At 64.1% G+C, this 230,686-nt stretch carries 199 protein-coding genes and 3 tRNA genes (2 of these 202 cut by a window edge); 84 read left to right on the forward strand and 118 right to left on the reverse strand.

Annotated features, from left to right (window positions below; translation table 11 throughout):
* The 8 genes from E5X34_RS03535 to E5X34_RS03570 all read left to right on the forward strand — a co-directional run.
* Positions 1-79, forward strand: partial view of an iron-containing alcohol dehydrogenase gene (locus tag E5X34_RS03535; RefSeq protein ID WP_292561099.1) — the end only. The gene continues 1,094 nt to the left of window position 1, outside the view; only the last 79 of its 1,173 coding nucleotides appear in the window; the start codon falls outside the window, past its left edge; it ends in the stop codon at positions 77-79.
* 245 nt (positions 80-324) lie between these two features.
* Entirely contained in the window at positions 325-1,431 is a 1,107-nt protein-coding gene (locus tag E5X34_RS03540; protein ID WP_292561102.1) for an ABC transporter substrate-binding protein, read from the forward strand.
* A gap of 62 nt (positions 1,432-1,493) precedes the next feature.
* Positions 1,494-2,408: an ABC transporter permease subunit gene (locus E5X34_RS03545; protein WP_042639359.1), complete on the forward strand. Its 915-nt coding sequence runs from the start codon at positions 1,494-1,496 to the stop codon at positions 2,406-2,408.
* Complete coding sequence (locus tag E5X34_RS03550) at positions 2,405-3,196, forward strand: ABC transporter permease (protein WP_292561105.1); 792 nt, start codon at positions 2,405-2,407, stop codon at positions 3,194-3,196. Before E5X34_RS03545 ends, E5X34_RS03550 begins: the two co-directional genes overlap by 4 nt.
* 25 nt (positions 3,197-3,221) lie before the next feature.
* Positions 3,222-4,286 carry an ABC transporter ATP-binding protein gene (locus E5X34_RS03555; protein WP_292561108.1) on the forward strand — a complete coding sequence of 355 codons (1,065 nt, stop codon included), beginning with the start codon at positions 3,222-3,224 and terminating at the stop codon, positions 4,284-4,286.
* 125 nt (positions 4,287-4,411) lie between these two features.
* Positions 4,412-5,962 (forward strand): sodium:proton antiporter, encoded by a 1,551-nt coding sequence (locus E5X34_RS03560; protein WP_292561111.1) that lies wholly within the window; start codon positions 4,412-4,414, stop codon positions 5,960-5,962.
* A gap of 225 nt (positions 5,963-6,187) precedes the next feature.
* Complete coding sequence (locus E5X34_RS03565) at positions 6,188-7,105, forward strand: endonuclease/exonuclease/phosphatase family protein (RefSeq protein WP_292561114.1); 918 nt, start codon at positions 6,188-6,190, stop codon at positions 7,103-7,105.
* A 7-nt stretch (positions 7,106-7,112) separates the two neighbouring features.
* On the forward strand, positions 7,113-7,958 hold the full coding sequence (locus E5X34_RS03570; RefSeq protein ID WP_292561117.1) for an EamA family transporter: 846 nt from the start codon (positions 7,113-7,115) through the stop codon (positions 7,956-7,958).
* A 6-nt stretch (positions 7,959-7,964) separates the two neighbouring features.
* Here E5X34_RS03570 and E5X34_RS03575 read toward each other — a convergent pair whose 3' ends face one another.
* From E5X34_RS03575 to E5X34_RS03640, 14 genes are all read right to left on the reverse strand, one after another.
* A complete protein-coding gene (locus E5X34_RS03575) occupies positions 7,965-9,182 on the reverse strand; it encodes an MFS transporter (RefSeq protein ID WP_292561120.1) in 1,218 nt (405 codons plus the stop codon).
* A gap of 93 nt (positions 9,183-9,275) precedes the next feature.
* Entirely contained in the window at positions 9,276-9,593 is a 318-nt protein-coding gene (locus tag E5X34_RS03580; protein WP_292561123.1) for a Dabb family protein, read from the reverse strand.
* Between the two features lie 10 nt (positions 9,594-9,603).
* A complete protein-coding gene (locus E5X34_RS03585) occupies positions 9,604-11,232 on the reverse strand; it encodes a choline dehydrogenase (RefSeq protein ID WP_292561126.1) in 1,629 nt (542 codons plus the stop codon).
* A 6-nt stretch (positions 11,233-11,238) separates the two neighbouring features.
* On the reverse strand, positions 11,239-12,000 hold the full coding sequence (locus E5X34_RS03590) for a 3-ketoacyl-ACP reductase (protein ID WP_292561128.1): 762 nt from the start codon (positions 11,998-12,000) through the stop codon (positions 11,239-11,241).
* Positions 11,997-13,499, reverse strand: coding sequence for a GMC family oxidoreductase (locus tag E5X34_RS03595; protein WP_292561131.1), 1,503 nt, complete (start codon positions 13,497-13,499; stop codon positions 11,997-11,999). Before E5X34_RS03595 ends, E5X34_RS03590 begins: the two co-directional genes overlap by 4 nt.
* 5 nt (positions 13,500-13,504) lie before the next feature.
* Positions 13,505-14,620 carry an ABC transporter ATP-binding protein gene (locus tag E5X34_RS03600; RefSeq protein ID WP_126081444.1) on the reverse strand — a complete coding sequence of 372 codons (1,116 nt, stop codon included), beginning with the start codon at positions 14,618-14,620 and terminating at the stop codon, positions 13,505-13,507.
* Positions 14,621-14,643: 23 nt separating this feature from the next.
* Complete coding sequence (locus tag E5X34_RS03605; protein ID WP_292561134.1) at positions 14,644-15,588, reverse strand: carbohydrate ABC transporter permease; 945 nt, start codon at positions 15,586-15,588, stop codon at positions 14,644-14,646.
* Positions 15,585-16,544 (reverse strand): sugar ABC transporter permease, encoded by a 960-nt coding sequence (locus E5X34_RS03610; RefSeq protein WP_292561137.1) that lies wholly within the window; start codon positions 16,542-16,544, stop codon positions 15,585-15,587. Before E5X34_RS03610 ends, E5X34_RS03605 begins: the two co-directional genes overlap by 4 nt.
* Positions 16,545-16,670: 126 nt before the next feature.
* Positions 16,671-17,924 carry an ABC transporter substrate-binding protein gene (locus tag E5X34_RS03615; RefSeq protein WP_292561141.1) on the reverse strand — a complete coding sequence of 418 codons (1,254 nt, stop codon included), beginning with the start codon at positions 17,922-17,924 and terminating at the stop codon, positions 16,671-16,673.
* 58 nt (positions 17,925-17,982) lie between these two features.
* A complete protein-coding gene (locus E5X34_RS03620) occupies positions 17,983-19,494 on the reverse strand; it encodes an aldehyde dehydrogenase family protein (protein WP_292561628.1) in 1,512 nt (503 codons plus the stop codon).
* Between the two features lie 10 nt (positions 19,495-19,504).
* Positions 19,505-20,278 (reverse strand): enoyl-CoA hydratase/isomerase family protein, encoded by a 774-nt coding sequence (locus E5X34_RS03625; RefSeq protein ID WP_292561143.1) that lies wholly within the window; start codon positions 20,276-20,278, stop codon positions 19,505-19,507.
* Positions 20,271-21,872, reverse strand: a complete 1,602-nt coding sequence (locus E5X34_RS03630; protein ID WP_292561146.1) for an acyl CoA:acetate/3-ketoacid CoA transferase — start codon at positions 21,870-21,872, stop codon at positions 20,271-20,273. The genes E5X34_RS03625 and E5X34_RS03630 overlap by 8 nt, the downstream gene beginning before the upstream one ends.
* The gene (locus tag E5X34_RS03635) at positions 21,869-22,885 is read right to left on the reverse strand and encodes a Gfo/Idh/MocA family oxidoreductase (RefSeq protein ID WP_292561149.1); all 1,017 of its coding nucleotides are present in this window, start codon (positions 22,883-22,885) and stop codon (positions 21,869-21,871) included. Before E5X34_RS03635 ends, E5X34_RS03630 begins: the two co-directional genes overlap by 4 nt.
* Positions 22,882-23,925, reverse strand: coding sequence for a LacI family DNA-binding transcriptional regulator (locus E5X34_RS03640; RefSeq protein WP_292561152.1), 1,044 nt, complete (start codon positions 23,923-23,925; stop codon positions 22,882-22,884). Before E5X34_RS03640 ends, E5X34_RS03635 begins: the two co-directional genes overlap by 4 nt.
* 242 nt (positions 23,926-24,167) lie before the next feature.
* Here E5X34_RS03640 and E5X34_RS03645 point away from each other — a divergent pair, with 242 nt between their 5' ends.
* From E5X34_RS03645 to E5X34_RS03655, 3 genes are all read left to right on the forward strand, one after another.
* Positions 24,168-25,322 (forward strand): dihydrodipicolinate synthase family protein, encoded by a 1,155-nt coding sequence (locus E5X34_RS03645; protein ID WP_292561155.1) that lies wholly within the window; start codon positions 24,168-24,170, stop codon positions 25,320-25,322.
* A gap of 107 nt (positions 25,323-25,429) precedes the next feature.
* Positions 25,430-26,194 carry an SDR family NAD(P)-dependent oxidoreductase gene (locus tag E5X34_RS03650; RefSeq protein WP_292561158.1) on the forward strand — a complete coding sequence of 255 codons (765 nt, stop codon included), beginning with the start codon at positions 25,430-25,432 and terminating at the stop codon, positions 26,192-26,194.
* A gap of 29 nt (positions 26,195-26,223) precedes the next feature.
* Positions 26,224-26,517, forward strand: a complete 294-nt coding sequence (locus tag E5X34_RS03655; protein WP_292561161.1) for a DUF1330 domain-containing protein — start codon at positions 26,224-26,226, stop codon at positions 26,515-26,517.
* A 618-nt stretch (positions 26,518-27,135) separates the two neighbouring features.
* On the opposite strand, the gene E5X34_RS03660 is transcribed toward E5X34_RS03655, so the two are convergent.
* Positions 27,136-27,351, reverse strand: coding sequence for a hypothetical protein (locus E5X34_RS03660; RefSeq protein WP_292561164.1), 216 nt, complete (start codon positions 27,349-27,351; stop codon positions 27,136-27,138).
* Between the two features lie 450 nt (positions 27,352-27,801).
* Between E5X34_RS03660 and E5X34_RS03665 the strand changes: the two genes are divergently transcribed.
* A complete protein-coding gene (locus tag E5X34_RS03665; RefSeq protein WP_292561166.1) occupies positions 27,802-27,978 on the forward strand; it encodes a Flp family type IVb pilin in 177 nt (58 codons plus the stop codon).
* A gap of 181 nt (positions 27,979-28,159) precedes the next feature.
* Here E5X34_RS03665 and E5X34_RS03670 read toward each other — a convergent pair.
* Positions 28,160-28,234: transfer RNA gene (locus E5X34_RS03670), tRNA-Val, on the reverse strand.
* Positions 28,235-28,352: 118 nt separating this feature from the next.
* Positions 28,353-28,715 (reverse strand): cell cycle two-component system response regulator CpdR, encoded by a 363-nt coding sequence (cpdR, locus tag E5X34_RS03675; protein WP_006199474.1) that lies wholly within the window; start codon positions 28,713-28,715, stop codon positions 28,353-28,355.
* A 213-nt stretch (positions 28,716-28,928) separates the two neighbouring features.
* On the opposite strand from cpdR, the gene E5X34_RS03680 reads away from it, so the two are divergent.
* Together E5X34_RS03680 and hisN are read left to right on the forward strand one after the other, a co-directional pair.
* Positions 28,929-29,822: an N-formylglutamate amidohydrolase gene (locus E5X34_RS03680; RefSeq protein ID WP_189341577.1), complete on the forward strand. Its 894-nt coding sequence runs from the start codon at positions 28,929-28,931 to the stop codon at positions 29,820-29,822.
* Positions 29,823-30,170: 348 nt separating this feature from the next.
* Positions 30,171-30,944: a histidinol-phosphatase gene (hisN, locus tag E5X34_RS03685; protein WP_292561169.1), complete on the forward strand. Its 774-nt coding sequence runs from the start codon at positions 30,171-30,173 to the stop codon at positions 30,942-30,944.
* A 33-nt stretch (positions 30,945-30,977) separates the two neighbouring features.
* Here hisN and E5X34_RS03690 read toward each other — a convergent pair whose 3' ends face one another.
* Entirely contained in the window at positions 30,978-31,934 is a 957-nt protein-coding gene (locus E5X34_RS03690) for an alpha/beta hydrolase (protein WP_292561172.1), read from the reverse strand.
* Between the two features lie 462 nt (positions 31,935-32,396).
* Here E5X34_RS03690 and E5X34_RS03695 point away from each other — a divergent pair, with 462 nt between their 5' ends.
* Positions 32,397-32,864: an Hsp20 family protein gene (locus E5X34_RS03695; protein WP_042639398.1), complete on the forward strand. Its 468-nt coding sequence runs from the start codon at positions 32,397-32,399 to the stop codon at positions 32,862-32,864.
* A gap of 96 nt (positions 32,865-32,960) precedes the next feature.
* Here E5X34_RS03695 and E5X34_RS03700 read toward each other — a convergent pair whose 3' ends face one another.
* Both E5X34_RS03700 and E5X34_RS03705 read right to left on the reverse strand, forming a co-directional pair.
* Positions 32,961-33,851: an MBL fold metallo-hydrolase gene (locus tag E5X34_RS03700; RefSeq protein ID WP_292561175.1), complete on the reverse strand. Its 891-nt coding sequence runs from the start codon at positions 33,849-33,851 to the stop codon at positions 32,961-32,963.
* 25 nt (positions 33,852-33,876) lie between these two features.
* Positions 33,877-34,926, reverse strand: a complete 1,050-nt coding sequence (locus E5X34_RS03705; RefSeq protein WP_292561177.1) for a low specificity L-threonine aldolase — start codon at positions 34,924-34,926, stop codon at positions 33,877-33,879.
* Positions 34,927-35,416: 490 nt separating this feature from the next.
* Here E5X34_RS03705 and gltB point away from each other — a divergent pair, with 490 nt between their 5' ends.
* Both gltB and E5X34_RS03715 read left to right on the forward strand, forming a co-directional pair.
* Positions 35,417-40,153, forward strand: coding sequence for a glutamate synthase large subunit (gltB, locus tag E5X34_RS03710; RefSeq protein WP_292561180.1), 4,737 nt, complete (start codon positions 35,417-35,419; stop codon positions 40,151-40,153).
* 190 nt (positions 40,154-40,343) lie between these two features.
* Positions 40,344-41,798 carry a glutamate synthase subunit beta gene (locus E5X34_RS03715; protein ID WP_292561183.1) on the forward strand — a complete coding sequence of 485 codons (1,455 nt, stop codon included), beginning with the start codon at positions 40,344-40,346 and terminating at the stop codon, positions 41,796-41,798.
* A 259-nt stretch (positions 41,799-42,057) separates the two neighbouring features.
* Here E5X34_RS03715 and E5X34_RS03720 read toward each other — a convergent pair whose 3' ends face one another.
* The 3 genes from E5X34_RS03720 to E5X34_RS03730 form a co-directional block, all read right to left on the reverse strand.
* The gene (locus tag E5X34_RS03720; protein WP_292561187.1) at positions 42,058-42,465 is read right to left on the reverse strand and encodes an MAPEG family protein; all 408 of its coding nucleotides are present in this window, start codon (positions 42,463-42,465) and stop codon (positions 42,058-42,060) included.
* A gap of 83 nt (positions 42,466-42,548) precedes the next feature.
* On the reverse strand, positions 42,549-43,763 hold the full coding sequence (locus tag E5X34_RS03725; RefSeq protein ID WP_292561190.1) for a DUF459 domain-containing protein: 1,215 nt from the start codon (positions 43,761-43,763) through the stop codon (positions 42,549-42,551).
* A gap of 222 nt (positions 43,764-43,985) precedes the next feature.
* Entirely contained in the window at positions 43,986-45,206 is a 1,221-nt protein-coding gene (locus tag E5X34_RS03730) for a lytic murein transglycosylase (RefSeq protein WP_292561192.1), read from the reverse strand.
* Positions 45,207-45,445: 239 nt separating this feature from the next.
* Here E5X34_RS03730 and galU point away from each other — a divergent pair, with 239 nt between their 5' ends.
* Positions 45,446-46,351: a UTP--glucose-1-phosphate uridylyltransferase GalU gene (galU, locus tag E5X34_RS03735; RefSeq protein WP_292561195.1), complete on the forward strand. Its 906-nt coding sequence runs from the start codon at positions 45,446-45,448 to the stop codon at positions 46,349-46,351.
* 265 nt (positions 46,352-46,616) lie between these two features.
* Here galU and E5X34_RS03740 read toward each other — a convergent pair whose 3' ends face one another.
* From E5X34_RS03740 to E5X34_RS03750, 3 genes are all read right to left on the reverse strand, one after another.
* Positions 46,617-47,435 carry an alpha/beta hydrolase gene (locus tag E5X34_RS03740; RefSeq protein ID WP_292561198.1) on the reverse strand — a complete coding sequence of 273 codons (819 nt, stop codon included), beginning with the start codon at positions 47,433-47,435 and terminating at the stop codon, positions 46,617-46,619.
* A 113-nt stretch (positions 47,436-47,548) separates the two neighbouring features.
* Positions 47,549-48,079, reverse strand: coding sequence for a TetR/AcrR family transcriptional regulator (locus E5X34_RS03745; RefSeq protein ID WP_245519474.1), 531 nt, complete (start codon positions 48,077-48,079; stop codon positions 47,549-47,551).
* A 218-nt stretch (positions 48,080-48,297) separates the two neighbouring features.
* Complete coding sequence (locus E5X34_RS03750) at positions 48,298-50,094, reverse strand: outer membrane beta-barrel protein (RefSeq protein ID WP_292561208.1); 1,797 nt, start codon at positions 50,092-50,094, stop codon at positions 48,298-48,300.
* Between the two features lie 159 nt (positions 50,095-50,253).
* Between E5X34_RS03750 and E5X34_RS03755 the strand changes: the two genes are divergently transcribed.
* Entirely contained in the window at positions 50,254-51,255 is a 1,002-nt protein-coding gene (locus E5X34_RS03755; RefSeq protein ID WP_292561211.1) for a KpsF/GutQ family sugar-phosphate isomerase, read from the forward strand.
* A gap of 49 nt (positions 51,256-51,304) precedes the next feature.
* Here E5X34_RS03755 and E5X34_RS03760 read toward each other — a convergent pair whose 3' ends face one another.
* The 12 genes from E5X34_RS03760 to E5X34_RS03815 all read right to left on the reverse strand — a co-directional run bounded on the left by E5X34_RS03760 (position 51,305) and on the right by E5X34_RS03815 (position 64,863).
* Positions 51,305-51,769 (reverse strand): NfeD family protein, encoded by a 465-nt coding sequence (locus tag E5X34_RS03760; protein ID WP_292561214.1) that lies wholly within the window; start codon positions 51,767-51,769, stop codon positions 51,305-51,307.
* A gap of 26 nt (positions 51,770-51,795) precedes the next feature.
* Complete coding sequence (locus E5X34_RS03765) at positions 51,796-52,746, reverse strand: SPFH domain-containing protein (RefSeq protein ID WP_292561217.1); 951 nt, start codon at positions 52,744-52,746, stop codon at positions 51,796-51,798.
* Positions 52,747-52,988: 242 nt separating this feature from the next.
* Positions 52,989-54,053: a ferrochelatase gene (gene hemH / locus E5X34_RS03770; RefSeq protein ID WP_292561221.1), complete on the reverse strand. Its 1,065-nt coding sequence runs from the start codon at positions 54,051-54,053 to the stop codon at positions 52,989-52,991.
* Between the two features lie 250 nt (positions 54,054-54,303).
* Positions 54,304-56,364 carry a bifunctional UDP-sugar hydrolase/5'-nucleotidase gene (locus tag E5X34_RS03775; RefSeq protein WP_292561224.1) on the reverse strand — a complete coding sequence of 687 codons (2,061 nt, stop codon included), beginning with the start codon at positions 56,362-56,364 and terminating at the stop codon, positions 54,304-54,306.
* A gap of 190 nt (positions 56,365-56,554) precedes the next feature.
* Positions 56,555-56,929 carry a hypothetical protein gene (locus E5X34_RS03780; protein ID WP_292561227.1) on the reverse strand — a complete coding sequence of 125 codons (375 nt, stop codon included), beginning with the start codon at positions 56,927-56,929 and terminating at the stop codon, positions 56,555-56,557.
* Between the two features lie 86 nt (positions 56,930-57,015).
* Entirely contained in the window at positions 57,016-58,461 is a 1,446-nt protein-coding gene (locus tag E5X34_RS03785; protein ID WP_292561230.1) for a homospermidine synthase, read from the reverse strand.
* A 132-nt stretch (positions 58,462-58,593) separates the two neighbouring features.
* Complete coding sequence (locus E5X34_RS03790; protein WP_292561233.1) at positions 58,594-59,532, reverse strand: DUF3445 domain-containing protein; 939 nt, start codon at positions 59,530-59,532, stop codon at positions 58,594-58,596.
* Positions 59,529-59,816: a YciI family protein gene (locus tag E5X34_RS03795; RefSeq protein WP_292561236.1), complete on the reverse strand. Its 288-nt coding sequence runs from the start codon at positions 59,814-59,816 to the stop codon at positions 59,529-59,531. The genes E5X34_RS03790 and E5X34_RS03795 overlap by 4 nt, the downstream gene beginning before the upstream one ends.
* A gap of 13 nt (positions 59,817-59,829) precedes the next feature.
* Positions 59,830-60,492 (reverse strand): aminotransferase class IV family protein, encoded by a 663-nt coding sequence (locus tag E5X34_RS03800; RefSeq protein WP_292561239.1) that lies wholly within the window; start codon positions 60,490-60,492, stop codon positions 59,830-59,832.
* Positions 60,441-61,586 (reverse strand): aminodeoxychorismate synthase component I, encoded by a 1,146-nt coding sequence (locus E5X34_RS03805; protein ID WP_292561242.1) that lies wholly within the window; start codon positions 61,584-61,586, stop codon positions 60,441-60,443. Before E5X34_RS03805 ends, E5X34_RS03800 begins: the two co-directional genes overlap by 52 nt.
* A gap of 390 nt (positions 61,587-61,976) precedes the next feature.
* The gene (locus E5X34_RS03810; RefSeq protein WP_292561245.1) at positions 61,977-62,672 is read right to left on the reverse strand and encodes a proton-conducting membrane transporter; all 696 of its coding nucleotides are present in this window, start codon (positions 62,670-62,672) and stop codon (positions 61,977-61,979) included.
* Positions 62,673-63,024: 352 nt separating this feature from the next.
* Positions 63,025-64,863 carry a M3 family oligoendopeptidase gene (locus tag E5X34_RS03815; protein WP_292561247.1) on the reverse strand — a complete coding sequence of 613 codons (1,839 nt, stop codon included), beginning with the start codon at positions 64,861-64,863 and terminating at the stop codon, positions 63,025-63,027.
* Between the two features lie 156 nt (positions 64,864-65,019).
* Between E5X34_RS03815 and E5X34_RS03820 the strand changes: the two genes are divergently transcribed.
* The 3 genes from E5X34_RS03820 to E5X34_RS03830 all read left to right on the forward strand — a co-directional run bounded on the left by E5X34_RS03820 (position 65,020) and on the right by E5X34_RS03830 (position 68,967).
* Positions 65,020-66,567, forward strand: a complete 1,548-nt coding sequence (locus E5X34_RS03820) for a sigma-54 dependent transcriptional regulator (protein ID WP_292561250.1) — start codon at positions 65,020-65,022, stop codon at positions 66,565-66,567.
* Positions 66,568-66,945: 378 nt separating this feature from the next.
* Positions 66,946-68,811 carry a DUF882 domain-containing protein gene (locus E5X34_RS03825; RefSeq protein WP_292561253.1) on the forward strand — a complete coding sequence of 622 codons (1,866 nt, stop codon included), beginning with the start codon at positions 66,946-66,948 and terminating at the stop codon, positions 68,809-68,811.
* Positions 68,812-68,893: 82 nt separating this feature from the next.
* Positions 68,894-68,967: transfer RNA gene (locus E5X34_RS03830), tRNA-Gln, on the forward strand.
* A 92-nt stretch (positions 68,968-69,059) separates the two neighbouring features.
* Here the strand turns inward: E5X34_RS03830 and E5X34_RS03835 are convergent.
* The gene (locus E5X34_RS03835) at positions 69,060-69,944 is read right to left on the reverse strand and encodes an AraC family transcriptional regulator (protein ID WP_292561256.1); all 885 of its coding nucleotides are present in this window, start codon (positions 69,942-69,944) and stop codon (positions 69,060-69,062) included.
* A gap of 172 nt (positions 69,945-70,116) precedes the next feature.
* On the opposite strand from E5X34_RS03835, the gene E5X34_RS03840 reads away from it, so the two are divergent.
* Positions 70,117-70,866 carry an SDR family NAD(P)-dependent oxidoreductase gene (locus E5X34_RS03840; RefSeq protein WP_292561259.1) on the forward strand — a complete coding sequence of 250 codons (750 nt, stop codon included), beginning with the start codon at positions 70,117-70,119 and terminating at the stop codon, positions 70,864-70,866.
* A 5-nt stretch (positions 70,867-70,871) separates the two neighbouring features.
* Here E5X34_RS03840 and E5X34_RS03845 read toward each other — a convergent pair whose 3' ends face one another.
* Entirely contained in the window at positions 70,872-71,510 is a 639-nt protein-coding gene (locus E5X34_RS03845) for a 2-dehydro-3-deoxy-phosphogluconate aldolase (RefSeq protein ID WP_292561262.1), read from the reverse strand.
* 155 nt (positions 71,511-71,665) lie between these two features.
* Between E5X34_RS03845 and E5X34_RS03850 the strand changes: the two genes are divergently transcribed.
* From E5X34_RS03850 to E5X34_RS03860, 3 genes are all read left to right on the forward strand, one after another.
* Positions 71,666-72,595, forward strand: coding sequence for a rhodanese-related sulfurtransferase (locus tag E5X34_RS03850; protein WP_292561265.1), 930 nt, complete (start codon positions 71,666-71,668; stop codon positions 72,593-72,595).
* A gap of 116 nt (positions 72,596-72,711) precedes the next feature.
* Positions 72,712-73,443 (forward strand): tellurite resistance TerB family protein, encoded by a 732-nt coding sequence (locus E5X34_RS03855; RefSeq protein WP_127882712.1) that lies wholly within the window; start codon positions 72,712-72,714, stop codon positions 73,441-73,443.
* Positions 73,444-73,683: 240 nt separating this feature from the next.
* Positions 73,684-74,445 (forward strand): SDR family oxidoreductase, encoded by a 762-nt coding sequence (locus tag E5X34_RS03860; protein WP_292561268.1) that lies wholly within the window; start codon positions 73,684-73,686, stop codon positions 74,443-74,445.
* Positions 74,446-74,457: 12 nt separating this feature from the next.
* Here the strand turns inward: E5X34_RS03860 and E5X34_RS03865 are convergent, their stop codons facing one another.
* A complete protein-coding gene (locus tag E5X34_RS03865; protein WP_292561271.1) occupies positions 74,458-75,642 on the reverse strand; it encodes a pyridoxal phosphate-dependent aminotransferase in 1,185 nt (394 codons plus the stop codon).
* 82 nt (positions 75,643-75,724) lie between these two features.
* Here E5X34_RS03865 and E5X34_RS03870 point away from each other — a divergent pair, with 82 nt between their 5' ends.
* The 4 genes from E5X34_RS03870 to denD are packed head-to-tail and all read left to right on the forward strand — an operon-like array spanning position 75,725 to position 78,641.
* On the forward strand, positions 75,725-76,411 hold the full coding sequence (locus E5X34_RS03870) for a GNAT family protein (RefSeq protein WP_126059581.1): 687 nt from the start codon (positions 75,725-75,727) through the stop codon (positions 76,409-76,411).
* A gap of 13 nt (positions 76,412-76,424) precedes the next feature.
* A complete protein-coding gene (locus E5X34_RS03875) occupies positions 76,425-77,414 on the forward strand; it encodes a cation diffusion facilitator family transporter (protein WP_292561273.1) in 990 nt (329 codons plus the stop codon).
* A 43-nt stretch (positions 77,415-77,457) separates the two neighbouring features.
* The gene (locus E5X34_RS03880) at positions 77,458-77,664 is read left to right on the forward strand and encodes a hypothetical protein (protein ID WP_042640563.1); all 207 of its coding nucleotides are present in this window, start codon (positions 77,458-77,460) and stop codon (positions 77,662-77,664) included.
* Between the two features lie 2 nt (positions 77,665-77,666).
* Entirely contained in the window at positions 77,667-78,641 is a 975-nt protein-coding gene (denD, locus tag E5X34_RS03885; RefSeq protein WP_292561275.1) for a D-erythronate dehydrogenase, read from the forward strand.
* A 35-nt stretch (positions 78,642-78,676) separates the two neighbouring features.
* On the opposite strand, the gene E5X34_RS03890 is transcribed toward denD, so the two are convergent.
* The 4 genes from E5X34_RS03890 to E5X34_RS03905 all read right to left on the reverse strand — a co-directional run bounded on the left by E5X34_RS03890 (position 78,677) and on the right by E5X34_RS03905 (position 82,792).
* Complete coding sequence (locus E5X34_RS03890; protein WP_292561631.1) at positions 78,677-79,825, reverse strand: nickel/cobalt transporter; 1,149 nt, start codon at positions 79,823-79,825, stop codon at positions 78,677-78,679.
* 121 nt (positions 79,826-79,946) lie between these two features.
* On the reverse strand, positions 79,947-80,615 hold the full coding sequence (locus E5X34_RS03895; protein ID WP_127864303.1) for a DUF1007 family protein: 669 nt from the start codon (positions 80,613-80,615) through the stop codon (positions 79,947-79,949).
* A gap of 75 nt (positions 80,616-80,690) precedes the next feature.
* Positions 80,691-81,593, reverse strand: coding sequence for a LysR family transcriptional regulator (locus E5X34_RS03900; protein WP_042640557.1), 903 nt, complete (start codon positions 81,591-81,593; stop codon positions 80,691-80,693).
* A gap of 2 nt (positions 81,594-81,595) precedes the next feature.
* Positions 81,596-82,792 (reverse strand): amidase, encoded by a 1,197-nt coding sequence (locus tag E5X34_RS03905; RefSeq protein ID WP_292561277.1) that lies wholly within the window; start codon positions 82,790-82,792, stop codon positions 81,596-81,598.
* Between the two features lie 542 nt (positions 82,793-83,334).
* Between E5X34_RS03905 and odc2 the strand changes: the two genes are divergently transcribed.
* Positions 83,335-84,468: an ornithine/lysine decarboxylase gene (odc2, locus tag E5X34_RS03910; RefSeq protein WP_292561279.1), complete on the forward strand. Its 1,134-nt coding sequence runs from the start codon at positions 83,335-83,337 to the stop codon at positions 84,466-84,468.
* 98 nt (positions 84,469-84,566) lie between these two features.
* Positions 84,567-85,280 (forward strand): N-acetyltransferase, encoded by a 714-nt coding sequence (locus E5X34_RS03915; protein ID WP_366664869.1) that lies wholly within the window; start codon positions 84,567-84,569, stop codon positions 85,278-85,280.
* A gap of 115 nt (positions 85,281-85,395) precedes the next feature.
* Here the strand turns inward: E5X34_RS03915 and E5X34_RS03920 are convergent, their stop codons facing one another.
* The 4 genes from E5X34_RS03920 to E5X34_RS03935 form a co-directional block, all read right to left on the reverse strand.
* Positions 85,396-85,680 carry an SCP2 sterol-binding domain-containing protein gene (locus tag E5X34_RS03920; protein WP_040997164.1) on the reverse strand — a complete coding sequence of 95 codons (285 nt, stop codon included), beginning with the start codon at positions 85,678-85,680 and terminating at the stop codon, positions 85,396-85,398.
* Positions 85,681-85,867: 187 nt separating this feature from the next.
* Positions 85,868-86,398, reverse strand: coding sequence for a hypothetical protein (locus E5X34_RS03925; RefSeq protein ID WP_292561281.1), 531 nt, complete (start codon positions 86,396-86,398; stop codon positions 85,868-85,870).
* 31 nt (positions 86,399-86,429) lie between these two features.
* Positions 86,430-86,849: a hypothetical protein gene (locus tag E5X34_RS03930; protein ID WP_292561283.1), complete on the reverse strand. Its 420-nt coding sequence runs from the start codon at positions 86,847-86,849 to the stop codon at positions 86,430-86,432.
* A gap of 8 nt (positions 86,850-86,857) precedes the next feature.
* On the reverse strand, positions 86,858-87,427 hold the full coding sequence (locus E5X34_RS03935) for a rod-binding protein (protein WP_292561286.1): 570 nt from the start codon (positions 87,425-87,427) through the stop codon (positions 86,858-86,860).
* Between the two features lie 358 nt (positions 87,428-87,785).
* Between E5X34_RS03935 and E5X34_RS03940 the strand changes: the two genes are divergently transcribed.
* Complete coding sequence (locus E5X34_RS03940) at positions 87,786-93,170, forward strand: autotransporter domain-containing protein (RefSeq protein ID WP_292561289.1); 5,385 nt, start codon at positions 87,786-87,788, stop codon at positions 93,168-93,170.
* Between the two features lie 20 nt (positions 93,171-93,190).
* Here E5X34_RS03940 and E5X34_RS03945 read toward each other — a convergent pair whose 3' ends face one another.
* Genes E5X34_RS03945 through flhA form a run of 3 tightly spaced genes read right to left on the reverse strand, consistent with a single transcriptional unit; the run spans position 93,191 to position 96,422 of the window.
* A complete protein-coding gene (locus tag E5X34_RS03945; protein ID WP_292561291.1) occupies positions 93,191-93,580 on the reverse strand; it encodes a hypothetical protein in 390 nt (129 codons plus the stop codon).
* A gap of 5 nt (positions 93,581-93,585) precedes the next feature.
* Positions 93,586-94,338: a flagellar biosynthetic protein FliR gene (fliR, locus tag E5X34_RS03950; RefSeq protein WP_292561294.1), complete on the reverse strand. Its 753-nt coding sequence runs from the start codon at positions 94,336-94,338 to the stop codon at positions 93,586-93,588.
* Complete coding sequence (gene flhA, locus E5X34_RS03955; protein ID WP_292561296.1) at positions 94,335-96,422, reverse strand: flagellar biosynthesis protein FlhA; 2,088 nt, start codon at positions 96,420-96,422, stop codon at positions 94,335-94,337. The genes fliR and flhA overlap by 4 nt, the downstream gene beginning before the upstream one ends.
* A 122-nt stretch (positions 96,423-96,544) precedes the next feature.
* On the opposite strand from flhA, the gene E5X34_RS03960 reads away from it, so the two are divergent.
* The 3 genes from E5X34_RS03960 (at position 96,545) to E5X34_RS03970 (ending at position 100,449) form a co-directional block, all read left to right on the forward strand.
* Positions 96,545-96,844, forward strand: a complete 300-nt coding sequence (locus tag E5X34_RS03960) for a putative quinol monooxygenase (RefSeq protein WP_292561298.1) — start codon at positions 96,545-96,547, stop codon at positions 96,842-96,844.
* Between the two features lie 243 nt (positions 96,845-97,087).
* Positions 97,088-98,869, forward strand: a complete 1,782-nt coding sequence (locus tag E5X34_RS03965; RefSeq protein ID WP_292561302.1) for a chloride channel protein — start codon at positions 97,088-97,090, stop codon at positions 98,867-98,869.
* A gap of 194 nt (positions 98,870-99,063) precedes the next feature.
* Positions 99,064-100,449 (forward strand): FAD-binding oxidoreductase, encoded by a 1,386-nt coding sequence (locus tag E5X34_RS03970; RefSeq protein ID WP_292561306.1) that lies wholly within the window; start codon positions 99,064-99,066, stop codon positions 100,447-100,449.
* 12 nt (positions 100,450-100,461) lie between these two features.
* On the opposite strand, the gene E5X34_RS03975 is transcribed toward E5X34_RS03970, so the two are convergent.
* The 32 genes from E5X34_RS03975 to E5X34_RS04130 form a co-directional block, all read right to left on the reverse strand.
* Positions 100,462-102,105: an MFS transporter gene (locus tag E5X34_RS03975; protein ID WP_292561309.1), complete on the reverse strand. Its 1,644-nt coding sequence runs from the start codon at positions 102,103-102,105 to the stop codon at positions 100,462-100,464.
* Positions 102,106-102,254: 149 nt separating this feature from the next.
* Positions 102,255-104,120: an asparagine synthase (glutamine-hydrolyzing) gene (asnB, locus tag E5X34_RS03980; protein ID WP_292561312.1), complete on the reverse strand. Its 1,866-nt coding sequence runs from the start codon at positions 104,118-104,120 to the stop codon at positions 102,255-102,257.
* 163 nt (positions 104,121-104,283) lie between these two features.
* The gene (fliQ, locus tag E5X34_RS03985) at positions 104,284-104,550 is read right to left on the reverse strand and encodes a flagellar biosynthesis protein FliQ (protein ID WP_040989996.1); all 267 of its coding nucleotides are present in this window, start codon (positions 104,548-104,550) and stop codon (positions 104,284-104,286) included.
* Positions 104,551-104,678: 128 nt separating this feature from the next.
* Entirely contained in the window at positions 104,679-105,086 is a 408-nt protein-coding gene (gene flgD, locus E5X34_RS03990; RefSeq protein WP_126059607.1) for a flagellar hook assembly protein FlgD, read from the reverse strand.
* Position 105,087: 1 nt separating this feature from the next.
* The gene (gene flbT, locus E5X34_RS03995; RefSeq protein WP_292561317.1) at positions 105,088-105,525 is read right to left on the reverse strand and encodes a flagellar biosynthesis repressor FlbT; all 438 of its coding nucleotides are present in this window, start codon (positions 105,523-105,525) and stop codon (positions 105,088-105,090) included.
* Positions 105,522-105,869, reverse strand: coding sequence for a flagellar biosynthesis regulator FlaF (gene flaF, locus E5X34_RS04000; RefSeq protein ID WP_042640513.1), 348 nt, complete (start codon positions 105,867-105,869; stop codon positions 105,522-105,524). Before flaF ends, flbT begins: the two co-directional genes overlap by 4 nt.
* 31 nt (positions 105,870-105,900) lie before the next feature.
* Positions 105,901-106,950: a flagellar hook-associated family protein gene (locus E5X34_RS04005; RefSeq protein ID WP_292561320.1), complete on the reverse strand. Its 1,050-nt coding sequence runs from the start codon at positions 106,948-106,950 to the stop codon at positions 105,901-105,903.
* Positions 106,951-106,953: 3 nt separating this feature from the next.
* Positions 106,954-108,408, reverse strand: coding sequence for a flagellar hook-associated protein FlgK (gene flgK, locus E5X34_RS04010; RefSeq protein WP_292561323.1), 1,455 nt, complete (start codon positions 108,406-108,408; stop codon positions 106,954-106,956).
* Positions 108,409-108,437: 29 nt separating this feature from the next.
* Positions 108,438-109,694 carry a flagellar hook protein FlgE gene (locus E5X34_RS04015; RefSeq protein ID WP_292561326.1) on the reverse strand — a complete coding sequence of 419 codons (1,257 nt, stop codon included), beginning with the start codon at positions 109,692-109,694 and terminating at the stop codon, positions 108,438-108,440.
* 91 nt (positions 109,695-109,785) lie between these two features.
* On the reverse strand, positions 109,786-110,454 hold the full coding sequence (locus E5X34_RS04020) for a response regulator transcription factor (protein WP_042640505.1): 669 nt from the start codon (positions 110,452-110,454) through the stop codon (positions 109,786-109,788).
* Positions 110,455-110,675: 221 nt separating this feature from the next.
* Positions 110,676-111,266, reverse strand: a complete 591-nt coding sequence (locus tag E5X34_RS04025; protein WP_292561329.1) for a transglycosylase SLT domain-containing protein — start codon at positions 111,264-111,266, stop codon at positions 110,676-110,678.
* The gene (locus E5X34_RS04030) at positions 111,196-112,554 is read right to left on the reverse strand and encodes a flagellar hook-length control protein FliK (RefSeq protein WP_292561332.1); all 1,359 of its coding nucleotides are present in this window, start codon (positions 112,552-112,554) and stop codon (positions 111,196-111,198) included. The genes E5X34_RS04025 and E5X34_RS04030 overlap by 71 nt, the downstream gene beginning before the upstream one ends.
* Positions 112,551-113,999, reverse strand: a complete 1,449-nt coding sequence (locus tag E5X34_RS04035; RefSeq protein WP_292561335.1) for a chemotaxis protein MotC — start codon at positions 113,997-113,999, stop codon at positions 112,551-112,553. The genes E5X34_RS04030 and E5X34_RS04035 overlap by 4 nt, the downstream gene beginning before the upstream one ends.
* Positions 113,996-115,414, reverse strand: a complete 1,419-nt coding sequence (locus E5X34_RS04040) for a MotB family protein (RefSeq protein WP_292561338.1) — start codon at positions 115,412-115,414, stop codon at positions 113,996-113,998. The genes E5X34_RS04035 and E5X34_RS04040 overlap by 4 nt, the downstream gene beginning before the upstream one ends.
* Positions 115,411-116,046, reverse strand: a complete 636-nt coding sequence (locus E5X34_RS04045) for a hypothetical protein (RefSeq protein WP_292561341.1) — start codon at positions 116,044-116,046, stop codon at positions 115,411-115,413. Before E5X34_RS04045 ends, E5X34_RS04040 begins: the two co-directional genes overlap by 4 nt.
* A gap of 3 nt (positions 116,047-116,049) precedes the next feature.
* A complete protein-coding gene (gene fliF / locus E5X34_RS04050; protein WP_292561344.1) occupies positions 116,050-117,702 on the reverse strand; it encodes a flagellar basal-body MS-ring/collar protein FliF in 1,653 nt (550 codons plus the stop codon).
* 176 nt (positions 117,703-117,878) lie between these two features.
* Positions 117,879-118,949: a flagellin gene (locus tag E5X34_RS04055; protein WP_292561347.1), complete on the reverse strand. Its 1,071-nt coding sequence runs from the start codon at positions 118,947-118,949 to the stop codon at positions 117,879-117,881.
* A gap of 254 nt (positions 118,950-119,203) precedes the next feature.
* A complete protein-coding gene (locus tag E5X34_RS04060) occupies positions 119,204-120,202 on the reverse strand; it encodes a flagellin (RefSeq protein ID WP_292561350.1) in 999 nt (332 codons plus the stop codon).
* Positions 120,203-120,426: 224 nt separating this feature from the next.
* The gene (gene fliP / locus E5X34_RS04065; protein ID WP_127306753.1) at positions 120,427-121,158 is read right to left on the reverse strand and encodes a flagellar type III secretion system pore protein FliP; all 732 of its coding nucleotides are present in this window, start codon (positions 121,156-121,158) and stop codon (positions 120,427-120,429) included.
* On the reverse strand, positions 121,155-121,649 hold the full coding sequence (locus E5X34_RS04070; protein WP_292561352.1) for a flagellar basal body-associated FliL family protein: 495 nt from the start codon (positions 121,647-121,649) through the stop codon (positions 121,155-121,157). Before E5X34_RS04070 ends, fliP begins: the two co-directional genes overlap by 4 nt.
* 18 nt (positions 121,650-121,667) lie before the next feature.
* Positions 121,668-122,366 carry a flagellar basal body L-ring protein FlgH gene (flgH, locus tag E5X34_RS04075; RefSeq protein WP_292561355.1) on the reverse strand — a complete coding sequence of 233 codons (699 nt, stop codon included), beginning with the start codon at positions 122,364-122,366 and terminating at the stop codon, positions 121,668-121,670.
* A complete protein-coding gene (locus E5X34_RS04080; protein WP_292561357.1) occupies positions 122,363-122,932 on the reverse strand; it encodes a MotE family protein in 570 nt (189 codons plus the stop codon). The genes flgH and E5X34_RS04080 overlap by 4 nt, the downstream gene beginning before the upstream one ends.
* Positions 122,933-122,991: 59 nt before the next feature.
* Positions 122,992-124,080 (reverse strand): flagellar basal body P-ring protein FlgI, encoded by a 1,089-nt coding sequence (locus E5X34_RS04085; protein ID WP_245456739.1) that lies wholly within the window; start codon positions 124,078-124,080, stop codon positions 122,992-122,994.
* Positions 124,081-124,229: 149 nt separating this feature from the next.
* On the reverse strand, positions 124,230-124,751 hold the full coding sequence (gene flgA, locus E5X34_RS04090; protein ID WP_292561359.1) for a flagellar basal body P-ring formation chaperone FlgA: 522 nt from the start codon (positions 124,749-124,751) through the stop codon (positions 124,230-124,232).
* Between the two features lie 6 nt (positions 124,752-124,757).
* A complete protein-coding gene (gene flgG / locus E5X34_RS04095; protein WP_292229320.1) occupies positions 124,758-125,546 on the reverse strand; it encodes a flagellar basal-body rod protein FlgG in 789 nt (262 codons plus the stop codon).
* A gap of 10 nt (positions 125,547-125,556) precedes the next feature.
* The gene (locus tag E5X34_RS04100) at positions 125,557-125,886 is read right to left on the reverse strand and encodes a flagellar hook-basal body complex protein FliE (RefSeq protein ID WP_292561363.1); all 330 of its coding nucleotides are present in this window, start codon (positions 125,884-125,886) and stop codon (positions 125,557-125,559) included.
* Positions 125,886-126,302: a flagellar basal body rod protein FlgC gene (gene flgC / locus E5X34_RS04105; RefSeq protein WP_042640471.1), complete on the reverse strand. Its 417-nt coding sequence runs from the start codon at positions 126,300-126,302 to the stop codon at positions 125,886-125,888. Before flgC ends, E5X34_RS04100 begins: the two co-directional genes overlap by 1 nt.
* A gap of 2 nt (positions 126,303-126,304) precedes the next feature.
* The gene (gene flgB / locus E5X34_RS04110) at positions 126,305-126,685 is read right to left on the reverse strand and encodes a flagellar basal body rod protein FlgB (RefSeq protein ID WP_292561366.1); all 381 of its coding nucleotides are present in this window, start codon (positions 126,683-126,685) and stop codon (positions 126,305-126,307) included.
* 88 nt (positions 126,686-126,773) lie between these two features.
* On the reverse strand, positions 126,774-127,562 hold the full coding sequence (locus E5X34_RS04115) for a hypothetical protein (RefSeq protein ID WP_292561369.1): 789 nt from the start codon (positions 127,560-127,562) through the stop codon (positions 126,774-126,776).
* Positions 127,543-128,949, reverse strand: a complete 1,407-nt coding sequence (gene fliI / locus E5X34_RS04120; protein WP_292561372.1) for a flagellar protein export ATPase FliI — start codon at positions 128,947-128,949, stop codon at positions 127,543-127,545. Before fliI ends, E5X34_RS04115 begins: the two co-directional genes overlap by 20 nt.
* A gap of 4 nt (positions 128,950-128,953) precedes the next feature.
* A complete protein-coding gene (flgF, locus tag E5X34_RS04125) occupies positions 128,954-129,676 on the reverse strand; it encodes a flagellar basal-body rod protein FlgF (protein WP_292561375.1) in 723 nt (240 codons plus the stop codon).
* 4 nt (positions 129,677-129,680) lie between these two features.
* A complete protein-coding gene (locus E5X34_RS04130; RefSeq protein WP_292561378.1) occupies positions 129,681-130,802 on the reverse strand; it encodes a DUF1217 domain-containing protein in 1,122 nt (373 codons plus the stop codon).
* Between the two features lie 147 nt (positions 130,803-130,949).
* Here E5X34_RS04130 and motA point away from each other — a divergent pair, with 147 nt between their 5' ends.
* The 6 genes from motA to E5X34_RS04160 are packed head-to-tail and all read left to right on the forward strand — an operon-like array spanning position 130,950 to position 135,849.
* The gene (gene motA, locus E5X34_RS04135; protein WP_042640459.1) at positions 130,950-131,825 is read left to right on the forward strand and encodes a flagellar motor stator protein MotA; all 876 of its coding nucleotides are present in this window, start codon (positions 130,950-130,952) and stop codon (positions 131,823-131,825) included.
* Positions 131,826-131,859: 34 nt separating this feature from the next.
* Positions 131,860-132,795, forward strand: coding sequence for a FliM/FliN family flagellar motor switch protein (locus E5X34_RS04140; RefSeq protein WP_366664870.1), 936 nt, complete (start codon positions 131,860-131,862; stop codon positions 132,793-132,795).
* A 30-nt stretch (positions 132,796-132,825) separates the two neighbouring features.
* A complete protein-coding gene (gene fliN, locus E5X34_RS04145) occupies positions 132,826-133,218 on the forward strand; it encodes a flagellar motor switch protein FliN (RefSeq protein ID WP_292561384.1) in 393 nt (130 codons plus the stop codon).
* Positions 133,219-133,261: 43 nt separating this feature from the next.
* Complete coding sequence (locus tag E5X34_RS04150) at positions 133,262-134,287, forward strand: flagellar motor switch protein FliG (protein WP_292561388.1); 1,026 nt, start codon at positions 133,262-133,264, stop codon at positions 134,285-134,287.
* Positions 134,288-134,311: 24 nt separating this feature from the next.
* A complete protein-coding gene (flhB, locus tag E5X34_RS04155; protein ID WP_292561391.1) occupies positions 134,312-135,394 on the forward strand; it encodes a flagellar biosynthesis protein FlhB in 1,083 nt (360 codons plus the stop codon).
* A gap of 17 nt (positions 135,395-135,411) precedes the next feature.
* Positions 135,412-135,849, forward strand: coding sequence for a hypothetical protein (locus E5X34_RS04160; protein ID WP_042640450.1), 438 nt, complete (start codon positions 135,412-135,414; stop codon positions 135,847-135,849).
* Positions 135,850-136,032: 183 nt separating this feature from the next.
* Here the strand turns inward: E5X34_RS04160 and E5X34_RS04165 are convergent, their stop codons facing one another.
* From E5X34_RS04165 to E5X34_RS04180, 4 genes are all read right to left on the reverse strand, one after another.
* Positions 136,033-136,803 (reverse strand): helix-turn-helix transcriptional regulator, encoded by a 771-nt coding sequence (locus E5X34_RS04165; RefSeq protein ID WP_292561394.1) that lies wholly within the window; start codon positions 136,801-136,803, stop codon positions 136,033-136,035.
* On the reverse strand, positions 136,800-137,510 hold the full coding sequence (locus E5X34_RS04170; protein WP_292561396.1) for a helix-turn-helix transcriptional regulator: 711 nt from the start codon (positions 137,508-137,510) through the stop codon (positions 136,800-136,802). The genes E5X34_RS04165 and E5X34_RS04170 overlap by 4 nt, the downstream gene beginning before the upstream one ends.
* A gap of 436 nt (positions 137,511-137,946) precedes the next feature.
* Positions 137,947-138,978 carry a histone deacetylase family protein gene (locus E5X34_RS04175; protein WP_292561399.1) on the reverse strand — a complete coding sequence of 344 codons (1,032 nt, stop codon included), beginning with the start codon at positions 138,976-138,978 and terminating at the stop codon, positions 137,947-137,949.
* 41 nt (positions 138,979-139,019) lie between these two features.
* Positions 139,020-139,673: a TetR/AcrR family transcriptional regulator gene (locus E5X34_RS04180; RefSeq protein ID WP_042640442.1), complete on the reverse strand. Its 654-nt coding sequence runs from the start codon at positions 139,671-139,673 to the stop codon at positions 139,020-139,022.
* A 256-nt stretch (positions 139,674-139,929) separates the two neighbouring features.
* Here E5X34_RS04180 and E5X34_RS04185 point away from each other — a divergent pair, with 256 nt between their 5' ends.
* The 8 genes from E5X34_RS04185 (at position 139,930) to E5X34_RS04220 (ending at position 150,605) form a co-directional block, all read left to right on the forward strand.
* On the forward strand, positions 139,930-141,591 hold the full coding sequence (locus tag E5X34_RS04185; RefSeq protein WP_292561402.1) for an amidohydrolase: 1,662 nt from the start codon (positions 139,930-139,932) through the stop codon (positions 141,589-141,591).
* Between the two features lie 128 nt (positions 141,592-141,719).
* Entirely contained in the window at positions 141,720-142,823 is a 1,104-nt protein-coding gene (locus E5X34_RS04190; protein ID WP_292561405.1) for an ABC transporter ATP-binding protein, read from the forward strand.
* The gene (locus E5X34_RS04195) at positions 142,823-143,770 is read left to right on the forward strand and encodes an ABC transporter permease (protein ID WP_292561408.1); all 948 of its coding nucleotides are present in this window, start codon (positions 142,823-142,825) and stop codon (positions 143,768-143,770) included. The genes E5X34_RS04190 and E5X34_RS04195 overlap by 1 nt, the downstream gene beginning before the upstream one ends.
* Complete coding sequence (locus E5X34_RS04200; protein ID WP_292561412.1) at positions 143,763-144,575, forward strand: ABC transporter permease; 813 nt, start codon at positions 143,763-143,765, stop codon at positions 144,573-144,575. The genes E5X34_RS04195 and E5X34_RS04200 overlap by 8 nt, the downstream gene beginning before the upstream one ends.
* Positions 144,576-144,615: 40 nt before the next feature.
* Complete coding sequence (locus E5X34_RS04205; protein WP_292561415.1) at positions 144,616-145,644, forward strand: extracellular solute-binding protein; 1,029 nt, start codon at positions 144,616-144,618, stop codon at positions 145,642-145,644.
* 117 nt (positions 145,645-145,761) lie between these two features.
* On the forward strand, positions 145,762-146,958 hold the full coding sequence (locus tag E5X34_RS04210; RefSeq protein WP_292561418.1) for a serine hydrolase: 1,197 nt from the start codon (positions 145,762-145,764) through the stop codon (positions 146,956-146,958).
* A gap of 30 nt (positions 146,959-146,988) precedes the next feature.
* On the forward strand, positions 146,989-148,167 hold the full coding sequence (locus E5X34_RS04215) for a serine hydrolase (RefSeq protein ID WP_292561420.1): 1,179 nt from the start codon (positions 146,989-146,991) through the stop codon (positions 148,165-148,167).
* A gap of 122 nt (positions 148,168-148,289) precedes the next feature.
* The gene (locus E5X34_RS04220) at positions 148,290-150,605 is read left to right on the forward strand and encodes a Tex family protein (RefSeq protein ID WP_292561424.1); all 2,316 of its coding nucleotides are present in this window, start codon (positions 148,290-148,292) and stop codon (positions 150,603-150,605) included.
* Here the strand turns inward: E5X34_RS04220 and E5X34_RS04225 are convergent, their stop codons facing one another.
* Positions 150,606-151,517: a LysR family transcriptional regulator gene (locus tag E5X34_RS04225; protein ID WP_292561427.1), complete on the reverse strand. Its 912-nt coding sequence runs from the start codon at positions 151,515-151,517 to the stop codon at positions 150,606-150,608.
* Positions 151,518-151,621: 104 nt separating this feature from the next.
* Here E5X34_RS04225 and E5X34_RS04230 point away from each other — a divergent pair, with 104 nt between their 5' ends.
* The 9 genes from E5X34_RS04230 (at position 151,622) to E5X34_RS04270 (ending at position 165,378) form a co-directional block, all read left to right on the forward strand.
* Positions 151,622-152,812: an acyl-CoA dehydrogenase gene (locus E5X34_RS04230; RefSeq protein ID WP_292561430.1), complete on the forward strand. Its 1,191-nt coding sequence runs from the start codon at positions 151,622-151,624 to the stop codon at positions 152,810-152,812.
* Between the two features lie 105 nt (positions 152,813-152,917).
* Positions 152,918-156,277, forward strand: coding sequence for a DUF2126 domain-containing protein (locus E5X34_RS04235; RefSeq protein WP_292561432.1), 3,360 nt, complete (start codon positions 152,918-152,920; stop codon positions 156,275-156,277).
* 6 nt (positions 156,278-156,283) lie between these two features.
* Positions 156,284-158,695: a circularly permuted type 2 ATP-grasp protein gene (locus E5X34_RS04240; protein WP_292561435.1), complete on the forward strand. Its 2,412-nt coding sequence runs from the start codon at positions 156,284-156,286 to the stop codon at positions 158,693-158,695.
* Between the two features lies 1 nt (position 158,696).
* Positions 158,697-159,581 carry a transglutaminase family protein gene (locus E5X34_RS04245; protein ID WP_292561437.1) on the forward strand — a complete coding sequence of 295 codons (885 nt, stop codon included), beginning with the start codon at positions 158,697-158,699 and terminating at the stop codon, positions 159,579-159,581.
* Between the two features lie 112 nt (positions 159,582-159,693).
* Positions 159,694-160,629 carry a glycosyltransferase family 2 protein gene (locus tag E5X34_RS04250; RefSeq protein WP_292561439.1) on the forward strand — a complete coding sequence of 312 codons (936 nt, stop codon included), beginning with the start codon at positions 159,694-159,696 and terminating at the stop codon, positions 160,627-160,629.
* 202 nt (positions 160,630-160,831) lie between these two features.
* On the forward strand, positions 160,832-161,923 hold the full coding sequence (locus E5X34_RS04255; RefSeq protein ID WP_292561441.1) for a DNA topoisomerase IB: 1,092 nt from the start codon (positions 160,832-160,834) through the stop codon (positions 161,921-161,923).
* Positions 161,924-162,034: 111 nt separating this feature from the next.
* The gene (locus tag E5X34_RS04260; RefSeq protein WP_042640414.1) at positions 162,035-162,409 is read left to right on the forward strand and encodes a YciI family protein; all 375 of its coding nucleotides are present in this window, start codon (positions 162,035-162,037) and stop codon (positions 162,407-162,409) included.
* Entirely contained in the window at positions 162,406-163,680 is a 1,275-nt protein-coding gene (locus E5X34_RS04265) for an RNA polymerase sigma factor (protein WP_292561443.1), read from the forward strand. The genes E5X34_RS04260 and E5X34_RS04265 overlap by 4 nt, the downstream gene beginning before the upstream one ends.
* A gap of 183 nt (positions 163,681-163,863) precedes the next feature.
* Complete coding sequence (locus tag E5X34_RS04270; protein WP_292561446.1) at positions 163,864-165,378, forward strand: aldehyde dehydrogenase family protein; 1,515 nt, start codon at positions 163,864-163,866, stop codon at positions 165,376-165,378.
* Positions 165,379-165,428: 50 nt separating this feature from the next.
* Here E5X34_RS04270 and ugpC read toward each other — a convergent pair whose 3' ends face one another.
* From ugpC to E5X34_RS04300, 6 genes are all read right to left on the reverse strand, one after another.
* Positions 165,429-166,505 (reverse strand): sn-glycerol-3-phosphate ABC transporter ATP-binding protein UgpC, encoded by a 1,077-nt coding sequence (gene ugpC, locus E5X34_RS04275; RefSeq protein ID WP_292561449.1) that lies wholly within the window; start codon positions 166,503-166,505, stop codon positions 165,429-165,431.
* A complete protein-coding gene (locus tag E5X34_RS04280; protein WP_292561451.1) occupies positions 166,492-167,430 on the reverse strand; it encodes a PfkB family carbohydrate kinase in 939 nt (312 codons plus the stop codon). Before E5X34_RS04280 ends, ugpC begins: the two co-directional genes overlap by 14 nt.
* Entirely contained in the window at positions 167,430-168,446 is a 1,017-nt protein-coding gene (locus tag E5X34_RS04285) for an SIS domain-containing protein (protein ID WP_292561638.1), read from the reverse strand. The genes E5X34_RS04280 and E5X34_RS04285 overlap by 1 nt, the downstream gene beginning before the upstream one ends.
* 2 nt (positions 168,447-168,448) lie before the next feature.
* A complete protein-coding gene (locus tag E5X34_RS04290) occupies positions 168,449-169,294 on the reverse strand; it encodes a carbohydrate ABC transporter permease (RefSeq protein WP_292561454.1) in 846 nt (281 codons plus the stop codon).
* Positions 169,294-170,178: a carbohydrate ABC transporter permease gene (locus tag E5X34_RS04295; protein WP_126059657.1), complete on the reverse strand. Its 885-nt coding sequence runs from the start codon at positions 170,176-170,178 to the stop codon at positions 169,294-169,296. Before E5X34_RS04295 ends, E5X34_RS04290 begins: the two co-directional genes overlap by 1 nt.
* A gap of 186 nt (positions 170,179-170,364) precedes the next feature.
* On the reverse strand, positions 170,365-171,603 hold the full coding sequence (locus tag E5X34_RS04300) for an extracellular solute-binding protein (RefSeq protein ID WP_292561456.1): 1,239 nt from the start codon (positions 171,601-171,603) through the stop codon (positions 170,365-170,367).
* Positions 171,604-171,824: 221 nt separating this feature from the next.
* Here E5X34_RS04300 and E5X34_RS04305 point away from each other — a divergent pair, with 221 nt between their 5' ends.
* Complete coding sequence (locus E5X34_RS04305; protein WP_292561459.1) at positions 171,825-173,027, forward strand: ROK family transcriptional regulator; 1,203 nt, start codon at positions 171,825-171,827, stop codon at positions 173,025-173,027.
* A gap of 15 nt (positions 173,028-173,042) precedes the next feature.
* Here the strand turns inward: E5X34_RS04305 and E5X34_RS04310 are convergent, their stop codons facing one another.
* Positions 173,043-173,900 carry a hypothetical protein gene (locus tag E5X34_RS04310; protein ID WP_292561461.1) on the reverse strand — a complete coding sequence of 286 codons (858 nt, stop codon included), beginning with the start codon at positions 173,898-173,900 and terminating at the stop codon, positions 173,043-173,045.
* A 118-nt stretch (positions 173,901-174,018) separates the two neighbouring features.
* Entirely contained in the window at positions 174,019-174,885 is an 867-nt protein-coding gene (locus E5X34_RS04315) for a hypothetical protein (RefSeq protein ID WP_292561464.1), read from the reverse strand.
* A gap of 393 nt (positions 174,886-175,278) precedes the next feature.
* Between E5X34_RS04315 and E5X34_RS04320 the strand changes: the two genes are divergently transcribed.
* The 11 genes from E5X34_RS04320 to E5X34_RS04370 all read left to right on the forward strand — a co-directional run bounded on the left by E5X34_RS04320 (position 175,279) and on the right by E5X34_RS04370 (position 190,028).
* On the forward strand, positions 175,279-176,112 hold the full coding sequence (locus E5X34_RS04320) for a GNAT family N-acetyltransferase (RefSeq protein ID WP_292561642.1): 834 nt from the start codon (positions 175,279-175,281) through the stop codon (positions 176,110-176,112).
* A 126-nt stretch (positions 176,113-176,238) separates the two neighbouring features.
* Positions 176,239-177,009: an SDR family oxidoreductase gene (locus E5X34_RS04325; protein WP_292561467.1), complete on the forward strand. Its 771-nt coding sequence runs from the start codon at positions 176,239-176,241 to the stop codon at positions 177,007-177,009.
* Positions 177,010-177,083: 74 nt separating this feature from the next.
* Positions 177,084-177,845: an SDR family NAD(P)-dependent oxidoreductase gene (locus E5X34_RS04330; RefSeq protein ID WP_292561470.1), complete on the forward strand. Its 762-nt coding sequence runs from the start codon at positions 177,084-177,086 to the stop codon at positions 177,843-177,845.
* Between the two features lie 244 nt (positions 177,846-178,089).
* Positions 178,090-179,343 carry a sarcosine oxidase subunit beta family protein gene (locus tag E5X34_RS04335; protein WP_292561473.1) on the forward strand — a complete coding sequence of 418 codons (1,254 nt, stop codon included), beginning with the start codon at positions 178,090-178,092 and terminating at the stop codon, positions 179,341-179,343.
* Between the two features lie 13 nt (positions 179,344-179,356).
* A complete protein-coding gene (locus tag E5X34_RS04340) occupies positions 179,357-179,626 on the forward strand; it encodes a sarcosine oxidase subunit delta (RefSeq protein ID WP_292561476.1) in 270 nt (89 codons plus the stop codon).
* A complete protein-coding gene (locus E5X34_RS04345) occupies positions 179,623-182,502 on the forward strand; it encodes a sarcosine oxidase subunit alpha family protein (protein WP_292561479.1) in 2,880 nt (959 codons plus the stop codon). Before E5X34_RS04340 ends, E5X34_RS04345 begins: the two co-directional genes overlap by 4 nt.
* Positions 182,495-183,019 carry a hypothetical protein gene (locus E5X34_RS04350; protein WP_292561482.1) on the forward strand — a complete coding sequence of 175 codons (525 nt, stop codon included), beginning with the start codon at positions 182,495-182,497 and terminating at the stop codon, positions 183,017-183,019. The genes E5X34_RS04345 and E5X34_RS04350 overlap by 8 nt, the downstream gene beginning before the upstream one ends.
* A gap of 82 nt (positions 183,020-183,101) precedes the next feature.
* Entirely contained in the window at positions 183,102-183,734 is a 633-nt protein-coding gene (locus tag E5X34_RS04355; RefSeq protein WP_366664871.1) for a TetR/AcrR family transcriptional regulator, read from the forward strand.
* Between the two features lie 117 nt (positions 183,735-183,851).
* Positions 183,852-185,156: an RsmB/NOP family class I SAM-dependent RNA methyltransferase gene (locus tag E5X34_RS04360; protein ID WP_292561487.1), complete on the forward strand. Its 1,305-nt coding sequence runs from the start codon at positions 183,852-183,854 to the stop codon at positions 185,154-185,156.
* A gap of 565 nt (positions 185,157-185,721) precedes the next feature.
* A complete protein-coding gene (locus tag E5X34_RS04365; protein ID WP_292561647.1) occupies positions 185,722-186,828 on the forward strand; it encodes an efflux RND transporter periplasmic adaptor subunit in 1,107 nt (368 codons plus the stop codon).
* On the forward strand, positions 186,825-190,028 hold the full coding sequence (locus E5X34_RS04370; RefSeq protein ID WP_292561490.1) for a multidrug efflux RND transporter permease subunit: 3,204 nt from the start codon (positions 186,825-186,827) through the stop codon (positions 190,026-190,028). Before E5X34_RS04365 ends, E5X34_RS04370 begins: the two co-directional genes overlap by 4 nt.
* Before the next feature lie 267 nt (positions 190,029-190,295).
* Here the strand turns inward: E5X34_RS04370 and E5X34_RS04375 are convergent, their stop codons facing one another.
* The 3 genes from E5X34_RS04375 to E5X34_RS04385 form a co-directional block, all read right to left on the reverse strand.
* On the reverse strand, positions 190,296-192,329 hold the full coding sequence (locus E5X34_RS04375; RefSeq protein ID WP_292561492.1) for a YgiQ family radical SAM protein: 2,034 nt from the start codon (positions 192,327-192,329) through the stop codon (positions 190,296-190,298).
* Positions 192,330-192,418: 89 nt separating this feature from the next.
* Positions 192,419-193,927, reverse strand: coding sequence for an alkaline phosphatase D family protein (locus E5X34_RS04380; RefSeq protein ID WP_292561494.1), 1,509 nt, complete (start codon positions 193,925-193,927; stop codon positions 192,419-192,421).
* A gap of 158 nt (positions 193,928-194,085) precedes the next feature.
* Entirely contained in the window at positions 194,086-198,204 is a 4,119-nt protein-coding gene (locus E5X34_RS04385) for a GMC family oxidoreductase N-terminal domain-containing protein (protein ID WP_292561497.1), read from the reverse strand.
* Positions 198,205-198,461: 257 nt separating this feature from the next.
* Here E5X34_RS04385 and E5X34_RS04390 point away from each other — a divergent pair, with 257 nt between their 5' ends.
* From E5X34_RS04390 to E5X34_RS04405, 4 genes are all read left to right on the forward strand, one after another.
* The gene (locus E5X34_RS04390; RefSeq protein WP_292561500.1) at positions 198,462-202,361 is read left to right on the forward strand and encodes an adenylate/guanylate cyclase domain-containing protein; all 3,900 of its coding nucleotides are present in this window, start codon (positions 198,462-198,464) and stop codon (positions 202,359-202,361) included.
* A gap of 613 nt (positions 202,362-202,974) precedes the next feature.
* Positions 202,975-204,249: a hypothetical protein gene (locus tag E5X34_RS04395; protein ID WP_292561503.1), complete on the forward strand. Its 1,275-nt coding sequence runs from the start codon at positions 202,975-202,977 to the stop codon at positions 204,247-204,249.
* Between the two features lie 44 nt (positions 204,250-204,293).
* Entirely contained in the window at positions 204,294-204,728 is a 435-nt protein-coding gene (locus E5X34_RS04400) for a hypothetical protein (RefSeq protein ID WP_292561506.1), read from the forward strand.
* A 126-nt stretch (positions 204,729-204,854) separates the two neighbouring features.
* A complete protein-coding gene (locus tag E5X34_RS04405) occupies positions 204,855-206,102 on the forward strand; it encodes an ATP-binding protein (RefSeq protein ID WP_292561509.1) in 1,248 nt (415 codons plus the stop codon).
* Here E5X34_RS04405 and E5X34_RS04410 read toward each other — a convergent pair.
* Complete coding sequence (locus tag E5X34_RS04410; RefSeq protein ID WP_292561512.1) at positions 206,097-206,252, reverse strand: hypothetical protein; 156 nt, start codon at positions 206,250-206,252, stop codon at positions 206,097-206,099. The genes E5X34_RS04405 and E5X34_RS04410 overlap by 6 nt on opposite strands.
* Positions 206,253-206,414: 162 nt before the next feature.
* Positions 206,415-206,491: transfer RNA gene (locus tag E5X34_RS04415), tRNA-Met, on the reverse strand.
* 251 nt (positions 206,492-206,742) lie between these two features.
* Here E5X34_RS04415 and E5X34_RS04420 point away from each other — a divergent pair.
* Positions 206,743-207,708, forward strand: a complete 966-nt coding sequence (locus E5X34_RS04420) for a Gfo/Idh/MocA family oxidoreductase (protein ID WP_292561515.1) — start codon at positions 206,743-206,745, stop codon at positions 207,706-207,708.
* A 29-nt stretch (positions 207,709-207,737) separates the two neighbouring features.
* On the opposite strand, the gene mnmA is transcribed toward E5X34_RS04420, so the two are convergent.
* On the reverse strand, positions 207,738-208,928 hold the full coding sequence (mnmA, locus tag E5X34_RS04425; protein ID WP_095817207.1) for a tRNA 2-thiouridine(34) synthase MnmA: 1,191 nt from the start codon (positions 208,926-208,928) through the stop codon (positions 207,738-207,740).
* Between the two features lie 255 nt (positions 208,929-209,183).
* On the opposite strand from mnmA, the gene E5X34_RS04430 reads away from it, so the two are divergent.
* Complete coding sequence (locus tag E5X34_RS04430) at positions 209,184-209,459, forward strand: DUF1153 domain-containing protein (RefSeq protein WP_006203587.1); 276 nt, start codon at positions 209,184-209,186, stop codon at positions 209,457-209,459.
* Between the two features lie 61 nt (positions 209,460-209,520).
* Here the strand turns inward: E5X34_RS04430 and E5X34_RS04435 are convergent, their stop codons facing one another.
* Complete coding sequence (locus E5X34_RS04435; protein ID WP_292561518.1) at positions 209,521-210,447, reverse strand: NADP-dependent oxidoreductase; 927 nt, start codon at positions 210,445-210,447, stop codon at positions 209,521-209,523.
* 91 nt (positions 210,448-210,538) lie between these two features.
* Between E5X34_RS04435 and E5X34_RS04440 the strand changes: the two genes are divergently transcribed.
* Complete coding sequence (locus E5X34_RS04440) at positions 210,539-210,937, forward strand: helix-turn-helix domain-containing protein (protein WP_292561520.1); 399 nt, start codon at positions 210,539-210,541, stop codon at positions 210,935-210,937.
* 103 nt (positions 210,938-211,040) lie between these two features.
* Here the strand turns inward: E5X34_RS04440 and E5X34_RS04445 are convergent, their stop codons facing one another.
* Positions 211,041-211,418 carry a flagellar export protein FliJ gene (locus tag E5X34_RS04445; RefSeq protein WP_126064596.1) on the reverse strand — a complete coding sequence of 126 codons (378 nt, stop codon included), beginning with the start codon at positions 211,416-211,418 and terminating at the stop codon, positions 211,041-211,043.
* 449 nt (positions 211,419-211,867) lie between these two features.
* On the opposite strand from E5X34_RS04445, the gene ctrA reads away from it, so the two are divergent.
* Positions 211,868-212,563, forward strand: a complete 696-nt coding sequence (gene ctrA / locus E5X34_RS04450; protein ID WP_006203583.1) for a response regulator transcription factor CtrA — start codon at positions 211,868-211,870, stop codon at positions 212,561-212,563.
* A 68-nt stretch (positions 212,564-212,631) separates the two neighbouring features.
* On the opposite strand, the gene E5X34_RS04455 is transcribed toward ctrA, so the two are convergent.
* Positions 212,632-213,000, reverse strand: a complete 369-nt coding sequence (locus tag E5X34_RS04455; protein ID WP_292561651.1) for a response regulator — start codon at positions 212,998-213,000, stop codon at positions 212,632-212,634.
* 429 nt (positions 213,001-213,429) lie between these two features.
* Complete coding sequence (gene chpT / locus E5X34_RS04460) at positions 213,430-214,059, reverse strand: histidine phosphotransferase ChpT (RefSeq protein ID WP_042640350.1); 630 nt, start codon at positions 214,057-214,059, stop codon at positions 213,430-213,432.
* 384 nt (positions 214,060-214,443) lie between these two features.
* Between chpT and E5X34_RS04465 the strand changes: the two genes are divergently transcribed.
* The gene (locus E5X34_RS04465) at positions 214,444-214,980 is read left to right on the forward strand and encodes an EipA family protein (RefSeq protein WP_245463440.1); all 537 of its coding nucleotides are present in this window, start codon (positions 214,444-214,446) and stop codon (positions 214,978-214,980) included.
* Between the two features lie 134 nt (positions 214,981-215,114).
* Positions 215,115-216,257, forward strand: coding sequence for a hypothetical protein (locus tag E5X34_RS04470; protein ID WP_292561522.1), 1,143 nt, complete (start codon positions 215,115-215,117; stop codon positions 216,255-216,257).
* Between the two features lie 41 nt (positions 216,258-216,298).
* On the opposite strand, the gene E5X34_RS04475 is transcribed toward E5X34_RS04470, so the two are convergent.
* From E5X34_RS04475 to E5X34_RS04500, 6 genes are all read right to left on the reverse strand, one after another.
* A complete protein-coding gene (locus E5X34_RS04475; protein WP_292561524.1) occupies positions 216,299-217,096 on the reverse strand; it encodes an RNA methyltransferase in 798 nt (265 codons plus the stop codon).
* A gap of 52 nt (positions 217,097-217,148) precedes the next feature.
* Positions 217,149-217,487, reverse strand: coding sequence for a metalloregulator ArsR/SmtB family transcription factor (locus tag E5X34_RS04480; protein ID WP_292561527.1), 339 nt, complete (start codon positions 217,485-217,487; stop codon positions 217,149-217,151).
* A gap of 155 nt (positions 217,488-217,642) precedes the next feature.
* Positions 217,643-218,413 (reverse strand): HugZ family protein, encoded by a 771-nt coding sequence (locus tag E5X34_RS04485; protein WP_127303252.1) that lies wholly within the window; start codon positions 218,411-218,413, stop codon positions 217,643-217,645.
* A 36-nt stretch (positions 218,414-218,449) separates the two neighbouring features.
* The gene (locus tag E5X34_RS04490; protein WP_292561530.1) at positions 218,450-219,625 is read right to left on the reverse strand and encodes a CaiB/BaiF CoA-transferase family protein; all 1,176 of its coding nucleotides are present in this window, start codon (positions 219,623-219,625) and stop codon (positions 218,450-218,452) included.
* A 4-nt stretch (positions 219,626-219,629) separates the two neighbouring features.
* Positions 219,630-220,391 (reverse strand): 3-hydroxyacyl-CoA dehydrogenase, encoded by a 762-nt coding sequence (locus tag E5X34_RS04495; protein ID WP_292561532.1) that lies wholly within the window; start codon positions 220,389-220,391, stop codon positions 219,630-219,632.
* A gap of 27 nt (positions 220,392-220,418) precedes the next feature.
* Positions 220,419-221,024 carry an N-acetyltransferase gene (locus E5X34_RS04500; RefSeq protein ID WP_292561534.1) on the reverse strand — a complete coding sequence of 202 codons (606 nt, stop codon included), beginning with the start codon at positions 221,022-221,024 and terminating at the stop codon, positions 220,419-220,421.
* A 290-nt stretch (positions 221,025-221,314) separates the two neighbouring features.
* Between E5X34_RS04500 and E5X34_RS04505 the strand changes: the two genes are divergently transcribed.
* Entirely contained in the window at positions 221,315-222,301 is a 987-nt protein-coding gene (locus E5X34_RS04505; protein ID WP_292561536.1) for a glutathione S-transferase family protein, read from the forward strand.
* Here the strand turns inward: E5X34_RS04505 and E5X34_RS04510 are convergent, their stop codons facing one another.
* A complete protein-coding gene (locus E5X34_RS04510) occupies positions 222,302-222,805 on the reverse strand; it encodes an NUDIX domain-containing protein (protein ID WP_292561538.1) in 504 nt (167 codons plus the stop codon). It lies immediately after the preceding gene.
* Between the two features lie 172 nt (positions 222,806-222,977).
* Between E5X34_RS04510 and E5X34_RS04515 the strand changes: the two genes are divergently transcribed.
* Positions 222,978-223,910 (forward strand): metallophosphoesterase, encoded by a 933-nt coding sequence (locus E5X34_RS04515; protein WP_292561540.1) that lies wholly within the window; start codon positions 222,978-222,980, stop codon positions 223,908-223,910.
* Here the strand turns inward: E5X34_RS04515 and E5X34_RS04520 are convergent.
* From E5X34_RS04520 to leuA, 4 genes are all read right to left on the reverse strand, one after another.
* Complete coding sequence (locus tag E5X34_RS04520) at positions 223,900-224,511, reverse strand: hypothetical protein (protein ID WP_292561543.1); 612 nt, start codon at positions 224,509-224,511, stop codon at positions 223,900-223,902. The genes E5X34_RS04515 and E5X34_RS04520 overlap by 11 nt on opposite strands.
* Before the next feature lie 73 nt (positions 224,512-224,584).
* Positions 224,585-225,388, reverse strand: coding sequence for an alpha/beta fold hydrolase (locus tag E5X34_RS04525; protein ID WP_292561546.1), 804 nt, complete (start codon positions 225,386-225,388; stop codon positions 224,585-224,587).
* Between the two features lie 397 nt (positions 225,389-225,785).
* Positions 225,786-227,570 carry a hypothetical protein gene (locus E5X34_RS04530; protein ID WP_292561549.1) on the reverse strand — a complete coding sequence of 595 codons (1,785 nt, stop codon included), beginning with the start codon at positions 227,568-227,570 and terminating at the stop codon, positions 225,786-225,788.
* A gap of 195 nt (positions 227,571-227,765) precedes the next feature.
* Complete coding sequence (gene leuA / locus E5X34_RS04535; RefSeq protein ID WP_292561551.1) at positions 227,766-229,505, reverse strand: 2-isopropylmalate synthase; 1,740 nt, start codon at positions 229,503-229,505, stop codon at positions 227,766-227,768.
* 429 nt (positions 229,506-229,934) lie between these two features.
* On the opposite strand from leuA, the gene E5X34_RS04540 reads away from it, so the two are divergent.
* Positions 229,935-230,686 carry the 5' portion of an ATP-grasp domain-containing protein gene (locus E5X34_RS04540; protein ID WP_292561554.1) on the forward strand. The gene runs 415 nt beyond the window's last position, so 752 of the gene's 1,167 nt are visible here — the first part of the coding sequence; the start codon lies at positions 229,935-229,937; its stop codon lies off the right edge, out of view.

Below are 230,686 nucleotides of genomic sequence, written 5' to 3' on the forward strand. Positions count from 1 at the left end.
GGCCGGCGGCAACCCGGTGAAGCTCACAAAGAAGGCGGCGCTGACGCTGCTGGAAAACGCGATCTCCGGCTCCGTCTGAGAGCCGGCTTGCCATGTCGGAAGTTGAACAAGGGGATGTCCATGGGAGAAGGAGAGCGGGCAAAAAACAAGGCGACTAACCATTAGCCGGAAAATTAAGTGCGGGCTAATTGCTACAGTCCGTTAAAAAGAGTTAACTTTTTTCGCCGCGGGGGTCCGGTTTCAAAAAGCCTTCATCTGGCTGTCACACGAAAACGATACCCGCATCGCAGGCGCTTAAACGCGCCAGTTCAACGGAGAGAACACATGTTCAAGTTCACGGGGAAAGTGCTTTCCCTCTCGGCCGCGGCGCTCTTCGCGTCGACGGTGATTTCGTCCGCGGATTCGCTGGACGATCTCGTCAAGGCCGCGAAGGCGGAAGGCCAGCTCACTACCATCGCGCTTCCGCATGACTGGTGTGGCTACGGGGCAGTGATCGACGGTTTCAAGGCTAAGTATCCGGGAATCACCATCAACGAGCTCAATCCGGACGCCGGCTCGGGCGACGAGGTCGAGGCGATCAAGGCCAACAAGGACAACAAGGGCCCGCAGGCGCCCGACGTCATCGACGTCGGCCTGTCCTTCGGTCCGACCGCCAAGGCCGACGGCCTGCTGATGCCCTACAAGGTGTCGACGTGGGACTCGATCCCGGACAGCGCCAAGGATGCCGACGGCGCTTGGTACGGCGACTATTACGGCGTGCTCTCCTTCCAGGTGAACAAGGATCTGGTCAAGGAATCGCCGACCGACTGGGCTGATCTCCTCAAGCCGGAATTCGCCAACTCGGTCGCGCTCGCCGGTGACCCGCGCGCTTCGAACCAGGCTATCCAGGCGGTCTACGCTGCCGGCCTTTCCGGCGGCGCCGCCGCTGGCGAAGCCGCAGGCACCGCCGGCCTCGACTACTTCAAGAAGCTCAACGCAGCCGGCAATTTCGTGCCGGTCATCGGCAAGACCGCGACGCTCGCCCAAGGCCAGACACCGATCCTCGTAACCTGGGACTATAACGCGCTTTCGGGCCGCGACACGCTGAAGGGCAACCCGCCCGTCGACGTCATCGTGCCGAAGACGGGCGTCGTCGCCGGCGTTTACGTGCAGGCAATCAGCGCCTTCGCGCCGCATCCGAACGCCGCCAAGCTGTGGATGGAGTACCTCTATTCCGATGAAGGCCAGATCGGCTGGCTGAAGGGCTATTGCCACCCAATCCGCTTCAACGATCTCGCCAAGAACGGCAAGATCCCGGCGGACGTGCTGGCCAAGCTGCCGCCGGCGGAATCCTATGCTGCCGCCGTGTTCCCGACGCTCGATGAGCAGGGCAAGGCCAAGGAAACCATCACCAAGAACTGGGACGCCGTCGTCGGCGCCAATGTGAAGTAACAGCGTGATACCGGCCGGGCGGCTCTGGTCGCCCGGCCTCGTTCCAGCACGGTAACCGGCGCATGACCGATCTCTCGCTATCCAACAAGGCAATTGCGGGAAACACCGCGCCGCCAGCCGAGGCGCGAAGCCTGCGGCTGCCGACGCAGTGGCTTGGCGTCACGCCTTTCTTCGTCTTCGCCGTGATGTTCCTGATCCTGCCCACGCTCTACCTCATGCTGGGTGCTTTCCAGAACGAGGCAGGCGAATTCACCTTCGCGAACATCGTCGCGCTCTTTTCGGCCAACATCGTCGCCGCTTACTGGATCTCGATAAAGGTTAGCCTGGCGTCATCGCTGATCGGCGCCTTCGCGGGCCTTGCAATCGCCATCGCCATCGTGCGCGGCGGGCTGCCCAACTGGATACGTTCGGCGACGCTCACCTTCTCCGGCGTGGCATCCAATTTCGCGGGCGTGCCGCTCGCCTTCGCTTTTATCGCGACGCTTGGGCGGCTCGGTCTCGTGACAGTCCTGCTCAACACGCTGGTTGGCCTGAACCTCTATGCGCATGGCTTCAACCTGCTCTCATTCTGGGGATTGACGATCACATATGTCTATTTCCAGATCCCGTTGATGGTGGTCATCATCGTGCCGGCCATCGACGGCTTGAAACGCGAATGGGGCGAGGCCGCCGCGACGCTCGGCGCCACCCAGGCGCAATATTGGCGCATGGTGGTCATTCCAGTGCTTTGGCCGAGCTTCCTCGGCACTGTCATCCTGCTCTTCGCCAACGCCTTCGGAGCGATCGCGACCGCCTACGCTCTGACGGGTTCGTCGCTCAACATCGTTCCGATCTTGCTTTATGCGCAGATCCGCGGCGACGTGCTGCATAATGCCCATCTCGGCTATGCGATTGCTTTCGGCATGATCTTCATCACCGGGCTTGCCAACATCTTCTACATCTGGTTCCGGACGCGCTCGGAGAGGTGGCTGAAATGAAATCCGGCAGGTTCTGGGCCTGGTTCGTCTTCCTCATGGGCGCGGCCTATTTCTTCATCCCTTTGATCGCGACGATCGAGTTCTCGCTGCGCATGCGGCGCGGCGTCTACTCCTTTGACGCCTACAAGGTCGTGCTGGGCGACAGCCAGTTCCAAGCGACCTTCATGTTCTCGGTGATCGTTGCCGTCTTCACCATCCTGCTCGGTGTGCTGATCGTGGTGCCCACGGCCTATTGGATCCGCCTGCGCCTGCCGCAGCTCAGGCCGATCGTGGAATTCATCACGCTGCTGCCGCTGGTGATCCCGGCCATCGTCATCGTCTTCGGCTATATCCGGATGTACGGCTCGAATTCACCGCTGCCGTTCCTGGGGTCCAATCTGGGAGCGAACGCGTTGCTGGTCATCGGCTATGCGGCGCTTGCGCTGCCTTACATGTACCGGGCCGTCGACACCGGCCTTCGCACCATCGACGTGCGCACGCTGACTGAGGCAGCGCAGATCCTGGGCGCCGGCTGGGGCACGATCATCGCCCGGGTCATTCTGCCCAATGTGCTGATCGCCGTACTGTCAGGCGCTTTCCTCACCTTTGCCATCGTCATCGGCGAGTTTACGATGGCCAGCCTGCTCAACCGTCCGGCTTTCGGCCCCTATCTGCAGAATCTGGTCGCCAACCGCGCCTATGAGCCGGCAGCGCTGTCGATTATCGCCTTCGTAATAACCTGGGGCTGCATGTCACTGATTCAGATACTGTCGCGCTTCGCGCCGAAATCGGCGAACCGCCCCAATTGAGCGAAAAGCAGTGAAAGAAAAAGCCATGGCCGAGCCGTTCCTGTCCATCCAGCATGTGCGAAAATCCTTCGGCGCCACCACTGTGGTCGAGGATTTCAACCTCGACGTCGCGCCCGGCGAGTTCGTCTCCTTCCTAGGCCCGTCAGGCTGCGGCAAGACGACGGTGTTGCGCATGGTCGCCGGCTTCGAGGAGCCCTCGGCCGGCAAGATCGTCGTCGGCGGCAAGGACATCACAAGGCTGAAGCCCAACCAGCGCAATGTCGGCATGGTGTTCCAGGCCTATGCTTTGTTCCCGAACCTGACGGTGGCGCAGAACATCGCCTTTGGCCTGAAGGTGGGCGGCATGCCGAAGCCTGACGCGGACAGGCGCGTCGCCGAGATGCTCGATATGATCAAGCTGCCGCAAATGGCTGACCGCTATCCCTACCAGCTTTCCGGCGGCCAGCAGCAGCGCATCGCGCTCGCGCGCGCCATCGCGCCGAAACCGAAGCTGCTCTTGCTCGACGAGCCGCTTTCGGCGCTTGACGCCAAGGTGCGCATTTCGCTGCGCGAGGAAATCCGCTCGATCCAGAAGAAGCTTGGCATCACCACCATCTTCGTCACGCATGACCAGGAAGAGGCGCTGTCGATCTCCGACCGCATTGCGGTGATGTATGGCGGCAGGGCCGAGCAGGTCGGCACGCCGTTCGAGATCTACAACCGGCCGGCAACCAAGTTCGTCGCCAATTTCGTCGGCACGCTCAACGTGCTGGAGGGCAAGGTCACCGACGCCGCCTCGGGCAAGGTGCAGGTCAACAGCCAGGAAGTCTCGCTCAAGGGCAAGCTCAACGGCTCCAAGTCCGGCGATACGCTGTCGCTGGCGCTGCGGCCGGAAGCGATCTCGCTGGGGCGGCAACCCGGCCATGACGCCAGCCTGTCGGGCGAGATCGCCGAAGTGCATTTCCTCGGCTCGGTCATCCGCGTGCGCGTCGGCATCGGCGGCAACACGGTGTCGCTCGACACCTTCAACAATTCCACGACGCCGCCGCCGGTCGTCGGCGACAAGGCGGATATTTCCTTCTCGTCGGGCGATATGCTGGTCCTGCACTAGGCTATGTCGATATTCAGGTGAGGCCGCCTACAAATGGGCGGTCTCCTGCGCTTCTGGCCTGACAAATCAACAGTATCCTAGCTCGAGGTACTGCCAAGCCTCGTGTTTCATCGTTACGATGAGCCATGGCCCTCTTCGAGCTCACCCTCATCCTGCTTCTGATCGCCGTCGCGCTGACGGCGCTGTCGCGCCGTCTTGAGATACCCTATCCGTCGCTGCTGGCGCTTGCAGGCGTTGCGCTGGCCTTCGTGCCGGGCGCACCAACGATCGAGATCGATCCGGAACTGGCGCTGGCGCTGTTCATCGCGCCGGTGCTGCTCGACGCCGCCTATGACACCTCGCTGCGCGACCTGAAACGCTACCGGCTGTCGCTGGTGCTTCTGGCGCTCGGCGCCGTCGTGTTCACCACCGTGGTGGTTGCCTTCGTCGGCTGGAAGATGGCCGGCCTTCCGATCGCGGCGGCGATCGCGCTAGGCGCCATCGTGGCTCCGCCCGACGCGGTCGCGGCGAGCGCCGTGCTCGGCCAATTCAAGGTACCGCACCGCATCACAGCCATCCTGCAGGGCGAGAGCCTGCTCAACGATGCCACAGCACTGTTGATCTATAGGATATCTGTTTCGGCGGCCATCGGCTCGGTCATGCTCAAGGACGCAGTGCCCGTCATCCTGCTTGCGACGGTCGGCAGCGTCGTCGCCGGCTATGTGTTCGGCCGAGTGTCGCTGCTCGCGCTGACGCGCATCGAGGATGCGGCAAGCAGCACCGTGGTGCAGTTCGCCGGAACCTTCGCCGTCTGGATCATTGCCGACAAGCTCGGTCTCTCCGCCATCATCACCATCGTCGTCTATGCGATCACCATCGCGCGGACCGCGCCACGCCGGATGTCGGCGAGGCGACGCGTCAGCACCTATTCGGTCTGGGAGTCGGCCGTCTTCGTGCTCAACGTGCTGGCCTTCGTGCTGATGGGCCTGCAGGCTCGATCGATCGTTGGCCGGCTCTCCGGCGACGGGCAAGGCGAGGCCTTTCTGTTCGCCGCGACGGTGCTGGCCGTCGTCATCGCGGCGCGTCTCGTATGGGTGATGAGCTACGTTGCGGTGATACGGCAGTTCAGGCGTTTCGACAGCGAAGGGCAGAAGCGGGATGCGCCGACATTTCGCGGCGCGGTGCTTGTCGGCTGGTGCGGCATGCGCGGGCTGGTGACGCTGGTGGTGGCGATCGCGTTGCCCGCCGACTTTCCCGGCCGCGACCCGATCGTGCTGGCGGCCTTTGCCGTCGTGCTCGGAACGCTTGTGCTGCAGGGCATGAGCCTGAAGCCCCTGCTGCGCCGGCTCAACTTCGAGCGGGATATGACGATCGATCGCGAAGTGGCCGAGGCGCGCGTCGCCATCATGCAGGCCGCGCTCGACGTGCTGAACCGCAAGACATCGGCCGCTGCCGCCGTCGTGCGGGAACAATACGAGGCGCAACGCCGGATCGCCGAGAATCCCGACGACGCGCAAGCCGCGACGGAATACGATCGGTTGCGTCTTTACGCCATCAAACGGCAGCGCGACAGGCTGGAGGAACTGCGCAGCAACGGCACGATCGGCGACGAGGCCTATCACCGGCTGGAAGAAGAGATCGATTGGTCGGAACTGGCGGCGTCGCCCGCGGGAAGCTATCAGCCGCTCACCACCTGACAGGGTTCAGCGAAAGCATGGGCAGTTGGGGTCGGCGACTTCACCGCGTCCGCCCAGGATCGCGCCAAAACAGGAGATAGAGCGGTTCGCTGTCCATGAAACAGTGGAACGGTTTGGCGAGGGTGGTTCGCGGCATCCGTTGGACTACTCCGCTCGTCCTCGCGGTCCATTGAAACGCTGACGGCGAGGGGCTACTGCGATCGCTGGAAGTGAGCCGGTTAATCAATGAAGCTGATCAGCTACAACATCCAGTATGGCTACGGCAGCGACGGGCGCTACGATCTTTCCCGTGCCGCCAGGCTGGTTGACGGCGCCGACATCATCGCGCTGCAGGAGGTCGAGCGGCATTGGCGGCGAACCAATGATGACGACCAGCCCGAGATCCTTTCCAGGCTGTTGCCCGACTATTACTGGGCCTATGGCCCCGCCTTCGACATGGACGCCAGCGAGAAGCGCGACGGTCGCGTCGTCAACCGCCGGCGGCAGTTCGGCACGATGGTGCTGTCGAAGCTGCCGATCGTCTGGTCGCGGCTGCACGCGCTGCCGATGCGCCGCACGCTGAGACCGCTCAACACCCGCAACGCGGCGCTGGAATGCATGGTCCGCACGCCGGCCGGACCGGTGCGGGTGCTTTCTCTGCATCTGGCGCATATCGCGGCCGAGGAGCGGCTGGAGCAGATCGACTATCTGCTGGCCGAGCATCGTCGCGCGCCATCCGACGGCGGCCCGTGGAGCGGCGCCGACGACGAGCCGCAGCGCAACTGGTCGAACGGCCAGGCGGAGCCCGAAAACCCCCGGGCGGCGATCTGGCTTGGCGATTTCAACATGGAGCCGGGCAGCGCCGAATACCGGCGCATAGTCGGCAATACGCCCTACCATCCCGGCGCTGCTTATATCGACGGGTTCGTCGATGCTGCTGCCGTCGTCAGGGAGCCCGGACCGGATTTCCACACGCATGAAAAGATCATCGACGGCAGGCTCGCAAAACGCCGGCTCGACCATTGCTTCGTCGGCGGCATGCTGGCCAGGCGCGTCCGTTCGGTGACAGCGGATGTCGGCGCGGAGGCATCCGACCATTTTCCGCTAAGGGTCGATATCGACTTGGAAACGCCGGGCATCGCCTCGGGTCCGACGGGCAGATGAGGCGGGTATGACGCTGTTCGTCTTCCTGGCTGTGCTGTCGGCGGCTGCCATGCACGCGATCTGGAACGCGCTGGTCAAGGTGCATCTCGACCGCTTCCTATCGATCACGCTGATGACGCTCGGCATGGGCGCCGCGGCGCTCGTGGTGCTGCCCTTTGTCGAGATGCCGAAGGCCGAGGTCTGGCCATTCATCCTCGCCTCGGTTTTCTTCCACATGGGCTACCGGACATTCCTGATCGGTGCTTACAAGGCCGGCGATTTCGCCCAGACCTATCCGCTGGCGCGCGGCACCGCGCCGCTGCTCTCGGCGCTGGGCGGCATCGTGCTGGTCGGGGAGGTGCCTGCGCCGCTTGCCATCGTCGGCATCGTGCTGTTGTCGATCGGCACGCTGGTCATGTCGTTTCGCGGCGGCGCGCATCTGGAAAGGCTCAATCTGCGCGCCGTCGGCTTCGCGCTTGGCACATCGATCTTCATCGCCAGCTACACGCTTTCCGACGGCAGCGGCGCGCGGCTGGCGGCGACCGCGACGAGCTACGCCGCTTGGCTGTTCGTCTGCGATGCGACGTGGGCGCTGGTGCTGTGCGTCGCCTTTCGCGGGCCACAGTCGCTGCCCGTGCTGGCTCGCGACTGGAAGGCTGGGCTGTTCACCGGCGTGCTCAGCGGCGCGGCCTACTGGATCGTCATGTGGGCGATGACCAAGGCTCCCATCGCCTCGGTCGCGTCGCTGCGCGAAACCTCGATCCTGTTCGCAATGCTGATCTCGGTGCTGGCGCTGGGCGAGAAGATGACGGCCTGGCGCGCCACGGCCGCGCTCGGCATCGTCGCCGGCGTCGTCGCGCTGAGAATGGGTTGATGCCATTCAACCGAGCACGGTCATCACCTGGCCGCGCTTCTCGGGGCTGAAGCGGATGACGACGATGATGCAGACTGCAACCACGCCGGCAAACAGCGCCAGCGCATAACCGTAGCTGCCTCCCGGCGCTTCGGCGATGCCGGCCTGGTAGGGGCCGCCATAGGAAGCGGCCAGATTACCGGCCTGATAGATGAAGCCGGGCAGCGTCGCCCGCACCGAGCCCGGCGACAATTCGTTGAGATGCACCGGGATGACGCCCCAGGCGCCTTGCACCGCCACCTGCATGATGAAGGCGCCGATCGCCAGCATGAAAGGCGTGGTCGTATAGGCCCAGAGCGGGATCGCCGGCAGGGCGATCACGCAAGCGAGCGTGATGGCGTTGATGCGGCCGATCTTCTCCGACAGCGCGCCGAAGGCCAAGCCGCCGACAATGGCGCCGATGTTGGCGACGATGGTGATCCAGCTCACCGTGTGCGGATCGAAGCCGTGCTGCTTCTTCAGGAAGGTCGGGTAGAGGTCCTGAGTGCCATGGCTGAAGAAGTTGAAGAACATCATCAGCACGACGGCATAGAGGGCGATGCCCCAGTGCTTCCGCAGCGTTTCGAGAAGACCGGGCCGCGCCTGCGAACGGCCTTCGACGAAAGCAGGCGATTCCGGCACATGCGAACGGATGAACAGGACGATCAGCGCCGGCACGAAGCTCAAGAGGAACATGGCGCGCCAGCCGATGGTGAAGTCGCCGATCTTCTGCCCGTAGAGCAATCCGTAGGCGACGGCGGCAAGCAAATAGCCGGCCGGATAGCCGCATTGCAGTATGCCCGAGACCATGCCGCGCGCGCCGGGTGGGATAGACTCCATCGCAAGCGAGCTGCCCAGGCCCCATTCGCCGCCCATGGCGATGCCGAACAGGGCGCGCAGCGCCAGGAATATGCCGAGATTGGGCGAGAAGGCGGCCAAGGCGCCGATCACCGAATAGCTGACGATATTCAGCATCAGGATTGGCTTGCGGCCGTATTTGTCGGCAAGCATGCCGAAGAAGAACGCACCGATGAAGCGTGTGGCCAAGGTCAAGAACAGCGCCTTGGAGACGGCGGGGACATCAGTCTGGAATTCAGCGGCAATATCGGTGAGCAGGAAAGTCAGAAGGAAGAAATCAAACGCGTCGAGCGTCCAGCCCAGAAAGGACGCGACTACGGTTTTCTTCTGCTCGCTGGTGAGGTTCAAGGCGGTGCTCCTTTTGTGTCCCCAAAAGGAGCGATATGTTCCACGGCGGGCAAAAGAGAACGGGACAGCTGCCGGTTTTAAGCCGGCGAGCGGTCACATTTGCGTCACCTCGAGATCGATGACCATCAGCCCGTCGGTGCCCTCTTCAAGCGCGGCGACAAGGCGCCCGCCGGCGCGCTGATGCGCCTCGTGCACGAGATAGGCGTCACGGGCGACGGCATCGCGAAAGTCGATGGTGAAGCCATGCGTGAAGCCGCGCGCGAACGGCTCCGGGCTGACATTGGCGCTGAAATGCACCTTGCCCATGCCGTCGATGACGGCGCGCAGCGCTTCGAGATCGGCATGGATCGCCTCGCGCTCGGCTGTGGGAATATCCTCGCGGAAGCGGACAAAGACGCAGTGGCGGATCATCGTTTTCTCCTCAAGCCGCCTGATTGCCCTTGAACACGGCCGGCGGCAGCGGCTCGCGGCCAAGGATGAGGTCGGCACCCTTTTCGCCGACCATGATGGTCGGCGCATTGGTGTTGGAAGAGGGGACTCGCGGCATCACCGAGGCGTCGCAGACGCGCAAACCCTCGATGCCGCGCAGCCTGAGATCGGGCGTCACGACCGCCATCGCGTCATGGCCCATGCGGCAGGTGCCGACAGGATGATGATCGGTCTTGGAGCTGCGGCAGGCATAATCGAAGAGATCGGCGTCGCTCTGCAGGTTCGGACCCGGAAGCACCTCGCGCAACACGAAGGGCTGAAGCGCCTTCTGCCGCATGATCTCGCGCGCCAGCCTGAGGCCCTTGATCGACATGTCGCGGTCATACGGATCGGACCAGTAGTTCGGATCGATCAGAGGATGGTCGGCCGGATCGGCGCTCTTCAGCCGCACCGTGCCGCGCGAGCGCGGGCGCAGGAAGGCGGAGTTCAGCGTCACGCCCGGGTTCTTCAGCTTCTCGACGCCGGCCTCGATGCCGGAGCCGAGGCCGAGATGGAACTGGATGTCGGGCGAGGCGGCCGTCGGGTCGGCGTACCAGAAGCCGCCGGTCTCGAACAGGCTCGAGGCGACCGGCCCCTTCTTGAGCAGAAGATACTGCAGCCCGGCCCATAGGGTGCGGTGCAGCTTGGCGTAGTTGTCGTAGGTGTGGTCGCCGGTGCATTCGGCGATCAAGAACAGGTCGAGATGATCCTGCATGTTGGAGCCGACGCCTGGAAGGTCGTGCACCGGCGTGACGCCGACCGATTTCAGGTGGTCGGCCGGGCCGATGCCCGACTGCATGAGGAGCTTGGGCGAGCCGATCGCGCCCGACGAGACGACCACCTCGCGTTCGGCGCGCAGGATGGTCTTTTCGCCACCTGGCCTGTCGACGACTTCGACTCCGATAGCGCGGCCTTTCTCGATGACGACGCGGGTGACGAGAACGTCCGTCCGCACCGTCAGGTTCTTGCGGGCGCGGATCGGCTTCAGATAGGCAACAGAGGCGGACGAGCGCCGCGCATTCTTTTGCGTCAGCTGATAGTAGCCGACGCCCTCCTGGCTGGCGCCATTGAAGTCCGGGTTGAAGGGTATGCCCATTTCCTGTCCGGCGCGGAAATAGGCCTCGCAGATCGGCAGCGGCGAGATCGGGTTCGACACACCGAGCGGTCCTTGGTCGCCATGGAAATCATTGGCAAAACGCTGGTTGTTCTCGGCGCGCTTGAAATAGGGCAGCACGTCGCGATAGCCCCAGCCGGCGAGCCCCTCTTCCTTCTCCCAGGCGTCGTAGTCGCGGGCGTTGCCGCGCGTGTAGATCTGGGCGTTGATCGACGAGCCGCCGCCGACCACCTTGGCCTGCGTGTACCAGAAGATGCGGTCCTTCATGTTCTTCTGCGGCACAGTCGACCAGCCCCAGGAGGCGATGCCCTTGGTCATCTTGGCGAAGCCCGCCGGCATGTGGATCAGCGGATGCCAGTCCTTGCCGCCGGCTTCGAGCAGCAGCACGGAATTCGAAGGATCCTCGCTCAGCCGGTTGGCGAGAACACAGCCGGCCGGACCGGCGCCAACAATGATGTAGTCAGCCATTGTTCCTCACAAGCGTGGCACGGAGAGCGCGCCGTCGACATCGATGACCGATCCGGTCGAAAAGCCGAATTTGCCGGAGGCGAGCGCCGCAACCACGGCGCCGATGTCGGCGGTTTCGCCCCAGCGTCTTGCCGGCACCAGGCCGTCCTCGATCAGCGCGTCATATTTGGCGGAGACGCCAGCGGTCATATCGGTGCGGATGATGCCCGGCCGCACCTCGAACACGCCGATGTTCTCGGCTGCGAGCCGCAGCGCCAGGTTCTTTACCCACATCGAAAGCCCGGCCTTGGAAATGCAGTAGTCGGCGCGTTCCGGCGAAGCCATTTCGGCGCTGACCGAAGTGATGGTGATGATCGATCTGGCAACGGTTGCGGGTGTCGCCAGCATAGCCTTGGCGACGGCCTGGCTGAGGAACACCGTGCCGCGCAGGTTGATGCCGACCGCGCGGTCGAAATTCTCCGGCTTCAGCTCCAGCAAATCGCCGCGCACAACAGCGCCGATGCCGGCATTGTTGACCAGGCAATCGATGCGGCCGAAGGCGCGCATGGTAGCTTCAACGACCAGCGCGTGCCCGGCGAGATCGGCGATGTCGCAACGATGATAGGCAAACTTCGCGCCGCGCGCGGTAATAATCTCGGCAAGTTCGTCGGGGGGCCTGTCGGCGAGGTCGGCGACAAGGATGTCGAAGCCGGCATCGGCCAGTGCCTCGGCGCAGGCCAGCCCGATGCCGCGCGCGCCTCCGGTGACGATGGCTGCAGGGCGGGTCATGCGGCAAGCTCCGTCTTGCGGAGATAGTCCGCCACGCGCAGCGCCTGGGCGGCGATCGACAGCGCCGGATTGACGGCCGCCGAGGTCGGCAGGAAGCCGCCATCGACGACGAACAGGTTCCGGTGATCATAAGCGCGGCAGAAGGGATCGAGCGGCGCGGTGGCCGGGTCGTTGCCCATCCTCACCGTGCCGCATTGATGCGACGGCGTGCGCTTGTCGAAGGGGCGCGACAGCACGATCGGATAGCCGCAGGCGCGAAGGTTCTCGCGCATCACCTTGGTCAGGCCTTCCAGCGACTGCATGTTGGAGCGCCGCCACTGCATGACGATCTCCTTTCCGTCGACCATGATGCGGCTTTCGGGATCGGGAAGGTCCTCGCACATCAGGTACCAGTCGACGGCGTGGCCGGCCATGAAGTCGAGCACGAATTTCGGCATCGTCTTTACATTGGCCTTGAGCATGTTGCCGTCGATCTTGCCGAGCAGTTGCACATTGCCAAGCGGCTTGCCGCCCTTGCCGTCCGACAGATAGTAATCGTTGAGCATCAGCGTCTTCTGGTAGACGCTATCGTTGCGGCGACGCGGATCGATCGCCAGCATGGCGCTCGAATTGTGGTTCATGAAATTGCGCCCGACCTGGTCGGAGCTGTTGGCTAGACCTCTGCCTTTCGCGGAGGGCGAGCGCAGCAGGATGGCGGCCGAGTTGATCGCGCCCGCCGAGAGGATGACCAGCTTCGGCGACAGCGTCTTCTGCGCGCCATCTTGGGTGTAGTGGATGGTAGCGATTGACTTGCCGTCCGGCGCGGTTTCGAGCCAGTCGACATGGGCACCGGTTTCGAGGCGGATGTTCGGATCCATCAGCGCCTCGGCCAGCGGGCCGGTCTGCGCGTCGATCTTGCCCTGGCCGGTGTTGGGGAAGGCGTCCCAGCCGGTCTTGCCTTCCTTCAGCCAGCTCTCGATGTCGACGCCGAGCGGCAGCGATGCCGGATGCAGACCGAGACCTTTCAACTCGGCGCGGGCGCGGGCGATCGGCGGCTCGTCCGGCACCGGCTTGAAGGCATAGGGGATCGAATGGAATGGTTCGGTCGGGTCTTCGCCCAGCGTGCCGCGCACGCGAAAGAGCTGCTCGGCCTTCGAATACCAGGGCTCGAACTCGTCATAGGAAAACGGCCAGGCCGGCGAGACGCCGCCGAAATGCTCGAGCTCGGAGAAATCCTCCTTGCGGTACCGGATCAGGACGGCGCCGAAGAATTTCGAATTGCCGCCGACATAGTAGTAATTGCCGGGGTTGAAGGGCGCGCCTCCGGCCTCGCGCCACATCTCCTTCGGCCGGTAGTGCTCGTCGAGGAAAATCGAACGCGTCGAGCGCGCATGCGGTGTCGCGGGCAGCGGCTCGCCGCGCTCCAGGATCAGGATCGAGGCGCCGCTGCCGGCCAAGCCGGAGGCGATCGTGGCGCCGCCGATGCCGGAGCCGATGATGACGATATCCGGGTTTGCCATAGCTTTTAAAGTATGCGCTTCTCGGTCGCCGGGTCGAAGAACACCGCCTTGCTGAGGTTGAAGGCCAAGGGCGTGCTGGTGCCGGGCTGGATCCTGGCGTCTGCTCTCAGCCGCGCTACCACGCCCTTGCCGCCGAGATTGGTGACGGCGAAGGTGTCGGAGCCGGCCGGCTCCACCACCTCGATATGGCAGTCGGCGGTGGCGATGGCGGAGCCGTTGCGTTCCGCGCCTTCCGGATCGGTCAACGCTTCGGGGCGGACACCGAAGATGACCTGCTTGTCCTTGAAGGCGGACAGGCCGGCGGGGGCGCCTGGCATCGGCAGCACGATCGGCTGGCGCGACTCGCGGTCCAGCACCACCGAAAGGCCGGCGCCGTTGCCGTCGATCTTGGCCGGGATCAGGTTCATTGCCGGCGAGCCCATGAAGTCGGCGACGAAGATGTTGGTCGGGTTGTTGTAGATCTCGGCCGGCGTGCCGAATTGCTGCACTTCGCCGTCACGCATCACCGCGATCTTGGTCGCCAAGGTCATCGCCTCGATCTGGTCGTGCGTGACATAGACGATGGTCGTGCCGGTGGTGGCATGCAGGCGCTTGATTTCGATGCGCATGTCGACACGCAGCTTGGCGTCGAGGTTGGAGAGCGGCTCGTCGAACAGGAAGAGTTTCGGGTCGCGCACCAGCGCCCGGCCCATGGCGACGCGCTGGCGCTGGCCGCCGGAAAGCTGGCTGGGCTTGCGGTTGAGCAGGTGGCCGATCTGCAGGATCTTGGCGACCTTGTCGATCGCCGCCTGGCGCTCGGCGGCCGGCACGCCGCGCATTTCCATGCCGAAGGCGATGTTTCCGGCAACGGTCATGTTCGGATAGAGCGCGTAGCTCTGAAACACCATGGCGATGTCGCGCTTCGAAGGGTGCAGATCGTTGATGGCGCGGCCGTCGACGCGGATCTCGCCCTCGGTGATCTGCTCCAGGCCGGCGATGGTGTTGAGCAGCGTGGACTTGCCGCAGCCGGACGGGCCGACCAGCACCAGGAAGCCGCCCTTTTCGAGCTCGACATTGATGCCCTTCAGGATCTCGACGCTCCCGAAGCGCTTCTTCAGCCCATCAATTTCCAGAAAAGCCATGGTCGTTCCTTCAGAAAACAGGGTCAGCCCTTGACCGCGCCGGCCATCAGCCCGCGCACGAAATAGCGGCCGGCGACGACATAGACGATCAGGGTGGGGAGCGCGGCGATCATCGCCGCCGCCATGTTGACGTTGTACTCGACGACGCCGGTGGACGTGTTGACGACATTGTTCAGCGCGACCGTCATCGGCATCACGTCGCCGGTGCCGGCATAGGCCGAGGCGAACAGGAAGTCGTTCCAAATGTTGGTGAACTGGTAGATGACGGTGACGACGAAGATCGGCATCGAGTTCGGCAGCATGATGCGGCGGAAGATCTGGAAGAAGGACGCGCCGTCGACCTGCGCCGCCTTGACCAGTTCGGTCGGGAACGCCTCGTAGTAGTTGCGAAAGAACAAGGTGGTGAAGCCCAGTCCATAGACCACGTGGACGAAGACCAGGTTCACCGTCGAATTGCCGAGGCCAAAGTTGAAGCCGGTCAGGTTCTGCAGCGTGACGCCGAAGCGGCCGATGCTGCCGAGGATCGTCGCCATCGGCAACAGCACCGACTGGAACGGGATGAAGCAGGCGAACAGCATCATGGCGAAAACCAGCGTGTGGCCGCGGAAGCGCCATTTGGTCAGCACGTAGCCGTTCAAGGCGCCGAGCAGCGTCGAGATCAGCACCGCCGGCACCACCATCTTGATGGAGTTCCAGAAATAGCCCTTGATGCCGGCGCAGGTGAGGCCAACGCAGGTCTCGCCCCAGGCCTTGAACCAGGGCGCGATGGTCGGCGACTGCGGCAGCGCCAGCATGTTGCCGTTCTGGATCTCGTCCATGGTCTTGAACGAGGTGACCAGCATGACGAAGAGCGGCATCAGGTAGAAGATCGCGAACAGCGCCAGCAGGCCGTAGATGACGATGCGGTTGATCGTCCTGGCGCTGACGCCGCTCGAAGCCGGACGGGCAGGCGAGGCAACAGTGCTCATCGCGGCTTCTCCCTGAGCTCGGAATAGAGATAAGGCACGATGATCGCGGTCAGCGTCATCAGCATGATCACGGCGCTCGCCGAGCCGACCGCCATTTCGTTGCGCTTGAAGGTGAACTCATACATGAAGTTGGAGGGCAGCCAGGCCGAGCCGCCGGGGCCGCCGCTGGTCAGCGCGACCACCAGGTCATAGGACTTGATGGCCAGATGCGCGAGCACGATGAAGGCCGACAGAAACACGGGCCGCAGCAGCGGAATGACGATGCGGCGGTAGAGCTGGAAAGTGGAAGCGCCGTCGATCTGCGCCGCCTTCATGATCTCGCCGTCTATGCCGCGCAGGCCGGCCAGGAACATCGCCATGATGAAGCCGGAAGCCTGCCAGACGCCGGCGATCACCACAGTGTAGATGACGAAATCCTTGTTCTTGATCCAGTCGAAATGGAAGCTCGTCCAGCCCCATTGATGCAGCGTCTGCTCCAACCCGAGGCCGGGATCTAGGAACCATTTCCAGGCGACGCCGGTGACGATGAAGGAGAGCGCCATCGGGTAGAGGTAGATCGGGCGGAGCACGCCTTCTCCGCGGATCTTCTGGTCGAGCAGGATGGCCAGGAATAGGCCGAGCGCCAGGCAGATCAGGATATAGAGGAAGCCGAAAATGCCCATATTGGTGATCGAGGTGTACCAGCTCGACGGCGGGTCGCTCTCGAAGGTCCATCGCCACAGCCGCTGATAGGCGCGGGGGCCAGTGATGGCATAGGACGGGAAGGTCTTGGAGTTGGTGAAGGACAGATAGATCGTCCAAAGGATGAAGCCGTAAACGAAGACGATCGTCGCCGCGAAGCTCGGCGCCAGAACGATCTTCGGCAACAGATCCTGCAGCCGCGAACGGACCGACGCGCCGGGACGGGCGTCGTGCTCCGGTGTCAGCTTGATCTGGGTTTCGGCAACTGTGCTCATCGGCTTGTCCAGTTCCGGTTGGTCGGAAACCGCCCGGTGCGAAAACGCACCAGGGTTGTCCCACACCTTTCATCGACAGGAGGACCTCCCCCGCCGAAGCGGGGGAGACCTGAGTTCAAGCGAAGCTTACTTGGCGTCGTCGATCGCCTTGACCAACTCGGTCACGGCTTCGTCCGAGGTCTTGATCTGGCCATGGACGAATTTCGACACGACGTCCTTGTAGGCGTTGGCGACGGCGGGCGGCGCGCCGTAGCCCTGCGCCAGCGAGCCGAACAGCGTGCCGCCTTCGTTGGCCTTCTTCAGGTCGGCGATGCCCTTCTTGCCGCAAGCGTCGAAGTCGGTGTCCGGCACGTCGGTGCGGGCCGGGACGGAACCCTTCACCACGTTGAAGGCCGACTGGAAGCTTTTCGACAAGGTGGCGGTGGCCAGCGCGACCTGGGCGGCCTTGCGGTCGTCCGGAACGTTGAACATGCCGAACATGTCGGAGTTGTAGACCACCGAGCCGTCGGTGCCCGGGAAGCGATAGCAGAGGAAGTCGGTGCCCGGGGTCTTGTTGGCGGCGTGGAACTCGCCCTTGGCCCAGTCGCCCATCACCTGAACCAGCGCGTCGCCCTTGATGACCATGGCGGTGGCGAGGTTCCAGTCGCGGCCCGAGAAGTTCGGGTCGACATATTTGACGAGCTTGGCGAGGTTGTCGAACGACTTCTTCATCGTGTCGGACTTGAGCGACTCCTCATCGAGGTCGTTCATCGCCTTCTTGTAGAACTCCGGCCCGCCGGTCGACAGCACGACCGAGTCGAACATGGTGGCTTCCTGCCAGTTCTGGCCGCCGAGAGCGAGCGGGATGACGCCGGCAGCCTTGGCCTTGTCGAGCAACGCCACGAAGTCGTCGAAGGTCTTCGGCTCGGTGCCGCCGATCTTGTCCATCACCGCCTTGTTGATCCACAGCCAGTTGACGGAGTGGACGTTGACCGGTGCGGCAACCCACTTGCCGTCATAGACGGAGAACTTCTGCAGGGCGGCCGGAACCGACTTGTCCCAGCCTTCCTTCTTGGCGGTCTCGGTCAGGTCGCCCATGACGCCGGCGGCGGCATAGTCGAGCACGGTGTAGCCCAGCATCTGCGAGGCGGTCGGGTAGTTGCCGGCCGCGACCATCGCCTTCAGCGCGGTCATGGCGGCGTCGCCGCCGCCGCCGGCCACCGGCACGTCCTTCCAGGCATAGCCTTCCTTCGCCAGATCCTGCTTCAGCACGTTCAGGGCAGCCGCTTCGCCGCCCGACGTCCACCAATGCAGCATCTGCACTTCCTTGACGTCCGCGGCATGCGCCGAGAACGCAAAGCTCGTCGCAAGAGCCGTTCCGATAAGCAGTTTGCGCAACATGTACTACCTCCCTTGTTGCATTCACATAACCGGCGGGTGTCCGCCGGGGTCTCCCAACTCAGCCGACCCACCAACCGGTGCGCCGGCCGCGATGAAACTGGATGGTCTTTTCCTCGGTATAATCCTCGACAGCGCGTTTGCCGAGTTCGCGTCCCAGACCGGACTGCTTGTAACCCCCGAAAGGCAGCTCTGGGTAACCTTCCATGAACGTGTTCACCCAGACCGTCCCCGAACGCACACCGCGCGCCACCGACATGCATGTGTCGATGCTGGCGCTCCACACCCCTGCAGACAAACCATAGGGCGTGTTGTTGGCAATGTGCAATGCCTTTTCAATCGTTTCAAAAGTGAGCACGGAGAGCACCGGTCCGAACACTTCCTCGCGAGCGATTGCCATGTCTTCCGTGACGTTACGGACGATGGTCGGATCGAGATATTGGCCGGCGTTGGATTGAAGCCGGGTGCCGCCGGCGAAAACGTTGCCGCCATCGGTTTTCGCCGCCGTTACATAGCCGGCTACCTTTTCCATGTGGTCGGCCGAGATCATGGCGCCGACCTTGGTGCGGTCGTCGAGCGGATCGCCGACTTTCACCTTCTCGGCCAGCGCCTTGACTGCGCCGAGGAAGTCGTCCGCGATCGCCGCATGCACGATCAGGCGGCTGCCGGCATTGCAGCATTCGCCGGCGTTGAAGAAGCCGCCGAACACCGCGGCATCGGCCGCCGCTTCGAGGTCGGCATCGGGGAAGACGATCTGGCCGTTCTTGCCGCCCAACTCCATCGAGACCTTCTTCAATGAGTTCGAGGCAGCGGCCATGGTCATCTTGCCGACCCGGGTCGAGCCGGTGAAGGAGACCATCTCGACCAGCGGATGGCTGACCATCGGCGCGCCGACATCGGCGCCGAAACCTGCGAGGATGTTGACGACGCCGGCCGGCAGGCCGGCTTCGAGCAAGATGTCGCCGAGAACGAAAGTCGAGGCCGAGGTCATCTCGCTCGGCTTGACCACCGCCGTGCAGCCGGCGGCGAGCGCGAAAGGCAGCTTTTGGCTGACGATCAGGAAGGGGAAGTTCCACGGCGCGATGATCGAGACGACGCCGATTGGTTCGCGCAGCACGACGCCCAACATATCGTCGCCGAGATTGGCGTAGCTCTCGCCATGCAGCGTACGGGCGAGCGAAGCGGCATAGCGCCAGATGTCGATCGCGCCGCCGATCTCACCACGCGCCTGGGCGATCGGCTTGCCGGACTCCAGTGCGTCGAGGCGGGCGATCTCTTCCAGCCGGGTCTCGATCAGGTCGGCGGCCTTAAGCAGAACCGCGGCGCGTTCCGAGGCCTTCATGCGCGGCCAGGGGCCGGTCTCGAACGCCTTGTGGGCGGCCTGCACGGCAGCTTCCACTTCAGCCGCGCCTGCCTGCGCATAGCGCGAGACGAGAAAGCCATGGCCGGGGCTGGCGCGCTCGATGCTGCGGCCGTCACGGGCGTCGACATGCTTGCCGTCGATCAGGAGCTTGTAAGCCTTCGGCGCTTGGGACGCCTCTTTCGGCATGGCGATGTTGAGCGCTGCGTTCATCATGTCTTCTCTAGGATCTCGAAAAGGCCGGCTTCTGCTTGGCCTTGAAGGCGCCGACGCCGGCTTTGAGGTCGCCGGTCAGCGCAATGAAGCCGCTGGCCAGCACCTCGGTCGCGGCTGCGTCTTCCTCGCCCTCGGCAACGCCGATCATCAGCTTGGCGGCCTCGGTCGCCAGCGGGCCGCGCTCGGCGATCTTTTCGGCCCAGGTCCTGGCTTCGTCGAACGCCTTGCCGGTTTCGACCAGCCGGTCGACGATGCCGTGCTTAAGTGCGTCGGACGCGAGGAAAACCTCGCCGCCAATCGCCATCCGGCGCACGATCTGTGCGCCGAAGCGGCGCACGGCGCGCTGCGTGCCTGACCATCCGGGTACGACGCCGATCGAGGTTTCGGGGAAGCCGAGTTTAATCTGCGTTTCAGCGACGCGGAAATCGCAGGCGGCCGCCAATTCCAGCCCGCCACCCAGCGCATGGCCGGACAGAACCGCAACGGTCGGCTGACGCAGGCGTGCCAGCCGGTCGAAGACGCGGTGGCCGTAGCGAACCCATTGCACCTGGAAATCGGCGGCGCTCATCGCGCCCCAGGCCTCGACATCGCCGCCGGCGCAAAAGCCCTTGCCTTCGCCACGGATGAGCACGACGCGGACGCCCTCGGCCAGTTCCGCGTCGTCAAGCGCCGCTTCCAGCGCGCGCAGCATCGGGATATCGAGCGCGTTGAATTTGTCCGGCCGGCGCAAGGTGACGATGCCGATCGCGCCATCCTGCTCGAAAGTTACGAGTTCAGCCATGCGCGCCTCCGAGCGAAGCGCCGCCGTTCAGCGACAGGCCGATCGGCCGGTCTTGGTAAAGCGCCGCAGGCGCGACCTTGAGGTCGTTGGCGACGCCAAGCGGGATCTCGGCCTGCGCCAGCACATCGCGTTCGAGGTCGACGCCGGGCGCGAGTTCGGTCACCATCAAGCCGTCGGGCGTCAGCTTCATGACGCAGCGCTCGGTGACATAGGTGATGTCCTGCCCTTGAGCGACCGCGCGTTTTCCCGAAAAGGAGATGTGCTCGACCTGTTCGACCACCTTCTTGACCTTGCCTTCCTGGTCGATGCGGATCGCGCCATCGACGAGCGACAGCTTGGCGCCCGCATTGAAGAAGCCGGAGAAGACGATCTTCTTCGCCCGCGACGTGATGTCGACGAAGCCGCCGGCGCCGGCCGTAACATGCGGCCGCGCCGAAAGCTTCGAGACATTGACCGAACCGTGGCGGTCGATCTGCAGGAAGGAGAGTAGCGAGGCGTCGAAGCCGCCGGCCTGGAAATAGATGAACTGGTGCGGTGAGGGCATGATTGCCTCGGCGTTGGACGCGCAGCCGAACTTGAAGTCGAGCAGCGGCACGCCGCCGACCGCGCCCTGCTCGATCACCCAGGTGACCTTGCCGTGCTGGCCTTCCTCCAAGAGGATGCGCGGCACGTTGGCGGAGATGCCGAAGCCGATGTTGACGGCCATGCCGTCGCGCAATTCCATGGCGACGCGCCGCGCTATGACTTTCTGGATGTTCATCTCGGGCGTGCGGAAACTCGACAGCGGCCGGAAGATCTCGCCCGAGATCGCCGGATCGTAAGGGGTCTGCGTCGTCTGCAACTGGTCGGGCGCCACCACGATATGGTCGACCAGCACGCCGGGCACGCGCACGTCATGCGGCTTCAGCGTGCCGTTCTCGACGACGCGCTTCACCTGGGCGATGACGATGCCGCCATTGTTGCGGGCTGCCAGCGCCTGCTCCAAGCCGCCGAGATAGGCGCCCTCATGCTCGTAGGTGAGGTTGCCGCGCTCGTCGGCCGTGGTGGCGCGGATGATCGAGATGTTGGGCACGATCGCGCGGAAATAGAGCCATTCCTCGCCGTCGAACTGCTCAACCGAAACGATCGGCTCGCTGGCGGCGGCGTTCATGGCGCAGCCCTGGTGGCGCGGATCGGCGAAGGTGTCGAGGCCAACCTTGGTCAGCACGCCGGGGCGCTTGGCCGCGGCCTCGCGATGCATGTCGAACAGGATGCCGGACGGCACATTGTAGGCGGCGACCGAATTGTCGCCGATCATCTTCCAGATCTGCGGCGGCTCGGCGGAGGACGGGCCGGATGGATAGGAGCCGCACAGCGTGCGCTTCAACAGGCCGGGCTTGGCGAGATGGTCGATGCCCTTGATGCCGTACATGTCGCCGGCGGCGATCGGGTGCAACGTGGTGATCGCCTGCGGATGGCCTTCCGCGTCGAAGCGTTCGCCAATCGCGGCAAGCACGGCGTCGGGGCAGCCGAGGCCGCTCGACGACGACACCGAGACGACCATGCCGTCCTTGATCAGGCTGGCGGCGTAGGCCGCCGAGACGAGCTTGCTCAATCGAGGCTCCCAAGTTGCGGGTCGATGGCGACGGCCTTGCCGGTCTTCGACGATTGCAGCGCGGCTTCGGCCGAAGCCAGCGACCAGATGCCGTCCTCGCCGGTGGCGGCAGGCCGGCCTTCGCCGTGGATCGCGGCATGGAACCGGCGGACCGAGCGGGTGTAGAGGTCCTCGCGGTCGAAGCTCAATTCTTCTTCGCCCTTGGCCGTGCGCAGCAGCACCGAGCCGATCGGCTTCTGCGTCATCACATTGGTGGCGATGAGTGAGCCGTCCGAGCCATGCATCTCGAAGCCGGTGCCGGCATACTTTGTGGTGAAACCCTCATGCGATTGGGCGATGACGCCGGACTTGAAGCGCCAGATGCACATGGCGCCGTCCTCCAGCCCGCTTCCAGCCATGCCGGCTGATTGTGTGAAGGCCGAAACCTCGACCGGATCGTCGCCCAGCACGAAGCGCAGCGTGTCGGCGTCATGCACGGTGATGTCGAGCACCACGCCACCGCCGGCCTCAGGCTTCGAGATGCGCCAGCCCTGCAGGTTCTCCGGCAAGAAGACCGAGTGGAAGACGCGCGCCGCGATCGGCTTGCCGATGCGGCCGGCGGCGATCGCCTCGCGCATGGCGCGATGCGCGCCGGCATTGCGCAGATGGTGATTGGTGCCGAACACGATGCCGGCCTTTTTGGCGGCTGCGACCATGCTGCGCGCATCGGCGCTGGTCAGCGCCAGCGGCTTTTCGCACAGCACATGCTTGCCGGCCTTGATCGCGGCCATGCCCTGTTCGAGATGCAACTCGTTGGTGGTCGAGATGTAAACGGCGTCGATGTCCGAGTTGAGCAGCGCGTCGAGAGTCGAGACGGCGACAGGAATGCCATTCTCGCGGGCATAGGCCTCCGCGCGCTCCGGGTTCGAGCTCATCACGGCCGCGATCTCGCCATCGGCCTGCGCGCGGATGGCGTTGATCATGAACTGCTTGGCGATCGTGCTGGCGCCGATCAATCCCCATCGCACGCTCATGCCGCGTCTCCCACCTGGCTGTTGCGGTCCGGACCGCTGCTTTCCCGAACCACGAGGCTGACCGCGCCGATATGGTCCTCGGCGCGCGTGGTGCGCGACTGGATCATCTTCAGCATCACATGGGCGGCGCGCTCGCCAAGGCCCGCGGTGTCGACTGCAACGCTGGTCAGCGCCGGGCTGTAATGCTCGGCCTCAGCGACATCGTCGAAGCCGACTACGGCGAAGTCCGCTCCCGCCTCGAGGCCGCGTTTGCGCAGCGCCAGAATGACACCGAAGGCAACCGCGTCGTTGAAGCAAAGGGCCGCCGTCGGCGGTTCGGGCATGGCCAGCGCCGTCTCCAGGCAGGCCATGCCGCCCTTGCGGCTGGTCTCGCCCTCGACGATCATTCGGTCGGCAACCGGAATGGCGAACGCCTCGCAGGCTCCGAGGAAACCGCCCAGACGCTCCTGATAGACGACGAGGTCGGACGAGCCGCCGAAGAAGGCGAGGCGGCTATGGCCCTTGCGGATCAGATGCTCGGTGGCAAGGCAGGCGCCGCGACGATTGTCGGGCGCGATCGCCGGTATGCGGCTTTCGGGCAGCCTGCGCATGGCGAACACCACGGGCACGCCCGCCGCTTCGATGCGCCGGAAAGCCCCAGGCGTCGTGCCGCGCGCCGGCGAGACGATCAGGCCGGCGACGCCCTGCTCCATCATCGATTTCAGCACCTCTTCCTGGCGCACCGGATTCTCCGCCGTGTTGGCGATGAAGGGGACGACGCCGGCCGCCTGGAAGACGCGCTCCATGCCGACCGCAAGCTCGGCGAAGAAGGGATTGGTGAGATCGTTGATCACCATGCCGATGACGTTGGAATGGGCCTTGCGCAGATTGGCGGCGCCGCGGTTGTAGACATAGCCGACATCCTCGATCGCCTTGCGCACCTTGACCGCGGTTTCAGGCCGGATCAGCCCACTGCCCTGCAGTACGAGCGAAACCGTCGATTTGGACACGCCGGCCTCGCGGGCAATGTCCAGGATCGTCGCCTTGGCCCGGCTGGCCATCCTCGTTCCGTCCTCCACGGTTTTGAGCAAAATTAATTGGAACGTTCTAATCATCGTTCCAAATCAGAGTCAATCGTGATTCCCGCGAGATTTGAAAAATTGATCGATGCGGTTCAAAACGCCCATCAATGCAAGCATTTCTCTACTGCGGAACCATGCCCTGCCGGCTCGAATCGCAAGAATCATAAAGCTTCTTGATTTATTGGAACGTTCCATTTATAGAGCCGCAACGGGAGAGTTCCATGGACATCATCTTGCCTGCGGCAAACGGCGACAGGACCGGCTACCGGCTTGTCGGCAAGCCGGTCGAGCCGAGCAGGAACGCGCATTTTTCGCGCATCGCCTATGCCGCCGCCCATGTCGTCGCCGACCCCATCGCCATGACCAATCCGTGGTCGCAGCCAGCGGTCGACTGGGACAGGACCATGGCGTTCCGTCATCATCTGTGGCGGCTCGGCTTCCGCATCGCCGAGGCCATGGACACCTCTCAGCGCGGCATGGGTTTCGACTGGGCGAGCGCCAAGGAGTTGATCCGCCGCTCGGTCGCCGAGGCCAGAACAGTGCCGGGCGCCGACCTTGCTTCGGGGGCGGGGACCGATCACCTTGCGCCGGCGGCGGCCAAGACGCTCGACGACGTCATCCGCGCCTATGAGGAGCAGTTCGCCTTCATCGAAGGCGAGGGCGGCAAGGCGATCATGATGGCGAGCCGGGCGCTGGCGGCGGTGGCAAAAGGGCCGGACGACTACGCCCGGGTCTACGACCGCATCCTGTCGCAGGCCTCCGGCAAGGTGATCCTGCACTGGCTGGGCGACATGTTCGACCCGGCGCTCAGGGGCTATTGGGGCAGCAACGATTTCGACGCGGCACTGGATACGGTCGTGGCCATCATCGAGCGCCATGCGAGCAAGGTCGAGGGGATCAAGATATCGCTGCTCGATGCCGGCAAGGAAGTGCAGTTGCGCGACCGGCTGCCCGAAGGCGTCGTGATGTTCACCGGCGACGATTTCAACTATCCCGAGCTGATCGCCGGCGATGGCAGGCGGCATTCGCATGCGCTGCTCGGCATCTTCGACGCCATCGCGCCCGTGGCCAATGCCGCGCTGGCGAAGCTGGCTGAAGGCGACAAGGCCGGCTATGATGCGCTGATGGCGCCGACCGTGCCGCTGTCGCGCAAGATCTTCGAGGCGCCGACCGAATACTATAAGGCCGGCATCGTCTTCATGGCCTGGCTGAACGGGCATCAGGACCATTTCACCATGGTCGGCGGCATGCAGTCGGCGCGCGGCATATGCCATTATGCGGACGTGTTCCGCCTCTCCGATCAGGCTGGCCTGCTGGCCGACCCCGACCTTGCCATCGCCAGGATGAAGACCCTGCTGGCGACGGCCGGCATCTAGTCTAGACCTATGGCGACTTGTCTCCTGGCATAGCCCCTGTCTGGTTTCTCAATCTACAAGGTTGGGACGGGACGCGCTCCGCGCCCTGGTGATCCACAGGTGAGCACATGGAAGTTCCCGGCTTGAGGGGGCGGGTAGCGGTCATTACCGCGGCCGGCCAAAACATCGGCAAGGCCGTCGCCCTGGCGTTCGCCCGAGCGGGGGCGCACATCGTGATTACTGGCGGCAGCGACGCGGCCAAGATCGAGGCCGTCGCCGACCAGGCGCGGTCTTTCGGCGTCGAAGCGGTGGCATCCATCTGCGACGGCGCCGATGAGGCCGCCATGAACGCCTTGATCGAAAGGGCGGTCGCAGAACTCGGCGGCGTCGACATCGCGGTATCCTGCGTCGGGATAAGACCGCACCAGCCGATCGCGGAGATCACCCTTCAGGACTGGCAGAAGGTGATCAACACCAATCTCGGATCGGCTTTCATCCTGACCCAGGCGGTGCTTCCGCACATGCGCAGGAGGAAGTATGGCCGCCTGATTTACATGGCGGGCACGGATGCCCTTTTCCCGCTGGCAAACAGGGCGCATGTGGTTGCCGCGAAGCACGGCATGCATGGCTTGGCGAAGGCCGTGGCGCTGGAATGCGGGCCGGACGGGGTCACCGCCAACAGCATCGCGCCTGGGTGGCTGGATACGGACCGGAACGCGGCGTGGTATCCCGATCTCGCGGCAACCTACGAGCATGTGAGAGCCACGGTGCCGCTCAGGACATTGGGGACCGCCGGGGACGTCGCCAATGCCTGCCTCTATCTGGCATCGGACATGGGTAAGTTCGTCACCGGACATTTGTTGCACGTCAACGGCGGCGAGTTCATGGTTTAGGACCGCAATCGGCAAGGGAGCGCATCAGCGTGAAGGGATACTGGCTCATCGTCGGAACCGAGATTTCGGACCAGGGGGCGCAGGCCGAATATGGCCGCCTCTGGAAGCCCATCGGCGAAAAATATCAGGCACGAACCAACACGACGAAACAGCCGCCGCTGCTCGTCGAGGCGCGCGATGCCAAGCGCATGGTGCTTGTGGAGTTTCCGTCGCTGGAGATCGCCAAGACCTGCTATGCCGACCCGGCCTATGAAGAAGCCATGCGCTTCGCGCTCAAGGCGTCGAATCGGACGCTGGTGATGTTCGAGGGGGATCTGGGGTAGCGGTACCGCTAGGCGCCAAACGCATGGATACGTGCCGGCAACGTCCTGAGTTTGCGAGAAGGATAGTGGGCGTGACAAGGATTGAACTTGTGACCCCGGCTATGTCAATGCAGTGCGTTCTCGGATTTCATTGCAGAATCCGCCGCAAAAGAACGTGAACCGAGCAAAAACATTCGAACATATCTGTGCCGCGACACGGTGGTGGCAAACTCCTAGCGCAATTCGAGGGGAAATAACCTGAGTCAATCAAGCGCAACCTTCTTACGCGAAGCACGTTAGAACCCGGCTGATCGTCGGGGAGAGCGCGCAATGGACAGAATCGGTAACCGCGGCAATGGTTTTGAGGCGTTTATGGTCTTCATGATCGGCCTCGCCGTGATAGGCGCTAGCATATCGATCTACTTCACCGGCCTCTAACAAGGCTCGCCAGACCGGTGGACTTCAGAAAACTGACATGCCCGGTCTGCCAGGGCGGCGGAGGGTGTTTGCATGCAGCCGGTGGAAGACGACGGGCGGAACCTGCTGCCCGGCCGGCACTCACCAGCAAGGTTGCCCGGGGCGCACAGTTAGGTGCACCCCTTGCGAGGGAACCGGCATCAGAAGATCGGTGCTGGAAGATTAGCCGCTGGCGCCACGGAACAGAATGCCGATTTCGGCTTCGGCCAGTGTGATCTGATAGCGCTGTTTGGATCTGTTCGAGTAGATGTCGTCAGCGATAATCGAGACGGTCACATCGCCGTTGTCGCTAATCTGCACATCGTCGAGCTGCAGCGGCGCCGAGTATATGCATTTCGCTGATCCTTGCCTTCGCGCGGGCTGAGTAGATAGCCGCATTTACGACATCCTCTGCTGTTGCAGGATACCGGATGCAAGACGGATGCCACCACTTCGGTCCCAAAATGGAGCAAGGCAACAGCCCGCAGACTGCAGAAACTCGCAAGCCTACTCCCATCTTCCTCCTTATTGATACGTGCCATGCAGTTCAGCACGGCCGTATATCTTCGTTAGCCGGTGAGTTGTTTTGAGTCCGAGCCCTCGCTGGTCAGGCCCGGTGTGATTGCTGGCCTACCCCGTCAGCCTGCCGGGCCGCTCCCGGCCTCCGTCGCCGACTGCGGATGTACCAGCGGCGACGGAGCTGGCCCTTGGGCGCTAGAGGAAACTGGCACCCATTAAGCTGGCGCCTCGGCCAGTTTCTCGATAGATAAAAATTAGGAGCATCCGTTCACGGTATCTAAATTAGATAGCCCTCATATTTGCGTGATCAGAAGTCAGGGCTTGTGAAAGATGCAACGGATAGCGAGTTTTCTACGTGACGATTCCGGAGCAACGGCCATCGAGTATGGTTTGATTGCAGCGCTTATCGCCTTGGGAATCATGGTTGGGGCAACCTCACTGGGCGGCGCGCTAAATGCCGAGTTTGTGTCGATCGCCACCACGCTTAACGGCGCCGGCTCACCGTGAGGGTGCCCTAGGCTTTGCAACGGTTCCCACCTGGCCACCCCGCATGGCCGGTACAGCACAGCCCCAAACCCCGGTGCGCATCGCTGTCGTGCCCGGCGGCGGGCTTTTTACACCCGTCGGGAGGTTTCTGTGCCATTTCTGTGCCACGCGGCACAAGGGCTTAGCCAAGTTATTGAAAGGATGGTGGGCGTGACAAGGATTGAACTTGTGACCCCTGCAATGTCAATGCAGTGCTCTCCCGCTGAGCTACACGCCCATCCGACGCCGCGCATACACCACTTTTGATCCGGCACGTCAATAGCGGGAATGTGGAAAGACGGCTTCCGTTTGTCGCATCGGCAAAGCGCCTGCCGATGCGAGGATCGATGCAGGCCTCAGGCTGCCTGCAGCATCTTCTCGACCTCGTTGACGAGATCGCGCAGGTGGAAGGGCTTCGACAGCACCTTGGCGTCCTTGGGCGCCTTGGAATCGGGATTGAGCGCGACGGCGGCGAAGCCGGTGATGAACATCACCTTGAGGTCGGGGTCGATCTCGGTGGCGCGGCGGGCAAGCTCGATGCCGTCCATCTCCGGCATGACGATGTCGGTCAGGAGCAGCGAGAAGGGCTCCTCGCGCAGCCGCTCATAGGCGCTGGCGCCGTTGTCGAAATCGCTTACCTGGTAACCGGCGCGTTCCAGCGCCTTGACGAGGAAGCGGCGCATATCATCATCGTCTTCCGCCAGCAGAATGCGTGCCATCATGTCCCGTCCGAATCACCCGCCCCAAGCCTGCCGCCGGGCTAGGCCGTTAACCATCCTGTATATGAGATGGAGCCGGTAAACATCAAGTGAATGAAGGGCATGCCAGATGCGGTTCGAGGCGCGGTTTTGCCGCCTGAAATGCTGGACATGCCGCACGCAAGGTGGCAAGTTTTGCGTCATGACGCAGTGCTTCATTCTGGTTCATAAAAATTGAAGACGGCAGCCGAGGATTTTTCGGTCGTTCCACCCTTCGAAATCCGATCGGGCGCCGAGCAGCGCGTCCCTTTCCTGTTCAACTCACCGCATAGCGGTCGCCACTATCCGGAGCGGTTCCTGGCCATGGCGCGGCTCGACCGCAACGCCATCCGCCGGTCGGAGGACTGCTATGTCGAGGAGCTGTTCGGCGGCGCCGTGCCGCTCGGCGCGCCGCTGTTGGCGGCGAACTTTCCGCGCGCTTATCTCGACGTCAACCGCGAGCCCTGGGAACTCGATCCGCGCATGTTCGCGGAGCCGGTGCCGTCCTTCTGCAACATCCGCTCGGCGCGTGTCGCCGGCGGGTTGGGCACCGTGCCGAAACTGGTCGGCGAGGGGCTCGACATCTATCCCGGCCGGCTGCCTTTGGCCGAGGCCGTCGCGCGCATCGAAGCGGTGTACAAGCCTTATCACGAGACGCTGAAGCGGCTCCTGACCAGGACGCATGCCAGGTTCGGCTATGCCGTGCTGATCGACTGCCATTCGATGCCGGCATCGATCCGCGTCGGCGACAATGGCGTTCGGCCCGACTTCATCATCGGCGACCGGTTCGGCATCTCGGCCTCGCCCGCGCTCACCGAGATGGCGATCAGCCTGCTTGTCGGCATGGGCTACACGGTCGCGCACAACAAGCCCTATGCCGGCGGTTTCATCACCGAGCATTACGGCCGACCGGCGCGGCATCTGCATGCGCTGCAAATCGAGGTCAATCGCGGGCTTTACATGGACGAGCGGACGTTCCAGAAATCGGCCGGCTTCGACGCCCTGGCTTGCGACCTGACCCGCTTCTCGGCCGATCTGATGTCGATGCCCGACCATCATTTCGTCGATTTGCCGCTTGCGGCGGAATGACGGCGCGCCCGAGTTCTTGATAAACGCAATTCCGGACGGAAAACCGCTTCACGCTTTTCCTCGATTGCTCGAAAAAAAGACCGCATCGTTTTCACGACACGGTCGAAGTCTAGGGAGGAAACGCCCAAGGAGGGCATGGACAGGAAAACCTGTCCGATGACAAAATTATTGTGCGGCGCACAAATGTCAATCGACAGCTGGGTTTTTTAATTCAATATGATGTGGAAATTCCGCTTCGGCGGTTCAGTTGTGGCATTACGGCAACAGAAAGCGGGCGCCTGAGCGGTCTTCAGCGCGCCTGTTCTGCGAGAAAGAGCGGCTGGCAAGAGCCGCGATGGGGAGAGCGACTTGGATATCAGCACCGATTTCATGCGGCGCATAGCGCATGCCGCCGCAGCGGAAACCTTGCCGCGCTTCCGCAGCCAGGGGGTGGTCGCCAACAAGGAGGCGGGAAGCTTCGACCCGGTCACGGAGGCCGATCGCGAAGCCGAGCGCGCGATCCGGACGCTGATCTCCGCCGAATATCCCGAGCATGGCATTCTCGGCGAAGAACATGGCAGCCAGAACATCACCAGCCGGCATGTCTGGGTGATCGACCCGATCGACGGCACCCGCGCCTTCATTTCCGGCCTTCCGGTCTGGGGAACGCTGGTCGGGTTGACCGCAGACGGCGACGCGGTTGCCGGCATGATGTCGCAACCCTTCACCGGCGAGCTGTTCTATGCCAACGCATCCGGCTCGCACTATGAAGGACCGGGCGGCCCGCGCAGGCTCTCGACCCGCAAGACGACCGACCTCGCGCAAGCGACGCTGTTCACGACCACGCCTGCCCTGTTCAAGGGCGAGGCGCGCAAGCGCTACGACCAGTTCGAGACGAAGGTCCAACTCGCCCGCTACGGAACCGACTGCTACGCCTTCGCCATGGTGGCCGCGGGCTGTGTCGACATCGTCGCCGATCCGGGCTTGAAGCCCTACGACATCGTCGCGCTGATCCCGATCATCGAGAAGGCCGGCGGCGTCGTCACCACTTTCGAAGGCGGCCCGGCGGAGAAGGGCGGCGATATATTGGCTGCGGCGACGCCGGAGCTGCATGCCGCGGCAATGGCGGCGCTGCGCGGTTGATTCATCCCCGCCGCAGCCTGGTTTCGATTGCGATCAGGGAGCGTCGCCGGTGCCTGGAATGAAGGCATCGAAGGCGGCGAGCAACTGCTCGCGGTAGATGTCCCTCTCCTGCAGGATTTCGTGCTCGGCGCCGTCGATCATCAACAGCGAGCCGACGCGCAATTTCCTGGCATAGGCTTCCACGGCCTTGGTCGAGACCACTCGGTCGGCGCCGGCGGCGACGATCAGCATCGGCACCTTGACCCTTGCCATGAAATCCGGATCGCTGACGGCTTCCGCGGCCGCGGCTGCGGCCTTCAGCCAGCGGATGGTCGGGCCGCCGAGCGCGAGCTGCGGCCAGTCCTCGTAGATCCTGACATTGCGCCGGTAGCGCTCGGGATCGGAAGTCACCTTGTTCACCTCGAAAGCCGGCGGCACTTTCGGCCGCGGACCGATCGCCGCGTAGAGCCAGCCGAGACCCAGCGCGCAGAAGATCGCGCATACGCGCCGCACGGTGGCGATCGAGACCGGCATGTCCGGCACCTCCAGAAAAGGCGCGAGCAGCACCATGCGCCGCACCCGGTTGACCATCGACGGCGAGGCAAGCAGCGCAATCACCGCCCCGGTCGAGTGGGCGAGGATATAATAGGGGCCGCGGCAGTCGGGCAGCACGATCTCCTCGAAAAATTGCTCGAGGTCGCGCGCATAGTCGCGGAAGCTGCGGACATGGCCGCGCTGGCGGTCGCGCAGCAGGCGGCTGGAATCGCCCTGGCCGCGCCAGTCGAGGATAGCGACGCCGAAGCCGCGATCGGCGAGATCGCGGATGGTCTCGAAATATTTCTCGATGCACTCGTTGCGCCCGGTCAGCAGAACCACCGTGCCCAGCAGCGGGCGGGCGACGGCGGCAAAGACGCCGTAGCGGATCTTCTTGCCGTCGGGCGTGGTGAAGAAGCCGCCCGCGGCATTCCGCGGCGCGGGATTGTCCTCGGTCAGATGGAAAAAATCCGTCATTCGGCGAGTCGCTGGTTGTTCTTTGCCCGAGCGGGCAAGGCGTCGGCATGGTGATAGACGGCCAGGCGGCAAAAGCAAAGGCGCCGCGAGGATTTACGCAACCGCCTTGAAATGGGAAGGCCGGAAGTGCCTGCGGCGCACTTCCGGCCTCTGTCGATCCGGGAGGAAGGGACGTTGCACCCGGTTCGGCCTCGTCGCGGCGCGGGATTGCAGGCCGCTTGTCGGTCATCTTGGTTTAGAGCTTAATGCCGGCAGGCTGAACGGATGCCGAAGCTGCGGTTCATCCGCCGTTCATCAACTTGGCCGCATTGCGGCGCCGAAAAGCCTTGAAATGGGTTTTTGAGCTTCCCAAATGAAGGTTGCGGCCGCCGATTGTCGGGGTCGCTGGCCTATCCGGAACGCCTTTCGAGGGTTTCGCACCAGGTCATACGCAAACCATGTTGCTCAACAGGAGAACACCTCATGCGTCACGTCGATTTTTCCCCGCTTTATCGTTCGACCGTCGGCTTCGACCGGCTGTTCACCATGCTCGATTCGCTCGGCCAGCCCGAGACCGCGCAGACCTATCCGCCCTATAACATCGAGCGCACCGGCGAGAACGCCTATCGCATCTCGATGGCCGTTGCTGGCTTCTCGGAAGACGAGATCTCGATCGAAGCCCACCGCAACGTGCTGACCGTCAAGGGCGAGCGCAAGGAAGAGGGTAATGGCGAGGGTTCCGAGCTGCTCTATCGCGGCATTGCCTCACGCGCTTTCGAGCGCCGCTTCCAGCTCGCCGACCATGTCGAGGTCGAGGGCGCCACGCTGAAGAACGGCCTGCTCTTCGTCGACCTCAAGCGCAACATTCCCGAGGAGCTGAAGCCGCGCAAGATCGCGATTACCCAGTCCTCGGACAAGGCCAAGCAGATCGAGGCGAAAGCGGCCGCGTAATCCGCGGTTCAGACGACGTCTCCCTCCCGAGACGAAAGCGGCGCCGAGAGGCGCCGCTTTTTTGTGACCCGGCGACGTGTTTTTCTGCTTGGCCCGTTACCGGCGCTTTGCCGCGACAACGGCCTGGACGTTCTGCCGGTGGACGATTTCGTATGGCGCGAAAAACTTAACCGCCGTCGTTGCAAACATGTCGGCGCCGAAGGTCTTCAGATCCTGTTTCGCTAGATCCGGGTCTTGCCGGCAGGCAAGCAGCTTTCGGACATAAGCCTCGGCCGCCGCGATGATGCTTCTGTCATAGCCGCCGGCTTCGATCGCCTCGAAGGAGCCGTGGTTGGGCAGGATCCGGTCGAAGCGCCAGCCGGCCATGCGCTCGAGGTCGACCAGATGTTTGTCGAGGCGTTCCGGTTCCGAAACATAGGTGACTGAGTCCTCCAGCGTGTCGCCTGCCAGAAGCAGGCCGGCGTCGGGCATCAGCAGCACCGTGCCGTCGTGGCTGTGGATTTCGACCTGGCGCAGTTCGATCGCGATCGCTCCGACCGTCAGGCTTAGACTGTCCTCAAACGTCCTGTTTGGCAGCACGAGCGGCTTGATCGGCGGATTGCCGCTCTCGATGTCGGCCCGACCGCGTCGGAGTGCCGCGGCGGTGAGGCGGTTGGCGATGATCTCGCAATCCGCAAACACCTCGTTGCCGGCGATATGGTCGTCATGCCAGTGACTGAGCACGACGCGTATCGAGGTCACGCCCATGTCCTCGAGCGTTTGCCGGATGAAGCGAGCATGCGGAGGGGAGATGTGCGTGTCGTAGACGAGCGCCTGCGATCCGTCGACGATCGCATAGGCGCAGATACCGAGCGTGTAGGCGCCGTCGTCCAGCCAGTTCGGCTCGTCCGACCAGATTCGCGCGCCGAGGCGGCCATCGTAGAAGCCGAGCACGTTTGGCATCGGGCGGATCAGTCGCATCGTCGAACCGAGAGCCGGTCTGGTCATCCGGTTGGTCCCCGATTGCTGCAGTTCACGCAATCAGTTGGCCAAAACGGTCGACTTCGTTGGCCGTCGTGGCGAAGCTGGTGACGAAGCGATAGAGCAATTCGTCCTCGCCGATATGGCCGTCGAAGCTATGCGGCTTATGCCAGTCATAGAACGTTGCGCCCGCGGTCTGCAGCTTTTCGGCGTCGGTCTTCTTCATCACCGCGAACACCTCGTTCGCCTGCGGCAGCCAGGCCAGCTTGGCGGTTGCCGAGTCCTCGATCGCCGCCGCCAGGCGCGCGGCCATGGCATTGGCGTGGCGGGCGATGTCCAGCCACAGTCCATCCTTGAAGTAGGCGTCGAACTGGGCGGCGATGAAGCGCGACTTGGAAAACAGCTGCGCGGCCCGCTTGCGCAGGAAAGCCATCTCCTTGGCAAGATCGAGATCGAACAGCACTATCGCCTCGGCGCACCAGCACCCGTTTTTCGTGCCGCCGAAGGAAACGATATCGACGCCGCGCTTCCAGGTCATTTCGGCGGGCGTTGTCTCAAGCGCCACCAGCGCGTTGGCAAAACGGGCGCCGTCCATATGCAGCGGCAAGGAATACCGCTTTGCAATCTGCGAAATCGCGCAAATATCGTCTAGCCCATAGACCGTGCCGACTTCGGTCGACTGAGTAATCGAGATTGCTGTCGGGCGTCCCCAATGAACGATGTTGGGAGCGAAGCGGGCGATTACCCGTTCAAGGTTGTGGGGTTCCATCTTGCCCAGCGCGCCATCGACTGCATGGAGGCGCGAGCCGCTACTGAAATATTCGGGCGCGCCGCATTCGTCCTCAATGACGTGCGACTCGCGATGCGCAAAGGAAATGCCGCCGGGTCTCCCATAGGCAGCCAGCGAAAGCGCGTTGGCCGCGGTGCCGGTGGCAACGAAGAACACCGCGACCTCGCGTTCGAAAATCTCGCTGAACTGCCGGTAGACCGCGCGGTCAAGTTCGCCATCGCCATAAGCGGTCGAAAAGCCGCCGGCATTGGCCGACAGCCCGGCAGCGATATTCGAATGGACGCCCGCCCAGTTGTCGGAAGCAAAGAACATCGAGAGGTCCGTATCGTGATTGCCAGAAGCGGCGGGACTTGACCGCTTCGGCGGGAGAAGCGCAAGGGCCAATCGCCGGCAAAGCGGTGAAGCCAGCGCATCGCCTTGAAAGCCCGGACCAAAGCTTGCGTTTCCAGTGTTCGTCACGAAATTTTGTGTCGCGTCACGTCCAAGTTTTTTGTGAATCGGTCTTGTATAGGTCCCTGATTTCTGCCATAAAAAATTTAGGACAGTAGTGCTGTCTTATTTTGTCGCACAAAACAGGCTGGACTGGCGTATCATTGCTGCCATTCCGGCCATTGTCGCGAGCGGCGGGTAGACGGCCCGGCTCTGGCCTGTACGATACCGGATGCGAACCGGGCGTATAGCCGTATGGTTCGATGAATTTCGCGAGACGTGCAGCAAGGATCAAGGGGAAGCCCTATGCTCCCCAAGGCAAACCAGCGCCCTGAGACAGTCGGGGCCAAGGTGGAGAACGGAGGATAGGACGATGACGGAACTGACGCCATCTGCGATCTACGGCCAGGCCGCGCAGACGAAAGCGGCAGCCGTTAAAAATACCGTCCTGGCCAAAGAGCTGCGAACTGCCAACGGCATGACCGCGCAGGGCCTCTACGATCCGCGCAACGAGCATGACGCCTGCGGCGTCGGCTTCATCGCCAACATGAAGGGCGTGAAGTCGCACCGGATCGTCGAGGACGGTCTGGCGATGCTGGAAAACCTCACCCATCGCGGCGCCGTCGGCGCCGACCCGCTGGTCGGCGACGGCGCCGGCGTGCTGGTTCAGATCCCGGACGCTTTCTTCCGCGAGGAAATGGCCGCCAAGGGCGTCGAGCTGCCTCCGGCCGGCCAATATGGCGTCGGCCATTGGTTCATGCCGCAGGACGCGGCGCTTCGCGCCCATATCGAGGAGATCATCGCCGAATCGGCACAGTCGGAAGGGCTGCCGCTGATCGGCTTCCGCGACGTGCCGGTCGACAATTCGTCGCTGTCGAAGGCGCCCAATATCGTGGCCTCGGAGCCGTTCCACCGGCAGGTGTTCATTGGCCGTACGGCCGACATCCCGGATGACGAGGAATATGAGGCGCGGCTCTATTTGCTGCGCAAGGTGATCTCGGGCCGCATCTATGCCGAGAACGACAACAAGGACATCGGTGCCTATTGCGTGTCGCTGTCGGCGCGCACCGTCGTCTACAAGGGCATGTTCCTGGCCTACCAGGTCGGCGCCTATTACAAGGATCTCAAGGATCCGCGCTTCGAAACGGCGCTGATCCTCGTTCACCAGCGCTTCTCGACCAACACCTTCCCGTCGTGGAAGCTGGCGCATCCCTATCGCATGGTCGCGCATAATGGCGAGATCAACACGGTGCGCGGCAACAACAACTGGATGGCGGCGCGCCAGGCCTCGGTCGATTCCGAGCTGTTTGGCAACAACATCTCGAAGCTCTGGCCGATCTCCTATGAGGGCCAGTCGGACACGGCGTGCTTCGACAACGCGCTCGAGTTCCTGTTCCAGGGCGGCTATTCGCTCACCCACGCCATGATGATGCTGATCCCGGAAGCCTGGGCCGGCAACAAGCTCATGGACGCCGACCGCAAGGCTTTCTACGAGTACCATGCGGCACTGATGGAGCCGTGGGACGGGCCGGCGGCGGTGGTGTTCACCGATGGCCGCCAGATCGGCGCCACGCTCGACCGCAACGGCTTGCGCCCGGCGCGCTACATCGTCACCGACGACGACCGCGTCATCATGGCGTCGGAAGCCGGCGCGCTGCCGGTGCCGGAGGAAAAGATCGTGCAGAAGTGGCGGCTGCAGCCCGGCCGCATGCTTTTGATCGATCTTGCCAAGGGCCGCATCGTTTCCGACGAGGAGATCAAGTCGGAGATCGCGACCAGGCATCCCTACAAGACCTGGCTCGCCAACACGCAGTTGATCCTGGAAGACCTCAAGCCGGTCGAGCCGCGCGCGCTGCGCAAGGATGTCAGCCTGCTCGACCGCCAGCAGTCCTTCGGCTACACGCAGGAAGACACCAAGCTTCTGATGGCGCCGATGGCGACCACCGGCCAGGAAGCTGTGGGCTCGATGGGCACCGACACACCGATCTCGGCCATGTCGGACAAGTCGAAGCTGCTCTACACCTATTTCAAGCAGAATTTCGCGCAGGTCACCAACCCGCCGATCGACCCGATCCGCGAGGAACTGGTGATGAGCCTGGTGTCCTTCATCGGGCCGCGGCCGAACATCTTTGATTTGGTCGGCACGTCGCGCCGCAAGCGGCTCGAGGTGCGCCAGCCGATCCTGACCAATGGCGATCTCGAAAAGATCCGCTCCATCGGCCACACCGAGGATCGTTTCGACACCAAGACGATCGACATCACCTACGGCTCGAACGAGGGCGCCGCGGGCATGCAAGGCGCCATCGACCGGCTCTGCGAGCGCGCGGAGGCGGCGGTCGCCGGCGGCTACAACATCATCATCCTGTCGGACCGTCAGGTCGGGCCCGACCGCATCGCCATTCCAGCCCTTCTGGCCACGGCGGCGGTGCACCACCACCTGATCCGCAAGGGGTTGCGCACGTCAGTCGGTCTCGTCGTCGAATCCGGCGAGCCGCGCGAGGTGCATCATTTCTGCTGCCTCGCCGGCTATGGCGCCGAGGCGATCAACCCTTATCTTGCCTTCGACACGCTGCTCGATATGCACAAGCGCGGCGAACTGCCGGCTGAGGTCGACGAATACGAGGTGGTTTCGCGCTACATCAAGTCGATCGGCAAGGGCATCCTCAAGGTGATGTCCAAAATGGGCATCTCTACCTACCAGTCCTATTGCGGCGCGCAGATCTTCGACGCGATCGGGTTGAAGTCCGATTTCGTCGAGAAGTATTTCACCGGCACCGCGACGCTGATCGAAGGCGTCGGCCTGGACGAGGTCGCCGCCGAGACGCTCAGCCGCCATGCGGACGCCTTCGGCAGCGATCCGGTGCTGCGCAACAGCCTGGAGGTCGGCGGCGAATACATGTTCCGCATGCGCGGCGAGGCGCATATGTGGTCGCCGGATGCGGTCGCTACCTTGCAGCATGCCGTGCGCCAGGGCTCCTGGGACACGTTCAAGGAGTATTCGGCGCAGATCGACAGCGCGACCGCGCGGGCACAAACCATCCGCGGCCTGTTCAAGATCAGAACAGCCGAAGAAACCGGCCGCAAGAAGGTTGCGATCGAGGATGTCATGCCGGCGGCCGAGATCGTGAAGCGCTTCTCGACCGGGGCGATGTCGTTCGGATCGATCTCACGCGAGGCGCACACCACGCTGGCGCGCGCCATGAACCAGATCGGCGGCAAGTCGAACACCGGCGAAGGTGGCGAAGAGGCCGACCGCTACCTGCCGCTGCCCGGCGGCGGCAAGAACCCGGAACGCTCGGCGATCAAGCAGGTCGCCTCGGGACGGTTCGGCGTCACGGCGGAGTACCTGGTCAATTCCGACGTCATGCAGATCAAGGTGGCGCAAGGCGCCAAGCCCGGCGAGGGCGGCCAGTTGCCTGGTCACAAGGTCGACGCCACCATCGCCAAGGTCAGGCACTCGACGCCCGGCGTCGGCCTGATCTCGCCGCCGCCGCATCACGACATCTATTCGATCGAGGATCTGGCGCAGCTGATCTACGACCTGAAGAACGTCAATCCGGCGGCCGATGTCTCGGTCAAGCTGGTGTCGGAAGTCGGCGTCGGCACGGTCGCGGCGGGCGTCGCCAAGGCGCGCGCCGACCACATCACCATCTCCGGCTATGATGGCGGCACCGGCGCTTCGCCGCTGACCTCGCTCAAGCATGCCGGCAGCCCGTGGGAAATGGGCCTTGCCGAGACGCATCAGACGCTGGTGCTCAACGGGTTGCGCAGCAGAGTCGCGCTGCAGGTCGACGGCGGCCTGCGCACCGGGCGCGACGTCATCATCGGCGCGCTGCTCGGCGCCGACGAGTTCGGCTTCTCGACCGCGCCGCTGATCGCGGCGGGCTGCATCATGATGCGCAAGTGCCATCTCAACACCTGCCCGGTGGGCGTGGCGACGCAGGATCCGGTGCTGCGCAAGCGCTTCAAGGGCACGCCTGAGCATGTCATCAACTTCTTCTTCTACGTGGCGGAAGAGGTGCGTGCATTGCTCGCCGAAATGGGCTTCACCCATCTCGACCAGATCATCGGCGACAGCGACCTCCTGGAAAAGCGCGACGTGATCCAGCACTGGAAGGCGCGCGGGCTCGACTTCTCGAAGATGTTCTTCAAGCCCGACGCGCCGCATGAGGCGCTGCACTGGACCGAGCGGCAGAAGCATCCGATCGACGACGTGCTCGACCGCAAGCTGATCGAGCTGGCGAAGCCGGCGCTCGAAGCCAGGCAGCCCGTCACCATCGAGCTGCCGATCCGCAATGTCGACCGCTCTACCGGCGCGATGCTGTCGGGCGAGGTCGCCAAGCGCTTCAAGCACAAGGGCCTTCGGGAAGACACGATCCAGGTGAAGCTCACCGGCACGGCCGGCCAGTCCTTCGGCGCGTTTCTCGCGCGGGGCGTTTCGTTCGAGCTGGTCGGCGCCGGCAACGACTATGTCGGCAAGGGCCTGTCGGGCGGCCGCATCGTCATCCGCCCGCCGGACGAGGCCAAGATCGTGGCTGCCGACTCGATCATCGTCGGCAACACGGTGCTTTACGGCGCCACCGAGGGCGAGGCTTATTTCGCCGGTGTCGCCGGCGAGCGTTTCGCCGTGCGCAATTCCGGCGTGGCGGCCGTCGTCGAGGGTGTCGGCGACCATGGCTGCGAATACATGACCGGCGGCATCGTCGTCGTGCTCGGCAAGACAGGGCGCAACTTCGCGGCCGGCATGTCGGGCGGCGTCGCCTATGTGCTGGACGAGAAGGGCGATTTCGCCGAACGCTGCAACATGGCGATGGTCGAGCTGGAGCCGGTCCCGGAAGAGGACGATTTGATGGAGAAGCTCCTCCATCACGGCGGCGACCTCGACCATAAGGGCCGCGTCGACGTGTCGGGCGACATGACCAGCCATGATGAGGAACGGCTCTACCAGCTGATCTCGAACCACGTGCATTACACCGGCTCGGTGCGCGGCCGCGAGATACTGGACGACTGGCAGAACTTCCGGCCGAAATTCCGCAAGATCATGCCGGTGGAGTATCGCCGCGCCCTGATCGAGATGGAACGCATGCGCATGAGCGTGGCGGCGGAATAAGCATCGGGCATGGCCGGAAAGATGACTTTCCGGCCGGCATCCTCACCAACAATCCTGACCCCGAGAGCATGACCCGCAACGTGGGAACTCGGCGAAGGTCATGCTCCAGCAAGGTGCGGTTGCCATGGCGGCCTTATGGGGTTAACGGGTGCGCGACAAAAGCGTGCCTTCGGACAGCAGGGACTGGACTATGGGCAAGGTAACAGGCTTCCTCGAGATCGACCGGCAGGTGCACAAGTACCAGCCTGCCTCCGACCGCATCCGGCATTTCCGCGAATTCACGCTGCCGATGTCGGACAAGGAGGTCGAGAAACAGGCCGCGCGCTGCATGGATTGCGGCATTCCGTTCTGCCATGGGCCGACCGGCTGCCCGATCCACAACCAGATCCCGGACTGGAACGACCTCGTCTACAATGGCGACTGGGACAGCGCGATCCGCAACCTGCATTCGACCAACAATTTCCCGGAATTCACCGGCCGCATCTGCCCGGCGCCCTGCGAGGAGGCCTGCACGCTGAACCTCGAGGACATTCCGGTCGCCATCAAGACGGTCGAGCAGGCGATCGCCGACAAGGCGTATGAGACCGGCCATATCCGGCCCTATCCGCCGGAGAAGAAGACCGGCAAGCGGGTTGCCGTCATCGGCTCCGGACCGTCCGGCATGGCGGCCGCCCAGCAGCTCGGCCGCGCCGGGCACGACGTGCATGTCTATGAGCGCGAAAGCCGCCCCGGCGGCCTCATGCGCTACGGCATCCCCGACTTCAAGATCGAGAAGCACTATATCGACCGGCGCATCGAGCAGATGCAGGGCGAGGGCGTGACCTTCCATTGCGGCGTCAATGTCGGCGTCGACATGAAGGTGGCCGACCTCATCGAGGAGTTCGACGCGGTGCTCTATTGCGGCGGCTCGGAAACACCGCGTCCGGCCGGCATTCCGGGGGCCGATCTCAGCGGCGTCTACGACGCCATGCCCTATCTGGTGCAGCAGAACCGCCGCGTCGGCGGCGAGCCTATCCAGTCGGTGGCCTGGCCCTCACACCCGATCATCGCCGGCGGCCAGCATGTCGTGGTGGTCGGCGGCGGCGACACCGCGTCCGACTGCATCGGCACCGCCTTCCGCCAGGGCGCGGTGCGCGTGACGCAGCTCGACATCCGTCCGCAGCCGCCGGAGAAGGAAGACAAGCTCTCCGTATGGCCCTATTGGGCGACCAAGATGCGCACGTCCTCCTCGCAGGCCGAGGGCGCCGAGCGCGAATTCCAGGTGGCGACGCTCGAATTCATCGGCGAGGAAGGCCAGTTGACCGGCGTGCGCTGCTGCGAGGTGGATGAGAAGCGCAAGCCGATCGCCGGCACCGAGTTCGTCATCCGCGCCGATCTCGCCTTCATCGCCATCGGCTTTGCCGGGCCGGCGGGCGACAGCCTGATGAAAGAATTGGACGGCAAGATCAAGGTCGTCACCGACAGCCGCCGCTCGCGGAATGTCGAGGCCAATGATCGCGACTACAGGACCAGCGTCGACAAGCTCTATGCGGCGGGCGACGTGCGCCGTGGCCAGTCGCTGGTGGTCTGGGCGATCCGCGAGGGCCGTCAGGCGGCGCGCTCGATCGACGAGGCGCTGATGGGATCGACGGTGCTGCCGCGCTGAGACCGTTTAGAAATTCTACTCCTGCGGCCAGCTGATGGCGTTTTCTGCGCTTCCGGTGCTCACGTACGCTGATGGGATCGACGGTGCTGCCGCGCTGAAGCGCGATCTGTGGCTGACGAGCCACCGTCACGGTCAGTTCGAACGAGACTATGAACGGTTAAATTTAGGCTATGCGACCTCGCCATGGCCTTCCGTTCGGCATTGCCTAGAAGAGAACAGGCTAGAGCGTTCGCCCGTTCGCATAGAGCGGTGAGGCGCCCTAGCTGGTCAGCAGCTTTATTGCCCAATATAGGCCGATGGCCATCTGGACCGCGAATGCCGAGAATCGAGCTTTGACGGCAGTCGGGCTTGTCGACGCCAGATGGATGACTGACTGCAGGAGCCGCGCGCCGAGAAGCCAATATGCGAGCGGATCAGTGATCGGGGCGCGCGAACTCATCATTGCCAAGGCCATGAGACCTCCGAATATCGGAAGGCCTTCTATGCAATTGGCGTGGGCGCGCGCCAGCCGCCGCAAGAAGGGCGAGAGACCGGAATTGTCCGGTGCGAAACCATTCGCAGGGACGCGGCCGCTCACCACAAGATGGATGCGCAGGATCTCCATCCATATAAGCAATAAAAGAGACCAGGTTACGAACCCGAGCAAGGAATAAGCTGTTGCCGACATATTCACCCCCGCCTTTGAACTCGGCCAAAATCTGATAATGCCATTGTTCGGCTGGGCGCGAAATTGCTGCCGCGACGCGTGAATCAAGGAGTTGCAAGGGTCGAGCCTGGCTCGGCAGTCGCCGCCGCGGGCTGTTTCTTCGGCGGCCAGGAAAAATCGTCGGCGCGGCCGGGCGAGGCCGCGGGAGCCTTGCCTTCCAGGATCAGCTTCTCGCCGGGCAGATTCGGATCGGCCTTGGCCGGCTGCGCGGCACCCAGCAGTTCGGTGCCGCCGTCGAGCGCCGGGTCGCCGAGCAGCATCGGCGCGGTGCGGTCGACGATGACGGGCGCGGCGGCCGGCTTGGGCGCCTCGACCGGAGCGCCGGCCGGCGCCGACACGGTCGTGATGCTTCCCGGCGCCGCCAATCCGAGGATCTTGGCCAGGGGCTTTTCCGTATAGAAGGCGAGCTTGCGCTTGCCGGCCTTGGTGACGTTGATGCCGTCGTCGGAACGCAGGCGCACCGGCTGGCCGTTGATGTCGGGGCCGGAAGTGACGAAAGCGCCGTTCTCGTCGACGAAGCCGTCCCAGACATCGACGAACTCGCCGCCGTGGCTTTGGGCGGCCGAGTGATAAATGTCGTTGAAGGCGAGCATGTCGGAGTTCATCTTCGACACGCCGAAAGCCGGCATGCCGACCCACAGGAACGGCACCTTGGTCTCCTGAAGAGCCTTGCCGAGCGCATCGGTGCGGCGCTCATATTCCTTGGTCCAGTTCTCCGAACGCGGCTGCTCGCGCACGTCGCCGACCTTCATCTGCTGCCGGTCGTTGGAACCCAGCATGACGATCACGGCCGCCGGTTTCTCGGTCTCGATCAGCGATTTTATCTGGGCTGGCCAATTGTAGACGTCGTCGCGAACGAAGCCGGAGGAACCGTTGGAGCGAGCGACGATCCTGACGGCGGGATTGTCGGCAAAGGCCGTGTCCAGGCCTTCGGCCAGGCCGCCCGCCAGAAAATCGCCGACCACCAGAACGACGCGAGCGTCGCTGGTCTTCTCGACGATCGGCGTTTCGGGCTCCGCCGGCGGGCGTGGCTTGGGCTTCTTCTTCGGCTTCGGCCTTGGCTGGACTTCGATGGGCGGCTCGATGCGTTCGCTGCGGCGCGGAAACAGAAGGTCGCGCAGCGACCAGCCGCGGCTTTCCTCCTGCGCGAACGCAGGGGCGTGGAAAGCGCCGGCGGCGGTGACGACAAGCACGGCAAGGGCAAGAATCAGAATCGGCGCCCGGCGAATGCCCTGCCTGATACGCGCGACCAAAACCAAACACCTCTCCATCCCTTGGCGCATGACCGGGCAGACGCGGGAAAGTCATGCGCAAGCCGAAGCGCTACCGCATCCTTGCCGTCTTCGAAAGGATGCCTGGCGCCCTAAAGCGCGTCGCGCTGAAATGGATTCAGTCGACGCGCTTTAAGTCTTTGTTTTGATGCATGTCGTTCCCCCAAAACCGCTGCGCACTTTTGGGCGACATGCATTAGAGCGGCTCTGCTACCGCTTGCGGAGCCATTTGAGCACTTCCAGGCTCGGATAGCCATCCTGGGTCAGGCCGACCTTTGCCTGGTAGGCCATGATGGCGGCCTTCGAGCCGTCGCCGATCTTGCCGTCGAACTTGCCGTCGTAATAGCCGTGCTCGGAAAGCCGCTTCTGCAGCTCCTGCCGCTCCTCGAAGCTGAGCTTCGTGAAAGGCCGCTGCCAGTCCTGCACAAGGCCCGAGCCGCCGGCGATCTCGTCGGCGAGAAGCCCGACGGCCAAAGCGTATTTGTCGGCATTGTTGTAGGCCTTGATGACCGAGAAGTTTCTGATCATCAGGAAGGCGGGGCCGCCCCGGCCGTCCGGCACTTTCAGCGTCGCCTTGTCGCTCAGATTCTTGAACGGCTTGCCGCTGGCTCTAACGACGCCGAGCGCCTGCCACTGCGCGATCGTCTTGGCGCCCCCGGGCAGCTTGCCGGCCGGTATGGTGACCTCATAGCCCCAGGTCTTGCCGGCCTGCCAGCCGTTCTTCTTGAGCAGATTGGCGGAAGTCGCCAGCGCGTCGGGAATCGAGTTCCAGATATCGCGCCTGCCGTTGCCGTCCATGTCGACGGCATAGCGCTGATAGCTGGTCGGGATGAACTGGGTCTGGCCCATCGCGCCGGCCCAGGAACCCATCAGATGGCTCTCGTCGATGTCGCCGGTCTGCAGGATCTTCAGCGCCGCGATCAACTGCGTGCGGGCATATTTCGAGCGCTTCGCGTCGCCATAGGCGAGGGTGGAAAGCGAACGGATGACATTGCGCATGATGTCGTCGCGCTTGAGGATCTCGCCGTAGTTGGATTCCATCGACCAGATCGCCAGCAGGATATTGCGGTCGACACCGAACCGCGCCTCGATGCGATCGAGCCACGGCTTCCATTTCTTCGCCATCGCCTGGCCGTTGGCGACCGCCTGGTCGTGCACGCGGTTGTCGAAATAATCCCAGGCGGGGGCAGTGAATTCCGGCTGGGTGCGGGCCTTTTCCAACACGACCGGATCGGGCTCGATGCCTCGCATGGACTGATCGTAGACAGCCCCCGAAACGCCGCCCGCCACAGCGGTGGCGCGGAAGCCCGCGACCCACTGGCGGAACCCGGCATCGGCGAAAGCGGGTCCGGCGGGCATCAGCAGGGCCAGCGTGAGGCCGGCTGCGGTCGCCAGTGCCGTCAGGCGCCGCGCGGGGTTGCGAACGGACATCATTTCCTCCTTCGTCAAATCAGGAAGGATCATTCAACGCCGAACCGGGTTAGTATTTAGTTTACCATAGGTGCCGCCGGGAACGAAAAGAGGTGTCGCGGCTTTTAGCTCTCACATTCGACCTGGACGTTCGATAGCCCAACATTCCGGCGCCAAAATGATTCCGGCGTGAAAATGTTTGGGGGGATTGCGGAGCGTGCCGCCTCGCGGATAATTGGCCGAAAAGCAGGGGTGTCAGCATGAAGCGCGTTCGCAAGGCAGTTTTCCCGGTCGCCGGCCTCGGCACGCGGTTCCTTCCGGCCACCAAGGCCATCCCGAAGGAAATGCTGACCGTCGTCGACCGGCCTGTCATCCAATATGTGGTCGACGAGGCGCGCGAGGCCGGCATCGAGCATTTCATCTTCGTGACCGGGCGCAACAAGGCGGTCATCGAGGACCATTTCGACGTCCAGTTCGAGCTCTACGACACGCTCGCCCAGCGCGGCAAGGACGACCAGCTCGCCCGCCTGCAGCGGCTGCAGCCGGCGCCTGGACAGACGAGCTTCACGCGCCAGCAGGTGCCGATGGGCCTCGGCCACGCCGTCTGGTGCGCTCGCGAGCTGGTCGGCGACGAGCCCTTCGCGCTGCTGCTGCCGGACATGATCATGCAGTCGGAAAAGAGCTGCATGAAGGGCATGGTCGAGCTTTATGAGGAGACCGGCAACAACATCATCGCCGTGCAGGAATGCGATCCAGCGGAAGCGCATAAATACGGCATTGTCGGGCGCGGCGAGGACACGCATCACGGCTTCCGCATCACCGGCATGGTGGAGAAGCCGAAGCAGGGCACCGCGCCCTCCAATCTTTACATCAACGGCCGCTACATCCTGCAGCCGGAAATCTTCGGCATCCTGGAAAGCCAGGAACGCGGCGCCGGCAACGAGATCCAGCTGACCGACGCGATGCTGAAGCTGGAGAAGAAGCAGCCCTTCTACGGCTATCACTATAAGGGCCGCACCTTCGACTGCGGCTCGCCGGAAGGGTTCGTCGAGGCCAATGTCGCCTTCGCGCTGTGGCGCAGCGACATGAACGCAAGCATGGCCGGCGTCATCCGCACGCTGCTGGACGAGGTGCGGCCGGTGGAGCGCCGCGGGGTCGCTTTCTAGGAGGTGTGGGCAAATTCCGCATACCACCGTAGCCCCGAGCGCCCCTTGGGGCCGGCAGGGAGCAGGGCGCGAGGCCGACGACGGAGTGGACTCAAGGCTTCGCAATGACGCGAGGGCCGCTGCTTCGATAGGGGCCTTGGCCGACGAATTTTCGAAGAGGGTTTGAGCTTCTTGTTCGTTCCTTCGTCACGACGCCGAAACCCAAACCCTCCTCAATTCACAACCCGAAATGTTTACCATAGACGATGATGGACGAGAGATGTCGTCAAGACCTGATGAACGAGAGCAGGTCGGGGTTGAGGACATCCGCATGCGTGGTGAGCATGCCGTGGGGATAGCCGGGATAAGTCTTCAGCGACCCGTTCTTCAGCAGGTTGACCGCACGCGGCACTGAACTTGCGAACGGGACGACTTGATCGGCCTCGCCGTGCATCACCAGCACCGGCACGGTGATCTTCTTGAGGTCTTCGGTATAGTCTTCGAGCCAGGAGTCGACAGTCGCGTAGTGAGCGAGGGCACCGCCGGCCATGCCTTGGCGCCACCAGTTCGCAATGATTGCCTCCGAAGGCTTGGCCCCATCTAGGTTGTAGCCGTAGAACGGATTCTCAGGAACGAAACGGTAGAACTCCGCCCGGTTGGCCAGCACGCCTGCCCGGATCGCTTCGAACCACTCCGGCGGTTGACCGGCCGGGTTGTCCTCGCTTCGGTACATGTTCGGCGTCAGTGAAGCGACCAGCACCGCCTTCGCGACGCGCTCCTGGTGGCGAGCGACATAGCGCGCCACCTCACCGCCACCTGTCGAGTGCCCGATATGGATCGCGTCGCGCAGGTTGAGGTGTTCAGTCAGGGCCGCGAGGTCGGCAACCCAGTGGTCCATGTCGTTGCCGGTGCTGGGCTGGTCGGACCGGCCGTGGCCGCGCCGGTCGTGGGCGATCACCCGATACCCGTGATGAAGGAAGAACGTCATCTGGGCATCCCAGTCGTCCGCTGTCAGTGGCCAACCGTGGCTGAAGACGATCGGCTCACCTGAGCCCCAGTCCTTGTAGAAGATGTTCACGCCGTCTGTAGTGGTGATCGTAGGCATTGTTCAGTTCCTTTCGATTGGCCGCGGATGAGAGTCATCGCTCGCTGGCGCGGCGTTCCAGCGATGATCCAGTGACTTAAGATGACCAGTCGTCTATTAATTGCCCAAAATGCTTAAGTCAGCAAAGAGGGCAAAACAAAGCGCTCGAAGCTGTCGAAGGGCGCCCGGCTACGTTCGACCTTGGCCCGCATGACCGCCCCTTCGAACGTGTCGATCAGCGCGACGGCAAGCTGCCCTGGATCCTTTCCGGCCGACAATTCCCCATTCTCCTGCGCCTCCCGCAGGCATGAGGCAAGCGCGGCCGACCACTCGCGATAGATCGCCGCAAGCTTGATCCGCACATCCTCGCTCGTCGGCGTGACCTCCAGCGCCATATTCCCGATCAGGCAGCCGACCGCATAGCGGCGGCGCTCGTGAAACTCGGCAAGCCCGGCGAAATAGCGCGTGATGCGCGACAAGGGCGGCGTTTGGCCTTGATTCAAAATGGCCCCAAACTCAGCGACAACCGCCTCCCAATATTCGGTCAGTACCGCGACGGCGAAGGCTTCCTTGCTGTCGAAGTAATTATAGAACGAACCCTTGGGCACGCCGGCTGCCGCGGTGATCTCCTGCACGCCGGTGGCGTTGAAGCCGCGGGTGCTCACAAGGTCTCCCCCTTTTTCCAGGAGGCGCGATCGCGTTTCGGGATTGGCTGGTCTAGGCATGGGTTAATATATGACCGGTCGTCTTATTATAGTCAAGCGTTTTTTTGGCACTATCGGTGCTCACGTATCTTAAGTACGCTCCGCTCCGGTTATCGGAAGCCGTTGCTCTCGACTCGGCCTGACCTGAATCTCGGCATGGGCTTGGCCGTCTCTACCGCTCAGCGCTGGACCTTCAGACCGAGATAAACGCTGTTGGCCGTGTAGTCGCGGCCGACCAGGTTGCTGGTCAGCTTCTCGGTCCTGACGCGGGTGGTAAGCCCGGCATAGCGATTGAGCCACCAGGTCAGTCCGGCCTCGGCGCTCAGGATCAGGTCGTGGCCGTCGGAGCCGGTATAGTCGCGCCAATCGAGACCAAGCGCCGAGTTCGCCGTCAGGTTGGCGCGGATCTGGCGCTCGCCGGTCAGACGGCCGGAGTAGAGGATATCGCCGCTCTCGCCGGCGTTCGTTGTCGTCTCCACGCTGGTCTTGCCGGTGAGGCCGATGGTGGTGCCGCGCTCGGGGGACCATTTGAGGTCGGCGTTGATGCTCGGCCCTGCCACCGCCGGCAGGCGGCTGTCGTCGAGCGCCTCGCGCAGCCAGCCGACGGAGAATTCGCCGGACAGCTTCTCGCCCATGTCGAGCTCGAGACCGGCACGCGCGCCAAGCCTGGTCGAGGACCGCTCGAAGCCGTCGGTGTCGACGCGCAGGTCATAGATGCGCCGCCCGGCCTCGACTTCTGTGAAGGGCGTCAGCGCCGGTGAGATCTGATAGCCGGTGCGCAAAGTCGCCGTGTAGAGCGTGGAGTCGCGATCCTTCTGCGACACGGTAGTGCCGTTGGAGAGCTCGGCATCGCCGTAGAAATCATGCGAGACCGCCCCGGTCAGCGCATAGCGCATCTTGCCGACACTTTTTTCGATGCCGAGGCTGCCGTCCACGGTCTGGCGCAGCGGCTGTTGGGTGACACCGGCGATCGCATCTGGCGAGGAGGCCGATTCCGGCGCTGCCTCGTAGCCGAGCTTGGCGATGGCGCGCAGCTCGTTGTCGAGATCGACATTGAGCTGGCCCTCGATGCGGCCCTGGGCATCGTTGATCTTTTGGCCCGAGACGGTGTTGCGGAACTGGCCGTAACCGGTGATCAGAGCCGAATTCTCGCGCCAGTCGGAGGTCGCGGTGAAACGCAGCGCTGTCTCCGACAGGACGGCCGATTTGCCGGTGCTGCTGGAATCGGCGTTCGACGTGGCGGTGAAGCCTTGCTCCAGCGTCGGCCGGAAGACAAAGGTGCCGATCCTGACGCCGGGAGCTGCGAAGGGATCTTCCTCCGGCTTGACCTTCTGTCCATCGATCGATCCGGTGCGCTCCTGGCCCGGGTCGAGCTTCTGCTTGTCGACGCTGTCGATGGTGACAGCGCGGCGGTTGCCGCCGTCGTCGGCAGTCGCTGCAGCATCGGCCTGATCGCCGGTGGCGGCGGTTGCGGCGGTGGTCGTGTTATCGGTTGCCTCGCCCGCCTTCTTCTTGGTCTTTTTCTTATCGGCAGTCTTGGCGCTGGCCTTCGTGTCGGCCTTGGCGTCCTGCGTGCGCTGCCTTGCCGTCGAAGGCCGGCGCGGCTTTGCCGGCGCCGTCGTGTCGGCCAGCGGGTCGGTGGCTGCCGGCGGCTGGTCGAAGATGCTGTCCGACGCACCAGCCGTCTGGTCGTCATCCGGAACCGCGCCCGGGCTTGCCGGCTGATAGGTTGTCGGCGCCGTGTCTTGGGCGGCGGCGGGAGCGTTTTGATCCTGCGTCCCTTGCGTCCGCAACTGCCTGGCCTTGCGCTGCTGGTCGGCAAGTATCGCCGATTCGGAAACCTCGCCGCGCAGCTCGGTTTCCTGCGAAAATGCCGGCGCCGGGCGCAGCAAGGCAAGCGCGCTTGCCGTCAGCAGCAGTGCTGCAACGGCAATGCCCTTCCGACCGATTTTCGTTTCAGGCTGGCCCCCGGACATCGTCACCACTGCTTGCGCGGCGCGGTTGCGCCATACTTACCGAACCGTAAATGCGGATGGTTAACGGAGGGTTGAGACAGCCCCCTCGGAAGCCCTCCAATCGAAGGCCTAAGGCAATTCTGTGGACAGCGGCGCGGCAAAGCGCTAATCGCTTCGCCCATGCATGCGGGGTCCCCAGAAAGAAAGCGGCCAGACAGGAAGGCTGCGATCGAATCGGCGCTGAGAACGGTGGCGACGGAACAGGCCGGCGTAGCGGCATTGGCCGCCGCACTCGCAAATGGGCTGTCCAATCCTTTTGCCGCGGCAATCGACCTGATCTCGCGGATCGACGGCCGCGTTATCGTCACCGGTGTCGGCAAGAGCGGTCACATCGGCTCCAAAATCGCCGCCACGCTGGCCTCGACCGGCACGCCCGCCTTTTTCGTCCATCCGGCCGAGGCCAATCACGGCGATCTCGGCATGATCGCCCGGGACGATGCCATCATTGCCATGTCCTGGTCGGGCGAGAGCAAGGAATTGATGGGCATCGTCGCCTATTCCAGGCGCTTTTCCATTCCCCTGATCGCCATTACCTCGGGCGAGAGCTCGGCGCTGGCGCGAGCGGCGGATGTGGTCTTGCTGCTGCCGATCGTGCCCGAGGCCTGTCCGCACGGGCTGGCGCCGACCACGTCGACGCTTCTGCAACTCGTCATGGGCGATGCGCTCGCGATCGCGCTGCTCGAGGCGCGTGGCTTCACACCCGATCACTTCCGAACCTTGCACCCGGGCGGGCAGCTTGGCGCCAATCTGACCCTGGTTTCGGAGATCATGCGGACCGGCGATCAGGTGCCGCTTGCTTTGCTAGGCACCAAGATGCCGGAAGCGGTGATGACCCTTTCGCAAAAGAAAGTCGGTTGCGTCTGCATCGTCGATGCCAGCGGCAAACTGGTCGGGATCGTCACCGACGGCGACGTCGCACGCAATCTGCATCGCAATCTGGCCGACGTCACCGTCGACGAGGTCATGACCCGCACCCCCAAGACGATCGATCCGCAGACGCTGGCGGGCACGGCGATCGCCATGCTCAACGAGCACAATATCGGCGCGCTGGTCGTGATCAAAAACAAAATGCCGGTGGGCGTGGTTCACTTCCACGACCTGCTGCGCATCGGCGCAGCTTAACGCGTGAGATTTCAGGCCGAAGCGGCCCGATATTTTGATCCGTCTCGGCTCAGATAGCCTCGACAGTCAGCTCCAGATCGGTATCCGCCGCCCCGGTCACGCGCACCTGCGCGCCGACCGGCAGGTCGGGTCCGGAGACGCGCCAGAGCGTGTCGCCGAGCCGGATGCGGCCGCGGCCGTTCTTGATCGGCTCGGCCAGCGTCGCCGTGCGGCCGACCATCTGCGCGCCGCGGCGGTTGAGCAGCGGCTGGTCGACGCTGCCTTGGCGCGAGACCGCAATCTGCCTGCCGACATAGGCCGAGACAACGGCCAGCACGAGGAAGGCCAGGACCTGGACCTGCCAAGTCCAGAACGCCGCGTCCCAGATCGCCAGCGAAACAGCGCCGACGATCAGCGCTGCGATGCCGATCCACAGCATGAACACGCCTGGCGCCACGACTTCCATCACCACGAGCACGATGCCGAGAACCATCCAGTTCCACGGGCCGAGTTCCGAAACGATGCGGTCGATCATTGACGGTCTCCCACAGTGTTAGATGATCAGCTGTCGCTCTGCCGCACGATCGGCGGGCGTGAACCCTGGCGCGGCGTGCCCGACGGGCTTTCGCCCTTAAAGACTTCGCGGGCGATCTCGCCGATGCCGCCGAGCGAACCGATCAGCGACGAGGCCTCAAACGGCATCAGCACGATCTTGTTGTTGCTCGACGAGCCGATCTTGGCCAAGGCCTCGGTGTATTTCTGCGCGACGAAGTAGTTGATGGCCTGCACATCGCCCTTGGCGATGGCTTCCGACACGACCTGGGTTGCCTTGGCTTCCGCCTCGGCCGAGCGCTCGCGCGCCTCGGCGTCACGGAAAGCGGCTTCCCTGCGGCCTTCGGCTTCAAGGATCTGCGATTGCTTGAGGCCTTCGGCGGCCAGGATCTGGGCGCGCTTGTCGCGCTCGGCCATCATCTGGCGGCCCATCGATTCCACGAGATTGGCCGGCGGGTTGATGTCCTTGATCTCGACGCGGGTGATCTTGATGCCCCACGGATGCGCCGCCTCGTCGACGACGCGCAGGAGGCGCTCGTTGATGGCGTCGCGATTGGAGAGCAATTCGTCGAGGTCCATTGAGCCCATGACCGTGCGGATGTTGGTCATGGTGAGATTGAGGATGGCGTTCTGCAGCCCAGCCACCTGGTAAGCGGCCTGGGCGGCGTTCAGCACCTGGTAAAAGGCGACGCCGTCGACCCCGACGATGGCGTTGTCACGGGTGATAATCTCCTGCGTTGGGACGTCGAGCACCTGCTCCATCATGTTCATCTTGGCGCCGACGCGCTCGAAGATCGGGTTGATGATGTTGAGGCCGGGGGTCAGCGTCTTGGTGTAACGGCCGAAGCGCTCCACCGTGTAATTGTAACCTTGCGGCACCGTCCTGATGCCCTTGAAAAGCAGAATGATGACCAGGAAAACAAGAACAATGATGGCAATATCGAAACCGCTAAAGCCCATTTCGCTTCTCCCTCAAACGCGGCGACCTCACGGAATCACTTAAGTGTGTTTCCGCAACGTTACAATCAGGTGATCGCCAGCGCCGGATGATTTCAGGCCGGATCGACCTGAAATCATCCGGCTCTGGGTCAATGGAAAGAGCATGATGTGGTCCGAAAACCGCTCACACTTTTCGGCATCATGCTCTGATATCGGTTAGCGGCGGGTTTTGCGCACCGTTTCGAGTCTGTCGGTGAAGCCGGTCACACCCAGCCGGAAAGCTCGCGCCGGACCAATGCCTCGATGACCGCCATGCCCTCGGCGCTGTCATTGAGACAGGGGATATGGGCGAAGTTCTTGCCGCCGGCGTGATGGAAGGTTTCGGCCGCCTCGCGGCCGATCTCATCCAGGGTCTCGATGCAGTCGACGGAAAAGCCCGGATTGACGACGGCGATGGATTTCACCCCCTCCTTGGCCAGTTTCTCGACCGTGACATCGGTGTAGGGCTGCAGCCATTCCTGCGCGCCGAAACGCGATTGGAAGGTGGTGATGAGCTTCTTCTCGTCCCAGCCGAGCCTTTCCCGCAGCAGCCGCGTCGTCTTGAGACAGTGGCAATGGTAGGGATCGCCCTTCTCGAAATAAGGCTTCGGGATGCCGTGGTAGGATGCAATAACAACCTCCGGCTCGAAGTCCAACGCCTCGAGATGCCGCTCGATCGAGTGAGCGAGAGCCTCGATGTAGACCGGCTCATCGTAGTAGGGCGGCACGCTGCGGATCGCCGGCGCGTTTCTGATCTTCATCAGCGCGCGGAACAGCTGGTCGTTGGCGGTCGCCGTCGTGGTTGCCGAATACTGCGGATATATCGGGAAGGACAGGATACGGTCGCAGCCCTGCTCGACCAGTTTTTGCGCGACGCTTGCCGTCGAAGGATTGCCGTAGCGCATCGCCCAGTCGACCACGACGTTCGAGTGATCGGCGAGGGCACTGGCGAGCTTCTCTGCCTGGGAACGGGTGAAGGTGCGCAGCGGCGACTCGTTCTTCTCCCGGTTCCAGATCCGGGCATAGTTGGCGCCGGACTTTTTCGGCCGGGTCGTCAAAACCAGGCCGTAAAGGATCGGATACCAGATCGCCTTGTTGAGCTCGATGACCCGCGGGTCGGAGAGGAATTCCCTGAGATATCGCCACATCGGGCCGAACTCGATTCCGTCGGGTGTGCCGAGATTGATCAGCATGACGCCGATCTTGCCCTGCTTCACCGCCGGGTGGCCGGCGGGCAGCGGACCGACCGCCTTGGCGGCTTTGGCATCGGTGGGGCTGGCAAGCGTCATCAAAAGTCTCCGGTAGCGCCGCGGAAACTAAAGCGCGTCGCGATCCTTCGAATTCGCTCCATGCGCTTTAGGTTTTTGATTTTACGCATGTCTTTATCCCGAAACCGGTTCCCACTTTCGGGAGACATGCTTTAGCGATGCCCTGCCGGTTTTCAATGCTGCGTCTGGCCGCACCTTATCGTGTTTTGCACCGGAAAAGGAACACCCGCCCGGTTTGCCCGGGCGGGTGTTATGAATTCCGGGCTGCCGCCTACTTCGCGGCTGGCGGAATGGTCAGTGTCGCGCCCAGCGGCAGGCGGCGCGGCTTGAAGTCCTTGTTGGCCTCGGAGATGAGCTTCCACTTGGTGGCGTCGCCATAGGTTTTCTTGGCCAGGTCCCAATAGGTATCGCCGGCGGCGACGGTATGGTTGGTCTCAGCCGGCTTCGCTTCGGCGGGCTTGGCCGGCTCGGCGGCGGGAGCAGGCGTTGCTGGCGCAGCCTCGGCAGGCTTTGCCGGTTCCGCGGCCGGCGCCGTCTCAGCCGGCTTCGCGGTCTCGGCGGGAGCCGCCGGAGCGGTTTCAGCCGGAACGGCCGGTGGTGTGCCGGCGATGTCGCTGGAACCGGAAGGCATAGCCGGCATGGCAGGCTCAGCGTTCGCTGGAGCGGTCTCGGCAGGCTTTGCCGGTTCCGCGGCCTTGGCTGGCTCGGCCGCCGCCGTCGTTGCCGCAATCTCGGTGATGCGGCCGTCAAGCTTGGGCGTGTAGGGCCGATGCGCGCCGAGATAGTCGGCCACGACCTGCTCCAGGCCGGGGCCGTAGTCATAGGCGTCCTTGGCCTTCTCGGCGAAGACCTTGTAGCCGTCGCCGCCCTGGCGGACATAGTTGTTGGTGGCGACCAGATATTGCTTGTCGGGATTGATCGGCGCCCAGGCGCCGTTCTCCATCACTTCGACCGATTTGACGCGGCCGGCATTGGGCGCCACCGACTTGTCGAAGGAATATTTCAGCCCGGCAACCTGTGGGAAGCGGCCGGCGCCGTCCTCGACCTGGCTAAGGCCGCTTTCGAGGCCCGCGACCAGGTCCTTGCCTGAGATCTTGAAGGTGGCCAGCGTGTTCTGGAACGGCAGCACGGTCAGCACCTCGCCCATCGTCACCGTGCCCTGGTCGATCGAGGCGCGCAGGCCGCCGCCGTTCGAGATGACGATCTCGACGCCCTGACCCTTGGTGCGGTCGAGAATGGCGTCGGAGACGAGATTGCCCATCTCGCATTCGCGCGCGCGGCAATTCTCGCGGCTGCCATCGATCGCCTTGGTGGTCTCGGCCACCTCCTTGTTCTTCAGCGCCTCGATCGGCGCGGCGAGCTCCTTGATGCGGGCAAGGACAGCAGGATCGGGCGTGATCGACTTGTCGAGATAGATCGGCGCGCCGCTGGCTTCCTTGACGTTGCCATTGTCGTCGAACACGACTTTGAACTCGCCGAGATATTTCGAATAGGACGCCGCCTGCACGACCGGCACCTTGGAGCCGTCGGGATTGTCGACCATGGTCGGGTAGGGGCCTTCGGCCTTCGGGTCGGTGTTGGACAGGAGCGTGTGGCTGTGGCCGCCGACCACCACGTCGATGCCCGGGATCTTGGCGATCACGTCGCGTTCGCGCCGGTAGCCGATATGGGTGACCGCGATGATCTTGTTGATGCCTTGCGCCTTGAGCTTCTCGACCTCGGCCGTGATCGATTTGACGTCGTCGGCGATGGCGATGTTCGGACCGGGCGAGGCGAGTTCCGGCGTGTCGTTGGTGACGGCGCCGATGATGCCGATCTTCTGGCCGCCGACCTCGACGACGATCGACGGCTTGAGCTTGCCGGCGGCGCCGGACTTGTCGTTGGGCAGCACGTTGGCGCTGACGATCGGGAACTTCGCCTTGTCGAGGTAAGGTACAAGCGCTGTCTCGCCGTCGTCGAATTCGTGGTTGCCGAGCGTCACCGCGTCGGGCTTGATCTGGTTGAGGAACTCCTCCTCCACCGCACCCTTGTAGGTGGTGTAGAAGAGCGAGCCCTGAAAACTGTCGCCGGCATTGAGCAAGAGCAGGTTCTGCCCTTCGAGCTTCTTGCGCTCCTGCGCGATCGCGGTGATCAGCCGGCCAGCGCCGCCGATGCATTCGCCCTTGGTCTCCTCGTCTGCGGAACAGGTCGACTCGTATTTGTTGTTGCCTTCGATACGACTGTGCCAGTCGTTGAAATGCAGAATGTTCAGCGTGTAGTCGGCAAAGGACACGCCGGCCGACAGGCCAAGCGTCGAAGCGGAAAGGGCTAGGATGGCGGCAATCTTCTTCATCTTCGTCTCCCGGTAAATTGGCTTCGACCGTGCTTAACGCCTTCGCTTGACTGGAAAATAACAGTCAGCCTTGGGTCATGTTCACATCGGGTCCCGGCCGATGCAAGCACAAATCGGGGAGATATTTGCCGGCACAAAAAAGGACGGCGGCTCGCGGCCGCCGTCCTTTTTGGATTGATGTCTGCGAGCCTCAGGCCCGGCGCGTCAGCACGAAATTCTGGCCGCTGGCGCTGGTGCAGTTGAGCTGGCTGATCGAGACCATCAGGCAGTTGAAGCTGACCGGCGTCTGGCGGATCAGCGAGGTGCCGTGGATCTCGACCGAGGTCGGTCCAGTCAAGGTGTAGCTGCCTTCCGACAGCTTCTGGCCAGTGTCGGTGGCGACCGTGGTGAAGTTGCCGGCCGCGAAGGTCGACAGGCCGGTGCCCTTGGCGTCGATCCAATTGCCCTCGACCCCCTTGGGAGCGGCGGCGGCCGGTGGTCCCGATGGGCCGGTGGTGGTGCAGGCGGCCGCAGCCAGCAGGCTTGCCGCGGCGCCTGCCGAAAGCAGTTTGCGCGCAATGGTCATTCTTGAAAATCCTCTCCTCAGTCCGCTCCCTTCAATCGCCCGATTTCCGGGCGATTGCAAGGCGCTGCCGCTGGTCGATCCCGGCGCTATCGGACCAGAATGTTGCGGAACTGCCACGGGTCGTCCCTGTCCAGGTCCTCCGGGAAGAGGCCCGGGCGATTGTCCAGAGGAGTCCAGTCGGTATAGTAGCCCCTGACCGGCCCGAGATAAGGCGACTGCACTTCGAGGCAGCGCCGGTAGTCCATCTCGTCGGCTTCCACGATGCCGGCTGCCGGGTTCTCCAGCGCCCAGACCATGCCAGCGAGCACCGCCGAGGTGACCTGCAAGCCGGTGGCGTTCTGGTAGGGGGCGAGCTTGCGCGCCTCGGCCAGCGAGAGCTGCGAGCCGTACCAATAGGCGTTCTTGTCGTGGCCGTAGAGCAGCACGCCGAGCTCGTCGACGCCGTCGACCAGCTCGTTCTCGTCAAGCACGTGGTGGACCGGCTGCGGCTTGCCGGCGGCGCCGAACATCTCGTCCAGCGACAGCAAGGCGTCGTTGCAGGGATGGTAGGCGTAATGGCAGGTCGGGCGGTATTGGACCTTGCCCTTCTTCGAACGCACAGTGAAGAAGTCGGCGATCGAGATCGACTCGTTATGGGTCACCAGCAGGCCATATTGCGCGCCCGGCGTCGGGCACCAGCTGCGCACACGCGTGTTGGCGCCGGGCTGCTCCAGATAGATCGCCGCCTTGGAGCCGTGCTTGTGCTTCTTGCCGTTCTTCGGCATCCAGTTTTCATGCGTGCCCCAGCCGAGCTCGGCCGGCTGCAGGCCTTCCGAGATGAAGCCTTCGACCGACCAGGTGTTCCAGAATACATTCATCGGCTTTGGCTTCTTGGTGCGCTGGGTGTCGCGCTCGGCGATGTGGATGCCCTTGACGCCGGCCTTCTTCATCAGCCTGGCCCAGCCCTCGCGGTCTTCTTGCGCGGGCTCCGAAAACTCGAGCCCGAGATCGGTGGCGAGGTTGACCAGCGCCTTCTTGACGAACCACGAGACCATGCCGGGGTTGGCGCCGCAGGTGGAGACCGCCGTCGGGCCGCCGGGCTTGTCCTGCTTTTCCTTGATCATCGCCTCGCGCAGCGCGTAGTTGGAGCGGCTGGCATTGTCGGCGTCGGCGTCGAAATAGAAGCCCAGCCACGGCTCGACGACGGTGTCGATGTAGAGCACGCCGAGCTTGCGGCACAATTTCATCAGGTCCACCGAACCGGTGTCGACCGACAGGTTGACGCAAAAGCCCTGGCCGCCGCCATTGGTCAGTAGCGGCGTGAGCAGCTTCTTGTAATTCTTCTCGGTCACCGCGTCCTGCATGAAGGCGATGCCGCGCTCGTCGAGCAGCTTGCGGTCGGTGTCGAGAGGGTCGATGACCGTCATGCGAGATTTGTCGAACTTGAAATGGCGTTCGATCAGCGGCAGCGTTCCCCGCCCGATCGAGCCGAAGCCGATCATCACGACGGGACCGGTGATTTCACCGTAAACGGGCCAGTTTTCATTCGCCATTTTTTCGCACACTCCTTCAAACACGCGCAAAACCGGGCGCCTTTGGCCCAACGGCCAAGCGCTACACCACAGATCATTGTCATAAACCAGCGAAAAGCGCCAACCGCCGGCTAGGCCGTTCTGGGCATGTGGTTAAGCCGATCCGGCCATGCGGCCGAGGACTGCAACCAGCCGGTCGCGGTCGGCGGTCAGGCCCTTGTAGTCGAGCTGTTGCTGGTCGAGGGCCAGGAGCTGCTCCGCGAAGGAGGCCGCCAGCATTGCCCGGTCCGGATGGCCGGTCAACACTTTGAGCGGGTCGAGATGGATGCGGATGGTGAAGAGGATGTCGCGCGACACTGGAAGCTTGCGCAGCGTCTGGCGTTCGACGCGGATGAAGGCGTGGGCGTTGACGTCGCCGTCGGGGAAGCGGCTCGGGCGGTTGGTGGCGCGGTCGATGCGCTCGACATTGGAGAGCGGATGATAGAGCCTGTCATCGGCCTGGATCGACCAGTTGAAGCGCTCGACCGCCTGGCCCTGCAGTCCGTCGAACATGCGGTTGATGAGCTCGGCCGGCCGCGTGCCTGGTCCGAAGCCGGGCACCGGTTCGTGGATTTCCTGCAGCGGCTTGCCGAATTTCTCCCGCAGCGACCAGGACGAGGGAAAGCACAGCGAGCCGGCGGCGAGCCGCCAGCCGCGCTCGTCGCGTCGCATCAGGATCAGGTCTTCCTGGACAAGCAGCGAGGCCTTTGCGAGCGGCGCGTCGGCGAGCCCCGAAGGCAGGGCAGGGTGGTCCGCTGCACCCACGACCTCGATGCCCGCATCTGTGCGGCGATGGGTGCGCGCAAATCGCTCCGGCAGATACGCGCCGAGCAATTCGAGCACTTCCTGCTGGGCGTCGCGCGTGTTGTCCTCCTCGACGAAAACCCGGTCGGGGATTTCAGCATAGAGCCGGCGCTTTTCGGCGAGATAGGGTAGAAGATAACCGTCGACCTCGATCCAGTCTGCTGGGTCGAGCGGCTTCAGCCCGATGGTGAACAGCTTCGACGAGCCATCATAGGGAGTGTGCGTGGGCAAGGCCTCGACCAAGCTCATGCCTCCTTAAAAGCGTCGAGCCCGGCGGTGGTCATCCTGGCCAGGAATTCGGTGATATCGTAGTCCGCGGCCCCGGCCTTGGCGAAAGGGTCTGCTGCCAGCCTGGCGTCAAGGATTTCGCGCGGGCATTGCGCGATGATGATGCCGCCGGTCCTCGGTTTCCTTGGCCCGGAGGCAATGAAGACGCCCTCCGCATAACAGGCCTTCAGCCATTCGACATGCGCTGCTTGCAGCTTGTCGATCTCGGGCAGAGGCACCTTGTAATTCAGCGACACGACGAACATGGCATTCTCCTAGTCACCCCAGCTTCGCCGGGATCAGCCCGCGCAGCGAGTTGCCGACGAAGATCGCCTTCGCCGCCTTCAGATCGTCGAAGCTGTAGATCGCTTCCATGGCGCGGCCTTCGTCCAGAAGCTCGCCGCGCAATATTCCAGGCAAGAGGCCGCAGTCGAGGCGGGGCGTGGCGAGCGGGCCGTCGCCGAAATCGGCGAAGAGATTGGTGATCGTGCCCTCACAGATCTCGCCGCGCTCGTTGGCTAAAAGCACTTCGTCGGCGCGCGTGGCGAGATATTCCGCGCGGGCATGCGTGTAGACCTGACGCAGGCTGGTCTTGTGGCGCAGCATCGTGTTGGTGGAATCAAGACGGATCCGCGCCAACTGCAGCCGCCAGACCTTGTCCACGGGCAGCGGTTCATAGGCTTGAGCGGCAGCCGTCGCTTCGCCATTGTGCTGCAAGGCAAGGCGCACGCGCAAGGCAATCCCGTGTCCGTTGATGGTGTTCGACAGCACTTCGCCGATCCGTTCGGGATCGCAGGCGAAGCCGAGCTCGGCGGCGGACGCATAAAGCCTGGCGAGATGGCGCTCGAAGCGCAGGAAGCCTGAACCCGGCTCCCAGCGCATGGTCTCGATCAGCTCGAAGCCGGCACCGTTCCCGTCGCGAAGCGCGCTTTCAACAGACACTCCCGATACTCCTCCTCGGCGGTGGAATCGAAGACGACGCCGCCGCCGACATTGTAGACGGCCTCGCCGTCGGCAAAGAGCGAGATGGTGCGGATCGCCACCGAAAAACGCATCCTGCCGCCCGGCGCAATCCAGCCGATGGCGCCGCAATAGACGTCGCGAGGCGCGTCTTCCAGCTCGTGCAGGATTTCCATGGCGCGGATTTTCGGCGCGCCGGTGATCGAGCCACAGGGAAACAGCGCGGCGAAGACCTGGCGGATGCCGATATCGGGCAGCAGCTTCGCCCGCACGCGGCTTACCATCTGATGCACGGTCGGATAGGACTCGATGCGGAACAGTTCCGGCACATCCAGCGTGCCGACCTCGCTGATCAGCGAGATGTCGTTGCGCAAAAGGTCGACGATCATTCGGTTCTCGGCCTGGTTCTTCTCGTCGTTGCGCAGGAAGGCCTTCAGCCGCGCGTCCTCGGCCTTGGTCGCGCCGCGCGGAGCCGTACCCTTCATCGGGTGCGTTTCGATCATGCCGTGGGCGTCGATCTCGAAAAACAGTTCGGGCGAGCGCGACAGAACGACCGGATCGCCAAGCGAGATCAGCGCGCCATATTTGACCGGCTGGCGCTCGGTCAGCGCGTCGAAGGCGGCAAGCGGATCGCCGGACCATTGCGCATGGACCGGGAAGGTAAGGTTGCCCTGGTAGCAGTCACCCTTGCGGATGTGATTGTGAAGGCGCGCGAAACGGCCGGCATAGTCCTCGGCGGACCATGTTGCCCTCGCATCGAAGATCGGGCCGTTGCTGGCAGGCCCGGCGCTTTGCGGCACCGTCTGGTCGACAGGCGCATCGAAGATCCCGAGGCAGACCAAGGGCGCGCGGCGGCCCTCGGGCAGCAGCGGCACCAGCTTCGGCTCGAGCAGGTACCCGGCTTCGTAGGAGAAATAGCCCGCCAGCCATTTGCCGGCGTCGGAAGCAGCCTGGGCTCGCTCGAGCGCCGGCGCGAACTCCTCCGCTGTGCGCGCGAGAATGATCTCGTGCGGCCGGTCGAACACCAACTGACGCGCGCTCTCGTCATTGCGGAATATGGCTGCGGGCAGGGGCATGAGCCTCGGAAGCGGACAATTCAGTCGACCGCTCTATATGGGGGGCCGCCGACGCGCAATCGAGGGAACGGCGTCGGGCGGCGCAAAGGCGTCCGGTCGGTGAGGAAGTTGTTCGCTAGCTGATTTTGCAGGGATTGGCGGAAACGCCCGAACCTCCGTCATCCTCGGGCGGAGCGGGAGCGAAGCGCACGCGTAGACCCGAGGATCCATTCCGTGGCCTCGCGCGAAGAATAAAGGCGGTGCAGAACGAAGACCTTTCTGCACCGCCGCAACGCTTGTAAGTCACGGAATGGATCCTATGGTCTGCGCTCCGCTTCGCTCCTCGCTACGCCATAGGATGGCGAAAAAATGGGCGCCTGTGGCCGACCGTTGGCGATACTGGCGGGCTGCTCAGGTGTTGCTTGCGGTACCCGCTGTCGGGAACTGGCGCCCGAACTCAGCCTCGTCGCCGGCGGCCAGCAGTTTCGCCTGCTCGATCCATTTCTCGCGCGCGATGCGGCCGTCGAAATTGAGCACCTCCTCGATGCGTTTGACGTCGGCGTCGGTCCAGGCGGCAATCTGGGCGTAGGTGGTGACGCCCTGGCCCTTGAGCAGCCTTTCGTTGACCGGACCGATGCCGATAAGGCGACGCAGATTGTCGGCTTTGGTTGCCGCGGCTTTCGGCGCGGCAGCTTTCTTGGCGGGAGCCGCCGCCTTCTTCGGCGCGGCTGCCTTGGCCGCGGGCTTCGCTGCCGCAGTTTTCGTGGCCGCCGGCTTCTTCGCGGCGGCGGGCTTCGCCGCTGCCGATGTCGCGCTCGCCGGTGTCGATATCAGCGCCGCCGGCGCCGGCGTGGCGGCCTTGTCGGCGCCGGCCTTGGCGGCAGGCGCGTTACGCAGCCGGCTTTCGAGATCGGCGCGGGCACGGCCGCAGGCATCGAGCTCGCCCTTCAGCCGGTCGTTGTCGGCGCGCAGCCTGTCGCGCTCGCTTCGGGTGCGGTCGAGATCGCCACGCAGACTGTCGAGCTCGCCGCGCAGGCGGCCCCAGATGAACCAGCCAACCAGGATACCCACAACGAACGCCAGGAGCATGTAGAAGAAAGTGCTCATTTCCCTCTCCAGTCGATCCGTCGGCCGCGGCTGGGAGGGCGCGCTTGCCGCCAAGGATCGTCAAAGGTTCCGTGTTCGGTGGAACCGCCGGCTTCAATTCGAGCCATCGGCGTTTCGGTCTTGTCCGGACCGACGGCCATCATCGCATTCGCCGTAGCGGAGCGGCAGGCATCTCTGGCCTGCGCGATGCGTCCGGCTGAGCTTGAGGCCGGACGCTATCATATGGCTTGTCGAAAGCCAGTTGAAAATGCGCCGGAGAGTTATTCAAGAACAGCTATTTAGGGCAAGAATAGAGTCCGGCTAATATGTGTCTTTGCTAAACTATAGCTGCCGATGCACGCTTCGTTGCTGTTCACTCGTCCAGCGCTTCCAACTCGTCGATCAGCGAACCGATCACGCCAAGGCCGATCTGCCAGAACGCGGGATCGGTGGCGTCGAGGCCGAAGGGCGCCAGGAGTTCGGAGTGATGCTTGGTGCCGCCGGCGCGCAGCATCTCGAAATACTTCTCCTGAAATCCCCGCTCGGCATTCTGGTAGACGGCGTAGAGCGAGTTCACCAGGCAGTCGCCGAAGGCATAGGCATAGACATAGAAGGGCGAATGGATGAAGTGCGGGATATAGGTCCAGAAGACCTCGTAGCCGTCGCGCAGCTTGATCGCCGGTCCCAGGCTTTCGGCCTGCACCTCGAGCCAGAATTCGCCCAACCTGTCCGAGGTCAGCTCGCCGTTCTTGCGCTCGGTATGCACCTTGCGTTCGAACTCATAGAAGGCGATCTGGCGCACGACCGTGTTGATCATGTCCTCGACCTTCTGAGCGAGCATGGCCTTGCGCTCGCGTCTGTCGCTGGTCTGTTCGAGCAGCGAGCGGAAGGTCAGCATCTCGCCGAAGACGGAGGCGGTCTCGGCCAGCGTCAGCGGCGTCGAGGCCATCAGCGCGCCCTGGCCGGCGGCCAGCACCTGGTGCACGCCATGGCCGAGCTCATGCGCCAGCGTCATCACGTCGCGCGGCTTGCCCATGTAGTTGAGCAGCACATAAGGATGCGCCGACGGCACCGTCGGGTGAGCGAAGGCGCCGGGTGACTTGCCCGGCCGCACCGGCGCGTCGATCCATCTGCGATCGAAAAAGCCGCGCGCGATTTCGGCCATGTCGGGCGAGAAGCGCTGGTAGGCGGAGAGCACCGTGTCCCTGGCGTCGTCCCAGCGTATCACCGCCTTCGGCGTCTCCGGCAGCGGCGCGTTACGATCCCAGTGGTTCATCACCTCCATGCCAAGCCAGCGCGCCTTCATCGCATAGTAGCGGTGCGACAGCCGCGGGTACGCCTCGCGCACGGCCGCGGCCAGCGCGTCGACCACGTCGCGCTCGACGCGATTGGCGAGGTGGCGCGAGTCGGCAATATCCTGGAAGCCGCGCCAGCGGTCGGAGATTTCCTTGTCCTTCGCCAGCGTGTTGGTGATGAGGGTGAAGGTGCGCAGGTTCTTGCGGAACGTGGCGGCCAGCGCCTCGGAAGCGCGGCGGCGCACCTCGCCATTCGAATCCTGGAGCCGGTTCAGCGCCGGCTCAAGCGTCAGCTCCTCGCCGTCGACGTCGAAGCGCAGGTCAGTCATCGTCTCGTCGAACAGGCGGTTCCAGGCGCCGCGCCCGGTGACCGACTTTTCGTGGAACAATTGCTCGACGCGATCCTCGAGCTGGTAGGGTTTGTCCTTCCTGAGGTCGAGCACCCAGGGCCGGTAATGGCCGAAGGCCTTGTCGGCGGCCAGAGCGCCCTCGATCGCCGCATCGTCGATCAGGTTGAGCTCGAGCGCGAAGAACAGAAGATGGGCGCTCGCGTCCGTCATCTTTTCCTGGACATCGCCATAGAGCTTGGCGCGCTGCGGATCGGCGGTGTTGCCGGCATAGACGAGGCCGGCATAGGAGACGATGCGGCCGATCAGTTCCTCGAGCGCCTCATAGGCTTGCAGCGCCTCGCCCAGCCGGCCGGCGCCGCCGCGCCCGGCTTCCGCGGCGAGCGTGCCTTTCCAGCGGGTCTCGAAGGCGATGGCGTCGCTGGCTGCCTTGGCGATGTCGCGTTTCAATTCGGGCGCTTCCATGCCGGAATAGAGATCGGCGAGATTCCACTCCGGCAGATCGCCAAGCTCCTCCGCGCCGTGTCCGGACGCTGGCGCCGCAAGCCGATGACCAAATTCCATGCGCATCAGCAATACCTTCTTTGAATCGGTGCCAAATCAGAGGGAAGGAGCAAGCCGGTCAAATCCTAAGGAATTCGTTCACCGGGTTTTTTGAAACCTTATTTAGAACCCTGTGCCAAGATGATCCATGGGGATTATCTCGGGCGGAAAACTCAAACAGTCATGACAGGTTCCATACTCATAGTCGATGACGATCCGGTCCAGCGCAGGCTGGTCGAGGCCGCGCTGACCAAGTTCGGGCACACCGCGATCGTCACCGATAGCGGCGAGGCTGGCCTCGACGTGCTCGACGGGCCGAACGCGCGCGAGGTCTCCGTCGTCATTCTCGACCTTGTCATGCCCGGCCTAGGCGGCATCGGCGTGCTGAAGGCGATGCGCGAGCGCGGCATCAATATTCCCGTCATCGTGCAGACGGCCCAGGGGGGCATCGAGACGGTCGTTTCGGCGATGCGGCACGGCGCCTTCGACTTCGTCGTCAAGCCGGCATCGCCCGACAGGCTGCAGACCGCGATCTCCAACGCGCTCAAGGTGGAGGCCGTCGAGGATGAGATGAAGCGCGCGTCGCGGCGGCGTGGCGGCGGCCATCTCACCTTCAAGGACATGATCACGCGCAGCCCGGCAATGGACCGGGTGATACGCCTCGGGCAGAAGGCGGCGGCCTCCAACATCCCGATCCTGATCGAAGGCGAGTCCGGCGTCGGCAAGGAACTGGTCGCGCGCGCCATCCAGGGCAGCGGCGATCGCCGTTCGAAGCCCTTCGTCACCGTCAATTGCGGCGCCATCCCGGACAATCTCGTCGAATCGATCCTGTTCGGCCACGAGAAGGGGTCCTTCACGGGCGCCACCGAGAAGCATACGGGCAAATTCGTCGAGGCGAATTCCGGCACGCTGTTCCTCGACGAGATCGGCGATCTGCCGCTCGACGTCCAGGTCAAGCTGCTGCGCGCCGTGCAGGAAGGCGAGGTCGATCCGGTCGGCGGCCGCTCGACCGTCAAGGTCGACATCCGCCTGATCTCGGCCACGCATCGCAACCTTCTGCAGCAGGTCAAGGACGGCAAGTTCCGCGAGGACCTGTTCTACCGGCTGAACGTCTATCCGATCTTCGTGCCGCCGCTGCGCGACCGCCGCGACGACATTCCCTATCTCGTCCGGCACTTCATGGAAAAGGTCGCGCCGGCCGATCCGCGCCGGCGCCTTGCCGGTATATCGGCGTCAGCGCTTGCGATGCTGCAGGCCTATGACTGGCCGGGCAATATCCGCCAACTGGAAAATGCGGTCTTTCGGGCGTCGGTGCTTGCCGAGGGCGACGTGCTGACCGAGGAGGAGTTCCCGCAGATCCGGGCCCAGGTGGAAGGCACGGTCAATCTCGGAGCGGAAACGACATCTACTGTTGCCGAAACGGTCGAGGGTGCGTCCAAGCCGGCGGATGAGGCGATTGCCGAGACAATGGGGTCCGCCTTTGCCGACAGCGAGTCACCAGCGCGGCCGCAGCCGCGGTTCGGAACGCTTCGGGCTCTGGACGAGCGCGGCAATGTGCGGGCGCTGGCCGATGTCGAGCTCGAGATGATCAAGCTGGCGATCGATCATTACAATGGCCAGATGAGTGAAGTCGCGCGCCGTTTGGGCATTGGCCGTTCGACCCTCTACCGCAAGTTGAAGGAATATGGCATTGATCCCGAAGCTGGTCGCGTCGACCGGCTTGCCTCCTGACAGGCCAGGCTCGAAGCAGCTTGCGCGCCTAAAATCCGAGTCAAATTGTCGCTTTTGACGTGAAAACGCAGGGTTTTCAGCGGTTGGCGTTGCCGAGGATCACGCATTAACGCTAACGGTAACAGATCGTGTTCTGGCCGGGGCCGGATTCTTGATCTAAACCAGCGGTTTACCACGAAATGCTGTGCATCATTTTTGACGGGATATCGCCACGGTGTTACCGCATTTCGGCTTCAATAAACGATGATTAACCATTAGGATCGATATTCGGATGTGAAAACCACGCATCCGTTTGGTCAAATCCGGGGACAAACGGCAGCCTGAAAGCCATTTGATTTGAACAAAGTCGAACGACACACAAACGGGCGGCATTTTCACATGAGCGTCTGGCCGAGGTGGCTGACGTTTGTGATTTTGGCTGTCGGGTTCCTGTCCGCGGCGATGTCGGGCGCCAGGGCTGAGGTTCGTACGCTCAAGCTCTATCACCTGCACACGCACGAGAAGGCCGAGATCGTCTACAAGCGCAATGGCCGCTACGATCCGGAAGGCTTGCGCAAGATCAACATCATCCTGCGCGACTGGCGCCGCAATGAGCCGACCAAGATGGATCCGCGGCTGCTCGACCTCGTCTGGGAAGCTTATCGCGAAGCGGGCGCGACCGACTACATCCAGGTGGTCTGCGGCTATCGTTCGCCGTCGACCAACGCGATGCTGCGCTCGCGCAGCCGCGGCGTCGCCGAGAAGAGCCAGCACATGCTCGGCAAGGCGATGGACTTTTACATCCCCGGCGTGCCGCTGAAGAAGCTGCGCAATATCGGCCTCAAGATGCAGGGTGGCGGTGTCGGATATTACCCGACCTCCGGTTCGCCTTTCGTCCATATGGATGTCGGCAATGTGCGCCATTGGCCGGGCATCAGCCGCCAGGAACTGGTCAGCCTGTTCCCGAACGGCAAGACGCTGCACGTGCCGAGCGACGGGCGCCCGCTGCCTGGCTATGAGCAGGCGCTGGCCGCCTACCAGGCGCGCAAGGGCGCGGGCACCCCGAACATCGAACTGGCCAGCGCCGGCGGCTCTACCAAGCGGTCCGGCGGATTGCTTGCCGCCTTGTTCGGCGGTGGCGCCGACGAGGCAGACGACGACGCCGATACCGGCGACAGCGGTGGTGCGCCCCAGGCGAAGGCCGTGAAGCAGGTTCAGGTCGCGAGCGCCGCGACGGCCCGCAATAGCAATCTCCCGGGTATCGCGATCGTTTCGCCGAAGGATGCCAAGCGCGCCAACATCCCGCAGATCGCGGATGACAGCGCCGACGATCAGCAGCAACCGGAGCAGGATACGCCCGAGACGATCATCGCCGCGCTGCCGCCCAAGGAAGTCCCGCTACCGGACTTCGCGCCGCGCCCGAAGGTCGATGTCGGCCAGCAGACGCCGCAGAACGTGCCGTTCGCCGTGGCGGATGCCTCGGCGACGACCGAGCAGGCGGTTTCGACCGCGCAGGCGCCCTTGCCTGACAAGGTTCCGTTCGGCGCTGCCAGCGCGGCCGAGGCCGCTGGCACCGATCCGGCGCAGGTGGCGGTCAACAACATCCCGCTTCCGACATGGCGCCCCGATCGCTCGACGCCGGCCGAGCTGGCATCGAAGGACAAGAACGTGCTTCTGGCGCTGGCCGAGACGGCTTCGCAGGACAAGAGCGCGACCGACGCGTTCTCCGTGCTGCCGACTGCCCGGCCGCAGCCCGGCAAGCAGGATGAGGTCAAGGCCGTTCTCGAACAGGCCAACGCGACCGTCGAGGCTGGCGGCGCCGGCGCCGAATACCAGCTTGCGTCGCTGACGCAGCCGGAGCCGCGCTCGGCGTTCAACGATCCGTCAGGGGCCGATGCTGCCTCGCCACGCCAGGCCATCGCCGCCCTTCCGGCCGGCAGCGATCCCACGAAGGCGATCGGCGCCGGCGTGAAGACGACGGCCAAGGAAGGCAGAGCTTCGCCCCGCGACCTCAAGCCGGGACCGAAGGCCGTGGTGGTGGCGGCAGCGCCGCAGGCCGCGCGCTGGGCGCTGGGCAGCGGCGTGAACATCGCCTCGGTTTCCGATCCGACGACGGCTCCGCGTTATGCCTACAACATCGTGCATACGCCGCCGAGCGAAGTGTACACGGCCGGCTTCCAAACGAGCGGCGAGATGCAAGATGCCAGCCGTTTCAGCGGCAATGCGGTCAAGTTCCTCTCGGTCGCCCGTTTCCAGACGAAATAGCCATTTGAGAGACACCGAAGAGAAGCCGCGCTGGACTTGAAGCGCGGCTTTTGTTTTTCATGTCTCGCCCAGACCGTCAGCCTCCCGCTTCGTCTAATGGTAGGACAGCGCCCTTTGAAGGCGTGAATCGTGGTTCGAATCCATGAGCGGGAACCAGTTCCTCGGTTGGCATCATCTGGCATTGCGCAAGCTGCATCGGCTTGACCTTCCCGTGAGGAGGTGGGCGCCCAGCCGGCGGGTTTTAATGTTCAGTCGATTTCGAGCGCGGCCGCTTCGCCCACAGCCAGAAGCCGTGCGGCGTCACGCGCCGGAGGCAGCCCGAACTGGCGCGCATATTCGCGGCTGAACTGGGAGGCGCTTTCGTAGCCGACGGTGAAAGCAACCTGCGCCGCGCTGCCCGGTTGGGCAATCAGCAGATGGCGCGCTTCCAAAAGGCGGAGCTGCTTCTGATACTGGATCGGGCTCATCGCGGTCGCCGCCTTGAAATGGCGATGAAAGGCGGCGTTGCTCATATGCGACAGCTTGGCCAGCCGCGTCACATCGATAGGCTCGTTGTAATGCGACCGGATCCAGGCGGTGGCGCGGCGGATCTGCGACAGGCGGCCATCGGCGCGCGCGAGCTGCCGCAGCTTTTCGCCCTGCGGGCCTTGCAGCAGGCGGAATGCGATCTCGCGTTCGAGCATGGGCGCCAGCACCGGAATCTCTTCCGGCCGATCGAGCAGCCGCAGCATCCGTCGCCAGGCGTCGAGCAAGTCGTCATCGGCCGTGTTGGTGACGAAGCTGTCGCCGCCTATCGCCGGTCGATGGTCGATAAGCAGCCCGGCGATCAGCTCGATATCGATGGCGAAGGCGAGAGCCATGTAGGGACAGGCTCTGCTGGCTTCGATCAACTGGCTGGTGGCGGGCGCCTCCACCGCGTAGACGAAATAGCTGCCGGCGCTGTAGGCAAGCGTGCGGTCGCCGATCAACACCGTTTTGGTCCCCTGCAGGACCAGAAGCGCGGTCGGCTGGCAGAGCTCGGGCAGCGGCGGCGTCGGAAGCTCGCTGCGGCCGATGGTGACGCGCGTAAGGGCCGTCTTTGTCCGCCGCCCCCGCGCATGGCGCCCGGCCATGGCGATCAATTCCTGCAGCATGTCACTCATCGTTCCAGCATTGCCGATCCATCGCGCCCAAGCAACCAAGCGAGGCGCTGACTCGCCCGCGAAGACACGAAGCTGAGAGGATTAGGCAAGAGGCTGAGAGCTTTTGGCGCGCGAAGCGAGCCGGTTCACGTCATCTCTGGGTCACCCAGTAGGAGACATGGACATGACGACGAGAAAGAACGCGCTGGTGACCGGCGCCAACAAGGGCATCGGCCGTGAGACCGTCCGGCGGCTGGCGGCACTGGACTACAAGGTGTGGCTCGGCGCGCGCGACGCCGAGCGTGGCGAGACCGCGGCACAGGCATTGCGTGATGAGGGGTTTGATGTCGAGTGGCTCGCGCTGGATGTCGCGAGCGACGATAGCGTGGCGGCCGCGGCCAAGACAGCCGCGGCGCGGATATCCAGCGTGGACGTGTTGGTCAACAATGCCGGCATCGCGCCCGGCTATGTCGAGGCGCTGGCGCCGGACGGCCGCTATCAGCGACCGCCGAGCCAGGAGGACATCGCGCACATGAAAGCCACCTATGACGTCAACGTCTTCGGGCCGGTGCGGGTCACGCGGGCATTCCTGCCGCTGCTCCAGACATCTCCCGCCGCCCGCATCGTCATGGTGAGCAGCTATCTCGGATCCCTGGCGCGCGCGTCCGGCAACAGCCAGTCACCCAACGTCATGGGCTATGGCAGCTCGAAGACCGCGCTCAACGCCATTTCGCTCGCCTTCGCCAGGGAACTCGCGCCACACGGCATCATGGTCAACGCAGCCGCTCCCGGCTACACCGCGACGGACCTCAATGCGCACAGAGGTGGCCGCACCGTGCAGCAGGCGGCCGAAATCATCGTGCGGCTGGCGACGCTGGAGCCGGGCGGGCCGACAGGCGGTTACTTCGATGAGAACGGCCCGCTGCCCTGGTGAGTAGATTACTTCTTGAGCTTGCTCGCTTCACGCGCCAGCGCTTCGATCTCGTCCCACTTGCCGGCCTTGATGAGATCGTCGGGCGCCACCCAGGAGCCGCCGACGCAGATGACGTTGGGCAGGCTCAGATAGTCCGCGGCGTTCCTGGCCGTGATGCCGCCGGTCGGGCAAAATTTCACGTCCGCCAGCGGCGAGGCGAAAGCTTTCAGCGACGCGATGCCGCCGGACTGCTCGGCCGGGAAGAATTTCAGGAAGCGCAGGCCAGCCTCGCGCGCGGCCATGATCTCGCCGGGCGTGATCACGCCGGGCAGCAGCGGCACGGGGCTGTCCTTGGCCGCGTCGAGAAGCTGGCTGGTGATGCCGGGGCTGACGATGAATTTCGAGCCGGCGCGGGCTGCTTCGTCGAACTGCCTGGCATCGAGGATGGTGCCGGCGCCGACGACCGCGTCCTCGACTTCGGCCGCGACGCGGCGGATCGCCTCCAGCGCGTCGGCGGTGCGCAGCGTGATCTCGATGGCCCGCAAACCGCCGCGCGACAAAGCGTGAGCGAGCGGCACGGCATCGGCGACATTGGCGATCTTGAGCACCGGGATGACCGGCTGACCGTTGAGGAGCGACAGGAGCTGTTCGGTCTTGCTGGTCATGTGCTGGTCTCCGTTTCTATGTTTTAAACCGATTAGCAGAAGGGTCCGTACAAGTCCACGAAGCCCGGCGTGTCGCGATGCCGCGCGGCGGATCGTGCGTCGCCTGAACTTCCTTTGCCTTGAAACCGCTTTGACCACAGTCTAGTGGCATGGCCATGACGACAACCAAGGAAATTCAGCCCATCCAGGTCGCCGCGCTTTACAAATTCGCGCGGCTCGAGGGATACGAGGCCCTGCGCGCGCCGCTCGCCGCCTTCTGTTGCGGGCGCGGCATCAAGGGCACACTGCTTCTGGCGCATGAAGGCATCAATGGCACCGTTGCCGGCAGCGAGGAAGCGATTGCCGCGCTTGTGGACCATCTGCAGGCCATCGAAGGCCTTGCCGGGCTGGAAGTCAAATACAGCAGCGCCGCCGAGATGCCGTTCCACCGCATGAAGGTGCGGCTGAAGCGCGAGATCGTCACCATGGGCGTCGAGGATATCGATCCGGCAACCAGCGCTGGCACCTATGTCGCGCCAGCCGATTGGAATGCGCTGATCTCGGACGCCGACACCGTCGTCATCGACACGCGCAACGCCTATGAAGTCTCGCTCGGCACGTTCAAGGGAGCGGTCGACCCGAGGACCTCCAGCTTCCGCGAGTTCCCGGCCTGGGTGGAAGAGCACCGTGAAGAGCTTGAAGGCCGCAAGTTGGCGATGTTCTGCACCGGCGGCATTCGCTGCGAGAAGGCGACGGCCTATGTGAAGTCGCTCGGCCTCAAGAACGTCTTCCATCTCAAGGGCGGTATCCTGAAATACCTCGAAGAGGTAACGGCAGAGGAGAGCCTGTGGCAGGGCGAATGTTTCGTCTTCGACGAGCGGGTATCCGTCTCGCATGGCCTGACCGAGGGCGAGGCGGAACTCTGCCGCGCCTGCCGGCATCCGCTGACGGTCGAGGACCGGCTGTCGCCGAAATACGCAATCGGCGTTTCATGCCCGCATTGCTTCGAAACGCGGTCCGATGCGGACCGCGAGCGCTATGCCGAACGTCACCGTCAGGTCGAACTTGCGCAGGCGCGCGGCGGCAAGCGCCATATCGGCAGCTAGAGCGGCCTGCGACCGAAAGGCTGGTCGTCATTGTAATGTCAAAGCGCGGGGCCTACCTCTTGCCGGTCCGAAACCTTGCCCGCGCGCATTCGGCCGGGCCAATTCTGGAGGCATTGATGCTCGACCCCAAGAAGCTGCTCGACGACCTTCTCGGCTCGCAAGTTCCCGGTACGGGCTCGACCGTCCGCGACAAGGCGGGGCAGGCGGTGCAGATGGCGAAGGACAATCCGCTGGCTGCCGGGGCGCTTGCCGCCGTGCTGCTCGGCACCGGCACCGGACGGCAGGTGACGGGCGCGGCCATCAAGCTCGGCGGCCTGGCGGCGATCGGCGGCCTCGCCTACAAGGCCTATCAGAATTACAAGGCCGGCAACGAGCCGGCGCAGGCGCCCGCGTCCGCCGAGCCTGAACTGCTGCCGCCGCCGGCCGATACCGCTTTCGATCCCGCACAGGCGCCGCAAGGCGAGGCCGAGTTCACGCTGACGCTGGTCAGGGCGATGATCTCGGCGGCGAAGGCCGATGGCCATATCGACGACGAAGAGCGCAAGAAGATCGCCGACAAGCTCAAGCTCGCCGGCATCGGCGCGGAAGCGGAAAAGTTCCTGCTTGCCGAGCTCGAAAGGCCACTCGATCTCGACACGCTGGTCGCCGGCGCCAAGACCGATGCACAGAAGCTGGAACTCTACACCGCCTCGCGTCTGACCATCGATCCCGACACACGCGCCGAGCGCGGCTATCTCGACCTGCTCGCCGGCCGGCTCGGCCTGCCGGATGCCCTGGTCGATCATGTCGAGGCGACTGTCTCGGCGGCCAAGGTGCCGGCCGGCAGCGCGCCTAACTCGCCGTGGTGAACCGCGTTGGTAAACGCCGCTGCGCACCGCCGTGCCGCCCGTTAATCCCTCGTTAACTCAGCAAGCGCATCATTCTAATCAGTCGGACCGGCTTTTCCTCCTCCCAAGCGCGGTTCAGATCGGGGCGGTCGCCAATGGCCGCCCTTTTTGTTGGCCTCTTGTTTGTCGCCAATAGCGGCTTGCCATGATCCCCGGCATTTGCGATGCCACGTCTTTCCGAGCATGACCGGGAGGACGACGATGACCGCCATAGCAGAGAAGACCGCCATCGTTACCGGAGCCGGCACCGGCATCGGCAAGAGCGTCGCCACGGCGCTGCTCCAGGCAGGCTGGAACACGGTGTTCTGCGGCCGGCGCAAGACGGTGCTGGAGGAGGCGATCGCCGATGCGGGAAAGACGCAGGCCAAGGCATTGGCCGTCGCCTGCGACATCAGCAAGGCGGCGGAAGTCGATGACATGTTCGAGACTGTGCTCGAGGCCTTCGGCCGTGTCGACCTGCTCTTCAACAATGCCGGCATGGGCTACAAGTCGACGCTGATCGACGAGATCCCGGTCGAGGTCTGGAACGATGTCGTCGGCGTCAATCTCACCGGCTCGTTCCTGTGCGCGCGCGCCGCCTTCGGCGCCATGCGGAGGCAGAAGCCGATGGGCGGCCGTATCATCAACAACGGCTCGGTTTCGGCCTATGCGCCGCGCCCGGGTTCCGCGCCCTATACGGCGACCAAGCACGCCATCACCGGTCTCACCAAGACGCTGGCGCTCGATGGCCGGCCCTTCGACATCGCCTGCGGCCAGATCGATATCGGCAATGCGCTGACCGAGATGGCGCAGCCGATGACGGTGGGCGTGCCGCAGGCCAATGGCTCGATCGCCGCCGAGGCGGTGATGGACGTGCAACGCGTCGCCGACGCGGTGCTGCATATGGCCAGCCTGCCGCTCGACGCCAACGTGCTGTTCATGACGGTGATGGCGACGAAGATGCCGTTTGTCGGGCGCGGATAAGCGCCTGACAGCTCACTTCTTCAGAAACGCCTCGATCCGTTCCAGCGCGCGCAGGATGTTCTCCTCGGAATTGGCGTAGGAAAGCCGGATATAGCCTTCGCCGAGCACGCCGAAATCGGGGCCGCCGATGAGCGCCACGCCGGCATCCTCCAGCAACGCCGAGGCGAGCTTCTTGGCCTTCCAGCCGGTCTTCGAGACATTCGGGAAGGCGTAGAAGGCGCCCTTCGGCGTGATGCAGGAGATGCCGGGGAGCGCGTTCAGGCCCTCGACGACGATCTTCCTGCGGTTGTCGAAGGCGCGCATCATCTTCTCGACATCGTCCTGTGGGCCGTCGATCGCGGCGATGCCGGCGAACTGGCTCGGCGCGTTGACGCAGGACCAGCAATTGACCGCGAGCTTGCGCACCTTGTCGTAGAGATGGGCGCCTTTGTCGCCGTTCGGCCAGATCGACCAGCCCATCCGCCAGCCGGTCATCGCCCAGGTCTTCGACCAGCCGTTGAGCACGATCAGCCGGTCGCGGATTTCGGGGAAGTTGAGCAGGGAGCAGTGCTTCTCGCCGTCATAGGTCATGACGTCGTAGATCTCGTCGGACATGACGGCGACCTCAGGATGCTTCTCCAGGCCCTTGACCAGCTTCTCGATCTCGGCGCGCGGCGTGACGCCGCCGGTCGGATTGGCGGGTGAGTTGAGGATGAGCAGCCTGGTCCGGGGCGTGATCAGGGCCAGGGTCTCGTCGGCCGAGAAGGCAAAGCCGTTCTCCTCGCGGATCGGCACCGGCACCGGCGTGGCGCCGGTGAACTCGATCATCGAGCGGTAGATCGGAAAGCCGGGATCTGGATAGAGGATCTCAGTGCCCGGTTCGCCGAACATCAGGATCGCGGCGAACATGGTCGGCTTGCCGCCGGGCAGGATCATCACATTCTCCGGCGAGACCTCGACGCCGGTGGTGGTCAGCGTGCGGCGCACGACCGCCTCGCGGGTGGCGAGCAGGCCGTTGGCCGGCGTGTAGCCGTGGTGGCCGTCGCGCAGCGCCTTGATCGCCGCCTCGACGATGTGCTGCGGCGTCTTGAAGTCGGGCTGGCCGATGCCGAGGTTGACGATGTCGCGCCCCTGATGGGCAAGCGCGGTGGCCCTGGCCAGCACCGCAAAGGCGTTTTCCTCGCCAAGACGGTCGAAGGCCGCGATCGTGTGGAGCATTTTTCCCGTCCCTGTGGTTCTTTCTGTGAGCGAGCGTTTTTGTGACCGTCCGCTGGGAAAAGTCAACGGATTGGAGGGGTCGGTGTCGGAAGATCTGAAGAATTGGCAACCGCGCCCGCGGCCGGAGCGCAAGGCGATCGAGGGACGCACCGTCCGGCTCGAGCCGCTGAGCGCGGCAAAGCACGGCGACGGCCTCTACGAGGCCTCCTCGGTTTCCGATGTCGGTGGACGTTTCGCCTGGCTGCCCGACTACCCGCCGGAGACGCGTGCAGCCTTCCAGCCCTGGCTCGACAAGGCGGAAGCCAGCGAGGATCCGCTGTTCTTCACCGTCATCGACAAGGCGAGCGGCAAGATCGCCGGGCGCCAGACGCTGATGCGCATCGACGCCGCCAACGGCGTCGGTGAAATCGGCAACATCTATTGGGGTCCGCTGATCTCGCGCAAGCCGGCGGCGACCGAGGCGCAGTTCCTGTTTGCGAAATATCTCTTCGACGATCTCGGCTACCGCCGCTACGAGTGGAAATGCAACAACCGCAACGAGCCTTCGAAGCGCGCCGCCGAGCGCTTCGGCTTCAAGTTCGAAGGCATCTTCCGCCAGCACCTTGTGGTCAAAGGTGAAAACCGCGATACGGCGTGGTATTCGATCATCGACAAGGAGTGGCCGGCCTTGCGCAAGGCCTATGAAGGCTGGCTCGATCCAGCGAATTTCGATGACGAAGGCGGCCAGAAGCGGCGGCTTGAGGATTTTCGCGCCGACTTCGGAGCGTAACAGGAGTTTGACGATGGCGCACGGCTCGCACGATCACGGTTCCGCCGGTCATAGCCATGGCGCTGGGCATGTGCATGGCTCGACCGACAAGAAACGGGTGCTGGTCGCGGCCTGCCTGACCGGCGGCTTCATGGTCGCCGAGGCGCTCGGCGGTCTGCTCACCGGATCGCTGGCGCTGCTCGCGGACGCCGGCCATATGCTTGCCGATTCGATCGCGCTCGGCTTAGCCTGGTATGCCTTCCATCTCGCCGGACGCCCGGCCACCGGCCGTCTGACCTATGGTTTCGGCCGGGTGAAGACGCTGGTCGCCTACACCAACGGCATCGCCATCTTCGTCATCGCGCTGTGGATCGTCTACGAGGCCTGGGGGCGGCTGATGAACCCGGCGCCCGTGCTTGGCGGGCCGATGCTGGTCGTGGCGGTGGCGGGCCTGCTGGTCAACATCGCCTCCTTCTTCGTGCTGCATGGCGGCGACCGCGAGAGCCTGAATATGCGCGGCGCGATCCTGCATGTGCTGGGCGACCTGCTGGGCTCCGCCGCGGCAATCGCGGCAGCCCTCATCATCCTGGCAACCGGCTGGACGCCGATCGATCCTATCCTTTCCGTCCTTGTGTCGCTGCTGATCCTGTCGACGGCATGGTCGCTGATGCGCGAGGCGGCGCATGTCCTGCTCGAAGGGGTGCCGGCAAGCCTCGACCGCGACGTGATCGCCAAGGACATCGAAAGCGCGGTCAAGGGCGTGCGCGAGGTGCATCATATGCATGTCTGGTCGCTCGACGGAACCTCCAACATGGCGACGCTGCATGCCTGCTTGAATGACGGCGTCGATCCGCATGTAGCGGTGAGCGCAATCAAGAAACGGCTTGCCGCCAAGCACGGCATCGATCATGCCACCGTCGAACCGGAATTCGGGCTATGCGCCGACAGTCATGATGAGCATGGCCATCACCATGATCACGATCATACGCATGGCGCGCCTGCCGATCGCCGGCACTATCACTGATCAGGATTATGCCTAACAGCCTCGAAGCCAGGAAAGCCTGCTGATGGATCGTGACACACGCAACGCGGCGATTGCCGCGGCTGTGATACTGCTCGTGTTCGGTCTCGCCGCGTATTTCCTGCCGGCCATCATGCTGGCCGCGGGCAAGGTATCGACCATCCTGGCGGCCGTCATCGCGGTGGTCTTCATGGTCGGGCTGTTCGTCGTCCTATGGCTGCGCGGACGCAGCCAACGCAAGAAAGGTCTCTGAAGATGAGAATTCTGATCACGGGCGCGGCCGGCATGGTGGGCCGCAAGCTTATAGCGCGGCTGGCCAGGGACGGCGCCTTGGGCGGGCGCAAGATCACGGCGCTCGACCTGCATGACATCGTGGCGCCGCAGCCGCCGGCGCTCACAGGCGTCGATGTCTCGATCCACACCGGCGATCTATCCGCGCCCGGCGCCATGGCGGCCCTCGTGGCTCCGCGCCCGGACGTGATCTTCCACCTGGCGGGCATCGTCTCGGGCGAGGCTGAGGCCAATTTCGATCTCGGCTACCGGGTCAATCTCGACGGCACGCGGGCGCTGTTCGACGCGGTGCGGCTGGCGGCCTTCGCGCCGCGCCTTGTGTTCACCTCGTCGATCGCGGTCTTCGGCGCGCCGTTCCCGGATGTCATTCCGGACGAATTCCATCCGACGCCGCTCACCTCATACGGCACGCAGAAGCAGATGAGCGAAGCGCTGCTCGCCGACTACACACGGCGCGGCTTCTTCGACGGCATCGGCATCCGGCTGCCGACGATCTGCGTGCGCCCCGGCAAGCCGAACAAGGCGGCGTCCAGCTTCTTCTCCGGCATCATCCGCGAGCCGCTCGCCGGGCAGGAGGCGATCCTGCCGGTGCCGCGCTCGGTGCTGCACACCCATGCCAGCCCGCGCTCGGCGGTGAATTTCCTCATCCATGCGGCCGAAATCGACGGCGACAAGGTCGGACCGCGCCGCAACCTCACCATGCCCGGTGTCGCCGTCACCGTCGGCGAGCAGATCGAGGCGCTGGAGCGCATTGCCGGCGCCGAAGTCGCGAAGCGGATCCGCGAGCAACCCGACGAGACCATCTGGGCAATCGTCAAAGGCTGGCCGACACGGTTCGAGGCAAGGCGGGCGCGGGAGCTCGGCTTTGCCGCCGAGAAGAACTTCGACGAGATCATCCAAGCTCATATCGAAGATGAGCTCGACGGGAAGATAGCGTAGCGGCCGTCCAGCGTTGGGGCGGCGAAAATCGGCGGTCAGGCGCCGCCCGACAGGCTGGCCGACAGAAGCAGTAGGCCGACCAGGAAGATGAAGGCGGCGCCGCCGATCTCGACGATGGAATGGATGCGGTTGCCGATGCGGCCGTCGCCGGCGAAATAGACCGCCCAGTTCTTGGCCAGCACGGCGATCGTCGCCAGCGCCGAGACGGTGATCGCGGTGCCGATCGACATCGCTAGCACCGACAGCAGCCCGCCCAGCCAAAGTCCGTTGAGCAGCGCGAAGCTCAGCACGATCAGCGCGCCGGAGCAGGGGCGGATGCCGACGGCGGCCACCGCCGACCAGGCGGTCTTCCAGTCGAAGCGGTCGCCCGACAGCATCACCGGATCCGGCGCATGCGAATGCCCGCAGGTCTCGCAGACCTCACCCGGGCCATGGTCGTGCGCGCCATGATCGTGGCCATGCGAGTGGTCGTGATGATCGTGATCATGATCGTCATGCACATGCAGCGCTTGGGAATGCCCGTGGGCATGCGCATGGGAATGGCCGGCATGGGAATGCGCATGAGCGTGAGCGTGGGAATGCCCGCCATGCGAATGGCCGGAATGGGCGGCCGACAGGCTGTAGGCGGGCGTCCTGCCGAAGAGGCGCAGCACCGATGGGCCGAGCTTGCGCCAAAGCAGCCAGGCGCCGAACAAGGTGACCAGCACAAAGCTGGAAATTTCGAGGAACCAGGCGGCGTCGGTCATCGAGATCGCGGTGCCGCGCAGCACGAAATAGGCAAGCATCATGACCACCACCGCCGTCAGGCCCTGCAGCAGCGCGGAGACGAAGGAAAGCAGGATGCCGCGCCTCAGCGCCACTTCGTTGGCGACCATGTAGGACGAGATCACCGCCTTGCCGTGGCCGGGGCCGGCGGCATGGAAGATGCCATAGGCGAAGGACAGGCCGATCAGCAGCCAGAGCTTGCTGCCGTCCTGGCGCATCGCCTTCATGGCCGCCGCCAGCGAATGGTAGAATTCCTGCTGCCTGAGATTGATCCACATCAGGATATGGGCGAACGGGCCAGTGGTGGTCGGCGCCATGCCGTCATTGGTGCCGATGCCGAGCGAGCTTTGTGCATGCGCGGCGCCGGGCAGGTGGGCGATCACCAAGGTGGCGGCCAGCAGGCCAAGCGCCAGGCGCATATTCGTGGGATGCCCCACGAATGTGCGCCTGGATTCCCTTGTCTGTCGCAGGTTCCGATCGCAAAACCGTGGGACACTTTTGCGGAACCTGCTTGCGCGCAACGACGGTTTCATCACCAAATCATCCTTCCGGCGGGCAGTCCAATTCGAGCTTGGTGGCGAAGATCTTGCTCATGTCGGTGCCTGTCGGATCGTTGAAGAACGCGTCCGTCAGGGTCTTCTGGTTTTCCTTGATCGCCTCGTCCGGATCCGGACGGATGACCTTCTTGGCGCAGGTCGAGGGCAGGCCTTCGACGGTGAGGTTGGCGTCGTCGGTGAAGTCGATCGCGGTGTAGAAGGTCGGATCGTAGACACCGATGTCGATCTTGCCGGCAAGCTTGATCGGCGTCTTGGGCTGCGACTCGAAGAGGATGATCAACTGGTCGTTGTCGAAATTCGCCATCAGATGCGGCGGCGGCACCATGGGCACGTCCTTGCCGTCCTGGGTGACGAGCTGGAAGTAGTTGAACTCGGCCAGCGAGGAATGGACGGTGTCGGCGACTTCCTTGAGCTCTTTGTCGTCAAGCTTCAGATCGGAGTTCTTGTCGAACTCCATCATCACTGTACTCGAGAACAGGTCGTCGAAGCGCCAAAGGTGGCGCAGCGCCGTCACACTTTGGTGATCCTGGCTGAGTATGACGTCGAGCCGGGCTTCTGCGAAGACATGCGGATGGACTTCAGCCTGCTCGACCGAGGCCAATGTGGCCGCAAGGGCCGAAGCCAGCATGGTTGCTTGCCGTTTCAGATGCATTCCGTGCCGCGATTCCATTGACTTCTAGAGCGCGCCCGAGAGTTAGCAGAAAGGGGGCGAAATTGGGACGCTTGCTCAGGCGCCCGTGTCGCGCGTCCTGAACCAGTGCACCAGGAAGTCGACAAAGACCCTTACCTTGGCCGGCAGATAGCGGCGGTGCGGGTAGACGGCGAAGATGCCGGTGCCGGCCAGGATGCGATCGTCGAGCGCGGTGACCAGCTTGCCGGACGCGAGGTCGGGGGCGGCGATGAAATCGGGCAGCATGGCAAAGCCGAGGCCGGAGAGCGCGGCGGCTCTCGCCACGATCGGGCTGTTGACCTCGATAGGCCCTGAAACGGCGACGCTGATGGATTCCTCGCCTTCGCCCTTGAAGCGCCAGTTGGCCAGCGAGCGGCCGTTGGTGTCGACGATGCAAGGCAGGTTGGCGAGATCTTGCGGGCGCGTCGGCGCGCCATGCTTGGCGATCAGCTCCGGCGACGCGCACAGCCTGACCGAGAACGGCGCCAGCCGCCTGGCGATCAGCGAGGAGTTCTCCAGCCGCGAGATGCGCACGGCAAGGTCAAAGCCTTCCTCGACAAGGTCGACGAAGCGGTCGTCGAGATGGATGTCGAGCACGATGTCGGGATGCTGCCTGGCGAAGTCGACCAGCGATTGGCCGATCGGCGCGTCGGCGAAGGTGCGGGCGGCAGAGAGCTTGATCCTGCCGCGCACGTCGCCGGAAGACTGGCGCACCGCCTCGGCGAGGCTGTCGACCTCGCGCACGATCTCCGAGGCGCGCTGATAATAGGTGTGGCCGGCCTCGGTCAGCGAGAACTGGCGCGTGGTGCGGTTCAAGAGCAGCGCGCCGAGCTCGTCCTCCAGCTCGCGCACATATTTCGACAACAGCGCCTTGGAGCGGCCGATCTTGCGCGCCGCGGCCGAAAAGCCTTCCGCCTCGACCACGTCGATGAAGGCGCGCATGCGGGTCAATGTATCCATGGTCAGACCTTTCGTGCCGCGTCGAGAATCTTGCGGCCGAGCCGTATCAGGGCAACGTCGCTGCCGGAAGGCCCAAGCAGCGACAGGCCGAAGGGCGCGCCGTCGACGGAGCCGATCGGCAAGGTGATCTGCGGAAAACCCGAAAGACCCGAAAGGCATAAGAGATGCAGCGCCCTTTCGCGGTAGGTCTGGAACTGTTCCGGGGTGCTGGCGGCGAGCGGCGCCGCGCCGGGAACGGTGGGCAGGACGAGAAAGCCGTTATTGCCAAGCAGGGCACCGAGCTCGACCCGGAAAGCCAGACGCCGCACCGCTTCGGCGGCGACAGTTTTGGCGTCTATGGTGCTGCCGAAGGCAAAACGCTCCTCGACCACCGGGCTGAGGCGACCGCCGGCCGAAATCCACGGGCCATGCTCACGCCAGGCCTCGAAGGCCTGCAGGCGGCGAAAGCACCAGTAAAGCTCGTCGGGGAGCGAGGCGAAGGCGTATTCGGTCTCCACGGGCTGGCCTATGACAGAGGCGGCCAGCGCCTTCATGCGCGCATATTGCGCAGCCTCCGCCGGACCCATGACGAAGGCGTCCAGCCAGCGGATCGACAGCGGGCGATTGAGCGGGTGCCGATGCGGGTCGCGGCCGAGCAGAAGCTTGCCGACCGCCTCATAGGTCTCGATGCCGTCGGCGAACCAGCCGAACGTGTCAAAGCTCGATGCCAGCTTCATCGCCCCGTCGAGCGAGATGCGGCCATGGGTGGTGCGTAGCCCGATCAGGCCGCAGAAGCTCGCCGGCGCGCGGATCGAGCCGCCGGTGTCGGAGCCGGTGGCGATGTTCGCCAGCCCACCGGCTACCGCGGCCGCCGAGCCGGAAGAGGAGCCGCCGGTGACGCGATCGGGCGCGGCGGGATTGACCGGGTATGGGAAATGCGCGTTCTGGCCGAACAGCGAGAAGGCCAGCTCGTCGGTCTGGGTCTTGCCGACGAATCGCGCGCCGGCATCGAGGATGGCCTGCACAGCTTGCGCCGTGCGCGAGGCGGCATGCGCCTCCTCGTATTTCTGCGGGTTGCCGCAGCCGGTGCGGTAGCCGGCGACGTCATAGATGTCCTTGACCGCCACGCGCAGGCCGGCGAGCGGGCCCAATTCCGCATTCGCCACAGGCATTTGGCGCAGATCGAGGAAGGCGTTCAGCGGTCCTTGAGTTCCTGGCATCGTTCGATTTCCGGATACGGTCGGACAAACATTGTTCGATGCCAGAAATTTTACAACCTGGGCTTACGATTTTTATTGATTGTGAAACCCTTCGCTCCTATATCGCGCTTGCCCAAAGTCGCACGTGCCTGTGGGTGTCCGCCGATCCTCGAATGGTGAGGGCAATCGGTAAGGTAACTGGAGCCAACCCCTCCAGTCGGTCAGTGGCCAACCACAAGACCGAGGACACCTTGAAGCAACGACGGTGCGGGCCTTTCTGGTTCTCTTCCGGTTGTCCAAAGACCGGGGTTACTAAAGAGGCACACCTTCATTGCCGGCAGTGCGGACGGGGTCTCCCATCCAAGCCAAGGCAGACAAAGCGAACCGAGGCCGGGCAAGGCCAAGGTTCATCGCCGCGAGACGGCATTTCATGGTTCCGGGGTCTCCACCGGCTGGTTCCATGAATTTGACGTCCTGCCTTTGTTTGACCGCGAGTTCGCGAGGCTGAGCGCCCGCGTTCCGCAGCCTTTGTGCGCGCCGAAAGGCGTTATGGAGAGACCCCGATGGCCACCCAGCGCATCCTTGACTTCCTCGCCACCCGACGTCCGAACGGTCCCTGCCTCGTCGTCGACCTCGATGTCGTGCGCGACAATTTCCGCACCTTCGAGAAGGCGTTGCCCGATTCCAAGATCTATTATGCGGTGAAAGCAAACCCGGCGCCGGAGATCCTGCGCCTCCTTGCTGCGATGGGCTCGTCCTTCGACACCGCATCCGTTGCCGAGGTCGAGATGGCGATGGATGCCGGCGCGCCGGCCGATCGCATTTCCTTCGGCAACACCATCAAGAAGGAGCGTGACATAGCACGCGCCTACCAACTCGGCATTCGCCTCTACGCCGTGGACTGCGTCGAGGAGGTGGAGAAGATCGCCCGCGTCGCCCCCGGCTCGCGCGTGTTCTGCCGCGTGCTGACCGACGGCGAGGGCGCCGAGTGGCCGCTGTCGCGCAAGTTCGGCTGCGTGCCCGCGATGGCCGTCGACGTGCTGCGCCATGCCAAGGGCCTCGGCCTCGACGCCTATGGCGTGTCGTTCCATGTCGGCTCGCAGCAGACCGACCTGTCGGCCTGGGACCGCGCGCTGGGCGACGCCAAGAAGGTGTTCGCGACGCTCGCCGAGGAAGGCATCGTCTTGAAGATGGTCAATATGGGCGGCGGTTTCCCGACCCGTTACCTGAAGGACGTGCCTGCCGCGCAGGCCTATGGCCAGGCGATCTTCTCGGCGCTGCGCAAGCATTTCGGCAACGCGCTGCCCGAGACGATCATCGAGCCGGGCCGCGGCATGGTCGGCAATGCCGGCGTCATCAAGTCGGAAGTCGTGCTGATCTCCAAGAAGGCCGACAACGACAATGTGCGCTGGGTGTTCCTCGACATCGGCAAGTTCGGCGGTCTCGCCGAGACGATGGACGAGGCGATCCGCTATCCGCTGGTCACCCGCCATGACGGCTCGGAGACAGCGCCTTGCGTGCTCGCCGGCCCGACCTGCGATTCGGCCGACGTGATGTATGAGAAGACGCCTTATCCGCTGCCCTTGTCGCTGACCATCGGCGACGAGGTGCTGATCGAAGGCACCGGGGCCTACACGACCACCTACTCGGCGGTCGCCTTCAACGGCTTCGAGCCTCTCCGATCCTACGTGATCTGAGCCGTTCGCAAGAACCGCTCAGATCAACCGGCGCGGGCGCCTGTCGCCCGCCCGGGCTCGCTTGTGGAACAGATCTCCGCTCGTGAAGGATCGCGGACATGGAATACCTGATCAAATCGGCCATTGCGGCCACCGAGATCGCCCCCTCGTCCGGACCGTCGTCTGAGCTTTTCTCCCCGGGGGAGAAGAGTCTTTCGGCGGCGCTGGCGCCCTCCCTTGCCCTCCGGGCACAGGCTGGCTCGCGCGGCGCGCCGGACGAGGGGGCCGCCCAGGCGCCTGCCTTCGTCATCGTCGGCGAAGGCGCGGCCGACACCACGGCGCGCGAAGCGCTGCTCGATCGCGCCATGGGGCCGAAGCGCAAGAAGAAGTCGTCCGAGAAGCTGCGGCGCGGCCGCCGGCCCTCGGAGGGACTGGCCTTCGTCGCCCGCGATGCGTCGGGCGCGGTCGTCGGCACGGTGCGGCTTTGGGATGTGAGGCTGGGCGAGGGCGGTCCGGCAGCGCTTCTGCTTGGCCCGCTGGCGGTCGAGCCTGGCTTGAAGAGCGGCGGCATCGGCTCAGCGCTGATGCGGCATGCGATCGCCGAGGCCGCGCGGCTCGGCCATGGCGCGATCCTGCTCGTCGGCGATGCGCCCTATTACGGACGGTTCGGCTTCTCGGCCGACCGCACCGGAGCGCTCGCCATGCCGGGCCCCTATGAGCGGCACCGGCTTCTGGCGCTGGAGCTGAAGGACGGCGCGCTGGACGACGCCAAAGGCACGATCAAGGCGGCCGGCCGCAAGATCAAGGGTCAGGCGCCGGGCTTCGTCGCCTGACGGCTTTGTTTCACGCAATTCCGAACGGAAAACCGCCACGCACTTTTCCTGGAGTTGCTCTAAGTTCGACAACAAACAACGCTGCCCGGTGGGCGACGTTGTTTGTTGCGAAGGATCAGCCGAGCAGCTGGCTGAGCGCCATGGCGACCGTCATGTCGCCTTCGACCTTTAGCTTCCCGGCCATGAAGGCCATGGTCGGGTTGAGGTCGCCGGCGATCAGCGAATCCAGATCGTCGAGCGACAGCTTCACGGTGCAGTCGGTCGGCGCATCGGTGGTCGAGACGGTCGCACCGTCGATGACGATGACGCCGTCGCTGCCGGTGTCGAACTTGACCGAATGCTCGAAGCCCGCGCTTGCCACGCGAGACCTGATCTTGTCGGCAATCTCCTGAACGCCCATGGCTGTTCTCCTCGTTGGTTGCGTTGACGCGCACCGGCGCTTGGCCGCTGGGCGAGGTAGATGCGCCGCGCTTGCGCGGTCGCCTGTCACCGCGCATATAGCTTCGAGTTGACGTAAACGTCAACGCGGTCGCCATGCGTCATGTCGCAACAGGGGTAGGCGCAGCTGAGGCATCCGTGCCGAGCGATCAATGCTCCGGCGCGGCCTTGAACGCCTTGGTCATTGCCGCCGCGGTTTCCCCGGCGCCCCTGCGACGGCGCAGCGCGTTGTCCCGGATATCGTCCTTGGAGAGGAAGTTGACCTGGTCGATCAGCACGTCGTGCACCAGCTCGACGCCAATGCGGGTGTTGATGGTATCGCGGACCGACTTGCGGAAGGCGTCGAGATCGATCGATTCCTTCTTCGTGAAATCGATCTGCGGATTGGAATAGAGATAGGAATAGACCTGGTCGGTCATCAACGCCTGCGCCGGCACCGACAACTTCTTCATCTGCTCCGGCTCAACGGTATAGACGAGCTTGGTGAGGAAATAGCCGTCGATCGTGCCATCGCGCAGCAGCGGCACCGAGATCATGTCGGTCTTGACGTAGTCGAGGCCGCCCAGCATCGGCTTCGGCGGTTCGGCCGCGCTGCGTTGGCTGGCCGCCTGGAAGGAATAGAAGACCGCGCCCAGCGTCACGGCGCAGATCCACAGCGCAGCGACGACAAACTTTATCACCGGGTCTTTCCTTGCGCCCAGATCATCTCAATCAGGCTCGAGCCATGCCGAACTCGGCGGCCGAATAGGTACCGTCCGTATCGGCTCGCTGGATGGCGTTCCTCAGAAGCGTGGCGACCTCGTTGACGGCGTTGAGATGGGCAAGGATCGCCGCCTCGTTCTTGGCCAACTTCTGGCGCAGCCTGAGCAGACCCTCGCGATGCTGCTCGAGGAATTCGATCTCGTTGGCGCCTTTGAGCGCCCGGTTGAGCTCGTAGAGATACCGGCTCTTGCGCGCGTTCGAGGCCTTGAGGTCATAGGCCGTTCCGCTGCGGATGCCGGCGGTCTCCTCGTCCACGACTTCCTCGATGCGGCCGATGATGGCGGCGAGGTTGCCGGGTCGTGCAGCGGCGGGCGCGTCCAATGTATTGGCGCGCGCGGGAAGGTTGGAAAGGTCCGTCTGGTCGGCCATGTAGGTCCCTAGATCTTGATGTCCGTTTTTATGGTTGTGTCGTCGCCGGTCATAGACCGCGCGGCCTTGCGCTCAAGCTCCTCGACCATCGAGGTCGAGAGGCTGGTCTGATGGTCGATCTCCGCTTTCTGCGGTCCGCCGGCAACGGGGCCCACCGGCAGCTTGTGCTTGCCGTCGAGATAGTGGTCGGCGAGCATGGACCGGGCGATGCCGATGCCGCCATGCGCGGCCATGACATCGGCCACCTTCTCGGCGAGCTGCGACTTCCACATGTCGCCGGCAAGGCCCTTGCCGTAAACGCCCTCGGTGTCCTTGGGCATCATGTTCTGGATGAAGGTCGTCAGCACCATCGCCTCGAAGCGCTGGAACTTCTTCGCCGGATTGGCGGCTTCCGCCTTGTCGGCGGTGGCGCGCGAGAGCACGGAGCCGGCATCGACCGTGGCGGACGGATCGACAGAGAACGGTGCCGAAGTGCCATTCGCCCTTCTTGCGAGCGCCGCGCGCGCGGCCTCGACATCGGCCGGCTCCGCTGCGCGGGCAACGTCCATGACGATGTCGCTGGGTGGGGAAATGGCCAAGAAAGTCCGCCCTTTGCTGGTTTTGTCATCCGCAACATGACTGAACAAGCTTGTGGCAGGCTTGCGCGGATCGGCGGCCGGCGGGGAGCCCTCGTTCCTAGCCGGCGAAATGCGGCAGGACGATTCGCCGGTGAGCGGCTGCTTCTGAAAAGCATGGCGGCCTGATCGCAATTTCCAGCGGCATCCAATGACTGGCCTTGGCCTGCTGGAGCGCTTTGTCCTGAATTGTCCGCATCTGTCCATATGTGCCGGTATCGGCTTTCGGCAGGCGTCTCTAGCCTTTGACCCGGGCCACCCGCCGGTGCGCCCGAGGGGGTTCTGCGCGGTTGCGTCAGCAGGCTGGGGACACGGAATGGACATGACGAAGCGTTCGCAGGCGGGCCGGCGTGCCTCGCCGGCAATGGTTGCTGGCCTGGCGGCGCTGTTCATGTCGAGCTCGACGTTTGCGCTCGGCGCTTCGCTGAGCTGGAACGGCTTGGCTTCGGGCAACTGGTTCACGGCAGGCAATTGGACGCCATCCTCGACGCCGACCGCCGGTGACCAGCTCACCATAAACAGCGCAGGCGCCAACACGGCTACCGTCAGCACTGCCGGAGCGGCGGCGCAAACCATCAATATCGGTAGCATCGCCGGTTCGAACGGCGCGCTCGTCGTCACTGGTGCGGGCGCGCTTTCGGTGTCGAGCAACTATCTGATCGTGGGCGATTTCGGCACCGGCGCGCTGACCATTTCGAGCGGCGGCAAGGTCACCAGCGCCGGCGGTGTCGTCGCCAACAATCCGTCGTCTTCCGGCACGGTCACCATCACCGGCGCCGGTTCGCAATGGGCGAACAGCTTCCTGTCGATCGCGGCCGACAATGGCGCGGTCGGCCGTGTCCGCGTCGAGGCGGGCGGCAAGCTGTTGTCCAGCGGCAATGTCATGATCGGCGAGACCTCGGCCAATGCCGATGGCCAGCTGATCGTCACCGGCAGCGGCTCGGACTTCACGATGAGCGGATCGATCGCGACCCAGCTCGTCATCGGCGCGACGGGCAAAGGCGATTTCCAGCTGCTCGATAATGCCACTGCAACGACCATCCGCACCTATGTCGGCGGCAACGTCGGCACCAGTGGGATCGGCACCGCCACCGTCTCGGGCGGCGCATCATGGTCGACCGGAAATCTATTTGTCGGCCAGACGGCGACCGGCACGCTGACCGTCTCGGGCGGCGGCAAGCTCACCACCACCTATACGGTTGGGGCCAGCACCGCGGCCAACATCGTCAACGGCAAGGTGACGGTCACCGGCGCCGGTTCGCAATGGAAGATCACCGGCGCCTACAACAACGTGCCGCTGGCGATGGGCTCGACCAGCCAGACGTCGGAGCTGAACGTGCTTGCCGGGGGCACGATGCTGATCGATTCCACTGCCAGCAGCTTCCTCAGCGGCGACGCCCGGATCGCCAACACCGCCAATTCCAAGGCGGCGATCACCGTCGACGGCGTGGGGTCGAGCTTCACCACGCCCTACCGGCTCTATTTCGGCAACGCCACCAATTCGACCGCGACGCTGACGGTGTCCGGCGGCGGCAAGCTCAACACCGGCTATACGAACATTTCGAGCGCCAGCGATGCCTCCGCTGCCACAGCCGATACGGTGACGGTGACCGGCGCCGGCTCCGTCTGGACGATCAGCGACACGCTTGGCTCCGGCCCTAGCGATCTGCAAGGCATCACTGTCGGGGGCGCTGGCAAGGGCGTGCTGACAATCGCCGATGGCGGCGACGTCAAGGTCAATGGCGGCACCGGCACTGTCGGCATCGGTGGGCTTGCCGGCTCGTCCGGCACACTGAACATCGGTGCTGGCGCAGCCAGCCCGGCGGCGGCGCCCGGCACGCTCGAAGCGTCGAGCGTCATCTTTTCCAGCACGGCCGCCGCGCCGCAGTCAGTCAACTTCAACCACACTTCCAGCAGCTATGTGTTCGCGCCGAAACTCGACGGCAACGGGCCGGGAGCCGTCAACATCATCGCCGGCACCACCATCTTCACCGCCGACAATACCTACACCGCGCCGACCACGATCAGCAGCGGCGCTACGCTGCAGCTCGGCAATGGCGGCCCAACGGGCGGCGTCACGAGCAATGTCACCAACAACGGTACACTGATCTTCAACCGTTCGGCCAATTTCGGCCTCGGCTATGCCGGCGTCGTTTCCGGCAGCGGCCAGGTGATCAAGAACGGCAGCGGCACGATCACGCTGACCGGCGCCAACACCTATGGCGGCGGCACCACGATCAGCAGCGGCGAACTTCGCATCGGCAATTTCCTGGCCGATGGCGCGCTGACCGGCAACTACGTCAACCACGGCAAGCTGTCGGTATTCTTCAACGGCACGCCGTCCTACTCCGGTGTCATCTCCGGCGAAGGCAGCTTCGAAAAGACCGGCAACGGGACGCTGACGCTGAACAGCGTGCAGACCTATACCGGCGGCACGACAATTTCGTTCGGCAGCCTGATCCTCGGCGGCAACGACCGGCTGGCGACGACAGGCGCGCTGATCGGCAATGGCGGTGTCTTCGACCTCAACGGTTTCAACCAGACCATCGGCGATCTCTCCGGCTACGGCCGGCTCGAGATCCGGACGGGCACGCTCACCGCCGGTGCCTTGGCCGACACGCTTTATCAGGGCCAGATAAACGGCACCGGCACCTTCACCAAGCAGGGCAGCGGCACGCTGACCATCAGCGGCAACAAGAACTTCGCCGGCACGACCAACGTCAATGCCGGCGCGCTGATCGTCAACGGCTCGATGGCGTCGAGCACCTTCCAAGTCGATTCCGGCGGCGCGCTCGGTGGCACCGGATCGGTCGGCGCCGCCACCATTACCAATGGCGGCACGCTGCTTGGCGTCGCCGGCCAGACGCTGACCACGGCCTCGCTGACGCTGAACGACCGTTCCAATCTCAACGTCTCGCTGGGCGCGGCCAGCACCACGCCGCTGTTCGACGTCACCGGCGCGCTGACGCTGGACGGCAAGCTGTCGGTGAGCGACGCCGGCGGCTTCGGCAACGGCACCTACCGCATCGCCAATTATGGCGGCACGCTGACCAACAATGGCCTGGTGATCGGCACCGTGCCGCCGGGATTCAACCCGGGCGACTGGTCGATTCAGGGCGGCAGCGGCATCGTCAACCTCGTGGTCGCCACCGGCGCCGGCGAGCAATATTGGGACGGCGCCAATCTGAGCCCGGGCGGGGTGGCCGATGGGCGCGGCGGCAACGGCACGTGGGACACTTCCAGCACCAACTGGACGAATGCGGCCGGCGACATCAACGCCGCCTGGGCGAGCCAGAAGGCGGTGTTCGCCGGCACGCCAGGCACGGTGACAGTGGCAGGCTCGCAGACCTTCACCGGCCTGCGCTTCGTGTCCCATCCGACCGACTGGACCTACACGCTTGCCGCCGGCACGGGCGGGGCGCTGGTCACCAATTCGGCCGCCACCGAAATCATCGTCGCCGCCGATCCGGGCGCCAGCATCAACAAGGCGGTCGTCAATGTCGGCATTTCCGGAACCGGCAGCATCGTCAAGCTCGGCGACGGGACGCTGACGCTGGGCGTCGCCAACACCTATCAGGGCGGCACGACGATCAAGGAAGGCGAGCTGGTCGCGGCGGCCAATGGCGCGCTCGGCACCGGCGGGGTTTCGGTGGCAGGTGCGCCTGCGGCGACGCTTCTGCCGGTGCTGCGCTTTGCCGGCCCGGTCAATGCCAACGGGCTTTCGATCTCGACCCAGAACGGCTCGGTGGTGTTCGACAACCAGTCGAGCGCCGGCACGGCCGAGATCACCAACCAGGGTAACGGCAAGACCGTTTTCCTTACCGGCAGCAGCGCCGGCAACACTGCCATCACCAACCAGGGCGGCGGCACCACGGCGTTCCGCGGCGACAACAGCTCGGAGCAAGCGAGGATCATCAACCAGAGCGGCGGCAAGCTCGACCTCTCGACTTTCGACGCGGCCGGGCCTTGCAACTGCGTGTCGCTGGGCTCGGTCTCGGGCGCCGGCGACATCCTGCTTGGCGCGCATGTGCTCAAGACCGGCGCGCTCAATCTCGACGAGACCATTTCGGGTGTCATCTCTGACGGCGGCGCGCTGGCCAAGGGCAGCTTCACCAAGACCGGCACCGGCAAACTGGTGCTGTCCGGCGCCAACACCTATCTCGGCATGACCACGGTCAGCGCCGGGACCTTGCGGATCGACGGCTCGCTCGGCTCCGCCGATCTGACCGTCGCGAACGGCGCCACGCTTGGCGGCAACGGCGCGATCGGTACGCTGGCCGGCGGCACGGTGACCATCCAGGCCGGCGGCCATCATGCGCCGGGCGCGTCGATCGGCACGCAGACCATCAATGGCGATTACAAAATGGCCGGCACGCTCGACATCGAGGTCGACACGGTGAGCGCCGACAAGGTCGTGGTGACGGGCAATGTCGATCTCACCGGCGGCACGCTTGCCTTGCACGAGCTGACCGGCACCGGCTGGCAGCCGAGCCAGACCTACACCATCATCGACAATCAGGGCGGCAATGCCGTGACCGGGCAGTTCGCCACCATCAGCCACGTCTATGCCTTCCTGACGCCGGACGTGGTCTATGACGGCGGCGACGGCAACAATGTCGTGCTGACGCTGACCCGCAACGCGGTCGATTTCTCGTCCGTTGCCGAGACGCCAAACCAGAAGGCGGCGGCCGGCGGCATCGAACAGCTTGGCGCCGGCAATACCGTTTACAATGCCATCGCGCCGCTGTCGGCGGACGGCGCGCGCTTTGCCTTCGACCAGCTGTCCGGCGAAGTCCATGCTGCCGCCGCCGGCCTGCTTCTGGACGAAAGCCGGCTGTTGCGCGAAGCGGCGCTCGGGCGCGTCGGAGCGACGATCGCCGAGCCAGGGGCGCGGGGCTTCTGGATGCAGGGCGCCGGCCTTGCCCGCTCGCAGCGAAGCGACGGCAATGCCGCCGATGCCGACCTCAACACCGGCGCCTTCTTCGCTGGCATCGACGCCTCCGTCGGCGACGGCTGGACGCTCGGCTTTCTTGGCGGCATCAGCGTCACCTCGCTCGACATCGACGACCGCGCCTCTTCCGCCGACATCACCAGCGTGCATTTCGGCGCTTATGGCGGCGGCGCCATCGACAGCGTGCGGCTGAAGTTCGGCGCCGGCTACAGCCATCATGATATCGACACCAAGCGCAGCCCAGCTTTCGCCGGCTTCAGCGATGCGCTCAGCGCCGGCTACGGCGCAAGCACCTTGCAGGTGTTCGGCGAGGCGTCGCGCCCCTTCGATCTCGGCGCGCTCAAGCTCGAGCCGTTCGCCAATCTCGCCTATGTGCATCTATCCACCGACGGCTTTGCCGAGGACGGCGGGGCGGCGGCGCTGTCTTCGGGCGGCTTCAGCAACGACGCCACTTTCACCACGCTCGGCGCAAGGGTGTCGCAGAAGATGGTCGTCGGCGATACGGCAGTCGAGGCGCGTGCCTCGCTCGGCTGGCGTCATGCCTTCGCCGATGCGCCGGCGGCGCGGCTCTCGTTCGATGGCGGCGACGGCTTCACCGTGTTCGGCGTGCCGATCGCGCGCGACGCGGTGGCGCTGCAGGCCGGCGTCGATGTCGACCTTGGCGGGGCCAGCCGCCTCGGCTTCAGCTATGACGGCCAGTTCGCGTCCGGCGCCATGGAGAACGCCTTCAAGGCAAGCTTCTCGACACGGTTCTGAGGGGCCGTCCGAAAGCGGGATCAGCTCTCGTCCCGCCGTTGCTTCTGCGTGATGAGGTCTAACCGCTCGCGGTCGGAGCGTTCGCGTTCGTCGCGGCGGCGCACATCCTTGTAGGCACGCTCGACCATGTTGGTGCGCGCCGTCGCGGTGGCGATCAGCGCGGCTTCGTGCTTGGCATCTTCCAGATTCTGTTTCTGGCGGCCGAGCGCGTCGGTAATGCGCTTGTGGTAGAGCGCGGGAAAGAGGCCGGCGAGCGATTTGTCGGTGTCGAAATGCTCGATCAGTTCCTTGACCTCCGCTTCCGCCTTGACGGCGGCGGCGAGGAAGCCGGCATGGCGGGTCTCGTGCAGCGCCTTCAACTGCTCCTGCACCTTGACCAGTTTCTTCAGGCGGTCTTTTCGCGTCGTCATGGCGGCTATCTCGCCAGCGTGAGGTCGACGAAGCCGTCGACGAACAGCGACAGCAGCGTGCCGACAGCGAAATAGAAGATGATCATGCCGCCGGCGATGACGAAGGGCAGCGAGATGAAATAGACCGGGATCTGCGGCGTCAGCTTGTTGACGAAGCCGATCGTCAGGTTGACCAGGATGGCATAGGCGACGAAGGGGCTGCCGAGCCGGATTACCAGGAAGAAGGCATCCGACACGGTGTCGGTGACGTCGATCAGCGCCGCCTGCGGGTTGAAGAACACGTTGACCGGGGCGACCTGGTAGGAGGCGACCAGCGCCTTGACGATCTCGTGGTCGAAATCGAAGACGAAAAGCAGAAGCAGGGCCGAGAACGAGATGATGGCGGCAAGGGCTGCCTGCGGCTCCGGCTCCTCGATCGCCGGCCCGCCCGAGCCGCCATAGCCGATCAGCGTGGCGATGGCCGAGCCCATGAAGCGCAGCGCTTCCATGTAGAGCCTGGTCATGGCGCCGATCAGCCCGCCGACGAGCAACTCGGAGACGATCATCGGCGCGAGCACCTGCGGACGCGGATCGACGAACGGGTAGATGCGGTCCCACAGGAAGGCGAGCAGGCCGCCGGTCGCGGCGATCGACACGAAGAGCCTGATCTGCAGCGGCACGCGCGCGCTGGACAGGCCGGGCATCAGCATGAAGCAGGCGCCGATGCGGCAGAAGGCGAGGAAGGCGGCGATGACGACGCCTTGCGAGAGCGCGTTCACGAGATGGTTCCGAGCACCTTGATCTCGACGCCCTTGGCGATCTCGACATGGCTGAGAACGGGAAGCGTGGTGAACAGCCGCTCGATGATCATGCGCACATAGGGACGCGCGTCGGGCGCGGTGACGAGCACGAAGCGCTCGCCGGCCTCGAGATGCTTGCGGATCGCCTTGGTCGCATCCTGGCCGAATTCCTCGAGCTGGCGCGGATCGATGTCGAACTCGCGCACCTCGCCCTTGGCGTCACGCTTGAGGCTTTGATGGAAGGCGAGGTCCCAACGGTTGCCGAGGCGCAGTACCTTGAGCGTGCCGCCTTCGGAGAGGTCGCCGCAGATCTGCTGCGCCATGCGGATGCGCACATGCTCGACGATCTGCTCGGTGCGGCGCACATGTGGCGCGATCTCGGCGATGGCCTCGATGATCAGATGCAGGTTGCGGATCGAGACGCGCTCGGCGAGCAGCAGCTTCAACACCGCCTGCAGGCCGGGATAGGAGATGTGCGAGGTGCAGATCTCGTCCGCGAGCTTGCGGTATTCGGGGTCGAGCCGCTCCAGCAGCGCCTTCATGTCCTTGTAGGAGAGAAGCTGCGGCAGGTTGTTGCGGATCACCTCGGAGAGGTGCGTGAGCAGCACCGACATGTTGTCGGCGAAGGTGAAGTTCTCGCGCTTCAGATCCTCGGCGAAGGTTTCGAGCACCGAATAGGCGCGCATGCCGAAGGCCGGCTCGCGGATCTCCTCGCCGGGGATGTCCGGCACGCCGCGCGTGCCGAGCAGCACCATGATTTCGCCGACGCGCATCTGGTATTCGGCGACCACCGTGCCGTGCACCTTGATCTGGTAGCTCTTCGGCGGAATGGCGAAGTCGTCGGCGACGCGCACCTCAGGCACGACAAAGCCATATTGCTGGGCGAATTTCTTGCGCATCTTCGACATGCGGAACACCAGTTCCTGATGCGCCACCATCAGCCGGGTCGACAGCTGCTTGCCGATCAGCAGCTCGATCTCTGCGGTGACCAGCGAAGCCTTCACCGAGTTCTTCTCTTCCTCGACTTTGTTGGCCTTCTCCTGCGTCTTCAGGGCTTCGGCGGCGGCAAGCGCGCGGTTGTGGCGCAACGGGATGATGTAGCCGAGGCCGGCCATGCCGGCTGCGAGCGCGAAGAAGGGAAACAGCGGCAGGCCGGGCATCAAGCCAAGGATGACCAGCAGTGAGGCCGCGACATATAGCGCGCGCGGATGCGCGCCGAGCTGGCCGAACACCGCCTGGTTGGCCGAGCCGCGCGTGCCGCCCTTGGAGACGAGCATGCCGGCGGCGAGCGAGACGATGAGGGCCGGGATCTGGGTGACCAGGCCGTCGCCGACCGACAGCTTGATGAAGACGTCGGCCGCCTGGCCAAGGCCCATGCCGTGGCGAAGATAGCCGATAGCGATGCCGCCCACTATGTTGATGGCGGTGATGATCAGGCCGGCGATGGCGTCGCCGCGCACGAATTTGGAGGCGCCGTCCATCGAGCCGAAGAAGGAGGATTCCTCCTCCAGCTCGCGGCGGCGCAGCTGCGCCGTCTTGTCGTCGATCATGCCGGCGGAGAGATCGGCGTCGATCGACATCTGCTTGCCGGGGATGGCGTCGAGGGTGAAGCGCGCGCCGACTTCGGCGATACGGGTGGCGCCCTTGGTGATGACGATGAAGTTCACCACGATCAGGATCATGAAGACGATGAGGCCGATGACGAAGTCGCTCGACATCACCAGCTTGGAGAAGCCCGAGATGACATAGCCGGCGGCATGCGTGCCCTCATTGCCGTGCGACAGGATCATGCGCGTGGTGGCGATGTTGAGCGACAGCCGCAGCATCGTGGCGATCAGCAGCACGGTCGGGAAGGACGAGAAATCGAGCGGGCGCTGGATCCACAGCGCCACCATCAGGATCAGTACCGAAAGCGCGATCGAGAAGGCCAGTCCGATATCGATGAGGAAGGCGGGGATCGGCAGGAACAGCACCGCCAGGATGACGACGATGCCGAGCGCGAAGAACACGTCGCGGCCGTTCTTCGCCACCAGGCCGGACGGGAGTGTTTCGCTGATCGCCATGTCGTCCCCAAATCAAGACCCGCCACGCACAAGGCAGGCCCTTGACCGTAACCCTCCAAGCTTGCGCGAAGGTGGGAGAGCGGCTACGCCGCCTCGATCCCATCGGCGGAAGGAAAAATCGCATGCTGCTGATCATCGGCACGATCCGGCTGCCACCAGACAGGCTTGAGCAGGCAAGGCCGGCAATGCAGCGCATGATCCTGGCGAGCCGCGCCGAGCCGGGCTGCCTTCACTATTCCTACGCGCAGGATGTGCTGGACGCCGGGCTCATCCATATCTCGGAAGCCTGGAGCGACCGCGCCGCGCTAGAAGCGCATTTCAAGTCGGCGCATATCGCCGAGTGGCGCGCGAGCTGGGCGGAGCTCGGCATCGGCGACCGCAAGCTCACACTTTACGAGACAGGCGGCGGCGCGCCGACTTGAAAGCGGCCGGCCCTGCCGGCGGAGCTGCTGGCGATCTTCGTCGCGGAGGACAACTGCGGCCCGCTGACAATCCCGGCAGCTGATCAAATCTATCGCCTTTGTCGCGGCGGAAGACTTCTTAGCGCTAATTCGCGCAACGCCAAATTGGCGCCATAAGCGGTCGGCATTGCGGTTGCCACGCATAGCCGCCGCGCGTATCACCCGTGGCAGCTCTTTTCCTCCGCATACCGGCGAGCCGTTCCGTTGCCTGCCAGAAACGACCCACAAGTCTACGCCCGCCGGCTTCGCGCGGTGCTGATCAGCTCGATCCCGGTGCTCGAGGCGCGCGGCATCGTCATCGTGCTGATGGCCGGCATTGTCGGCGCCATCGCGGGCGCGCTGGTCACCGGCATGAGCGCATTGGTGCAAGGCATGCACTATCTGCTGTTCGACGTGCAGCCGGGCGGCCGGCTTTCGGCGATGTTCTCGCTCGCCGATCCGGTGCAGGCGATGTTTCCGGCGATCGGCGGCCTGCTGCTGGGTCTTTCCGTCATTTGGCTCAGACGATCCAAATTCCGCACGCCGGTCGACCCGATCGAGGCGAACGCGCTCTATGGCGGGCGCATGTCGCTCACCGACACCTTCATCATCGTGGCTCAGACGATGATTTCCTCCGGCTTCGGCGCCTCGGTCGGATTGGAAGCCGGCTACACGCAGATCGGCTCCGGCATCGCTTCCAGGCTTGCCCGAGCCTTCCGGCTGCGGCGCAATGACGTGCGCATCCTGGTCGGCTGTGGTGCGGCCGGCGCCATCGCCGCCGCTTTCGACGCGCCGCTGACCGGCGCCTTCTACGGTTTCGAGCTGGTCATCGGCATCTATTCCGTCGCCAATGTGGCGCCGGTGATGGCGGCGGCTATCTGCGCCTCGCTGACGGCGGAAATGTTCGGCGGCGTGCCGTTTCCGTTGGAACTGTCAGGTTTGCCGAATTTGACCGCCAGCGAGTATGTGCCGTTCCTGTTGCTGGGCCTGCTTGGCGGCGCGGCTTCGATCGCCATCATGCATCTGGTCAGCATCGTCGAGCGCGTCTTCGTGCGGTTGTCGGTCGACGCGTCGGTCAGGCCGTTCATCGGCGGCATCTTCGTCGGCCTGCTCGGGCTGGTGACGCCGCAGGTGCTTTCGAGCGGCCATGGCGCGTTGCACCGCGAGTTCGCCATGAATTACGCGCTGCCGGTCGTGGCGAGCGTCTTCGTGATGAAGCTGGCGGCCTCCGCCATCTCGCTCGGCTCGGGCTTCCGCGGCGGCCTGTTCTTCGCCTCGCTGTTCCTGGGCGCGCTGCTCGGCAAGGTCTTCGCGGGCGTCATGGCGATGACCGCGCCGTCGGCGGGCATCGACCCGGCGGTCGCCGCCGTTGTCGGCATGACCTCGCTTGCGGTCGGCGTCGTTGGCGGTCCGCTGACCATGACGTTCCTGGCGCTGGAATCGACTCGCGACCTGACGCTTACCGGCGTGGTGCTGGCGGCCTCGATCATGTCGGCGATCCTGGTGCGCGAGACCTTCGGCTACTCCTTCTCGACCTGGCGCTTCCATCTGCGCGGCGAGACGATCCGCAGCGCTCATGACGTCGGCTGGATGCGCAGCCTCACCGTCGGCTCCATGATGCGCAAGGACGTCCGCACCATCCCTGCCTCGACGACGCTTGCCGAATTCCGCAAGGAGGTCCCGCTCGGCTCCGCCCAGCGTGTCATCGCCGTCGAACATGCCGACCAGTATGTCGGCATGCTGCTGGTGCCTGAACTGCACAGCGATCGTTCCGATGGCGATACGCCGGTGAGCGCGCTGGCCCAGTTCAAGGACGCCGTGCTGGTGCCCTCGATGAATGTCCAGACCGCGGCCGAGACCTTCCAGCGAACGGGGGCCGAGGAACTGGCGGTGGTGGAGGATTTTGATGAGCGCATCGTCCTTGGCCTGCTCACCGAAAGCCATCTGATGCGCCGCTATGCCGAGGAACTCGACAAGGCGCGGCGCGATCTGTCGGGCGAAGGTTGACCCGATCGACAGCCCGGCCAATAAGAGGCCATTTGGAAAATCCACTCCGCCGGCCATCTGATGGCGTTTTCTGCGCTTCCGGTGCTCACGGACCTGAATGTCCGCTCCGCTCCGGTTCTCAAAACCACCACCATATGACTCGCCGGAGCGAATTTCGAAACGGTCTCTAAGACGTCACTCCTGGAACCCATCCCATGCAAGTCAAGCGCAACGGCGACATCTCGTTCTGGTATGCGGATCTGGGCGGCATCCCCGCGCCGCGTCCGGCATTGCCGGGCGACATCGAAGCGGATGTCGCGATCGTCGGCGCGGGCTATACCGGACTGTGGACGGCCTACTATCTGAAGAGGGCGAAGCCATCGCTGCGCATCGTGCTCGTCGAGCGCGAGTTCGCCGGCTTCGGCGCCTCGGGGCGCAATGGCGGCTGGCTGTCGGGCGGTTTCGGCTGGTCGCGCGAGAAGTATCTGAAGACCTCGACACGCCAAGGCGTCACCGCCATGCAGCAGGCGATGGCCGGCTGCGTCGACGAGGTGATCCGGGTGGCGACGGAAGAGGGCATCGATGCCGATATCCGCCGTGTCGACAATCTGACGGTCGCCACCAACCCGGCGCAGTTGGAGCGCGTGCGCGAGGAATGCGAGACGACCCGCTCCTGGGATGCCGATCCCGAACGGATCGAACTGCTTGACGCCGAGGCGACACGGGCGCGCATCAACATCAAAAATGTCATGGGCGGCTTCGTCATCCGCGGCCAGGCGCGCGTGCAGCCGGCCAAGTTGGTGCGCGGGCTGGCAGCGGCGGTCGAGCGTCTCGGCGTTTCCATCTATGAGAAGACGACAGTCATCGCCATTGCCAAGGGCGTCGTGGCCACGGACCGCGGCACGGTGCGGGCCGAAACCATCATCCGCGCCACCGAAGGGTTCACGGCCGGCATCCCGGGGGAAGAGCGGACCTGGCTGGCGCTCAACAGCGCTCAGATCGTCACCGAACCGCTGTCGGAAGAGCTCTGGCGCAAGATCGGTTGGCAGGGGCACGAGCTGCTCGGCAATGCCGCGCATGCCTATTGCTATGCCCAGCGCACACGCGAGGGCCGCATCACAATGGGCGGGCGCGGCGTGCCCTACCGCTACGGCTCGCGCACCGATATCAACGGCCAGACGCAGCAGGCAACGATCGACCAGCTGCACACGATCCTGACCACGCTGTTGCCGCAGACCGCGGGATGCCGCATCGATCATGCCTGGTGCGGCGTGCTCGGCGTGCCGCGCGACTGGTGCACGACGGTGGGGCTCGACCCGGCGACGCGCATCGGCTGGGCCGGCGGCTATGTCGGGCTCGGCGTGTCGAGTTCAAATCTATCGGGGCGCACGCTGACCGATTTGGTGCTCGGCCAGGATACCGAACTCACGCGGCTGCCCTGGGTCAACCGCAAGGTGCGGCCCTGGGAGCCGGAGCCGTTACGCTGGCTGGGCGTGCATTCGATGTACCAGCTCTACCGCATCGCCGACCAGCGCGAGGCGGCGGGGCTCGGCCACACGTCAAGGCTGGCTGCTCTCGCCGACAGCATCACAGGCCATTGACCGGCCAGAAGATCAGTGATCGATCGGGCCCTTGGGCGAGACAAGCGTCGTGCCCGCGGTGGTCGGTCGCTCGATCATCCGGCGCACGCGCGGCGGGTTCTCGCCGCTGTGCAGCGCGCGGATGCGTTCGCCGACCACGGCATCGGCATGGGTGGCGCGACGGTTGTGGCGGATATACTCGACCCAGGTCGGCGTGTGGTAGTGCTCGATCCACACCGACGGGTTTTCGAGATCCCGCGCGAGCGTCCAGTTGCGGGCGCCGTCGCGGCGGCGGATGCGGCCGCGCTCGGCCATGGTCGCCAGGAATTCCGGCACATCGTCCTCGCGGATGATGTACTCGATCATGACGGCGATCGGGCCGCTGCGCGGCTTGAGATCGAGCGACAGCGTCGGCTCCTTGAAGCGGTTGAGCGGATCGAGGTTGAGAACCGTCTGCTTCGGCAACGGCAGGACAAAGCCGATGGCCGCGCCAGCCAGCATGGCGACCGCCGCCGCAATCAACGCGGCTTCGGCGCCATGCGCGTCGGCGACGACGCCCCAGATCCAACTGCCCAGCGCGATGCCACCGAAGGTCGCCGTCTGGTAGATCGACAGCACGCGGCCGACCACCCAGCGCGGCGTCGACATCTGCACGGTGACGTTGAAATGCGAGAGGGCGATCACCCAGCAGGCGCCGCCAATGAGCAGGCCCGCTGATGTCTGCCAGCCATTGTGGCTGACCGCGGCGTTGAGGGCGCAGAGCGCGAAGCCGGCAAATGCCATGCGCACCATCACCTCGCTGGAAAGCAGCTGCCGCAAGCGCACACTGATCAGCGCGCCGCCGACCGCGCCGATGCCGAAGGCGCCGAGCATGATGCCATAGGTCAGCGCATCGCCCTTGACGACGTCGCGCGCCACCAGCGGAAGAAGCGCGAGCACCGCGCCGGCGCTGAAGCCGAAAGCCGAACCTCGGACCAGCACCTTGGCGATGTTGGGTGACATTGCGACATAGCGCAGGCCGGCACCCATCGCCGCGCCAAGCGACTCGCGCGGCAGGGTCTGCTCGGGCAGCGCCGGCTTCCAGCGGGCGAGCACGGTGATCAGGCCGATATAGCTGATGGCGTTGGCGGCGAAGGCGGCCGCGGCACCCGCGGCAGCGACGATGACGCCGCCGATGGCCGGGCCGACGCTGCGGGTGATGTTGAAGCCCAGCGAATTGAGCGCGACCGCCGCCGGCACCTTGGCGCGCGGCACCATGTCGCCGACCGAAGCCTGCCATGACGGGCTGTTCAGCGCCGTGCCGCTGTCGATCAGGAAGGTGAAGGCCAGCAGCGTCCAGGGCGTCATCCAGCCTTGCCAGGTGAACAAGGTGAGCAGCGCCGAGACGATCAGCATGAAGGTCTGCGCCACCAGCATCACCTTGCGGCGGTTGAAGCTGTCGGCGATGGCGCCGGCGACGAGCGCGAACAGCATGATCGGCAAGGTGGTCGAAGCCTGGACCAGCGCCACCTGGTAGGACGAGGTGGCGATCGTGGTCATCATCCAGGCGGCCCCCACGCCCTGGATCAGGCCGCCGAAATTCGACACCAGGCTGGCAGCCCAGACGGCTCGGAATATGCCGTGCCGGAACGGCGCCAGCGCGGAGACGCGTTCGCTTTCCGGCTCGTCGTCGATCATGGTTGGGCCTTCGTCCGCTATTGAGGCTCGCCGCGCCCGAAGAGGCCGGCGACTCGTCAAGAGTGCGACCCAACAACAGGATGGCAAAGGCGAAAATGCGTCGGCGAAGCTTTAAACCAAGCATCTTGCCGGTCTGGACCAACCCTGGGCTATTTTTCGCCTCTCGTCTCGGCGTGCAGGGCCTCGGTCAGGTCACCTGTGGTGCTGCCGCCCATGTAGAGCCTGAGCAGCATTTCCATGCCGACCAGGCGCAGGCGCGACGTTTCCTGGCCTCTTGCCATGTCGATCAGGTCGTCCACTTCGGAGGGCGACCATTTCATCGCGTCGCGGAGCAGACCGCCGCGCAGCAGCCCTTGCGTGCCGGCCGAAAAAGCATCGGCCATGTCGAAGCCGATCTTTGCCGCACGAATGTTTTCATGCGGCAGATGGCGTTCGGCAAGCTTCTTCAGCAGCCATTTGCCGGTGCCGTCGCGGTATTTCTGCCGGCGCGGCAGGTGAAGGGCGAAGTCGATGAGCCGGTTCTCGAGGAACGGCACCCTGAGCTCGACGGAAGCCGCCATGCTCAGCCGGTCATGCCTGTGCAGCAGGTCCTGCAGATGCGAGTAGAGGTCGTAGAAGCAGCTTGCCAGGAAGGCGCGGTCGTCGAACGGCGTGACGCCGTCCAGCCTGTCGAACAGCTTCGTCTGCAGGAAATTCAACTCGGGCGACAGGGCCCTGAGCGCCATGCTGCGCTCGGAGGGCGATCCGCGGCCGATCGAGTTGCGGAACGGTGCGCGGCGCAGTTCGGCGAATTTGCGGTCGCGTCGGGCCTTCGAGCGGAACAGGCGCTGCAGCCAGGAGTGGCGCCAGAGCCGCATTGTCGACGCCTGCCATTTGTAGCCGCCGAAAAGCTCGTCGGAGCCCTCGCCGGTGAGCAGCACCTTCACGCCGTCGGCGCGGCATTGCTCGGCCAGCGCCAGCAGCGCAGCGTGGCTGGCGTGCCAGCCATCGGTCTCGAGATGCCAGACCGCGCGCGGCCAGAGCTCGAAGAAGCGGTCCCTGTCAAAAGGAACCCGGCGCAGGCTGACACCAACATGGCGGCCGGTCCGCTCGGCGTCCTGCGCCTCGCTGCGGCCGAGCTTTGGGTCGACGACATAGCCGTGCAGCTCCGGCCTGAAGCGCTTGGCGAGGGCAGTGATCAGGCCGGAATCGACGCCGCCGCTGCAGGCGGTGGCCAGGCTGGTGTCAGCGATGCAATGCAGCTCGACACTCTCCTCCAGCAGCCTCTCCAGCGTCGCCATGTGCTCGGCGTCGGATGTCTTGTCTTCGACGATGCGCGCCGTCTCGATCACATCGAGGACATGCCAGAAGCGGCGCTTCTCGATGCCATCGCCGGTAATCCTCCAGAGACCGGCGGGCGGCAGCCGGTATATGCCGTCAAAGACGCTGTAGCTGGAATCACGGCTCTGCCAGGCAAGCCGCAATGTCAGCTCGCGCGTGTCGATCCGGCGCGCAATGTCATGGCAGGCGAGAATCGCCTTGTCCTCGGAGGCAAACAGCAAGCGCTCGCCGGTGTCGGCGACCGACAATGGCTTGATGCCGAGCCTGTCACGGGCAAGCCACAAGGCCCCGTCGCGGGCATCGAAATAGGCGAAGGAGAACATGCCGTCGAACAACGGCACCGCTTTCTGCGGGCCCCAGTGATGCAGGGCCTGAAGCAGCACTTCGGTGTCGGACACCGTGCGGAAGGTCAGGCCTTCCGCCTCCAGTGTCTTGCGTAGCGCGCGAAAATTATAGACCTCGCCATTGTAGCACAGCACGCCGTCGCCGGATGCGGTCAGCATCGGCTCGCGCGCGGCGGGTGAGGGGTCGATGATGGTCAGCCGGCGATGCCCGAGCGCCAGGCGGGCGTTGTTCCAGTTGCCGTGGTCGTCGGGACCGCGATGCGCCAATGCCTGCATCATGCGCGCGACATCGGAAAGATCGCCGCTCCCGATCGGATCGCGCTTTCGCCAGACGCCGGCTATTCCGCACATGGCCCGCCGGCCGTTCTTGCCTGATGCATCTTTTCCTGAATCGCCGTTTGCGACAAAGACGCCGGCCGATACCGGCACGGCTACAATCTAGCCGCGACAAACGCCACCGCAAGCGATCTCGGGCGTTGCGAACAGGCCGCTATACGCCTGTCGCGGCTTTGCGTCAGAAGCCGTGCTCGATGCGCTCGAAGATAACGTTGGTGAAGGCCGATATCTGGCTGCCGATGAATGGGCCAGTCAGCGCCACCACGAGCATGATGGCGACGATCTTCGGCACGAAGGTCAGCGTGATCTCCTGGATCTGGGTCAGCGCCTGGATGAGCGCGATGCCGATGCCGACCACCATCGCCACCAGCACCACGGGGGCGGAAGCGGTGAGAACCGTCCAGACCGCGTACTGGACGATATCGAGGGCATCGGCCTCATTCATGCGGGCACACCCCCAGCGATCCGACTAAAGCGCGTCGCAATCTTTCGGATTCGCTCCATGCGCTTTAGGTCTTTGGTTTTACGCATGTCTTTATCCCGAAACCGGTTCCCACTTTCGGGAGACATGCTCTAGCTGGCCGGCTTGATCGAGACGCCGGCGCCGACCGGGACCTTGGTGCCGTCCTGCAGCACGGCGATCAGACCGTTGCTGGAGAGCGTCACCGAAGCCACCGTGCCGGTGGTCTTGCCGTCGGCCGAGGTGATCGAGCGGCCGATCAGCGCGTCGGCCTGCGAGAGCGCCGATGACTGCATGATCTGGTCGAGCTTGGTGTTGGTCTGTACCGACTGCTCGACCTGGGAGAAGGTGGCGAGCTGCGCGACGTATTGCGTGGAATCCATCGGCTTGGTCGGATCCTGGTTCTTCATCTCGGCGATCAGGAGCTTCAGGAACGACTGGTAGTCCACCGCAGTCTTCGAGGTCTGCTGGCTGGCCTGGTTGGCGCCAACCGGGATCGTTGTCGTCATGTCGACAGCCATCTTATGCTCCTACAGCCAGTGCGCGGGGCGCTTCGGGAATCTCGTCAGTGTCTTCGAGCGCCTTGCGCTCGAGCGGATAGAGCGCGCGGATCGCCTTCAGCGCCTCGTAGATCTCGTCCTCGCCGACCATGCGGTCGATCTGCTTCAGGCTGTTGCAGATGTCCTGGTTGTCGAAGCTCGCGATCAGCATCGGCAGCGAGCGGCGGAACATGTCCCGCGCTTCTGCGGCGCCCGCCGGGTTGATCAGCATGATCTGCACGATGAAATAAAGCTGCCTGAGCGGCGTTGAGGCCTGGTCGGCCTGGATGACATGGCTTTCGAGCAGGAACTGCACATCGTTCATCAGCTCGATGGTGACCTTGCGGTCGACGCGGATGACCGCGCCATTGATGTAGATCTTCTCGTTGGGCTTCAGCGAGATCTTCAGCGTGTTGGTCATTGGATGCCGTCTCGGATGATCTGGGAGACCTCGATCAGTCCTTCGAAATTGTTGGTGCGGCCCTGGCGGATATCCTCTGTCTCGCGCAGCAGCCACAGACCGATGGAGATCAGGTTGGCGCGCAGCTCCTTGGGGAGCGCGTTGTCGCTGGAGCCGAGATCCTCGACGAAGGTGGTCCAGATGCGGTTGGTGAAATGCAGCGCCTCGACCGCCTCCATGGAGTCGGTGCCGACTGCCGCCGCCGCCGCCAGCATGTCGATCGAGCGGGTGAGCAACTGCCGCTCCCGGTCCTTGGCGTCGGCGACGGAGTCGGTCTGGATGTCGGCGTAGGAGAATTGATACATCGTCGGCGCTCTGGCGTTCCGGTTTACGTGTTCAAGTCAGATAGTTGAGCAGGCTGAGCTGCTGCAGACGCGCGGTCAAGGCAAAGGATGTCTCGATATGCTGTGTCAGGTCGGCCACGCGGGTCGCCGCTTCCGTGGGATCAACGCCTTCGAGATCAAGGATATGCTTCTCGAAGAGGTCGACCTGGGTCTTCATGCGGTCGCTGGCATCGGACACCCGTTGCTGGGCAATGCCTGTTTCGGCCCGTATCTGGGTGATGCCGCCGATCGCCTCGCCGACCAGCGCCTGGGCGCGGCTGACGACCGCGTTCTGCGCGGCCTCGCTGATGCTGCCCGTCATCAGGCTGCTGACCATGGCGGCGGCCATGGCGAGCTTGCGGATGCCTTGGTCGTTGGCGCTTATCGAGGTCTGGGTGGTCTCGTTGAGCGAAATGCGGCTGGTGATCTGCTCGTCGGTGGCGCTCGACCAGTTGGCCTGCCAGCCGGAGCCCAAGAATTGCGGCTCGACCTGCGTGGTGATGAAGTTATCCATCTGCGCGGCGGTGATGTTGGCCGCGGCCGGGTCGGTCTGGGCAAAGCCGAAATAGCTGGTGAAAGCGGCGTCGAACGCAGCCTTGGCCGGCGAGCCGGCGGCGTTGAAGTCGTCGATCGGCTTGACGTCGGTGTTGGTGCCGGCAAACAGATATTCGCCGTTGACGCTGGTGTTGACGATGCCGGTCATCTGCTGCAGCGCCGAGGCGCCGGCGGTCCGCAGGATGCTGGTCGAGGAGTCACCCGACACGCCACTGGTCAGCGCCGACAGAAAGCTCTGCGCGCTGTTGGCGATCTGGCCGAGCGAATCCTGAGTCGATTTCAGGCGCGCGGTGACGAGCGCGTTGGAATCGACAATGCCGTTCAGCCGGTCGAGATCGCGCTGGAAGGTGACGGCCTGGGTGGTGCGGCTGCCGAGCGCCAGGCCGATATCGGCGACCGTGCCGGTCTGGGATTCCTTCGTCGCCTTGATGAGCTCCGCCTGCATCTTCGCCTGCTGGTAGCGCAGCGCGTTGGATATGGCAGCCGAGGAAACGCCTGTCGCTTTCATGAATTATCCCACCGCCGCCAACAGGGAATCCAGCATGTCGCCTACCGTCTTCATCATATGCGCCGATGCCTGATAGGTGTGCTCGAGGTCGAGAAGCAGGGACATTTCCTGATCGATATTGACCCCGGTGTCGTTCGACAGCGCCTCGGCCGAGCGTGCCGCCAGCGCCTGCTTGTTGTCTGCATTGGTCGAAGCCTGCTGGCGCACGCCTTCGAACCAGCCGATGGCGTTGGCCGCATAGTCGGAGACGCCGGAGCTGACGGCGATGCCGGTGGACGTATCGAAAGCCATCGGCTGATCCAGCTTGTTGCCGTAACCGATTAGCAGGTCCGCATAGGATGCGCCGCCGCCGGTGTTGGCGACATAGGCCACGCCGTTGGCGCCGCCGTCGCGCAGCAGCGCGGGATTGCCGCCGGCGCTCGGATCAAAGGCGGCGTTGACGCTGATCGACCCGGCGAGGCCGTCGACCAGGGTGCCGGCGGGCGGAATTGCCGGCGCGCCGGACCATGTGAACAGGCCGGTCGCATTGGGCTGCGACGGCGCGGTCTCGGCAAATGCCGTGATCAGGCCGCGCGCGATTTCGTCGAGCTGGCTCTGCATGGTCGAGGCGACGCCGTCGCGCAGCTTCAACAGGCCCGCCAGCTTGCCGTCGGCGGTGGTGTTGTCGCCGGTGCCCGCGGAAACCGGCACGTTGTCGATATAGATCGTGTTGCCGGGCGTACCTGCCGAATAGCCAGATGATGGCGTGAAGGTCACCGAACGCGGCACGGTCTCGAACAGCGTCGTGCCGTCCTTGGTGGTGATGACCATGTCGTTGTCGCCGCGCGTGAAGGTCGAGACCGGGACATATTCCGATATCTTCTTCAAAAGCGCGTCGCGCTGGTCGAGCGCGTCGGATACGTCCGTGCCCGAGCGTGTGCCCGAGATGACGGCCCTGTTGGCGTCCTGGAACTGGCTGAGCAGCGAGTTGAGATCGTTGACGGCGGTGGCGAGCTGGCTGTCCGCCTGGGTGCGGAAATCCTGGATCGCCTTGGTGCCGCTGTTCAGCGAATTCACCACCTGCTTGGCGGCGTCGACGACGCTGGTGCCAAGGTTCTGGTTCGACGGTGTGGTGGCGTAGAGTTGGAGGGCTTTCTGCAGGTTGGCGATCGCCGTCGAGGGCGATGACGCGTTGTCGACCCCGTTGACCGACAGATCGAGCTGATCCATGCCGTCGTAAAGCGCGCTCTGGCCGCTCCATGCCGACAGCGCCTGGAGGTTCTGCCGAAACAGCAGATCATTGGCGGTACGCTGGATTTCCACCATTCTGGCGCCGGGCGCCGTGCTGGTCACCACTGCGATGCGGCGGGTATAGTCCGGGTTCGAGGCATCGGCCACATTGCGCGATACGACGCTGGTCTGCTTGGAGGTGGCCAGAAGCGCCGACTGGGCAATGCTTAGTGCGGAGGAAAGCGACATGCTGATCTTTCACGGGCGGCGCCCGTCGGTTATCTCTTCAGGTTGACGAGGACGTCCATCAGGTCCGAACCGGTCTGGAAGACCTTGGAATTGGCGGTGTAGCTGCGCTGCGCCGCGATCATGTTGGTCAATTCCTCGGCGATGTCGACGTTGGAATTTTCAAGCGCCCCGGAGACGATCGAGCCGAGCTTGCCCTCGTTGGCAAAGCCGATATGGACCGCGCCGGAATCGGTGCTCTGCACATAGACGTTGCCGGGCATGGCGGTGAGGTTGTCGGGGCTCTGAACATCGGCCAGCGGGATCTTGTAAAGCGCCTTGGTCGAGCCGTCCGCGAACTGCGCGTAGATGACGCCGTCCTGGCCGATCTGCACCTTCTGGATAGAGCTCGGCGCGTTGCCGTTGACCTTGGCGTCGGCGACGGTGAAGCCGGTGCCGAGCTGGGTCAGCTTGGAGAGATCGAGGTTGAGGGTCTGGCCGCCCGGAACGGTGAAGGAAACGCCCGTGGTCGCGCCGGTGAGCTTGCCAGTGGTGGTGTCGAAGGTGAGATTGGCCGATCCCAGCGCGCCGCCGGTATACGGGAACGAGGTGCCCGGGGTCGCCTTCGACTGGTCGAAGACCGCGACCTGCCAGGTGCCGGCGCCGGTGTTGGTGAAATAGACGTCGAGCAGCTTCTTGTTGCCGAGATTGTCGTAGGCGACCAGCGAGGTTTTCGATGTGTACTGGGCGGTCGCGCTGTTGGTGGAGGGCAGACTGCCGGCCGCGACCGGAGTGGCGCCCGCCGGCAGGTTGCCGCTGAAGATGCCGTCGGTGCTTGGCGTCGCCGTCATTTCCTGGTCGGAAATCTGCACCGGCACCAGGCCCTCGAAACCGTTGGCGGTCGCCGCCGGATCGCCATTGGCGTAGTCATAGGCCATCAATTGGTAGCCTGCGGCATTGACCAGCCGGCCTTGCGCGTCCGGGACGAAGGAGCCGGCGCGGGTGAGGTAGGGCGTGCCACCGGCATCCTGGACGATGAAGAAGCCATCGCCATTGACGGCAAGATCCGACACCGAAGTGGTGTAGGTCATGACGCCCTGCGTGCTGACGGCCGAGCGGATCGTCGTCGTCACGCCGCCGGAATTATAGGCACCGCCGGTGCCGGGCATGATCAGTGACGAGAACTCGGCCGAAGAGCGCTTGTAGCCGGTGGTGTCGGAGTTTGCGATGTTGTCGGCCACCGTGGACAAGCGGTTGGCCTGCGCGTTCATACCGGAAACGCCGGTCCGCATCATTCCGTAGAGGCTCATCGATGGATCTCCGCAGTGCCTGGGTAGGAGGCCACAAAACTATGCCTCGTGTCTTGCGCGAGGCTGGCGCGGGATGTGCCTTGGACGGCCATCAAAACACCAGCCGGTAGCCGAGGAACCGCTTGGAATCGATCGGGTCGTGGCCGAGCTTCTCACGCAGCTTCTTGCGCAGCTTCGAGATGTGGCTCTCCACCACGTTCTCCTCGACCTCCTCGTCGAAGATGCCGTAGATGGCGTTGAAGACCTGCGTCTTGGTCACGCGCCGGCCGCGGTTGCTGGCCAGATATTCCAGGATGCGCCGCTCGCGCCGCGGCAACGGCAGCGGCTCGCCGTCGATCTCCGGATCGCGGCCATCCATGAAGATGCGCATCGAGCCGACTTCGGTGTAGGCGGCCTCTTCGGAGCCGCGGCGGCGAATGGCGGTGATGCGGGCGAGAATCTCGCGGATATGGACAGGCTTGCGGACGACATCGTCAACGCCGCTTTCGAACAGGCGCAGCGTATGTTCGAGCGAGTGATGTTCGCTGAGCGCGATCACCGGTGCGCCGGTCCGGTCGCGGATCTGGCGCGGCGATACCGCGCCCTCGCGGCAGTCGCCGATGAGAAAGGCCCTGACGGATCTGAGATCGGTGTCGGCGGCGGAACTCACCCATTCGCCGAATTCGCCCGGCGCGAAACCGGCCGTGGCCACGCCCTCGCGATCGAAAAGTGAAGAGTAGCCCTCTGTCACGAGCTCTCGCTCGTCAACGATCACGATCATCGGCCCGCCCTCCGAATCAATTCATTTGCCCCGTGCGGAAAGGGGTACCCGGCTCGACGAATCCTGAAAAACCATCATTTCTTGTAGCTATTTTCTTGGGAGTTTTTTTGGGAGCCGTAATAAAAGCGATCGTGCAGGTGTATTCGCGCCAGCTGTTGGCGGATGAATATTGGCGCTGGCGGACAGGCCGGCGACAGCCATCGGCATTCAGAAGAAAGCAACTATTGATTGCAAAATGTGCTGGCATTCGGCGTCCATTTGCCGAAGCCGGTGGCGACCATGTTGGCGATGACCCGGCAGACATAGACCTTCTGCGCCGGGTCGTTGTCAGGGCCGGCATGGTAGCGGGCAACGGCCATCGACCAGGTCATGTGCCGGGCGTGCAGGGCGGCCAGGAAGCGTGCGGCATAGTCGACGTTCTGATGCGGGTCGAGCATGTCCTCGACGCTGCGGAAATGGTCGCCGTGATAGTGCTGGTTGATCTGCATGCAGCCGAGGTCGATCAAGGTCTTGCCTTCGCGGCGGGCATTCTCGAAGGTGGCGAGAGCTTCATCGCGGCTGCGCGGGAACACAGCTTTTCCCTCTATATTCAAGGCATTAGGCTGAAGGCTGCCTTTCTTTCCGGTCTCTGTCAGGCCGACCGCATAGAGAATGCCGGCCGGCACGCCGTAGCGATCCGCGGCGCGCAGGATCTCCGGCTCGCAGGGATTTGTGGCGGCGTTGGCAGCGCCTGCCGCCAAGCTAGATATACATATCGTCGCCAGCGCGCTCGCGAAGAGGCGAAGCCGGGCGGGCAAATTCCTGTGCGCCATTGCTGTCGTTCCTTCCCGGTTGCCGCCCGCCGCCCGCGCCGTTGCCACCCGAGTTCCCGGGCTGGAACGAAGGCTGGTCGCGGCCTGTCGACATCGGCATGGCGCTATTGGCGTCGGCGCGGCTCGCCGGATGCGCTGCTATCGAAGGTTGCAGGATGGTGACCTTGTCGACGTCGAAGCCGAGGCTGCGCATCGACTTGACGATGGCATCGCTGTCGGTGGTGAGACGGCGATATGCCTCGTGCGTCTCGGGCTTCATCTCAATCGAAAGTTGCTCGCCCGATAGCCGCAGGCTGGCGGTGACCGCCCCGAGCTCCGCAGGGTGGAGCTCGATCTTGAGCACGTGTGTCGGAACGGCAACAGAATTGGTCGTCTGGGAGCCTGCCGAGGCGCTTGCGAAAGCCTGCTGAACGCCGTTGTCGGAGGCAAGCGCCTCAACCAGCGCCGACGCCGTCTGGCCGAACGGGTTTTGCGCCGGTGCCGGGAAGCTCTGCTGGCTGACGACTTCCATGCGTGTGGCGGAAGAAGACGGCTTGACCGGTGTCTGCGGCGCGGCCGGTTGCGATTGTTGCGAGGCCTTGGATGCGGAAGCCGGTCGCCAGCCCTGCGGCGGCACGGGGCTATCGGCCTGCGGCTCATTCCCTTGCATCGGCAAGATTCCGGTTTCGCCGCGGCCGGGCATGTCGAGAGCCATGTCCGCCGTCACCGGCTTCTGCCCGAAGTCGGGCCCGGAAGCTTCAGCGGCCGTCGAACGGGCGGATCGCGACTGCGGCTCGGCGGAACTGCCGACCGGCGCGCGCTTGCCAATGCGCAGTTGCAACTTTAGTGCATCGTGCTCGTCGGCGCCTTCTCCGCCGGCAGCCGAATCCTTCCCGCCCGCGCCCGACGATTGCGCGAAGTGCTTCATGTCGCTCAACGCCATCAGCAACGGCAAGCGATCCTGCAGCGGTGCGGAATCGCTGGCTTGCGCCGTGGCATCTTTGCCGGTCGTCGGCTTCGCTTCATCGGCCCGGGCGGCGGTGGTCCTCGTGGACTTTCCCGCGGCTTTCTGCGAGCCGGTTTTCCCTTGCGGATCCTGGTCCGGCTCCTGCTTGCCGTTGGCGGCCGCCGAGCGCTTCGCCAGATGAGCGCCCGGCAATGTGGTCGCGTGCTTGTCCTGCGGCCGATCGGGCTTTTCGGTCCCGTGCATAATCTCGCCGAAACTCTGATCCTCGTCCTTGCGGCCGGCGGCGTGCTGCCGGGGCTGGGTCGAAGCAAAGCCCGGCAGGGTCTGGTTGACGCTGGTCATTTGGGGGCTGCTCCAAGGAGTTGGTCGATCTGGTCGAGCTGCCGGCGCGTGCTGGCCACTGCGGCGTCGATGGGGTCTTGCGCCTTCGAGGCCGTCGGCGCGGAGGCCTGGACCACCGGCGCGGCGTCAGCTTGCATGGGAGCGGCGGCCGGCGTTTCATCCGCTGTTCGCGCCACTGGCCGGGCAGAAGGCGGCGAAGCCGCGGGTGGAGTGTCCTTCACCGGATCGCCCGACGCGACCGGCGGATCGCTTGCCGCGACCGGCGGATCGCTTGGCGCGGCCGCTGGCTGATCGGGCATCGCTCCTTCCACTGGAGGCAGATCCGCATTGGCCGGATCGGCCGCGGCCTTCGCCTCATTTCCCTTCGCTGCGGCCGGCGCGGCTTCCGCCTTGGCGGGCGCCTTTACCGGCGCCACCACTTCGCCCGCCACGGCCTGCGCGGCGTCAAGCAGGTCACGGTCGTTTTGCGAGAGCTTGCCGCGGTCGATCTTGCCGAGCTTGACACGCACTTCATCGACGCTGGCCGATGTCATGGTGGAAAGGCTGGAATAGAGTTGGCTGCGCGGGTCGTCCTGGCTGCCGCCGCCGTCGCGGCCCAGTTCCGCCTTGGCCGCGGCAAAGGCCGAGAGCTCCGTCATCCCGTCGATCGCGGCGTGGCGCGCGATGCGCAGGTAGATCACCTTCTCGCGCTCGGGATCCATCATCGAGGTGATGTCGGCGATCTTGTCCTGGCTGATCGCCATATGCAGCGTGATGACACCGGAGACAAAGGCATCGGCGAACTGGCTGGCGTAGGGCGAGTAGAGATAGGACGCGACATATTGGGTCGACGCCAGCGCGAAACGGGCGGCGTCGCCTTGTGCGGCCGCGATGCCCACGGACCGGCGAAGCGCCGCCTCTTCGACCAACGTGCCGGGGCTGAGCAGGCGTGCCGCGTCCAGCAGGGCGAGCGCCTGGGCAGGGTCATCGGCCGCAAGCAGTGAACCCTTGACCAGCGCCAGAAAGGCGCCGATGTCCGGAGGCACGCTCATCGGATCGATCGGCTTCAGCATTTCGATCGCATTGGCCGGCCGCCCATTCAGATAGGCGACGACGCCCTTGGCGATGGCGAGGCTTTGCGGGTCGGTCATCGCGCGCGAAGCCGCCGCCGCGACCGTCACCGGATTGCCGCCGCTCATGCCGTAGACCAGCAAGGCGCGGAAATTCTTCGGCTCCTTGAAGTCCTCGGCATTGGCATCGCGCATCCTGGCATCGATCATTTCGAGGAGCTTCGCCTGCATCGGCAGCGCGGCATGATCACCCCCGGCAATGCGGTCCTGGATCAGCTGCAGCGAACGCACCAGCTGATAAGGCTGCAGCGCGTCCTGCGCTGAGGCCGCCGGTGGCGACCCCGCCGCAATCAATAGCAGCGCGATCGCGCCGCCGATGGCGCTCCTGCCCTTCATCCGCCGGCCGTCATCAGGATCTCGATGCGGCGGTTCGCGGCCGCCATCGGATCGGACGCGATCTTGGGCTGCCGGTCGGCGAAGCCCGCGACCTCGGTGATGCGGCTTTCGTCGACGCCGCCGCGCACCAGCATGTAGTAGGCCGCATGGGCTCGCGCGGTGGACAGCCGCCAGTTGTCGTAAGTGTCGCTGCGGAACGGCCGCGCGTCCGTGTGGCCGCTGATGGTGATGGTGCCCTTCTTCTCGTTGATGATGTGGCCGATCTTTTCCATCGCCAGCACCAGCTCGCGACGCGGCATGGCCGAACCGATCTCGAACATGCCGAAATCGAGCTGATCGGTGATAGAAATGACGACCCCCTTGTCGGTGGCCTCGACCGAGACGCCGTCGGCGAGCTTTTCGCCCGGCAGGAATGCCTTGGCGAGTTCCTTCTTGATGTCCGCGGCCTGCTGGAGGGCGGCTTTGCTCGGCGCCTTGTCGCCCTTGTCGGCGCCTTGCTCTTGTTCGGTCTTTTCCGCCTTCGCCGCTTCGGCCTTGGTGTCGCCGGCCGCGGCCTCGCGCTTGTCGGCTTCGGCTTTTCCGCCCTGTGCCTTGTCAGTCTTGTTACCTTCACCCAACGGCTTCTCGGCCTCGGCCTGCGCGGCCTTCTGATCGCTCTTGGCTTCGGTCTTTTCCGAGGTTGCCAGCGGCTCCAGCGGCGCGGCCGTCAGCGGGGGAGCCGCCGGAGCGGCCTTTGCCTTCGGCGCCGTGGCCGTTGCGACCTTCTCGCCAGGCTTGGCGGGATCGCCATCGATCTTGGCGCGTTCGGCGGTGGCCTCGGCGCCAGGCGCCGCCACCTGCTGCGACCAGAAATCAGGCGCGAAGGGGTCGCGATAGGATTCGCCGCCGGAGGCGCCGGTCGCCGGGCCGGCCGTCTGGGCGCCGCCTTCGCCCTTGGCGCTGACATTCTGCAGCACCCCCGTATCGGCGGCGATCTCCGCCAGCACCGCATAGGGATCGGCAAACAGCTTTTCATCGGACAGCTGGGCATCCTGCGCGCCGTCCTTGGTCTGCCGGCGTTCGGACGAGCCGGCGCCGCCCTTGCCGTCCTCGCCCGCCTTGGTCGCGCCCTGCTGCGGATTGTCCGCGGTCAATCCGACCTTGCTCGGGCCGTCGCCGAGATCCTCGAGGCCCTTGCGGCTGGAATTGCGGTCGATCAGCTCGACCGGATTGAAATAGCTGGCGACGGCTGCCTTGGTCTGCTCGTTGGCGGCGTTGATCAGCCACATGACGAGGAAGAAGCACATCATCGCCGTCATGAAATCGGCGAAGGCGATCTTCCACACGCCACCATGGTGATCATCGTCATGACCGTCGTGATTGCGCTTGACGATGATGATCTCGTGCCGGGGCTCGGCATGGTCGATGGCGCTCATGACAGAACCTCGGACAAGGACGCGGACCACTCGGCGATACGCGTCTCGAACACCGTTTCGTCGATGCTGACGGTCAGGTCGAAGCCCGGCGCCTCGGCGAAGTCGAGATTGGCCGCGCGGGATCCAAGCGCCGCCTTCAGGGGCTCGAACAGCGAGAGGGGGCCCCGAATACCGATGCGGACGGCTTCGTTGTCGGCGACCGCGGCGCCGATGGCGCGTGAAAGGGCCTGCAGCGAACGTTCCTGCAGGTCGTCGCTGAGAAGGCCGCCGATGATGCGGGCAACAGTCGCGCCGGTAAGCTCGGCAACGCGCTGCTCCATGGCGTCGATCCGCGTGGCGACAGCGGCGCCGAGGTCGCCGCCGAAGCTTTCGAGAAAGGCTCTCGCGGCATCGTCGCTGGCCTGGCGCTCGGCGTCGAGCGCGGCCTGATGGGCGAGCGCAAGCCTTGCCTCGAGCGTGGCCTCCGCATCGGCCACCGCCTCGGCGATCAGCGCGCCGATGTCGGCCTGTGGCGCGTGCGGCGCCGGCGCGGCCGGCATATGTGCGGCTTCGCGCGGGGTCGCCGCCTGGCTGGCATGCGGGGTCCGCGAGCCGAAATCGGGCAGGAGATCGAAGAGGGCTGTCGAGGCCATAACCTAACCCACGGCTTCCGGGGCGGCCGCCCATTTGCGCAGAATCTGCGCGGTGCGCTCCTCATTGAGGTCGACCATGCGGGCAAGCCGCTCCTGCGGTGCCGGCCGGATCTTCTGGCGCAGATCATCGAGCGGGGTTGCGCCGGCGCGCGCGCCGGGCAGGGGCGGGGGCTCGGCGGTGATCGCGGCGACCGGCGCGTCGGGCGTCGGCAGCGAGCGTTGCACGTCATCGAAGCTTGGGCCGGCAATGGCCGCGGGGTTTGCCGACGCCGTCAGCGCGGTGGCCATCGGCTTCAAGCCGAAGAAGGCAACCAGGAAAACAACGACGATGAAGGCGCCGGCATTGATCAGCGTACCTGTATAGGTGCCGATCGAGGCGAGGATGCCCGGCTGTTCGATCGGCTCGCCGTCGAGGCCGTTGATGAACTCGACCGCCGACACGTCGATGACGTCGCCGCGCTTGTCGTCGAAGCCGGTCGCCGAGGCCACCATCTTCTGGATATCGGCGACGCGCTTGGCGATCTGCTCTGGCGTGGCCTCCTTGCCGAGGATGGTCTTCAGGCGATCCTGGTTGACGACGACCGCGATCGACATCTTGTTGACCGTGTAGCCGTTCGAAACGGTCGCGATCTTCTTGGAGTTGATCTCGTAGTTGGTGATCTCTTCCTTGCGGTCGTTCTGCGAGGAGGACTGCGGTCCCTCGGTGCTGGTGGTCTGGGTCTCGGGCAGGTTCTGCTCGACGCTGGTCGGGGTCGAGGCCTGCTTCTGGTTGCTGGCCTCGTTGGTCTTGACTGATTGCACCGAACGCTCGACGCGCGAGTTCGGATCGAAGATCGTCTCCTCGGTCTGGCGGCTGTCGGTGTTGACGTCGGCCTTGACGCTGGCGCGAAAATTGTCGGGGCCAAGATAGGGGGTCAGAGCGCGGCGGATGTTGTCGCCGATCTGCGCCTCGACCGTCTGCTCGACGCCCAGCGTGCGTGCAGCGCTCGTGTTGGACGGATCGTCGCCGGCGGCCAGCAGATTGCCGTTGGAATCGAGCACGGTGACCTTGTCGGCCGAGAGGCCCGGAACAGCCGCGGCGACGAGATGGCGGATCGACATGGCGCTTTTCTCGGCATCGTTGCCGGTATAGCGGATGACCACCGAGGCGGAGGGCTGTTGCTCGTCGCGGCGGAAATTGGCGCGCTCGGACATGACGATATGGACGCGCGCCGCCTTGACGCCGGAAATCGACTGGATGGTGCGCGCGATCTCGCCTTCCAGCGCGCGCACACGGGTGATCTGCTGCATGAACGAGGTGAGGCCGAGCGAGCCGACATTGTCGAACAGCTCGTAGCCGGCATTGGCGCTGGTCGGCAGGCCTTTCTCGGCAAGCAGCATGCGCGCCTGCGCGGTGGTGCCGGCGGGCACCAGCACCGAGGTTCCGTCTGAGCCGACGTCGAAGCCGATGCCGGCATCGGCCAGCACAAGGCCGATCTGGTTCACGTCGGAACGCTCGAGGCCGACATAGAGCGTCTCATAGGCCGGGCGATTGAGATAGACGGATGCGATGCCGATGACGGCCATGACCAGGGCCGCGATGCCGCCCATGAGCGCCAGACGCCGCACGCCGAAGCTCTTCAAATTCGCGATGATGCTCTGGATCTGTTCCGGCACGATTCAACGGCTCCCAGCACGACTGTCCGCCGGAAGACTAGACCGCGAAGCTTGTGCGAAGATGATAGCGCGCGCTGCCCAGGAACCAGAGAGCTACCGAACCGGCGGGTTTTTCCGATCAATGAAAAAGGCCGCGTCCGAAGCGCGGCCTTTTTCGTTGATCGGGGTTGGTTGGCTTAGCCGTTCTTGAACAGCGACAGGATCGACTGCGAGGAGCTGTTGGCGATCGAGAGCGACTGGATGCCGAGCTGCTGCTGGACCTGGAGCGCCTGCAGGCGCGTCGATTCCTTGTTCATGTCAGCATCGACCAGCTGGCCAACGCCACGGTCGATGGAGTCCATCAGGCTCTGCGTGAAGGTCTTCTGCAGGTCGATCGAGCTCTTGGCGGCGCCGAGCACGGTGGCGGCGTCAGTAAGCTGACTCATGACGTTGTCGATCTTGGTGACCATCTGCGTGATGATATCGTCGGTCACGCCCGTTGCCGTGATGTCGAGATTGAAGGCGGAGACGTTGTCGATCTTGACGGGCGTGCCCGTCACCGCGGCCTGGGCGGCGGTGTTGGCGGCGATGTCGGTGGCGCCGCCGGCGATCGCGGTGGCATAGGCGGCGTCATACGCCGACTGGTCCGCTGCCGTGGAATAGATCGATGTCTTGCGATCGAGGATGCCCTGGTTCTTGACGGCGGTGGCGAGGCCGGAATCGAACAGCTTGGTGCTTTCGACATTGATGTCGATGGTGCCGAGCGAGATGGCGCCGGAAGAGGAGCGGTTGAAGGAGGAGACGATCTGAGCGTCGGGCTGGACGCCGTCATTGGCGGCGGCGACCTGCTTGGACGTCACCGAAAGATAATTCGAGCCGGAGAAGGTGGCGGCGTCGGCGAAGGATTTCATCTGCGCCTGCAGCGCAGTGATTTCGGTCTGCGTCTTGGCCTTGTTGGCGTCCGACTGGCCGACAGCCGACAAGAGCTTGGTCTTGATCTTGCCGATGGTGTCCAGCACGTTGTTCATGCCGGTATAGGCTGTATCGACCTTCGAGGCGCCGAGGCCGAGCGCGTCCTGCACGGTCGACAGCGCCGAGTTGTCGGAGCGCATCGTGGTGGCGATCGACCAGTAGGCGGCGTTGTCGGAGGCCTCGGAGACCCTGTAGCCGGTCGAGATCCGCGCCTGCGTCTGCTCGAGCGATTTGTTGGTGGCGTTGAGGCTTTGAAGTGCGGTCAACGCCGCAGCGTTCGTCATGATGCTCGCCAAGAAACTCGCTCCTTCTCAAAAGCCGGCATGCCACGCAGGCCTCGACCTGCCCATCGGTTGCGATCGTGCCGGTCGGGCCGAGTCGACAACCTGTATCAATTGGTTAACCATACCTAGCGCGATATGGTTAATGGCCTGTTAAAAGTCAGCTTCGGAGAAGTTAAGGAACGAGGGTTGCGCGAGCCTTGAGCAAACGCAAATCGGGCCGCGCTTTTGGCGCGGCCCGATGCTTTGGCGTGGTCAGTATAGAATGATCAGCCGCGGAAGAGCGACAGGATCGACTGCGACGAGCCGTTGGCGATCGACAGCGCCTGGACGCCGAGCTGCTGCTGAACCTGCAGAGCCTGGAGGCGGGTCGATTCCTTGTTCATGTCGGCATCGACGAGCTGGCCGACGCCGCGATCGATGGAGTCCATCAGGCTCGAAGTGAAGGTCTTCTGCAGGTCGATCGAGCTCTTAGCGGCGCCGAGCTTGGTGGCGGCGGTTGTCATGGCCTTGAGCGCGGTATCGACGACGTTCATCATCTCCGCGATCTGGGTGTCGCTGGCGCCCTTGCCAGTTGCGGAGTCGAAGATCTTCAGGCCGGCGACCGAGTAGGTGTCGCCGGCAGCCGCAGCCGCACCCAAGGTCGGGTTCTGTGCCGTGCCGACGATGGCGCCGGTCGCGCCGACGTAGTTGGCGTCGAGGATACCCTTCTGCGTTCCCGCCGTGGTGCCGGCTTCATAAAGCTTGATGCTTTCCACGTTGACGTCGATGGTCGAGATCGAAACCGCACCGGTGGCGCTGCGGTTGAATGCCGAGACGATCTTGACGTCGGCAGCGGCGGTGGCGGTGCCGCTGTTCACGGACAGCATGTTGGTGCCGGAGAAGGTGGCGCCATCGGCATAGGCCTTCAGCTGGTCCTGAAGCGCTTTGATTTCGGTCTGGGTCTTCTCTTTCGAAGCGTCCGTCTGACCGTAGGAAGCAGTCAGCTTCTGCTGGATCTTGTTGATGGTGTCGATCGCACTGCTCATGCCGGTGTAGGCGGTGTCGACCTTCGAGGCGCCGAGGCCGAGAGCGTCCGAAACGGTGGACATGGCCTGGTTGTCGGAGCGCATCGTGGTGGCGATCGACCAGTAAGCGGCGTTGTCCGAAGCCTGAGAGACGCGATAACCCGTCGAGATGCGCGACTGGGTGGTGTCGAGGTTCTTCTGGGTGGCGTTCAAGCTCTGCAGAGCGGTCAACGCCGAGGCGTTGGTCATGATACTGGCCATGGTACTCGTACCCTATTTTTACACGGATTTTTTTGACATACCGGCATGTCCGGTATGACGGTGCGGCATCATGCCAATGATCTGTGAAACCCGATCACCCGCCATCTGCGAGCAATATGCGGGCCAGTCCCTACCAAAGACCTAAATCGGACGGTTAATCGAAAATATATTGCGCAAAATTTGCGCGGAACGGAGACGGCATTTCAACACCCGTCCCGGCGTCGTCAGGTGAAGGACCGCACCAGGCTGCCGACGAGAAGGTTCCAGCCGTCGATCAGCACGAAGAACAGGATCTTGAACGGCAGCGACACCACCGTCGGCGGCAGCATCATCATGCCCATGGCCATGGTCACGGTGGCGACGATGAGGTCGATGACGAGGAAGGGCAACACAATGAGAAAGCCGATCTCGAAGCCGCGGCGGATTTCCGAGATCATGAAGGCCGGCACCAGGATGCGCAGATCGACCGTCTCGCGCGAGACAGTCTGGCCACGCTCGCGGGCGAGGTCGGCGAAAAGGTCGAAGTCCTTGTCGCGCACATTGTGCAGCATGAAATCGCGGAACGGACCGGAGATCTTCTCGAACGCTTCGCCTTGCGTGATCTGGTTGTCCATCAGCGGCTTCACGCCGTTGTTCCAGGCCTGGTCGAAGGTCGGCGCCATGACATAGAAGGTCATGAACAACGACAGCGAGATCAGGATCAGGTTCGCGGGCGTCGACTGAAGGCCGATGCCGGCGCGCAGGATCGAGAAGGCGATGACGAAGCGGGTGAAGCTTGTCACCATGATGAGCAAGCCCGGCGCCACCGAAAGCACGGTCAGCAGGCCGAACATCTGGATCAGGTAGCCGACGGTCGTGCCGTCGGCCTTGCCGATGCCGCCGAGATCGAGCTGCTGGGCCGCGGCGACGGAGGTGGTGACGACGATGAGCGCCGTGGCTATGAGGAACTTTCTCATTCGAGCAGCATCGTCCTGACGAGAACCTGTTTGACGTGGCCGCCGCTGCGCAGCGCCGCGCGCTCCTCAAGATCGGCCTTGAGATGCTGGTAGCCGCTGGCGCCTTCGATCTGATGCAGCTTGATCGTGCGCACGAAGGCAAGCAGGTCCTGGTGGATCTGCTCGGTCACTTCCGGCGGCTGGGGGGCGTCATAGAGCACCGATGCCTCCAGCCGGATCCAGACGTCCGAAGGCGAGGCGAGATTGGTGGTGATCGGCGCCAACTGAGCCAGCGTTGGCCCGACGGCGGCCTTGCCGCCCTCGGCGGGTTTTTCCGCGGCGCCGGCGTTTTCCGGCGCCACGGGTACTGGCGCCGGCGTCTCGCCCTGCTTGAGATAGCCGCCGGAAACCCAGCCCATGCCGATGGCCGCGCCTGTCATGACCAGCAGGATGGCGAGCTGGATCACCAGGGAAGGTCCCTTCTTGGGCTGGACCTGCTCGACATTGGCCATGGCAGCGCTCTCCCGGCCCTAGAAAGGAAGAACCTGGTCGAGGACCTGCTGGCCATAGGCCGGCTGCTGGACCTCGCTCACACGGCCGCGGCCGCCATAGGAGATGCGCGCCTCGGCGATGCGCTCGTAGGGGATGGTGTTCTCCGCGCCGATGTCGGATGGACGAACCATGCCGGCGATGGTCAGCACGCGCAGCTCGTAGTTGACACGGACCTCCTGCGAGCCCCTGATCATCAGATTGCCGTTGGGCAGCACCTCCGTCACGACGGCGGCGACGTTGAGCTCGATGTCTTCCGAACGCTTGATCTCGCCATCGGCATTGGTCTCCGTGCTGGAGCTCAAACCGGCGTCGCCCTTGCCGCTGGTGCTCTTGCCGTCCCATCCGAGCGTGACGTCATAGCCGAGCTTGCGCGCGGCGGTGCGGCTGCGATCGTTCTGGTTCTTGAAATTGGCCCTGTCGTTGAGCTTGATGTTGACGGTCAGGATGTCGCCGGCGCGCAAGGCGCGCGGATCGGTGAAGAGCCGGCTCTGGCGGTCGTCCCAGAGCGAAAATTTCTTCGGCCGCGAGGCAGGCGGCTCGGGATAGCTGTAAGGACCGGAGGCGCCGATACCGGAACCGACGGGTGACATAGCAGGCTCCCGGCCGATCTCCTTGAAATTGGTGCCGCAGCCGGACAACCCCGCAACCGCGACGAGGACAAAGAACTTCAACTTCATGACGGATCAACCCTTCGCGCCGCGCTGGCCATGATGCCGGTGAGCGTCGCCGCCGCCTTCTGGTCCATTTCATTCAGGATGACGCCGGCCTTGCGCGAATCGAGCTTCATCAGGATGGCCGCCGCGAGCTCGGCGTTGACCATCGCCAGCCGCTCGGCGGCGGCGTCCGGCTTCATGCCGGCATAGATCTTGACGACGCCATCCTCGGCGCGCGCCAGGAACACTTCGCGGCGCTTCAGCCACTCTTCATATTCGGCCTTCTTTGCCTCCAGCGCTTTCATGCGCTCGTCGATGCCGGCCTGCAGCTGCTTCAGCTCTTCCGCCTGCAGGGCGTAGCGGCGGTCGCGCGCGGCATCCGCGATGTTGGAGCAGAAGCGCTGGACCTCGCTTTCGTCAGGCGCTTTCCCGACCGCAAGTCCAACCGGCTGGGCCGATGCCGTCTCGCGCGTGAGTTGGGCCGGCTGAGCCGGCGCCTGACCGCCGGGCAATACCTGGCGCACTTCATCCGCGCGGACCGCGCCGCCCGCCAACGCGACGATCGCGCCAATGGCGAGGAGTCCGGTCACGGGGTGAAGTCTTGGGCGGCGATGCAGTGTCGAGGAGAGGAGCGCGATCATCGGCGTGCCTATTGGAGGACCAGGTCGGCCTGCAGGGCGCCGGCAGATTTGATGCCTTGCAGGATGGCGATGATGCCGTCCGGCTTCACGCCGAGGCGATTGAGGCCGGAGACAAGCGTTTCGAGGTCGGGGCCGTCGAGCACGGCGACGCGGGCGTTGGGCCGGCTCGCATCGATGGCCGTGGACGGTTCCACCGCGGTCTCACCCCTGGAGAAGGGTTCAGGCTGGACGACCCGCGGCGCTTCGGTGATGCGTACGGTAAGCGTGCCGTGGCTGATCGCCACGCGCGAGATCCTGACATTGTTGCCGATGACGATGGTTCCGGTGCGCTCGTCGATGACGACGCGAGCGGGGGAATCCGACTCGACGACGAGGTTCTCGATCTCGGCATAGAAGCGCGCGGCGGAAACGTTCTTCGGCCGCCTGATCTGCACGGTTCGGGCATCGCGCTCGGCGGCGACCCGCATGCCGAAGCGCTGCGAGGTGTAGTCGTTGACGGCATCGGCGATGCGGATGGCGGTTGAGAAATCGGGATTGCGCAATTGCAGCGTCAAGACGCCCTGGTCGTCGAACTCGGCCGGCACGGCGCGCTCGACGATGGCGCCGTTGGGCACGCGGCCGGCGGTCGGCACGCCCTGCGTGAGTTCCTCGGCCTGACCCTTGGCGGTGAAGCCGCCGACAATCACCGAGCCTTGCCCGACGGCGTAGATCTCGCCGTCGGCCGCCTTCAGCGGCGTCATCACCAGCGTGCCGCCGGCGAGCGAGGTGGCGTCGCCCATCGAGGAGACGTCGATGTCGATGCGGGCGCCCGACTGGACGAAGGGCGGCATGTTGGCGGTGACGATGACGGCGGCCACGTTCTTGGCGCGCGCGCTGCCGCCTTCGGTGGCGATGCCGAGATTCTCCAGCATGGCGCGGATCGACTGCTCGGTGAAAGGCGAGTTGCGCAGGCTGTCGCCGGTGCCGGCAAGGCCGATGACCAGGCCGTAGCCGACGAGCTGGTTGTCGCGCGCGCTCTGCAACTGAGCAATGTCCTTGATGCGCGCGGCGACCTGGCCGGGCGGCAGCGTGCTTGGTCCGGTGGAAACGCGGAACATGCGCTGGGTCGTGGCCGGATCATATTCCGGGTCGTCGTAGACGCCGCCGTTCTTCTGCGCCAGCTCGCGCTTGGCCTTGGGCGTCAGCCCATCCGCCAAAGCCGGCTGAATGCCGATGGCCGCCGCGAGCAGAAGGACAAAGGCGCGCATCACGAAGCGCCGACCTTGATGGTGCCGTCGGCCATCACCGTGCCGGAGATGATCTTGCCGCTGTCGATGTTGCGGATCTTGATCTGGTCGCCGGCAGCGCCTGGCTGCAGTGTGACGCAGGCCGCCGAAATGGTCAGCGCGCCGGCGGTGAAATAGACCTGCACGGAAGCGCCCTGCTCGACCAGCCAGGCGTCGCGGATAGCGGTGACCGGGATGTAGCGGCCGGGCAGAAGCGTGCGCTTGGCGACCTTGCCCTGAAGCTCCTCGGAGCGCGTCGCCATGCCGTCCGGCTTATGCTTGCCGGGTATGAGCGTCACCTGCTTGAGCGAGGCGGGCTCGATTGTCTCACCGGGATAGATGACCCGGTTGGGGATCAGCACGGCCTCGCCAACCGCCTGGCCGGCGGCGATCTGGTTCGCCGACTGGCCGGTGGTGTCCTGCGCGATAGCCGGCGTGCCGGCGGCCACCAGGACAGTGGCCAGCACGGCGCGGCGGAATGCGGAGGAGATCGGCCCAGCCATCATCCGTTACCTGATGTTCTTGGAGACCACCGAGGCCATGTCGTCGGCGGCCTGGATGACCTTGGAGTTCATTTCATAGGCGCGCTGCGCCGAGATCAGCTCGGTGATTTCCTTGACCGGGTCGACGTTGGACGATTCCAGATAACCCTGCTGGATCGTTGCGAAGCCGGGATCCCCCGGAACGCCGACATTGGCCGGGCCCGAGGCAGCCGTTTCCTGGAACAGGTTGTCGCCGAGAGGGGCGAGGCCCGCCTCGTTGGCGAAATTGGCGATCTGGAGCTGTCCGAGCAGCTGGAGGTCGGTCTGGCCCTGGAGACGGGCAAAGACCTGGCCGGTCTTGTTGACGATCACCTCGACGGCATCCGTCGGCACGGTGATGGCCGGAATGACGTTGGCGCCGTCCACCGTCACGAGCTGGCCGGTGGCATTGGTGTTGAAGGCGCCGGCGCGACTGTAGAGCGTGCCGCCGTCGGCGCCCTCGATCTGGAACCAGCCCCTGCCGGTCAACGCCAGGTCGAAGCTGTTGCCGGTGCTGGCGAGTTCGCCCTGGGTGTGAACGTTGCGCACGGCGGTCGTCTTGACGCCAAGACCGATCGAAACGCCTTCCGGCACCAGCGAGGTGTTGGAACGGTTGGGCACGCCTTGCGTGCGGTCGACCTGGTAGAGCAGGTCGGAGAATTCGGCCCGCGCCCGCTTGTAGCCGGTGGTGTTGATGTTGGCGATGTTGTTGGCGATGACTTCCAGGTTGGTCTGCTGGGCGTTCATGCCGGTGGCGGCGATTGCGAGTGCTTTCATGACGCGGTCCCTAGATACTCATGCGACTGATTTCGAGGTAAGCCGAGACGACCTTGTCGCGGATGGCGATGGTCGTCTGCAGCGCCTGCTGGGCGCTCAACACCGCATCGACAACCTGACGGGTGTCGGCGTCGCCCTTGAGCGCCTGGATCGACATCTGCTCGGCACCCTGCAGCGTGTTGACGGTCTTCGTCGCGGCCTGGCTGAGGACGTCGGCGAAGCTGCCGCCGATGCTTTCGCTGGCCTGCGTCCCGACACCGCCTTGAAGCAGGCCCGGCGCGGCCGAGTCGGCGCCGTCGATTGCCGGTTTGAACTGTAGTGCCCCGATACCGCCGATCATTACTGGTTCCTCATCAGGTCGATGGTCATGGAAATGAGATCGCGAGCCTGCTTGATGACCTGCAGGTTGGCTTCATAGGAGCGGTTCGCCTCGCTCATGTCTGCCATTTCGACCAATGTGTTGACGTTGGGCATCTTGACGTACCCTTTGGCGTCGGCGGCTTCGTTGCCGGGCTGGAATTCGATCGGGAAGTCCGAGGGATCGCGATTGATGCCGCTCACTTCCACCAACGAGCCGCCGGTTGCGCGGTCGACCTCGGACTGGAAGGTGATCGTCTTGCGGCGATAGGGATCGGCGCCTGGCGTGCTGCCGGTCGACTGGGCGTTGGCGAGGTTTTCCGAGACCACGCGCAGGCGTTCCGACTGGGCACCAAGACCGGAGGCTGCGACTTTGAGGGCTGCGGTGAGGGCGTCCATGGTCAGCTCTTCACCACCATCGTCATCATCGAATGGAAGGCCTTGACGATCGCCGTGTTGAGCTCGAAGGAGCGGCGAACCTCGCCGGCCTTCATCAGCTCCTGCTCGAGAACGACGGTGTTCTTCGACGGCATGATCGCGCCGTCAGGATCCTCCGGCTTGACGTTGAAGCCGGCATTGGTGGTCTCAGTGCCAAGATGGCCCGCCTGCGTGGCGGTCAGCGTCACCGCGGTGCGGTCGAGAACCTTTTCGAACGGCTCGACATCATTGGCCGTATAGCCCGGCGTGTTGGCATTGGCGATGTTGGAGGCAATCGCCGACTGGCGCACGGCCAGCCATTGCGACTGCCGCGTGGCAAGGTCGAAAAGATTTACGGGTTCCATGGGAATCTCCCGGACAAGTACGCACAAGACTAGGCGGCCAGTCTTGCGCGGACCTTGCGCGGGGGAGGGGCTGTACGGCCGGGTTCGGTTACTTCGAGAGCTGGATCACCTTGTCGGTGCTGGTGACGATCACCCACTTGCCGCCGCGCTGCTCGATCGAAGCGACGCGGCTCGAATCCGGCAGGATGGAGCCGCGCTGAACGACCCACAGACCCGTATCGTCCTCGATCATGGCGCGGCCGTTGGCCACATGCACCATCTTGAATTCGGAAGCGGCGGCCGGGAAGGGCTGGTCGGCGGGCGGCGGGGCCGGATCATCCTCAACCGTTCCGGTCGCAAACAGGTCGATATCGGGATTGGGAACGTCCTTGGCCGTCAGCGGTCCGCTCCGTTGAGCCGCAACGCCACCGCCCTCGCGTCCGGAATTGCTGCCGCTGCCGCCGAACTTGATGGTCTGAACGCCGAACTGCTCCTGATTGAAGAAGATGTACCAGGGAAACAACGCGCAGATGAGGCCGAGCGTGATGCCGAGCGCGGCGATGACGAAATCGCTGCGCCGGTCGGCGCTCCTGTCGGCCAGGCGGGGGAACTGGGCTTTCGGCGGCTCCGGCCACTCGCTGCGGGAAAAAAGCCCGTCGAGCACGGTATCGCGGCTGGCCTGCGCGACATCGGCGGCCCCGGCGGCGGATGTCCGCGGCGGATGCGGCCTGTCGGCTCTGGTCAGGAGAGCCGCTGTCTTCTGTGTCTTGGCATGCGCGGCCTTGTCCTTGGCGGATCTTGCCGCGTCGGCCTCGGCCCTTTCCGCCGCCTCGGCCTCGGCAAGCCTGTCGCGCAGCATGCGCTCGGTATATTGGAGCTCAGTCTCCTTGATCGCCATTCAGCTTCCCCTTGAGATGGCGGGCGAGGTCGGCGAACGGATCGGCCGACGCGCGGTCCCTCGGCGATTGCGTGAGCGCCTCGTAGATCAGCGGCACCTGGCGCACCGCGTTGTCGAGTTCGGCATCGGCGCCGCTTTGGTAAGCGCCCAAAAGACGGATGTCGCGCGTATCCTCGAAGCGCGCGATCATCGATTTCAGCCTTGTCACCAGCGTGCGCTGTTCCGGGCTCCAGGCCTTGTCGGCAAGGCGCGAGATGGACGACAGCGGATTGACCGGCGGATAGCGGCCCTGCTCGGCAAGGGCGCGGTCGAGGACGACATGGCCGTCGAGAATGCCGCGCACCGAATCGGCGACCGGGTCGTTGTGGTCGTCGCCGTCTACGAGCACGGAGATGATGGCGGTGATCGAGCCTTTTCCCTCGACGCCGGGGCCGGCGCGTTCGAGCAGCTTCGGCAGGTCGGTGAAAACCGAGGCCGGGTAGCCGCGCGCCACCGGCGGCTCGCCGGTTCCCGTCGCAACCTCACGCAGCGCATGCGCGAAGCGGGTGATGGAATCCAGCACCAGGAGCACGCGATGACCCTGGTCGCGGAAATGCTCGGCCACGCATATGGCGGTGTCGGGCGCGCGGCGCCGCATCATGGCGCTTTCGTCGCTGGTGGCGACGACGGCGACGGTCTTGGCCATGCTCTCGGCACCGATCGTGTCCTCGAGGAACTCGCGCACCTCGCGGCCGCGCTCGCCGATCAGAGCCACGACCACTGTGTCGAAGGCCTCGGCGCCGGCGAGCATGGCAAGCAAAGTCGACTTGCCGACGCCGGAACCGGCGAAGATGCCTAGCCGCTGGCCGAAGCAGAGCGGGGTGAAGATGTCGATCACCCGCACCCCGGTGAGGAAGCCGGTGCCGACGCGCTGGCGCGACAAGGCGCCCGGTGTCGCGCCATGCGTGACATCGGCGGCATTCGGCCGGATCAGCGCGGGACCGCCGTCAATGGGGCGGGTCAAGGCGTCGATGGCACGCCCGCGCCAGGAGACATGCGGCGCGACCGCGAGCGGGCCGCGGCGAAAGACGACGTCGCCGATACCGGCATCGGCGCTGCGCTCGAAAGGCGCAATCACCACCTCGTCGCTGCCGATCTTGACGATCTCGCCGCGTCGCGCGCCGGCCTTGCCGCGCTGCTCGACGATGTCGCCCAGCCTGGCAATTCCAGACAGGCCGCGGACCTTGTAGTGCGTCGGCGATATCTCGGCGATGCGGCCGCCGCGCGCAAGCAGTGCCTGCGGATCATCGAACCGGCGCCAGACGCGTTCGAGCGCCGCCAGCCGGTCCGTCCTTCCGGAATCGGCCGGGCTCTCGGAAGCGCGCAACAGGGACGGGCCGGTCGTCATACCGTCACTTCGAGCCGAGCGTCTTGATGGCGTCGTCGGTGGAGGAATCGGTCTGCCGCATCAGCGCCGCCGTGTTCTCGAAAGCGCGCTGCACCTGGATCAGCCGGGTCATCTCCAGCACCGGGTTGACGTTCGACTCTTCCAGAAATCCTTGCGCGATGCCGACGTCCGAACGATCGGTGACGGGTTCGGGCGTGCGCGCCGGAACGATGCCTGAATTGCCATAGCGGACGAAATCCTCGCCGGGATCGAAATTGTAGAGGCCGATGGCGCCGACCAGCTGGTCGTTCTGCCGGAGCGAGCCGTCCGCGCCTGCCTTGGGCGGGCCGTTGCGCGGATCGAGCTGGATCGGGGCGCCGCCGCTGTCCAGAACCGGATAGCCTTCGATCGACATCAATTCGCCGTTCTCGTTCATGGAGAAACGGCCGTCGCGCGTCATCACCGTGCCGGCCGGCGTGTCGATGGCGAACCAGGCGTCGCCCTGGATGGCGAAGTCGAACGGGTTGCCGGTTTCGGTCAGCGCGCCATGCGCGCCGGAAAGGTAGGTCTTGCCTGAGGAGGCGAAGGAGACCGACTTCGGCCCGGTGCCCGAGACCACGTCCTCGAACTTCACGCCGGTGGCGCGAAAGCCGATGGTCGAGGCATTGGCGACGTTGTCGGCGATGGTGTCGAGACGGCGCTCGAGCGCGATCTGAGAGGAAAGGGCGACGTAAAGACTGTCCTGCATGATCTCAGAACTTCAATTGCTGCATGGCCAGCATCAGATCGGTGGAGATGCCGACACTGGTCGGCTGCGCGAAGAGCACGCTGACCGACGTCACCGCCGTCGAGGTCGGGTGGGCGACCTCGTACATGCTGGTGAAACGAGTCAGGAACTTGCTGAGCTTCTCGGGGTCGGTGAAATCCTTGATGTCGAGCTTCTGCCCGAACAGCTGCGCCTGCTTGTCGATATCGGCCGTGGCAAAGGAATCGGGCAGGCCGAGCGCGGTGCGCACCACGCTGGCCAAAGCGGTGTCTGCCAGCACGTCGTACCAGCTGGTGATGTCGGGCGCCTTGCGCTGGAAATAAAGCGCCAGCCGCACGCCCTCGTTGGTCTTGCCGGCATCCTCCTCCAGCGTCTGGCGCATGTACATGCCGACGGTCGGCTGCTGCGCCTGAACATAGGTGGTGGCGTTTTCGCCGTATTGCTCGAAGTTGAAGGCCGAGGCCAGCCCGGCATAGGCCTTGTTGGTCTGCTGGTTGGCGACGCTGTCGGGATCGCGCACGCCGCCTTGCAGGACCGACTTGATCAGGTCCTTGTCCTCGGTTGCCGAATCCAGGCCGTACGCGGCAAGCGCGTAGGTGTAGAGGCGGTCGTTCGACATCAGGTCGTCGACCGATTTCACCTTGGTGATGTTGGCGAGATAGTAGGTCGTCTCGCCCTTCACATAGTCCGAATTCGGGTCGAGGCCGGCGATCTGGGCCTGGATGGCGTAGTTTTTCGTCACCAGCTGCTGCGCCGGGTTGTAGACGGTCGCATCGGCGCCGTCCGCCGCAAAATTGAAAGCTCTGACGAACTGGGCGTAGCGCTTGTCGGTCAGCTTGTTGGCGAAGCTGTCGGGATCGGAAACGCCTTCCTTCAGCGCCTTGACCATGAAGGCCTTGGCATAGTCCATGTTCTCCAGCCCGTAGGCCTTCATGGCATATTTGAACAGGCGGTCATTGTTGACGAAATCGTCGATCGATTTCACCTTGGTGATGTTGGCCAGATAGTACTGGGTGTCGCGATCGACCGTCGGCTGCTGCTCAATGCGGTCGATCGACTTGCCGATATCTTTGGCAATCAACTGATAGCTGGTGTAGGTACTGAGCAAGGACACGCCTCCGGCCGAAGCTATCCCCGGACAATAACGTCACTTCCTTGCGCGAAGCTGAATCGTGTCCGCTGCCCTCGATTCAAGCCTCACACAAGGCACGGGGACTATCCCTGATCCACGACGTGACATGCGGAAGGACCAGTCGTGGGTATTCTGATCGGACTTGTGGTGACGCTCGGCTGCGTTCTCGGCGGCTTCATGGCCATGGGCGGCCATCTGCACGTGCTGCTGCAGCCCTGGGAAGCGGTGGTCATCTGCGGCGCGGCGCTCGGGACCTTCCTCGTCGCCAATCCGATGAAGACGGTCAAGGACACCGGCAAGGGCATTCTCGAGGCCTTCAAGCAGGCGGTGCCGAAGGAGCGCGACTACCTCGAGACGCTGGGCGTCCTGCACAGCCTGATGCGCGAACTGCGCTCGAAATCGCGCAGCGAGGTCGAGGCGCATATCGACAATCCGGAGGAGTCCGCGATCTTCCAGGCCTTCCCGACCGTGCTCAAGAACCATGACCTGACGAATTTCATCTGCGACTATTGCCGCATTATCATCATCGGCAATGCCCGCTCGCACGAGATCGAGGCGCTGATGGACGAAGAGATCCAGACGATCCGCAGCGACAAGCTGAAGGCCTATCACGCGATGGTGGCGGTCGGCGACGGCCTGCCGGCGTTGGGCATCGTGGCCGCCGTGCTCGGCGTGGTGAAGGCGATGGGTGCGCTGGACCAGTCGCCGGAGATCCTCGGCGGCCTGATCGGCGCCGCGCTCGTCGGAACCTTTCTCGGCATCTTCCTGTCCTATGCGGTGGTCGGTCCGGTCGCCACCAAGATCAAGACGGTGCGAGAAAAGAAGAACCGCCTCTACATCATCGTCAAGCAGACGCTGCTTGCCTATATGAACGGCGCCCTGCCGCAGGTGGCGATCGAATTCGGCCGCAAGACCATATCGTCCTACGAGCGTCCGACGATCGATGCCGTCGAGCAGAGCACGATGAACGCCGGCTCTGCCGAGAAGAAGGCGGCCTGAGCATGCTCGATCCGAGACAGGACCACTTGCCGTCATGACAAGTCCGGCCAGTCCGTCAGAAACGCGGGCCTTGATCATCGAGCGTCTCGTCGGCGACAGTGGCGAGGCGGCGCAGGTGATCGGCGTTGGCCGTGGCATGGCCGAACGGGCGGTCCCGGTGCTGCAAAAGGCGCTTGCAAGCGAGCTCGGCGCGCCGGTGACCGTCGACCTGCAGGCGGTGGAGGTCGGCCGCGTTCCCGAGGCGCGTTCGCGCGCCGGCGATGCCTTTGCGCTGACCATCGTTTCGTCGCCGACCTCGGCCGACGCCATGACGCTGGTGATGGATGCGCATGCGGTCGCCGTCATTGTGAGCGCGCTGTTTGGCGGCGATCCCGACCAGCCGGTGGCGCCGATCGAACGCGACCTGTCGCAGATCGAGGCCGATGTCGCGACCACCGTGTTCCAGGAGGTCGCGACGGCGCTCAACGGATCGGGCCGGCGCTCATTGGATTTGCGTCTGCCGGTGCCTCGCGCAACGTCTGGCGGCGAAGCGAGGCGGCGCATCCTGCGCGACGGCGCCGCAGTCCGCATCGTGTTTGGCGTCTCGACGCCTACCGATACCGGCATGATCACGGTCATGATCCCACAGCGAATCCTCCTCTCGACGCGTGGCGCAAACGCCAAAGTCGAGGAAGGCGAGAGCAGCGAATTCGACTGGCGTGCCCGTTTCTCGGAAGAGGTGATGCGCTCGACCGTCCGGCTCGAAGCGACGATGCCGCTCGCCCGGCTGACGCTCGGTCACCTGGCCGCGTTCGAGCCCGGCCAGGTGATAGAATTCGAGGAGAATGCGCAGCTCAACGCCAAGCTCAGCGCCCGCGACAAGACACTGTTTGTCTGCGAGTTCGGCAAGCTGGGGCAGAACTACACCGTCCGCATCAGCCATCCGCCTGATGCCGGGCAGGATTTCATCGACGGACTGATGCCGGGCTGACGCCAGGCCTGGGATTCATGGAGACGAAGCATGGCAGCGACAAATGTGGAAGCCGAGGCCGAAGCGGAAACCGGCCAACCCGACGAGCAGCTGGATCGCGCCATCGAAGAACTGCGTGGCGTGCTCCGTGAAGAGGAGGGCCGTCCAGAGGCCGCGCTTCGCTCGGGGGCCAATTCCTCGATCATCATGACCATTCCGGTCGACGTGCAGATCATCCTTGGCAGCACGGAAATGCCGGTGTCGGAGTTGATGGCATTGCAGAAAGGCTCCACGGTCGCGCTCAACCGCCGCATCGGCGAGCCCGTCGACGTGGTGGTCAACGGCCGCAGAATAGCGCGCGGGGAGATCACGGTGCTGGAAAACGATCCGACGCGCTTCGGCATCAAGCTCACCGAGATCATCGCGGCGACGAAGAGCGCCTGAGAATGGTCGGTGCGCGGACCAATCGGCAGCAAGGGCAACACGCATGACGACGGCATTGGCGCTGACACGTCCGCAAAAGGCGGCGGCCATACTGGTGGCCATGGGCAAGCCCGCAGCCAGCCGGCTGCTCAAATTCTTCAAACAGGATGAGCTGAAGGCGCTGATCGAGGGCGCGCGTCTCTTACGCACAATCCCGCAGGCCGATCTGGAGCGCATCGTCGCCGAGTTCGAGGCCGAGTTCACGGAGGGCGCGGGCCTGCTCGATTCGGCCGACCGGATGGATACGATCCTCAACGAATCACTGTCGCCCGAAGAGATGAGCGCCATCATGGGCGAGAAGAAGTTCGAGCCGGTCGCGGAAGGGCCCGCGCCGATCTGGCCGGACCTCGAAAAGCTCGAACCGTCACGGCTGGGCGCGTTCCTTTCCGGCGAGCATCCGCAGACGTCCGCGATGGTGCTTTCGAAGCTGGCGCCGCAGGCCGCCGCCAATGTTCTGCTCACCATGGAAAAGCCGATGCGCAGCCAGATCATCAAGCGCATGGTGACGATGGCCAACATCCCGGACGCGGCATCCAGGATCGTCGAGAACCAGCTGCGCGTGAGCGTGCTGTCGCAAAAGGCCAGCAGGGACACCACTGCCGGGCAGGAGCGCGTCGCCAGCATGCTCAACGAGATGGCAAAGCCGGAACTGGACGACCTGATGCAGGACCTGGAGCAGGCCGGCACGCCCGATCTCGCCGGAGTCAAGTCGCGGCTGTTCGCCTTCGACGATCTGCCGCTGCTTCCGCAGAAAGCCCGGGTACTCCTGTTCGACGGGCTGTCGACCGAACTCGTCACGCTGGCGCTTCGCGGCGCATCGCCGGAACTGGCCGAATCCGCACTGTCGGCGATCGGCGCGCGCTCTCGCCGCATGATCGAATCCGAGCTTGGACAGGGATCGGAAGGCATTGCGCTTGCCGACATCATGGCGGCCCGCAAGAGCATATCGAGCGCCGCCATCCGGCTGTCGCGCGAAGGGGCCTTCGAGCTGCCTTCGACGCAGACCGCCGCACCCGCCGAAGCCGCCTGACGATAGCCACACGGTCAGAGCGTCATGGCTGAAGCGGTCGACAAGGATTCCAAAACCGAGGAAGCCACAGAGAAGAAGATCCGCGACACGATCGAACAGGGCAAGCTGCCCCATTCGCGCGAGACCGCGATCTTTGCGTCCTTCCTCGCCATCCTGGTCTTCGCGGTCTTCTACGCCAAGGACGCGATCGTCGACCTCGGCATGTTCCTGTCCACGTTCCTGGAAAAGCCGGAAGCCTGGCCGATGGACACCGAGACCGACGTCATCTCGCTCTACCGGCAGGTGATGACCGAGATCGGCCACGCCGTCGTTAGCCTGCTGGTGCTGCTGACGGTCGCCGGCATCGGCGCCTCGGTCTTCCAGAATATGCCGCAGATCGTCGGTGAACGGATCAGGCCGCAGCTGTCGCGCATCTCGATCGCCAAGGGCTGGAGCCGGATGTTCGGCGTGCAGGGCTGGGTCGAATTCCTGAAGTCGCTGGCCAAGCTCGGCTTCGCCATCGCGGTGCTGAGCTTCACGCTCTCGCAAGATCATCGCAAGCTGCTCGCCGGCATGATCACCAACCCGATGTCCTTCGGCATGGTTATCCGCGGCATCTTCGTCGACATATTGGTGGCGATCGTTTTCGTCATGGGCCTGATCGCGGTGGTCGACATCGTCTGGTCGCGTTTCCACTGGCGGCGCGACCTGCGCATGACCAAGCAGGAAGTCAAGGACGAGCTGAAGCAGTCGGAAGGCGATCCGATCGTCAAGTCGCGGTTGCGCTCGCTGGCGCGCGACCGGGCGCGCAAACGCATGATGACGGCGGTGCCGCGCGCGACGCTGGTGATCGCCAACCCCACGCACTTTTCGATCGCGCTGAAATATGTGCGCGGGGAGGATTCCGCTCCCATCGTGCTCGCCAAGGGGCAGGATCTGGTGGCGCTCAAGATCCGCGAGATCGCCAGGGAGAACAACATCCCGATCTTCGAGGACGTGGCGCTTGCGCGCTCCATGTACAAGCAAGTTTCAGTTGATAGCGTGATCCCGTCGCAATTCTACCAGGCGGTCGCCGAGTTGGTGCGGATCGTCTACTCGAAGAAGACCGCCCGCAAGGCAACCCAATGAACGGACGCCGCTAATCCATGGACCGGCAACCACACGCCAATTCCCGCGAGCTGATCGTCGCCAGCGCCATCGAGCCTGTCGTGGGCGAGTTGAGGCTGATCGACGTTGCCGACTATATCGCCTTCATCCGGCTCGAGCATTTCGCCTGCCTGTCGGATCTGGTGGATTCGGCCGCCGAGCTTTACTTCCGGCCGGGCACATTGCGGCTCGGCCATGGCGGCGAGGCGCATGTCGACTGGAGCGGCAGTCCGCGCATCGTGCTCGATCTCGAGCTGCGGCCGCGCGGCGTGACGGTCTATTTCCAATTGACGCTGACCGAGCGCGGGCCTTCCGTGGTGGTCAACTACGTGTCGTTCGAGAAGCCCGGCGAGACGCCCGAGCACAACACTGCCTTGCTCGAGGACGCCGTGGAGGAGGCCCGCATCCGCAGGACCGAGCCGCTGGCATTTCCGTAACGATCCGATTGCAGCCGCACCAATCCCGCTGCGGCATGTTTAGAGCAATTCCAGGAAAAGTGTGAGCGGTTAGGCTCGGCGACTTCGCCGTAGCCTTCCGTCCGCAATTGCGTCAAACAAAGAGACAGCACGTTTCGCCGTTTCCGTGAAACGGTGAAACGCACCAGCGCTGCATGCGTGACGTCACTCGATCAGGCCGAGCCGCAACGCCTTGGCGACCGCCTGGTTGCGGTTGACCGCGTTGAGCTTCTGCGTCGACTGGGTGAGGTATTGGTTGGCGGTGTGCACCGAGAGCTTGAGAAGCTTGGCGATCTCTTCGCTGGTGTTGCCGTTCGCGGTCAGCTTCAGGCATTCGAGCTCGCGCTTGGAGATCGAGCGCATCCGGCCGCTGTCGCTGGGGCGGATGCGGGCGACCGCTGCGAACAGCGCGAAGGAGCGCGCGTGGATCTCGCACAACGTGTCGTCGGACAATGCCATCTCGGAGCCCAGGAAGACGACCAGGCCGCATTGACCGCGGTCGGCATGCACGGGAAGGGCGATGCCGTTTGTGCCAGGCGCCAGCGGCGCGGTCGGCTCGGCCCAAGCGAGCGACTGGAAGACCTGGCGCGATCCGGCGATGCCGTCGTCGGCCCACCAGCGCGGCGCGGTCGAGACGCGGCTGTGGCGCACCACGTCCTCGCCATTGGCGCCGGAGATGAATTTGGTCGCGACCGCGGTGCTCGGATAGTCGGAATCAAAGCACGCGACGAGGCGGGCGCGTTCCGCCGACGGGCTGACGAAATAAAGGCCGAAGGCGGAGGCGTTGATGTCGACCGCGATCCAGCGGCAGCGGCGCACGGCGTCCGGAATGGTGGCCGCATGATGCGTCTCCGAGCCCAGCGAGAAGGCGCCGAAGGGATTGCGCTGATCGTTGAAAAGGGCGGCGGCCGCCTCTTTGACCTGTGCGTGCTTCAAATGATGCCGCTCCTGATCGCCGTCGCGATCGCCATCGCGCGGTTCGAGGCCGCGAATTTCTGGATGGCGTGCGTGATGTAGCTGTTGACGGTGTTGGACGAGACGCCGAGGATGACGGCCACCTCATCCGTGGTCTTGCCTTCCGAGACCCAGAACAGGCATTCGCGCTCGCGGTCCGACAACGGGTCCTGCATGGATGCCGCCGCGATCAGCTGCGGAATGCTGGAAAGCGCATAGCAGCATTTGAGCTGCGCCTTCATCAGGGCGGTCAGGTCGATCTTGCCTGCCTCTGCGGCCGAGAACAGCACGAACAGGCGCTGCCGACCGACATTGAGCCGCAACGAGTAGATTTCGGCATGGCCGAGCACGTCGAGCAGGCGGGCCTCTTCGCCGGTCAGCAATGCGCTGGCGTCGGGCGCGTGCGCCGCCACCAATGGCTTCGGACGCACCCCGGGCGCCACGGTCAGAGGGCCGAGCGCCAGGTTGGCGATCAGCCTTTTGCCGATCAGCTCGATGGCATCGAAGATCCAGTTCGAGGAGACGATGCGCGCGTCGTTGCGGTCCTGGTCATGCACGATGGCGACCAGCATGTAGCTGTCTGCGCCGATGTCGGCTGCAAGCTGCATGAAAAAACCGGTGAGATCGCCGCGGGACGTCAGGTGCGGGCCTGAAGCATCGGGTTGGAGAAGCGCGGCGGGACTGCTCATTTCCAATTCTTGGATTCTTGCCGGAATCGATCCTTGTGCCCGGTGCTGGCGAAGCCAACGGCCGGACCCGAAACACGTCACGTTTACGAAGACACACTCACGGGCGCGAACGGCGCCCCAACCGCGCCGAATCCCTCCAGGGAACGCGAAACCGTCCGCGTCTGGTGCCGGCCTGGCGCCGGAACTTGAGACTTTGGGTGGTCGCCGCGCCCCCCGTGGACCGGCTGATTCGGGTCTAATCTACCCGCAGATGAATCCGACATCAAATGCGATTTGACAAAATCGAATCCGATGGACTCGCGTTGCGACTCAGCAGCGGGTTTTCGGGTTGCTTGGCGGTGATTTCAAAGCTGAATTGAGCCGATGATTTCGCGGCGCGACCGCAAAAAATACGCCCCCGGTTGCAACCGGGGGCGTAGGCCCATTCGGGTGGGGATCAGCGATCCTCGAAGCCGGTCAGCACGCCGACGGCATTGATGCCGATCTCTTCCACGGCGTAGCCGCCTTCCATGACGAACAGCGTCGGGAGGCCGAGCTTGGCGATGCGGCGACCGATCTTGGGGTAGTCGACGCTCTTTAGCTTGAACTGGCTGATCGGGTCCTTCTCGAAGGTGTCGACTCCGAGCGAGACGATGACGACATCGGGGGCGTAGGCGGTGAGCTTGCCGCAGGCATCCTCCAGCGACGCGCTCCAGCCGTCCCAGTTGGTGCCGAAGGGCATCGGGTAGTTGACATTGAAGCCTTCGCCTTCGCCTTCGCCGCGCTCGTCGGCGTGGCCGAGGAAGAAGGGATACTCGACCATCGGGTCGCCATGCAGGTTGAGGACCTGGATATCGCCGCGGCGATAGAAGATCTCTTGCGTGCCGTTGCCGTGGTGATAGTCGACATCGAGGATCGACACGCGCCTGGCGCCCTGGTCGCGGAACCATTGCGCGACAACGGCGGCGTTGTTGATGAAGCAATAGCCGCCCATGAAGGCGGCACCCGCGTGATGGCCGGGCGGGCGGCAAAGCGCGAAGGCGGTGCGCTCGCCGTCCTTGACCAGGGCGGCGGCGGTCAGCGCGACGTCATAGGATGACTTGATCGCCGCCCAAGTGCCCTCGACGAAGGTGGCGCCGGCATCGAAGGAATAATAGCCGAGCAAGGCGTCGATGCGCTTCGGCGGCACGTCGCCGCGCAGGCCGCGCGTCGGCCAGGTGAAGCCCATGGCCGAGCCTGTGAAACCGGCGGCGACCCATTCCGGCCAGACCGTCGGCAGGAAATCGATGTAGTGGGCATCATGCACGCGCTTGGCGGCGGCGAGGTCGTGCTCGACCGGCCCGATGATCGGCCCGAGCTTCTCGCTCTCCACCCGTGCCTTGATGAATTCGGCCCGCGACGGTTTCTCGAAGCCGGGCACGATGGCCGATGTGACCAGTTCCATCTGGCCTGAATGACCGGCGTGAAGTGGCGAAAAGACAGTCTTCATGGAATTCCCCTGGAAGTGCGAAATCAGTTGGAGGCGCGAAATCAGTCGAGGTTGAGATAGGGGGTCACGAGAGCCAGCCACATGGCTTCCACATCGTCCTCGATGAGGTCGAATGTCTTGCGATCCCGCTTCAGTCCGACAAGCCTGCAGGCGTGCCCGACCTCCATCATCACCAGGCCCAGCCGCTTGGCGGTCTTTTCCTCGAGCGCCGGGTTCACATGCTGCAGCCAGGCTGCGTAGAGGGCGATGATTTCCTTGTCGTATCCGTCCTGGATCGGCCTGAGGTCGGCGTTGCCGGAAATCGCCTCGATCACCGGCATCAGAGTCGCGTTGTCGAGATAGATCCGCGACGTATCGATGAAGAGCTTGCGCACTTCGCGGCGAAACTCTTCGCGGTTGGTGGGTGGGGCGACTTTGATGCGCTTGGCGATCACCTCGGGAAAAGACGACAGCCAGCGCCTGCCGAGTTCGAGAAGTATGGCTTCCTTGTTGGGGAAATATTGGTAGACCGAACCGACCGACAGGCCCGCACGCTGCGCGATGGCGAGGGTCGTCGGGGTCTTGGTTCCTTGCTCGCGGGTCAGGATCAGCGCTGCGTCGAGAATCCTGTCGACCACCTTGCTCGACCGTTGCTGCCGCGGCTGCTTGCGCGGCTCGAGCGCTATTTTGGTCTTGCGGTCGAGACTGCGCTTCACTGCTCGTTGCCCCCGTTCCCCGTTCGGCCTCACCATCGGCGCGCGGTGCAGTCCACTATACATGCCAAAATCCGGCTGTTGACAAACGCGAATAAACAGTCGCATTCTTTATTCACGCTGTCTTCAACGATAACAAGGGGAATTTGGAAGACGGCGCATCGGCATCGACTTTTCGTCCATGGCGTCGCCCCGGTGGAGCGGCCGCTTTTTGGGGCGGCGTGGCGTTGTCGGTCCCTCAGCAAAATGTGGAGTCGCGATGTCGGTTGGTGGTGCGGATCTGATTGTCGTCAACGGTCGAGTGCTGACCATGGACGATGACAATCCCGCCGCCGAGGCTGTTGCCGTCAAGGACGGCGTCATTATCGCCATCGGCAATCGTGCTTCCATCGAAGAACTCAAGGGACCGGCGACAAAAATTGTCGATGCCCGGGGCGGCTCGGTGCTGCCGGGTTTCATTGAGGCGCATATGCATCTCTTCGGCGGCGCGGCCGAGCTCGACAACCTGCATCTGGCGGGCGTGCATGGCTTCGACGCGCTGCGCGACGCGATCCAGGATTTCGCCGCCAAACGTCCGGACGCCAGGCTGCTGATCGGCGCCGGCGTCGACTACGCAATCCTGCCCGAGCCGGTAACGCGCCACGACCTCGACCGCATCATTCCCGACCGGCCTTTCGTTATGTCGGCGTCGGATCACCATACGATGTGGGCGAACACCAAAGCACTGGAAGAGGCCGGCCTGCTGCATGGCAAGGAGGTCGGCCAGGGCAACGAAATCGTCATGGGCGCGGACGGGCTTGCCGCCGGCGAGCTGCGCGAGGGCGAGGCGTTCGGGCCGGTCCTCGACCACTACGGAGCGAACCGGACACGGCTTGGCCTCGAGGGCGCCGAACCGGATCCTTATCCTTCCGCGGAGGAGCTGGCGGCGGATCGCGACCTGATGCATCGCGGCCTTGAATGGTGCGCCAAGCATGGCATCACCTCGATCCAGAACATGGACGGCAACCTCTACCAGCTTGAGCTGCTGGCCGGTCTGGAGAAAGAGGGAAGGTTGCTTTGCCGCACCAAGATCCCGTTCCACTTCAAGAATTTCATGAAGCTGGACATGCTGGAAAAAGCCTCGCGGATGGCCGCGACTTACAAGTCCGAGTGGCTGTCCTCCGGTATGGTCAAGGTCTTCTATGATGGCGTGCTGGATTCCTGGACGGCGGTGATGGTCGACGATTACGCCGACCGTCCTGGATGGCGCGGCGAGCCGCTGTTTTCGCCTGAGCATTTCGCCGAAGTGGCGGTCGAGGCCGACAGGCGCGGGCTGCAGATCGCCGTGCATTCGATCGGCGACGGCGCGGTTCGCGCGGTGCTCGACGGCTATCAGGCGGCGGCGAAGAAGAACGGCAGGCGCGACAGCCGCCACCGCGTCGAGCATATCGAGGTGATCACGGCCCCCGACGTGCCGCGTTTCGCCGAACTTGGCGTTCTGGCCTCGATGCAGCCGGCGCATCCGCCGGGCGCGCTGAATTTCCCGATGGAGCCGACGATCTCGCGCATCGGCCGCGACAAGTGGCCGTTGAGCTATGCCTGGCGCACGCTGAAAAATGCCGGCGCGCGGGTGGTGTTCGCCTCCGACTGGCCGGTTTCTCCGGTCGATCCGATCCTGTCCATCCAGGCGGCAGTCATGCGCAAGCCTTGGGCGGAAGGCATGCCCGACCAGAGCTTCTCGTTGCGGGAAGCGATCCAGGGCTACACGGTCGAGGGCGCTTATGCGGAGTTCATGGAACATCGCAAAGGTCGGCTGAAAACCGGCTACCTCGGCGATATCGTCGTCTTGTCGGCCGATATCGAGGCGACGGCGCCGGAAGCGCTGCACACGGTGCGCCCGGTCGCCACCATTTGTGGCGGCAAGATCACCTACCAGGCCTGAGGTGCGGCATGGGAATTGCGTTTGAAAATCAGGTAGCAGCTCCGCAGTTGCCAAGCCGCCCGGCTTATGGTGACAATCAAACAGGAACACACCTGCCGGAAAGAGCAGGCTCTCTCAATGGGGTAATCGTGCCGGAACAACCGGGTAAGAACGCGATCGAAGTTCGCGGTGTTCGCAAGGTCTTCGGAACCGGCGAAAACCAGGTAGCCGCCCTCGACACGGTGTCGGTGTCGATCCGCGAGAACGAATTTTTCACGCTGCTCGGTCCGTCGGGATGCGGAAAGACGACGCTGCTGAGATTGATCGCCGGCTTCGATTTCCCGACCGCCGGCGAGATCCTGCTGCACGGCCAGGACATCGCGCCGCTGCCACCCTTCAAACGCCCGGTCAACACCGTCTTCCAGAGCTATGCGCTGTTCCCGCACATGACGGTGGCGCAGAATATCGGCTTTGGGCTGGAAATGCTCGGCAAGCCGAAAGCGGAGATCGAGGCGCGCGTCGCCCAGATGCTCAAGCTGGTCAAGATGGAGGCACTGAAGGCGCGCCGCACCAGCCAGATCTCCGGCGGCCAGCAGCAGCGCGTCGCGCTCGCCCGCGCGCTGGCGCCGCAGCCGAAGGTGCTTCTGCTCGACGAGCCGCTGTCGGCGCTCGACTACAAGCTGCGCAAGGAAATGCAGATCGAGCTGAAGCGGCTGCAGCACGAGACCGGCATCACCTTCATCTTCGTCACCCACGACCAGGAAGAGGCTCTGACCATGTCCGACCGCATCGCGGTGATGTCGGCCGGCAAGATTCTGCAGGTCGGCACGCCGCGCGACATCTATGACCGGCCGGCCGAACGTTTCGTCGCCGACTTCATCGGCGAGACGAACTTCCTGCCGGGCACGGTGGTGTCGAAGCACGCCGGCGTGGCGACAGTCAAATTCGCCAGCAACGCGACGATTGCCGCCGGCTATCCGGAAGGCTTCGATCCGACGGGCGAGGTGACGCTGGTGGTGCGACCCGAGCATGCCGATCTGGTGCCCGATCCGGTCAAGGGAACGATCGCCGGCACGCTCGCCAACATCGTCTATTTCGGCACCGATACGCATTATCACGTCAAGCTCGACGGCGGCGGCGAGAACTTCATCGTGCGCCATCAGAACAGCCGCTCGTCGCCGGTGACCTACGCGACCGGCGCGAAGGTCGGCATCCAGTTCGAGGAGGACGCGGCGCGCGTCCTAAAAGACTGATGACGACAGCCGCTCTTTCCTCAGCCTCGCTCTCCAAGGCCGCGTTGTTCGAAGCTCAGGCGGTGAAAACCAGCGCGCGGCGCAACCGACTCTTGTCGCTGCCGGCGCTTCTCATCATCGGCATTTTCGGTGTGCTGCCGCTGATCATCATCTGCGTCTACTCGTTCCTCGTCGCCGCGCCCTATGGCGGCGTGCAGTGGCAGTTCTCGACCGACGCCTATCTAAATTTCCTGTTCCAGCGCGACATTTTCGACGACACGCTGCAATTCACACCGGACTTCCTGATCATCTATCTGCGTTCGTTCCTGTTCGCGGTGGTGACGACTGTCATCTGCCTGCTGCTCGGTTTTCCGACCGCCTATTTCATGGCGACGCGGCCGCCGGCGCAGCGCAATTGGTGGGTGCTTCTGATCACCATCCCGTTCTGGTCGAACCTTCTGGTCCGCACGCTGGCGATCATGTTCATCATCCGCGATGAGGGGCTGATCAACAACGCGCTGCTGGCGCTCGGTGTGATCGATAAGCCGATCACCATGCTCTATACCAATTTCGCCATCCAGCTCGGCCTGCTCTACGCCTTCCTGCCGTTCATGGTGCTGCCGCTCTATTCGAGCCTGGAGAAGCTCGACTTCCGCCTTGTCGAGGCCGCCTACGATCTTTACGCGACGCGCCGCCAGGTGCTGTGGCGGGTAATCATCCCCCTGTCCAAGCCCGGCATCGTCGCTGGCTGCCTCCTCGTCTTCATCCCGGCGCTCGGCGCCTATGTGACTCCGCTGATCCTGGGCGGCGGAGTGCACCTGATGATCGGCGATCTCATTGCGCAGCAATTCGGTTCAGGCCGCAACTGGCCGCTCGGCTGCGCGCAGGCGCTGATCCTGATGGCAGCGGTGCTGGTGGCGCTGTTCTTCTATGTCCGCAACACGTCGGGGAAGGTGCAGCATGGCTGAGCCTCGCGCCATGGATATCAAGGACCAGCCGGGCTTCCGCTCCATCGCCGTCATCTGCCTGCTGGTGCTCTATGTGCCGGTGCTCATCCTGATGATTTTCTCGTTGAACAGCGGCTCGCTAGTCACGCATTGGGAAGGCGTTACGCTCGGCTGGTACGGCAGCGCCTTCCGCAACGAGGAATTCCATGCCGCGGCGAAGAACACGCTAATCATCTCGGTGACCGCGACGATCGTCTCGACGATCTGCGCGACGCTGGCGGCAATCGGCATGACGCGCGTGAAGCCGTGGCGCGGGATCGCTGCTGCCTTCATGGTCATCAACCTGCCGCTGATGGTGCCGGAGATCATCACGGCGGTGGCGACGCTCTCCTTCTTCGCGCTGATCGCCGGCACGCTCGGCCTGAATTTCGGCATTGGCAATCTGATCCTCGCCCACACCGTGTTCTGCATCCCCTTCGCCTACATGCCGATCCGGGCGCGGCTTGAAGATATGGATCTGACGCTGGAATATGCCGCAGCCGACCTCTACGCGACGCCGTGGAACGCCTTCCGGCGGATCACGCTGCCGCTGCTGGTTCCTGGCATCATGTCGGGCGCCGCGCTGGCCTTCATCGTCTCCTTCGACGATTTCACCATCACGCAGCTCGTCGCCGGCCCCGGCCAGACGACGCTGCCCCTCTATATCTGGAACCAGATCCGGCGGCCGATGACGCCCGAGATCAACGCCATCTCCACCATCCTGCTCATGGTGTCGATCCTGTTCGTCTCGGTCTCGTTCCTGATTGCGCGCCGACGCGCCAAATGAGCTTCAACACACAACAATGGGAAGGCAAGGAGAACATAAAATGTCTGCAAAGCTGATGGCGGCCGTTTCTGCGGCCGTACTTTTATGGGCAGTTCCGGCGCTGGCCGACGGCGAGCTGCACATCTACAACTGGGGTGACTACACCAATCCCAAGCTGATCGACAAGTTCCAGAAGCAGTACAACATCAAGGTGACGCTGGACGACTACGATTCCAACGAAACCATGCTGTCCAAGGTGCGCGCCGGCAATTCCGGCTACGACATCGTGGTGCCGTCGGACTACACCGTGAAAATCATGGTCGAGGAAGGCCTGCTCGAGAAGACCGAGCCCAACGCGATGCCGAACGGCAAGAACATCGATCCCCGCTTCCTCAACGTCTATTGGGACGATGGCCGCCACTACACGGCGCCGTGGCAATTCGGCACGACGACGTTCTCTGTCAACATGGACAAGTTCAAGGGTGACATCGATACACTGGCCATCCTTTTCAACCCGCCGGATGCGCTGAAGGGCCAGATCAACGTGCTCGACGACGTCAACACGGTCATGCATGCGGCCGAGCGCTATGCCGGTGTGCCGCGCTGCGGCGCCGACAAGGCCAATCTGAAGAAGGTCAACGACATACTGACGGCCGCCAAACCATCCTGGAAGACCTTCAGCTACGACACCATCACCAAGATAACTTCCGGTGACGTGATCGTGACCGAACAATGGAATGGTGCTGCCTACCGCTCGCGCCAGAAGATCCCGGCGATCAAATATGCCTATCCGAAGGAAGGCGTCGAAGGCTGGATGGACAATGTCGCGGTGCTGAAGGGGGCCAAGAACCTCGAGAACGCGAAGCTGTTCCAGGACTTCGTCATGGCACCCGAGAACGCGGCGTTGATCTCGGAGTTCGCGGGCTACGACAACGGCATCGCCGGCAGCCACAAATTCCTGCCGCCGGAATTCGCCAACTCGCCGGAAATCAGCCCTCCGGCCGGCGCGCCGACGCCGGAATTCGTGCCGCCATGCCCGCCGGAGGTGGTGGAGATCTACAACAAGATCTGGACCAACCTGCGCAAGTAACTTTCTTGCGCAACGCATGAAGGAGGGGAGGCTCCGGCCTCCCTTTCTTGTGACTTTGCATGTCGTTCGCCCAAACCGGCGCCCGCGCTTTGGGTGACATGCACCGAGGAGGAAATCTTGTCGTCTTACCGCAACTCCGATCCGCGGCCGCCGATCATGCAGGGCTCGCCGCCCAGGCTGGTGCCGCCGAAGCTCGACTGGGACAGGCCGCCCTGGAACCGCTGGGCCTTCCAGCACATCCGCGAATTCCTGCCGACGGTCGAGGTGTGGCGCGGCAGCGGCCATCGCCATCGCCTCGAGCGCGCGGAGGTGGACCTCGACGAATTGCCGGTGGTCGATAGCAACGGAGCGCCGACGACGCTCGCCGGGCTGCTCGACGAGACCTACGCCGACGGCTTCCTGGTGCTGAAGGACGGCAGGATAGCCTATGAGCGCTATTTCAACGGCATGGACGAGCGCACGCTGCACCTGTCGCAGTCGATGGCGAAGTCGGTCACCGGTTCGGTGTGTGGCATCCTCGTCGGGCGCGGCCTGATCGATCCGGGCAAGTTCGTCACCGACTATCTGCCGGAGCTCGGTGAGACCGGTTGGGCCGGCGCCACCGTGCAGCATGTCCTCGACATGACGACGGGCGTGCGCTTTTCCGAGGAATACACCGACCGCTATTCCGAGATCGGCCAGGTCGATGTCGCAACCGGCTGGAAGCCGATCCCACCGGGCAGCGATCCGGACTTTTCGTGGCCCTCGCACATGTACGAGCTGATCCTGCGGCTGAAGGACCGAGTGCGCCCGCATGGCGAGGCGTTCGAGTACCGCTCGATCGAGACCGACGTGCTCGCCTTCATCATGGAGCGGGTGAGCGGCAAACGCCTGGCGCAGCTCGTCTCGGAAGAGCTCTGGCAGAAGCTCGGCGCCGACGAGAGCGCCTGCTTCACCGTCGACAGCGCCGGCTATGCGCTGGCCGATGGCGGCTTCAATGCGACGCTGCGCGACTATGGCCGCTTCGGGCAATTGATCCTCGACAATGGCGGCGGGGTGATCCCGGCCGACTGGATCGAGGCGACGCGCAGCGGCAGGCACGGACCGGATTTCAGCCCGAGCCTTCCGGATGGAAGCTACCGCAACCAGTTCTGGATCGAGGATTCGCGCTCGCGCTCGCTGATGTGCCGGGGCGTGTTCGGCCAATTGATCCATATGAGCTGGGAACACAGGATGGTCGTGGTCAAGCTCTCGACCTATCCGGATTTCCTCAACGCCGCCTATTCGGTGGCGACGCAGAAGGCGGTGCACGCCATCGCCGCCGCATTGGCCTGAACACCCCAAGACAGCAACCGCGAGAGCATCATGACCGGCAAAACCGCGTTCGAGTCCCAGTATGGCTTTGCCCGCAAGGATGTGCGGCTTGAGACCTGGCGGCTTTCGCCGTTCAACCGATGGTCGTTCCAGAATGTCGGCGAACTGGTGCCGAGTGTGCATGTCGCGGCGGCGCCCAGCGGCGGAGAGCAGGCAAAATCGCTCGGGGCGCTGCTCGAGGAGAACATCTCGTTCGCCGGCGGCAGCGAAACCGTCGAGAGCTTCTTGAAACGCTCCCACACGGACGGGCTGACGATACTGAAGGGCGGCAAGCTGGTCGGCGACTGGTCGGCGCCGCATATGCCGTTCGGAGCGCGCCACATCATCTTTTCGATCAGCAAGTCGGTGACCGCCATTCTTGCCGGCATATTGGAAGGCGAGGGGGTGTTCGATCCCAACGCGCCGGTGACGCAATACATCCCCGAGGCCAAGGGGTCGGCCTACGGCGATGCGAGTGTGCGCCACGTGCTCGACATGACGGTCAGCCTCGATTTCGAGGAAGCCTATCTCGATCCGGAAAGCGGGTTTGCCCGCTACCGCCGCTCGACGTTGTGGAATCCCGGCGGCGGGTCGGAAAGCCTCGCGGCATTCCTGCTGACGCTGCAGCGTCTGGCCGAGCCGCACGGGCAGACTTATCGCTACCGCTCGCCCAATTCGGACATGCTTGGCATCCTGGTGGAGCGGGCATCGGGCAAGCGTGTCAGCCAATTGCTCAGCGAAAAGCTTTGGCTGCCGCTGGGCGCCGCAAGCGAAATGTCGGTGACGGTCGACATGGAAGGCACGGCGCGCACCGCCGGCGGCATGTCGATGACGCCGCGCGATCTTGCCCGTATCGGCGAGATGATGCGGCAGGGCGGCACGGCCAACGGCCGCCGCATCGTCCCGGAAGCCTGGGTGCGCGACACGGTCGCCACCGGCGGCAGTGATGAGGCCTGGCAGCGCGGCACGATGGCGTTCCTGTTCCCCAAAGGCCGCTACCGCAACAAATGGTACCAGACCGGCCATGACAGTGGCGCGTTCTGCGGCATCGGCATTCACGGCCAGTGGCTCTACGTCAATCCGAAGACGGAAGTGGTCATCGCCAAGATGTCGTCACAGCCGGAACCTGTCGATGATCGGCTCGACCTCGACCTCGTCAGCTTCTTCGAGGCGCTGAGCACGATGGTCTGAGCCGTTCGGCGGGTCGCATTCACAGCTGTTTCCTGTGGACCTCCAGGGTCAGTTGAAAACGGCGTGGTTGGCGCGGCCGGCATCCCGGCCTATGGTCGCCGCTCTTTTCGACAGGAACGAGCATGGCATCGGACATAAAGCGCATCGCAGCAATCATCGCGGCCGAGATCGGCGCGCGGCCGGAACAGGCCGCGGCGGCGATCGGGCTGCTCGACGAGGGCGCGACGGTGCCTTTTGTGGCGCGCTACCGCAAGGAAGTCACCGGCGGGCTCGACGACACGCAGTTGCGCGACCTTTCCGAGCGGCTCGCCTATTTGCGCGAGCTCGATGCGCGGCGCGAGACGATCGTCAGCTCCATCCGCGAGCAGGGAAAGCTGACCGAGGAGTTGGAAGCCAAGATCGCCGCGGCCGCCACCAAGGCGGAACTGGAAGACATCTACCTGCCCTACAAGCCGAAGCGGCGCACCAAGGCCGAAATCGCCAGGGAGCGCGGGCTCGGGCCGCTCGCCGAAGCGATCCTGGCCAACCGCTCCAAAATTCCGGCCGAGCTCGCGCTCGCTTATGTCACCGAAGAGGTGGCGGACGCCAAGGCGGCGCTTGAAGGCGCGCGCGACATCCTGTCGGAGCAGTTCGCCGAGAATGCCGATCTTGTCGGCAAGCTGCGCGCCTATATGAAGGAACGCGCCTTCCTGCGCGCAAAAGTCGTCGACGGAAAGCAGGAAGCGGGCGCGAAATTCTCCGACTATTTCGATCATGTCGAGCGTTGGTCTGGCGTGCCCAGCCACCGTGCGCTCGCCATGCTGCGTGGCCGCAACGAGGAGGTGCTGTCGCTCGACATCGAGGTCGATGCCGACGATCAATCGCCGGTGAAACCGGTGGAGCGCATGATCGCCAATGCTTATGCGATCGGCGCAACGCTGCCCGGTGACAAATGGCTGATGGAGGTGGCCGGCTGGACGTGGCGGATCAAACTGTCGCTGCATCTGACGCTCGACCTGATGCGCGATCTGCGCGAGCGGGCGGAGGAAGAGGCGATCCATGTCTTCGCCCGCAATCTGAAGGACCTGCTGCTCGCCGCCCCCGCCGGCTCGCGGCCGACGATGGGTCTCGATCCGGGCATCCGCACCGGCGTCAAGGTGGCGGTGGTGGACGGCACCGGCAAGCTGGTGGCGACGACGACGGTCTATCCCTTCCCGCCGAGGAACGACATTCGCGGCACGCAGGCCGAACTCGCCGCTCTTATCCGCCAGCACAAGGTCGAGCTGATCTCGATCGGCAACGGCACCGGCAGCCGCGAGACAGAGAAGCTTGTTGCCGACATGCTGTCGGACCTGCCGGCAGGCGCCGGGCCGAAGCCGCTCAAGGTTATCGTCAGCGAGGCTGGCGCTTCTGTGTATTCAGCTTCAGCGACGGCCGCTGCGGAATTCCCCGGCCTCGATGTCTCGCTGCGCGGCGCGGTGTCGATCGCCAGGCGCCTGCAGGATCCGCTGGCCGAGCTGGTCAAGATCGAGCCGAAGTCGATCGGCGTCGGCCAATACCAGCACGATGTCGACCAGTACCGGCTCGGCCGCTCGCTCGAGGCGGTGGTCGAGGATGCGGTCAATGCCGTCGGCGTCGACCTCAACACGGCCTCGGCGCCGTTGTTGGCGCGCGTGTCGGGACTTGGGCCGTCGCTCGCCGAAGCGATCGTCGCGCATCGCGATGCGGCGGGGCCGTTTGCCAGCCGCAAGGACCTGCTCAAGGTGGCGCGGCTGGGGCCGCGCGCCTTCGAGCAAAGCGCCGGCTTCCTGCGCATCCCGAACGGCGCGGAGCCGCTCGATGCGTCCTCGGTGCATCCGGAAGCCTATGGCGTCGCGAAGAAGATCGTTGCCGCTTGCGGCCGCGACGTGCGTGCGCTCATGGGCGACAGCGCCGCGCTCAAGGCGCTGGATCCACGCGTCTTCGTCGACGAGCGCTTCGGCCTGCCGACGGTGCGCGACATCATCGCCGAGCTGGAGAAGCCCGGACGCGACCCGCGCCCCGGCTTCAAGACGGCGACCTTCGCGGAAGGGGTGGACGACATCAAGGATCTGAAGCCCGGCATGCTGCTCGAGGGCACCGTCACCAACGTCGCGGCCTTCGGCGCCTTCGTCGATATCGGCGTGCACCAGGACGGGCTGGTGCATGTCTCGCAACTGGCCGACCGCTTCATCAAGGACGCGCATGAGGTGGTGAAGGCAGGCGACGTGGTGAAGGTGCGGGTCGTCGATATCGATATCAAGCGCAAGCGCATCGGCCTGTCGATGCGCAAGGATGGCGGCGAGGGCGCGCCGAGAGGTTCGCGCGACAATGGCGGCAGCAAGCCGATGCCGCGCTCGCCGGCGCCGCAGCGCCAGCCGGAACGGCCATCGCAGGGCGCGTTCGGCGCGGCTCTCGCCGAGGCGATGAAGCGCAAGTAGCTACCAGGCCAGCACTGCCGGCTCCTTGCCGATCTGGCCCAGCAGCCACTCGCGAAAACTGGCGACCGGCGGATGGCCGCGCTTGTCGTGCGGCACGACCAGATAATAGGCGCTGCGGCTCTGCATCGGCTGGCCGGGCGTGGGCACCAACTGACCGCGCTTTAATTCCCCGGCAATCAGGATTTCCGGCAGCAGCGCCACGCCGAGACCGGCCATGCAGGCCTGCGCGACCGTGCCGAACTGCTCGAACTGCATGCCGGGACCGGTCGGCGCCTCGAGCCCCTGCTCCTCGAACCACTCACTCCAGGCGCCCGGGCGGGTCGCCATATGCAGCAGCGGCAGGCGGCTGATGTCGGCCGGCGTGGCGATGTCGCGGCTGGCCAGGAATTCCGGCGAGACCACCGGCATCACGGTCTCGCGCATCAGAAGCGTGCAGTCGGCGTCCGGCCAATCAGGCATGCCGTGATGGATGGCGGCGTCCAGCCGTTCGCGGGCGAAGTCGAACCGTCCGATGCGGGTGGCGAAGTTGATGGTGATATCGGGGTGGCGCGTTACGAAATCCGGGATCAGCGGCATCAGCCAGCGCGTGCCGAAGGTTGGCAGGATGGCGAGGTTCAAGGCGCCGCTATGCCGATTGCTCATCAATCCGAGCGCCGCGTCGCGCAACTGGCCGAGCGCCGAGCGCACCGCCTCGGCATAGATTTCGCCGGCGGCTGAGAGCCGAACATTGCGGCTGTCGCGTTCGAACAGCCGGCGGCCAAACTGTTCTTCCAACAGGTTGATCTGGCGGCTGACGGCGCCCTGAGTCAAATCGAGCTCGCGCGCGGCGGCGGTGAAGGAGCCAAGCCGCGCCACGGCCTCGAAGGCGGCAAGCGCGGCGGTGTTCGGCAGAAGACGGCGCTGAACGTTCATGATCCATTACTAATGCTCATTGATCCGCGATGCAATTTCGTTTGATTTTTCACCTGCGCAGGCGGATAAGCCGGGCACATCACAAATATTGGGAGCCCGAGGCCATGGCCGCCGAGAAGAACGCCTTCGTCTGGAACGATCCTTTCCTCATCGAGGACCAGCTTTCCGAGGACGAGCGCATGGTGCGCGACGGCGCCGCCGCTTTCGCCGCCGACAAGCTGGCGCCGCGCATCGAGGAAGCCTATGCCGACGAGAAGACCGATCCGTCGATCTTCCGCGAGATGGGCGAGGCCGGCCTGCTCGGCATCACCATTCCGGAAGAATATGGCGGGCTCGGCGCCGGATATGTGACCTACGGGCTGGTGGCGCGCGAGGTCGAGCGCATCGATTCCGGCTATCGCTCGATGATGAGCGTGCAGTCGTCGCTGGTGATGTATCCGATCCACGCCTATGGCTCGGAAGCGCAGCGCAAGAAATACCTGCCGAAGCTGGCATCGGGCGAATGGATCGGCTGCTTCGGCCTGACCGAGCCGGATGCCGGCTCCGATCCGGGCGGCATGAAGACACGCGCCGAGAAGACCGCCAACGGCTACAAGCTCTCCGGCTCGAAGATGTGGATCTCCAACGCGCCGATCGCCGATGTCTTCGTCGTATGGGCGAAGTCGGCCGCGCATGACAACCAGATACGCGGCTTCGTGCTGGAGAAGGGCATGAAGGGGCTGTCGGCGCCGAAGATCGGCGGCAAGCTCAGCCTCCGCGCTTCGATCACCGGCGAGGTGGTGATGGAGGGCGTCGAGGTTGGCGAGGAAGCGCTGTTGCCCAATGTCTCGGGCCTGAAAGGTCCGTTCGGCTGTCTCAACCGCGCGCGCTACGGCATTTCCTGGGGCGCGATGGGCGCGGCGGAGGATTGCTGGCACCGGGCGCGGCAGTACGGCCTCGACCGCAAGCAGTTCGGCAAGCCGCTCGCCGGCACGCAGCTCTTCCAGAAGAAGCTGGCCGACATGCAGACGGAGATCGCGCTTGGCCTTCAGGGTTCGTTGCGCGTCGGCCGGCTGATGGACGAGGGCAAGATGGCGCCGGAAATGATCTCGATCGTCAAGCGCAACAATTGCGGCAAGGCGCTCGACATCGCCCGCCAGGCCCGCGACATGCATGGCGGCAACGGCATCCAGATCGGCTACCACGTGATGCGCCACGCGCAGAACCTGGAGACGGTGAACACTTATGAAGGCACGCATGACGTGCATGCGCTGATCCTCGGAAGGGCGCAGACCGGCATCCAGGCGTTTTTCTAAGCCGGCAACGCTGCTTAAATTAGGTGCAGCGCAACATCTCTGCTTGGAGAATGACCAGCTTTTGTGTCAGGGTTCGGCGACTGAAACGCCGAACTCCGGGGTACCATGGCAATTCTGGCAGCCGTTCATCACCTGACCCATTACAAATACGACCGGCCGGTGGTGCTTGGTCCCCAGGTGATCAGGCTGCAGCCGGCGCCGCATTCGCGCACCAAGGTGCTCAGCCATTCGCTGAAGGTCGAGCCGAAGAACCACTTCGTCAACCTGCAGCAGGATCCCTACGGCAATTTCCTCGCCCGCTTCGTCTTCCCCGAGCCGGTGACGGAGCTGAAGATCGAAGTCGACCTCGTCGCCGACATGACGGTCTACAATCCGTTCGATTTCTTCGTCGAGGAAAGCGCCGAGAATTTTCCGTTCGACTACCCCGAGGAGATCCGGGAAGACCTCGCCATCTACCGCAAACCCGAGCCGGCCGGACCGCTGTTGTCCAAATTCCTGGACAGCATCGACCGCAGTCCGGCCAACACCGTCAATTTCCTGGTCGACCTCAATGCGAGGCTGCAGCGCGAAATCGCCTATATCGTGCGCATGGAGACCGGCGTCTTCTCGCCGGAGGAGACGCTCGCCGCGGCCAAGGGCTCGTGCCGAGATTCCAGCTGGCTGCTGGTGCAGATCCTGCGCAATCTCGGCATCGCAGCACGCTTCGTCTCCGGTTATCTGATCCAGCTCAAGCCCGATCTGGTGTCGCTGGACGGGCCGCCTGGAACCGCCGTCGATTTCACCGACCTGCATGCGTGGTGCGAGGTCTATATTCCCGGCGCCGGCTGGATCGGTTTCGACCCGACTTCCGGCCTGCTCACCGGCGAGAGCCATGTGCCGCTGGCAGCGACCCCGCATTATCGCAATGCAGCACCCATCTCCGGCATGGCGAGCTTCGCCAATGTCGATTTCGGCTTCGACATGCGGGTCGACCGGATCGCCGAGCATCCGCGCATCACCAAGCCGTTCTCGGATGAAAGCTGGGAAGCGCTCGATGCTCTCGGCAACAAGGTCGATGCCGTTTTGCGGGAACAGGACGTGCGGCTCACCATGGGCGGCGAGCCGACCTTCGTGTCGATCGACGATTTCGAGTCCGCCGAATGGAACACTGCAGCCGTCGGCCCGACCAAGCGCGACAAGGCGGACCAGCTCATCCGCCGGCTGCGCGAGCGCTTCGCACCGGGCGGTTTCCTGCATTATGGCCAGGGCAAGTGGTATCCGGGCGAGAGCCTGCCGCGCTGGACGTTCTCGCTCTATTGGCGCACCGACGGCGAGCCGGTGTGGCGTGACCCGTCGCTGATCGCGCGCGAGAATGGCAATGCCGCGATCGGTCCCGAACAGGCCGAAAGCCTGCTCACGGCGATCGCCGGCGAGCTCGGCATCGACAAGGCGATGGTGAGCGAGGCCTATGAGGATCCGGCCGAATGGCTGCTCAAGGAAGGCAAGCTGCCGGACAATGTCGATCCGTCCAATTCGAAGCTGGATGACCCGGAAGAGCGCAGCCGCATGGCGCGTGTCTTCGAGCGCGGGCTGACCAAGCCGTCCGGTTATGTGCTGCCGGTGCAGCGCTGGAACAGCCAGGCCGCCGGACAGCGCTGGCGCTCGGAGAAATGGAAGACGAGGCGCGGCCGACTGTTCCTGGTGCCGGGCGACTCCCCGGTCGGCTATCGACTGCCGCTGGGGACGCTACCCTACGTGCCGCCGGCACAGTTCCCGTATATCGTGCCGGTCGATCCCTCCGTGCCGCGCGGCGCGCTGCCGACGCGCGAAGCTATCTTGCCCCAGCCGTCGCCGGCTGAACTGGAAGGCGCGGACGAAGTGGCACGCCGCCAGCAGACCGTGTCTTTCACCGCTGCGAGCGCGCAGCAGGACCGTGTCGAGCAGGAGATCACGGAGATCGGCGGCGCGGTGCGCACCGCGCTCACCGTCGAGCCGCGCGACGGCCGGCTCTGCGTGTTCATGCCGCCGGTCGAGGCGTTGGAGGACTATCTCGAACTGGTGGCGGCGGCGGAGAACGCGGCGAAGGCCATCGGCCTGCCGGTGCATGTCGAAGGCTACGCCCCGCCGCACGATCCGCGCCTCAACGTCATCCGCGTGGCGCCGGATCCCGGCGTCATCGAGGTGAACATCCACCCGGCCGCCAACTGGCAGGAATGCGTCGCCACCACCACGGCGATCTACGAAGAAGCACGGCAGTCACGGCTCGGCACCGACAAGTTCATGATCGATGGCCGCCACACCGGAACCGGCGGTGGCAACCATGTCGTGGTCGGTGGCGCGACGCCCAATGACAGCCCGTTCCTGCGCCGCCCCGACCTGTTGAAGAGCCTGGTGCTGCAATGGCAGCGGCATCCGTCGCTGTCCTATCTGTTTTCCGGCCTGTTCATCGGTCCGACCAGCCAGGCACCGCGCTTCGACGAGGCGCGGCACGATTCCCTATACGAGCTGGAGATCGCTCTGGCGCAGGTGCCGCATCCGGACAAGGGGGCAGCACCGTTGCCGTGGCTGGTCGACCGTCTGTTCCGCAATCTCCTGACCGACGTGACAGGCAACACGCATCGCTCCGAAATCTGCATCGACAAGTTGTTCTCGCCGGACGGCCCGACCGGCCGGCTGGGGCTGGTTGAGTTCCGCGGTTTCGAGATGCCGCCCAATGCGCGTATGAGCCTCGCCCAGCAATTGCTGGTCCGTGCGATCATCGCCAGGGCCTGGAAGAACCCGCTCGATGGCCGCTTCGTGCGCTGGGGCACGTCGCTGCATGACCGTTTCATGCTGCCGCATTATGTCTGGGCGGATTTCCTCGACGTGCTGGAGGATCTGAAGCTCAACGGCTTCGACTTCCGCCCCGAATGGTTCGCCGCCCAGCTCGAATTCCGCTTCCCCTTCTGCGGCGAGGTTCGGCATGCCGGCGTCAAGCTGGAATTGAGGCAGGCGCTGGAGCCCTGGCATGTGATGGGCGAGCAGGGCGCGATCGGCGGCACGGTCCGCTTCGTCGATTCCTCGGTCGAGCGGCTGCAGGTGCGGACCGAGGGGCTCAATCCAGAGCGTCACGCCATCGTCTGCAACGGCCGCATCGTGCCGATGAAGGTTACCGACACCAAAGAGGTCGCGGTGGCCGGCGTGCGCTTCAAGGCGTGGCAACCGGCCTCCGGCCTGCATCCAGCCCTGCCGGTCAACACGCCGCTGGTCTTCGACATCTATGACCGCTGGTCGGGCCGCTCGGTCGGTGGCTGTGTCTATCACGTCGCGCATCCGGGCGGCCGCAACTACGACACCTTCCCGGTCAACGGCAACGAGGCCGAGGCCCGGCGGCTTGCCCGCTTCGAGCCACGCGGCCATACGCCGGGCGGCTATGTGCTGCGCGACGAAGAAGCCTCTGAAGAGTTCCCGATGACCCTTGACCTGAGGCGGCCGGCGAGACTCTGATCGACAATGGCCAAGGGGAATCAGAAACGGGCGGGCGGCAGGCCGCGGGCGCAGGGCCTGCTGGAACGCTACCGGCCGATCGAAGGCGTCGTCGACGAAATGGTCGACGCGTCGGGCAGCCCGCGTCCGGCCTGGCGCTCCTTTATCGACGCGCTCGACGATTTGGGGGCGGAGCGGCTTGGGCAGCGTTTTGCCCGGGCCGACCAGTATCTGCGCGATGCAGGCGTCTATTACCGCGTGTATGACAAGGCAGGCGCCAATGAGCGGGAATGGCCGCTCGCCTATGTTCCGCTGCTGATCGACGAGAAGGAATGGGCTGAGATCAGCGCCGGCCTCGTCCAGCGCGCGGATCTGTTCGAGGCGATCCTGGCCGACATCTACGGGCCGAACCGGCTGATCGAGAAGGGCATTCTGCCGGCCGGGCTGATCGCGGCGAGCCCGGAATATCTGCGCCCCATCGCCGGCGTGAGGCCGGCCAGCGGGCATTTCCTGCACATGGTCGCCTTCGAGCTCGGCCGCGGACCGGATGGCCGCTGGTGGGTGCTGGGCGACCGCACCCAGGCGCCGTCGGGCGCCGGCTTCGCGCTGGAGAACCGTGTCGCCACGACGCGGGCGCTGTCGGACATCTATGGCGAGATGCATGTGCACCGCCTTGCCGGCTTCTTCCGCCGCTTCCGCGACGCGCTGAATGGTATGGCCAAGGATTCCAGCGGTCGTGTCGCCATCCTGACGCCGGGGCCGCTCAACGAAACCTATTACGAGCATGCCTATATCGCCCGGTATCTCGGCATCATGCTGCTGGAGGGGGAGGACCTGACGGTTTCCGGCGGCAGGCTGATGGTGCGCACCGTTTCCGGCCTGATGCCGATCGGTGTCTTGTGGCGGCGGCTCGATGCGGCCTTTGCCGACCCGCTGGAACTCAGGCCGGACTCGCAGATCGGCACGCCGGGGCTTGTTGAGGCGATCCGGCGCGGCACGGTGTCGGCCGTCAATGCGCTGGGCTCGGGCCTGATGGAGACGCGGGCGCTGCTGTCCTTCCTTCCCAGGATCGCGCTGGAACTGCAGGCCGACGACCTCAAGCTGCCGAACATCGCCACCTGGTGGTGCGGGCAGGAGACCGAGCGCGCCCATGTGCTTGCCAATATCGACCGCATGGTGGTCGGCCCGGCGCTGTCGACCCGGCTCGCCTTCGAGGACGACGGCGCGACCCGGCTCGGATCATCCCTGTCGGCCGGTGAGCGGGCCGAGCTTGTCGCGCGGATCGAAGCGGATGGCGCCGGTTTCGTCGGCCAGGAAGCGGTGACGCTGTCGACCACGCCGGTGTTTGTCGGCGGTTTGCTGGAACCACGGCCCGCCAGCCTGCGCGTCTATCTGGCGCGCACGCCGGAAGGCTGGACGGTGATGCCCGGTGGTTTCGCCCGCGTCGGCTTTTCGCTCGACCCGACGGCGATCGCCATGCAGCGCGGCGGCCAGGCCGCGGATGTCTGGGTGGTCAGCGACAGGCCGGTCGAGCGTGAAACGCTGCTGCCGCAGGAGCATGAGAGCTTCACCCGCACCATGCCGGGCAGCCTGCCCAGTCGCGCGGCGGAGAACCTGACCTGGCTCGGGCGCTATATCGAGCGCTCGGAAGACACGGTGCGCGTGCTGCGCGCCTATCACGTGCGGCTCGCCGAGACGTCCGATCCGGACATGCCGCTGCTGGCCGATATCAGGGACTATCTCGAGCCGTTCGGCATCGACGTCGAAACGGCGATACCGCCGGGGCTCATCGGGACCCTGGACAGCGCCGTCTACAGCGCCGGGCAGATTCGTGACCGCTTTTCGCCCGATGGCTGGCTGGCGCTGAAGGATCTGTCGAAGACTGTTCACAAGTTCGCGGAGACGGTCGCGCCTGGAGACGACGCGACGCGGGCGATGACTGTGCTTTTGCGCAAGCTCGCCGGCTTTTCGGGCCTGCTGCACGAGAACATGTACCGCTTCACCGGCTGGCGCTTCCTGGAGATCGGCCGCAGGCTGGAACGCGGTATCCAGATCGCCCGCACGCTCAGCCAACTGACGAGGAGCGGGGCGCCGGAGGGCGCGCTCGACATGATGCTGGAGATCGGCGACAGCGTCATGACCCACCGCCGGCAATATCCGGTGCAGGCCGGGCGGCGCACGGTCATCGACCTGCTCGCGCTCGACCCGCTCAATCCGCGCTCGGTCCTGTTCCAGCTCGAGCGGCTGAAGGCCGAGATCGGCATGCTGCCTTCGGTCGGCGGCGAGGGGCATATGTCGCCGGCCGCCAAGGAAATCCTGCAGCTCAACACCGCAATCGCAGTGAGGGAACCATCGGACATGACGGCGGATGTGCTTGATGACCTCGCGACCGAGATCGGCAATCTCTACAACAGCCTCGCCAAAGCCTATTTTGGTTAGCATGCTGTACGATATCAGGCTTCACCTCAGCTACGACTATGACGCCGCGGCCGGTGGCAGCCGGCATCAGGTGCGGGTGCTGCCGCCGACGATCGCGGGCGTGCAGCGCGTCGTCGTCGCCTCGCTGTCTTTCGTGCCAAACCCATCTGAGCGCACGGATTTTTCCGATTTCTTCGGCAACAACGTCACCGCGATCGCCTTTCGCGATGTCCATGACGGCCTCGACATCAAGATGAGCGCGCGGGTGTCGGTGTCGCGTCCGGAGCCCGGCCTTGACGTCTCGCCGGATCTGCGGCGGCTCAAAGAGGAACTCGGCTCGGTCCGCTCGCTGTCGCCTTCCGCGCCGCATCATTTCCTCGCGGCCAGCGATCACGTCGGCATCGATGCCGCGATCACGGCCTATGCACGGGAAAGCCTGGCCGGCTCGACGGTGGCTACGGCGGCCGATCTCTGCAATCGCATCCATCGCGATTTCACCTATGACGGCAAGGCGACGACGGTGCAGACGCGGGCGGGCGACGCCTTCGCGCTGAAGCGCGGCGTGTGCCAGGATTTTTCGCATATCATGATCGCCGGCTTGCGTGGGCTGGGCATCCCCGCCGGCTATGTCAGCGGCTTCCTGCGCACGATCCCGCCCAAGGGAAAGCCGAGGCTCGAGGGCGCAGATGCCATGCATGCCTGGGTCAAGGTTTGGTGCGGCCGCGATGCCGGCTGGCAGGAATTCGACCCGACCAACGGCATGCGGGCGAGCAACGACCATATCACCGTCGGCTATGGCCGCGACTATTCCGATGTGGCGCCGATCGTCGGTGTCCTGAAGACGACGGGCGGCCAGGTCGGCGATCAGGCGGTCGACGTCATTCCGGTCGCCTTGGAAAAGGTGTGATGGCAACTCCGATCGCCCGATAGACGCTTCTCGACTGCGCCTGCCGTCGGTATTCTGGGTATGGGATTGACGGGGGGCGCGCCTGCGTGGGTGTGGTGTGCGGCGACAGGGTTTGGAAGAGGTCAGCATCATCATTGCGGCGCACAATGCCGCTCAGACAATTGCTCGGACGCTCGCTTCGCTGGCCTCGGAAAAGGAGGTCATCGGTGAAGTCCTGGTGGTCGACGATTGTTCCTCCGACGCCACCGCTGCCGTCGCCATGGAGACGGCGTTGCGGTTTGCCTTGCCGATGCGCGTCATCAAATCGAGCTGCCGCGACGCCGGCGGCTCCAGGAATCTGGCTCTGGAGCAGGCCCGTTGTCCCTGGATCTATATGATCGACGCCGATGATCTTCATCTGGAAGGCGGTCTGCGCGCGTTGCTGGCCAAGGCCGGCGCGCGATCAGGGATCGATCTGGTGGTCGGCGGCTTCCGTCGGCGGGTCGACGGCGAGGAGCGGTCGACCAAGATGCCGGGCGTCTACACAGCCAGCGGGCTTGCCAATGCCTGCGCCTATCTCGATGGGCGGATACGGTCGATTGCAGTCGGCAGCGCGCTGGTGTCGCGGCGGGTCATTGGCGAAACGAGATTCCCGGTCGGGCTTGCCTATGACGAGGACACGCTGTTTTGGGCGCGCGTCATCGCCAAGGCATCGGTTGCCGTCGTGAGACAACCGATCTTCATCTATTTCGTGTCTGCGGAGCGCTCCGACGATCTTTTCACGGTCAGATCTGCCGGGCGCTTTCTGGAATGGCGCCTGGCGCTGCGCCGGCTCCGGTCCTGCGGCATCGTGGAGCGGTCGCTGAAGGTCAGGGAAGGCCTCGTTGCCTTGAAAATCGCGCGCGTTCATTACGGGCGCGGCGATTTCGCCAAGGCGGCAAGATTCCTCAACGTGGCCGAGGCCGCGCCACGGGCGGGCGCGAACGCCTGGCGTTGCATGCGCTATCGATTGAAGGTCACGCTACGGCGCCGGTTCTCGGCGCCGGTCGCCCAACCGCAACGCGCCTGATGGCGTCGAGGCCGGGCCTCGCGACTATCTGGCAGCCGGCAATGGATCCTCAAGCCCATGCCGGCCGGTAATACTTCTCACCCATGTTGGTGATGGAAGGCTGTTGGATAGCGGACGTATCGGTCAGCCGGCAGGGCTGACGCCCTTCTGGAACAAGTCACCGGCGCGCGGCTTTATCTACGGGTCATTTCGCGGAGCCGGCATGTTACAGCATTTACAAGCGTCATCGGACCGTTTGGCGCGGGCCGAGGAAACCCGTAGGAACGGCAATCCCAGCTTGGCCGGGAGCACGTCGCTCAACTATGTAACCGATGCCGATCCCGGCATCCGCAGATTGAGGAAAGGCGCGGGATTCTCCTATCTAGGACCCGATGGCAGAGCCGTCGACGAAACGACGCTTGCCCGCATCAAGGCGGTCGTCATTCCGCCGGCCTGGACGGATGTGTGGATCTCGCCCGATCCGGACGGCCATATCCAGGCGACGGGCAGGGATCAGCGCGGTCGCAAGCAGTACCGTTACCATTCGCAATGGACCGAGGAACGCGACGGCGTCAAATATTCCAGCCTCGTCGCCTTCGCGGAAAGCCTGCCCGCCCTGAGGCGCCAGATCGATGCCGATCTGCGCCGGCGGGGACTGCCCCTGGAGCGGGTCGTTGCCTCGGTGGTCTGGCTGCTCGACAACACCATGATCCGCATCGGCAACGCGGCCTATGCGCGCGACAATAAGAGTTTCGGGCTGACCACGCTGCGCGACCGCCATGTCGAGATCAACGGCTCCAGCCTGCGCTTCGCCTTCAAGGGCAAGTCGGGCAAGGAATGGAAGCTGAAGCTGGTCGATCGCCGCATCGCCAAGGTCGTGCGCGGCGCGCAGGATCTGCCCGGGCAGAAGCTATTCCAGTATCTGGGTGAGGATGGCGACCGGCGGCCGGTGCGCTCGGAGGACGTCAACCGGTACATCCGCGAGGCTTCCGGCGCCGAATTCAGCTCAAAGCATTTTCGCACCTGGGGCGGCACCATCCATGCCGCGTCGCTGTTTGCCGGGACCGAGCTGCCGGAAAGCAAGACGCAACAAAACCGGGTGATCAACAGCGTCGTCGACAAGGTCGCCGAGCGATTGGGCAATACTCGTGCCGTCTGCCGCAAATGCTACATCCATCCGCTGGTGTTCGAGGCATGGACCGAGGGACGCCTGCTTGACGAGATGGCCGAAGCCAACAAGCGCAAACGGCTGATACAAGGCCTCGACGAGGAAGAAACGCTGGTGCTCAGATGGCTGCAGACGCATGGCGCCTGACGGTCAGGCGCGAGGGACAGCCAAGTCCGTGATTACCCGCCGAATTTTTTTATCGACCTTGTGTCGGGAAGGGTCCTAGTGTCGCGTCCTTTGATACGGAAAGGACCTGCCATGCTATACGCCATCCTCTGCTACGCCTCCGAAGACGTCGTCTGCTCCTGGAGCAAGGAACAGGACGACGAGGTCATGGCGAAGATCCTCGACGTGCAGGACAAATACGCCAAGGCCGGCCGGCTCGGGCCCGTGGCGCGCCTTTTGCCGACGACGGCCGCGACGACGCTCAGAAAGGTCAAGGGCGAGGCGGTCGTGCTCGACGGCCCGTTTGCAGAGACCAAGGAACAGTTCCTCGGCTTCTACACGCTCGAATGCCGCGACCTCGACGAGGCTGTCGAATTCGCCCGTGAGCTTTCCGAGGTCAATCCGAGCGGCGGCTCCTACGAGATCCGGCCGGTCTCGGTCTTCAATCCGACAAAGGTCGCGGTATGACGGACCTTGCCTGGATAAGCACGGCGATCAGCAACGCCCGTCCGCAGGCGATGGGCGCGCTGCTGCGCTATTTCCGCGACCTCGACGCCGCGGAAGAGGCTTTCCAGGACGCGTGCCTGAGGGCGCTGAAGAACTGGCCGAAGAACGGGCCGCCGCGCGATCCGGCGGCCTGGCTGATCTTCGTCGGCCGCAACAGCGGCATCGACGCGGTGCGCAAGCGTGCCAAGCAGGCGCCGATGCCGGAAGAGGACCAGATCTCCGATCTGGAGGATGCCGAGGGCGACATGGCCGAGCGGCTGGACGGCGCGCATTACCGCGACGACATCCTGCGGCTTCTGTTCATCTGCTGCCATCCGGATCTGCCGGCGACGCAGCAGATCGCGGTGGCGCTGCGCATCGTCTCCGGCCTCACCGTCAAGCAGATCGCGCGCGCCTTCCTGGTCGGCGAGAGCGCCATGGAGCAGCGCATCACCCGCGCCAAGGCGCGCATCGCGGACGCCGGCGTGCCATTCGAGACGCCGGGCGCGGTCGAACGCTCGGAACGGCTCGCCGCGGTCGCCGCGATGGTCTATCTGATCTTCAACGAAGGCTATTCGAGCAATGGCGGCGAGGCGCCGGCCCGCGCGCCGCTCTGCGAAGAGGCGATCCGGCTTACGCGTCTGCTGCTCAGGCTGTTCCAGGCCGAGCCGGAGATCATGGGGCTGACCGCGCTGCTTCTGCTGCAGCACGCGCGGGCGCCGGCGCGGTTCGATGAGCATGGCGAGATCATCCTGCTCGAGGATCAGGACCGCTCGCTGTGGAGCCGCAAGATGATCGACGAGGGCCTGGCGTTGGTCGACAAGGCGCTGCGCCACCGCAAGCCCGGCCCCTATCAGGTGCAGGCGGCGATCGCGGCGCTGCATGCGCGGGCGGCGACGGCCGAGGATACCGACTGGACCGAGATCGACCTGCTCTACGGCCTGCTGGAGCAGATGCAGCCGTCGCCGGTGGTGACGCTGAACCGCGCCGTCGCGGTCAGCAAGGTGCGCGGCCCGGAAGCCGCGCTTGCCATGATCGAGCCGCTGGAAGAGCGTTTGTCGGGCTATTTCCACTTCTTCGGGCTGCGGGGCGGGCTGCTGATGCAGCTCGGCCGCAACGAAGAAGCGCGCGTCGCCTTCGACCGCGCCATCGCCTTAGCCAACACCGCAGCCGAGGCGGCGCATATCCGCATGCATATCGATCGGCTGATCAAGGAAAGCAGCGAGCGGACTCCCGCCAAAAAAGCGCATTGATCCTCCGGCTACCCTCTGGCCCAATTTCGCGATCGAGCCTTGGACCATGCCGGGGTGGCGGTTTTTCCCCGAAACGAGTAATGCCACGCCATCAAAGCGCCCAGGCGTCTCCTGTCGGAACGTCAAGGATATGGCGCATGGCTGCATTCCCACCCTTCGAGGTGGAACCTGAAAGGGACAAAAATGACGTTAGCGAAGGAAACGGCTTCACTTCTTGAGAAACTCGGCGTCGCCAAGGAGGCGCTTTCCGGCGGCGACCTCGTCGTGCACAGCCCGGTGACGGGCGAAGAGATCGCGGCGCTGAAGCAGATTTCGGCGGCGGACGCCGGCAAGGCCATCGATGCCGCGCACAAGGCCTTCCAGGCCTGGCGCCTGGTGCCGGGCCCGAAGCGCGGCGAACTGGTGCGGCTGCTGGGCGAAGAACTGCGCGCGCATAAGGACGAGCTCGGCCGGCTGGTGTCGATCGAAGTCGGCAAGATCCCGTCCGAGGGTCTCGGCGAAGTCCAGGAGATGATCGACATCTGCGATTTCGCCGTCGGTCTTTCCCGCCAGCTCTATGGCCTCACCATCGCCACCGAACGCCCCGGACATCGCATGATGGAGACCTGGCATCCGCTCGGCGTGGTCGGCGTGATCTCGGCCTTCAATTTCCCGGTCGCGGTGTGGTCGTGGAATGCAGCGCTTGCCTTCGTCTGCGGCGATGCGGTGGTGTGGAAGCCGTCGGAAAAGACGCCGCTGACCGCGCTTGCCTGCGAGGCGATCTTCAAGCGCGCCGCACGGCGCTTCGGCGCCGATGCGCCGGCGGGTTTGCTGCAGGTGCTGATCGGTGACCGCGTCGCCGGCGAGGTGCTGGTCGACCACCCGAAGGTGCCGCTGGTCTCGGCCACCGGCTCGACCCGCATGGGCCGCGAGGTCGGTCCTCGGCTCGCCAAGCGCTTTGCCCGCGCGGTGCTGGAGTTGGGCGGCAACAATGCGGGCATCGTGACGCCTACCGCCGATCTCGACATGGCGCTGCGCGCGATCGCCTTCGGCGCCATGGGCACCGCCGGGCAGCGCTGCACGACGCTGAGGCGCCTCTTCGTGCATGACAGCGTCTATGACGCTTTGCTGCCGCGGCTGAAGAAGGCCTATCAGAGCGTCTCGGTCGGCAATCCGCTGGAAGGCAAGGCGCTGGTCGGTCCGCTGATCGACAAAGCGGCCTTCGACAACATGCAGAAGGCGCTGAAGGAGGCCGAGGCGCATGGCGGCAAGGTGACGGGCGGCGCGCGCCTCGAAAACGGTCATCCGGACGCCTATTACGCGCATCCGGCGCTGGTCGAGATGCCTGCCCAAGTCTCGCCGGTGACGGAAGAGACCTTCGCCCCGATCCTCTATGTGATGAAATATTCCGATTTCGACGAAGCGCTCGAATTGCACAATGCCGTGGGCGCCGGCCTGTCGTCGTCGATCTTCACCCGCGACCTGCAGGAATCGGAGCGCTTCCTCGGCGTCGACGGCTCGGATTGCGGCATCGCCAACGTCAATATCGGCACTTCCGGCGCCGAGATCGGCGGGGCATTCGGCGGCGAGAAGGAGACCGGCGGCGGCCGCGAGAGCGGCTCGGACGCCTGGAAGGCCTATATGCGTCGCGCCACCAACACGGTGAATTTTTCCAAGGCGCTGCCGCTCGCGCAAGGCGTGTCGTTCGACATCGATTGAAACAAGCGAGCGGTTCGGCTTGGAGAAACCGAACCGCTCGCTGTTGCTCCTCAGAAAGCCTTGCCGGTCGCCAGGTCGAACAGGCGCAACGCGTCTTCGTCGAAGGCAAACGCGCATCGCTCGCCCTTTGCAACACGGGCTTGCGGCGGCAGGGTTGCCGTCAGCCTTTGTGCGCCGATCCGGGCGGTGGTGACCTGTTCGGGGCCGGTCAGTTCGACGACGTCGATCTCGACCGGCAGCGACAAGTCGGCGCCGCTGTCCGGACCGAGGCGGAGCGTTTCGGGCCTGATCCCGACCACGACCGAAGCACCGTCGCGGACGGCGTTGGCGTAGCGTTCCGGCAGCGCCAGACGCGCATCCGTGCCGGTGATGGCGAGCTTGCCGTCCTCGACGGTGGCTTCCAGCATGTTCATCGCCGGCGCGCCGACGAAGCCGGCGACATAGAGCGTTGCCGGCTGGTTGTAGATTTCTTCCGGGGTGCCCAGCTGCTCGATGCGGCCGTCGCGCATGACGGCGATGCGGGTTGCCAGCGTCATCGCCTCGATCTGGTCGTGGGTGACATAGACGACCGTGGTCTTGAGCATCTCATGCAGGCGCTTCAATTCGGTGCGCATTTCCAGGCGCAGCTTGGCGTCCAGATTGGAGAGCGGCTCGTCGAACAGGAAGACCTGCGGCTTGCGCACCAGCGCCCTGCCGATGGCGACGCGCTGGCGTTGGCCGCCGGACAACTGGCCGGGCTTGCGATCGAGCAGGGCCTCGATGTGCAGGAGTCTCGCGGTCTCGCGCACCGCCTTATCGCGCTCGGCGGCGGGCACCTTGCGCATCTCCAGGCCGAAACCGATATTGCGGCTGACGGTGAGGTTCGGATAGAGCGCGTAGGACTGGAAGACCATGGCGATGTCGCGGTTCTTCGGATGCACGCCAAGCACCGAACGGCCGCCGATCAGCACGTCGCCGCTGGTTGCTTCGGCAAGGCCAGCGATGATGTTGAGCAAAGTGGACTTGCCGCAGCCGGACGACCCGAGCAACACCAAGAATTCGCCGTTTTCGAGCGCGATGTCGATGCCTTTCAGCGTCTCGACGCTGCCGTAATTCTTGCGGACATCGCGGATCTCAAGCGCGCTCATGGACGGCATCCTCGAATTGGGTCGGCCCGCCATAGTCGCGGGGCAAGGTTGAGATGGCGCGCGAGGCCACGCGGATGGCGGCGGACAGGCACATTTCAAGGGAGCGTCCGTGTGCCAGGGCGGCCAGGAAGGCGGCGTTGAAGACGTCGCCGGCGCCGATGGTGTCGACGACAGCGACGCGCGGCGCCGGCACTTCGATGAGGTTGCCCTCGGCGCCGATGGCGATCGCGCCGTCCGGTCCGCGTTTGACCACGACGATCGCCCCGTCCTTCATGCCGTCGCGGATCTTGCGCGCGGCCGCTACGGGACTTGCGAGGCCGGCCAATGTCGTCGTCTCGACCTCGTTGAAGAGCGCCAGTTCGCAGCGCGACAGCCAGCCGCGCGCCGCCGCGCAGTTCGCCTCAGTCCAGCCGTCGATCGGCCATCCCGTGTCGAGCGCGACGGCGATGCGGTTCGCTTCGGCCCAGTCGAAGAGCGCGCCATAGTCGCGCGTAAGATCCTCGGTGAGAAAGGAACCGCTGAGCAGCGCATAGCCGCCGGCGAGCCGGTTGCCGTCGAGCACCGAAAGCACATCGTCCAGGCTGAAACGGGGCAGGTGGCCGCGCGTGGTGAAGAAGGTGCGCTCGCCATCGGGATGGGTCATGCCGACCGACAATGTGGTGCCTTCGGGACGAACCGGCCATTTCTGCGCGCGGTGCCCGAACGCCTCGCGCAGCCAGCGCCCGAACTGGTCGTCGCCGAGATTGGCGGCGATCTCGAAGTCGATGCCCAGCGCCTGCCAGGCAAGCGCGGTGTTGCCGGCCTGGCCGCCGACGCGCAAATCGTCATGATCGACGACGGTCTCGGTGCCGGCCTTCGGCCACGGCGCGACCGGGCCGACGATCAGGTCGACATTGACGTTGCCGATCACCGCGAGCGGCCGCATCATTCGCTCCGGGTGATCTTGGTGGTGCGCACCGGCGTCCCGGCATTCTCGACGCGGCTGTCGGCGAAGGCGATCATCAGGCGCTGCGCAACCGGCAGCATGGTAAAGATCGCCGCCAGTCCGGAGGCGGATTTGAAGGCCAGGGTCACGGCGCCTGCTACCGGCGGCTTGCCCGAAGCGTCGAACACGATCAGCGGCGCGCCGGTCTCGACGACGGACAGGGCCATCGCGGTGACGAGGTCGGCGGTCGGATCGTTGCCACGGAAAAGGACGACGCCGATCTTCGGCCCGAGCATTTCCATCGGCCCGTGGCGAAGCTGGCCGCCCTCGAGGGAAAAGCAGGGCAGGCGTGACAGTTCAGTGAGGCCGAGCGCAAGCGCTTCAGCCACGCCTTGCAGCTTGCGGCCGGAGGTGACGATGGTCGCGACCTTGCTCAGCGCTGCCAAGGCTGCATCGATCTCGACCGTTTCAGGCGCCTTGAGCGCTGCGAGCGCGGCGGCGGGGTCTTCGCCAAGCGCTGCGAGGATCGCCAGATGTAGAGCGAAGGTCACGGTCAGGCTGCGGGTCGCGGCAAAGGCAAGCTCGGTGCCGCCGGCGCCGACGAGGCAAGTCACCGTGCGGCCAAGGAAGGAGCCGGCCTCTAGCGTCAGCCCGAAGGTGTCAGCCTGCGGAACCGCTTCGGAGAACCAGCGCAGCACCTCGGCGCTTTCGCCGGACTGCGAGGTCACGATCACCGTCTTGCCGGCAAGCGGCAATGGCTGCCCGAGCTGCTCCGACAGCGGCAGCGCGATGGCGTCGATGCCATGCGCGCGGTAAAGCGGCTCGACGGCGCGGGCGACGGAATGCGAGGCGCCCATGCCGAGCAGGACGAGCCCGCCGGTCTTGCTGATGGAGGCGGCGACCTTGGCGGCTGCCTCCCGATTGCTCTCGAACGAGGCGAGCGCATCCTCATGCTGGCGCGCCATCTCGCGGTCGATCGCAAGCAGGCCGGATGGACGTGGTTTTTGAGCAGTCATCATTATCCTTTCACGCCGCCGCTGGTGAGGCCCGAGATCAGCGCGCGCTGCATGACGAGGCCGATCAGCACGGGCGGCAAGGCCGCAAGCACGCCGGCGGTGGCGATCAGTCCGTAATCGGAGACGCGGCCGCCGGCGAGATCGGCGATGGCGACCGTCAGCGTCCTCGCCCGCTGGTCCGAGGTGAAAAGCAGGGCGTAGAAGAACTCGTCCCAGGCGAGCAGCACGGCAAACAGCGCTGATGTCGCGACCACAGGCGCCGCCAGCGGCAAGGTTATGATGCGCCAGGTCTGGAGCAGCCCCGCTCCGTCGATCATCGCCGCGGCCTCGATCTCGCGCGGGATGGAATCGAAACCCGATTTCATCAGCCAGGTGGTGAAGGGCGCCAGGATGGTCAGATAGATCAGCGCCAAGCCGAAGACGTTGTTGAGCAGGCCGAGCCAGGACAGGCCCATATAGAGCGGCACGGAGAGCGCCACCGGCGGCAGCATATAGGTGGCGATCACCATCGACAGCGACCAGCCGACCGAAGGCGTGCGCGAGACGGCCCAGCCGGCCGGCACGGCAAGGATGATCGCAGCGAGGGTCGCCATGCCGGCGACTTCCAGGCTGTTGCGCAACGACGACGTGAAGGCCGCGCCGGCGCTGTTTTCGGCCGTCGACAGGAGTTGCGCGTAGCGCGAGAACTCGGCCGCCTGCGGCCACCAGCGTAGCGGCTTGGCGGCGAGGTCGGCCGCCGGCGATATGCTCATGACGAAGAGCCAGGCGAGCGGGGCCAGGATCACGGCGGCAAGCAGGAGGGCGCAAACGTAGACGAAGGCGGTGAAAACCGGGTTCTTGCGTTCCATCAGGTAGCGCTCCCCGCGGTCTTCCTCACCAGCGTCGCATAGGCGACGGCAAGAACGGTGACGAGCAAGGTGACGATCAGCGCCAGCGACGCGCCGGAGCCGGCGCGCTGGAAGGAGAAGGCCTCCTGATAGACGAGGATCGATAGCGAGCGCGTGCTGTTGGCCGGACCGCCGCGGGTCATCACCCAGATGATGTCGAAGACCTTGAAGGCCTCGATGGTGCGCAGCACCAGCGCCACCATCAGCGGGCCGGCGAGATAGGGCAGGATGACGAAGCGGAAGCGGTTGAACGGCCCGGCACCATCGACAAGCGCGGCGGCGGTGATGTCGCGCGGCACGGCCTGCAGGGCGGCGAGCGCAATCAGCGCAACAAGCGGAAAATTCTTCCAGCAGTCGGCGACGATCAGCGCCGCAAGCGCCGTGCCCGGTTCGCCCAGCCAGGAGCGATAGTCGTCGATCAGGTGGAGCTGTGTCAGCGCCGCGTTCAGCGCGCCATATTCCGGATTGTAGATCAGCCGCCAGAGCGTGGCGTTGACGACGGTGGGCAGCGCCCAGGGCAGGATCATCAGCCCGCGCAGCACGGCGCGGCCACGGAATTCCTGGTTGAGCAGAAGGGCCGCCAGCACGCCAAGCACCATCTCGGCGGCGACCGAGACGACCGCGAACCAGGTGGTGGTCGAGAGCGTGCGGGTGAAGTTCGAACTCGTCAGCATTTTGGTGTAGTTGTCGAAGCCGACGTAGTTGCCCGCCGTGCCGACCAGCTGGGCGTCGGTGAAGGAAAGCCTGACCGTATCGACCAATGGCCAGCCGATGACGGCGACCATGATCACCAGCAGCGGCAGCATCAGCAGCCACGCGCGAGTCGTCATCCAGGTGCCTGACATAAGAGGCGCCTCTTTCCCTTCATCCGGTCAGAGCGGTTCACCGTTTCAAGGAAACGGCGAACCGCTCTATCTCTTTGTTTAACGCAATTCCGGACGGAAAACCGCTTCACACTTTTCCTGGAATTGCTCTCCAAATAGCACGGGCGGCGCTCGTGGATGAGGCCGCCCGCGTCGAGGAATGCCAGATCAGAGGCCGCTGTTTTCGGCGGCGGTCTTGAGCGCGTCTTCCGGCGTCGTCTGGCCAAGCAGCGATTCCTGGATCGCCTGCTGCAGGGCCGTCGACAGCTGCTGGTATTTCGGCGTGGTCGGGCGCGGATACATGGCGGCGAGACCGAGCTTGGCGGCGGCGATCAGCTCTTCCTGGCCCTTGGTGACGGCCGGATCGTCATAGGACGAGGCCCAGATCGGCAGCGAGAGCTTGGCGTACTGGTTCTGCGTCGCTTGCGAGGTCATGAACTCGATATATTTCCAGGCTTCGTCGGGGTGCTTCGACACCGCCGTGATGCCAAGACCCATCGAGCCGTTGACGGCCGAGACCTCGCTGGTGCCGGCAACACCCGGCGCCGGCACGACGCCGACCTTGCCGGCGATCTTGGAGTCCTTCGGATCGTTGGCCATGTTGTACATGTAGGTCCAGTTCAGCGCGAAGGCCGCATCGCCGTTCTCGAACACCTTGCGGACATCCTCTTCGAGGAATTCCTTGGAGTTCGGGTTGGTGAGGCCGGACTTGTAGCTGTCGACCATGTATTTCAGCGCCGATAAGCCACCGCCATTCTGGAAGTCGGGCTTGCCGTCCTTGAGGAACTCGCCGCCATAGGCGCTGACCAGTGTGGTGTAGTCGCAGACAGCGGCTTCAGCCTGTGACCAGCTCCAGGCGATCGGCGTCTTCAGCAGCCCCTTGTCCTTGATGATCTTGGCCTGCTGGCCGAGCTCTTCCCAGGTCTTCGGCGGGGCCTTGATGCCGGCCTTCTCGAGGATTTCCTTGTTGTAGAACAGATATTTGGTGTCGAGGATCCACGGCATGCCATAGTACTTGCCGTCATATTGCACGGTGGTCCAGGCACCGGGCAGCACGCCCTTCTTCATGTCGTCGGTGATCTTCGAGGATACGTCGACCAGCACCTTGTTGGTCGCGTATTCGGCCGGCCAGATCACGTCGAACAGCACCACGTCATAGCCACCGCCCGAGCCTTGGGCGAGCACGGTCTTGTCGTGCAGGCCTTCATAGGGAACGAATTCGAGGTTCACCTTGACGTCCGGGTTGGCCTTGGTGAAGGCCTCCGTCATGGAGCGCACGTCGGCCTCGCTATAAGCGGCCTGAGCCATGAAGAGGGCGTTCAAGGTGGTCTCGGCGAAGGCGTGGGGGACGAACAGCCCGCCGAAGAACACCGCGCCCAGAAGTGTCTTACCGATCGATTTCAGCATTTGTCTTTCTCCCATTTCGACAGCTGCAAGTGGGCGGCGAAGCTTATGCCGCCGCTTTCTCGAATTATCGCGTGTGACCGGATCTGTCCTGAACGGCGCGCGGCGGGAGCTTGAGGCTTTGCCGTCTTCTTGTGGAGCCGCCCGGGTTTCACCTATTAAGTCAATTCGCTTGACTTAATTAGTCGATCAATCCTTTAATGGAGTCAAGAGGGGAAAAGACGGTGCACGATATCAGCCCGATCCGCGCCAAGAGCGGCACCAACCAGGAAGGCACCAGCGCGCACAACCGCCGTGTCATGATCGAGGCACTGCGGCTCAACGGCGCGCTGTCGCGTGCCGACCTGGCGCGGGCGACGCAGCTTACCAAGCAGGCGGTTTCCAACATCATCGAGGATCTCGAGCGCGATGGACTGGTTGTCGCGCTGGACGCGGTGCGCAAGGGCAGGGGGCAGCCCTTCACACCCTACCGGCTTGTGCCCGAGGGCGCCTTCGCCATCGGGCTGCAGATCGACCGGCATTTGACGCGCGTGGTGGTGGTCGACCTCGTCGGCAAGGTCATCGCGCGCGCCGAGGCAGGTCTGCCGCTCGACGAGCCATCAGCCGGCGTCAAGACCATCCTCGGCCTGGTCGACCGCGTCAGGCGCGAGCTGGCTTCCTTGTTCGCCCAGTCCGAGCGGCGGCTGGTCGGATTGGGCGTTGCCATGCCGGGGCCGTTCGGGCTGAAGGAATCCGACGACACATGGATGATGCCTGCCTGGCAGCAATTCCCGCTGCTCGAGACGCTTGCCGCCGGCACCGGACTGGATGTCGGGCTGCAGAATGACGCGGCGGCCTGTGCAACGGCGGAGCGCATTGTCGGCGCCGCGCATGGCGTCGATCACGCGGTCTGCCTTTATGTCGGCTACGGCATTGCCGCCGGGCTGATCCTCAATGGCGAGCTCTACAATGGCGGCAACGGCAATGCCGGCGAGATCGGCAGGGCGCTGCTGTCGCCGGGCGGTCCAGGCTCGACGCCATTGGAACATCGCGCCTCGCTCGCCTCGCTCTACCAGCATCTCGGCCTCGACCCCGCCGAGAGGGGGCTTTACGAAAAGCTCGGCGCGCTGGCGCTCGCGCAGGACGCAAGGGTCATGGGCTGGGTCGAAAGAGCCGCCTCCGACCTGCGCTGGAGCGTGCATCTGATCGAAACGATCTTCGATCCGCAAACCGTCATCCTCACCAGCAGCGCGCCAGAGGCGCTGGCCCGGCTTCTGCAGCAGGCCATGCATCCGCTTCTGCCGTCGATCGCGGATCGGCCCGCCCGCCGCCTGCCACGGCTGCAACTGGGCACCACCGATCCCTGGGCGATCGCGGTGGGCGCCGCGGCCGAACCGATCAGCCGGGCCTTCGATCCGCGCTTTTCCGCCATCCTGAAGGCCGGATAGAAAGCGGAAGGCGGCTCAGCTGGTCGTCACGCTGGCGGCGAAAGCCGCGTCGATGATGGCGAGCTTGACCGCCTGCGCGGTGAGGTACTCGCCGTAGAATTCACTCGAGATCCACATGACGGAATGGCCGCGCCGGCCAAGCCAACCGATGCTGCCGAGCGCCTCGGCGTCGCGCAGCTTGCGCGCAAGGTGGGTACGCGACAGCTTCAGCCACCTGGAGAAGTCGCCGATCGACAGCACGCCGGTCGGGATGCGTTCCTGGCCGGCATCCTGTGGGTCGATGCCGGCGATCAGCCAATCCATGACGACGCCGCCATTGTTGAGCCACGTGAACAGCGAAAAAGTCTGTTGCGGCTCCCGCACCGGCACCGAGGAGATCAGCCCATCCGCGATCAGCGGCTGCACCCGCGCCAACAGTTGCGGCCGTGCCTGGAACGTTTCCAGCCGGCTCCCGCCGTCAAGAGCATCAAGCGTGCTCAGATGCATATGAATCCACCCGATCAACGGCTCCAGGGTTATGGCGGGCAGGTGCAAGGGGCGAATGCGGCCGTCGTCGGCCATTGGACCGACTTCGATGAAATTATAGTGCTGCATTTCCTTGATGAAGGCATGGGCCGTGTTTCGGCTTGCCACGACATGCTGAACGGTGACGTCGACAAAACGCGCCGCCGTCAGTTCCTTCCGGTAGTCGCTGGGATCCCTGCGGAAATGGAGGGCAAGACCGATATGCGCCATCAGCCAGCGCTGCTGGGTGGCAAAGACCGAGGACGCGCGCGGGTTTCCCTCATAGGCCTGCTGCATCGCCCGGGCCTGTGCCTGGACGGCGGCATTCAGCGCCGGATGACCGGCAATGTCTTCGAAGTTCAGCGCCATCCCCCCAGACTCCGCCAAATATCGCAGTGTGCGGATGCGGATAGCAGTTTTGGCGGGCGCCTGCCAGCACAACCAGCGGTATTTGTCGGCTGGATCCGAGAAGCGGCCGTTGCGCCGGTCAGCTCTCGTCCGCCTGGGACAAACTGTCGTCGAAAGCCAGGTCGACGACGGCGAGCTTGGACGTCTGCATGACCATGTATTCGTCGAAGAACTGGCGTGAAACCCACATGACGGAATGACCGCGCTGGCCGATCCAGCCGATGCTGCCAAGCGCCTCGGCATCATTGAGTTTCCGCGCCAGGTGGGTGCGTGACAGCTTCAGCCAGTGCGCGAACTCGCTGACCGAGATGACGCTGGTCGGTATCCTGTCGAGATGAACGTCCTCCGGATCGATACCGGACATCAGCCAGTCCATGACGATGCCGCCATTGTTTAGCCAGATAAACAACGAGAAAGTCCGCCCAGGCTCGCGCACGCCCTCGCTGGCCAGCAATCCGTCGGCGATGAGCGGCTGCAACCTGGACAGCATCCCGGGTCGATCGAGGAAAGTTATCAGCCGGTTTCCGCCATCTATGCGGTCGAGCGTCCTCAGATGTGCGTGGATCCAGCCGGTGAAGGTTTCGATGGTGCCTTCGGTGACCCGCATTGGGTGGGCGCGGCCGTCACCGCTGGCCGAAATATACTCGGCGATGTTGTAGCGAAGCATCTCCTTGACGAAGGCCTCGGCCGTGTTGCGGCTGGCCAGGGAATAGCGGCGTACGACCTCGATGAACCGCGCCATCGTCATGTCGGTGCGGCGGTCATTGGGATCGCGCCGGAAATGCAAGGCCAGACCGGCGTGACCGAGCAGCCAGCGCTGCTGGGTGGCGAACACGGCAGCCAGCCGCGGACTTGTTTCGTATATGTGGATGAGCGCGCGCGCCTGCTCCTGGATACAGCGAAGCGCTGCCGGATGATGGGCGATCTCTGCGGCAACCAGCGGCATTTCCTGCGGTACTCCAGGCGATTTTCGAAGAACGGCAAATGAAGATTCCCAGTGTTCACCGGTTGTGTCCAGTTGCCTATTGGAACAACGAACGATCAAGCGACGCGTTTGTTGCTAACTCGTTGCATCGGTTCGGGAAACCCGTCACCAATAATTGTCCGGCCGGCAGCCGTGCGTTGAATTGACGAGCCCCGTCAAGCAGACATAGGTTCCGCGCATCGGGGCTGCGGGGAGCGCTTTCCCGGGAAAAAAGAAACAAGGACAGGGTCTGGCGCCCGATGCGCGGCATCGGCGGTGGCAACTGAAGTTCTCGTGTGGACTTTGCAGCGTGGAAGCGGCTAGCTATCCTGATGCTTCGACGCCGCTTGCCGAGGCCGCCCGGGTGAAATAATGATGCCGAGAACAATCCGGACACTGACCGCCAGCGAAGTGGAAACGCTCGTCGACTGGGCGGCTGGAGAGGGCTGGAATCCAGGCATCGGCGATGCCGCGGCGTTCCGGACAGCCGATCCCGACGGGTTCATCGGCGCTTTCGTCGGCCAAGAGATGGTGGCCGGCATTTCGGCCGTCGCATACGGCCCGGGCTTCGGCTTCATCGGCCTCTATATCTGCCGGCCCGACCGGCGCGGCGAAGGCCATGGCAAGGCGGTCTGGGATGCCGGCATGGCACGCCTGGGCAACCGTATCATCGGTCTCGACGGCGTGGCCGAGCAGCGGGCCAACTACCAGCGCATGGGCTTCGTGCCCGTCTATGAAACCGTCCGCTACAGCGGTCGCCCCGCCGGATTGCCGGAGGGTGGCGACATACGGCCAGTGACGGCCGGCGACATGGCCGGGATACTCGCCTATGATCGCCAGCGTTTCCCGGCGCCGCGGGAAGCCTTCCTCCGGGAGTGGCTGCGGCAGCCCCGGATTGCGCTGCTCTGTGGCGGATCGGCCGGCATTGCCGGCTATGGCGTGGCCCGCCGATGCCGGGAAGGCTTCAAGGTCGGACCGCTGTTTGCCGACAGGACGGACCTTGCCCTGGCGTTGCTGGCGGACCTTGCAGGGAGGATCGGCAACAACACATTGCATATCGACGTGCCGGCCAGCCAGGTTCAATTCACCGCCATGCTTCAGGCCGCCGGCATGATTCCGGGCTTTGCGACGACACGCATGTACAAGGGCGGCAAACCCGGCAATGCCCCGTCGACAGTTTTCGGCATCACGACGCTCGAGCTGGGATGATCGGGGGCCGGCGAAGCCACTGAGGTCATTGTTTTTGCCTGGCTGGTCCATGCGACAGGGCCACATGACGTGATCTAGGGACATGGTGTGCCCTTGCCGGGTGCTGCGTGGCGTGGAGGTTGTCGAATGGCTGGCAGGACGGTTCTGATCGCCGGAGGCGCCGGGGGCATGGGGCTTGCGGCCGGACTGCGCCTCGCGGCCGACGGTGAGCGGATCGCGCTCGCCGACCTTCCCGGTCCCAAGCTCGACGCAGCCGTGGCCAAGATTGTCGCGACCGGGGCGGATGCGGTGGGTTTGCCGCTCGACATCCGCTCCGTCGCTGCCTGCCGCGACGTGGTGGCCAAGGCCAGGGACTGGGGCGGCGGCATAGACATCCTGGTCAACGCCGCCGGCGTCTGGCTCGAGGGGCCGGCGAGCGGGATCGAGGAAGATCAGTGGGACCTTGTGCTGGACGTCAATCTCAAGGGAGCGTTCTTCCTGATCTCGGCGGCTGTCCCGCATCTGGCGGCGGCGCAAGGGGTGATCGTCAACATCGCGTCCGACGCCGGGCTCGTCGGCAACAACGGGGCGGCCGTCTATTGCGCCTCGAAGGGCGGGCTGGTTCTGCTGACCAAGGCTCTCGCGCTGGAACTCGCCCCGCAAGGCATCAGGGTCAACGCCGTTTGCCCCGGCGACACGGCGACGCCGATGATCGACTATCAGGCCAGGACTTATGGTGGGGACGATCCTGACGGCTACAAGCGCCGGCTTCTCGGGCACTATCCGCAAGGGGGCAAAGCAAGGTTCATTCAGGTGGAAGAGATTGCATCCTTCATCCACTACCTCTGCCAGCCGGGCGCGGCGCCGATCACCGGGGCCGCGCTGTCGATCGATTTCGGCGTCAGCGCCGGCTATTGAAAGAGCCTGGGCGGTTTTCGTCGCGGGTATGATTGCCCGCGTCGGCATGCCGGCATTCCAATCGTGGAGAGAAAATGATCGTCTTCCGCAAATCCCGCAGGGCGCTGGTGACCGGCGCGGGCGCCGCCGACGGCATCGGCGTAGCGGTCGCGCGGGCGCTGGGCGAGGCCGGCCTTTCGGTCGTCATCACCGCTTCGTCCGCGCGCGTCGAGCAGCGGGCCGGGGAATTGCGGGCGGAGGGGCTCGACGTCCGCGCCGTTATGGCCGACCTGACGGTTTCGGGCGATGTCGAGCGCTTGTGCTCGCAGGCCGGCGAAATCGACGTCCTCGTCAACAATGCCGGGATGGGTACGGTCGCGCAGCCGGCGTTGCAGCGGCGGTTTGTCGAGCTCAGCGAAAGCGATTGGGACCGCGGCATCGACGTCAGCCTCAAGACCGCGTTCCTGAGCACGCGCGGATTCCTGGCCGGCATGGTGCAGCGCGGCCATGGGCGCGTGGTCAACATGGCCTCGGTGACCGGACCTTACGTATCCAATGAAGGCGAGGCTGCCTATTCCGCGGCCAAGGCCGGCATGGTCGGGCTGACGCACGCGCTCGCACTGGAGGTTGGCCGCAGCGGCGTCACCGTCAACGCCGTGGCGCCGGGCTGGATCGCGACTGGAGCCTCGACGGCGGAGGAACTCGCCGCTGCCCGCAACACGCCGCTCGGGCGCGCGGGCAGTCCCGAGGAAGTCGCCGCCGCCGTGCTGTTTTTGGCGTCGGACGGAGCCAGCTATGTCAACGGTGCCGTTCTCGTCGTCGACGGCGGCAACATCCTGCAGGAACGCAGGGGATAATAAGGCGGAGGAGCGACGGGCGTCGCTTGGCCGCATCGCTGCCGCTTTGAATGGACATAGGTGTACATTCGCGCTAGATATGAGCTTCGCGCTGCCGGTTCGCGGTTCGGCGGTCAATGGCAAGGCGAGTGTCCAGGGGGCGAGTGTCCAGGGGGCGATTGATGCACAAGCTCGGGCTGCAGACAGGGCGGTCAAGCCTTTACGATGAAGCGACATGCCCGACCCGTGAGGGCGGCTTCGACGCATGACGAGACATTATTCGGCGCTTTCGCTCTTCAAGGAAGGCCTCGCTGGTCAGACTGGATGGGTGAAGGCCTGGCGCTCACCCGATCCGAAGCCGCGCTATGACGCCGTCATCATCGGGGGCGGGGGGCACGGCCTGGCGACGGCCTACTATCTCGCAAAGAATCACGGGGTCACCAACGTGGCCCTGCTGGAGAAGGGCTGGATCGGCGGCGGCAACACCGGCCGCAACACCACCGTGGTGCGCTCCAACTACTTCTATCCTGAAAGCGCCGCGATCTACGGGCTGGCGCACAGCCTCTACAAGACGCTCTCGAAGGATCTGAACTACAACGTGATGTTTTCCGCGCGCGGCATCCTCACACTCGCGCACAGCGAAGCGGCAATGGAAACCGCGGCGCGGTCCGTCAACGCCATCCAGGTCAACGGCATCGATTGCGAACTGTTCTCGGTCGAGGACGTGCGTCGCGTCGTGCCGATCTACAATTTCAGCCCGGACGCCCGCTTTCCGGTCTATGGCGGCACCTGGCAGCCAAGCGGCGGCACCGCCCGCCACGACGCCGTCGCCTGGGGCTATGCGCGCGCGGCAAGCCGCCTTGGTGTCGACATCATCCAGAATTGCGAGATCACCGACTTCATCATCGAAGGCGGTCGGTGCCGCGGTGTCGTCACCTCGCGCGGCGCGATCCGGGCCGAGCGCACAGGCATGGCGGTGGCCGGCCATTCTTCGGTGCTGGCGGCCAAGGCGGGGTTCCGGCTGCCGGTCAATTCCTATGCGCTGCAGGCCTGCGTGTCCGAACCGGTCAAGCCGATCATCGACACGGTGGTGATCTCGCCGGACACGGGCGTCTATGTCAGCCAGTCGGACAAGGGCGAACTGGTGATCGGCGGCGCGCTCGACCGCATCCCCTCCTACGGCCAGCGCGGCAACCTGCAGGTGCTGGAAGGCGTCATCGCCGGCATGCTCGAAATGTTCCCGATCTTCGGTCAGCTGAAGATGATGCGGCAATGGGCCGGCATCGTCGATGTTGTCCCGGATTCCTCGCCCATCATCGGCGAGTCGCCGCTGCCCGGCCTGTTCCTCAATTGCGGTTGGGGCACGGGTGGCTTCAAGGCGATCCCCGCCGGCGGCACGCTGCTTGCCCATCTGCTTGCCACCGGCCAGCACCACGACATCAGCCGGCCCTTCGATCTCGACCGCTTCGCCCGCGGCCGCCTGATCGACGAGGCCGCCGGCTCCGGCATTGCGCATTGAAGGTGTAGAAAAGATGCAGCTCTTTCCCTGCCCGTTCTGCGGGCCGCGTGAAGAAAGCGAGTTCCACTATGGCGGCGAGGCCGGCAATCTCCGTCCCGACGGCGCCGATGTGACCGCCGAGCGCTGGGCCGGTTATCTCCACATGCGCAACAATCCGAAGGGCGCGACCCGCGAGGTCTGGGTGCATATGACCTGCGGCGAGTTCTTCGCGATGAGCCGCGACAGCGTCAATCACAAGGTGTCGGGCTCTTCCGTGCTCGGCGAAGCGGAGCACGGAAGATGAGTGCTTCCCGTCTCGCCACCGGCGGCAGCGACATCGACCGCGGCCGCCCACTGAGCTTCACCTTCGACGGCAGGCGCGTCGAGGGTTTTGCCGGCGACACGATCGCCTCCGCTCTGCTCGCCAGCGGCCAGGCCGTGGTCGGCCGCAGCTTCAAATACCATCGGCCGCGCGGCATCTGGGGCTCCGGTGTCGAGGAGCCCAACGCGCTGGTCGATGTCGACAGCGCGGCCGGCCGGGTGCCGAATGCGCGCGCCACGACCGTGCAAGCCGCCGACGGCATCAAGGTCAGGAGCGTCAACGCTTCGCCCACGGCCGAGACCGACCGCAACGCGGTTCTGGACCGCTTCGCCCGCTTCCTGCCGGCCGCCTTCTACTACAAGACCTTCATGTGGCCGGACTGGCACCTGTTCGAACCGCGCATCCGCGCCATGGCCGGACTTGGTATCGTCGATCCGGACTGGCAGCCACGCCAGGTCTCGGACCAGATCAACCATCATTGCGACGTCCTGGTGGTCGGCGCCGGGCCTGCCGGCCTTGCCGCGGCGGCCAGCGCGGCGGCGGCCGGGCACTCGGTCGTCCTGGCCGACGACAGGACGCATCCAGGCGGGTCGCTGCGCCACCGCGCCGGCGAAGTCGACGGCGTCGAGGGCAGGGCGTGGGTCGAGGCGACTGTCGCCAGGCTGAAGGGCGCCGGACAGCTGGTGCTGAGCGACACGACCGCCTTCGGCCTTTACGACCACCATCTGGTGGCGCTCAACCAGCGCCATGCCGACGGCAGGCCGGACACGCTGTGGCGCGTGCGGCCCCGCCGCATCGTGCTGGCGACGGGCGCGATCGAACGGCCCGTGCCGTTCGCCAACAACGACCTGCCCGGAATCCTCTCCGCCGATGCGGCGCTCAGCTACCTGCGCCGGGATGGCGTGCTTGTCGGCCGTGATATCGTGGTCGCGACCAACAATGACAGCGCCTATGAGCCGGCCTCGGCGTTGGCCGCGGCCGGCGCTTCGGTGACGATGGTCGACTGCCGGCGTGAGGGTGATGCGCAGGCGAAATCTGACATTCGCGTCCTGGCTGGGCGCACGATCTCGGCGGCGCGCGGGCGCAACGCCGTCCAGGGCGTCCAGCTGGACGACGGCACGACGCTTGCCGCCGACTGCGTACTCGTCTCCGGCGGCTGGACACCCACCGTGCACCTGTTCTCGCAGGCGAAAGGCAAGCTCGCCTGGAGCGACCAGCTTGCGGCCTTCATTCCCGGCGAAGCCATCGACGGGATTGGCGTCGCGGGCGCTGTGGCCGGCACGGTCTCGCTTTCGGATACTCTGGCCAGCGGCGCCGCGGCCGCCGGCGACTTCGGCTCGTCGTCGCCCGTACCTCGCGGCACGGGAGTGGAAGCAACACTCGGCGTCGTCAGCCTCTGGCCAAAACCCAAGGCCAGCGGTCGCGTCTGGATCGACTACCAGAGCGACGTCACCGCCAAGGATATCGAGCTCGCGGCGCGGGAGAATTTCGTCTCGGTCGAACACCTGAAGCGCTATATCACGCTTGGCATGGCGACCGACCAGGGCAAGACCTCGAACCTCAACGGCCTCGCGCTGCTGGCCGACATCACCGGGCGCGGCATTCCCGAGGTGGGCACCACGACCTACCGGCCGCCCTTCACGCCTGTCCCCTTCGCCAGCCTGGCCGGGCCGCGTCGGGGCAGCATGCACGCTCCGGTCCGCCGCCTGCCGCTGGAGGCTAGCCACCGCGCCTCAGGCGGTGTGTTCCAGGAATACGGCGGCTGGCTGAGGCCTGCTTACTATGGCGGCGGCGAAGCCGGCGCCTCGATCCAGGAGGAGGCGCGGCGGGCCCGGCAATCCGTGGCGCTGTTCGACGGCTCGACGCTCGGCAAGATCGAGGTGATCGGCCCGCGCGCGGCCGAGTTTGTCGACTTCATCTACTACAACACCATGTCGACCCTGAAGCCGGGCCATTGCCGCTACGGCTTTATGTTGTCGGAGAACGGCGTTGTCTTCGATGACGGCGTCCTGGTTCGTCTGGACGAGCATCGCTTCATCGTCTCCTGCTCGTCGTCGCATGTCACGGCGGTTCACGCGCGCCTCGAAGAATGGCGGCAGGACCGCTTCGGCCGCGATGCGGTCTGTATCCACAATGCCACCGCGCAATACGCCACCTTGACCGTTTCGGGGCCCAACGCCCGTCAGGTCGTCGAAGCGCTCGAACTGGGCGCAGCACTTGACGATGCCAGCCTGCCGCATATGGCCGTCGCCGCCGGCCGCTTTGCCGGTGATGAGGTGCGTATCGCCAGGGTCTCCTTCACCGGCGACCGCAGCTACGAGATCTCCATCCGCGCCGACCGGGCGGAGGCGCTCTGGGCAAGAATGCAGCACGAGGGCCGCGCCTTCGACGCCGTGCTGCTCGGGCTCGAATCGCTGATGATCCTGCGCGCCGAGAAGGGCTATATCGTCATCGGCAAGGACACCGACGGCACCACCATGCCGCACGATCTGGGCGTCGCCGGACCGCGGACCAAGGGCGCCAGCGAGTTCGTCGGCCGGCGCTCGCTTTTCACCGAAGCGGCAAACAGCACGGACCGCAACCAGCTCGTCGGCCTTGCGCTGCGGGAAGGCGAGGCGCCGCTGGCGACCGGCGCGCATGGCGTGGAGAAGCGCGACGGGCGTCTCAGGAGCATTGGCTTCGTCACCTCCAGCTATCAGAGCCCGGCCCTGGGACGCCCGGTTGCCTTGGCGCTCATCGAACGGGGGGCGGCGCGGCACGGCGAAACCATCGACGTTCAACATCTGGGCGTCGTGCGGCAGGCGACGATCGTCGCGCCTTGCGCCTTCGATCCGGAGGGGAGGCGGCTCCATGCGTAACCTTGCCGAAAAATGGCCGGCGGCGCCCGATTTCGCCAGAGCGACGCTGAACAAGCATGGCGTCACCCTGCGGACGGTTGGCGGGCTGAACCAGCTTCTGGTCAGCGGCGACCTCGGGGCCTGGTCGAAGGCGTCAAGGCTTGCCGGCGAAGGCATCGGCGCCGGAGCGGTTGCCAGCGGCGACACATACATGGTGCGGATCGCGCGCGATCGCCTTCTTGCGGTCGGCGAACAGCCGTTCCACATCGCGGCCGGCTGGCACGCGGCCGGTTTCGCCGTCACGGTCATGGATGCGGGACTGCATGTGTTCGAGATCGAGGGGCCGGAGTTGAATCGCCTGATCGCCAGGGGCACTGCGCTCGATCCGGGAGCGGCAAGCCGCTCGGCGTCGATCCTTTTCGCCGGCGTCGGCGTTCTGTTCTACTGGTTCGGCAACCCCGAGCGGGCGCGTCTCCATGTCGACCGGGGCCTTGCTCCGTATCTGTGGGAATGGCTGGAACAGGCGCAAGTGTTGTAGCGGGAATGGTTTCGGGTCTATCTAGCCGGCGTTCAATCTTGGCCCGTCCGCTATGCTTTCCGATTCCAATGTTGATGACGTCGTGCGGCGGTCCGGTCTGACCGGCAACACCAAGGTGACGCGCGAGGACTGGATGAACCTCGCGCTGGAGACGTTGATCTCCGAGGGCGTCGAGGCGGTGCGCGTGCTGGCGCTCGGGCAGAAGCTGAACGTCTCCCGGTCCAGCTTCTACTGGTACTTCAAAAGCCGCCAGGACCTGCTCGACCAGCTGCTGGACCACTGGCGCAACAACAACACCCGTTTCATCGTCGAACAGGCCGGCATGCCGGCCGCGTCGATCACACAGGCCGTGCTCAACATCTTCGAGTGCTGGCTGGATGAGAAGCTGTTCAATCCGCGGCTGGATTTCGCCGTGCGCGCCTGGTCGCGCCAATCCGCCGAAGTGCACCGGGTCGTCAACGAGGAAGACGACAAGCGCGTCGATGCGATCCGCGCCATGTTCTCGCGGCACGGTTATGCGGACACGGAGGCCTTCGTGCGGGCGCGCGTCCTCTATTTCACGCAGATCGGCTATTACTCCCTCGAGATCGTCGAGCCGGTCAGCAACCGTCTGTTCCTGACCCCGGCCTATTTGCTCACGCATACGGGCAAGGAACCTCGCGCAGGCGAGGTCGAGGCCTTTGCCGAAAAGATGCTGGCGAAGAGCCCCGGCTGACGAGCCTCCATCGGCGAACGATGGCCAGGAGCGGCTCTGTCGCCTATATAGGCGTTTTTTCAGCCTGATCGCCGTTCCGTGAACCCTGCCCCCCGCCTGCAAGCCACAATCGAACTTATGCATGAAGTCGATAGCGTCGCGCGTCCCGCGGATGCTGTCGTCTCGGCCTGGTTTCGGGCCCGGCGCTATATCGGCGACAGGGACCGTGGCCAGATCTTGGAGTTGCTTTATGGACTTCTGCGGCACCATGCACGGCTTGGCTGGTGGCTGGCAAGGCATGGGCGCGAGGATAGGCCTCGCAACCGGCTGCTGGTGTGGCTGACGCTGAAGGAAGGCGAGACGCCCGATCAGATCAAGGGCCTGTTCAACGGGGCGAAATTCGCGCCTGCCATGCTGACGGATCACGAGCAGGCGCTGCTGGTCAAATTGCAGGGCTCGGCGATCGACCATCCCGGCATGCCGGAAGAGGTGCGCCTTGAATGCCCGTCCTGGGCGGCCGATCCCCTGCGGCGCCGTTTCAAAGAAGCGTTCGGCCAGGAGATGGCAGCGCTTCTGACGCCGCCGCCGCTTGATCTGCGCGTCAATCCGATCAAGTCGACGCGCGAGGCCATGCTCAACGCGCTGAAGGATCTCGGCTTGCGGGCGCAGCCGTCGACCATCGCTCCTTACGGCATTCGTGTGCATGAACGCCCCTCGCTGGCGAGCCTGCCGATGCTCAGGACCGGTGAGGTCGAGATCCAGGACGAGGGCTCGCAGCTTGTCGCCATGCTGGTCGATGCCCGGCCGGGCGAGCGCGTGGTCGATTTCTGCGCCGGAGCCGGCGGCAAGACGCTGGCTATCGCCGCGCAGATGAACAACAAGGGCCATGTCGTCGCCTGCGACGTCATGGAAGGCCGTTTGAAGCGCGGCGCCGAGCGCTTCCGGCAGGCAGGATTGCACAACATCGAGACCAGGCTTCTGGCCGGCGAAACGGATCGCTGGATCAAGCGCCACAAGGGTGGTTTCGATCGCGTGCTGGTGGACGCGCCATGCAGCGGCACCGGCACATGGCGACGCAATCCCGATGCACGCTGGCGCGCGCGAGAGGAACAGGGTCTGGACAAGCTCGTGTCGCTGCAGGCCCGGATCCTGACAAGCGCGGCGCGCCTGCTGAAGCCCGGCGGACGGCTGGTCTACGCGACATGCTCGATGCTGTCCGAGGAGAATGAGGACCAGGTGGCCGCTTTCCTGGCGAGGCATCCCGCCTTTCGTGCCGTGCCGCTCAACGAGGCCGCGCCGCGGCTGACGAATTCGGCCCATTCCGACTACCTGTCGCTGACGCCCGCGCGCAACGACACCGACGGCTTCTTCGCCGCCGTCATGCAGCGGGAAGTCGCGCTCCCAGTCGGGGCCGCCGATATCCATTCGCGATCCATTTCTTGAATGACCCGAAGGGGGCCGGAAGCGGACGGTCCGGTTCTGGGACGACCCAGCGAGAAAGGTGCCATTCCGCTGGCGCCCCCATCTTGGCCGCAACGACGTCGCTTGCCGTTGCCGGAAAACAACCGCGGCGCCGCGTCGGCCGCCTTGCGCCAGCACCTGCCTCTTGACGCTTTCAGCCGTGATACGCTCCTACCAATCGGTCATCAGGGGTGTGTGGCTGAAGGCGGGTGACGAGCGTGGCGAGTTTGGCTTGACGGTGTGTGTCAAAGGAATCCTGATTCCTTTAGATTGCGACTAGGCCTAGCCCGGTGGCGAGGCAGCCACAGGATGGACATTTCAGCCCATATGGAAAATGATCATGTGCCGTGCACAACATTGCAGTGCTCGGGTCTCGACGAAAAAGGCTGAGCGTAAAAGCGGATCAACCGACCTCCGGGTCCAGCGAGTGGGGACGCAAATGGACACCACAGGCAATGGGCAATTGCGTTGCGACGTGGGCGGGCGACCGCGTCAACCGGCCGGCTGGCTGGCCCGCGCCGCCGTGCCGGCGGCATTCCTGCTCGCCATGGCTTTCAGCGGCACTGCGTTTGCGCAGGACCAGCAACTGCCCGTGGTGACGGCGGCCAAGCCGGTGGTGCGTGACATCATAGAGGACGACGAGTTCGTCGGGCGTTTCGAAGCCGTCGACCAGGTCGCCATCCGTTCGCGAGTCAGCGGCTATCTGGACAAGGTCAGCTTTCAGGACGGCGCACTGGTCAACAAGGGCGACCTGCTCTTCACCATCGACCAGCGGCCGTACCAGGCCGCTTATGATGCCGCCAAATCGCAAGTGGACGTCGCCAAGAGCCTGCTCGAATTCACCAAGATGCAGCTGGATCGCGCCAACGAACTTGCCAAGACCGGGAACATCTCGCCCGCCACGGTCGACGACCGCCGGCGGGAATACCTTGCGGCGCAGGCGCAGATGCAGGGCGCGACGGCTGCGCTGACGACCGCCAGCCTGAACATGGAATTCACCGAGATCAAGGCGCCGTTGTCCGGCCGCATCGACCGCCGGCTGGTGTCGGTCGGCAACCTCGTGCAGCCGGATTCCACCTTGCTGACGACCATCGTCACACGCGATCCGATCGATTTCTATTTCGACGTCGATGAGCGGCTGTATTTCAGCTACGCCCGCGACGCGAAGGCGCGTGGCGGCAGCATGCAGGAAGGCGCCGGCGGGCTCGATGTGCAGGTTCAGGTCGCCGACCGCGCGGAGGCGGTGTTCAAGGGCAAGCTCGATTTTGCCGAGAACCGGATCGACAACGCGACCGGCACAATGCGGGTGCGTGCGAGGTTTGCCAACCCCGACGGCGTTCTCCAGCCAGGCATGTTCGGGCGCATCAACGTGCCGGGGTCACTGCCGCATAGCGGCGTGCTGGTGCCCGACGAGGCGATCGGCGCCGATCAGGATCGCCGTATCGTGTTGCTGGTGGACGAGGCCGGAATGGTGTCGGCGAAGCCCGTGCGCACCGGACCGCTTCTCGACGGCTACCGGGTGATCCGCTCGGGCCTGACCGGCGCCGAGACGATAATCGTCAACGGGCTGATGCACGCAAGGCCCGGCACCAAGGTGAAGGTCGAGATGGTGACGTTGCCGCCCAAGGTCGAAACCGCCGGGCTGCAGCAATGAGGTTCGCGCATTTCTTCGTCGACCGTCCAATCTTCGCATCGGTCGTTTCGATCGTCCTGCTGATCCTCGGCGGGATTGCTTATACCCAGCTGCCGGTCGCGCAATATCCCGAGATCGCGCCGCCGACCATCGTCGTTCGCGCGCAGTATCCGGGCGCCGACGCCCAGACGGTCGCAGCGACGGTGGCAACGCCGATCGAGCAGGAGATCAACGGCGTCGAGGGCATGCTCTACATGTCATCCTATTCGTCGGGCGACGGGTCGATGGCGCTGACCATCACCTTCAAGCTGGGCACCGATCTCGACAAGGCGCAGGTGCTTGTGCAGAACCGCGTGTCGGTCGCCGAGCCGCGCCTGCCCGAAGAGGTCCGCCGCCTCGGCATCACCACCACCAAGAGCTCGCCCGACCTGATGATGGTCGTGCATATGCTGTCGCCCGACAATACCTACGACCAGCTCTACGTCTCGAACTACGCCCGCTCGCGGGTGCGCGACATACTGCTCAGGTTAGACGGCGTCGGCGACCTCATCATCTTCGGTGAACGCGAATATTCGCTGCGCATCTGGCTTGATCCGGAAAAGCTATCCGCCCTAGGGATGACCTCGGGCGATGTGGTGCAGGCGCTGCGCGACCAGAACGTCCAAGTGTCGGGCGGCTCGATCGGCGCGCCGCCGACCGGCACTGGCACGGCGTTCCAGTACACGGTCACCACGCAAGGCCGTTTCAACGACGCCCGCGACTTCCGATACGTCATCGTCAAATCGACCGACGACGGGCGCCTGATCTCGCTGCAGGACGTGGCGCGCATCGAACTCGGAGCCAAGGATTACGTCACCAACTCCTATCTCAACGGCAAACCGGCGGTCGCGCTCGCCATCTTCCAGCGGCCGGGCACCAATGCGCTCGCCGCGGCCGCGGAGATCCAGGACAAGATGAAGGAGCTTTCCCGCGACTTCCCGAAGGGGTTGAACTACGACATCGTCTACAATCCGACCGAGTTCGTCGCCGAGTCGATCCAGGAGGTCTACAAGACGATCCTCGAGGCGATGCTGCTCGTCATCATCGTCATCATCGTCTTCCTGCAGTCGTGGCGCATGGCGATCGTGCCGATCGTGGCGATCCCCGTGTCGCTGATCGGCACGCTGGCGGTGCTTTACGCCGCCGGCTTCTCGCTCAACATGCTGACGCTGTTCGGCCTCGTTCTGGCGATCGGCATCGTCGTCGATGATGCGATCGTCGTGGTCGAGAACGTCGAGCGCAATATTGCCAGTGGGCTGGCGCCCAATCCGGCGTCGCACCTGACCATGAACGAAGTCGGAACGGCCATCATCGCGATCTCGCTGGTGCTGATAGCCGTGTTCGTGCCGACAGCCTTCATCCCCGGCATTTCCGGGCAGTTCTACCTGCAGTTTGCGATTACCATCGCGGTCTCGACGGCGATCTCGGCATTCAATTCGCTGACGCTTTCGCCAGCGCTGGCCGCACTGCTGTTCAAGCCGCACCATGCCGCGGCGGCGGCGCCGCGCTTTTTCCTGGCGCGGTTCGGACGGGCGCTCGCCGACGGCTTCAATCGCGGCTTCGACAGGGTCGCCCATTGGTATTCCAGCATCATTCGCGTGCTGGTCGGCTCGCGGATAGCGATCACCGCCATGCTGGCCGTTTTCGCGGCCCTGATCTACGCCACGGTCTACATGGCGCAGACGGTGCCGCGCGGTTTCATTCCGTCGCTCGACCAGGGCTATGCGATCGTCGTCGTCCAGTTGCCCGACGGCGCCTCGCTGTCGAGGACCGATGCGGTCATCCAGCAGGCGTCGCAAATCATCCAGAAAACCCCAGGCGTCGACTACGCAGTCGCGTTCGCCGGCTTCTCCGGCGCGACCTTCACCAACGCCAGCAACCAGGGCGTGATCTTCGCCAGGTTCAAGCCGTTTGATGAGAGGCTGAAAGCCGGCCAGTCGGCGACCAGGGTCATCGGCAATCTGTTCGGCAGCCTGCAAAGCATCAAGGAAGCCTTTATCATAGCACTGCCGCCGCCGCCTATTCGCGGTGTCGGCAATGCCGGCGGCTTCAAGCTGCAGATCCAGGAGCGCAACAGCGCCGACATGCGGCAGATCCTGGCGCTTGCCTACGAAATCGCCGGCATGGCCAACAAGACGCCGGGGCTGACGGGCGTGTTCACCACGTTCTCCGCGTCGAGCCCGCAATTCTTCCTTGCGATCGATCGCGACAAGGCGCGCATCCTTAACGTGCCGATCCCCAACATCTTCGAGACACTGTCGATCAATCTGGGCACCGCGTATGTCAACGACTTCAACGCTTTCGGGCGCGTCTACCAGGTGCGGGCGCAGGCCGACCAGCCGTTCCGCCTCGATCGCGCCGACATCTTGAAACTGAAGGTTCGCTCGGCGACCGGCGCGCTGGTTCCGCTCGGCACGTTGATCGAGATCCGCGACGTCACCGGTCCGGCGCTGGTCCAGCGCTACAACATGTATGTCTCGGTGCCGCTGCAGGGCAACGCCGCGCCCGGCGTTTCCACGGGCGACGCGCTGGCATTGATGGAGGGGATCACGGCAAAGACGTTGCCGGCCGGTACCTCCTATGAATGGACCGAGCTCGCCTATCAGGAACGCAACACCGGCAATGCCGCTGTCTATATCTTCGGACTGTCGGTGCTGTTCGTGTTCCTAGCGCTGGCGGCGCAATATGAAAGCTGGGTGCTGCCGTTCGCCATTGTGCTGGTGGTGCCGCTAGGCGTGCTCGCGGCGTTGCTCGGCGTGTCTTTGCGAGGGCTGGACAACAACATCCTCGTGCAGATCGGCCTCATCGTGCTGATCGGGCTTGCCGCCAAGAATGCGATCCTGATCGTGGAATTCGCGCGCCAGGCGCAGGAGCGGGGCCTGTCGGTCACAGAGGCTGCCGTCGAAGCCTGCCGGCTCAGGCTGCGGCCGATCCTGATGACTGCCTTCGCGTTCATCCTCGGCGTCGTGCCGCTGATGATAGCAACAGGCCCCGGCGCAGAAATGCGCCAATCGCTCGGCACCGCGGTGTTCTCCGGCATGCTCGGTGTCACCTTCGTCGGCCTTTTCCTGACGCCGGTGTTCTACGTTACGCTCAGGTCGCTGTTTTCACGGCGCAAGCCCCGTGCCGACGCGGAGCCCTCGGGGCCGGCCGAGGCGCCCTCGGAGGCGGCCGCCGAGTAGGGCTACGAATTCGCCGCGACCGAGCGAATGGCGACGTTTCTTCCTTCCTGTCGAAGGCGAGGTTAGCGATTGTTGGAACTAATGTCGGTCCAACCTCGACGGCTGGTGTCGCTGCCGTTACGACTATAAGCTTGAATCCCCATAACGGTCATTCGCCGAGTCGTTCTCAAACTACTGCATTGGGGCGCCAAGCTGCCGGCGAAATCGGATCTGCTTGTGGGTCGGATCGCCACCCTCAGGTCAGCTATGCTGACGGGGCGTTACGGCTCACTTCTTTGGAAACGGCACGCCCTTGGTGGTGAATCTCTGCCCTCTGCCGATCGGGCGCACGGGGCGCTTGGTGGCGGCGGCCTTGCCGGTGCCGGGCGGCTGGTGGGCGGGCACGAGCTGGTCGGGGCGGGGACCGATCAGGTCGGCGCGGCCCATCTCCTTCAGGGCATCGCGCAGCAGTGGCCAATTGTCGGGGTCGTGGTAGCGCAGGAATGCCTTGTGCAGCCGGCGCTGGCGCCCGCCGCGAACGGTCTCGACCTTGTCGGTCGCGCCGCGCCGCACGCCCTTCAGCGTGTTGACGCCGGTATGGTACATGGCCGTCGCCGTCGCCATGGGCGAAGGCAGGAAGGTCTGCACCTGATCGGCGCGGTAGCGGTTCTTCTTCAGCCAGAGCGCCAGCTGCAGCATGTCCTCATCGGTGGTGCCGGGATGGGCGGCGATGAAATACGGAATGAGGTAGTATTTCTTGCCGGCTTCCTTTGCGGCTGCGTCGAACATCTCCTTGAAGCGGTCATAGGTGCCGATGCCGGGCTTCATCATCTTGTCGAGCGGCCCGCGCTCGGTGTGCTCTGGCGCGATCTTGAGATAGCCGCCGACGTGGTGGGTCACCAGTTCCTTGACATATTCGGGGCTCTTGACGGCGAGGTCGTAACGCACGCCGGAGGCGACCATGACCTTCTTGACGCCCTTGACCTCGCGCACCTTGCGATAGAGCCGGATCAAGTCGTCATGCGAGGTGTTGAGGTTGGGGCAGATATCGGGAAACACGCAGGACGGCAGCCGGCAGGCCGCCTCGATCTTCGGGTCCTTGCAGGCCATCCGGTACATATTGGCGGTCGGCCCGCCGATATCGGAGATCACGCCGGTGAAGCCCGGGGTCTTGTCGCGGATCTTCTCGATCTCGCGCAGGATCGAGCCCTCGGAGCGGTTCTGGATGATGCGGCCCTCATGCTCGGTGATCGAGCAGAAGGTGCAGCCGCCAAAGCAGCCGCGCATCACCGTCACCGAGAACTTGATCATGTCCCAGGCGGGGATTTTGGCATCGCCATAGGACGGGTGCGGCGCGCGCGCGTAGGGCAGGTCGTAGACGGCGTCCATCTCCTCGGAGGTCAGCGGGATGGGCGGCGGATTGAGCCACAGGTCCCGATCGCCATGGCGCTGGACGACCGGGCGGGCATTGCCGGGATTGGCCTCGCGGTGCAGCACGCGCGAGGCACGGGCATAGGCATCGCGATCGCCCTCGACCTGCTCGAAGGACGGCAGCCGGATCACGATGTCGCCGGGCTTGCGGCTAGCACCCTCGTCGGCGGAATCGAGATCGTCGGCATGGAGTTCGGTAAAATGCTCGGGCACGCGGCGAAACAGGGCGACGCCCCTGATGGCGTCGAGCTGGCGCGGCGTGTCGCCGGCGGCGAGCCCGTTCGCCACCTCGACCACAGCACGCTCGGCATTGCCGTAGATCAGGAGATCGGCCTTGGCGTCGGCCGGGATCGAGCGGCGCACCTTGTCGGACCAGTAGTCGTAATGGGCGATGCGGCGCAGTGAGGCTTCGATGCCGCCCAGCACGATAGGCACGTCCTTGTAGGCCTCGCGGCAGCGCTGCGTATAGACGATCGTGCAGCGGTCCGGCCGCTTGCCGCCCTCGCCGCCGGCCGTATAGGCGTCGTCATGGCGCAGCTTGCGGTCCGACGTATAGCGGTTGACCATGGAATCGAGGTTGCCGCCGGTGACGCCGAAGAACAGTCTCGGCTTGCCCAACGCCTTGAACGGCTCGGCCGATTGCCAGTCGGGCTGCGAGATGATGCCGACCCGAAAACCCTGGGATTCGAGCAGACGACCGATGATCGCCATGCCGAAGCTCGGATGATCGACATAGGCATCGCCCGTGACCAGCACGATGTCGCATTCATCCCAGCCGAGCGCCGCCATCTCGGCGCGGGTCATCGGCAGGAACGGCGCAGCCCGCCCCGCGGGAGACCCGCGGACCGACAGCGGAGTGATTTCTTTTTGGGCGCTGGCTATGGTTTCCATCGGTTCGACGTATAGGCCGCCGCCCGAGCGAATTCAATTAAGCTCGATCGTTCGACGGTATGTCTCAACCCGGCATCATGATGCAGTTGTCAACCCAACTCCCGTATGAAGGACCCGTCGACCTTGGGGCCGCCGGCGTTATGGAAATCGACATTCAGGCGCCAACCCGATGGGTGATGGGCAGCCGTCAGCAGCGCAAAGCCATCGCCCGGCGCAAAACTTGTCTGGACTTCGCAGCGATACGGCCCGCTCGCCAAATCGGGAAAGAAGAAGGTCTCATCAGCCTGGAAATCGTCGGCAACGCCATTCGCGAACGGATAAGGCGAGTACAGACCGGAACTATGGACCGAATGCAGGATGCACTGCTTGCCGGTAATGCAGTTTGTCACGTGGGCGGTAACAAGGCTGCTGAGGTGCTCGTCCCCGGACAGGAAGACAATTCGTGTGATTTCCTCGTCGCAGACAAACTTGAGCAATGCGTGCGCGGAGCGCGGGTATCCGTCCCATGCGTCGGAATGTAAGGCGCAGCTGGGGTCTTCGGCCACTTCTCGCCGACGTGGCAGGATGGCTGAAGGTGTAAGAACAAACTTGGGCAGCTCGGCATATTCGGGCCTGGTCAGCCATTCGCATAGCTTGTCGAACTGTTTGGGGCCTATGATCCTCGCCTTGTGCCAATTCGAAGCTGTCCGCCCCTCCCGCTCCGTGCGTGTATCACTGAGGAAAAAGGGTATGCCATCGTGGGTGAAATTGCGCCAAAGATGAGCCGGGAGGCGCCCGGTCTTGCCACGTTGATATTTAAGGTACGCCTGTTTGCCTGACACTATATCGTTGTCTTTGGCGCGCATTTTGGGATCGGGATCGTTGGCCCAGTTGTCCCGGATTTCGTGATCGTCCAACATGGTTTCGACCACCAGATCCAAGCGCTGCATCACCGCCATGACACCGCGACTCTGACCGCGCCGTTCATAGGCCATCCGGAAGCGATCATCAGTTACCTTGGGGTCGAAGAGGCCGGCGGTTGCATCGATGTACACCTGATCACCGGCCAGAAGCAGCAAGGTTGGCGCGCCGCTTTCGCCCAGCAGATCGGCAAGCGCGAGCAGGGAGGCATCGGCAGGCCCGCGTGTGGCATGCTCGCTGTCGGGCATATGGTCGAGGAAGTCACTGGGATATTGGCAACTGGCGAGGGCGAAGCGAATATGCGTTGGCCGGGCGCCTGTCCGGCGGTCGTAGCTTCGGTGCGATTTCTTAGGATTGCCTACGATCAGGCCACCACGCAAGTCGTCAAACGTGTCAGCCTCCAGCGCCTCACGAGCTGCCTGGACGGCCTCGTTCGTGGCCTTCAGCGCGTGTGGAAGGGTGTCGAAGACATCCGGCGTTGGACCTGACAAATCGGGCAGCCGCGGCAACCGCGCAAGGCCGCCGATACCCTCGGCCTGCACGTACAGCAGCAGCACCAGGACCTGCTCCGCGGCAGGCCATTCGTGGAGCGGAACATCGAACACGTACGGGGATGCACTTTGCGGTTTGTAAAGACCAACCAAACTCTCGCCTTGTTCCATCTGGTCGGGACCAGGTGCGGGCGCTGTCTCGACCATGCAAAGCCGATTTCCTGCTCGGCTAACGGGGACAAGGAGGGCGGCATGAGGAAACCCGCGCCCCCCGCTGTCTGCCGCCTGAACTCGAATCTTGCCAGCTTCGACCCCAATGCGTACGCCGAACGCCGGCGCCCTGGCCTCGAAGGGAAGAGAACGCGTCATTGTTTAACACTCCAACGCTTGCGTGGTGCGACCTCTGATTGGGTGTCTGGAATTCCAAGGTATTTCGCTATCACACCGCAAATCGACGCGGCGTCTTTGCCGATCAGGCAATCCTGATGACCGTGACCAGGTACGCACCAGGTCAGATAGGAGGGCTGGCCGAGACCCAGGCGTGCCTGGTTTTCATCGATAATCTGCCTGATCGCTTCCTTTGACTGTGGTTTTTCGACGGCTTCCGAGGATGGATTCAAGTGCGGCACGCCGGCCCCGCTGAGCATGTTTCGCATCAGCCTCAGGGTCGCAGGGTCAACCAGACCGTTCTCCGCTCCATGGATCGACATCATTGGGAATCGCAGCCGATCCCTGATCCTGTCAGGCAGCACGTAGCGATTTATGCCATCCCTATCTGTAACGGTATTGAGACTGGCGAAATGAATAACCTGCGAGACCGTCTCGACGCTGAGCGGGCCGAAGAAGTCGTCGATCTGGTCGAGCACAACGTCCGAGAGGTTCCTGAGCGAAAAGGTGCGCGAATAGAGCGCGTCCATCCGATGCCTCGTCCCGACCCAAGGCGTTACCCTACCTGGAGGCCAAAGCGGATTCTCGCGCCGAAACTCCCCAAGCGGCATTCTCGTTGCCGCGAGGGCTCGGTCGAGCAATTGACCGGCCAACGAAATTTCGCTGCGCGGGCTAAATACATAATCCTGAACTTGAAGAAAATATTGGACGTATCGCATTATATAGGCGGCGAGTACATTGGACGAGCTTAAAAGCATTGCAGGCCCGACCTGTGAGAAAACCACTCGCCCAATTTTTTGATGTATGTTTTGCTGATCAGACTCACCGAGCATTGCCATGCTGAACATTGCCGCGCCCATGCAATGGCAAACGACGTCGAGCTTTTCCTGCTTGGTGACGGCCAGCACGTGACGGATGGCGACCGGGATATCCTGCTCCGCCATCGCCTCGAATGGCCAGTTGCCAGTGGCCGTGGTCAAGCCCGAACTCGAGCGCATGTCGAGCACCCACACGTCGCGGCCAGCGTCGCATAGCGTCTGGGCAAGATTGCCGGGCACTGCAGCGTGGGCAAAGGTGGTGCCGCTTGCGCTGTAGCCGTGGATAAGCAGTACCGGGCGTTTCGGGACGCTGCTGTTGATCGGTCCGTCGGGAGTACCGTCATAGCGCGCCAGGCGGATGCGAATCGACGGCATCGCCGTGCCTAAGGTCAGCCATTCGATTTGCGGGTTCGGCAAACCCGCTACTACCCCGGGCAGTCTTTGTGGCACACGTTCCGATGGAGGGTCGGGACGGCGAAAACTCAGCGCATGTATCTGAAGCACGACACGCAAGCCGTAAAGCAGGAAGGACATCAAATCCGCCAGCGCGGCGACCCTGTTTTCCTGATCGACTATTCGCAGCAGGGGCACCTGCCGCCGGGCCAGGTAGCGCTTGTTGAGTTCCAGAACCGGTGGCTTCCTGCCGAGAGCAGTCTTGCGCATGCGCGGGAAAGCCACGACCGACATCTGTATCAGCTGCGTCCAGGGACTGGCGCCGCGTCCATATGTGAGCCGTTTGACCGCTCTGATCTTGCCATGCTGGAACATCGAGCTGTCGAACCCCGCGTCAGCAGCGGCTTTCTCGGACACCAGGTCATCTGCCTTGACGATCTTTTCGATGTGCAGATCGTATGCAATCAACCGCACCCCACCGGCACGGGAGCACAGGCGGAAAATGTCGGACGGCCCGATACCTGAGGGCCCTCCACTGTCCGGAGGCTTGAGACGCAGCCACTTCTGGCCTTGCTGGATGCAGGTGTAGGCGAGATCGCGAAATCCACGGTTGATCGCCCAAGCCAGCAGAGCACGCGCTGTTCGACCGACAGGACCAGACTCCTCGCGATCGAACAGACGCAGCGTGCCCGAAATTTCGGCTTCGACGGCGACGTCGCTTTCATAGGCTTGGTCGGCGACAGGGTCGAACTGCTTTCCTGCCCGCAGAATGCGCAACCGGCCGTCGGCGATCGGCAGAGTGCGGCCGCCTGGTGCCTGTAAAGAAAAGAGATCGGATAGGACCACGGGCTTGGTGGTGAGGGTCACTTCGACGGTATGCAGTCTTGCCTTGCCAATGCTGCCTGTCACCAGGGGAACTTGACCTCGCACCTGTTCAGTCAGTTCGATCCTGGTTGGAGTGGGTGCGGGATTGGTTCGCGGCGTAGAATAAATCGGTCTCGGGGTGCCGGCGGAATGCCGGGGCACAGGGGAGTCGATCAAGCGGCCGCCGCTAAGGTGCCATTTTTCCTTGAGTGCGCTGATCGCTCGCAACGCAAGAACGGCGATGGTCAGAGCCGGGTTGATGCCCAGGGACGTGGGAACGATCGAGCCATCGAGCACGACCAGTCCCTCGTGGAAAGGGCTGGGGGCAGTCTCGGCGGCGTTGAACACGCGTCCGCAATGGTCCGTAACGCCCTGTCGGACATCATCACCCATGGCGCATCCCCCAAGCGGGTGCACCGTCACCAGGGGACCGCGTTGGCGGCCGAATACGGCTTCCAGGCGGTCGGACAATGGCCGCCATAGCAGATTGTTGACCACGCGCCCTCCCAACCCCGATTTTTGAAGCAGGTCGGCAAGATGCCTGTGATGTCTCTCGAACCGCGGATCCAATCGCAACCCCGGCCATCGCACGGTGAGCATGCCGTCGCTGTTATCTTGAATGGCGCCACCCCGGGCCAGTTCGCCCTCGGCGTCGTCGCGGCCAATCATCGCCAGCACCAGGGAGTTCGCGATGGCGTCAGGGTCGACGGCAGCGTCGTCGGCCCATGAGGGATTTGGCTCCTGTTTCCCCCCATCGCCCTCTGCCACGCGATTGAGCACATCGAATGTGGTGGTGCTCTCCTCAAAAAGGCGGCGCAACGGTCCCGGCACCGCCAGATCCTGAATCACCAGGTCGGTATCTGCGTTGCCTTGGCGCAGATCGATCATCGCGGTTATTGTCGGACCGATCGCGCGGCCACCGTCGCGGGCAGAGCCAGCAGCCGGATCCTGCGTTTCATCGGCCACTCCATTGACCCGCGTCGTCAAGGCGTGGGCAACCACGAGCATATCCCCGTTAGCGGAGAACTTGCGGCCCAACTGGTCGGAGAACCTGGTGCGGTCATCCTGCGAGCGCATCAAGATTTCCGTCGAGCCGAACGTCCCGGCAGCGAGAATCACCCGCCTTGCCCGCAACGCAAACGGTTTCCGTTGGCGATCTCTCAACTGCCCGTCGGTGTGGTTGACGTCCACCTGCCATCCGTCCGTCAACGGCGAGACGCGCAGGACGGTGGCGCCGGTGACCATGCGAACTCCGCTTTGTTGGGCAAGGCGCAACAGATTCAGGTCGAGGGATTCTTTGGCGTTGTGGTTGCAGCCTGTGGCGCAGTCGCCGCACCGGCGGCACGAACCCATGGCTACCCCCGCGGAATTCGTGCGGCAATCGGATGCAACCGTTATCCGGGTCGGTTGCATCTTGCCGTCGCCCAGCTTCCTGAGTGCTTCGGTCTTGGCCAATGAAGGGACGCCGATGGCATTGGCCCCCAACCAAGCGCGCAGTTGTTCAGCCGTCTCGTCAAGCTTGGTTTCGTCACGAATCTCGGCAGGCCAGCGCGCCTCCTTGAAAACCTTGTGGTGGGGCATCTCCATGACACCGGCGTTGATCAATGAGCCCCCACCAAGGCCGGAGGCAACGAGCGCTGCGGCATCATCGCTCCAGCGCATGTCGTACAGTCCATCGAACACACCACGCTGGCGCTCCGCGAAGGGCGTCGTGAAGCGGACGTGTCCCGCCAAATCGGCCATGCGGGTTGGGAACATTCCCGCCAGGTACTCCTTGCCGCGTTCGAGCAAGCAGATCCTCAACGGGTTTCCTTGAGCATCCTTGCAGTTGCCAAGTTCCGCGGCAGCCACAGAGCCGCCATAGCCGCTGCCGACTATGACAATGTCGAAATCATACTTGTCCTTGGCGCGTCTCTTCCGTGGATCGGCGATCTGGGGCAGATCGCCGACCAATGCTTCGAGCCCTCGCGAGAGCCAAACTGTTGCGCGTGCCTTTTCGGCCCCCCCGAGATCGATGGACACTGGCCCCTCCCTGAAATAAGCCTGAAATATACGCGAAATTTAATGTAACGTCAGGAAGCCGCGTCCGGCAGATTGTGGTGGTATTCTTCAAGGCGTTTGCGACCTTCTGCTCCTTGGGTGCTGTTGTCGCGACTGCGGGGAGGACCATGAGGGAAACTCACGAGCTACTGGGGAGTTTCCTCCCCCTTAGGTTACTTGGGAGAATCCATGCGGTTCGCTCAGACGGCCCTGCAGCCGTCGAGTTTCCGGCTGCCGTGATGTTTGTCGATGTGTCCAGGTATACTGCCCTGGTCGAGCAACTGGCACGCCGAGGACAGGAAGGACTCGAACGAATTCCAAGCCTGCTCAGCCGCTCGTATTCACGCTGTGTGGAGCAGGTTCACGAGCGTGGAGGAGAGGTTCTGTACCTCGCCGGCGACGAGTTGCTGGCCTATTGGGCGGCGGACGGCGGCGGACTTGCAAGCGCCGTCCGGGCGGCGGTTGCCTGCGCCGAGGCTATCTGCGGCAACCAGAACGACCGCCCGGACAACGGCGAAGGCGACATCGCACCAGCACTGCATGTTGGTATCGGGGCGGGGCCCCTTTGGGCCGCGGCTCTGGGCAGTCAGCGCATCTGGACGCTCTTTGCGGGAGGAAGCGCGGTCCTGCAAGCCGCCCGCTCCCAGACTGTTGCGCGCAGATGGGAGTATGTGGTTTCGGAAAAGGCCAGCCTGGCCCTTGCGGGGCCGTCTGGACCGCGACCCAACTTGGACGCCGGAGCCACGAACCCTCCTCCAGCCGATTGGCTGGCGCGGTTTCTGCCATTGCAGCTCAGGGATCTGATCACTGACGTTGAATCAGGCCCGGCGGCCGAAGGCAGCGCGATTCCGGTCCGCCCCACAGGACATCGCCGGACAGCCGTCCACCTGGATACCCTTGCCGAAATAAGACCGATCACCGCTCTGTTCGCGCGAATAGCCGGGCTCGACGACGGCCAACCTCAGGACCTTGCTCGTTATCAATCGCTATACACGGCCCTGCAGGAAGATTTACGCTCGCGAGGCGGGCCAGCCGGCGAGCTGCTCTTGGACGACAAGGGTTTGGTTTTCTTCGCGGCGTTCGGAGCGCGAGGCAGCTTTCATCGCGATGACCCTATCCGCGCTCTGGATACTGCCCGCGCGATCAGTCTGACAGGTCAACATCTGGGACTGTCGACGTCCGTGGGGGTCGCCACCGGCGACGCGCATTTCAGTGTCGTCGGCAGCGCCCGCCGGCGGCAGCTCATGGTGTTCGGAGCTCCGGTGAATCGTGCGGCTCGGCTTATGACCGCATCAACAAGCATTCTATGCGATGCACCGACCGAGAGAGCCAGCCGGAGGTCATTTCGCTTCGAGGAACGCGGCACACTGCAACTCGAAGGGCTGGGGGAAATGGCGGCCGTCTTTTGTCCGGCAGACCAACGCGCCCCCGAACAAAACACGGCCTCGCTCATCGGTCGGGGGAACGAGCTGGGAGCCCTGGAACGCACATTTCACGAAGCCCGGGAAGGAAGCAGGCGTCTGGCGGTGATATTGGGCGAGTCAGGGATCGGCAAGACAGCGTTGATCAAGGCTTTCACGGACGAACTGCGTTTGGCTGGGACCGCCGTGTTCGTGGCTGGCGCCGAACGTGACGACCGCCGTACATCACTCTTGCCTTGGCGACGGCTACTTGCGGCCGTTCTAGGGCTCTCCTCGGGAAGCGACGGCGTTACGGTTCTTCAACGTGTCACCGAGCGTGTCCAAGGCCACCCGTCGGTCGCCGCGCGACTGCCGTTGCTCGGCGATGTGCTGGGCGTCGAAATCCCGCAGAACGACGCGACAAGGCACTTGGAAGGAGCCAATCGCGCTGATGCGACCATGCGACTTCTGGGCGACCTGATGGATAGGTTGTCACCACGTCCGCTGGTATTGGTATTGGAGGACAGCCAGTGGCTGGATTCGGCATCCTGGCGTCTCGTGGAGTGGATCCTCTCCTCGTTATCGTCGCTGCTCTTGATCTTGTGCGTGCGCTCGGACGAGGTACCGGAGGAGCTGAAGAACCTGCGCAGGCGGGCCGAGGCACCGGGGATGAATACAGGCGGAACCGATGCCGACGATCCGGCGCGGTTTTGCCGGATCGTGGATCTCGAAGAGCTCAACGACGTATCGATTTGCGAACTGGTCGCCCGCACGCTGGGGGAGGCGCCGCCACATGACGAACTTTTGCGCCGGGTTTGTGCATTGGCGGGCGGCAACCCGTTCTTTGCGGAGGAGATAGCCCTCACTCTGAAGAGCCAGGGACTCATCGCTGTGCGCGACGGCTTCTGGTGCCCAATTCGGCCGTTGGATCGTCTTAGATACTTCGAGGGGGTCGAACGGGTCATTCGCGAGCGCGTCGATCGGCTCGAAGCCGCCGCACAAGAAGCGATCAAGGCGGCGGCGGTGATCGGCCGCACCTTCAGCCGCGAGGCGCTTGCGACCTTGCTCAAGGGCATATTGCATGGCGGCGCCGTCGCCGCGGCCGTCGAGTCGCTTGCGGCCGCGCATCTCGTGCGTCAAGTCGTCAGTTCAGGCAATTACGAATTCCGCCATGATCAGATCCGGGACGTCGTCTATGGCGCAATCCCCGGTGAAGTCCGCCAGAGGCTTCATGGAGCATTGGCCGCATGGATGGAGTCAAGCCAGTCGGCTGCTACCGGCGCTGACACCGCGGCACTTGTCCAGCACTTTGAAGCTGCCGGGGACAGAATCAAAGCAGTGAGATACGCAAATCTCGCCGCAACCAAGGCCCTGCAGATCGGTGCATTTCGCGAGGTTGAGTCATTTTTGGGAATCTGCCTGAACTACGAGTCCGAGCAGCCTTGGAGTGCCGTTCAAAGGCTGCAGGCAGTGCGCTGGCGCAGGCAGCTCGGCGAGGCTCACTATAGCCGCGGCGACCTTCATGCTCAGGGCGTTTCAGTGAGACGGGCGCTGGTGTTGGCAGGCGAGCCAGTTCCACGCTCACCAGTGGCCCTTCTGACCCGGCTGCTCGGAAGCGGACTGCGCCTCGCATTTCAACAGATATTTCCACCTTCGGCCCGATCAGGCCAGGACAGCGCCTTAGGCTCTTGGGAGCAGGAACTGACTCGCTGCCTGAACCAGGCTGCCGTCGTGGACTATTTCGAACTTCGCTTCTCGCGGGCATTCTCACACACTGTCGCGGCCGTCACCTATGCCGAGCGAACTGGGGTCACAACCGAGATGGCGGTGGCGTCCGCCCAACTCGCTTGCGGTTTGGGGATTCTCGGGTGGCGGCGCGCCTGCCACTACTTCATGGCACGGGCGGAACGGGTCGCGATCACGCTGGCGGACCCATCGATCCACTCGCACCTCTGCAACCTCGACGCGTTATGGCGTATCGGGCATTGCGATTGGACGATGGTGGATCGTCGTCTCGATCAGTCGCAAGAACTTTGTCTCCAGGCCGGAGATCAACTGAGTTGGTGCAACGCCCAGGCCATTCGTTTCTGGTCTCTGTACTACCGAGGCCACTCGGGCGAACTGGAGCACACTGCCCAAGCATTGCTTTCACGGGCGCAGAACAGCGGAAACCTCCAGCAGGAAATCTGGGCGCTGCGATGCAAATCCTTGTGCGTCCTTCAGGCGGATAGCCCCCGGGAAGCGGTCGACATTCTCAGGCTGACCACGTCCGCCATGGTCGGGTCTTCCGATCTCGCCGACATGGTTTCGGCAAAGGGTTCGCTCGCGCTTGCACTTGCACGAATTGGGCAACATGCAGAGAGCGTCCGGGCGGTTGTGGATGCGCTACGCCTCCTGCGCGAGATGGGTCGACCGACTGTGCACAGCACACTACCCGGCATCACCGGAGTGATCGAAGTGCTCCTGCGCGGCCGCGAGGCGGGCTTGTCGAGAGAATACGACCAATGGCGGCACTGGGAGAGGCAAGCACTGCATGAGCTCAAGCGCTTTCGCCGTGTGTTTTCTGTAGGCGCCCCGCAGTATGCGTTGTGGGTCGGCGTGGCGCACTGGCTGGATGGACGCAATGAACTGGCTATCTCAACCTGGCAACGTGGGCTCGCGGCCGCTCAGCGTCTCGCATTGCATCGGGACGCGTCGATGATCGCGGCCGAGATAAGACGCCGACAGGACCGGGTCTAGCAGCTCGTGGCTCGTCGCGATCATCCAGACGCTCATTTCGAGGTCAGGTCGGACCGATTCCGAGGAGGCTGGGGGTTCGCATATGGAGATCGGTGCCGCGAAGCCGCCATTCGCTGCCGGCCCGGCCAAGACATTCGTCATGTCGTCACCAAGCTTCAGCGTCACGCTGCTTGGCGCCACATTGGCCAGCAGACACGGCTTCGGGCGAAGCGCTACCGTAGGTCCGCGTTTTAGCTATTATTTCAATAGTTTACAAGGAGATTGGTAGCGGGAGCCCGTTTCGTACAATCCCTCCCGGTTCAAGTCCCGTTCGGCTGCGCAGACACCGTTCGCAAGATCGGTTGAATGGCAGGTTTAGGGTGCCGGCGTGACAGGCCGACCGGATGAACTTTGCAATCAACGATTTCAGAGTTTTACGCATTTTTCGAGCAGGTGTGGACAAACCGCGAAACTTTGAATTCCTAGTTCTCGGCGAAGCAGCGCGATCGAAGGACTCTGCCCAGCGGCTGATGCGGCTTCGAAACGCTGTCGCAAGTGATGACCTACTTCGTGGAAATTGTGATATCTTGCCCAACTTGCAGCTGTGCTGTTCTGGGAAGAAGCAGGGTCCAAAATGCAATTGATGAAGGCAATCGTAATAATCTCTATGGCGTTGCTCTCAGCGCCTGCTAACGCGTCGGAAACCCACACTTACGTCATCGAGAACAGCGATTATTCTCATTATAGAAGTGCGGTTCTCAAGCTAACATTCGACGGGGACGCAATCGCGGGCGACATGACGGCGCTTAAAGGGGATGACAGTCCTCCCATTAGAGTGAGCGGGCAGAAGACTGGTGCCAATGCAATGACACTTAAGTTTGACTCGAATAAAGGAATAGGTTTCAAAGGTCGAACCCTGAGCTTCTCGAGGGCGATTGAATACGATCGCCTCCACTGGCGCGAGGCCGTTGTGGACATCTGGCGTCCGCGCTACGGAGAGCTTTCCGAAGCTGCGAAGACGTTAACGTACCAACCTTGTGGCGACATGTACGGCAGTCTTAATGTCGAGCGTCGCCATGCTGCTTCCGGCAAGAAAATTCGCGACGCGTTGTTGGCAGACCAAGAACTTAGCGGGTCCGTCATTGAATATGAGAGCTTAGAGAATCTGCCGGAGCGGGGGCCAGAGTCATTTCCCGAGGAGCACCGTAAAGAGCTTAAAAGCGGGCGTCCTGTAGACTATCTTACGGGGAAGGTCGACCACGATATCTGGTACATTTTTGTGCCGACTGGCACCGAGGCATATTACGCAACGAAGCTTCGTGCGACGGGCCTTTTCTATGTCGATTTTGATATTGGTGGGTGCGCCGGAGCCGACCGCAGCTACTTCACTGTTGGTAGAGAGAAGCTTTTCGATTCATCTGGTCGCGTTTCGGAGCAAAAGATGGTTTCATTCATCAATACCGGTTTGGACAAATTGCTTTCGGGTGGCGGAAAATACAAGTATTGGAAGTCGAAGCCACAGATTACAAAGGTAAAAATTCCTCCTTACCCTGTTGATGTATCTTATGAAATTCGCGCCGCATCCGAAATCACCAGGGGAACCATCGGTCAATGGGATCAATTGCGCGTGTCGTTTGAGCCTTTCGACAATGTGACTAGGAATTTTGGTGAGTATTCAATACTTCTTTGGGCGGAGCGCATGAAGTCAGTTCGTCGAAGCGCTGGGAGCGATTCTCCGCCGGATGAAACATATTTCAAGAAAGACCAAGAGTATTACGACGAGGCAATCGCTGCGACTTCGATAGCGAATGGACTTGGGGAAGGTGATTGCGTTTTTGCAAGGATTGGCTTCGAAGATGTCGTCCCAAAGAAGGTCGTAGACCGCCTGAAATGTTCGTCCGATGAATGAAAGTCGTCCTGATTTTGTTTTGAGGATAAGCGGGGGGGAATTCTGTGTATCAGAATCAGATACGAATGCTTGTTGCGTTGATCATATTGCTCGGTCATTTGGCCGTGTTTTTGTCAGGTCTGATGCTTGGCATATTTGGGCCACTGGCTGGAACGGATGTCGTGCAGATGATTGTTATGACGCTGCCGGTTCTTGGGGCGACGGCGTTTGCGGCGCTGAATTACGTCCTTGCAAACGAGCAAGGCGTGGGCCGCGCATACAAGGTGAGCTCGGGATTTGCGTTCATCGTCGTCTTGTTTCCAGTCTGTCTGCTGAGCGCGATCTTCGCGATATTCTATTTCGTGTACATTCAAGTGCCAGGTATGGGGCCTGATAACATGAAGGTCAGCTTGGGTGGCGTCGAGACGATATTTGGGTCGTATCTCGGAGCGATTTCTTCTCGCCTTTTTGGCGCGCCGAACGCGGCAACCTCGACCTGAGATCATAGCAAGCGGCGGGCTGCACCTGCCAAGCTCGGTGCGCGGAGCGGTGCGGACGCTTTGAGTAGCGTTGGCAATCCGTGAATTTGTGACCAGATTGTGGTTCGGAACTCAGGGGGTGAGAGCATGGAGATCGCAGCATTCACCAACCGCCCAGCGGCCGATTGGACCATCGCGGATCTTGAAGCTGTGGGCCAAGCAAAGCTACCGGAATCGCTCACACTTGAGTTCAAGGGAGACTTCGAAGCGGGCGCTGAAGAGCGGTGGCGTAAGAACCAGGATCAGATCTCGGCAAAGAGCAGGGACAGAATTGCCGAGGAGATCGTCGCATTCGCGAATGCCTACGGCGGAGTGCTTCTGCTCGGTGTAAAGGAGAAGCCCAATAGCGATGGCATCAAGGTATCGGCAGGCCTTGGGATTCCCATTCCGTCGGTAGCTCAATGCGCGGAACGGCTCGAGCAAAGCCTTCGTGCCGTAATCGATCCCCCGCTTCCTTTGTTGGATGTAAAGGCCGTCAAGGCGACCGATGATGGCTCAGGCTATATTGTCTTCAAGGTGTCCCAGTCCCTTTCCGCCCCTCATGGAGTTGGGCTGCCAGCTGCAGGTCACGTCAGGCGCGGCTCCGCTTGCCAGCCTATGACTATGCGCGACCTCCAATCGATTTTCTGGGAGGCCAGAACGGCCATCGATAGGGTGAACGATACGTTCCGGGCTAGGCGACAAGATTTCAATCGAGATCTCGTCGACCTGAGGTTGGTCCCAGGATTTCCAACTCATGTGCTCTATCGCTTTACCGTGGTGCCTGCCCGGCACTTCCAAGTTCCACATCTTCCGTCCGTGTTTCTTGGCAGGGAGTTTGGGGTCAGAGAGGTGCCGTTTCAAACTTCTCAGATCGACGATTTCACTTTCAGGAACGCACACTGGCGGCCGGCAGCCGGCGGCGTCATGGCGTTTGAGCATTTTGACCAGGATTACAAGCAAGTCCGAATTTGGGGTGATGGCACTTGGAGCCTGATGGGGCGCCACATCGTGGGCCATCTTAGCCAATTTCCTGGCTGGTATGCCGTGGGGGGTCTTTGGCTTCTCTACAACGCGTTGCGTTTCCGCCGCCGGCAAGGCTTTGTCGACACACCTCTATACATTGAAGGCGAGATATTCGGCTCGAAGGATCGCGAGGTCTACTTCTCCGTCAATGGATCGGACGGCGTCAAGGCGCCTTGGGAACCGGCTCTGACGGATCGGTTGGAGCTTGGCCGCGATCACGAATTCGACGATGTGGCGCAGCTTTTCGCAGAGCAGGTGGGCTGGGCGTGTGGCCTCGACATTGACTTCTCGAATCTACGTCTTGGGCCGAACTTGAATCTGCCGCTATGACATCGGACGGTCGAAGTAGATCGGCCGCCATCGCTCGGCCGCGAATGTGCCGACGATGGACTGCAACTCGTCGGCCGGTTCCTCGGCGCCGACTTTGCGAAGGGCGGCGATGCCGGCGGCAATCGAGACCGATCCGGGGTTATCAGCCAACAATTCGTCTCGGAGGAACCTAAGGCGGCGGTCCGCAATCTCGTCTCCAAGGTCACGGTGTACCCGCCGAACCCGGGCGAGCAGCCGCAGATCAGGATCGACGGCTACCTGTCGACCCTAGTCGACGAAGATCTTGCGCAACGTGTCTCCCTTCGAAGGAGATGGTAGCGGGAGAGGGACTTGAACCCCCGACCCCAGGATTATGATTCCCGTGCTCTAACCAACTGAGCTACCCCGCCAGGGTGGCAAATGGCCCGGAAAACCGTCCTGAATGGACGGGCGTCGCGAGGCGTTCGCCAAGGTCGCGCGGATATAAGGTTGGGAGGGTAAGCCTGTCAAGCTTGGATGATGCCGACATGCCGGCATAATCCAGCCCGTATAATCTCGTCCCAGAAAAGCTTTGCCGGACAGACACTCAGGGCATGTGCCGGGGTTGAGTTCGGCGGGGCACGTCGCTATGTCTCGGCAATGAAATTCTAGAGTTGAACGAATGAAGCCGCGCATCGCCGTCCTCGGTTGCGGATACTGGGGCAGCAACCATATCCGCACCCTCAAGGCGCTTAGCGCGCTCTATGCCGTTTCCGACGTCAACCGCGCCCGCGCCGAAGGTTTCGCCAGCGAGCAAGACTGCCTGGCGATCGAGCCGGACAGACTGTTGGAGCGCAACGATATCGATGCTATCGTCATGGCGCTGCCGCCGCAATTCCATGCCGACACCGCCGTGCGGGCCGTCGAAAGCGGCAAGGACGTGCTGGTGGAGAAGCCGATCGCGCTGACGGTCGCCGACGCCGAGCGCGCGGTGAAGGCGGCCAAGGACAATGGCCGCGTCTTCATGGTCGGCCATGTGTTGCGCTTCCATCCGGCCTTCGAGACGCTGAAAGGGCTGATCGACAATGGCGAGCTCGGCGAGGTGCGCTACATCCATTCACACCGGCTCGGCCTCGGCAAGTTCCACACCGAGAACGACGCGCTCTGGGACCTTGCGCCGCACGATTTGTCGATGATCCTCGCCATCACCGGCACCGAGCCGATCGAGGTGAGGGGCGAGGGCGCGGCGCTGCTCGACAATCTCAGCGACTTTGCGCATCTGCATATGCGCTTCCCGAACGGCCTGCGCAGCCATCTCTTCGCCTCGCGCCTCAATCCCTATCGGGAGCGGCGGCTGACGGTCGTCGGCACCAAGGCGATGGCCGTGTTCGACGACGTCGAGCCCTGGGAGCGCAAGCTTGCCGTCTACCGCCACGCAGTCTGGCAGGACAGCGGCCAGTGGGCGTTCACGGCCAACGAGCCCTCCTACGTGCCGGTCGGGGAGGGCATGCCGCTGACGCGCGAGCTTGCCCATTTCATGCAATGCATCGAGACGCGCGCCGAGCCGCGCACCGACGGCGAGGAAGCGATCCGGGTGCTGCGCATCCTGACCGCTGGCACGGTGATCCATATGGGCTCGCCCGCCTGAACGGACTTGGCAGCTGACGGATACGAAGATTACTCGGCGGGAATCTGCGCCGGCCTTGCCGCAAGCCTGGACAGCATGGCCTCGGCCTCGGCTCCACGCTCGGAACGCTCGATGAAGCCGCCGCCGAACACCCGCGCCTCGTTGCCGTCGTCGGAATAGAGCACGCAGGCCTGCCCGGGCGCGATGCCGGACTCGCCGTCGGCCAGCTCGACCGACGTCACGCCGTTGCGGTGATGCAGCACGGCCGGACGCGGCGGCCTGGTCGAGCGGACTTTTGCGAAAAGCTCGATGCCGCCTGCCGGTACGTCCGACAGCGGCCCGTCGCCAAGCCAGTTCATGGCGCGCAGATAGATCTTGTGCGTCTCCAGCGCCTCGCGCGGGCCGACGATGACGCGCGCCCGGTCGGCGTCGAGATGGACGACATAGAGCGGCTCGCCGGAGGCGATGCCGATGCCGCGGCGCTGGCCGATGGTGTAGCGCAGGATGCCTTCGTGGCGGCCGAGCACACGGCCATCGATATGGACGATGTCGCCTGGGTTGGCGGCCGCGGGCTTCAGCTTGGCGATGATGTCGGAATACTTGCCCTGCGGCACGAAACAGATGTCCTGGCTGTCCTGCTTGGCGGCGACGGTCAGCCCCATCTCCTCGGCAATGGCGCGGACCTGCGGCTTCGAAAGACCGCCGAGGGGAAACCGCAGATAATCGATCTGCGCCTGCGTGGTAGCGAACAGGAAATAGCTCTGGTCGCGGTCGGCGTCGACCGGCCGGTAGAGGGCGCGATGCGCGCCATTGGCGCGCGAGCGGATGTAGTGGCCGGTGGCCAAGGCGTCGGCGCCGAGATCCTGCGCGGTCGCGAGCAGATCGGCGAACTTCACCGTCTGATTGCACGATACGCAAGGGATCGGCGTCTCGCCGGCGACATAACTTTCGGCAAAGGGATCGATGACCGCCTTGCGGAAACGCTCCTCATAGTCGAGCACGTAGTGCGGAATGCCGAGCGTCTCGGAAACGCGGCGGGCGTCGTCTATGTCCTGGCCGGCGCAGCACGAACCGGCGCGATGTGTGGCCGCGCCATGATCGTAAAGCTGCAGCGTCACGCCGACGACGTCATAGCCTTCGCGCTTCAGGATGCCCGCGACCACGGACGAATCGACACCGCCCGACATCGCGACGACGACGCGGGTTTCTTCTGGGCGGCGAGGGAGGTCGAGGCTGTTCATGGTGCTTTCACTGTGCGGCGCTCAAATGCCAATGGCCGGAATATAGGTCAAGCGCCTCGTCTGCGCCAGCTTGCGGCCCAGGACGAAATTACCGGCAATTTCAGGGCCTGGAGGCCGGTGTTTCAAATTCTAAACGATATCCTAACCGGGCGTTCACGATCCTTACCTAGTGATTAGGGTTCGCTTAGGCAATTTTTAAAGCTGTGGCGGTACTGTGGCGGGGATTGGGTCTTTGAGTTTTTAGTAGAGAGTACGATGACCGATCTGGTTAGACCTAGAGTCAAGTATGTTATTGGGCCCGACGGCAGCCCTCTTACCATCGCCGATCTGCCTCCGACGAACACGCGGCGCTGGGTTATCCGGCGCAAGGCGGAAGTCGTCGCAGCGGTGCGCGGCGGCCTGCTCAGCCTTGAGGAAGCCTGCCAGCGCTACAAGCTTACCACCGAAGAATTTCTATCCTGGCAGGCATCGATCGACGAATACGGCCTTGCCGGGCTGCGCACCACGCGGATCCAGCAATACCGGCACTAGGCTGGATAGGCATTAACGAAAAGGGCGCGATGTTCCGCGCCCTTTTCGCTTTTGTAAAACCTCAGATCGTCAGCACAAGCTTGCCGATCGGCCGCGTGGCCAGAAAAGTATGTGCTGCTCCCGCCTGGTCGAGCGGGAAGGTCTTCGCCACATGGGGCGAGAGCTTGCTTGCATCCACCAGCTTGGCAAGCTCGACAAGGCCGTCGCGGTCGGGCACCACGGACATGCGCTCGACGTGGATACCCCGCGCGCTGGCCTTCGCCCTGGTGGCATCGTGAACGTTGAGCAGCGAGACCAGAACGCCGCCGTCACGCAGGACTGCCAGCGATTGGTCGGCATGGTCGCCGCCGATCGGATCCAGTACCAGATCGACATTGCCGACTTTCCCCGTGAAATCATCCTTGGTGTAGTCGATCACCTCGTCGGCGCCGAGCGCGCGGACGAAATCCGTTTTGCCCGGGCTGGCCGTGGCAATGACATAGGCGCCGCGCGCCTTGGCGATCTGCACCGCCAGATGGCCGACGCCACCGGCACCGGCATGGATCAGCGCGCGTTGGCCCGCCTGTAGGTGGCCGTGGCGGATGAGACCCTGCCAGGCCGTCAAGCCGGCGAGCGGCAAGGCCGCGGCATGCGCATGGTCGATGGCTGCAGGCTTCGCGGCCATCTCGTCCGCCGGCGCCGCGGCAAGCTCGGCATAGGCTCCAGCCTGCTTGGGAAAGCGCGGCATGCCGAATACCGCGTCGCCGACCTTGAAGGCAGTCACGCCGGCGCCGAGCGCGGCGACGGTTCCTGAAATATCCCAGCCGAGAATGAAGGGCGGCTCGCCGAGCAGTGGGTAGGAACCGCCGCGCACGGCGCCGTCGACCGGGTTGATGCCCGCCGCCTTGACGCGCACGAGCACCTCGCCGGGCTTGGGCGCGGGGTCAGGCTGCTCGGCGACGAAAAGGACCTCGGGTCCGCCGACGGAAGTCTGGACAACGGCACGCATAAACGCCTCCTGTTCAAGTGAATGTGCCGCTATCTTTTGGATAGTGATAGACGATTGTCGAGTATGCACCTTTTTGATATATAGGTACCCTATGGATAGTGATGACGTTTCACCGCTCGGCTACGATGCGTTCCGGCGCACCTGTCCGTCGCACACCGTGCTCGAGATGCTGGCCAGCAAGTGGGTCTATCTTACCGTCTGCGCGCTGCGGCGCGGCAGGCTGCGCAATGGCGAGCTGGCACGCAAGATGGAAGGCATCACGCCCAAGATGCTGACCCAGACGCTGCGCGTGCTGGAGCGCGACGGTCTTGTGCGGCGCGAGGTGTTTCCCGTCATTCCGCCGCGCGTGGAGTATGAACTCACGGAGCTTGGCCAGAACCTGGCGGGGCTGCTCAGCCAGATACGCTCATGGGCCGAAGAGCATGCGCCGGAAATCAAGGAAGCCCGAGCCCGGGCATCGGCTGATCATGACGAGATGGCCGTGTCCTGAAGCAGGCGGCGAGGGCCGATTCGACCGGCTGGCGGTGCTGAAGCTGCCGACGGTATGCCTCCGGCTCGACATGTCTGCCGCAATGACTGCAATATGCCGGCGATCAGCCGATCATGGCGCTGCGGCCGCCGATTTCGGCGTCGCGGATCTTGGTGTCGCGCGATTCCAGCATCTCCGCTTTGGAAAGCTCCGCTTCAGCTTCGCCGAGTAATGATTCGGCAGTGCTTCGCTGCTGGGCGAGGTCGCTTTGTGAATTCCTGAGGTTGTCGCGGCGAAGGCGGGCCGCTTTGGCGAAGGTCGGATAGGCGAAATGGTTGATGTCGGTGATGCCGGCTTTTTTCTCCTCGGCGATGATCTGCGCTTCCAGCTCGACGGCCATGCGTTCGAACTCGGCGATCATCATGTCCAGCTGCAAGAGCTGCCGCCGCTTCTCATTCACCTGAAATTGCTTCAGCCGAACGAGGTTTTCACGTGACTTCATGATTCGATACTCCGCAAACGCACACCTGCAATACCGTCCGATCCGCCCGGAACGACCCAAGCGCCGCCCGTTTCCCCCGTCTTTCCCTGGGCTATAGGAAACAAAGCCCTAAAGATTTTCGCCGGCGGTAACCATTCGTTTACGGGCATTGTTAATCATACGGGCGAGGACTTAAGGCCGGGTAAAAATTCCGGCTCTCGGCGGAAGCCCGGGCCAGCGAGTCTCTGGAGTCACTTAGGCTGACTTTTTGATGTGGTGCATTAACGGTTTGCGTCTGTGATTCGTTATTAGATTCAAGTGGGTGTAGAAAGGGGTTAAAAAATCTGGTATCGTGGATGACACGAAATTAGGATTTGTTAACCAGTCGGTGGCACCTTCTGTTCAGGCAATCACTGCTCCGGGTCCCGGACGGGTCGTGACACGGCCCGGCAGCAGAAAAGGGGAATGAAATGCGTGTTCTGCTGATTGAAGATGACAGTGCAACCGCACAGAGCATCGAATTGATGCTGAAATCGGAGAGCTTCAACGTCTATACGACCGATCTCGGCGAAGAAGGTGTCGACCTCGGCAAGCTCTACGATTACGACATCATCCTTCTGGATCTCAATCTTCCCGACATGTCGGGATACGAAGTCCTGCGCACGCTGCGCCTCTCCAAGGTCAAGACGCCGATCCTGATCCTGTCCGGCATGGCCGGTATCGAGGACAAAGTGCGCGGCCTGGGCTTCGGCGCCGACGATTATATGACCAAGCCCTTCCACAAGGACGAACTGGTGGCGCGCATCCACGCCATCGTGCGCCGCTCCAAGGGCCACGCCCAGTCGGTCATCACCACGGGCGACCTGGTGGTCAATCTCGACGCCAAGACGGTCGAGGTCGGCGGTCAGCGCGTGCACCTGACCGGCAAGGAATATCAGATGCTGGAGCTGCTCTCGCTGCGCAAGGGTACCACGCTCACCAAGGAAATGTTCCTCAACCATCTCTACGGCGGCATGGACGAGCCGGAGCTGAAGATCATCGACGTCTTCATCTGCAAGCTGCGCAAGAAGCTCGACGCGGCGTCCGGCGGCCAGAACTACATCGAGACGGTGTGGGGCCGCGGCTATGTGCTGCGCGAACCGGAAGATATCCGCGTCAGCGCGTAAGCGATCCAAACGGTTTCAAACAAAAACCCGGCTGAGGCCGGGTTTTTTGTTGGACCGCTCCCTGCGAATCAGGCGGCGATCTTCAGGAAGCGGAAGCTTTCGAGCAACTGCGCGCGGTTGAAGGGCTTCAGGAGATAGCCTTGAGCGCCGGCGCGCTTGGCGCGCATGATCGCGGCCACATCGACCTCGACCAGGGAGACCAGGATCTGGGGCTTGATGGGAGCTTCCATAGCGCGGATGCGGCGAATAAGGTCCACCGCCTGGACGTCGGTCAGCCCGCCGTCGATGACAATGACGTCCGGCATGTCGTCGGCGCAGATTTCGGTAGCCTCGACCCCGGTCGACGCCTCGACGACAATGATGTCCGAGCCGCCAAGAATACGTCTTGCGACCTTCCTGATAACGCTCGAATCATCGACGAAAAGGCAGCGCTTCATGTCCGGATCCTCTTTGCCATCTGCCGAACCGGCAGCCTCCGGGTAACCGGTGAGCACCATAGGCCAATCTGGTAAAGAAGCTGAGAAGCCGTTAGGTAAAGTTTTTCCAAACAGGGGCATCGCGCGGTTTTTGGCCACGACGCTGTTACATGGATCGCGGCCGGCATTGCTCGATCTGCACGGCCAATACAAATATTAGCAATAAAAGATACTTGTAGTTTTCTTAAAGCGCGCGTCGCGCTGAACCAGATTCAGGCGACGCGGTTCAGGTCTTTGTTTGATGCATGTCGTTGTCCCAGAACGGCGCACACTTCTGGGCGACATGCAATAAAGCGCGTCGCGATCCTTCGGATTCGCTCCATGCGCGTTAGGTCTTCAATTTTACGCATGTCTATTCCGAAACCGGTTCCCACTTTCGGGAGACATGCTTTAGGCAGCCGTCAGCACGATCTCTTCGGGGGTCGCGTGGATCGAGATCGTCATGTTGGCCTCGCGCGCCAGGAGCAGCGTGTAGTAAGGCTGGACCGAGTGGGCGTCGATCGGCTCCTCGGGCTTATGCCCGGAATGCAGTTCGAGGAATTTCGGCGGCACGCGCAGCATCGGTCCACTGGCCGACAGCGAAAAGCGCGGTTCGGTTTCGAGGTTTTCCAGCGTGATCACGAGCTTGCCGCCGCGCGGGATCGCCGCATGGGCGACAAGAATGAGGTTGAGCAGCAGCTTGACCTTGTTCTTGGGCAGCAGCGCGCGCGAGCCGTTCCATACAAGTTCCGGTTTTTCGTTCTTCAAGAAGGCGATGGCCACGGCCTCGGCATCACCGGTGTCGATCATCATGCCGGCGGAACCCGCGGCGCCGAAGGCGATGCGAGCAAACTGCAGCCGCGCCGAGGCGTTTTTGGCGCTCTGGCGAATGAGCTTCATGGCGTCTTCGTCGGCGCCGCCTTCGTCGAGCAGTTCCAGGCCGTTGTTGATTGCGCCGACCGGCGAAATGATGTCGTGGCAGACGCGGCTGCAAAGCAGCGCCGCGAGATCGGGCGCGGAAAGAGTGAAGAGCTCGGCCATCGGTGAAATCCCTGCTTCAAGTCACTTGTTCATGGCCGAGCGACCGTTTTCGCGCCCGCCTACACGAATCACGCGCCTTTCCAAGGCTTTCTGAATACACAGCGCCTGAGCGCGCAGCAACAAATCCAAATTGCCGAGCCTGAAAATGGTGCGTTCACAGGAGGAAAAGCGGTGGTCGGGGCCAAAGCTCAGCCTTCGAACCGCCATCTTCGTGTGGGAGCTTAATGGTTGAAAAAGGATTACGGCATAGTTTGCCCGTGATAGCCACCCTGAACGGCCGCCAAGAGCCGCAAGGGTGCGAGGCGTCGGCGAAAGTGCTCCCTGACGGAGATTGGAAGCATGTTTTCCCGATACTACGACCGGACATTCGTCCGTGTCCTTACCATGACCATCACACTCCTGGGGGCTTTGGTCCTTTCGACCGCGGCATCGCGGGCTCAACAGTACACAGCTCAGGAAATCATCGATTCCGGTCACAAATTCTTCGGCGAGACATCCGGTGGCTTGGCCACAGTCGTCGAGAAGATATTCGCGTCCTACGGCCTGCCGAACGGCTACCTGCTGGGCGAGGAGGGGTCCGGCGCCCTCATCGGCGGCCTGACCTATGGCGAGGGGACGCTCTACACCAAGAACGCCGGCGACCATAAGGTATTCTGGCAAGGGCCGTCGCTCGGCTGGGACTTCGGCGGCGAGGGCTCTCGGGTGATGATGCTGGTCTACAACCTCGACGACATCAGCAGCCTCTACAACCGCTTCGGAGGCGTGGCCGGGTCCGCCTATGTCATTGCCGGCGTCGGCTTCAACGTGCTGCAGAGCAACCGCGTGCTGCTGGTGCCGATCCGCACCGGCGTCGGCGCCCGCCTCGGCGTCAATCTCGGCTATCTGAAGCTCACCGAAAGGCCGACCTGGAACCCGTTCTGATCGGATTCTGCCCGTTACAATCGCTCGGACCGTGCTGATCACGCCGCGGCAAGCTCTTGCCGCGGCGTTGAATTTCCGCCATGCCAAGGTGGCACAATCCAGCGATTGCCGCTCCGTTAAGTGGATAGCTCGCCTTGGTCCAGTCGGTTCTTTTCTTCGCGCTCGGTTTCCTATGCGCCGTTTTCCTGGTGTCGCTGATCGCGCCGGCGGTCTGGCGGCGGGCTGTCGCGCTGACGCGCAGACGCCTTGAGGCGTCGCTGCCGCTGACACAAGCCGAGATCCAGGCGGATAAGGACCGGGTCCGGGCGGAATATGCAATGACGACGCGCCGGCTGGAGATAACCGTCAAGAACCTGCAGGAGAAGGTAGCCGAGCAACTGGTGGAGATCGCTCGCGGGCACGAGGCCCTGAAGGGGCTCGCGGTTGAAAAGAAGGACAAGAACCAGGCGCTCTCCGATCTGCAGGCAAAAAATGCGGAGCTCAGGCAACGCGAGGAGGATTTGCACCGCCTCTCGGAAAAGCATGCGCAGGCCGAGCGGGCGTTGGAGAAGCGCGCGCTGGAGCTGCAGAAGCTGGAGCAGATGTATGATGACGCCAGTTTCTCCTCGTCGAACCGCCAGATCGAGCTGGTTGCGCGCGAGTCTGAGCTGGAAAAGCTCGCCAGCGACATCGCGTTGCTCAAGGGCCAGCGCAAGGAGGCGGACCGCCACAGCCAGGAAATCGCCTCGGAAAGCAAGGCTGCGCGCGAAGCGTTGAAGGTCGAGAAGAAGAAAACGGCCGAGCTCGAGAAGAAGGTGGAGCGGCTGCTCGCCACGCTCGCCGACCGTGAGGAGAAGCTCGACCGGCGCGAGAAGGACCTTGCTCGAATGCGAGAACGTTCGAAGGAGACCGCCGTGGCAAACGGCGTCGCGCGGCTGACTGCCGGCCCGGATGCGAAAAGCGACGATGTCGACAAGGCGATCGCCAAGCTCGAGGCCGACCGGGAACGGCTGGAGGCAAGGCTGACGGCGCTGGCGCGTGAGAACAAGCGGCTGAAAACCGATCTCGCCGTCTCGGGGACGGCAATGCCGGAATTGGCGGGCGACGCACGCTCCGGCGCCGGCCTTCGCGAACAGATGAACGAGCTGGCGGCCGAGGTCGTCAATCTGACGATGAAGCTCGAAGGGCCGGATTCCCCTATCGCCAAGGCCCTGGCGAGTGACGGGCAGCAGAATGGGCACGGCATCAGCCTTGCCGACCGCGTGAGGGCTTTGCAGAAGGCCGGCTCGTCCAGCTGAGGAGACGATCGCGGGGCGCCCCCGGGTCGTCCCGCGGACTGCTACCGGTTTGAAAAGTGATGCAAGGCGACGGCCGAAGCTGCCGCGACGTTCAGGCTGTCGAAGTCTTCCGCCATGGCGATCCTTACCGTGTGCAGTCTGGCAAGCAGCTCTTGTGGCAGGCCTTCGCCTTCGGTGCCGAGATAGAGCGCTAGGCGCGCTGGCCGCTCCGCATCGCGGATGTCGGTTGATCCGCGCGGCGAGAGCGCGAACTGGCTGAAGCCAAGCCGGTCGAGCGTCGCGGTGAAGGCTGCGGTATCGTCGAAGGACGCGAAGGGAACCTTCAGCGCTGCGCCGACGGAAACGCGGATCGCCTTGCGATAAAGTGGATCGCAGCAGGTCCGGTCGAGCAGCACCGCGTCCGCGCCGAAGGCCGCGGCATTGCGGAAGATCGCCCCCATATTGTCGTGATTGGAGATGCCGACCAGGACGACGGCCAAGGCTTGCCGAGGCAAGTCTTGCACCAGAAGCTCGGCTGGCGCCGGATCGCCGCGCATGCCGATCGCGAGGACGCCGCGATGCATGTGGAAGCCGGCGATCCGGTCCATGACCTCGCCGGCCGCGACATAGACCGGGAAATCCGAAGGCGCCTTGCGCAGGATCGCCTGCAGGCCCGCCAGCCGGTTTTCGAGGATAAGAGCCGACTCGGCAGTGAAGCGCCCTGTCGACAGCAATAGGTCCAGCACCACCTTGCCTTCGGCGACGAAGCGGCCCTGCCTACCGACGAGGTCGCGCTCGCGAATGTGGAGATAGGCGGCGACGCGCGGGTCTCCAGGATCGTCGATAGGGATGATGTTCATACAGGCCTCGCCGAGGATGGTCAGCGAGGTAATGAGCCACTGGCGCCGCGGGTCAAGCCCCGGCGCGACGCAACCGATAGGCCATCTGCGAAAGATCGCCGTCGCCGAAAATGCCTTCCAGCATACGTAGCAATTCGCGCACCGCTTCGGATTTGCAGGAATAGTAGATCATCTGGCGGTCGCGCCGGGTCTCGACGAGATCGAGCGCCCTCAGCTTGGCGAGATGCTGCGACAGCGCGGACTGGCTGAGTTGCACCTTTTCGGCGATGGTGCCGACCGACATTTCATCGTCGATCAGATGGGCCACGATCAGCAAACGCTTTTCGTTACCCATGAGAGTGAGAAAGGCGGCGGCCGATTCCGCATTGGCCATTAGTTTGTTTGAGATCATAGATCCCCCAAGGGTCCTGGCTCATCCTGGCGCCAGGGGGCAATGGCGCCTGATTCCACAATGTTCAGATGTCGATAGGCGCTGAATCAGCGCCACAACAAAGGTAGATCATTTCGTTTAAATCTCAAGCGTTGCTTTCGCTGGCGCGCGATCAACTATCGCTCTTGCTCTGCCGCGCGTCCCGTCTTCGCCATCTCGACGAGCACCGAACGCAATTCGCGCGCGGCTTGCAAAGGCTGGGGAAAGAAGATCCTGCAGGTTGCGTCCGGGGCGGCGAGATCCATGCCGTCGGCATCGAAGCCGGTAGCCATCCAGCCGTCGCCCGCGGCGCCGCCGAAGTGACGGGCATAAAGGGCAATCGCGTCGCGATGGTCGGCATTCATGTGATCGAGTGCTGCCTGCTCGCTGCCTGCCAGTTCTTCCGCAAGGGCGCTGCCGGTGATGAAATCATCGCGCTCGAGAAGATAGGCCTTGCCGAAGCCGCCATTCAGGCTGGCGCGGCCAGGCTCGAGCCGGAAGAACGAGAAATCGCCGAGCCCGGCATAAAGCTTGGCCTTCGGATTGCGATTGAGGTAGCGGCGTTCGGCTCGGATCTGGTCGGCCGATCCCCGCTCCAGCCGCACGGCCCGGCAGGCCAGGCTGATGCGCGGATGCGCCAGCGGATCGCCCTTGCCGGGTTCGCCAAGCAGCAGCGAGCAGCGCGGATCGGCGACAAGCGCACCGGTGTGCGCGGACAGCATCGAGACCAGGATCAGCGGCGCGCCGTCGATGTCGGTGGCGACGCCGACCCGGCTCGCCAGCGGCGAGCCGGTGCCGGGCTCGATAACCGCGAGCGCGCCGAAACGCGCCGACCGGATCAGGGTTTTCGCCAGCCTGATCGCTTCGGCGTCGGTCTCGCGAATGACATCTTTTTTCCGTTCGGTCACAAGCCCACCCGAGATAAGTTGATTTCTATTCTCCGGTTATCGGCCGAGTACACCCGCCTTTGCAAGGGCGGCGATTTCCTCCTGGCTCAAGCCAAGACGGGCCAATATGCTTGCGCTCTCGCGATCGGCGGCGGCCGGTGCTGCCGCGGCCTGCGAGAAACGCGGCGCCGGCGCCGGGCGTTCGAACCCGCCAGACGTCACAAAGCTTTGCCTGGCGCGATTGTGCGGGTGGTTCCTGGCTTCGATCAGCGACAGCACGGGCGCGACACAGGCATCGGACGTGGCGAAAAGCTCGGCCCACTCGTCGCGCGTTTTCTCCCTGACCCGCTCGGCAATGGCGGCGCGCATCGCAGGCCACGACGATCTGTCGTATTGGCTGCCGACAAAATGCCCGGCGAGCGGCAGCAGCCTGGCGAATTCGCCGAAGAAACGCGGTTCAAGGCAGCCAACGGCAATGTGCCTCGCGTCCGCCGTCTCATAGGTGTCGTAAAACGGCGCGCCGGAATCGATCAGGTTCTCGCCGCGCCGGTCGCTCCACAGACCGGCCGCCATGTAAGCGTGGATGGGTGCGGCGAGCATTGAGGCCCCCTCGATCATCGAGGCGTCGACCACGTGACCCTTTCCGGTCAGCGAACGCTGGAAAAGGGCGGCGAGCGCGCCGGCAATCAGCATCATCGCGCCGCCGCCTTGATCCGCGACGAGATTGAGCGGCGGCACCGGCGGCGTGTCCTTCCTGCCGATCGCGTGCAGCAGGCCCGCATAGGCGAGATAGGTGATGTCGTGCCCGGCTCGCCCGGACAGCGGCCCGTCCTGGCCGAACCCGGTCAGGCGGCCATAGATCAGCGCCGGATTGTGTTGGAGCAGGATATCGGGCCCTAGGCCGAGACGCTCCATCACACCAGGACGAAACCCTTCGACAAGCAAGTCGGCCCATGCCGCGAGCCGAAGCAACAGCTCCGCGCCCGCCGGACGCTTGAGGTCGAGCTTGAGGATGGAACGGCCGTGGCGGTCGAGGTCGTATTCTTCCGGCAGGTTCAGAAGCGGCTGGCCGGCGTCGGCGCGTTCGATGCGCAGCACCTCGGCGCCCATCTCGGCCAGCATCAGGGCGGCAAGCGGCACCGGGCCGAGCCCGGCCATCTCGATGACTTTCAGGCCGGCAAGCGGGCCTGTCCTTTCGGTGGAAACACCGGCACCTGTCGGCGATCCGGTCATCCCGCTATTTCGGCGCCATGCGGATTGCGCCGTCGAGGCGGATAGTCTCGCCGTTCAGCATCTGGTTCTCGATGATATGGAGGGCAAGGGCGGCATATTCCGCCGGCTCGCCGAGCCGCGGCGGGAAGGGCACGGCGGCGCCGAGCGAATCCTGCACGTCCTGCGGCATGCCGGCCATCATCGGCGTCTTGAAGATGCCGGGCGCGATGGTGCAGACGCGAATGCCGGAGCGCGCCAGATCGCGCGCGACCGGCAGCGTCATGCCGACGACGCCGCCCTTGGAAGCGGAATAGGCGGCTTGCCCGATCTGGCCGTCATAGGCGGCAACGGAGGCGGTGTTGACGATGACGCCACGCTCGCCCCCGGCAAGCGGATCGAGCTTCGCCGCCCGATCGGCAACGAGGCGGATCATGTTGAACGTGCCGATCAGGTTGATCTCGATAACCTTGCGGTACTGGTCGAGCGGATGCGGTCCGTCCTTGCCGATCGTCTTCACACCGATGGCGATGCCGGCGCAATTGACCAGGATGCGCGGTTCACCGAGCCTTGCAGCCACTTCGGCGATCGCGGTCGTGGCGCTGTCGCCGCCAGAGACATCGCATTGGACGGCTATGCCGCCGATGTCGGCCGCGACCTTCGCCGCGCGCTCGATGCCGACATCGAGGATGGCGACGCGGGCGCCCTTGTCGGCAAGCGCGCGCGCCGTCGCCTCTCCCAGCCCGGATCCTCCGCCGGTGACGATCGCGATCTGGCCGTTCGGGTTCATGCAAGCCCCCCAGGATTCCGGATTATGCTACGAGGCGCGCAGGGGAGGCGCAACCGCAATGGCCGGCTCGATCGATAGCTGCGCATTGCCGGCCGACCGCGCCAAGGCTGGGGCAAATTCCGCGACCCTCGCCGTGTTGGCGTGGCAGACTTCGCCGGCAAAGCGGGCGACGGCGCCCGGCTTGATCTCGTGATGCAGCAGCCGGTCGAGATCGACCGGGCGCGGCATGGTGATCTGCCCGCGCGGGAAGCGCTTGAAGCCGAGCGGTCCATAATATGGCTCGTCGCCAACCAGGATGACGGCAGGCGCGCCGGCCTTCCTGGCTGCTTCCAGCGCGATCGCGACCAGCTTGCGGCCGATGCCAAGGTTCTTGAAGGCGGGGCGCACCGCAAGCGGGCCGAGCATCATGGCGCGACTGGCGCCCGCGGCCACGCGCGTCATGCGCACCGACGCGATGACCGCGTCGTCCTTGACGGCGACATAGGACATCGAGCGGTCATGCCCGCCCGACTCGCGGATCTTGTAGGCGGCAAGCACGAAGCGGCCCGGGCCGAAGGCCTCGTCGTTGATGGCTTCGATTTCAGCATCATGGGCCGGGGTTTCCGGCAGGTATTTCACGTCGGCAAGGCTCATGGTCTTTGCGTTCCGGTATGCGAGGAAGGTTTGCTGCAAGCGGCAGCGTTCGCCAGTCAGCGCTTGTTAAGCGCGGGCGCCCTTTCGTCGTCGGTCGAACCGGATCGAGGCAAAGTCGAACATGGGCGCCTCCGCTAGCACCAATTTTGTGCCGCTGCAATCGGCGCTTTTTGTCTTTCTTTGTGTCATTTGACGAACTGGTTCGTCATTTGACGAACTGTTCAGCGCCGAAGGGCTTCGCCAACCCGGCTATCGGCCTAGATTGTTGCGAAGCGCAGGGAGATTTCCGCATGGGATTGCTGATCGAAGGCAAATGGCAGGACCGGCCGTTCGAGACCGACAGCGGCGGACGGTTCATTCGCAGAGAGTCGCAATGGCGCGACTGGATCACGCGTGATGGCAGTCCAGCGCAGGGCCGCAGGCGGGGCTTCAAGGCGGAACCCGGCCGTTATCACCTCTATGTCTCGCTCGCCTGCCCTTGGGCACATCGCACCTTGATCTTCCGTGCCCTGAAGAAGCTCGACGGCATCATCTCGGTATCGGTGGTGCACCACTTCATGGGCGAAAACGGATGGACCTTCAAAGCCGAGGACGGCGCCACCGGAGACACGCTCTACGGCCTCGATTTCCTGCACCAGATCTACACCAGGGCAGATCCGGCCTATTCAGGCCGTGTGACGGTGCCGGTGCTGTGGGACAAGCAGGAACAGACGATCGTCAACAACGAGTCCTCCGAAATCATCCGGATGCTCAACACCGCCTTCGACGAATGGGGCGATGCGGGTCTCGACTTCTATCCTGCGGCGCTGCGCGCGGAGATCGACAGGATCAATGCGCAAATCTACCCGGCAATCAACAACGGCGTTTATCGCGCCGGCTTCGCCACCACGCAGGAAGCCTATGAGGAAGCTTTCGGCGAATTGTTCTCAGCTCTCGATACGATCGAGGGGCGGCTTTCGAAGCAGCGCTATCTGGCCGGCGAACACATCACCGAGGCCGATTGGCGGCTGTTCACGACGCTGGTTCGTTTCGATCCGGTCTATGTCGGCCACTTCAAATGCAACCTGCGCCGCATCGCCGACTACCCGAACCTGTCGAATTATCTGCGCGATCTCTATCAGGTGCCCGGCGTGTCGGGCACGGTCAACCTTCACCACATCAAGTCGCACTATTACGGCAGCCACAGGTCGATCAATCCGACGGGAGTTGTCCCGGTGGGACCGGAGCTCGATTATGCGGCCGCGCATGACCGGGGCAGGTTCAGGAAAGCGGCGTGATTACCAGTAGGGTGAGATGCGCTCCCCGCCAAATATCTCGGCCATCCTTCGGAGCGTCGCCGGGGTCGTGCCCTCCGGCAAGCGGTCGAGCGGGAAGAAGCCGGCCTCGGCGATCTCATGGTCGGGCAGTTTCGGCGCGGTCTGGCTGAAAGCTTCGATCAGATAAAGGCCGACATGGTCGCGCTTGCTGGAGCGGCGGTTGAAATGCATCGACCTCAGCACCGGCGGCGCGAGCAGTGCGATGTTGCCTTCCTCGGCCAGCTCCCGCGTCAACGCTTCCTCGAGCGTCTCGCCGGACTCGACGCCGCCGCCGGGCAACTGCCAGCCGGGAACATAGGTGTGGCGGATCAGGAAGACGGCGTTGGTGGTACGTTCGTAAACCAAGCCGCGCACGCCGAGCGTCATCGGGCGGCGCAACAGAAAGTAAAAATGGAAGAATCTGGCCCGCAGCCCCGGCCAGCCGGTCTGGCGGAAAGCCTCCTCAATGTCTGCCCGGTCGTTCATCCACCGATCCCCAAGCAGATATTTTGTGGGTTGCCCCACGAACATCTGCTTGGCCTTCTTCGTTTTTTCGCAGGTCCTGGCCGCAAAACCGTGGGACGCCTTTGCGAGACCTGCTTGGGCGAACAGCAAAGGGTGAGTGGAAAGCCTCGCCGGCGTCGCTTAAGAAGGGGTCATGTTCAGGCTCGCGCATATTTCCGATGCTCATCTGGGGCCGCTGCCCGATGTAACCTATCGCGACCTCGCGTCCAAGCGCGTGCTGGGCTATGTCAACTGGCAGCGCAACCGACGCCGCCATATGCATGATGCCGTCATCGACACAATCGTCGCCGACATCACGGCGAACGCGCCGGACCATCTCGCCGTCACCGGAGATCTCGTCAACCTGGCGCTCGACGGCGAGATCGAGATGGCCAAGCACTGGCTGGAGACGCTCGGATCGCCGCACGACGTTTCCGTGGTTCCCGGCAACCATGACGCCTATGTGCCGGGCGCCTTCGACAAGGTCTGCCGGGCGTGGGCCCCCTGGATGACGGGCGACGGCGTCAACAGTCCGGTCGACCGCAATTCCTTTCCGTATCTGCGCGTGCGCGGCAATGTCGCGCTGATCGGCGTCACCACGGCGCGCGCCACCGCACCCTTCATGGCCAACGGCTTCTTCATGGAAGGGCAGGCCGAACGGCTCGGCAAGGTCCTTGATGACACGGCGAAACACGGACTCTTCCGGATCATCATGATCCACCACCCGCCGGTGCGCGGCGCGGTCCCGCAGCACAAGCGTCTGTTCGGCATTGCCCGGTTCCACAAGGTCGTCCGCCGACATGGCGCGGAACTCGTCCTGCACGGCCACTCGCACCTGCCGTCCTTGTTCGCCATCGGCGCACGCGGCGCCAAGGTGCCGGTGGTAGGCGTCGCCGCCGCCGGCCAGGCGCCGGGTGGCAAACATCCGGCAGCGCAGTACAACATGTTCGAAATCGGTGGTGAAAGGGGCAACTGGCGCCTGCGCCTGACCCGGCGCGGGCTGACCGGACCGGCCATGCCGCCGTCCGACCTCCAGACCATGGACCTCGACGTTCCGGCAGACGGGCGCCAGCTCGTCAGAAGCTGATCTTCATCTGCATGATGCGGTCCCAGAATAAGGCCAGCGAAACCGCCAGGCCGACAAGGGCGCCGGCGGCGATCAGGCCAAGGCCGGCGAAGAAGGTCGTCCAGCCGTTGCGGCCGGATCGGATGGGCGGCTCCGCTTCCTGGACCACGTGACGATGCAGGCCGGGAGCGGCGCTTTCCATGCCGCCCTCCATCATGCGCTGCCGCTCGACGACACGTTCGGCCACGTAGCGCGTGACAGCGTCGGCGACGGCTTTCATCTCGGTCGATTCAGCCAGCACCACGCGGCCGACGCGCGTGTCCTTGAGGAAGCGGTAGGTTCGGCGGTCGCGTCCCATGGCGACGTGGCTCACCGCATCGATCCATAGCCGCGGCTGCAGGCCCGACGAGACGGCGAAGTCGAAGCTGTCCATGTCGGCTGGGACATCGGCAAAGACGGGGGCAAGCTCGGCCGCCAGCAGATCGAGCCGCATCCGGTGCGCCTCGCGCATGTCGACAACCACGTCATCGCGGTCGGCGAAGGCGTTTTTGACGTCGCGTATGGCATCCGAAAGCTTTCGCGATGGCTCGATCGGGGTGATTATGTCGCCTGCATCCTTCATGGCGGCTGTCTCGCTGTTGGTTAACAGCGAGTTAACACAATCGCCGGCAAAATGCACTGAATGATAGCGGCGGTCAGCTTGCCGCCGCCCCGTACACCGGTCGTTGTCGCCTGGCCCGCCGTCGCGTGTTGCGACGCACGATCTCGGCAACCAGGTCTGGAGCCTCCTCGACCAGCATGTGACCCGCGTCAAGGACATGGTGCAGATGGAAATGCGACGGCAGAGCCTCGGCCTGCCCGACAGGCAGGAGCGGGTCCTCCGCTCCCCAAACAACCATCACCGGCATGTCGAGCGCATCGAGCTGCGCTCGAGGGATAACACCTTGCCGCTCATCCTTGGTCATCGCGGCCGCCATATCGATCAAGGTCTGCAACTGGCCGGGCTTTTCACGCATGAGGCAGAGCGAATCCACCACGTGGTCGGGCGGCAAGCTGCACGGGGCCGACATGGCCGCAAGGCTGGCGCGGATCTGCTTCCTGCCGGAAGCCGCCGCATAGCGGCGCAGCAGGGCTGCGTTGATCTCCGGGCCGAAGCCGCCGGGCGCCAACAGCGTGAGCGAAGCGACCCTGCCAGGATCGGCTAGCGCCATCAATGTCGCGATCGCGCCGCCCATGGAATGACCGACGAGATGGACCTTGGTCAGCTGGCGGGCGGCAAGATCGGCGAGGATGGCTCTCGCGGCCGGCTTGGCCCCGCCCATGCCTTCGCATTGCAAGGAATGACCATGGCCCGGCAGATCGTAGGCCAACACTCTCGCCTCCGCCGCCAGCGGTGCCATGACGTCACGCCAGATGTCACGGCAAGCGCCGAAGCCGTGCAGAAAGACGATCGTCTTCGGACCAGCGCCGGCCTCGACGGCATAAGGGAGTGGAAGCATGAAAAAAGGAGCGGTGAGCAAGACAGGCAGCAATCAGAAATTGTGGCTGAATTGCTCCCGATCTAGACCCGTGGCCAGTAAAATTTTCGCGACCGAAGCGGTCCGCCAGGCGCTCGACGCGCAAGCGCGTCCTAATAGGTATCGGATCACAGCGTGATACTTCCGGCCTGCGGCGGTCAGGTGGCCCAAACACGAGCGGAAGGTGTGCCTATATCCTAGTCTTGATGCGATTCCGACACGAAGGCTACGGCGTGGCCGCCGAACCCACCCGCCCACGCTTTTCCCGGAAATTCTCGAGGGCATTTCACCGTTTCACGGAAACGGCGGAAATGCCCTATCTCTTTGTTTTGACGCAATTTTCAGACGTAAACCGCTTCACACTTTTCCTGAAATTGCTCTAGCTCGGATTGCCGATCCCGGCGGCACGCAAGGATTGCACCAGCCGATCGGTGAGATCCGCGGGATATTTGCGGTCGACGAATGTCGCGCGCGGGTCGGCGGCGAATTTCGGGAATTCGGCGGTGAGCTCGTTGGCAAGCTCGCCCGCCAGCTTGTCGCGGCCCGAAATCTTGGCGCCGATCAGGCGCGCGGCCAGATAATGCGACTTGGATGCCGTCGTGCGCAGCGACTCGCTGGCGATGGCGGCCTTCTTCATATCGCCCTGCATGAAGGCGCCGACGAACAGGCCATAATCCCACCAGGTCGGATGGCCGCTGAAGGCCTCGACCGCGTGGCCCAGGATCGGCGTTCCCTCATCATACTTGCCGGCGAAGATCAGCCCGTAGCCATAGGCGGCGGCCATACCGAGATCATATGGGTTGAGTTCATAGGCCTTGCGCGTCAAGCGGATCGCTTCGTCCGCGTTGCCGAGGCGCGAGTTGAGATAGCCGAGGGCGCGATGCGCGTGCGGGTTCATAGGCCCCATCTGGACGGCGCGGTGCGCAAGCGACATGGCCTTTTCGAGCGTCGCATCGGGCGGATAGGGATAGTGGGCGGTGACGGCCTCCCCATGAAGCGCGGCCAGTTCGGCATAGACGAGCGACGATTTGGTGCCTTCGGCGGCAAGCTTCTCCAGGCAGCGATACGCAACCTCGTGCGCTTGGGCGTTCATGTCGAGAAAGTAGCGGTCGTCGAGCACCAGGCACCCGATCTGGCTGGTCCTGATGTCGCTCTGGTCGATGTAGCTGTAGATCGCGCCGGAGGCGGGGACGGCCGAGGTGAGCACGCTGGCGACGTTGCTTTCAACCACGCCAGGCGCGGTTTCGGCCGATGTCAGGTTGCGCGACAGCAGAACTCGACCGGTCGCGACGCTCTGCAGCTCGACCGTGACGTCGCCGGCGGCGGGGCCGGGAACAATATCGAAGACGAAACTGATCGGGTCGGCCGATTGATCGCGCGTCGAATCCGGAGCGCGCCCGATGAAGTCGATGGTGTCGAAACCGGCAAGACCGGCGCGCAACGACGATGCGACGCGAGTTGCCTCTGCTCCATCGGCGTTCATGGCAATGTAGATCAGCGGCAAGGAGTCGAATACCGGCTGGGCGGCGGTTCCGGCGATGCCCGCTGTTTCGGTCGTTGCCGCCGTGTCGCCGCCGAGGAAGGCATCGCCCTGGCGAAAGATGAGCACGCCGAGCATGGCAATGACCAGAACCATGGCAGCCCAGAAGAATCGCAGTTGCCGCGTCAGTGATTGTGCAGGCGCGGCCGGCGCCATGAGCGGCACGGGTTCGTCCGGTGTCGGGCTGTCGAGATAGTCGGCCGCCGGAGCGGCTTCGGCCGATGCCTGGGGTTGGCGCGCGATGTTTCCGGTGGCGGCCCTTGCGTCGCCGGGCAGGCGGATTGCGTTCAGCTCATAGGAGGGGACATAGCCGCCGCGCGGGATCGCGATACGCACCGGTTCGGCGATGCCTTCATTGGCGAAGTACTGATCCAGGAGCTCGCGTAGGCGACCGGCCTGAACCCTGACCACGGCGTCGGTGGAGGCGTCGAAATCGCCGTCCTTGCCGAAGACGTCCATGGCGATGGAAACGCCCTTCAGCCTGTCCGCCTCGCCAGCCTGCTCGCGTTCGACGAGATAGCGTAAAAGCCTGCGGGCACGCTCGGATCGTCCGAACGTCTCGCTGGCAAGCAGTCGCTCCAATGTCTCGCGCACTGCGGGGGCGGCAGGCGGGGCATGCTCCAAGTGTCGATCCTTCCGAACTCGGCACAGGTTAGGGCGCGATAATATAGCGCTCGCGCCGGCGCACAAGGATGCTTCTGTTATGTGATCGCGTAAGCCACCGGAAATTCCCCCGCCGGTTAACGAACGACAAGGAAGTTGCGTCTGCTTGCAACACGGCGCGCCTTGCGGACGCGCCGTGTTCGGGAGCCTGACTGGTCAGCCGGCCTTCCCACCGATGATGCGGTTGGCGGCCGAAACGACGGCCTCCAGCGAGGCGGCGACGATGTTCGTGTTGATGCCGGCGCCGAACAGCTTGCCGCCCGGATATTCCATCTCGACATAGGAGATGGCCGACGCGTTGGAGCCGCGCTGCAAGGAATGCTCGGAATAGTCGAGCACCGACATGTCGACGCCGACATGGCGCGAGAGCGCATCGACGAAGCCGTCGATCGGGCCAGTGCCCGAGCCGGTGATCGTCACTTCCTTGCCATTGTCGATTATATCCGCCTCCACGATACGCCGGCCCTTCACCTCGGTGTCGGGGAAGGTGCGGTGGTCGAGGAACTTCAGCCGCGCGCCGGGCTGGTCGATATAGGTTTCGAGGAAGCGTTCATGGATGCGCTTGGCCGGCACTTCCTTGCCTTCCGCATCGGTGATCGCCTGGATCGCCTGGCTGAACTCGATCTGCAGATTGCGCGGCAGATTGAGGCCGTAATCCGCCTGCAGCACATAGGCGATGCCGCCCTTGCCGGACTGCGAGTTGATGCGGATGATCGCCTCATAGGTGCGGCCGACATCGGCCGGATCGATCGGCAGATAAGGCACTTCCCAGATCGGAGTGTTGGCCTTCTTCAGCGCCTTCATGCCCTTGTTGATGGCGTCCTGATGCGAGCCCGAGAAGGCCGTGTAGACCAGTTCGCCGACATAAGGATGGCGCTCCGGGATCTTCAGCTGGTTCGAATATTCATAGACATCCTTCATCCGGTTGATGTCGGAGCAGTCGAGTTCCGGATCGACGCCCTGGGTGAACATGTTGAGCGCCAGCGTCACGATGTCGACATTGCCGGTGCGCTCGCCATTGCCGAACAGCGTGCCTTCGACGCGGTCGGCCCCGGCCATCAGGCCGAGCTCGGTTGTGGCGACGCCGGTGCCGCGGTCGTTATGCGGATGCAGCGAGATGATCAGGTTCTCGCGGTTGTCGAGGTTGCGGCACATCCACTCGATGCGGTCGGCATAGACGTTGGGCGTCGACATCTCGACCGTCGAGGGCAGGTTGATGATCAGCTTGTTGTCGGCCGTCGGCTTCACGATCTCGGTGACGGCGTTGCAGATCTCCAGCGCGACGTCGAGCTCGGTGCCGGTGAAGCTTTCCGGCGAATATTCGAAGCGGTAGCCGCCGCCGGCCTTGGCCGCCATGTCGGTGATCATCCTGGCTGCGTCGGTGGCGATGCGCTTGATGCCGGCGACATCCTTTTCGAAGACGACGCGGCGCTGCAATTCGCTGGTCGAATTGTAGAAATGCACGATCGGGCGGTGCGCGCCCTTGAGCGCCTCGAAGGTCCGCGTGATCAGTTCTGGCCGGCATTGTACCAGCACCTGGAGCGATACATCGCACGGCACGCCGCCTTCCTCGATGCACCAGCGGGCAAAGTCGAAATCGGTCTGCGAGGCCGAGGGGAAGCCGATCTCGATTTCCTTGAAGCCCATGTCGAGCAGCAGCGCGAACATGCGCGCCTTGCGCTCATGACCCATCGGGTCGATCAGCGCCTGGTTGCCGTCGCGCAGGTCGACCGAGCACCAGATCGGCGCCTTGTCGATCACCTTGTTCGGCCAGGTGCGATCGGTCAGGCCGACGGTGGGATAAGACTGGTACTTGCGGGCTGCATCCGGCATGTGGCCGGCCGCGCGCGTTCCGGCTTCAGCCTCGCCGGCGCGGATTTCTTCTCGTGCGTTCATCGTCTCGTCTCCGGGCGGCTCGCATGTTCGCCTTGGGCGTATTGATTGCGAGCGTCGCCTCTACCAGAATTTCATTCGCTTGATTATGACTTTGCCAAGGAGCATGCGCCTGAGGCGGCGGGTATCGACCGCCGGGCGCTCCTTCAGCGAACCCGGCGATCGCCGATAAGGCCGAGAAGAAGCAGGGTGGAAGCGAGCGCGCGCGCGGTCTCGCCGGCAAAGCCGGGGCGAGAAGAAGCGACGGGGCGGACGCGCGTGGTCATGGCGGCTCTCTTACAGGAGCGGCCCGCCGGAGGCAAGCGTGCGCAGGGCGAATGCGCCGAGCCTGGCCTCGTCGCAGGCGGAGATGTCTTCCCCGCGCCTTGTAAATGGGCCAGACTTGGTTCCGAAGGCTTGGCTGCCAAGCGAAGCTCCGGGGAGGGGTCGCCCATGAATTTCGTGTTCTTCTCGCCGCATTTCCCGGCCAACGGCGCCGATTTCTGCGACCGCCTGAAGAAGGCCGGCGCGACCGTGCTCGGCATTGGTGACGCGCCTTACGAGACCCTGAACGGCAAGCTGAAGGCCGCGCTTTCGGAATATTACCGCGTCGCCGACATGGAAGATTACGACGCGGTGTTCCGGGCGATGGGGCACTTCATCCACAAATGGGGCCGCATCGACCGCTTCGAGTCGCTCAACGAGCATTGGCTGGAGCTCGAAGCCAATATTCGAACCGACTTCAACATCTACGGCACCAAGCTCGACTTCGTGAAGAATCTGAAGCGGAAAAGCCGCATGCGCGCCTTCTTCCGCAAGAGCGGCGTCGAGATCATCCCGCAGCGCAAATGCTCCGACCGTGCCGGCGCCATGACTTTCATCCGCCGTGTCGGCTATCCGGTGGTGGTCAAGCCGGATTCCGGCTCTGGCGCCTCCAACACCTTCAAGATCTCCAATGCCGGGGAGCTCGACCAGTTCTTCAGGGACAAGCCGGAGGGCGTCACCTTCGTCATGGAGCAGTTCATCGAGGGGCTGGTGGTGACGTTCGACGGGCTGGTCAACCGCGACGGCGAGGTTGTGCTGGCGGCCAGCCACCGCTACGACCAGAGCATCATGGACGCGGTCAACAAGGACCGCCACATGAGCTACACCTGCTTCCCCGAAATCACGCCGGCGGTTGAGGAGGCGGGGCGCAAGATCCTCAA

Source organism: Mesorhizobium sp. (assembly GCF_004963255.1).
Classification (GTDB): domain Bacteria; phylum Pseudomonadota; class Alphaproteobacteria; order Rhizobiales; family Rhizobiaceae; genus Mesorhizobium.

Excerpts from the sequence above, each read along its gene's own strand:
- E5X34_RS03780 (WP_292561227.1), bottom strand. The coding sequence starts at position 56,929 with ATGACCATTGCGCGCAAACTGCTTTCGGCAGGCGCCGCGGCAAGCCTG.
- E5X34_RS04370 (WP_292561490.1), top strand. The coding sequence starts at position 186,825 with ATGAGGTTCGCGCATTTCTTCGTCGACCGTCCAATCTTCGCATCGGTC.
- E5X34_RS04375 (WP_292561492.1), bottom strand. The coding sequence starts at position 192,329 with ATGGAAACCATAGCCAGCGCCCAAAAAGAAATCACTCCGCTGTCGGTC.
- E5X34_RS03545 (WP_042639359.1), top strand. The coding sequence starts at position 1,494 with ATGACCGATCTCTCGCTATCCAACAAGGCAATTGCGGGAAACACCGCG.
- E5X34_RS03750 (WP_292561208.1), bottom strand. The coding sequence starts at position 50,094 with ATGTCCGGGGGCCAGCCTGAAACGAAAATCGGTCGGAAGGGCATTGCC.
- E5X34_RS03580 (WP_292561123.1), bottom strand. The coding sequence starts at position 9,593 with ATGATCCGCCACTGCGTCTTTGTCCGCTTCCGCGAGGATATTCCCACA.
- flgK (WP_292561323.1), bottom strand. The coding sequence starts at position 108,408 with ATGTCGCTTTCCTCCGCACTAAGCATTGCCCAGTCGGCGCTTCTGGCC.
- flgH (WP_292561355.1), bottom strand. The coding sequence starts at position 122,366 with ATGAAGTTGAAGTTCTTTGTCCTCGTCGCGGTTGCGGGGTTGTCCGGC.
- E5X34_RS03795 (WP_292561236.1), bottom strand. The coding sequence starts at position 59,816 with ATGTTCGTCGTGTCGCTGAATTACAAGGTGCCTCTGCCCGAGATCGAC.
- E5X34_RS03715 (WP_292561183.1), top strand. The coding sequence starts at position 40,344 with ATGGGCAAGGTAACAGGCTTCCTCGAGATCGACCGGCAGGTGCACAAG.
- E5X34_RS03845 (WP_292561262.1), bottom strand. The coding sequence starts at position 71,510 with ATGACCAGCAAGACCGAACAGCTCCTGTCGCTCCTCAACGGTCAGCCG.
- E5X34_RS04490 (WP_292561530.1), bottom strand. The coding sequence starts at position 219,625 with ATGACCGGATCGCCGACAGGTGCCGGTGTTTCCACCGAAAGGACAGGC.
- E5X34_RS04140 (WP_366664870.1), top strand. The coding sequence starts at position 131,860 with ATGACAAGTCCGGCCAGTCCGTCAGAAACGCGGGCCTTGATCATCGAG.
- E5X34_RS03760 (WP_292561214.1), bottom strand. The coding sequence starts at position 51,769 with ATGATCGACCGCATCGTTTCGGAACTCGGCCCGTGGAACTGGATGGTT.
- flgC (WP_042640471.1), bottom strand. The coding sequence starts at position 126,302 with ATGGACGCCCTCACCGCAGCCCTCAAAGTCGCAGCCTCCGGTCTTGGT.
- asnB (WP_292561312.1), bottom strand. The coding sequence starts at position 104,120 with ATGTGCGGAATAGCCGGCGTCTGGCGAAAGCGCGATCCGATCGGGAGC.
- E5X34_RS04505 (WP_292561536.1), top strand. The coding sequence starts at position 221,315 with ATGGGATTGCTGATCGAAGGCAAATGGCAGGACCGGCCGTTCGAGACC.
- odc2 (WP_292561279.1), top strand. The coding sequence starts at position 83,335 with ATGGCCACCCAGCGCATCCTTGACTTCCTCGCCACCCGACGTCCGAAC.
- E5X34_RS04270 (WP_292561446.1), top strand. The coding sequence starts at position 163,864 with ATGACGTTAGCGAAGGAAACGGCTTCACTTCTTGAGAAACTCGGCGTC.
- E5X34_RS03620 (WP_292561628.1), bottom strand. The coding sequence starts at position 19,494 with ATGAACGCAGCGCTCAACATCGCCATGCCGAAAGAGGCGTCCCAAGCG.
- E5X34_RS03850 (WP_292561265.1), top strand. The coding sequence starts at position 71,666 with ATGACGACAACCAAGGAAATTCAGCCCATCCAGGTCGCCGCGCTTTAC.
- E5X34_RS03880 (WP_042640563.1), top strand. The coding sequence starts at position 77,458 with ATGGATCGTGACACACGCAACGCGGCGATTGCCGCGGCTGTGATACTG.
- E5X34_RS04300 (WP_292561456.1), bottom strand. The coding sequence starts at position 171,603 with ATGCTGAAATCGATCGGTAAGACACTTCTGGGCGCGGTGTTCTTCGGC.
- E5X34_RS03970 (WP_292561306.1), top strand. The coding sequence starts at position 99,064 with ATGCAAGTCAAGCGCAACGGCGACATCTCGTTCTGGTATGCGGATCTG.
- E5X34_RS04035 (WP_292561335.1), bottom strand. The coding sequence starts at position 113,999 with ATGAAGGGCAGGAGCGCCATCGGCGGCGCGATCGCGCTGCTATTGATT.
- E5X34_RS04245 (WP_292561437.1), top strand. The coding sequence starts at position 158,697 with ATGCTGTACGATATCAGGCTTCACCTCAGCTACGACTATGACGCCGCG.
- E5X34_RS03555 (WP_292561108.1), top strand. The coding sequence starts at position 3,222 with ATGGCCGAGCCGTTCCTGTCCATCCAGCATGTGCGAAAATCCTTCGGC.
- E5X34_RS03775 (WP_292561224.1), bottom strand. The coding sequence starts at position 56,364 with ATGAAGAAGATTGCCGCCATCCTAGCCCTTTCCGCTTCGACGCTTGGC.
- E5X34_RS04265 (WP_292561443.1), top strand. The coding sequence starts at position 162,406 with ATGACGGACCTTGCCTGGATAAGCACGGCGATCAGCAACGCCCGTCCG.
- E5X34_RS04500 (WP_292561534.1), bottom strand. The coding sequence starts at position 221,024 with ATGAGCCTTGCCGACGTGAAATACCTGCCGGAAACCCCGGCCCATGAT.
- E5X34_RS04420 (WP_292561515.1), top strand. The coding sequence starts at position 206,743 with ATGAAGCCGCGCATCGCCGTCCTCGGTTGCGGATACTGGGGCAGCAAC.
- E5X34_RS04220 (WP_292561424.1), top strand. The coding sequence starts at position 148,290 with ATGGCATCGGACATAAAGCGCATCGCAGCAATCATCGCGGCCGAGATC.
- flgB (WP_292561366.1), bottom strand. The coding sequence starts at position 126,685 with ATGGAACCCGTAAATCTTTTCGACCTTGCCACGCGGCAGTCGCAATGG.
- E5X34_RS04005 (WP_292561320.1), bottom strand. The coding sequence starts at position 106,950 with ATGAAAGCGACAGGCGTTTCCTCGGCTGCCATATCCAACGCGCTGCGC.
- E5X34_RS04330 (WP_292561470.1), top strand. The coding sequence starts at position 177,084 with ATGATCGTCTTCCGCAAATCCCGCAGGGCGCTGGTGACCGGCGCGGGC.
- flgD (WP_126059607.1), bottom strand. The coding sequence starts at position 105,086 with ATGGCTGTCGACATGACGACAACGATCCCGGTTGGCGCCAACCAGGCC.
- E5X34_RS03855 (WP_127882712.1), top strand. The coding sequence starts at position 72,712 with ATGCTCGACCCCAAGAAGCTGCTCGACGACCTTCTCGGCTCGCAAGTT.
- E5X34_RS04525 (WP_292561546.1), bottom strand. The coding sequence starts at position 225,388 with ATGCTTCCACTCCCTTATGCCGTCGAGGCCGGCGCTGGTCCGAAGACG.
- E5X34_RS03920 (WP_040997164.1), bottom strand. The coding sequence starts at position 85,680 with ATGGGCGTTCAGGAGATTGCCGACAAGATCAGGTCTCGCGTGGCAAGC.
- E5X34_RS04280 (WP_292561451.1), bottom strand. The coding sequence starts at position 167,430 with ATGCGGCCGCTCGCGGTGATCGGCAACGTCAATGTCGACCTGATCGTC.
- E5X34_RS04115 (WP_292561369.1), bottom strand. The coding sequence starts at position 127,562 with ATGGCGATCAAGGAGACTGAGCTCCAATATACCGAGCGCATGCTGCGC.
- galU (WP_292561195.1), top strand. The coding sequence starts at position 45,446 with ATGAAGCGCGTTCGCAAGGCAGTTTTCCCGGTCGCCGGCCTCGGCACG.
- mnmA (WP_095817207.1), bottom strand. The coding sequence starts at position 208,928 with ATGAACAGCCTCGACCTCCCTCGCCGCCCAGAAGAAACCCGCGTCGTC.
- E5X34_RS03765 (WP_292561217.1), bottom strand. The coding sequence starts at position 52,746 with ATGGGCTTTAGCGGTTTCGATATTGCCATCATTGTTCTTGTTTTCCTG.
- E5X34_RS03660 (WP_292561164.1), bottom strand. The coding sequence starts at position 27,351 with ATGCGGCTATCTACTCAGCCCGCGCGAAGGCAAGGATCAGCGAAATGC.
- flgG (WP_292229320.1), bottom strand. The coding sequence starts at position 125,546 with ATGAAAGCACTCGCAATCGCCGCCACCGGCATGAACGCCCAGCAGACC.
- E5X34_RS03650 (WP_292561158.1), top strand. The coding sequence starts at position 25,430 with ATGGAAGTTCCCGGCTTGAGGGGGCGGGTAGCGGTCATTACCGCGGCC.
- E5X34_RS03595 (WP_292561131.1), bottom strand. The coding sequence starts at position 13,499 with ATGGCAAACCCGGATATCGTCATCATCGGCTCCGGCATCGGCGGCGCC.
- E5X34_RS03895 (WP_127864303.1), bottom strand. The coding sequence starts at position 80,615 with ATGCATCTGAAACGGCAAGCAACCATGCTGGCTTCGGCCCTTGCGGCC.
- E5X34_RS04495 (WP_292561532.1), bottom strand. The coding sequence starts at position 220,391 with ATGAACCCGAACGGCCAGATCGCGATCGTCACCGGCGGAGGATCCGGG.
- E5X34_RS04285 (WP_292561638.1), bottom strand. The coding sequence starts at position 168,446 with ATGACTGCTCAAAAACCACGTCCATCCGGCCTGCTTGCGATCGACCGC.
- E5X34_RS03905 (WP_292561277.1), bottom strand. The coding sequence starts at position 82,792 with ATGCCAGGAACTCAAGGACCGCTGAACGCCTTCCTCGATCTGCGCCAA.
- E5X34_RS04230 (WP_292561430.1), top strand. The coding sequence starts at position 151,622 with ATGGCCGCCGAGAAGAACGCCTTCGTCTGGAACGATCCTTTCCTCATC.
- E5X34_RS03960 (WP_292561298.1), top strand. The coding sequence starts at position 96,545 with ATGCTGCTGATCATCGGCACGATCCGGCTGCCACCAGACAGGCTTGAG.
- E5X34_RS04195 (WP_292561408.1), top strand. The coding sequence starts at position 142,823 with ATGACGACAGCCGCTCTTTCCTCAGCCTCGCTCTCCAAGGCCGCGTTG.
- E5X34_RS03690 (WP_292561172.1), bottom strand. The coding sequence starts at position 31,934 with ATGACGGATTTTTTCCATCTGACCGAGGACAATCCCGCGCCGCGGAAT.
- E5X34_RS04185 (WP_292561402.1), top strand. The coding sequence starts at position 139,930 with ATGTCGGTTGGTGGTGCGGATCTGATTGTCGTCAACGGTCGAGTGCTG.
- E5X34_RS04360 (WP_292561487.1), top strand. The coding sequence starts at position 183,852 with ATGCATGAAGTCGATAGCGTCGCGCGTCCCGCGGATGCTGTCGTCTCG.
- E5X34_RS04315 (WP_292561464.1), bottom strand. The coding sequence starts at position 174,885 with ATGCCGCTGGTTGCCGCAGAGATCGCCCATCATCCGGCAGCGCTTCGC.
- E5X34_RS04015 (WP_292561326.1), bottom strand. The coding sequence starts at position 109,694 with ATGAGCCTCTACGGAATGATGCGGACCGGCGTTTCCGGTATGAACGCG.
- E5X34_RS03810 (WP_292561245.1), bottom strand. The coding sequence starts at position 62,672 with ATGAGCACTTTCTTCTACATGCTCCTGGCGTTCGTTGTGGGTATCCTG.
- fliP (WP_127306753.1), bottom strand. The coding sequence starts at position 121,158 with ATGAGAAAGTTCCTCATAGCCACGGCGCTCATCGTCGTCACCACCTCC.
- E5X34_RS03945 (WP_292561291.1), bottom strand. The coding sequence starts at position 93,580 with ATGACGACGCGAAAAGACCGCCTGAAGAAACTGGTCAAGGTGCAGGAG.
- E5X34_RS04350 (WP_292561482.1), top strand. The coding sequence starts at position 182,495 with ATGCGTAACCTTGCCGAAAAATGGCCGGCGGCGCCCGATTTCGCCAGA.
- E5X34_RS04045 (WP_292561341.1), bottom strand. The coding sequence starts at position 116,046 with ATGGCCTCGACAGCCCTCTTCGATCTCCTGCCCGATTTCGGCTCGCGG.
- E5X34_RS04175 (WP_292561399.1), bottom strand. The coding sequence starts at position 138,978 with ATGAAGACTGTCTTTTCGCCACTTCACGCCGGTCATTCAGGCCAGATG.
- E5X34_RS04480 (WP_292561527.1), bottom strand. The coding sequence starts at position 217,487 with ATGATCTCAAACAAACTAATGGCCAATGCGGAATCGGCCGCCGCCTTT.
- flgA (WP_292561359.1), bottom strand. The coding sequence starts at position 124,751 with ATGGCTGGGCCGATCTCCTCCGCATTCCGCCGCGCCGTGCTGGCCACT.
- E5X34_RS04020 (WP_042640505.1), bottom strand. The coding sequence starts at position 110,454 with ATGATCGTGATCGTTGACGAGCGAGAGCTCGTGACAGAGGGCTACTCT.
- ugpC (WP_292561449.1), bottom strand. The coding sequence starts at position 166,505 with ATGAGCGCGCTTGAGATCCGCGATGTCCGCAAGAATTACGGCAGCGTC.
- E5X34_RS03785 (WP_292561230.1), bottom strand. The coding sequence starts at position 58,461 with ATGGCGAATGAAAACTGGCCCGTTTACGGTGAAATCACCGGTCCCGTC.
- E5X34_RS03835 (WP_292561256.1), bottom strand. The coding sequence starts at position 69,944 with ATGCTGCAGGAATTGATCGCCATGGCCGGGCGCCATGCGCGGGGGCGG.
- flbT (WP_292561317.1), bottom strand. The coding sequence starts at position 105,525 with ATGACCAACACGCTGAAGATCTCGCTGAAGCCCAACGAGAAGATCTAC.
- E5X34_RS03590 (WP_292561128.1), bottom strand. The coding sequence starts at position 12,000 with ATGACCCGCCCTGCAGCCATCGTCACCGGAGGCGCGCGCGGCATCGGG.
- E5X34_RS04405 (WP_292561509.1), top strand. The coding sequence starts at position 204,855 with ATGGAGATCGCAGCATTCACCAACCGCCCAGCGGCCGATTGGACCATC.
- E5X34_RS03615 (WP_292561141.1), bottom strand. The coding sequence starts at position 17,924 with ATGTTGCGCAAACTGCTTATCGGAACGGCTCTTGCGACGAGCTTTGCG.
- E5X34_RS04455 (WP_292561651.1), bottom strand. The coding sequence starts at position 213,000 with ATGAAGCGCTGCCTTTTCGTCGATGATTCGAGCGTTATCAGGAAGGTC.
- E5X34_RS04365 (WP_292561647.1), top strand. The coding sequence starts at position 185,722 with ATGGCTTTCAGCGGCACTGCGTTTGCGCAGGACCAGCAACTGCCCGTG.
- denD (WP_292561275.1), top strand. The coding sequence starts at position 77,667 with ATGAGAATTCTGATCACGGGCGCGGCCGGCATGGTGGGCCGCAAGCTT.
- E5X34_RS04335 (WP_292561473.1), top strand. The coding sequence starts at position 178,090 with ATGACGAGACATTATTCGGCGCTTTCGCTCTTCAAGGAAGGCCTCGCT.
- E5X34_RS03665 (WP_292561166.1), top strand. The coding sequence starts at position 27,802 with ATGCAACGGATAGCGAGTTTTCTACGTGACGATTCCGGAGCAACGGCC.
- E5X34_RS04445 (WP_126064596.1), bottom strand. The coding sequence starts at position 211,418 with ATGAAGTCACGTGAAAACCTCGTTCGGCTGAAGCAATTTCAGGTGAAT.
- E5X34_RS03900 (WP_042640557.1), bottom strand. The coding sequence starts at position 81,593 with ATGGATACATTGACCCGCATGCGCGCCTTCATCGACGTGGTCGAGGCG.
- E5X34_RS04430 (WP_006203587.1), top strand. The coding sequence starts at position 209,184 with ATGACCGATCTGGTTAGACCTAGAGTCAAGTATGTTATTGGGCCCGAC.
- E5X34_RS04310 (WP_292561461.1), bottom strand. The coding sequence starts at position 173,900 with ATGGCGCTGAACTTCGAAGACATTGCCGGTCATCCGGCGCTGAATGCC.
- E5X34_RS03825 (WP_292561253.1), top strand. The coding sequence starts at position 66,946 with ATGAGCGTCTGGCCGAGGTGGCTGACGTTTGTGATTTTGGCTGTCGGG.
- E5X34_RS03625 (WP_292561143.1), bottom strand. The coding sequence starts at position 20,278 with ATGGCTGAACTCGTAACTTTCGAGCAGGATGGCGCGATCGGCATCGTC.
- E5X34_RS03550 (WP_292561105.1), top strand. The coding sequence starts at position 2,405 with ATGAAATCCGGCAGGTTCTGGGCCTGGTTCGTCTTCCTCATGGGCGCG.
- E5X34_RS03730 (WP_292561192.1), bottom strand. The coding sequence starts at position 45,206 with ATGTCCGTTCGCAACCCCGCGCGGCGCCTGACGGCACTGGCGACCGCA.
- E5X34_RS04235 (WP_292561432.1), top strand. The coding sequence starts at position 152,918 with ATGGCAATTCTGGCAGCCGTTCATCACCTGACCCATTACAAATACGAC.
- E5X34_RS04380 (WP_292561494.1), bottom strand. The coding sequence starts at position 193,927 with ATGGTCGAGACAGCGCCCGCACCTGGTCCCGACCAGATGGAACAAGGC.
- E5X34_RS04320 (WP_292561642.1), top strand. The coding sequence starts at position 175,279 with ATGCCGAGAACAATCCGGACACTGACCGCCAGCGAAGTGGAAACGCTC.
- E5X34_RS04030 (WP_292561332.1), bottom strand. The coding sequence starts at position 112,554 with ATGACCAGCGTCAACCAGACCCTGCCGGGCTTTGCTTCGACCCAGCCC.
- E5X34_RS04040 (WP_292561338.1), bottom strand. The coding sequence starts at position 115,414 with ATGAGCGCCATCGACCATGCCGAGCCCCGGCACGAGATCATCATCGTC.
- E5X34_RS04215 (WP_292561420.1), top strand. The coding sequence starts at position 146,989 with ATGACCGGCAAAACCGCGTTCGAGTCCCAGTATGGCTTTGCCCGCAAG.
- E5X34_RS04160 (WP_042640450.1), top strand. The coding sequence starts at position 135,412 with ATGGACCGGCAACCACACGCCAATTCCCGCGAGCTGATCGTCGCCAGC.
- E5X34_RS03585 (WP_292561126.1), bottom strand. The coding sequence starts at position 11,232 with ATGGCTGACTACATCATTGTTGGCGCCGGTCCGGCCGGCTGTGTTCTC.
- E5X34_RS04200 (WP_292561412.1), top strand. The coding sequence starts at position 143,763 with ATGGCTGAGCCTCGCGCCATGGATATCAAGGACCAGCCGGGCTTCCGC.
- E5X34_RS03565 (WP_292561114.1), top strand. The coding sequence starts at position 6,188 with ATGAAGCTGATCAGCTACAACATCCAGTATGGCTACGGCAGCGACGGG.
- E5X34_RS03610 (WP_292561137.1), bottom strand. The coding sequence starts at position 16,544 with ATGAGCACAGTTGCCGAAACCCAGATCAAGCTGACACCGGAGCACGAC.
- E5X34_RS04060 (WP_292561350.1), bottom strand. The coding sequence starts at position 120,202 with ATGGCCAGTATCATGACCAACGCCTCGGCGTTGACCGCTCTGCAGAGC.
- E5X34_RS04260 (WP_042640414.1), top strand. The coding sequence starts at position 162,035 with ATGCTATACGCCATCCTCTGCTACGCCTCCGAAGACGTCGTCTGCTCC.
- E5X34_RS03805 (WP_292561242.1), bottom strand. The coding sequence starts at position 61,586 with ATGCCCCTGCCCGCAGCCATATTCCGCAATGACGAGAGCGCGCGTCAG.
- E5X34_RS04510 (WP_292561538.1), bottom strand. The coding sequence starts at position 222,805 with ATGAACGACCGGGCAGACATTGAGGAGGCTTTCCGCCAGACCGGCTGG.
- E5X34_RS04025 (WP_292561329.1), bottom strand. The coding sequence starts at position 111,266 with ATGGCGCACAGGAATTTGCCCGCCCGGCTTCGCCTCTTCGCGAGCGCG.
- E5X34_RS04520 (WP_292561543.1), bottom strand. The coding sequence starts at position 224,511 with ATGAAGGATGCAGGCGACATAATCACCCCGATCGAGCCATCGCGAAAG.
- E5X34_RS04440 (WP_292561520.1), top strand. The coding sequence starts at position 210,539 with ATGGATAGTGATGACGTTTCACCGCTCGGCTACGATGCGTTCCGGCGC.
- E5X34_RS03695 (WP_042639398.1), top strand. The coding sequence starts at position 32,397 with ATGCGTCACGTCGATTTTTCCCCGCTTTATCGTTCGACCGTCGGCTTC.
- E5X34_RS03975 (WP_292561309.1), bottom strand. The coding sequence starts at position 102,105 with ATGATCGACGACGAGCCGGAAAGCGAACGCGTCTCCGCGCTGGCGCCG.
- E5X34_RS04290 (WP_292561454.1), bottom strand. The coding sequence starts at position 169,294 with ATGGAACGCAAGAACCCGGTTTTCACCGCCTTCGTCTACGTTTGCGCC.
- E5X34_RS03890 (WP_292561631.1), bottom strand. The coding sequence starts at position 79,825 with ATGCGCCTGGCGCTTGGCCTGCTGGCCGCCACCTTGGTGATCGCCCAC.
- E5X34_RS03635 (WP_292561149.1), bottom strand. The coding sequence starts at position 22,885 with ATGAGCGTGCGATGGGGATTGATCGGCGCCAGCACGATCGCCAAGCAG.
- E5X34_RS04170 (WP_292561396.1), bottom strand. The coding sequence starts at position 137,510 with ATGAGCAGTCCCGCCGCGCTTCTCCAACCCGATGCTTCAGGCCCGCAC.
- flgF (WP_292561375.1), bottom strand. The coding sequence starts at position 129,676 with ATGCAGGACAGTCTTTACGTCGCCCTTTCCTCTCAGATCGCGCTCGAG.
- E5X34_RS04070 (WP_292561352.1), bottom strand. The coding sequence starts at position 121,649 with ATGGCCAATGTCGAGCAGGTCCAGCCCAAGAAGGGACCTTCCCTGGTG.
- E5X34_RS04085 (WP_245456739.1), bottom strand. The coding sequence starts at position 124,080 with ATGTTCCGCGTTTCCACCGGACCAAGCACGCTGCCGCCCGGCCAGGTC.
- E5X34_RS04465 (WP_245463440.1), top strand. The coding sequence starts at position 214,444 with ATGACCATCACACTCCTGGGGGCTTTGGTCCTTTCGACCGCGGCATCG.
- E5X34_RS03640 (WP_292561152.1), bottom strand. The coding sequence starts at position 23,925 with ATGGCCAGCCGGGCCAAGGCGACGATCCTGGACATTGCCCGCGAGGCC.
- E5X34_RS04475 (WP_292561524.1), bottom strand. The coding sequence starts at position 217,096 with ATGAACATCATCCCTATCGACGATCCTGGAGACCCGCGCGTCGCCGCC.
- gltB (WP_292561180.1), top strand. The coding sequence starts at position 35,417 with ATGACGGAACTGACGCCATCTGCGATCTACGGCCAGGCCGCGCAGACG.
- E5X34_RS04150 (WP_292561388.1), top strand. The coding sequence starts at position 133,262 with ATGACGACGGCATTGGCGCTGACACGTCCGCAAAAGGCGGCGGCCATA.
- E5X34_RS03720 (WP_292561187.1), bottom strand. The coding sequence starts at position 42,465 with ATGTCGGCAACAGCTTATTCCTTGCTCGGGTTCGTAACCTGGTCTCTT.
- E5X34_RS03930 (WP_292561283.1), bottom strand. The coding sequence starts at position 86,849 with ATGGCCGACCAGACGGACCTTTCCAACCTTCCCGCGCGCGCCAATACA.
- E5X34_RS03815 (WP_292561247.1), bottom strand. The coding sequence starts at position 64,863 with ATGCGCATGGAATTTGGTCATCGGCTTGCGGCGCCAGCGTCCGGACAC.
- E5X34_RS03915 (WP_366664869.1), top strand. The coding sequence starts at position 84,567 with ATGGAATACCTGATCAAATCGGCCATTGCGGCCACCGAGATCGCCCCC.
- E5X34_RS04395 (WP_292561503.1), top strand. The coding sequence starts at position 202,975 with ATGCAATTGATGAAGGCAATCGTAATAATCTCTATGGCGTTGCTCTCA.
- E5X34_RS03740 (WP_292561198.1), bottom strand. The coding sequence starts at position 47,435 with ATGCCTACGATCACCACTACAGACGGCGTGAACATCTTCTACAAGGAC.
- E5X34_RS03570 (WP_292561117.1), top strand. The coding sequence starts at position 7,113 with ATGACGCTGTTCGTCTTCCTGGCTGTGCTGTCGGCGGCTGCCATGCAC.
- flaF (WP_042640513.1), bottom strand. The coding sequence starts at position 105,869 with ATGTATCAATTCTCCTACGCCGACATCCAGACCGACTCCGTCGCCGAC.
- fliQ (WP_040989996.1), bottom strand. The coding sequence starts at position 104,550 with ATGAATGAGGCCGATGCCCTCGATATCGTCCAGTACGCGGTCTGGACG.
- E5X34_RS04390 (WP_292561500.1), top strand. The coding sequence starts at position 198,462 with ATGTTTGTCGATGTGTCCAGGTATACTGCCCTGGTCGAGCAACTGGCA.
- E5X34_RS03940 (WP_292561289.1), top strand. The coding sequence starts at position 87,786 with ATGACGAAGCGTTCGCAGGCGGGCCGGCGTGCCTCGCCGGCAATGGTT.
- flhA (WP_292561296.1), bottom strand. The coding sequence starts at position 96,422 with ATGGCGATCAGCGAAACACTCCCGTCCGGCCTGGTGGCGAAGAACGGC.
- E5X34_RS03540 (WP_292561102.1), top strand. The coding sequence starts at position 325 with ATGTTCAAGTTCACGGGGAAAGTGCTTTCCCTCTCGGCCGCGGCGCTC.
- E5X34_RS04345 (WP_292561479.1), top strand. The coding sequence starts at position 179,623 with ATGAGTGCTTCCCGTCTCGCCACCGGCGGCAGCGACATCGACCGCGGC.
- E5X34_RS04225 (WP_292561427.1), bottom strand. The coding sequence starts at position 151,517 with ATGAACGTTCAGCGCCGTCTTCTGCCGAACACCGCCGCGCTTGCCGCC.
- E5X34_RS04435 (WP_292561518.1), bottom strand. The coding sequence starts at position 210,447 with ATGCGTGCCGTTGTCCAGACTTCCGTCGGCGGACCCGAGGTCCTTTTC.
- fliN (WP_292561384.1), top strand. The coding sequence starts at position 132,826 with ATGGCAGCGACAAATGTGGAAGCCGAGGCCGAAGCGGAAACCGGCCAA.
- E5X34_RS04340 (WP_292561476.1), top strand. The coding sequence starts at position 179,357 with ATGCAGCTCTTTCCCTGCCCGTTCTGCGGGCCGCGTGAAGAAAGCGAG.
- fliI (WP_292561372.1), bottom strand. The coding sequence starts at position 128,949 with ATGACGACCGGCCCGTCCCTGTTGCGCGCTTCCGAGAGCCCGGCCGAT.
- E5X34_RS03875 (WP_292561273.1), top strand. The coding sequence starts at position 76,425 with ATGGCGCACGGCTCGCACGATCACGGTTCCGCCGGTCATAGCCATGGC.
- E5X34_RS04240 (WP_292561435.1), top strand. The coding sequence starts at position 156,284 with ATGGCCAAGGGGAATCAGAAACGGGCGGGCGGCAGGCCGCGGGCGCAG.
- E5X34_RS03865 (WP_292561271.1), bottom strand. The coding sequence starts at position 75,642 with ATGCTCCACACGATCGCGGCCTTCGACCGTCTTGGCGAGGAAAACGCC.
- hemH (WP_292561221.1), bottom strand. The coding sequence starts at position 54,053 with ATGACGCTTGCCAGCCCCACCGATGCCAAAGCCGCCAAGGCGGTCGGT.
- E5X34_RS04205 (WP_292561415.1), top strand. The coding sequence starts at position 144,616 with ATGTCTGCAAAGCTGATGGCGGCCGTTTCTGCGGCCGTACTTTTATGG.
- E5X34_RS04515 (WP_292561540.1), top strand. The coding sequence starts at position 222,978 with ATGTTCAGGCTCGCGCATATTTCCGATGCTCATCTGGGGCCGCTGCCC.
- E5X34_RS03820 (WP_292561250.1), top strand. The coding sequence starts at position 65,020 with ATGACAGGTTCCATACTCATAGTCGATGACGATCCGGTCCAGCGCAGG.
- cpdR (WP_006199474.1), bottom strand. The coding sequence starts at position 28,715 with ATGGCACGCATTCTGCTGGCGGAAGACGATGATGATATGCGCCGCTTC.
- E5X34_RS04255 (WP_292561441.1), top strand. The coding sequence starts at position 160,832 with ATGTTACAGCATTTACAAGCGTCATCGGACCGTTTGGCGCGGGCCGAG.
- E5X34_RS03860 (WP_292561268.1), top strand. The coding sequence starts at position 73,684 with ATGACCGCCATAGCAGAGAAGACCGCCATCGTTACCGGAGCCGGCACC.
- flhB (WP_292561391.1), top strand. The coding sequence starts at position 134,312 with ATGGCTGAAGCGGTCGACAAGGATTCCAAAACCGAGGAAGCCACAGAG.
- E5X34_RS03790 (WP_292561233.1), bottom strand. The coding sequence starts at position 59,532 with ATGAGCTTGGTCGAGGCCTTGCCCACGCACACTCCCTATGATGGCTCG.
- E5X34_RS04100 (WP_292561363.1), bottom strand. The coding sequence starts at position 125,886 with ATGATCGGCGGTATCGGGGCACTACAGTTCAAACCGGCAATCGACGGC.
- E5X34_RS03840 (WP_292561259.1), top strand. The coding sequence starts at position 70,117 with ATGACGACGAGAAAGAACGCGCTGGTGACCGGCGCCAACAAGGGCATC.
- ctrA (WP_006203583.1), top strand. The coding sequence starts at position 211,868 with ATGCGTGTTCTGCTGATTGAAGATGACAGTGCAACCGCACAGAGCATC.
- E5X34_RS03645 (WP_292561155.1), top strand. The coding sequence starts at position 24,168 with ATGGACATCATCTTGCCTGCGGCAAACGGCGACAGGACCGGCTACCGG.
- E5X34_RS04325 (WP_292561467.1), top strand. The coding sequence starts at position 176,239 with ATGGCTGGCAGGACGGTTCTGATCGCCGGAGGCGCCGGGGGCATGGGG.
- E5X34_RS03700 (WP_292561175.1), bottom strand. The coding sequence starts at position 33,851 with ATGACCAGACCGGCTCTCGGTTCGACGATGCGACTGATCCGCCCGATG.
- leuA (WP_292561551.1), bottom strand. The coding sequence starts at position 229,505 with ATGAACGCACGAGAAGAAATCCGCGCCGGCGAGGCTGAAGCCGGAACG.
- chpT (WP_042640350.1), bottom strand. The coding sequence starts at position 214,059 with ATGGCCGAGCTCTTCACTCTTTCCGCGCCCGATCTCGCGGCGCTGCTT.
- E5X34_RS03560 (WP_292561111.1), top strand. The coding sequence starts at position 4,412 with ATGGCCCTCTTCGAGCTCACCCTCATCCTGCTTCTGATCGCCGTCGCG.
- E5X34_RS04295 (WP_126059657.1), bottom strand. The coding sequence starts at position 170,178 with ATGTCAGGCACCTGGATGACGACTCGCGCGTGGCTGCTGATGCTGCCG.
- E5X34_RS03600 (WP_126081444.1), bottom strand. The coding sequence starts at position 14,620 with ATGGCTTTTCTGGAAATTGATGGGCTGAAGAAGCGCTTCGGGAGCGTC.
- E5X34_RS03755 (WP_292561211.1), top strand. The coding sequence starts at position 50,254 with ATGCATGCGGGGTCCCCAGAAAGAAAGCGGCCAGACAGGAAGGCTGCG.
- E5X34_RS03705 (WP_292561177.1), bottom strand. The coding sequence starts at position 34,926 with ATGTTCTTTGCTTCCGACAACTGGGCGGGCGTCCATTCGAATATCGCT.
- E5X34_RS03605 (WP_292561134.1), bottom strand. The coding sequence starts at position 15,588 with ATGAGCACTGTTGCCTCGCCTGCCCGTCCGGCTTCGAGCGGCGTCAGC.